The following is a 191,301-nucleotide window of genomic DNA, read 5'->3' as shown; positions in this document are numbered from 1 at the left end:
AAAGTTTTACGGTTTTCAGTTTTCGGTTTACGGTGGCGGCCGCGTTCGTTATTTGACATTTAATGAACGCGTCAGCTACCGTAAACCGAATACTGAAAACCGTATACTAATCACTTATGAGTAAAGAAATACTACCCGGGATTAAGCAGTTTGATTTGAGTGGGCGGGCGGCCATCATTACGGGCGGTTCCAAAGGGTTGGGGCTGGCTATGGCCGCCGGGCTGGCTTCGGCGGGTGCCAATGTGATGCTGGTGAACCGAAATGCGGAGGAAGGCGCGAAAGCCGCCGAAGAACTGAGCCGGGATTTTGGCGTCAAAGCGATCGCGTTCAGCGCCGATATTACCGATCAGTCGCAAACGGAAGCGATGGCAAAAGCCGCGTTCGACGCCTTCGGTCGGATCGATATTCTCATCAATAGCGCCGGAATCAACATTCGCGGACCCATTGACGAGGTGACGCTGGAAGATTTTAATAAAGTGATGAATGCGAATGTAACCGGCACCTGGCTGTGTTGCCGCGCCGTGACGCCGTTCATGAAACAGGCCGGAAGAGGCAGCATTATCAACCTGGCCAGCACACTCGGCCTGGTTGGGCTGGCTAATCGGACGCCCTACACCTCCAGCAAAGGTGCTGTGGTGCAGATGACGCGCGGCCTCGCGCTGGAACTGGCGCCGTTCAACATCAACGTCAATGCCATTTGTCCGGGGCCTTTCCTGACCGATATGAATGTGCCGATTGCCGACACCGAAGAAGGCAAGAAGTTCGTGGTGGGGGCAACGGCGCTGGGCCGCTGGGGTGAGCTGCGCGAAATCCAGGGAGCCGCAATTTTCCTGGCCAGCGATGCCGCAACCTACCTGGTTGGCTCCATGCTGACCGTCGACGGTGGCTGGACGGCGAGATGAAAACCGTAACCCCAAAAACTAAACCCAAAACCGGATAACTTTAATGGAGCAAGTAATTGGCAGGATGCAGAAGACACGGGTGCGTTATGGAATGCTGGCGCTCGTTTTCGTCAACGTGGTGATCAATTACCTTGATCGCACGAATCTGGCCGTGGCGGCTTCCAATCTGAGTAAAGACCTGGAGTTATCGTCGGTGAGTATGGGGTACATTTTTTCGGCTTTTGGCTGGAGCTATGCGGTTTTGCAGATTCCGGGCGGTCTGGTTGCCGATCGGTTTGCGCCCCGGATTTTATACGCTTTCTGCCTGATTACCTGGTCGTTCGTGACGCTGCTGCAGGGGTTTGCCAGCGGTTTTGCGAGCCTGTTTGGCCTGCGACTGGCCACGGGAGCTTTTGAAGCACCTTCGTACCCGATCAATAACCGCATCGTGACCAGCTGGTTTCCGGATAACGAGCGGGCGGCTGCCACTGCGATGTATGTGTCGGGCCAATTTATCGGTCTGGCGTTTCTGACCCCGATTCTGGTGACGGTGCAATATTACACCGGCTGGAAAGGGCTGTTTTTGGTGACCGGTTTGGTCGGCATTGTCTGGGGCATTGTCTGGTATCTTTCCTACCGTGATCCGCTGGATCATTCAGGCGTCAATCAGGCCGAACTCGATTACATCGAGGAGGGGGGCGGTTTGTTCCGGAGACAGAAAAAGGTGGGGACACAGGCCAGCGTCTGGACGTTAGCGAATCTTAAACTGGTTTTCAGCGGCCGGACGCTCTGGGGCGTTTATTTTGCGCAATTTGCGGTCAACGCCACACTCTGGTTTTTCCTGACCTGGTTTCCAACGTACCTCGTTAAATACCGCGGATTGGACTTTATCAAATCCGGTTATCTGGCTTCCATTCCGTTTCTGGCGGCCTGCGCCGGAGTGCTCCTGTCCGGTTTTGTGTCCGATAATTTAGTGAAAAAAGGCTGGTCGGTCAGCGCGGCCCGGAAAACGCCGATCATCATCGGGCTCATTTTATCCGTTGCGCTGATTGGAGCTAACTACACCAACGACACCGCTTTGGTCATTTTCTTCATGTCGTTCTCGTTTTTCGGAGCGGGCATGGCCCTGATTTCCTGGGTATTTGTATCCTTACTGGCTCCCAAACACCTCATCGGACTGACGGGCGGGGTTTTCAATTTTATGGGGAACCTGGCGTCGATCATTGTCCCGATCGTGATCGGCTATCTGGCCAAGGACGGCGACTTCAAACCGGCGCTGGTATTTGTCGGAACGCTGGGTTTTCTGGGTGCCTGTTCCTACACCTTTCTGGTCGGTAAAATTGAGCGGAGAGGATGAGATGACGATTGACCGCTGACCATTGACCGCCGTCCATCGACAATCGTCAATGGTCAGCGGTCAATCGTCAACGATCAATGCTCCATCGTCAACAATCCAAAACGTAACCAATAATGGACCAATTAAATAACTTTCCTGACCGCTACAAGGGCCAGGTTGCTATCATTACCGGTGGGGCAGATGGGCTGGGAAAAGCCATTGCCAGTCGGTTGGGAGCCGAGGGCGCATCGATTGCGCTGTTCGACCGGAATACGGTTTTGCTGGAAAAAACCGCTCAGGAACTGACGGCTCAAAACATTCCGGTTCGGACGTACACGATTGATATTTCGCAGGAAGACCAGGTCAAAACCGCGGTCGAGCAAACCATAGCGGATTTCGGGAAAATCGACGTGGTCGTTCATTCGGCGGGGGTTGTCGGCCCGACGAGTACGAACATCACCAGCTACGAAACCGCCGATTTCGAGAAAGTGCTCGCCATCAACCTGTTCGGGAGTTTCCTGATGACCAAGTATGTGGTTGCTCACATGGCCGAGCGGCAGTATGGCCGGATTCTGTTGATTGCATCCATTGCCGGAAAGGAAGGAAATCCGGGCATGGTGGGCTATTCGGTCAGCAAGGCGGGGGTGATCGGTCTGGTGAAAGCCATTGCCAAAGAATACGCCACCGCCGGAATTACCGTCAACGGGCTGGCTCCGGCGGTGATCCGGACCGCCATGAACGCCGATACAGCCCCCGAACAACTGGCCTATATGACCGCCAAAATCCCGATGGGGCGACTGGGTGAAACCAGCGAAGTGGCCGCGATGGCGAGCTTCATTGTGTCACCCGAAAACAGCTTCTCGACCGGTTTCATTTACGACATTTCGGGCGGCCGGGCAACGTACTGACGGGTTCATTTTAAATAATAAAAAACCACTTATTTGTTACCAATGTGCAACATACGGTTGCTTGTTGACGTATTAGTAGGTGTAGCCAAAGCAGCTTCAACAGTCTTCTGAATGGCAATTTGGGGATTTTGAAAGACTAAAAAACAACCCTTACTCTAAAACCGGACATTCGATGGCGTAACTGTACGTTACTTTTTAAATGTGTGACAGCGATAACCTGAATCACCCCCAGACCATGAAACGTACATCCGTCAACCTCCCGGCCAGCCAGCCGCAAGCCGCTTCCTATTCAGCGTTGCAGGTATTATTGTCACAGTCCGAAGACGAGTTCTACGGCAGTCTCCAGCGGATCTGTAACAACGTCCTGCAACTCGAAGACGTGGGCATTATCCAGCAGGAAAACAATAAATTCATGTACGCTTACCGGTTTGCGGAAGCCGAACTCAAGCGCGCTTATTTAGCCAACTCAGTTCGGGCCTGATCCTGAGAGCCTCCGGCAGCCTGGACGAATTCCTGACGAACCGGTATTTCGTCGGCGACGAGGATACCCGGCCGTTGCTGCTGACAAACCATAACTACAAAAGACGGTTTGTGGTTTCATAACCGACTTACTATCAGTATACTAACGATTTATCCGAAAGTTGACCGGCAGGTTATACTTACAGGCCACCGGTCGATTGGCTTGCTTCGCGGGGGTCCAGGTGGGCATACTTTCAATGAGCCGCAGGGCTTCGGCGTCCAGTTCCGGATCCAGACTTTTCGTCACCTGCGCATCCTCGATTTTACCCTGTTCGGTAACAATAAATGAAACGAATACCCGGCCTTCCCGACCTGCTTTTCGGGCGGTTTCGGGATACCGCAGGTTTTTACGCAGGTAGTCTCCCAACTGATTCATGCCGCCCGGAAACTGGGGCGGTATTTCAGTAACGGTAAACACCATCCGGTTGGCTTTGGAGGTCGAGTCGGGTTGCTGTTTTACCTGCGCCTGAACGGAAAACGAGCGGGTGACCATCAGCAGCACGAAAAGAAAGGCATAACGTTTCATGGATGTCTCAGCGTAAATCATGTATAAAACCGGGTTCATTGGTGAACTTAGTAATTTAGTTGAGAGCCAGTACCTTACTTTTAGGGAGTGGTCAATAAATTCGATGAACCGGTTCTTTTGGTGATGAATAAACTGGCGAACAAGCTGCGTGCCTTCAAAATGAGAAGAGGTTGCCTCAATTACTCCCCAATTCACTCAGATACCGGATCAAATCCCGTACGTCTTCCTCCGAATAGGTATCCATCAAACCCGTCGGCATGAGCGAACCGCTCTCGGTCTGGCTCGCCAGTTCTTTTTTGTCGATGACCCGGTTTTTTGTCAATCCGGTCGTTTTGATGTGAATGACGTCGGCAGTTTCAAACACCTTGATTCCCTGAATAATCTCGCCTTTTTTTGTTTCCACCTGCACCCGGTTGTACCCTTCCTTGATGTTCTGATTCGGCCAGAGAACCTCGGTGATGATTTCCCGCGATGACAATCCCCGGCCAATGGCCGACAGGTTCGGGCCAATCGTGCCACCATTTCCGTTCAGTGCGTGACAGGCCGAACAGCTGGGGTTTGTCTGATAAATCAACTCCCCGCGTTTGGCGTTGCCCTGCTCTTTGACGGCTTTGGCCAGTTTTTCGACGTAATCCGGGCTGTATTTTCGAGCGACAATCGTTCGCGCTTCGGCCAACTGATTTAGCCGGGCGACGAGTTCCGGCGCGTTGATTCCTTTCGCAGCCAGTGCCTCCAGCGCCAGCCGGGCCTGCGGTTTCGGGAGAGCGGTTTTGGCGAGCTTCGCCGTTAAGGCTTTGGTGCCGGAACGCTGATCGATCAGGGGCGCGATGGTTTCCTGCATGTCGTTTACCGAACCGCCCGGGCGCTGCATTTCCAGTACGGTTGCATTGGCCGCCAGCGCAACATCCAGTTCACTAATGCCCTTCAGCGACGCCAGCCGGATAACGCGGGGCGTTTCGGCAGAAACCGCCAGTTTTTGCAGCAACGGCAAAACCGTCCGGCCGTTCAGTTCGACTAACGCTTTCAAGCCCTCGGCCCGGACCCGCTGATCGATCTGGTTGTTCGTTGCGAGATGGTTGATGGTTGCCGCCACCGGTCTGATTTTCCAGGATCTCGCCAGATGAATCGCGGCCATGTTCACCTCGGCGGTTTTCGTGGGCGACAGGCTGTTTCTTAAATTCGCAGCCGCCACCGCAGTCACCGGTTTTACATCCAGCTTGCTCAGGTTTTCGAGCAAAGCTGCATCGGTTTGGGCCGATGGTTGGCGCAGGATAAACTCAATATCAGGAGCTTTGCCGGTTTTAGCCAGACTCAGCAGGAGACTCCGCCGAACCTCCGGCGATAGGTTTTCGGTCTGAATCAGCTTTCGATAGTGGTCGGGCGTATACCACGAAGGCGGCAACATACTGACAAGCCAGGCCAACTGAGCCGGTTTTTTGAACGCGAGTTTCCCGGTTTGCAAAGCGGGATCCCACCAATCCTGGAGCGCATAAGCGGTTTTTTCCAGCGCATACCGAAGAAATTTGTCCATCGGCTGATCCAGCACCTGCGTCGCCAGCGCCATCGCTTCGGGCTTGTGGACCGCACTGACCGCGACCAGGGCTTCCAGCCGCACCCTCGGATTGGCGTCACGAATCAAGGGTTCAAGGATTTCAAGCGGTTTGAGAAGCTGATCAGCCCACCTACCAGCCACGTGGGCGGCATACGCCCGCGCCCCCGGTTCTTTTCCGCTGGCCAGTTGCCGCAGGAGGGATTCGTGCACCACTTCGTGACTTTCGTACACGCCGAGCGCTTCCATCAACTGATGCTCGTAGTTCGGATCGTTGCGGTCCAGCTTCTCCACCCATTCCGTTAAAACCGGCCGAACGTCGTTCAGCGGTTTTTCAGCCAGCAACCGCTTGACCTGGTAGCGGACCCAATGTTCGTCGGATTTCAACTGATCCAGCAAAACCGCCACCGGCTGGTCGGCCAGCTTCGGGGGCTGAACGAGCGGGCGACCGGTGGCCGTAATCCGCCAGATTCGTCCGTGCATTTTGTCGCGGTCCGGGTGCCGCATGGAAGCCTGGTAGTGTCCGATAATGGGGTTGTACCAATCCAGCACGTAGAGCGCACCGTCGGGACCGACCTTGATGTCGATCGGGCGGAAACTCCGGCTGCTCGAACTCAGAATCGGCTCCAGCAAGCGGGCCGTGTAGCCCGACGAATCGGACGTGACCCGCATGCGCTCAATTTTGTTGTTGTAATACCCGGCGATAATGAAGTCGCCTTTCAGGTCATCGGGCAGGTGTTTGGTCCGGATAATTTCGATGATCGATCCTTTGATGACGAGCTTGCCAATCGGCGGCAACAGCGCCCGGTGGGCGGTTTTGACCAGACCGGGAACGGTGTAAAACAGTTCCGGATCGTTGGCTTTGTGAAACATTTCGCCCCACTCGCCGAAGTTCATACCCCAGGGATTGACGCTGGCCGTGGAACCGTCCAGAAAATTGTCGAGCTGACGACGCAGCGGACGGTATCGCCAGATGGCCGCCCGGTCGGCTTTTTCGATGCCCCAGGCAGTTTCGACCCGGCTGTAAATGCTGTGTCCCTGCGAAAAAAACAACTCACCGCCCGGGCTCCAGAGAAACGAATTGATCGTCTGGTGCGAATCGTGCGTGCCAAAACCGGACATCAGCACCTGCCGCGTGTCGGCTTTGCCGTCGCCGTCGGTATCTTTCAGAAACACCAGCTCGGTTTGTTCGCCCAGATATACCCCGCCGTGGCCGAGTTCAAAACCCAGGGGCATCATCAGGCCGTCGGCAAAAACATGCGAGGTATCGGCTTTGCCATCGTGGTTGCGATCTTCCAGAATGGTGAGTTTATCGAACGGTTTTTGACCCGGACCCAGTTGTGGATACGACGGAATGGTCAGGACCCAGAGCCGCCCTTTTTCGTCCCACCGCATGGCGCAGGGGTCGGCAATGCCGAGTTCTTCGGACGCAAACAATTCGATTTTGTACCCATCGGCCAACTGAAAGGATTTGAGTTCGGCGGCTACCGAGTTATCGGCTTCGGCCGGAGAAACCGACATCGGGTTGATGGTCTGAGCCAGAGAGTGGTATATCTGGCTGAAAATGAACGCGATCAGTAAAGGTATTTTGTTCGTAATGGCTTTTTGAATAAGTACCATTGGAAGGAGATTCAGGTTTTTAAGAAATGATGTTTGGGGCTTTTCTACCCCTAAATCCCCTAAAGGGGACTTTTCGATCCGGATTGATCGTGTCCAAGTCCCCTTTAGGGGATTTAGGGGTTTATCGCACCGGCAGCAGTTTTTTTTGTTCGTCTTCGATCCGTTGCTCGGCTTCCCGGATAAGCGGTTCAAAGGCTTTCATTTCTTCGGGAAAAATCCGGCGGCTTTTGTCTTTCCAGTCGTGGCTGAACGGCTGCGTCGTCCGGTCGCCGTTCAGAAATGCCCAGTTGCTCGGTCGCCAGTAGTTGAACCACAGCACATTTTTCGACAGAATTTCCTGACGAAGCGGGGCCAGATCCCCGGCAAAAGCACCGGGCAGCTTCAGTTCCTTCATGATCAATTCCGCCACCAACCGATGACCTTCGGGGTTCAAATGCAAACCGTCGGTGGTCAGTGAACCAAACAAAGCCGACGACCGGAGCGGATGGAATAGATCGACAAAACCGTAACCTTCTGATTCAGCCAGCTTCCTGATCGCGTCCGCATAAGCTTCGACGGGCGCGGTGGTCAGCCGATTGTTCGATTTTCCTTCCGGTGTCAGATACGACCGCTCGGGTTCAAACGGAATCGGCGAGAGCAGAACGATCCGCCGATTGGGCTTCCGAATGCTATCCAGCAGTTTTTTATAGGCCGAAATAAACCGGGGTAGTTCGTTGGTCCCCTGCAACGACTCCAGTTGCCCGAATTGCACAAAAACCACGTTGGCACCCAGGCTGTCCAGATTTTTACTCCAGCTGCCAAAACCGACATCCCGGAATTGCTCAAAAACCGTGTCGCCGTCCCAGCCCAGGTTCCAGAGATGGAGCCTGGTAGTCGGTTGGGCGGCCATGATCCGGGTTTCCAGAATGCCGTCTTTGCGCATCGCGGCAATGTTGGTACCGCCGGCAAAAACGATTACGTCGCCGGATTTGAACGTCGTTGAATGGTTGCTCTGGCGTTTGTCTTCCGGCAGTTTCAGTTCCTTATTCAGTTGCGATTCGGTCAAACCGGCCAGTTCTACTTTGGGATTGTGGACCAGCCTGTTGATTTTGTAGGTAACGGTTTGGGGTTCACCGCTGTGAATCTGAAGCGCGATGTAGCCCGACGCGTCTCCGTCGGGATCTTTTACGGCAACGGCCAGCTTGCCATTAATCGCCGTCCAGATCCGATTGCCCACGGCCAGAATTTCGTAGTGATTCCATTGCCCGCGCTGCACGGCTTTTTCGCCCCGATCCGACCAATCCAGTTTCTGGCGACCGTGTTCGTGGTACAAACGCCCCCAAACGTCTTTGCCCATGTCGGCCTGATAGCCCAGCGCCTGACCGGTTTCGTCGGCTTTTTGGGAGCGAAATTGAATCCCGGCATTGCGGTCGTCCGGTTCGAGTTTGACGTCGATACTGAGGTAAAAATCAGCTACTTTGACGGACGACCAGAGAAATCGGTTTTTTTCAACCGGCTGGGTCGCGCGGCCCACAATGGCCCCGTTTTTCACGGACCAGTATTTCATGTCCGTCGCCGACCAGCTCGCCAAATTCTTCCCGTTAAAGAAGGTCTTATCGGTTTGGGCTCGGGCGAAGGTGGCTGAGAAGGATATCCAGATAAGTACAGCCACGAAAATCCTTGGTACGATCATACGTTTGTCTCTTGAATGTGTAAGCGATTAATTTTTAGCCCCTTTAGGGGATAAATGTTTGTAGAAAATGCAAGTTTTTGAACGTTTTGGGCGTGCCGTAGGTACGCGACAGGAATTTAGGTTGTGTACCTACGGCACGTCTGAAAATCTCATTTGAACTTTTTGCTACAAACATTTTGTGCCGATGGCACTGAAACAGTTCCAATGATGCAAGTCATCATCAATACCCCGGATTCTGTTTCATGTCCGGGTTGATAATGATCTCGCCAATGGGAATCGGGTACAGTAAATCCCGGTCGGTGACGTTAAAAGCAGCGGCTGCGGGCGCACTACCCACGGGGTAATAGTATTTCTGCGGATTGGCTTTGATCCGGGCGCCATACTCACTCATCGTCTTGACGGCCAGGCCACTGCGCACCAGATCATGCCAGCGTTTGTTCTCGAAAGCCAGCTCGATCCGGCGTTCGCGCCAGATGGCCTCGCGCAGGGTAGTTTGGCTGGTGGCGGTGGTGTTGGGCAATCCCGCCCGCGTCCGGACCTGATTCAAAAAAACGCCCGCATCCGCCGAACGGCCCTGCTCGTTGGCCGCTTCCGCCAGCAGCAGCAACACTTCCGCATACCGATACACCGGCCAGTTGACTCCGGTTTCGCCGTAGCGGGCGTGCGGAAACTGGTATTTTTTGATGTAAGGCGTGTTTTTATACGTAACACCCACCAGCGGGGAGGTGCCGGAATAAAATCCGATGGACGCTTTATACCGCTTGTCTTTGAGCGTATCCTCGTAGGCCGCCAGCAAATCCGGGGTCGGCGTGTTGTAGCAGCCATCCGTGTTCGACGATGAGGGTTTGACGCCCGTAATAACGGACGGATCGGTCAAAACCGGCAAAAACCGGTATGGCAAATAATTGCTGACGGCCTGCGAAGTGCCTTCGGCGTACTGGACATCGAAAACCGTTTCGGCATTTCCCTTGTTTGTCGGTTTGAAAATGTCACCGTATTCCGCCAGCAGCATGTAGCCCTGCGTGGTTACCGATTTCAGGGCCGTTTCGGCTTCGGGCCAGCGTTTCAGGTTGATGTACACATCGCCCAGTAAGGTGTAAGCCGATCCTGAACTCGCCCGGCCGATGGTCTGTGTGGCGCGGTTGGGCAGTAATTTGGCGGCCTGTTCGGCGTCGGCGATAATTTGTTTGTAGACCTCGGCGACCTCGGTGCGCGACTTGAACGTGTCTTTGTACGAACTGGCGGGTTCCAGAAAAACCGGCACCCCGCCGAAATTTTTGACCAGATCGAAATAGGCAAAAGCACGTAAAAAATACGCCTGGCCTTTCAGATTATCCTTCACGGCCTGCGCAAAATCGATGTTGTCGATCGTGCTCAACACCTGATTGGCGCGCGAAATAATGAGGTAGTCGTTGGTCCACTTGCCGGCGGTATTGCGGTTATTGTTTTCGATGGTAAACGTCGACGGATCTTCTTCCGGTTTGGGACCGCGCTGGGCGATGTTGAACACAAAATGCGTGTTGTCGGAACGCATCTCGTTCAGCACCCAGTCCTGATTATAAAGCGGTTGCAGGGGCGCATAAATACCGCCGACGGCCTGTTCAAAATCCGCCTGCGACTGGTAAAAATTGGCGGGCGTCAGCACGGTTTCGGGAACTACATCCAGAAAATCCTTGCAGGCACCAACGGTTAACAGCAGGATTCCCGCGAGTATAAATCGAGTTTTCATGGTAGATCGAGTTTGATGGGTTAGAAACCGACGTTGACGCCAAAACTGACCGTTCGCGGTACGGGATACGAATTTTCGTCAATGCCCGGCGAACTGCCGCTGGCCGAATTCCGCGTATTGACCTCCGGATTCGGGCCGGGGTATTTGGTGATAATGAACGCATTCTGAACGCTGCCGTAGACCCGCAACCGCCGGATGGGGCCGCTCGCTTTCAGCGGAATGGCATACCCGATGGTGATGTTTTTGAACGATAGGTAACTTCCGTCTTTGATGTACCGCGTATGCCAGCGGTCGCGTTCGAGGTAGGTGGTTCCCTGTTGCGTGCTGCCGTATTTGCCCGCACCCGGATTTTCCGGCGATTTCCAGCGGTCTTTTACCTCCTGGAGGACATTGAAAACGCCATCCAGGTTGGTCGTCCAGTTTTCGTATTGCGTCAGAATCTGGTTGCCGTAGGTGCCGGTGAGGGTCAAAGAGCCGTCGAAATTACCGTAGGTAAACGTGTTGGTCATCCCGAAAATGAAGTCCGGCCAGGGGTTGCCAATGTCGGTGTAATCTTCCGGGAACGTAATTTTTCCGTCGCCGTTCAAGTCCCGGAACTTGATTGTTCCGACCTGTGAATCAGCGTATTTGGGTGAACTGTCGAAATCAGCTTTGTTGACATAAACGCCGTCCTGAACCGCGCCGTAGAACATGCCGACGGGGTGGCCGACCTGCGAGCGGTGGCTGTAAAAACCGTAGCTCAGGATGCCGTGGAAGAGGGCCGTGGTTTCTTTCGTCGTCAGGCTGACGGTTTTGTTGCGGTCGAACGAGATGTTGAAATTGGTGTTCCACGAAAACCGCCGGGTGTTGACGTTGTAGGTGTTGATTCCGATTTCGTGCCCCCAGAGTTTCAGTTCGCCGATGTTGGTCTGAATGTTACTGAAACCGGATGATTGGGGAACTGCAACGTTAAAAAGTAGATCACTGGATTTCGTCGAATAATAATTGTACGTGAGCTGGATGCGGTCGTTCAGAAAATAGATGTCGGCACCCAGGTTGAATTGCTTTTTGCGTTCCCAGCCTAAGTTGCTATCCCCCAGGTTGTTGGTGGCCCTGCCCTGAAACAGCGTGTTACCAAAGGCGTAGAAAACCGGGCTGACGGTGGAGCGAAAGGTGTAGTTTCCGATGTCAAAATTGCCGGTTGTGCCGTAGCTGGCGCGAATTTTCAGGAACGAAACCGGCTTGATTTTCCAGAAATCTTCCTTCGACACAATCCAGCCCACCGAAGCTGAAGGGAAGTTTCCCCAGCGATTGTCGGGACCAAACCGCGATGAGCCATCCCGGCGCACCGAGGCCGTGAAGAGGTATTTGCTTTTGTAATTGTAATTCAAGCGCGCGAGGTAGGAGAGGAGCGCCCATTCCTGCACGCCACTGGTAACGACCACCCGACCGGCCGCACTGACGGCCTGAATCTTGTCGTCGGCATAGTTGGTGGCGGTCACGAGTGTGCTTTCGCCCCGGTAGCGCTGCGCGGTGAAATCGACAAGCGCGTCGAGGCTGTGCCCGTTGAAATCGGTCTGGTATGTAAGCGAATTTTCGTTTATCCAGTTGTACGAGCGGGCGGTATTGTCTGACCCAAACGGAATCCGGGGCGGGGGCGTAAACATCACCCCAATCGTTGACGGGTTGAACTGGAACGTATTGGAGTTGCTCAACTGCACATTCACCGTCGTTTTGGCGGTCAGCCCTTTCATGATTTTGTATTCGACAAAGGCATTCGACAGCAGTTGCAGGTTTTTGCCCTCATACACCTTCTCTTTGGCCACCCGTAGCCAGTTCGGATTGCCGAACGTGGCCGGGTCCGAAGCCGTTAGCGTCAGGCTGCCATCGGGGTTGTACGGACTGGCGAGGGGCGTGGTGGCCAGGGCTGCCGAGACAATGTTTTCGGAACCATACGGGCCGCCGTCGGTCGCAAAGTTGGTGTTGGTTGCGTAGTTCGGTGCCACATTGAAACCAATTTTGACCTTGTCACTGGGTGTAAAAACCGAGTTGACGCGCAGCGAAAGCCGTTGATACCCCGTGCCGACAATAACGCCCTGCTGGCTGAAATAACCGCCGGTAACCGAGGTGGTAAAGTTTTTCATGCCCGCGTTGACGGTCAGGTTATAGCTCTGGATGGGGGCGGTTCGGGTAATGGCGTCGTACCAGTCCGTGCCTTTGCCGGCGTATTGGGAAGGATTTTGAAAAACCGCATTGACCGGACGACCATTCTGCTCGGCGATTTCTTTCTGGAATTGCGCGTATTCTTCCGCATTCATCATCGTCAGCCGGCGCGATTTCGGGATTTGTTCAAAACCGTAATACGCGTTGAAATCGATCATCGTTTTCCCGGCAACCGCGGTTTTGGTCTGGATCAGCACCACGCCGTTGGCGGCCCGCGAACCGTAGAGCGACGATGCGGCCGCGTCTTTCAGGATGGTAATACTCTCAATTTCAGCAGGATTGATGGTGTTGATATTGCCGGAAATCGGCATGCCGTCCACGACATACAGCGGGTCAGCTCCGGCGGTGATCGAAACCGCCCCCCGGATTTTGATGTTCATGCCCTCGCCGGGTCGTCCGGAGGTCTGGTCGATGCGAACCCCGCTCAGTTTTCCCTGCAGCAATTGGCCCACCTGCGCCACGGGAGCGTCTTTCAGCTGTTTGTCCGAAATTGTGGCAATGGCGCCGGTAATGTCTTCTTTCTGTTGCGTTCCGTAGCCCACCACCACCACTTCGGCCAGGGCTTTGGTGTCGGTTTTCAGTAAAATGTCAACGGTCGACTGGTTGCCGACGACAACTTCCTGAGGCAGATACCCCACGAATGAGAACACCAGCGTCGCATTTCCGTCGGGCACGGCGAGCGTATAGCGCCCTTCGGCGTTGGTGGTGGTGCCGCGTTGCGAACCTTTCATGACTACGCTCACGCCCGGCAGCGGTTCGTTTTTTTCGTCGGTTACTTTGCCCGAAATCGACAGATTGGCTTCGGGTTGAACCTGAATTGGTGTGATTTCCCGCATGAACTCACTGGTATTCAGGAATGAAGTCTTTTTTCGGTTTCGCTTGAGAACGATCTGCTCGTTGGTGGACTTGTATTCAATTTGCAGGGGCAACAGCAGCCGGTCGAGCACGGTCGAAAGGGGTTCGTTCAGTGCCGTGATGCTCACTTTTTCATCGACCGGGATCATATTCCGGCTGTAAGCAAACCGCACTTTGGCCCTGCTTTCGATTTCGGAAAGCGCTTTTTGTAACGGTATATTTTCAGCTTTCAGGCTAACATTTCGTTTGAGAAGATCCTGTGCGTCGGTTTCGCGGGCGTAGGCAACGGCCGTAATAAAACCGATCAGCAGGAGTTGGAGTACCGATAACCGCATAAGGACATAGGCTGTCTTGCTTTTTAGAAAAAAATGCATAGGTTTGGGTGGTTAAATTGAACAATAGAAGCCCGTCATCACCTTCCGAGTGATGGAAATTTGGAGAGCTTGTTCAGAATCAGGAGTGCCGCAATCACTCCTGATTTCCTTTAAAAGCGTAAAAAGAGCGTTGGCTTTTGTTTTGGCATAGAAGGGGGTTTAAAGGGTTAGGTAGTCGATTCTCTTCCGGTATTGTTTTACTCCGCAGGGGCGCAGCCTTCGCCGTCGATCACAATACTATCTCCGCGCATTTCGTAGGTTGCTTCCACCAACTGGGTTGTTATTTCCAGAATTTCGGCCAGCCGATTGTGGTCAAACGTCGCTTTCAGGCGGCAATTCGCCAGATTCGGATTGGCCAGTGTGATTTTGACGCCGTACTTCTTTTGTAACTGCATCGCAATATTCGATAGCTTTTCGTCTTCAAACGTGAGGGAAATGGGTTGCCAGGTGTCGACCCGCTCCGGAGAATTCGGGATTTCCGTGGACGTCAGCAGCCCCGAAGCCACTTCAAAAACCGCCTGCTGACGGGGCAATAACAGCACTGATTTCTCCTGCCCTTTGCCATCGGGTGCCGACACCGACACCTTGCCAGTTACAACCGAGACTTCATATCGTGACTGATCGGCGTTGGATTTGACGTTGAAACTTGTCCCCAGCACCTTCACCAGCAGCGAGTTACTTTTCACGAAAAAGGGCCGCGCGGGGTCTTTCGTCACTTCAAAAAAAGCTTCTCCTTCGATAGTGACTGTGCGCGATGTTTCGGAAAACGCATTGTCGGCATACCGAATCGCTGCGTTGGGGTTCAGCCAGACCTTGCTGCCATCCGGCAATTGATGACGGATGACCTGTTTCTGCGTATTGACAATGGATCGTGCCTGAGCCATCCGTTCCGGGGGTGACTGGGTGCTGTTGCGGTAGAAATAAAATCCTAAGCCGCTCACGATCAAAATGATGGCTGCGGCAGCAAAGCGCCAGAAGTCCGGCACGAACGAACGGACATTGCTGGCCAACTCCGGTTGCGGGTCGATCCCGGTTTTGAGGTTGACGATTTCCTGTACTTTTTTCAAATGGCGGGCCTGGTCGAATTCGCGGGCGTTGGAATCACCGGCGTTCAGGGCCGCGTACCATTGCTCCACCTGTTCAACTTCTTCCGCGTTGCAATTTCCGGCCAGGTATTTTTTCAGTAGGTCGGGCGAAATGGCATTTTTGCTCATAGGTTTGGTCGGTCGGCTTCCCATTTGGTGGCCGCTCTGAAGATAAGACGCACGAAAACGCGGCAACCCTGGTGGGATTTGAAGAAAGTTTATAACAAATACTATCTGAAAGCTTAGTATACTTGCAGTCAGCATGTTTTAAGAGTGGATGCACAACCCGTACCGCGATCGTGACGCCCAGGCATTGTGGCAATTGGTGAAGGAGGAGGCTGATGCAGCCGCCTTCGCGGAACTGCACGCCCGTTTTTCGGCGAAACTCTACGCCCTGGCGTTTCGCAAAACCGGTGACAGCGACGTGTCCGAAGATTTGGTGCAGGATTTATTTGTCACACTCTGGGTGCAGAAAGAAACGCTGACCATCGACAAAGCCATTCAGGTGTATTTGTTTTCGGCGCTCAAAAACCGCATCATTTCGCATTTCCGAAAACAACTTCTCCACAATTCGGTGTCGCTGGACGAGGTGTATCCGGAAGCACTGGTTACGCATTCCGCCAACGTGGTGCAGGATTGGATTCAACTCCGGGAAGTACAGGAGGTTTACCTGCGCGAATTGCAAGGTTTACCCGAAAAAAGCCGGGAGGTTTTTGAGCTGAGCCGCAGCGGGCTGACCAACCGGGAAATAGCCGAACAACTCGGTCTGGCCGAAAAAACCATCGAATTTCACATCAGCAAATGCCTGCGCGTTTTGCGGGTCAAGTTACTGTATATGGTCGGTCTCGTATCAGCCTTGTGGCTATTTCCCTGACCATTTTCAGCGGGAAAGTTGGTTCGTTTGCAGCGCCGGTTGTTCCGGTTTGGCGGGCGATTCTCCAGCGGTCTTCTCTGCCGTCGGTCGTTTCCGAAACCAGTTTGCGAGGGCCGAACCGGTGACATTCTGCAAAGGGCCGAAGATGGCCGACGCCAGCCCCAGCGTGGCAACCTTTCCCATTTTCAGCGCCAGGCCGGTGGCGACTCCGCCGTTTTGCATTCCGACTTCAAACGCAATCGTCCGTCGGTCGCGCTCCGGCAACCCGAAAAGCAGGGCCGTAAAGTAGCCGATGCTCAAACCGATGACATTGTGTAAAAGGCAGGTAATGATCAGCCAGCCACCGACTTGCAGTAAATTGTCGCGCCCGGAAGCCGTGATGATCACCGTGTTGATGACAATGCCGAGCATGGCGACAAACGAAAGACCGCTCTCGATCATCGGCCGGTCGATGGTTTTGGCCCTTCTGAAAAAAATGGCACTGACCATTGGCAGCAGGTAAAACCAGAACGACGAACTGAGCAGTTCCATCAGAAAACCGTACCCATCGGTTTTCGTCACCACCATCATGATCAGGTTGGTTACCAGAATGATACCGGCAAAGGCGATGAGCTGAACGGTTCGGGCGCGAGGGGTTTCGTTGCCAAAATAAAACAGGTTGAAAATAAAACCGGCCAGAATCGGGATGATGATCATGTTAGTGATGTCGATCATCATGTGCGCAATGTCGATTTCGACGTATTGCCCGCCCAGCCATTTCATCAGAAACGGGGTGACAAACGGCGACAGAATGGTGGAACAAGCCCCGATGGTGACGGCCAGCGCCAGATTTGCGCCCGACAGATACGACATCACGTTGGACGCCATCGCGCTGGAAACGCAGCCGATCAGAATAATACCCCCCGCAATTTCGGGCTCAAAATCAAACAGATGCGACAGCGAAAAACCGACCAGCGGCATCACCAGAAAATGGCAGCAAATTCCAATCAAAACCCCTTTCGGCATCCGGACTACTCCCTTAAAATCATCAAAACTCATGTGTGAACCCATGCCGAACATGGTGAGTTGCACGAATGGCACGATCAGTCGCTTCAGTTGAAAACCGCCGACGGTGAAGAAATAACTGGGGTAAAACATTGCCAGCGTAACGGCCGCCAGAATCCAGACGGTGTAGGAAAATCCCTTCAATTGGGCAAAACCCCGGAACGCCAGCGCGAGCAGGACCAGCGCCAGCATCAGCAGCGGGCCGGTTGCCGACACCTGGTCGGAGCTATACAGGACTGCCGAACTGCCGAAGGCCAGGCCGGACAAAATGAGCAGCACAAGGGAAAGACGACGCGGCATGATCGGTTTTTGATTTGTTTCTTAATAAGCTCAATACCAGGCCAGAATACTCATGAAAGTTACGGTGCGGTTTTCTGCGTCTGGTAGTTTCCGATGGCTTCCGAAACCGTCAGCGCCCGGTTATAAATCGAAAGCTGGCGAATCCGCCCGTTGATTGCCGCACCAAGACGAATTTGGGAAGCCCCGGCGGCTGACTTCAAATACGGATTAAACCGTCCCCAGCCGAAGGGGCGGGTGTCGCCACCGTCGTTCAGCTTGCCGTCGACCACGAAGGCAATGATGTGCGGACCGCCGTCGACGATGAGGCTGAGGTGGTGGTTCTGATTAGCTTTCAGCAAACCCTGATCGCAGGGCCAACTGGCCTGGGTTCGCCCGTCGTTCATCGAAAACTCAACGGTTTTGGCGTCGGTGGTTCGTAAAAACCAGCCTTTGCCGCTGGGGTCGCGGGCGTCGAGCAGGATCTGATTATCAGACAGATTTGTCAGGGTAAAATCAAGGTCGATCGTAAAACCGTTCGGAACATTCAGGCCCGGTTGTTCCAGTTTTCTGGTATCGCGTCTGTAAAATTCGGGCATAGCCGGAGCGGCCACGGTTTGCGGAAATTTCCCCGATTGGTACGACCAACTGGTCACCGGACCGGCCTGCGTTTTCTGCCGATTGTCGAACTGGTTCCACAAACCGCTCAGCAGGCTTTCGTTGATTTTGTGGACGCGGGCGATGTCTTTCTGCGTTTCCGTGATGTAATAGGCCCCTTTGTCTTCCACCAGATCGGGATAACTCATCCGAATCAGCGGATCTTCGTCGTACAGTAAAATTTCCGGCTGCGTCCATTTGATGATTTTTCCCTTGGGTGAATCGACCTCCAAACCGCCCGAAATCCAGGCGGGATTCCGGTCATCATACGCCATGTTGCGCCGGTTGGGATGTTCACGGATAAACCGCCCGCCGTGGTTGTGAAACCAGTACAGATACTTTCCATTCTCGCATTTCCAGACAAAATTAGCCGCTCGCGGGTGCTTCACCAACTGGCCGTTGCCGTACCGCAGGTATTGGGGCGGTTCCCAGGTATGCCCGGCGTCACGGCTGTACGAATAGGCCGGATGTCCGTCGATCGTGCGGTACACGCAGTAAAAAGAACCGTCGCTCAGAACTACGAAGTTTTGCTCCTCGGCAATCGGACCGCCGACGCCTGCGGGTGTCCGCAAGCCGATTTCGCCGTCGGGCAGGGTATTCCAGCGGGCTTGTGCCGGATCGGTTGCGGTTAATAAATCCGGACTCTGGAGCAAAGCGCCTTCGCTCGATGTGAAAAAACCGTCGCCAAAACCGCCCACTTTATGGATGGGAACATACGCGGATTCCTTGTATGTAAACGCCCGCCCGACATTCCAGAAATACTGAATTTTGCCCTGATACGGATTCTTCCTGTCGATTTCGAAATTTCGAACCGGGATCGGAATACGGTTGGCCGACCAGCTTTTGCCGTTGTCGTCGGAATACTTAAAGACAAAATACCCCTGACTATCCACCCGTTTGACCAGACCGTCTTTATACGGCGGATTGTCGCCTTTGACCGCCCGAATGTTGTCGGTGTTGTGGTTGTAGAAAACGAAAATCCGGCCCGAGGACGCTTTCAGGAGCACGGCATACGATGCTTCCGGCCCGTCGCCGGGCTCAATATCCCGTTTGTCAATCCAGGTTTTGCCCTGATCCAGACTCCGCTGGGAGATGATGTGCTGACCGGAAGCACCCTCGTGGCCGGTGCCGGTGGTCAGCACGCACAGCCACGCACCGTCGTTGGTTTTGACGATGTACGGCTGATCGCTGTAGGTTTCGTCCGGAATAATGGTACCGGTTTTCAGGTCACGAACGTCCTGCGCAGAGAGCGGGCGGTTCAGAGTGGCGCATAGAAGCAGCGAGAGAATCGTTGTTGTAAGGTTCGATGCCATACCGGTGGGGTGGTTTTTCACAAAAGCCGGTCGCGTTCGGTAACTACCGGTCGCGATCGGACAGTCATGAAGACCCGCTAAACCGGTGACCTATTTCAGCGGCAGGGGCGCATCCGCAAAGTGCTTATATTTCCCGAGCAACCGACCAATCAGGTAGGTAATCGGAATAATCACTTTCCTGACGAAGGGCGGAATCTCGACCATGTCATATTCGTGGGCATACCGGGTGAGCAGGTAGGCGGCATCGAACGCTTCGGGTTGCGCCTTTCCGGATTTATTTTGGGCCGCATAGATCGCCGACAGGTAATAAACAATGCTGTTGGCGGGTTGTATCCAGCCGGTGCAGATCAGGGCTTCCTCACCGGCATTCCAGAACCGGTGGGGAACTCCGCGTTTAAACAGGACGCTGCTCCCCGCGTAGGCGTATTTCGGCTCCTGCCCCAATACCTGATAAGCCAGCTTGCCGGATACCACCGTCAGCTCTTCATCCTGCCGGAAATGCGTGTGCATGGGAGGGCCGGATTGGGGAGTTACCAGGTTCTCAACCAGTACTTTATCGCCCTCGGGGCCGGTTTCAATACCGAGAAATGTGAGCTTTTCGCCCAGGCAATTCTGAATCGTGTGAGGATATACAATGTTCATTGTTTTGTTAAGTTTTCCCAAACTTAGTAACTTTAGGACATTGTCCAAATTCTATGGTAACCAAAGAGGAAAAAATCGTCGCTAAAGCGTTAGAAATGTTCAATGAACGGGGAATTGAGTACGTTGGACTGCGGGAACTGGCCGCCGTGCTCGGTATTCGGGTAGGCAACATCACCTATTATTTCCCGACTAAAGATGATCTGGTGAACCGCCTGGCCCAGGATCTGTCGAAGTTGAACGAACAAATCATCGTGGAGGAAACCGGAACCCTGTTTTCGTTTCTGGATCGGTTTCGGAAAATTTTTGCGCACCATGTTCAGTACCGCTGCCTGCTGCTTAGTTTCGTGCACCTGATGGAACAGAATAAAGTGCTGTCAGAAAACTACAAGGAAACCGAGAAAAAGCGGTTTTCCTCGATTGTAGCCAGCCTGTCAGCGCTGCAACAGGCGGACTACCTGAGCCCGCAGGCCGACATTACTTTTCTGGTATCGGTTTTTACCCTGACGGCCCGTTTCTGGATTTCCGAAGCCAGCCTGTCGTTTCGCCACCTAAGTCCGCCGGAGCAAATGGCTCATTACCTTACATTACTGGCGAAACTCGTCATACCGTATGCGACGGAAAAAGGACGAGCCGATGTACAACGGTTTTTGGCGGGTCTATAAGGGCCCCGGTTTGGTAGCCGAACGGGCTTCTTCCCGGAAAAACAGGTTAAAAAGTCCGGTTTTCGCCGGAGTGTTTGCATTTAACCGCTGTGCCGATAGTAAGAAGTTTCGCCGGGCTGCTTTTGCTTCCAGTTTCTAACCCCTGAATACTGCCCATGTGTAACCGGTTTTTCCTGCTTTCCTGCCTTTGGCTCCTTGCCACCGATGCGTTTTCCCAGACGATTTACGTGGCTCCTTCGGGAAACGATCAGAATCCCGGAACCCTCCAGAAACCGCTGGCAACGCTCACCGGCGCCCGCAACCGCGCCCGTCTGCTGCGACGGCAAAAACCGCCCATCAAACCCATCGAAGTTGTCGTTCGGAAAGGCGAGTACCTGCTGACGGAACCGCTGGTGTTGTCTGCCGAGGATTCCGGTTTGGAAACCGCTCCGCTCGTTTTCAGGGGCGAAGCGGGCAGCACTCCGGTTTTTTACGGCGGCATGCGCCTGAAAAAGTTTGAGAAAGTTTCGGATGAACTCTGGAAAACGGATGTTCCGGAAGTGCGCCGGTACGGCTGGCTGTTCGAGCAGTTGTACGTCAACGGGCAGCGGGCCACCCGCGCTCAGACGCCCAACAACGGTTTTTTTCAGCCGAAAGCCGTTTCCGAAACCATTCTGAACAAAGGAACCGGGCGATTATCCGATTTGGCCGCTCAGAAAGTTACCGTTCCGATCGAGAGTATGCCCTGGTTTTCAAAGCTTTCGGAAGCCGATCTGGCCAAAACGGTAGTGACATTTTACCACAACTGGGACAATACGCGCAAACCGGTTCTTTCGGTGAGCGAAGCCGACACGGCTATCTACATTACCGGCGAAGGCATGAAGCCGTGGAATAAAATTACCAGCCACTCGTTGTTCGTCATCGAAAACCTGCGGGCTGCACTGGACGCGCCCGGCGAGTGGTTTCTGGAGAAAACCGGTACGCTGTATTACCGCCCCCGGCCCGGCGAAACCATCGACAAAATCACGGGTTTTGCCCCGGTCAACGAGAAATTTGTCGTGATTAACGGCGATGAAAAAGCCGGTCGGCGCGCGTCGAACATCCGGTTTGAAAACCTCTCGTTTCAGATCGCCGGTTACCAGATGCCCGCTTTTGGCGTCGAGCCCGAGCAGGCGGCAGCGCGGGTGGAAGCGACGGTTCAACTGGATTTTGCCGACAAGATCAGCTTTATCAACTGCGAAGTGGCGCATACGGGCGGCAGCGGCATCTGGTTCCGGCGGGCTTGCGCCAACGGGCGCGTCGAGCGGTGTTACCTGCACGATCTGGGGGCGAGTGGCGTCAAAATTGGCGAAACCGTCATCCGGCCCGACTCCTCGGAGCTGACACACCACATTACCGTCGACAACAACATCATGCGATCGGGCGGTCACGTTTTTCCCTGCGCGGTGGCTTTGATTATTTTCAACGGACGGGATAACGTCCTGTCGCACAACGAAATCGCTGATTTTCGGTATTCCGGCGTGTCGGTGGGCTGGGTTTGGGGCTACGCCTTCAGTCCGTCGAAGCGAAACCGGGTCGAGTTCAACCACATTCACCATTTGGGCTGGGGCGTTCTGAGCGATATGGGCGGAGTCTATACGCTCGGCGTGTCGGAGGGAACGGTGGTATCGAACAACGTCATTCACCACATTTACGCCTTCGATTACGGCGGCTGGGGGCTGTATACCGACGAAGGTTCGACGGATATTGTGATGGAGAACAACCTCGTTTATGCTTGCAAAAGCTCCGGTTTTCACCAGCATTACGGCAAGGATAACCTCATTCGGAACAACATTTTTGCTGACAACATTAAGGCGCAGTTGCAGGCCACCCGCGTGGAACCGCACCGTTCGTTTCTGTTCACCAACAATATCATTTATTACAAAACCGGTACGCTCCTGAGCAGCAACTGGGCCAAATTTAACCTGCTCGCCGACCAGAATTGTTACTGGGATCCCCGCTCGAAAAATGAGCTGATGTTTGGTAAACAGACCGTGCAGGAATGGCAGCAGTCGGGCAAAGATCAGCATTCGATCATCGCCGATCCGGGATTTGTGAATCCGGAAGCCTTTGACTTTCGGCTTGCGAATACCGATGTGGTTCAAAAGATCGGTTTCAAACCGTTTGATTACAGCCAGGCCGGTGTTTACGGTACAATAGCCTGGAAAAACAAGGCCCGGCTTGATTCGGCAGTGGCGCAGGAATTTGACGAGATGGTCGCTCAGCACGAGAAAAAATAATCTACCTATTCGGACGATGGCTAATGCTTTGACCATACAGGAACAAATTGAAACGTATATTGCCAGTCAGCCTGAGCCCAAACGCAGCGATATGCAAGCGTTGCACCACCTCATTTTGCAACTCATGCCCGGCTGTCAAGTATGGTTTCTGGATGGTAAAAACGGTGAAAATAAAACGGTTTCCAATCCGAATATCGGCTACGGACTTTATACCATACGATATGCCGATGGAAAAACCAGGGAGTTTTATCAGATTGGTATGAGCGTGAACACCAGCGGAATTTCCGTCTATGTCCTTGGTATTGAAGATAAGACCTACCTGGCGAAGGCCTACGGAGAAAAGCTCGGCAAGGCGAGTATAAGCGGCTATTGCATTAAGTTCAAAAGCCTGAACGATATCAACATGGATGTACTTGAATCGGTAATCCGTTATGGAGTTGGGGTTACAAGTAAAAAATAAATTTTAAACGGAGACACAACCTGACTATGCGGTTTTTTATTTTCATACTTTTTTCAATTTCGTTAGCTACCTATTCCGTTCAGGCACAGACGGATACCTTGTCGGAAAACCGGGAATTTCTGGTTCGGGACGGCTTGCCCAATTTCTTTCAGAAGCTGCAGAAAGGCGGCCCGGTTTCGATTGCCTATTTTGGCGGCAGCATCACCGAAGCGGGCAACGGCTGGCGGGAACAGTCGCTGAAGTGGTTTCAGGAACAGTATCCAAAAGCCAGTCTGACGCACATCAACGCGGCCATCGGCGGAACCGGCTCGGATCTGGGCGTTTTCCGGCTGCAGCAACACGTGCTGGTTCACAAACCGGATTTGGTTTTCGTCGAATTTGCGGTCAACGACGGCAGCCAGCAACCGGCGAAAATTCACAAAGCAATAGAAGGAATTGTTCGGCAAATCTGGCGTCAAAACCGCAAAACCGATATTTGCTTCGTGTATACGCTGAACGCGTCGATGGCGCCGTCTTTGCTCGCACACCGAATGCCGAATTCGGTGCGGGCAATGGAAGAAATTGCCAATCACTACAAGATTCCTTCGGTGCATATGGGATTGGAAGTGATTCGGTTAGACCGGCAGGGAAAGCTGGTTTGGGGCGGTAAAAAAGAAGAGTTTCCGGATAAAGTGGTTTTTTCGCCCGACAAAACACACCCGTATTCCGACACCGGCCACCGTCTGTACACCGAAGCCCTCAGCCGGGCGATGCAGGAAATGAAGACCGTCGGCCGGCCGGGATCGCATGCGGTTCCGAAACCGTTCGTGTTCGACAACTGGGAGGATGCGCAGATGATTTCGGTGCAATCGCTCACCCGGCAAGGCGACTGGCAGGAGCTGACGCCAACTAATGACACGGTTGCCCGCCAGCTTCGAAACCGGTTTCCGTACCTGATCAAATCGAATCAGCCGGGCGCATCGATTCAATTCAAACTGAAGGGGACAATGGCGGGTTTATACGATGTCATTGGGCCCGGTTGCGGTCAGTATGCCGTCACGATCGACGGTACGCCGGGGGCTCTGTATCCCCGTTTCGACAGTTATGCCACCTATTACCGCTCGCACTATTTTTTTCTGCCGACGCTGGAAGCCGGAACGCACACCGTTACGCTGACGGTTTCGCCGGAGCCGCTAGACAAAGCCGCCATCCTGAAAAAACGGGATCAGACCATCACCGATCCGCGCCGGTATGCCGAAAATGCCGGTTATGCCAGCCAGTTACTGATCATCGGAAAGCTGGAAAAGTAACCGCCCGTTATCGAACAACCCCGGCGGGGTTGACTCTGGATAACCCCGGATGTAATCCGGGGAGCCCTAGCCAAACCGCTGTCGCACAACAACCCCAACGGGGTTGACTCTGGATAACCCCGGATGGAATCCGGGGTACCAAGCTAACCACTATCGCAGCAACCCCAACGGGGTTGACTCTGGATGACCCCGGATACAATCCGGGGTACCAGGATAATGCCTGCCTGCGGCAACCCCGGAGGGGTTGACTAACCATGCTCCTGTGACGTGGCTTCACTCTGGCTCCGGACTGTTCAAAGTCAACCCCTCCGGGGTTGTGATTGATATATGGGTTAGCTTGGTGCCCCGGATTGCATCCGGGGTTATCCACAGGCAACCCCGTTGGGGTTGCTGCGATAGTGGTTAGCTTGGTACCCCGGATTCCATCCGGGGTTATCCAGAGTCAACCCCGTTGGGGTTGTTGCCTTTTTGCATTAAAAGCAAACAGCTTTTTGCCCATCTGGCTATTTTTAACGATTTTCGTGTAGCAAAACTCACCGATTTTTCGACAGATTACCTTTTTTGCAGGAAGTAAATTCCAAATTTGTAGTATACCCTAACCAATCGCCATACACTAATTCATCAACAAAAAATGAGAAGAAGGGATTTTATCCAACTCTCCGGTTTGGGAATGAGTGCCCTGATGGGCAGCTCCATTCCCGTGCTGGGCAGTGCGGTTCCGTTGTCACAACTGCTAGAACCACGTGCCGATGCAGCCCTGAAAAAGAAGCTGGCCGACGTGGCCCTGAATGCGGCCAAAAGCAAAGGAGCGACGTATGCGGATGTGCGGATCGGGCGGTATTTGCAGCAATTCCTGTTCACGCGGGAAATGAAGGTGCAAAACATCACCAATGCGGAGTCGTACGGGGTGGGGATCCGGGTGATTGCCAACGGCACCTGGGGCTTTTCGGCCACCAGCGACGTCCGGCCCGAGGCCATTGCCAAATGTGCCGAAACCGCCGTGGCCATCGCCAAAGCCAATTCCAAACTTCAGAAAGAACCGGTCGACCTGGCTCCGCAGAAGGGCGTCGGCGAAGTAAGCTGGAAAACGCCTTTGAAGAAAAACGCTTTTGAGGTGCCGGTTCAGGAAAAAATCGATTTGCTGATGAAGGTCAACGGCGAAGCGATGAAAAACGGTGCCGGTTTTGTGACGTCTAACCTGTTCTTTATCAACGAACAAAAGTATTTTGCCTCGACGGACGGGTCGTATATCGATCAGGACATTCACCGCATCTGGCCGACGTTTACCGTAACGGCGGTGGACCGGCAGGCTGGAAAATTCAAAACCCGCGATGCGCTCAGTTCGCCCATGGGCATGGGGTACGAATACCTCGACGGCTCGGCATCCGACAAAATTGCCGGTCCGAACGGGCTGATCAGCTACCGCAATTCCTACGACATGGTGGAGGACGCGACCGCAGCGGCCCGGCAGGCCAAGGAAAAACTCGCGGCCAAACCGGTTCAGCCGGGGAAATACGACCTGGTGCTGGACCCCAATCACCTCGGCCTGACCATCCACGAATCAGTCGGCCACGCCACGGAACTCGACCGCGTGCTGGGCTACGAAGCCAATTACGCCGGAACGAGCTTCGCGACGCTCGACAAATGGAAATCGAAAAACTTTCAGTACGGCAGTAAACTGGTCAATATTGTGGCCGATAAAACCCAGCCGTACACCCTCGGAACCGTCGGCTACGACGACGAAGGTGTTCCCGGCAAAGAATGGGATTTGATCAAGGACGGTATTTTGGTGAATTACCAGGCCATTCGCGATCAGGTCAAAATTCTGGGCGGCACCGAATCGAATGGTTGCTGCTACGCCGACAACTGGGATTCGATCCAGTTTCAGCGAATGCCCAATGTGTCGCTAAAACCGTCGGCTGAAAAGCGCAGCGTTTCCGACATGATCAAGGGCGTTGATAAGGGCATTTACATTCTCGGGCGCGGTTCGTATTCCATTGATCAACAGCGGTATAACTTCCAGTTTGGCGGTCAGTTGTTCTACGAAATCAGGAACGGACAGATTGCCGGAATGCTCGACGATGTAGCCTACCAGTCGAACACACAGGAATTCTGGAACTCCTGCGCGCAGCTCTGCGACAAGGACGATTACCGGACATTCGGTTCGTTTTTTGACGGCAAGGGCCAGCCTTCGCAAGTGAGTGCCGTCTCGCACGGCTGCCCTTCTACCCGCTTCAACGGCGTCAATGTGATCAATACTGGGCGGAAGATTTGAGAATCAGTATTCGGTGTATTCAGTTTACGGTTTTCGGTGCGGTTCCCCGCCGGGACTGACGCGTGCTTAATGAAGTGCTACAGATGTGTAGAAATGTATGCGTCAGTCCCGGCGGGGAACCGCACCGAAAACCGTATACCGTAAACCTCCATAAACATGGCCATCCTAACGAAAGAAGAAGCGAAAAAGATAATTGATAAGGTTTTGGGGTATTCCAAGGCTGACGAAACCAGTGTGAGCTTGTCCGGAAACCGCACCGGTAACATCCGCTACGCCAGAAATACGGTTTCGACGAGTGGCGAGACCGATAACCTGGCGCTGGCCGTTACGGCGGTTTTTGGGAAAAAAGTCGGTTCGGCAACCATCAACGAATTTGACGACCAGTCGCTGGAAAAAACCGTCCGGCGGGCGGAGGAAATCGCGCAGCTGGCCCCCGAAAACCCGGAATATGTGCCGATGCTGGGGCCGCAGAAGTACATCGAAACCGCATCCTACGCCGAAAGTACGGCCAGGATCAATCCGGAGTTCCGGGCTCAGGCGGCTTTCGACAGCATTGAACCCTGTAACAAAAAGAAGTTGACCGCAGCCGGTTACCTGGAAGATACGACCGGTTTTTCAGCTATTGGCAACAGTAAGGGTTTGTTTGGTTACAACCCGTTTACGTCAGTTGCCTTTTCTGTGACAACCCGAACGGCCGACGGCACGGGATCGGGGTATGCTTCCCGCGATGTCAACGACGTGGCGAAATTAAGTACCAAAGAGGCCACTGAAGTAGCGATGGCCAAGGCACTGGCTTCCGTTAACGCCAAAGCCCTGGAACCGGGGAAGTACACGGTGATTCTGGAGCCGACGGCCGCTGGTGACCTCATTAACCTGATGATGGGCAGTCTGGATGCGCGGAACGCCGAAGAAGGCCGAAGTTTTCTGAGCCGGAAAGGCGGTGGGACGCGGCTGGGCGAGAAATTCTTCGACGAACGCATCACGATTTATTCCGATCCGGCCAATGTCGAAATTCCGGGTTCACCCTTTACCGGCGGTGGTGGCGGACGGTTTGGCGGGGGCGGAGTTGATGGCCGCCCGCAGGAAAAGACGCTGTGGGTCGAAAACGGCATCATCAAAAACATGAGTTATTCGCGGTATTGGGCGCAGAAAAACAACGTCAAGGCCGTGCCACCGTCCGGCGGCTTCATCATGCAGGGCGGCAATCAGTCGCTGCTTGATTTAATTAAAAGTACCCAAAAAGGGGTTTTGGTTACCCGGTTTTGGTACATCCGCGCCGTCGATCCGCAAACGCTGTTGTATACCGGTTTGACCCGCGACGGAACATTTCTGATCGAAAACGGACAGATCAAATACCCGATCAAGAACTTCCGGTTCAACGAAAGCCCGGTGATTATGCTCAACAACATTGAAGCCCTGGGAAAAGCTGTACGTTCAGCGGGGAACCTGATACCGCCGATGAAAATTCGCGATTTTACGTTCAGCTCGCTGTCGGATGCGGTGTAGTGCTTTTTCGCCCATTGGCAAAAACGGCAGGTGCGTGAAATAAACTCGTATTTTGCGCACCTACCCACTTTCATTCCCATGAACGGCCTGTTCCCGAATTATTTCCGAAGTATGGTTGGCCTGATCCTGCTGGCCGGTTTTTCAGCCTGGCGTCCACCGACTTCAACGACCTTTGCCACCGATTATCTCCGATTCAGTTTCGACCAGTCCGGTAATCTGTACAGCCTGATCGATAAAGCGACTTCCAGAGAGTATGTGCCCAGGGGCGAAACGGCGCCGTTGCTTTCGCTGATGCAGGATTCGGTCGTGATAAAACCGCTGGCGATGACGTATAATGCCGCCAAAAAGCGACTGATTCTGCAGTATCCCAACGGGTATTCGGCCACGATATTGGCCGAAAACAAAGGAAGTTACCTGCGTTTCGAACTGCTTTCGCTGACACCCCGCAACGATATAAAGCTGGTGGTCTGGGGGCCTTATCCGACTACAATTAGTCAGCAGATCGGCGAAACCGTTGGCGTGGTGCACGACGGAACGTTCGGGATCGGGATTCAGGCGCTGAACGTCAAAACACTGGGCGGTTATCCAACGTATGAGAATGACATCGACCCGGCTTACGACATTTTCCAGACCAATTCACTGGTGGATATTGCCAGCGATCAGAAAGTGCTTTACCGGGGGCAAACCGCAAAACCCACGTCGTCTGGCAGTGTTTTGCAAGCCTATTGCCGGAACCGGTTTACCGACCGGGTTATTGCCAACTGGGAACACAAAAACTATGTCGCCCCGGCTTTTAAAGACGGCGGTGTGATTGGTTCCAAAATCGCGTTGTGGGGTGCGCCTGAAGCGCAGCTTTTGCCGGTTATTGAGAAAATAGAGCTGGGTGAAGGGCTGCCGCACCCGATGCTCGACGGCGTGTGGGCCAAACGAAATCCACTGGCGACGGCGTCGTACCTCATCCTGAATTTTGGCGAAAACAACGTCGATGAAGTGATCAGCCTGACGAAAAAAGCCGGTCTGCAATACTTTTATCACGGTGGCCCGTTCGACACCTGGGGGCATTTTAAGCTGAACAGCAACGAGTTTCCGAACAACTGGGCCAGCCTGCGCGCATGTGTTGCGAAAGCCGAAGCCGCCGGGTTGAAGGTGGGTGTGCATACCTTGTCCAATTTTATTACGACCAATGATCCTTACGTAACGCCGGTTCCGGACCGGCGGCTGGCCAAAGTGGGTACAAGCGCGCTGACGGCTCCGGTCGACGAAAAGGCTACGCAGATCGTGATTCAGTCGCCCGAGTTTTTCAACCAAATGAAGAACAATACGCTCAAAGCCGTGGTGGTGGGCAGCGAGCTAATCCGATACCGGGCGGTATCGGCTACGGCTCCGTGGACGTTGCTGGATTGCGTGCGTGGCGCTTTCAAAACCACTCCGCAAAGCCATCCGTCGGGCGCGGAGATCGGTAAACTGATGGACCACGGCTACCAGGTTTTTCTGGCCGATTATCCGCTGCAGGAAGAAATGGCCGGTACACTGGCGAAACTCTACAACGAAACCGGGTTGCGCCAGATTTCGTTCGATGGGCTGGAGGGCACCTGGGCTACCGGCATGGGCCAGTACGGGATTCAGTTGTTTGTGAAAACCTGGTATGATCAGTTGAAACCGGGGTTGAAAGGCACCGTGATCACCGATGCCAGCACGCCGGGGCATTATTTCTGGCACTCGTTCACGCGCATGAACTGGGGCGAACCCTGGTATGCGGGCTTTCGGGAAAGCCAGACGCAGTACCGGCTGAAAAATCAGGATTATTTCCGGCGCAATCTCATGCCGGGCATGTTGGGCTGGTTTAGTATCAAGCCGGAAACCAGTCTCGAAGACCTGGAGTGGATGCTTGCCCGGGCCGCCGGTTTCGACGCCGGATTTGGACTGGCCACGTCGATCGATGATTTGCGCAAACACGGTTCCGGCGACGCGCTGTTAACGACCATCAATGTCTGGGAAACGGCCCGCCGGTCCGGTGTGTTTTCGGCGGAACAAAAACAGCAGTTGCGCGACATCAGCCGGGAATTTCATCTGGAAAGCGCGGGCGATGGCGTCTGGCGGTTAGCGCCGGTTCATCAGGCGTACCTGGTTCACGAACAGAAAGTCCGGCAACCCGGCGAACCGGTCGCTTCGACCTTCGCATTCACGAATCCGAATGCCGAACAACCGCTGCGGTTTACGCTGCAACTGCTGGCAGGCGAAAAAGGCATGAATTCCGTGCTGGAAAATCCGGTAATCGAAATCAATAACTACAGCCGGATCGAACTCCCGTTTTCACTGGACGAAAACCAGCTTGTGCAATGCGACGGAAAAACCGTAATGCTGCTGGATCGCCAGTGGCATCTGCTGAAAACCATTGATTTGCCCGCCGGTATTCCCAAACTGACCAACGGCTCCAACGTGATCCGGCTCGACGGTGTTTTTCGGGGATCGAAAACCGCAACGGCCAAAATGGAAATCCGCTCGATGGGTGAGCCGCTAGTGATCCGGAAAGGTGCCCGGTAAATGCTTCCCTGAAATAGCCAATATCCCGCAGAATGGGGGATCGTTTCGATGTAGGAATGTTGCATTTTAGCCGGAATCCAACTGGCTATTGACGATGCTCCGACGCCCGGAAGCCGGTTAGATTAAAGGAGGATTTACTATTATTTATTCCTTTTTTAAAATAAATTCATTCGATTGGGATTGAATTTCGTTTAAATTGAACTACCTAACTTTATCACAAACAGATTTTGAACCGTCGAGATTTTCTCCAGCTAACCGGATTGGGCACCGGTGCGCTCATGTTGCCCAACAGCCCGGTTTTTGGTCGCTCGGTTGCGCCGGAAGCCCTGCTGGAACCCGGTTTAGAAGTGGCCGTCAAAAAACGGCTGGCCGATGCCGCCCTGAATGCCGCTAAAGCCAAAGGAGCCAGTTACACCGATATTCGGATTGGCCGGTATCTGCGGCAATTTGTAACCACGCGCGAAGACAAAGTGCAAAACATTGTCAATACCGAGTCTTTCGGGGTCGGCGTGCGTGTGATTGTCGATGGCTGCTGGGGATTTGCGTCCGTGGTCGACGCCAAAAGCGAAGCCCAAACCGCTAAAGCCGCCGAAGAAGCCGTAGCGATTGCCAAAGCCAACGCCCGCTTGATCAAACAGCCGGTGCAGCTTGCCCCGCAAAAAGGGTTTGGCGAAGTAAGCTGGAAGGCGCCGATCAAAAAAAACGCCTTTGAAGTGCCCATCAAAGAGAAGGTCGATCTGTTGCTGACAGTTAACGACGCTGCTTTGAAAAACGGCGCTAATTACGTCAATTCGGTATTATTCATGGTCAACGAACAGAAGTACTTCGCTTCGTCGGACGGTTCGTACATTGATCAGGACATTCACCGCATGTGGCCGACGTTTCGGGTAACGGCCATCGACCCGAAAACCGGTAAGTTCGAGACACGGAGCGAGTTGAGCGCGCCGATGGGCATGGGTTACGACTATTTGCAGGCGAATCCGAGCGACAAAATAGCTGGTATTACAACCCGCTACAACAAAGGCTACGACATGCTGGAAGACGTGACGGCGGCTGCCAGACAGGCGAAGCAAAAGCTCACGGCGAAGTCGGTCGAAGCCGGAAAATATGACCTCGTTCTGGACCCATCGCACCTCTGGCTGACTATCCACGAATCGGTGGGTCACCCGCTGGAACTGGACCGCGTGCTGGGCTACGAAGCCAATTTTGCCGGAACATCCTTCGCGACGCTGGATAAATGGAAATCGAAAAACTTCAATTACGGCAGCAAGCAGGTTAATCTGTTTGCCGACAAAACGCAGGTGGGTTCACTGGGCGCCGTGGGTTGGGACGATGAGGGCGTGGCCTGCAAAAAGTGGGATCTGGTGAAAGAAGGGACGCTGGTGAACTATCAGGCCATCCGCGATCAGGTGCACATTCTCGGCGAAACTGAATCGCAAGGCTGCTGCTACGCCGACAGTTGGGGTTCGGTGCAGTTTCAGCGGATGGCGAACGTATCGCTGGCGGCTGGCAAAACGCCGTTGTCGGTGGAGCAGATGATCAAGGACGTCAAGAAGGGCATTTACATCATCGGCGATGGTTCGTTTTCGATTGATCAACAGCGGTATAACTTTCAGTTTGGCGGTCAGTTGTTCTACGAAATCAAGAACGGACAGATTGCCGGAATGCTGAAAGACGTGGCCTATCAGTCGAATACGCAGGAATTCTGGAACTCCTGCACGCAAATCTGCGACGAGCGGGATTACCGCCTGGGCGGTTCGTTTTTCGACGGCAAAGGCCAGCCCATGCAGGTGAGCGCCGTCTCACACGGCAGTTCGACCACCCGTTTCAACGGCGTCAATGTGATCAATACAGCACGAAAAATTTAGGTTACGGTTTACGGTTTTTGGTTTACAGTTTTCGGTAGCTGACGCACAATTCCAATGCGTTGGCCAAGAATGCATCAGCCACCGAAAACCGTAAACCAAAAACCGTAAACGACTCAAAAATATGGTTCTTCTAACCGAAGCGGAAGCTAAGGCGTTGCTTCAGAAGGTGTTAAGTTATTCAAAGGCGGACGAATGTGTGGTGAACCTGTCGGGCGGAGAACGGGGAAATATCCGCTACGCCCGGAACGAGGTTTCGACCAGTGGGTCCACCATCAACCAGAATTTGCAGGTTCTGTCGGCTTTTGGGAAAAAAGTGGGGGTAGCAGCCATCGACGAGTTTGACGATGCCTCGCTGGAAAAAGTGGTCCGGCGGGCCGAGGAACTGGCACAACTGGCGCCCGAAAATCCGGAGTATGTCGGGGTGCTCGGACCCCAGCAATACCTGAAATCGGCGGGGTATTTTGAATCGACGGCTAAAATTACGCCCGCAGCCCGGGCCGAAGCCGTTGCCAAAAGTCTGGCCGTGTCGGGAAATCAAAAGCTGGCTGCTGCTGGTTTTCTGGAAGATTACCGGGGCTATTCGGCCATGATGAACTCCAAAGGTTTGTTTGCGTATTACCCCAGCACGAACGTGAATTTTTCGCTGACGGTTCGCACCGACGACGGTACGGGTTCGGGATACGTGACGCGCGGGTACAGTGATTTTTCGAAACTCGATACTGTTTCTGCCACCAAAATTGCGGTGGAAAAATGCCTGGGTTCGGTGGGCGCGCGGGCGCTGGAACCGGGAAAATATACGGTGATTCTGGAACCGACGGCGGGCGTGGTGTTGCTCGAAAACATCTTTTTTGGCATGGATGCCCGCAGCGCCGACGAAGGCCGGTCGTTCCTGAGCAAACCGGGTGGTAAAACCAAACTGGGCGAAAAGATTGTGGATGAGCGGGTTACAATTTTCTCTGATCCGACCAATCCGGAATTGCCCGCGTCGCCCTGGGCGGGCGATGGGCAGCCTCAGGAAAAAATCAACTGGATCGAGAAAGGGGTTGTGAAAAACATGGCCTATTCGCGTTTCTGGGCGCAGAAGAAAGGGGTAAAACCGGTTCCGTTTCCGAGCAATGTGATTATGGCGGGGGGCACGGCGTCGCTCGATGACATGATCAAGAGCACCCAGCGCGGTATTCTGGTGACCAAACTCTGGTATATTCGCTCCGTTGATCCGCAAACGTTGCTGCTGACCGGTTTGACGCGAGACGGTACGTTTTACATCGAAAACGGCAAAATCAAACACCCGATCAAGAATTTCCGGTTCAACGAAAGTCCGGTCATTATGCTGAATAACCTCGAAGCCCTGGGCAAGCCGGAGCGGGTGGTCAGCACGGAATCGAATTCGAATTACCTGATTCCGCCGATGAAAATCCGGGAGTTTACATTTAGTAGCCTTTCGGACGCGGTATAGATACAAGTTGTTACACAGGGTCAATCAGAGATAATCGGGGTTTATCGGAGAACTCCTCTGATTGCCTCTGATAAGCTCTATGTAACAATTTTTATCTGAAGAATTTTGTTAATTCGTTAAAACCATGCGGCTATGAGCAGAACAGAAGTAATTATTCAGGAAATAAACACGCTAAATTCGGATGAATTAGAGGTCGTTTATCACGAACTTCTTAAACGACTGAACCGAATTGGCCGAATCAAAACGACCCTGACTAAATTCCGGGGAAAAGGCGAAAACGTATGGTCGCAGGATGCTCAGGAATATGTAAATAAATTACGGGACGATGATCGTTTCTAAAATTTTTATTGATACGGCCCCACTGATTTATCTACTACAAAATCATACTGAATTCTATCCAAAAGTGGCTGGATTTCTGTTTCAGGCCGTTGAAAACAACGTTGAGTTCGAAACCAGTGTGTTGACTGTCAGTGAATTTTGTGTAAAGCCCGAACAAACGGGACGATATGATTTGATTAAAGATTTCGATATTTTTTTAAAAGAGCTTGATTGCCGGGTAGTGGATGTAACCTTGGAAATCGCAAAAACCGCATCGAAACTCAGAGCCAAATACTTGTTTTTAAAAGCTGTCGATTCGTTACAGATTGCCACTGCAATTGAGAATCAATGTGACAGGTTTCTGACGAATGATAAAAAGCTTAAAGGCATACAGGAAATCGAAATAATTGTGATTGCTGAGCTTTAAACAGGTTCGCGATCAGGTAAATAGTACATTTCATCAACGCATTTTGAAACCGTTCTTTTTCACCCGCATCCAGTACACTTCCGGCGATTGGGATACGGACCAGCGAATGCCGTCGAATCTGCTGCATTCCCTGGTTGAGTATACCACCATTCCAGTCGATGAAAAAGAAAAAGTGGTTCAATTGGCTAGTAATGAGATTTTTAAAAGTCCGTTCTGCTACCTGAGCGGCCATAAGCTGGTGGAGTTTTCGACGCAGGAGCGGGATCACTTCAAACGCTACGTTCAGAATGGCGGATTTGTATTTGTCGACGACTGCAACCACGACATCGACGGGCTTTTCGCCAAGTCGTTTGAGCAGGAAATGGCCCGTACGTTTGGCCCGAAAGCCCTGCAGAAAATTTCGAATACCCACCCGATTTACAACTGCTTTTTTCATTTTGAGGAAGGTCCGCCCACGACAACGTTTGAACTGAACGGCTGGGGCGACGATCTCGTACACGATTACCTCAAAGCCGTCCTGATTAACGGACGTATTGGTGTGCTTTACAGCAACAAGGATTACGGTTGCGAGTGGGATTACGACTTCCGCAACAAACGATTTCTGGCCGAGGATAATACCAAATTTGGGGTGAATATTGTTACGTACGCATTAACCGCCTAAGCATTGGAAACAAAGGAACTGACGCATTATAAAACCATCGTAGCCAAACTTCCGCAGCTAAAGAAGGAAATTGGGAAAGTGATTGTCGGACAGCAGGAGGCCATTGATGAAATTCTGATTTCGCTGCTGACGGGCGGTCATTGCCTGCTGGAAGGCGTGCCGGGTTTGGCCAAGACGTTGATGGTGAAAACGATGGCGGAAGCGTTGGAGATGAATTTTAAACGGATTCAGTTTACGCCGGACCTCATGCCGGGCGATATTATCGGTACGGAAATTCTGGAAGAGGATCATAACACCGGTAAGAAATTCTTCAAATTCAATCGGGGGCCGATCTTCGCAAATGTGGTGTTGGCCGACGAAATTAACCGCACGCCCCCCAAAACGCAGGCGGCTTTGCTGGAAGCCATGCAGGAGTACAAGGTGACCTACGGCGGAACTGACTACGAGTTACCACGACCCTTTTTGATCATTGCGACCCAGAATCCGATTGAACAGGCCGGAACCTATCCGCTGCCGGAAGCTCAGTTAGACCGGTTTTTGCTCTACATCCGCCTGAGTTATCCGTCTGAGCAGGAGGAACTGAGCGTGTTGAAAAGCACGACCGGAACCAGTCGTCCGGAACTAAAAACCGTACTGAGCGATCAGGAAATTATTGAGTTGCAATACCTTACCCGGCAGGTTCACATCAGCGATGAATTGATCGGGTTTATCAACAAACTGGTTCGATCGACGCGCCCCGAAAGCAGTTCGTCGGCTTTTGTGAAGCAATGGTGCGACTGGGGGGCGGGACCGCGCGCGGGGCAGGCACTTGTGCTTTGCTCGAAGGCAAGGGCGGTTTTGAACGAGCGGTTTTCGGTGATTCCTGAAGATATTCAGACGCTAGCCTATCCCATCCTGCGCCACCGCATCGCCTTGAATTTCAGAGCCGAAGCGGAAAATGTCACGACGGATCAGGTGATAAAAGAGTTACTAAGTAAAGTTGTATCGCAGAGTTGAGCGGAGTCAATAGAGTTAAGCGAAGAAAAAACAAAACTCTGCTTAACTCCTTTTAACTCCGCTCAACTCTGCGAAATAGTCTTTTTAACTGATGCAACTAGCGACGGATCTCATCAAGCTCAACAACCTTCAACTTGCCGGAAAACTGGTGAGCGATGAGTTGTTGCTGGGGATTCACGCCAGCAAGCGATCGGGTTCGGGGACGGAGTTTGAGCAATACCGCCACTATGAACCCGGCGACGATCCCCGGCGCATCGACTGGAAGCTGTATGCCCGGACGGCCAAGCATTTGGTGCGGGAGTCGGCGACGGAAAGCAATCTGCAAATCCGGTTTTTGCTGGACTTATCCGGTTCCATGAATTACAGCGAGCAGGGTGTAAGTCGTCTCGAATATGCCAAAATACTGCTGGCTTCGCTGGCTTATTTAGGCTATCGGCAAAGTGATCAAATGAGTTTATACGCCTTGCAGTATGGTGAATTAATGCCGCTGGTGCCGGTCGGAAAACAGGCGTTTCAACGGATTTTATTTGCATTGCAAAATGCTGAAGCTGCCGGACAATGGGTGCCCAAACAGGCTCGTTTTCCGGAGTTTCAGCATAAACAAAAGGAACTGCTGGTAGTTGTTTCTGATCTCCTGCAAGTGGATAACGAATGGCTGCAACTGATTAAAACCGTTGCCAGCCCGCGCCGGGAGATTGTGATTTTTCAGATCCTGGGAGAGCAGGAAATGGATTTTAACCTGAGCGGTTTTTACCGGTTCAAAGATTTAGAAACCGGTAGAGAAATCGAAGTTCAGGCTGAAACCATTCAGCAAACTTTTCGGCAGGCAGTTTCGGGTTATTTCAAAGAATTGGAGGAAGAATTGCTGCTGCCACATGTTCATTTGATTCGTATAAAACTCAATGAACCTGTTGCCAGGGCATTGAAAGATTTTCTGACCAGAAGGAGAGTTTGATGGAGTTTTTACAACCGGTATTGCTGTGGGGGATCGGGGCCGTAAGTATTCCGATTGTCATTCATTTCTGGCACCAGAAAAAGGGCAGGACCCTGGCGTGGGCGGCTACCCGCTGGCTCCAGGAGAAGGACCAGCCACCGCAGCGAGGAGTAAAGCTTGAGGACCTCTTATTGCTGGTTATCAGATGCTTATTGCATGTTCTGCTGGCGGTTTTGTTAAGCCAGCCCGTCGTTAACTGGTTCGCGAAACCGTCGGTTGTGCCAAAAGTTCATCTGGTCCAGCCGGAAAAACGGGTGATTGATAATTTTCGATTTGAATTGGAAGAAGCGATCAAAAAAAGTGAGGCTATTTACTGGATTAATGCATCGACTGCGTTGGCGAAGACTCCGAATGAATTGCCTGAAGAGCAGGTTTTTAATTCGACACAACTGCAATCTTCAATTAATAAGTTAGCCGCAGATCGTTCGGAATTACAACTTTACTTAATGAATAATCAGCAACTGGCTGATCTGCCGTTTATTCGGATTCCGGCTTCGTATAAGCTTCACACTTTTATTGATTCTGTCAATAAACCAAAAAAGAATTACCTGAAGTTAACATCCGGCCAGAACGTATTTATTAATCCGACAAATCAACTCGTCAATCGTCCGGTTTTAGAACCTATCAATCAATTTCAAACAACTCCGGCGCATGTCGGGGCTATAACAGTTTTAGTTAATTACCAGAATAAAACGGAGGAGAAAACCGTGCTCGCGGCAATTCAGGCATTATCGGAAGTGTATTCACTCAACCTATCGGTCGATACGCAAACAAATTCAACTCGGAACTATGACTGGATTTTAACTGATCAGGAAGTGAATAAACCGCTCGCGACCACTCTGTATATTGTCTCGGGAAAACTGAAAATACCGACCACTTCCAACGTGATTTATACGGAAGAAAGACTGAGCCCGAAAACCGCCGAAATGGTCGGAAGCGGGCAATTGCCCGAATGGCTGGGTGCGATGCTCATCTGGCATTTTAAACTCAATCTGGAGGTACTGCCGCTCAGTCAGGATGAGTTAAAGGCTTTGTTTGTTACTGTGCCTCTATCAGATCGGAAACAGCCGGAAAGTTTTCGTACCTGGATGTTGCTGGCTTTCATTGGTTTAGTTGGCATGGAACGGTGGGTGGCTTTGACAAAGAACACATGAACGAACTGAAACGCACGCTGGCGGCCCTTGTTTACCAACTCATTGCCAATGCGTTGCTGAGGAGCTTTTTGCTGGGCATTGCAACCGGGTTTGGTGCTCGGATTGTCGGCTTTTCGCCGAGTATTGCGCTCGTTATGGGCGTTCTCGGCTTTGGTCTTGGGGCCTGGATTACTCAGCTTTTTCGGAGCAAAAAAACGCAGGCAATCGCCATTATTCACCAAACGATTGGCGATGCGGAATACAGTTTGCCTTTGCTGGATAAAGAAGAATTAAACGTTGCCGAACGGCTTCAACTGGAGCGGTTAAACGACCGAATCCAGACCATCCGAATGCCGGTTCGGCAGGTTTTTTCGGTTCTATTTTCCAAAACCGGTTTGTACGTTTTGCTGGTTTTTATTTCCGGGGCGATTTACTACGGTTATCCGGTTTTTAAATCGACTGATTCGGTTCAGAAACGCTTATCAGAATACATCCCTGCAAGTCAGAAAGAAAACCACCCGCTTATTCCTGCTTTCCAAACCGCTTTGGTGCAGATTCAGCCACCGGGTTATACCGGTTTGCCCGACAAAGAATCTTCCGATCTGAATATTACGGCCATCAGCGGGTCAAGGCTGACCTGGCAATTACGCTTCAGCAAGCACGAAAATGTATCGGTTCGATTGGTCAATAGCCGTAACGAAGAGCTGGTATTTAAAAGAACGGAAAGCCATTTTGAATACCGCGATCAATTGGTTAGTTCCGGGATTTATGCAATTAGGGCCTATTGGAATTCTTCGTCGAAAAAAGACTCTTTAATTTATCAATCTGATTATTTTCGACTGGAAGCTCAGCCCGATCTGGCGCCCCGGATTCAGCCGGATTCCAAAGAGTTATACCGGTTTTATTTCCTAAAAGATGACAAAAACCTTCGTATCTCGGCGCGTATTTCGGATGATTTTAAAGTCCGGCAATCGTTCATTGTAGCGACCCTGGCGCGCGGTTCCGGAGAAAATGTCAAGTTTCGGGAGGTGAAATTTCCGTTGCCGCAATCGAATTTTAAAGACGCTCATCTAACCAAAATGATTGATCTAAAAGCGCTCGATTTTGCACCGGGCGATGAATTATATTATTACTGGGCTGCAATCGATAATAAGGAACCGGAACCAAATTTCGCCAAGTCGGATACGTATTTTGTCGTATATAAAGATACGGCGAAAGTGGACGAAGCTGAGCTGGCAACGATGGCGGTTAATATCATGCCGGAGTATTTTCGGAGCCAGCGCCAGATTATTATCGATACGGAAAAGCTGATCACAAAACGAAAAAAACTGGCTGCCAGCGCGTTTAAAAGTGCGTCGAACGAAATCGGCTTTGATCAGAAAGCGTTGCGCTTGCGCTACGGGCAATACCTGGGCGAGGAGTTTGAAAATTCAATTGGCGGGCATGACCTAGTGGCCGAAGGAAATGTGCTGGAAGGATTTATTCACAAACACGACACGGACGAAGAGAAAAATGCGCCGAAACCTTTCGCTTTCAAAGCCATCGAAAAAGCTGAAAATGAGCAGAAAAAGGAACTTCCCGCGCCGGATGAGCATAGTCACGACCACGGCAAAAGCGAAACCGGGAGCGGGAAGGACGACCACGTAGCGGCTTTGCTGGAGCAATATATTCATTCGCACGACGATGGAGAAGCCAATACGTTTTATGAACAATCGACCCGAAGTTTATTGAAGATGGCGCTGGAGCAGATGTGGCAATCGGAACTGCACCTGCGTTTATACGAACCGGAAAAAGCACTGCCTTTTGAGAATAAAGCCTTGATTTACTTAAAAGCCGCCCAGCATAAAGCCCGGACTTTTGTGAAGAAAAGCGGATATGATCCCCCGCCGATTAAAGAGAAAGAAACCCGATTAACCGGCGAATTAAATAAAGTAAATACCCGCTATAACCAGGAGCGAATGTACAGCCCATTACAACTCGGGAGATTGGCAGGAGAGGTTTTAGGCTATCTGGACTTAAATGCATTGACTTCCAGGCAGCGATTAACAATACAACAATTGAGTTCGGCATTGACCAATCCTATCATTAACAGCAGTTTATCAAACTGGTCGGTTATTACGGTTTTGCAAAAAATGGGAGATGGAAAACCACTTTCCGGAAAAGAGAAAGCAGAACTGAAAACAAAATTATATTCCCTTGCCGGAGCTGCGTCCCGAAACGAAAAACGTTCTGGAATCGGAACGTATTCGAGCGAACGGAAACTCGAACAGTCGTTCTGGCGTCATTTAAAATGAAATTATTCGATCACTTATCCGTCACTTTTAATCCGTCTGATCCGGTTAACTGGGTCATTCTGGTGTTTTTGGTGACGATATTAGTTGTACAAATTAGACTGATTAGGAGAAACAAATCGCTTTCCGTTCAAAGAAAATGGATCAAGTTTGGTTTGAATGGATTCTTGTGGGTTTTGCTGGTTGGCTATTTTTTGCAGATCGAATGGGAGAAACCGGCGGATACCAAACCGATTTTTATGGCTGATGTGAATGTACCAACAGCCTATTTGAATCACCTGAAAGATAGTTTAAAAATCGCCGACGTCGTTCGGGATAATGCATTAAAAACCTCTTCGTTTCGTGCGCGTCTTTTTGACGGGACAATTGATTCAGTGAACTTAATTGGCACCGGTTTTTCGCCTGATGTATTGGGGCAACTGAGTCGCCAGACCGTTCAATGGATTCCGTATTATCCGCCCGATCAGGCGCAGGTAATCCGGTGGAAAGGAATGGTTCGGAAAGGCGAAATGCAGCGCGTTAGCGGTTCGATATATTCTTCTCAGAAACAGGTACTTAAGCTACGGTTTGGCAACCAGACGCTGGATAGTTTATCGTTGCGCGCCGGATTGAATGATTTCAGATTGGAGTTTCCCGCTTTTGCGTTGGGTCGCAGCGAAGTGGAACTGGTTTTGAACCAGAAACCGCTCGATACGCTTCGGTTTTTTGCCCGGAATCCGGAACCGGTTTCCTACCAGTTTATTCTGGACAGCCCGGATTTTGAAAGTAAAACGCTCGCCGACTGGCTGGGGAAGCGGGGGCATTCCGTTCAACTGATTTCCACCATTTCGAAAGACATTCGTAACCGCGTCAGTATCAACCGGGCGGCTAGTCCCAACGTTTTTATCACTGATCCGGCCAATGCCACGAATCCGGTGGTGAAGAAAGCCGCAGCCCAGGGCAAACCCGTCTTGTTTATCAATGTATCGGATGCGGAAGCGGATTGCCAAACCATCAATCAGGCCCTGGGTACGAACTGGAAATTGAAGAAAGTTTCGAACGAAGCTACGGTTTCGCTCCGGAACGGAATTCAGGCATTGCCGTATCAACTGACGGATGCGATCAATCAATTTGGGGTAAACGGTTATCCGGTTGCGATTCAGAAAACCGCTGCCCGAATCGGACTGAGCTTGCTAACCGAAACATTTCCGCTGAAATTAAGTGGCGACAGCCTGGCGTATGATCGGATCTGGACGTCGATTCTGGCGCAACTACAGCCTTCGTATCCGAATCAGATTCAACTGGAGGCACCGGTTTTTCAGGGAGTCCCGTTCGGAGTTCATTTCAATAATCTGACGACTAAACCGGCCAAGGTTCGCATCGGAAAAGATGCCGTTGCCTTAACGTATTCGCCGATTAACGGCTTGTCGGCGGAAACTTCGTATCGCTTCGCGCAGTCGGGCTGGCACCCTTTTCAGGACTCTCTGGCGGTTTATGTGGAAGAATCAAGCGAAAAACCGGTGTATGGCAATCGGCTGGTGAGCGACTATTTGCGAGCCCGTTCCGTCGAAAACAGCACACAAAAAACCGCTCTTCAGCGCCAATTTCCCGCTAAAATCCCAGATTGGATTTGGATACTGCTATTCATTGGCTCTTTCACCGCGCTTTGGATTGAACCTAAATTTAGGATTTGACCTGTCATAAAATTCCAGTAGCTTTGTGGCTGTTTCCAGTCTTAAATCTCACGTACAATGCCCTATCTATTTACCTCAGAGTCAGTCTCTGAAGGACATCCCGACAAAGTTGCGGATCAGATTTCCGATGCATTGATCGACCATTTTCTGGCTTACGACCCTTCCAGCAAGGTTGCCTGCGAGACGCTCGTTACAACTGGACAGGTAGTTTTGGCCGGGGAGGTAAAAACCACCACATACCTCGACGTTCAGAAAATTGCCCGGGAAGTGATCCGACGTATTGGATACACCAAGAGCGAATACATGTTTGAAGCCGACTCGTGCGGCATTTTGTCGGCCATCCACGACCAGTCTGCCGACATCAACCAGGGTGTTGAACGTGCCAATCCGGAAGATCAGGGCGCGGGTGACCAGGGTATGATGTTCGGGTATGCGACCAACGAAACGGACAATTACATGCCGCTGCCGCTTGATCTGGCCCACAAGATTCTGCAGGAAATGTCGTATATCCGGAACAACGATTCAAGCGTTCTGCCGTATCTCCGGCCGGATGCCAAATCGCAGGTGACGATTGAATACAGCGACGACCACAAGCCCATTCGGATTGATACGATCGTAGTTTCGACGCAGCACGACGATTTCGGCACCGATGCGGTGATGCTCGAGCGGATTCGCCAGGATGTAATCAACATTGTGATTCCGCGCGTGAAAGCCGCCCTGAAACCGGAATTACAGGAGCTGTTTACGGATGACATTACGTATTATATCAACCCCACGGGCAAATTTGTCATCGGCGGACCGCACGGTGATACGGGGCTGACGGGCCGAAAAATCATTGTCGATACCTACGGCGGAAAAGGAGCTCACGGTGGTGGCGCCTTCTCCGGCAAAGATCCTTCGAAAGTGGACCGTTCGGCGGCTTATGCTACGCGACACATTGCTAAAAACCTGGTGGCGGCTGGTCTTTGCGATCAGATTCTGGTTCAGGTTTCTTACGCCATTGGAGTGGCAAAACCGTGTGGATTGTACGTCAATACCTATAATTCCGCCAAAGTTGACCTGACCGACGGTGAAATTGCGACCAAAATCGAAGAGCTTTTTGATATGCGGCCGTATGCCATCGAACAACGTCTGAAACTGCGGAATCCGATTTATTCCGAAACCGCGGCTTACGGCCACATGGGTCGCCAGAACCAGGTCGTGAAGAAAGTATTCGGAGCAAATGGTAGCACGAAAGAGGTTGAAGTTGAACTGTTTACGTGGGAAAAACTCGACTACGTGGATAAAGTGAAAGAAGCGTTTAGTCTGTAAAATCACTGGGTACATACGAAAAAAGCCGCCCTTAAAAGGCGGCTTTTTTGTTGAAAAACGTAGCAACTAAAACTCGATGTCTTCATTAACCACATCGGCTTCAACTAAATCCTTGGATTCATTGATCTGCTGCGCAGAAATATTTCGGTGTTTATCTTTATGACGTTTCAACTTGTTTTTGAGCGTATCGATCACTACATCGGTTGATTCTTCGAACGTAGTGCCCTGCTGGCGGACAAAAATCGAGTCGCCCGGCAAAAACAGTTTAACTTCGACGATTTTCTGTTTGACTTTGCTGGTATCGCTTCCCTCTAACCTTAAATACACCTCACCGCTGATAATCTGGTTGTTGAAGGTGTCTAATTTGTCAAGCTTCTTCTGAATGAAGTCCAGCAACTTTTGGTCTGCCGTAAAATGGACGCAATGAATTTGAATTCTCATACGTGTCACATGGTTTTAAGTTAAACAAGGAACCCACGGACTACCTAAGTTTGGAAAACCAATTGACAGTGTCAATAGGCTGAAAGAAATGTCCAACTTAGGATATTGTCCCAATTTATACGAATGCTAGCTTACGACTCATAACCAACACTTATCGTACCAATCCCGAACGGGGTTGACGTAAAAATTCTTTTTATTGTCTAATTATTCGATTTGAAAATTCACCCAATCCGACCGTTTTGAAGGTGCTTTTGGGTTCATTTCTAGGAATTGACGACCTCCCCGCCGTTGACGTGCATGACCTGCCCCGTAATGTAGGAAGCATCTTCGGAAGCCAGAAAAACGTAGGCAGGGGCCACTTCCGCCGGTTGCCCAACGCGTTCGAGCGGGGTATCTTTTCCGAATTCCGCTACTTCCTTTTCCGTTTTTGTCGATACGATCAGGGGTGTCCAGATGGGGCCGGGCGCTACGGCGTTGACCCGAATGTTGCGTTCCACCAAATGTTGTGATAAGGAGCGCGTGAAGGCCGTAACAGCCCCTTTGGTGGAGGCATAATCGATCAGTGCTTTACTGCCGCGATACGAGACAACGGAAGTCGTATTGATGATGCAGTCGTAAGCTCCCATGTGGGCCAGCGCCTGCTTGGTCAGTCGGAAAATGGCGAGAATGTTCAGCTCGAAGGTTTCAATCAACTGCTGATCCGTGATATCGGTAAACTCCTGCTGTTCTACGTGGTTGGCGGCATTATTCACCAGGATATTAATGTGGTGATAAACGGAAACCACCTGGTCAACTGCCTGTCTGATAAATGCCGGATTGCGCAGGTCACCGGCAATGAGCAGACACCGACGCCCGGTGGCTTCGACCAGCGCTTTTGTCTTTTGCGCATCCTCCACTTCGCGGGGATGGTGGATGATGGCCAGGTCAGCACCTTCGTGGGCAAAATGGACGGCAACGGCCCGGCCAATACCGCTGTCACCACCCGTGATGAGGGCAATTTTATCCTGCAACTTGCCACTGCCGACGTATTCCTCCCGAATGTAAATCGGCTGCGGATGCATTTCATGCTCCAGTCCCGGTTGCTCATTCTGGTGCTGGGGCGGGGTTTCAAGTTCTAAATTCATGGCTGTAAGGAAATCGAATCAGGCGTTGACAATGGTGCCGCCGTTGGGGTGAATGGTTTGTCCGGTCACGTAACTGGAATCATTGGACGCCAGATAAACATAGGCCGGTGCCACTTCGCTGGGCTGTCCGGGACGTTTCATTGGCACATCCTGGCCAAATTGGGCCACTTCCTTTGCCGGAACCGAAGCCGGATTCAGGGGTGTCCAGATCGGGCCGGGGGCAACCCCGTTGACCCGGATTTTCTTCCCGGCCAGATTCGACGACAACGCCCGCGTAAAACTCATGATGGCACCTTTTGTCGAGGAATATTCCGGCAAGTCGGCCTTGCCCTGAAAAGCCGTGACGGAGGTCGTATTGATGATACTATCGCCCTCATGCAGGTGTTTGACGGCCGCCCGCGTTACCCGGAAAAAGGAGTAAATGTTGATTTCAAATGTATTGACCAGATCGTCATCGGTCATTTCCTCAAACTTCTTGTGGGTCAGTTGCAGGGCCGCGTTGTTCACCAGAATGTTCAGTTTGCCAAACCGCCGGACGGTATCTTCCACAATCTGTTCGCAATAAACCGGATTGCGTAAATCACCGGGCAAAAGCAGACATTGACGCCCTTCGGCCTTTACTAACTCGCTGGTTTTCTGCGCGTCGCCTTCTTCCCGCATTGTATAGGAAATCGCTACATCCGCACCTTCTCGGGCAAAATGAACGGCAACGGCCCGGCCAATGCCGCTATCTCCGCCCGTAATCAACGCCACTTTTCCCTTCAATTTGTCAGACCCCACATAGGTATACCGAATCACTTTCGGCTGCGGATCCAGTTCGCTTTCCAGACCCGGTTGCATGTCCTGATGCTGGGGCGGAATTTTCGTTTCCATACCGTTCTTTTTGTCGTTGAGTAAATCAGAAAGCTGATTAGATAAAAGAGGTTAGACAAGAGAATAAAGACCATCTAATTCGCAGAATCTAGCCTCTCACCTCTTTTATCACTTGTCTAGTTAATAAACCCGATCGTTTGTTGATTGATCGAATTCTATTATTTAACGGGCCAATAAAAAAGCCCGCTGTTTGCAAACAACGGGCTTTGGGTGTTAATAAAGTACTAGTTATCAGGCGGTTTTCTGAGGAATTTCAGCGGTTAGCGACTCCCAGATTTTTTCGTACACATCGACTGCCTTGAGCGGTTTTTGCCCCTGACCTTTCCGCGACGAAACAAAAACCGGGTGATAGGCAGTTGGCGTATTCACGCGGCCGTGCGAGCCTTTGATCAGCGTCGCATCAAGCGGAATGACGTTCATCAGGTAGCGGAAACCCAGTTTTTTCCGGATCAGTTTGTAACCGGCCTTCAGTTTGATCATCGGGTTGGCCGGATCCATGAACATCTCGACCGGATCGTACCCCGGTTTGCGGTGAATGTCGACCAGCCGGGCATAATCGGGAGCTTTGGCATCGTCGAGCCAGTAATAATACGTAAACCAGCTTTCGGCGTCGGCCACCACCACCAGGTCGCCCGAGCGTTCGTGGTCGATGTGGTATTTTTTCTTCCCGGCTTCGTCCAGAACCAGCTCAACGCCCGGCGTTTTTTCCAGAATCGAGCGCACCTGCGCGGCACAACCCGGGTCGTTGATGTAAACGTGGGCAACCTGATGATCGGCCACGGCAAAGGCCCGCGACGCACCCGCATCCAGCAATTCCAGCCCCTGTTCAACCCGCACGTTAATCAATCCGGCGTCGCGGAACAGGCGGTTTAAATGAATCGGTTTGCTGACATTCGTGATGCCGTATTCCGACAGCATGATAATCTCCGCATTTTGACGTTCGTAATGCTGAATCAAATCTTTGCAAACGTCGTCGATTTCGTGCAGTTCTTTTGAGATTTTACTAAAATCCGGGCCGAATTTTTGCAAACAGTAATCCAGGTGCGGCAGATAAATCAGCGTTAATGTCGGATTGTGCCAGCGGTCAACGAGCAGTGACGCATCGGCAATCCAGCGGGTCGATTTGATGTTGGCGTTGGGTCCCCAGAAACTAAACAGCGGAAATGTGCCCAGCGCTTCCTGGAGCCGGTCGCGGAGGTCGGAGGGATGGCTGTAGCAATCGGGCGCTTTCACGCCGTCGGCGTGGTATTGCGGACGGGGTGTTACCGAAAAGTCGGCGGAAGAATACATATTGTACCACCAGAACATTTTGGAAACCGTAAACGACGGATCGAGTAGCCGGGCGCGTTCCCAGATTTTCTCGCCACCGACCAGCTTGTTCGACTGTTTCCAGAATTTTACCTCACAGTCCGTGCGGTCATACCAGCCGTTCCCGACAATGCCGGTTTCGGTCGGCCATTTCCCGGTTACATACGTCGATTGAACCGCAGTCGTGACCGCGGGGAGCATCGGTTCGATGGAGGAAAGTTGTTTGTCAGACACCCACTGCTTCAGAAAGGGCGTATGCTCCCCAATCAGCGAAGATGATAAGCCCACAACGTCGATTACTACGGTTTTTTTCATAGCAAGGTATAATATCGAACACCGAATATCGAACGTGTGCGGAGCTATTTCAACATTCGTTATTCATTATTCGTTATTTCTATTTCTTAATCTCATTTACGACCCATTCCATTTCCCGTACAATCGAATCATTCAACCGTTGTTTGAGATCTTCGGGCAGCACTTCCCAGGTGTAAGTTTCGACTTCCATCTGGGTTGTAAATGGGGTTTGTTTCTGTAAACGAATCACTTCGACAATATCATCCTGGGTCGATTGCAGCAGGCCGTAATCGTCCACAAACAGCGGGACGTGGAAGTGCGACCGCCATTCGACGTGGTTTTTGTTGAAAGCCTGCAGGGCTTCTGGCAAATCCGGAAACCGGAGCAATTCGCCGTCTGAATTCCGGGCCACCACCTGATGCAGATAGGTCGGTTCGTTGAACTGCCGGAATTGATCCAAAACTGCTTCCCGGCTGTTTCGTTCCACCGGAAAAGTTGCTTTCAAGGCCGCACTGATCTGGATTTTACCCACTTTCAGGTCGTTGTCTTTCAGCTTTTTCAGCACTTCTTCCGGGCGTTCATACCCGACCGCAAAGTGGCAAACGTCGTAGCAAAGCTGGACGTGTTCGCGCAAAGCCGCTTCGCACTCGCCCGCCGACCAGCCGAATTCGTCGTTCAGCCGTTCAATGCCAATGGGTAGCAGATACAGGTTAAACCATTCGATGAATTCGTCAGCGGTTTCCAGCAATCCGTCGGGTTCGGGTTCGAGATCGAGGTGCAGGCTGATGCCATCCTGTTGCTTGATGCGTACCAGTTCTTCCACCACCGTCATCAAGCGCTGCGTCGTCACTTCAAAAACCCGGTCGCGCTCCCCCGGTTTTTCCCACTGAAACCAGTGCCGATAGGAGAGCGGAGAAGTCGAAATTCCGGCTTCAACGATGCCATTTGGCCCATTTTTGGGTAGCAGAAACGCCAGTTGGCGAAACAGCCGGATGGTGTAATCGACACGTTCGGGCGTTTGCCAGTCGGGCGTGTGAACCTGATCCTTCACGCGGGTGCGGTGAAAACCGCCGTACGGAAAACCGTTCATCGTGAAGATGTAGCAATCGTTTTCGGCCAGCCAGTTCTGAAACTCGGTCAGACGCTCCGGCTGGTTGATTTCCTGACTGGCGATGTTGGATAACCGCAGGCCGATTCCAAACGGCGCATCGGGCGAGAGCCGTTGCTTGATGGTCGGAATAGCCTGTTGCAAGGCAGCGAAATGCTCCGCCCAATGTTCACCGGCATGAATATTCGTGCAGTAACCGAGATGTCCCAGCGGGGTTTTCATGCAGGTTGTATTTCGTCTTCTTTTAAGATCCCAATGACTTCGCGAATCAGTTCCTGATCCATTTCGTGGACTTCCACGCCTTTACCAATCGCTTTGAGCAGCATGATGGTCAGTTGGCCGCCGAGGTGTTCGCGGAATTCATCCAGTCCTTTCAACACGCCGTCGCCGTCCAGCGCCGGATGGAAGAGAGGAAAGCCGAGCGTCCGTTCCAGGTTCAGAATGCGGTTGGCGTCGGTTTCGCTCAGCCAGCCCAGGCGCTGCGAATAAAGGCTATCAACCGCAATGCCGATGGCGACGGCCTCGCCGTGCCGAATCTCAAAATCAGTAAGTTGTTCGAGTTTATGAGCGCTCCAGTGTCCAAAATCCAGGGGCCGCGACGAGCCCATTTCGAAGGGATCTCCGCTGGCAATGTGGTCGAGGTGGAGTTCGGCACAGCGGTGAATCAACTGCTGCATCGTGTCCAGATCGCGGGCGGCCAGTTTTTCGGCTTGCGTTTCGAGCCACTCGAAGAACGGCTTGTCTTTTATCAAAGCTACTTTAATGGCTTCGGAAATGCCCGCTCGCCAGTCGCGGTCGTCGAGCGTTTTCAGAAAATCGGCATCGTTGAAAACTGCTATGGGTGGAGCAAAGGAACCGAGAAAGTTTTTCTTGCCCTTGTAATTAACGCCGTTTTTGACGCCAATCCCGGAATCGTTTTGCGACAGAACTGTCGTCGGAATCCGGATGTGCCGGATGCCCCGGTGCGAAATTGCGGCCACATAGCCCACAAGATCCAGCACCGAACCACCTCCGACGGCAATAATGTAGGAATGCCGGTCGATACCGTACCGATCAACGGCGTCGATGAGCTGATCCACGAGCGCCGGATCATTTTTTGACCCTTCGCCACCGGGAATAACGATCAGATCAGGAACCAGTTCGACAATTGAAACCCGGGAAAAATACGCTTTGATCTGATTCAGTAAGTCCGGATGACTGGCCGTAACCCCCTCATCCAGAACGAATAAAAGCTTTTTACGAAACCCTTCCGTATGCCGGTTTTTCAAAAACTCAAGTAAAGTCGGATTGGTACTTTCAAACAGACGATCAGAAAAAAATACGTCGTAGGTGAACGGAACGCTGAAGGATTGGTGAAGGGTATTCATTCCCGAAATAATGATTAAAATAGAATGCAAAGGTACTTAAAAAACAAAACTGACAGTTTGTCTTTTAAAACAACGTAATAGCCGGATGCGTTCGGCTAGGTGACGGCAAAAACTTTCGCCAGCAGTCGCGACAAAGGGAGCAGACAGGCCACCAGCATGGCCAGTGGAAATGAGGCAAATGCGGCTACCCAAGCCGCATTCATCACAATCAGGGACAATACGCCCGATTTGACGGCCATACCAATGTTGCGTCCCGACGGTTCGCGGATGGCCAGCCAGAGGGGTGGAAAAATAAAATAACCGAAGAGCAACAGGAACGGGATGGCGGTTCCGAGCTGACTTTGTTGTTGGGCAATTGCGCCGATGCAGCCGATGACCAGGCCATACAGCAAACCCGCAACCCGCAAAACCATCGGATTTCCGCCGTGTACTTCGCCCCGGCTGATCATGGTGATGGCGGCAATGTAAACGATCGGAATGACACCCAGCGAAGCCCAGAGCGTCAGTTGATCGGGTAATGCACTCATTCCCAACGCGAGGTTCAAACCCCGGCAAAGTCCCATATTCAAGGGGCCGAGGATGGCGTTGTGTTTGCCGAATTTATCATATACCAGCGACGCCACACTGATCGCGACGGCCAGCAAACCCGCCGTTGAATTGACCATAAAGGCCGCGCTGATACCGATGGCCAACAACAAACCGCCCAGCAAAGCCGCCTGCGTCAGACTAACCAGTCCGCTCGGAATGGGTCGTTCGGGCCGTTCGACGGCGTCGAGTTCCGCATCGAAAACATCATTGAACACCACGCCACCGCCATAGAGTCCGACCGTCGAGAGGCAGAGCCAGCCCACCGGCGCCGGGTCGGCATCAGGAATAACGTAGTACCCGGCAATCGCCATTCCCGCCATGACATCAGCAACGGCGGTGACGAGATTGGCAGGGCGGGTTAGGCGGAGGAGGGGAAGGAGCATTGAAATGAACAATGAACAATGAATAATGAACAATGATTAGAAGCGGAAGCCAATTCATTGTTCATTATTCATTATTCATTTATTTTATTATGGTTGATGATTTATCTACCCGGGGGGCCTGGCCACCGCGGAGGATGGAACTGCCGTTGTACCGCTGGCTTTGGTCGACGTCGACGGGTTGGTCGAAATCGGCGAGGCTGATCTGGCCGCTTTGCGCAAAAGCGGTGACGGCATTCTCAAAAGTTACCAGTCGGATGGTTTCGTCGGAGATACCGCTTTCTTTCATCAGGGCCGCGGTTTTGGGCAAGGCCAGCGGATCGCTGATGCCCCAATCGGCGGCCGAATTGATCATAATCCGCTCGGGGCCATACTGTTTCACCACTTCGACCATGCGCTCGTTCCCCATTTTCGTAAAGGGATAAATCGTGAAACCGGCCCAGAAACCCCGATCGAGGACTTCCTTGACGGTTTCTTCGTTATTGTGATCGACAATCACCAGTCCGGGGTCCAGGCCGTGCTCGAGCGCGATGTCCATGCTGCGGCTGGTGCCCTGTTTTTTGTCGCGGTGGGGCGTGTGAATCTGCACCGGCAAACCGGCTTCTTTGGCCAGATCCAGCTGCGCCCGGTAGTATTTTTCTTCGGCGGGAGTCTGATCGTCGAAACCAATTTCGCCGACGCCGACCACGCCTTCCTTGTAGATAAACAACGGCAGAATTTCCATCACCTGCTCGGCCAGCGCTTCGTTGTTGGCCTCCTTGGAGTTCAGGCCGATGGTGCAATAATGCCGGATGCCGAACTGGGAGGCCCGAAACCGCTCCCAGCCCACCAGGCTGGCAAAGTAATCGCGAAATGAATCGACGCCCGTGCGCGGCTGTCCGAGCCAGAAAGCCGGTTCGATCACGGCCACAATCCCGGCGTCGGCCATTGCCTGATAATCATCGGTGGTGCGGGATGTCATGTGAACGTGCATGTCAAAAAACTTCATCCCGCGTACTGTATCTAAAAAACTCATGGGTTTATCGGCTTTAAAAAGCAAAGGTAGTCGGGCTTCAACCGAGTTGCAACGTGCCCGTTGACTTTAGCCCGTGTTTTTCTTTAGGTAAGATTTTTCAAAGCGAATCATACTCAAAAAAGCGAAACAAGTCGATCGGTACCCCATTAGATTTTAATTAAAAACTGAATCCAAAACCGTTTGGTTAATCAAAAACGATGCATTTATCGTTATTTATTTAAAAAGTAAGCTAAGTAAAAAGTAATTCAACATCATGAAAACCGTATTTCAGATTCTGCTGTGGGCGAGCATTTGTGGAGGGATTGGAAGTGGAGTCAGTTCCTGCCGACCCGACCCGCTCAACGACCTGACGCCGGAAGACAGCCAGGTTTTTATTACCAATCACGACCGTTCGGTCAATTTTGCGAACTATAAAACGTACAGCCTGCCGGACTCGGTGGTGGAAATGGTGAATGACCGGCAAACCGTATCGATGTCGACCCTCGACCAGCGCGTGCTGGATAAACTGGCGCAAACGATGACCGGACTGGGCTACCAGCGCGTGAACCGGAATACCAATCCGGATTTGGGCCTCGCCGTTATGAAAATCAACAATAGCTACGTGGGCGTTACCTCAAATCCGTATTCCGCGTATTACCTGGATTATTGGGGCTACGGCGGTCTGGGCGGCTTCGGCGGTTATAGTCCGTATTATCCCAGCTATTATTCATTTTACGAGGTAAGTGACACCTACTGGTTGATCCAACTGATCGATCTGAAGAACCCCAACACCGCCGATCAGAAGCTGAACGTTGTGTGGCAAGCCCAGATTCGTGGCAACGGCATCTTCGACGAAACGTCCGTTGATTCCATTATTACCAAAGTGTTCGATCAGTCAACGTATTTAAAAGAGACAAAAGAGTAGAGACAGGAGATGTGAGACAAAAAAGTCTCTTGTCTCACATCTCGTATCTTTTTTCTAACGAGAACCATGAAAAAGAGAATCATATTTAGCTTGCTGGGGCTAATCTGGGCGCTGGGTGCGGTGGCTCAGTCGGATAAAGAGGAGCGGGAAATGAAAGAGCGCTCCCAAAACTTTAATAATTCACTTTACGAACGCTTCGTGTCGGGCCGGGCGACGGTTTTTTACGGCGTCGGTTTACCGATGGGTAGCCAGCAGAATTTCATCGACAAAACGGGAAACCGCAATTTTGGGCTGGCGGTGGAAGCCATGTTTCCGGGGCGGTTTTCGGTGGGTGCGCGGATTGGCCAGCAATACGTGAGTGAGCGGTTGCCGCGCCAGGTGTACACCTTCGACGATGGTTCGGAAATCTCGGCGGTCCAAACCCGATCACTGAACGTCGTGCCGTTGCTGGCCATTGGATCAGTTTATCTGAATAATATCCAGTCGGTTTTCAGGCCGTATCTGCAATTGGGAGCCGGTGGTGCTTACGTTGATTACGCCAAATATTACGGCACGCTGGTCGATCAGAAGACGGGTATTCGGGCGGTTTTGGCCCCGGCGGTCGGCGCTAAGTTTCAGTTTGGCAGGAACAGCAACCTCGGTGGTGAAGTCCAGGCGCAGTATCAGAACGTATTTTTTAAATATAACGAGCTGAAAAACAGCAGCAATCTGTTGTTCTCCGTCGGTTTGTCGTATCGATGGTTGTAACGTAGACGTATCCGCGGACTAAACGGAAGCGCCCGCTGGTCCGTGGATACGGAAAAGTTCTTCCAGTTCGGCCCGATTGCTGTCGGTTACGAACGGTTTGACGAGCGTCCACAACGCCGGGTGAATGGTGCGACCAGCCGCCCGGCGTTCCTGGGCGTAATCAATGGCGATTCGGGCCAGCTTTTCGTTGGTGCGTTCTTCAAAACCGGTAATCTCTTCCACTGGTTTGTCGGTAAAGAAAGCCTTCATGATCAGTTGATTCCAGGCTGGTTCGTCCAGTTGTTCCGCCGGATATGGATTGTGCAACATGATGGCTTCCTGCACCGGTCCCATGTTATTCCGCACGGCTTCGGTGGCCTGAAACCGCCAGTGTTCCGGGTAATCAAGGACGGGCAGGGCTGAATACAAAGCCGTCAGCTCATTCATTTCAGCCGCCCGAAACAGGTTTTCGATGGTGCTGGAATAAACCGCCGGATCATCCGAAGAAAGTTGCCGCAACCACCAGACGCGCGCCAGCCGGTCGAGCGACCAGCCATCGACCGTCAAACCGGGCCGTAGAGCCTGTATTTCCTGATTTTTTTCGGGCGAAACGATAATCGTCTGTTTGCCAACAAAGCGCGGGAGAGCCGTAAAAACGCGGTAAAAAACCGCCTGAGTCGGCGTGTTGCGATACGTGTCGGCCTGTTGCGTCAGGTAGGCAACGGCTTTTTCGGCCTCGGGTTGTTGCCGAATCAGATCGAGCAGGGTGGCGGAAAGGGCTGGAGCATTCATGGCGTAAAAGTAGTAAGCAGATCGGCGACTGCCAACTTACCCGGCCTTGGGATGCGCCTGATTGTACGCTTTCTTGAGTTTGTCGATGGTCGTGTGCGTATAAATTTGCGTAGCGGCCAGACTGCTGTGCCCCAGTAAATCCTTGATGGCGTTCAGATCGGCGCCCCGGTTGAGTAAATGCGTTGCGTAAGTATGGCGCAACACGTGCGGACTTTTCTTCTCAAGCGTCGTGACCAATCCCAGATACCGCTTCACAATTCGCTGAATCAGAACCGGATATGCCTTGACGCCCTGGTCGCTCAGAATCAGGTAAACCGGGTCGGCTTTGCCTTCAAATTCCGATTCTTTCGTTTGCTGGTATTGTTGAATAAGGGCAAACAGCGGGGGCGGAACCGGAATGATCCGGTGTTTGTTGCGTTTGCCCAAAACCGTGATGGTTTTTTCGTACAGATTCACGTCGGCCATTTTGAGCCCCACCAGTTCGGCCAGCCGGATGCCGGTGCCGTATAACAGTTCGAGCACCAGCTTGTCGCGCAATCCCTTGAAATCGTCCGGGAAATCGACATCGTCCAGCAGCGTTTCCATCGGCTTTTCCTCGACAAAAACCGGTATTTTTTTGCTGGTTTTCAACGCCGACACTTTCAGCATTGGGTCGGTTTCAATCACTTTCCGGCGGAGCATGAATCCGAAAAAACTACGGAGCGTCGCAATTTTCCGATTCACCGACGTCTTGTCCAAACCGCTTTCGACCAGGCTGACAATCCACGACCGAATCTGGTGGAAAGTTGCCGTCTCGGGTTTTTCCAGCTCGTACTGACTTTTGAGGTAATCCTGAAACTGGTCGATATCAATGCGATAGGCCGTGAGCGTATGGTGACTCAGGCGTTTCTCGTAGCGGATGTGTTCAAGAAAAAGCGAAACCATAGGGCGCGGAGACTGGAAATTCAGAACAAGATACCATAAAAAAAGCAGTAAGCGAATGCCTACTGCCAACCCATGCTGTTTCGGAAAACTGTCCTAAAGACTATGCTTCACTGTTGCTGCCGTACATTTTTTCACGGTAAACCGCTTTCAGAATTTCCTGACGACGTTTGATCGACGGTTTCTGGAAGGCAGTCCGGGAACGTAGGGCGCGCAATACGCCGGTTTTTTCAAATTTTTTCTTAAAGCGCTTGAGGGCTTTGTCAATTGACTCGTTTTCTTTGACGTTTATGATAAGCATATCCTGCAATTCGTTAATTTTCTGATACCAAACGGATTGCAAAGGTATGTTTCTGGAAGGAAAAAACCAATAGTTTTGTGCGAAATGATTGTTTGAATGGCCGGATGGTTGAATGGCTAAAAATGGTTAGATGGTTATGAGCCATTTTATCCCGTCAGCCATTGATATCATTTAACCATTTTTAGCCATTTAACCATTGAAAACCATCAGATTTGCATGAAGCAAGCCGTTATTGACCTCGGGACGAATACCTTTCATTTGATGATTACGAAGGCAGGTCAGACGCTTTTCCGGGAAAGCCGCCCGGCAAAAATTGGCAAATCCGGGATCAATCAGGGGTTTATTACCGACGAAGCCATTGAACGGGCGGTAGCGGTTTTGCGGTATTTCCGGACGGTGATCGATCAGCATCAAATCCCGGTCGATCAGGTGGTTGCGATCGGAACCAGTGCGATCCGAAACGCCGGAAATCAGGCGGAATTTATCGAACGGATTCGTCAGGAAACCGGTCTGATCATTCGCTCCATTTCGGGCGACGAAGAAGCCGGGTACATTTACGCCGGGGTGCGGGCCGCCGGAACCCTCGACGATCAGATGGCGCTGGTGGTCGACATCGGCGGGGGCAGTGTCGAGTTTATTCTGTGTACGCAGCAACGGATTTACTGGAAGCAAAGTTTTGAAATTGGCGGTCAGCGGTTGCTGGAGCGGTTTATGGAAACCGACCCGATCAGCCCGGCGGCCGTAAATCGGTTGAATCGGTTTTTTCAGGAACAGCTTTTGCCACTCACGAATGCGGTTCACCAATACGCGCCCGTCGTGCTTGTGGGCTCCTCAGGCTCATTTGATACGCTGGTCGATTTGCAGTTTATGCATGAAAAAGGTTATTTGCCGGACGCGGACCAGACGGCTTTCGAGCTGCCTCTGAGCGAATTTCAGCGTTTGTATAACCTGCTGCTGACCCGAAACCACGCGGAACGGATGCAGTTACCGGGCATGATCGAACTGCGAGTCGACATGATTGTAGTGGGCGTTTGCCTGATCGATTACGTGTTGCGGGCGTACGGGATTCGGCAGATTCGGGTGTCGACCTATTCGTTGAAAGAGGGCGTTTTGGCGAATTTATTGACGGCTAAAAACACCTCTTTTTGAGAGACAAACCGGGCGGTTTTTGTTTTCAAAATACGTACAATTTTTGTATTTTAGTAAGTTTACTTTTTACTACAATTCTTCAAATCACTAATGGCAGCAGACGAACGAGAACGATCGTATAATTGGGAAGATCCCATGCAGGGCGCACAGGCCGCCAAAACCATGTCTGGATTAGATTATCTACAAAGCATCCTGGACGGTATCAATCCGCTTCCACCCATCTGCCAGACATTGGATTTTGATCCAGTGGCAATGGAAGACGGAAAGGCGGTTTTTGCCGTTATACCTTCCGAATTTCATTACAATCCGATCGGCGTCGTGCACGGCGGTTTATTGAGCACCCTTTGCGACTCGGCAATGGGTTGCGCGATTCATACCAAACTGGCGGCTGGTGTGGGCTACACCACGCTTGAACTGAAAGTCAATCTGGTACGCCCGGTGACGGCCAAAACCGGCAAATTGATTTGCACCGGAACCGTCATCCATGTCGGCCGAAGCGTGGCAACCGCCGAAGCGCGTGTCGAAGACGCTCAGGGCAAACTCTACGCCCACGCTACCTCGACCTGCATGATTTTTCAATAAATTTTAAGGTGGTTTTGGAGGGTTAAATGGTTAAAAAATGGTTGAATGGCTGTCGGCATTTTAATCATCCTTCAACCATTCCAACCATTTAGCCATTTAAACCATCAAACCATTCAAAACCATTTAACCATTCAATTTATTTCCGATGAATGGTTGTGGCTGCGGCCTGGGCGGAAGCCAGGATCGTGATGTCGGCGATGGTGACGTGGGCCGGAGCAGAAACGGCGTAGGCTACAGCGTCGGCGATGTCGGTGGCAGTCAGGGGCTTGAAACCGGCGTAAACTTTGGCGGCACGCTCCTCGTCACCCTTGAAACGGACCAGCGAAAACTCGGTTTCGACCGCGCCGGGAGCCACATTGGTAATTTTGATGCCGTGCTGGGTTAAATCCAGTCGCATGCCTTCGCTCAGGGCTTCCACAGCGGCTTTCGATGCGCAATAAACCCCGCCGTTGGCATAGGTTTGCTTTCCGGCAATCGAACTGATATTGACGATGTGACCCCGGCCATTTTTGACCATTCCCGGTGAAACCGCGCGGGTAACATACAATAATCCCTTCACGTTGCCGTCGATCATCGCGTCCCAGTCGTCAATGTCGCCTTCCTGAATGGGCCCCATGCCGTGGGCGTTGCCGGCGTTGTTGACAAGCACGTCGATGGTTTGCCAGGCATCGGGTAGGGAAGCCAGGGCGGTTTCGACGGCAGCTCGGTCGCGAACGTCAAAATTAAGCGTATGGCATTCGACCGATTCACTGAGCGTCTGTTGCAATTCATCCAGCCGGTCCTGACGACGGCCACACAGAATGAGTCGGTAGTTGAGTTTGGCAAATGCGTTGGCAATCGCAAGACCGATGCCGGAAGTAGCGCCGGTGATCAGGGCAGTTTGGGCCATATTTGAATTTATTTTTTGAAATAAGCGGTTGAAACCAGAGTCAAAGATCAGGATAAATCAGAATAGAATCGGCTTCCGGGTGGTTTTAAAACGGCTGGTATGCCGATAATTTAACGATTCTTTTCTATCTTGGGATTTAACCTAACGTGATGAACCCCATTCTTTTCCTATTTCTGCTCCTTACTATTTTCTTCCTGCCTGCCGACCGACTGACGAAGAAAGCCCATAAAATTCACCAGCGGGTGCTGACGCTCGACACGCATGCCGACGCCCCGATCAACATGGTGAAGGACGGTTTTGACGTGGGCGTGCGGCACGACCGGGTGCGCGATAAGTCGCAGATTGACTTTCCCCGCATGAAAGAGGGTGGGATGGACGCCATGTTTTTTGCGGTCTACATGGCGCAGGGGCCCCGCACCCCGGAAGGCCACGCCGAGGCTAAAGCCAAAGCCCTCAAGATTTTTCAAAGCATCAGCGACGCGCTGAAAAAACACCCCGATCTGGCTGAACTGGCGACTACGCCCGCCGATGCCTACCGCATTAAAAAAGCCGGGAAACGGGCGGTTTTTATCGGAATGGAAAACGGGTATCCGGTTGGCGAAGATTTGTCGTTGCTGAAACAGTATTACGATCTGGGTTGTCGGTACATTACACTGTCGCACTTTGCCAACAACGCCATTTGCGATTCGGCCACCGACCCCGATGGCCCGACTCATAACGGCCTGAGCCCGTTTGGGCGGCAGGTTGTGCAGGAAATGAACCGGTTAGGCATTCTGATCGATGTTTCCCATGTTTCCGATAAATCGTTCTACGACGCGCTGGAATTGTCGAAAGCGCCCCTGATTGCGTCGCACTCCAACGCCCGCGCGCTCTGCAATTTCCCGCGAAACATGACCGACGAAATGATCAAAGCCATTGCGGCCAAAGGAGGTGTTGTGCAGGTCAATTTTGTAACCGATTACCTCAGAAAACCGTCAGACGAACACCGTCAGGCCCTGAATTCGATTCGGATGGCGGGCGTGGGTCGGGTGGTAACCCCGGAAATGCGGGCAAAGCTGGATGCGAAGGAAGATTCGATCCAGAAGCGGTATGCCTACGAGCGGGCGAGTGTTTCGGACATTGTGAAACACATCGATTACATTGTACGTCTGGCCGGCATCGATCACGTCGGGATTGGCAGTGATTTCGACGGCGGTGGGGGCGTCAACGGAATGGAAGATGTGAGCGAGATTGAAGCGTTGACCCTGGAACTGGTGCGGAAAGGCTATTCAGAACAGGACATCGCCAAAATCTGGGGCGGTAACTTGCTACGGGTATTGGGACAGGCCAAAGTGCCGCAGTAGCTACAGCCTGCCGACCGGTTTTTTAGGCGTGGGCGTGTTCGGGGTCTGCCAGATGGTTTTGCGTAAGCTGATAAAACCGCCCGTTGCATTTTCGTACAACTGCCCCGAGTCCACCGAAACCGCAGCCGTCAGCCAACTGCCGCCCAGCCAGGAAACCGGTAAACCAAGCTGGAGGATGGAGGAGAATTGGGTTGGCGAATTCGGTAAGGGGGTCTGGTATGTGCCCCGGTTGCGGCTGTAAGAGAACTTTCCGACCAGTTCAATTTTCTGAGCAATAGTGGCACTCAGGCCGACATGGCCAACCTGAACCCGGTTGTTATTGATGACGTAGCCAATGCGGTATTCCGGTTTGGCATCAGCCAGGCGGGTCATAAAAGGCGTCCCGATTACCTGATTGCGGTATACCCAGCCTTCCTGGTATTGTGAGTTGTTAAAGTAGTTATCGCCGGCAATGCCAAATGTTAGGCTTTTTTTGGAAGGCGGACCGCTTTGGTAAACGGTAGAAAGTATTTCCAGAACGAGTGTATTAAGGTGAAATGCCGATTTGGGCCGGGTTTTGGTTCGGAGCCGAATTCCGTACAAACCGTCGGGAAAATTTTGAAAAACAATACCGGTCAGATCCTCGAACGGATGTTGGTGGTACATCATCAGGTTGAACCCCCTGAACATCTGAAGCTCAGTGGCAAAGTCGTACTGGCCAACGTGATTGCCGTATAGATTGACATAATCATAGGCCGTAATGCGTGGATTGTTGATCCCATTGGTGCGAATGGCAAAAGCTACATTCGGAAAGTCACTCAGACGGCTGGGCAGTTGACCGTTTACGGCCAGGTAAGATGGTAAAAAGTCCGAGCGCCCACCCCATTGCGCATTTTTGAGCCCCCCACCGTAAAACCGCACCGGCCACGATGGTTTTCCAATCCGCAGCATAAATTGAAACTGATGCAGGTAAGAGCCCTGTACGAACGGGGTTTTCCCAAACCAGCCGTGCGAAAACATGCTGCTGATGGCCACCGTACCCCGGCGGCCCAGTGGCGCGAATCCCCGGGTACCGAGTTGAATTTTAGGCATTGGCAATGCATTTCCGGAATAGCTGTGCGAACCGGTCGAAAGGCTGGAATCGACAAGACCGATGGATTCCCTGCGCCGGCCGATTACCAGCTCGATTCGTCGATGAGTTAATTTAATATAGGCCTCCGGCAGCAGAAGCTGATTGGTTTTTCCGGCATTGCCAACACCTTCTGCTGCGTACGAAAGCGTCCATTCCCTGTGCGGGTGGGTAAACGAACGGACGGACGTGGTATCGGTCAGCAAATAATCCCCTTTTACACCCAGCCGCAGTGTGCCACCTGGTGCCGACAAAGGAATTATCCCGAATTGATTGGCTCTTAACCAGAAAGGAGTTCGCTCAGCGGTTGAGCCGAGTACGCCAACTTCGGCGTAGGCAGATGCCTGGTGAGGGTGTATAGATTGGGCTAAACTAAGGGATGAATACAAAAAATAGAAAATAGCGAGATAGTAGTTTTTCTTCATGCTAGAGAACAGAGCAAATAGGAACTATTTGTTTAATATCGGTTACAATAGCGAAATTAAATGATGATGACTTAATTTAAACAGATTTGAGCAAATAAAAAACCGGTCGTGATTCACGACCGGTTTCGACTGACTAGAATGGTAATTTACTTGTCAGGCTTTTTCGCAGAATTCTTCGAAAGCCATTTCCAGATGCTGCGCGATCATTTGCGCCGAGCGCCCTTCAATGTGGTGCCGTTCGATAAAGTGAACCAGTTCACCATCTTTGAAAATACCAATGGCCGGTGATGACGGCGGATAAGGCAGCAAATACTCACGCATCCGGGCCGTGGCTTCAAAATCGACACCGGCGAAAACCGTCACCAGTTTATCGGGCTTGATACCGCTCAGATTCAAGGCCGCTTTCACACCCGGACGGGCCGCGCCAGCCGCACATCCGCAAACCGAGTTGACAACCACCAGCATGGTGCCTTCGGCATTTTCCATGGCCTCATCGACCTTCTCGGCCGTGCTCAGGTCCTCGAAACCGGCGCTAACCAGGTCGTCCTTCATCGGAGCAACTAAATGTGGAGGATACATTGTATGTAGTTTAAAAGTTTGAGTTACTATTTATGATTGTAATGGTTAAAAATGGTTTTATGGTTAACTGGTTAAAAAGTGACTGGATCATTGGAATAACAGAAAGCCGTTTAACCATTTTTAGCCATCCATGAAACCATTTTAACCATTCAAGCCACCTAACCGTTCATTTTTACATAAAACCCAGTTCGAGCTTCGCTACTTCCGACATCATTTCGGTCGTGTAGGGCGGGTCGAAAGTCAACTCCACGCTCACGTCGTTAACGCCTTCAATCGCCCGTACTTTGGCTTCGATCTCGCCCGGAATGGTTCCTGCCGACGGGCAGGAGGGCGACGTCAAAGTCATCAGGATATAAACGTTATTGATCGGGAATATTTTTATTTCGTAGATCAGCCCCAATTCGTAGACATCAACCGGAATTTCCGGGTCATACACGCCTTTGAGAGCTTTGACTACTTCTTCTTTCAATTCTTCGTCATTCATAACTTTCTGCTTAAATCGCTGACTGTTCGGCGGGCCGGTTTGTATCACTGTGGGCTGCGGAAAACTGCTTCATCTGCTGAATCATCGACGCCAGCCCACCCGCGCGCCGTGAGGTTACTAAGTTACTCAATCCGATCCGATCAATAAAATACAGGTCGGCTTTGGCAATGTCTTCGGCTTTTTCGTTCGACAGAATCCGGATCAGTAAACTCACCAGCCCTTTACTGATCTGGGCCGTCGGCTCGCTATCGGCTTCAAATTGAACAGTATCGCCCTTCAGTTCGGAATGCAGCCACACTTTCGACTGACACCCGCGAATCAGGTTATTATCCGTCTGGAACTGCACGGGCATTGGCGGCAATTTCTTACCTAAATCAATGATATACTGCGTCTTATCGAGCTGATCGTCAAAGAGGTCAAATTCTTCGATAATTTCGTCTTGTTTCTCGTTGATTGTCATTGTATTCGACCAAGATCACTGGCAGAATGCCGGATTGCTACAACTGTAATTTTACTGTTTAAATAGATGTATAAAACTCGGTAGTTGCCAACTAAGATTTCACGGAAGAAACTGGTATTTTTTTCAGATACTATCCGGCCCATTTCAGGGAAGGTCGTCAACAATGTTAATTTCCTGTTTAGTTCATCTACCCATTGTTCAGCGTATCTTAAAGAAGAGCGGGACAAATAGTGTAAGGCGTCCCGAAAATCCTCCTTTGCTTCATTACGCCAAATTATTTCTGCTCCTGAATCCATTGGCGGGCTTCCCGGATGACGTCCTCATGTTTATAGCCTTTATTATCTTCTATTTCTTCCATTGCCTTTTCATATCGGTCCAGGATAATTAGCCTTTCTACGGCTTCATCCAATGATATTTTTGGTGGAAGATTTTGAAACGTTTCGATAATCGTTGCCGTAGTAAGCATAATCAGTAAACTTTAAGGTTACAACATCATCTTTTTAACCCGCAACAATCCCTGCACCAACCGATCAATCTCTTCTTTTGTGTTGTAAACCGCAAAGGAGGCCCGGGTGGTTCCCGTAATACCAAACCGGCTCATTAAAGGTTGGGCGCAATGGTGGCCCGTCCGGACGGCGATGCCCTGCTGGTCGAGAATGACGCCGGTATCCTGGTGGTGAATTCCGTCCATCACAAACGATACGACGCTGATTTTCTGCGCGCCCGTCCCGATGATCCGCAAACCGTCAATGCTTTCCAGCGCTTCGGTGGCGTATTCGAGCAAACCGTGCTCGTAAGCCGCAACATTCTTTTTGCCGAGCGTATCGATGTATTCCAGGGCCGTATAAACCGCAATGACGTCGGCAATATTGGGCGTACCGGCTTCGAATTTGTAGGGCAGATCGTTGTAGGTGGTTTTCTCGAAGGTAACTTCCTTTATCATTTCGCCACCCCCGCGCCAGGGTGGCATTGCATTCAGAATGTCCTTTTTGCCGTACAGAACACCCATGCCCGTTGGGCCGTAGAGTTTGTGGGCCGAAAAGACGTAGAAATCCGTGTCCAGCGCCTGAACGTCGATGTCGATGTGCGAACTGGCCTGGGCGCCGTCGATCAGCACTTTTGCACCAACAGCGTGCGCTTTTTCGATGATGGTTTTAACCGGGTTGATAATCCCCATCGCGTTCGAAACGTGCACCACCGAAACGAATTTGGTGCGCTCGGAAAGCATTTTTTCGTATTCTTCCAGAATCAGATCGCCGTTGTCGTCGATCGGAATGACTTTCAGCACGCAACCTTTCTCTTCGCACAACATCTGCCAGGGAACGATGTTGGAGTGGTGCTCCATCGTCGAAATGATGATTTCGTCGCCTTCCTGCAAAAACCGCCGTCCGTAAGTTTGAGCCACCAGGTTGATGCCGTCCGTGGTGCCATAGGTGAAAATGATTTCCTCGACGTGAGCGGCATTCAGAAACTGCTGAATCGCCCGGCGCGACGCTTCGAATGCTGAAGTTGCCTTTTCGGCCAGCGTGTGAATGCCCCGGTGAATGTTGGCGTTGTAACCTTCGTAATACCGGGCGAGGGCGTTGAGAACCGGGAGCGGTTTTTGCGTGGTGGCTGCGTTGTCAAAATAAACCAGTTGCCGACCATTCACCACCTGATCAAGAATGGGAAAATCCCGGCGAATGGCAGCTATATCAAGAATTTCGTGTGTCGCAGTTTGCATATGTGTAATGAACAATTAACAATGAATAATGAACAATAAATCATCAATCAACGTGCGTTAACCCTTCATTATTCATTGTAAATTATTCATTCGGGGCCGCCCGTGCGGTTCATTAAAACTACCGGGCGAGTTTGGCCTGAATCCTTCGCTCGATTTGCTCGCGGAGAGCGTCAATTTTGATTTTTTGGATCACATCCTCGGCAAAGGCGTACATCAGCAGCGACTGGGCTTCTTCTTTCGGAATACCGCGCGAACGGAGATAAAACAAGGCTTCCTCGTTCAGTTTGCCGGTGGTGGTGCCGTGCGAACATTTCACGTCGTCTGCAAAGATTTCCAGCTGCGGTTTGGTGTTCATCGTGGCGTCATTCGAAAGCACCACGTTTTTGCACGACTGGTAAGCGTTGGTTTTCTGGGCATCCTGGCGGACGAAGATCTTGCCGTTGAAAACGCCCGTTGAACGATCTTCCAGGATTCCTTTATAGAGTTCGTTGCTGTGCGAATTGGGTTTGCGGTGATCCACCAGCGTGTGATTATCGATGTGCTGGCGACCGTTTGGGAAATACAAACCGTACATGTGCGCTTCGCATTCCGAACCGTCGAGGGCGATGTTCAGGTTGTTGCGGATAAAACCGCCATCGAGCGTTACCGTCGCCGAGTAGAAGTGGCTGCGGTCTTTCTGATGAACCTGCGTCGTGCCGATGTGGTACGCCATGTCCGACTCGTTCTGGATTTTGTAATATTCCACCTGAGCGTCTTCGGCCACGACGATTTCCGTGACGACGTTGGTAAAGCTGGCCTGATCGCCCAGTGTCCGGAAGGACTCGGCAATTTTTATTTCCGCTTTTTCACCGACAATGAACAGGTTGCGGGGCTGTGAGGCCACGTTTAACTGCCGCGCATCGGAAATAAACCGCAAAATGGTCGGCGCTTCCACAGCCACATTCGCCGGCACATTGATCACCACGCCATCCTGGGCAAAAGCGGTATTCAGTGCCGTAAATGCATTGTCCTGGTAGTCAGCGTATTTGGCAAAGTATTGAGTCAGCAGATCCGGTGTGGTTTTGACGGCTTCGGCCAGCGTCGTAATGGTGAGCTGGCTGGCCGGACTCACAATTTTCGACAACTGCGGCTGGTACTGACCATTGACAAAATACAGAACGTTCCCTTCTAAACGTGAAGATTCCAGTTGGGCCAGATCGTCGACGGTTATATCGGAAGACGCATTGAATTCAAATACTTCCTTGATTAAACTATTGACATTGGTATATTTCCACTCTTCGTGCTTGACGGTTGGAAAACCCAGTCGATCGAACTGGTTGAGGGCTTCGCGCCGGATTTGGTGCAACGCCGACTTGCTGGCGCCGTTCATCCGCTCTTCCGAGGTCCGAAAATCCGCCAGTAGCTTGGATTTGAGATCGTTATTGGGCTGATTATTCATTCGTGAATGATGAGTTATGAATGAGGAATTATGAATTAAAAATTGTTAGCGTCAACCAATCAATTCACCGTTCATAACCCATCATTCATAATTATAAAATTTAAACCGTTTCCACTTCTGCTTTGATCCAGTCGTAGCCTTTTTCTTCCAGTTCGAAAGCCAGTTCTTTCGGACCAGATTTGACAATACGACCTTTATATAACACGTGCACATAGTCGGGCACAATGTAATCGAGCAGACGCTGGTAGTGCGTAACCACGATGGTAGACCGTTCCGGTGAACGCAACTGGTTAACACCTTCGGCCACAATCCGGAGCGCATCGATGTCCAGACCGGAGTCGGTTTCGTCCAGAATGGCCAGTTTCGGTTCGAGCATGGCCATCTGAAAAATTTCATTGCGTTTCTTTTCCCCGCCCGAAAACCCTTCATTCAGCGACCGGCTCAGCAACGACTGGTCGATGTTCACCAGCTTCATTTTCTCCTTCATCAGTTTCAGAAACTGAACGGCGTCCAGCGGTTCCAGCCCCCGGTATTTCCGAATCTCGTTCATGGCGGTTTTCAGAAAGTTGGTGGTACTGACGCCGGGAATCTCAACCGGGTACTGAAAAGCCAGGAAAATCCCTTCGGCCGCCCTTTCTTCCGGGGCCAGATCCAGCAGGTCTTTGCCTTCGAAAAGTACGCTGCCGTCGGTCACGTCGTAATCTTCGCGACCTGCCAACACCGATGCGAGCGTGCTTTTGCCGGAACCGTTAGGCCCCATAATCGCATGTACTTCACCGGCTTTGACTTCCAGGTTGATACCTTTCAATATTTCTTTACTGCCAATAGACGCTTGTAAATTGCTAATAGTTAGCATAACGGACGATTGATTACTACTTAATTAAACCGCAAAGGTAATGAGATGCAACGACAGCTACACGATCAGGTAACAATTTATACCCGTTAAAAGTTGACGCTCACGGCATTTCGTGAGCAGACCCTTTCCGACTTTTTTTTTCAGTACCCAAAACCTTACCTTGCAGGTAGAAGAAATGTCTCTTTTTGGTAATCGGTTCTATGCAAAGCAGCAATCATGAGGTACGTACACAGGAAATCAGGGTGACTTCGGAAGTCGGTTCGTTGAAGCGCCTGCTGATTCACAGCCCGGATCGGGGCCTGGGCAAAGTCGTCCCGTCCAAGGCGCAGGACTGGCTTTTTGAGGACATTGTTCATCTGGAAACGATGCGGAAAGATGAATATGACTACTTCGTAAAACTGCTGCTGTATTTTCTCGATCCGGATAAAATTCGCGGCAAACTGGCCGAGATCAATGCCGATCCGGAGCGCAATTTTTTCAAACCGGATCACCCGGCGTATTTCCATTCCAACGCCGTGATCGATATTCAGTATCTGCTGACCGAAATTCTGGAAGATGAAGTGATTCGGACCCGCCTGATTTCGGGCATTTGTGCCGTCGAACGCTGTAGTTTTCACATTCAGAGTCAGTTATATACTTACGATCCGGTCGAATTATCCAAAATTCTGATCTCCGGTTCATTGCCCGATCGCACAATGTTGTTTGCGCCGATGCCTAATTTTATTTTTACGCGTGACATTGGCATCGTTATTAATAACTGCATCCTGCTCAATAAACCGGCTAAACTGGCCCGAACCCGGGAAGCTTTTCTGGCGCAGTACATCTTTTTCTACCATCCTTTATTCAGTGGATACCGGGATAAAATCATCGAAATTCCCGACAACGAACACCATTTTTTGCTGCCCGACAACGAAGTGAGCAACGACTATTCGCGCTCGACGCTCGAAGGGGGAGACGTCATGATGGTGTCAAAAAACCACCTGTTAATTGGGTGCAGCGAACGAACCACGCCCTATGCCGCCCAGCAGGTGATCCGGTTGTTGTTCGACAGGAATGTGGTTGAAAAAGTGACCATTATAAAAATCCCCAAAAAGCGGGATTACATGCACATTGACACCATCTTCACGCAGGTAAAACGCAACGTGTGGGTATTGCTGGGGTCGCTCGGGCGGGTTGGGGATGATGCCAAAAAACGCGACCTGCTACATTTTCTGGCGCCGAAAGACGTTCCGGATCAACTTCGCATCATTCAGTTTTTGAAAGGCGCCGAACACAAACCCCTTGAGATTGAAAACCTGGAAGATCTGCTCACGTCCATCAGTCGCGACGATTTGGGTTGTGCGGAGCCGGTGAAATTTATCTATTCCGGCAACAACGAATTTCCGTTCGGTGCCCGCGAGCAATGGACGGATTCGTGTAATTTACTGGCGTTGAAAGACGGCGTGGTGATTGGTTACGACCGCAACGACAAAACCCTCGAAGCGTTTCGGCAGGCCGGATTTGAAACCGTTCGGGCCGCCGACCTGCTCGACCGGTTTGAGCGCGGGGAGGCCGACCCGGAAACGCTGGAAAATACGTTTATCATGCTGCCATCGGCAGAATTGTCGCGGGCGCGGGGCGGTTCTCATTGCATGAGCTTACCTTTGTTACGCGCCGAATTATAACCCTAACACCTATCCCTATGCAAGCCCAGGCCACCTCGAACCTACTCATGATCCGACCCGTACGGTTTGGCTTCAATGAACAAACCGCCGGAAGCAACTCGTTTCAGGACCGGAAAATGGCAACCCAAAACCGGGATGAAGTTCAGCAAAATGCCCTGCGTGAATTTGATGAAATGACGCATCAGTTGATTGCCGCCGGTGTCAATGTCATCATTTATGATGATTTGCCGGAATCCCACACGCCCGATTCTATTTTTCCCAACAACTGGGTATCCTTTCATTACAGCGGTACGGTTGTTGTATATCCGATGGAAGCGCCCAACCGGCGGCTCGAACGGCGGATGGATATCATCGATGACCTGAGCCGGAAGTTTGATGTGGCCCGGATTATCGATCTGACGCATTTTGAGCAGGAAGGCAAATACCTGGAAGGCACCGGCAGTTTAGTGTTTGATCGGATGAAGCGGGTTGCCTACGCCTGTTTGTCGCCCCGAACGGACGCGGTTGTGCTGGCCGAATTTGCAGAAAAAACCGGTTACAGTGTGGTAACCTTCTCCGCAGTGGATGCGGCAGGCATTCCGGTTTACCACACCAACGTGGTGATGTGCATTGGCGACGTTTTTGCTATAGTCTGTCTGGCGGCCATTGTCAACCCCGACGAAAGGCTGATGGTGCGGCAATCGCTGGTAAACAGTGGAAAGCACGTGATTGATATAACGATGGAGCAAATGGCCCATTTTGCCGGGAATATGTTGCTGGTGACGAGCCGGAAAGGCCAGAAGCTGCTGATCATGTCGACGCAGGCGTTTGATTCACTGACGGTTCGGCAGCGCGACGAGCTGGACGATTTCGCAACGCTGTTCCACTTCGATCTGGGAACGATTGAACGCAACGGGGGCGGTTCGGCGCGGTGCATGATGGCTGAAATTCATTTGCCAGCCAAATAGTTGGACCGGATTTGATGATCAACCGGCCAAACAGCTGAGGATTCCGTGCGAACGAATAGATTGTTGTATGTGGATAATTTCATGATAATGGGGGCATCTTCCGTTAAATTATTGTACTTGTCCGCAATAATATTGCATCTAAATACCGTTTAATAACTTAATTGTATCAACAACTATCGCGGGTTTTTGAATTCTGGTAAAACTATAGTCATTTGTGTTAACAATATGGTAACAAATCCTTCGAAAAATTCGAAATTCAGTTGTTTTGACAAACTAAGTTTAATTAAGTTCGTTATATTTACAAATCGGTAACATAAAAAGTGTGCTAAATTAAAAACCCTAGCAATCATGATCGCAGAGAAAAAGAGGATTTCTAAGTACAGCAATTGCCTGAATTTCACGGCAAATGCATTAGCGAGAGTAATGACTAACATTTCCGACGACGAATTTGGTCGTTTGGGCCTGACGGCTTCCCATGCTTTTGTGTTGAAAGAAGCCATCGAAAATCCGGGTATTCAACCGAAAGAATTGAGTGGCGAACTGCATTTAACGCCCTCGACCATTACCCGTTTGATCGAAAAACTCGAATTGAAAAAACTGGTTGAGCGGAAGATCGAAGGGAAACACACGCTGGTTTACGCCACGGAAAAAGGAATTGTTATGTTACCGGATATCAAAAAAGCGTGGGACAACCTGATGCGTCGCTATGCGGATATCCTGGGAGATGAAAGTTCCCGCAAAATGACCGATATGCTCTATGGGGCCGTTAAAGCCTTGGGGAAAGATTCATAAGCCCCGTTTAGTAAGATATAAGAATTAGCGCATTGATTGTGCAATCATGGATGCCTTTTGAAACCTGAAGCTGGATCGCTTTTTGAACAATTTCGATGCTTGAATTGTAGATTTGATTGGAATAAATGCCAAAGCTCCGGCTCGGCATAGTTCAGGTCTACAGTTCAATCATTGAAGTTATGAACACCAATCACGAAAGAGTTGCCTTAGTTACCGGAGCGAACCGGGGGCTCGGAAAAGAAATCTCGCTGGAATTGTGCAAAAAAGGCTATGCGGTTTTTATGGCCTCCCGCGACATCGAAAAGGGTCGTGCTGCCGTTCATGACCTATGTGGGCAAGGGCACGAAGCCATTTTTCTCCACATGGATGTTACCGACCCGGTCAGCATTAAAAATGCGACTGGTGCCTTTTCCCAAAAAGCCAGTCATTTGGATGTGCTCGTAAATAATGCGGCCATCCTGGAAGAAACCGACCGGCACGTGTCGATATGTAAACTCAACATCGAATCACTGGAACGGGCGCTCAAAACCAACCTGATTGGCCCCATCATGGTGATTCAGGATTTTCTCCCCTTTCTGGAAAAAAGCAAAACCGGCGGGCGCATTATCAACATGACGAGCGACCTGGGCTCGCTCACGCACATGCAGGATAGTTATCCGGCCTACAGTCTCTCAAAAACCGCCCTGCACGCCATGACCCGGCAATTTTCTTCGGCGGTGGCCGGTAAAAATATTGCCGTAAACTGCGTTAATCCGGGTTGGGTACAAACTGACATGGGAGGTTTCGGTGCCAATCGCTCGCTCGAGAAAGGCGCCGAAACGGCGGTTTGGCTGGCCACCGAAGCCGCCCAACGCGAAACCGGCAAGTTCTGGAAAGACAAGCGGGAAGTGCCGTGGTAAGCGGATTCTGCTATATTTGCACATTCCTGAACCTCAAAACCATTCCTATGATTTCCAGTAGAAAAGCCGGACTCTTTTTCGCGGTGCTGTTTCTTTGTGCCCAAAAAGGCTTCAGTTACGGGCCTAAAACCGGCGGAGCCGACTCCGTAAAAGTTACCGCTCCCGGCGCTACACCGAAGCAGATTTCCAGTCAGTTTAAATTTACCGAAGGCCCGGCGGTCAATAAGAAAGGGGACATCTATTTCACCGACCAGCCTAACGATAAAATCTGGAAATACGACACCGACGGCAATCTGAGCTTGTACATGGATAAAACCGGTCGCTCCAACGGACTTTACTTTGACCGGAAAGGCAACCTGATCTCCTGCGCCGACGAAAAAGACGAATTGTGGTCGATCAGTCCGAAGAAGAAGGTGACGGTTTTGATGACCGATTTCGAAGGCAAACGCTACAACGGCCCCAACGATTTGTGGATCGATTCGAAAGGCGGTATTTACTTCACCGATCCGTATTATCAGCGGGATTACTGGGAGCGGAAAAAACCGGATCTCGAAGGCCAGAAGGTATATTACCTGCCCAAAGGAAAAAAAGAAGCCGTGGTTGTCGATGGCGACCTGTTGCAGCCCAACGGCATTGTGGGTACGCCCGACGGTAAGTTTCTCTACGTCGCCGACATTCGGGCCAGCAAAACGTATAAATACCAGATCAACGACGATGGTTCGCTGACCAACCGCCAGCTTTTCGTTTCGCAGGGCTCGGATGGCATGACGCTGGATAATCAGGGCAATGTTTACCTGAGCGGTCGGGGCGTAACGGTTTATAGCCCGGCGGGCGAAAAACTCCAGGTGATTCCGGTTCCGTCGCGCTGGGTCGGTAACATTTGTTTTGGCGGGAAAAACCGTAATACACTTTTCATTACCGCCAGCGAGTCGGTTTATACCATTGAGATGCAGGTGAAAGGCGTGGAATAAAACCGGAATCTTACAAACAGAAAAACCGCTCCAGCGCTGGAGCGGTTTTTCTGTTTAAGGAAGTTCAGGCGTTACGCCAGCACCCGAATTCGAACGGGTTGGGCAACGATCTGCGAGCCGTCATCCAGCGTTACAAGAAACATAAACGCAATTTCCCGGAAGTTCGGCAAGGCCACCGGCGTAATGGCAACGGCTGGCCGCTTGGCGGCAAAATCCTTCAGTGTAGTCGTAAAATCGACCGTTGTACCACTTCCGGCAATCGGAGCCGCAATGTAGTTCGTCGAAACCGTGTTCAGCGTGGCAACGTTGATGCTGGTAGCACCGGCCGCAACCCGCGTGATCTCTTTGATGGTCCGGCCACTGGAAGCGGGGATCGAGATCGAGATTTTAATGTTACCACCAGCCGCCGTGGAGACTTCGTAGTAGGGGTCAAAACCGTACGTTGTGGCTCCGGTATAAGTAACCGGAACGGCGGGACGGTTGTCCCGAACCAGATCGCTGTAGACGCCGTCGTCTTTGCAGGACACACCAGCCAGCGCGAATACGGTGAGTAAAAGAAATTGAAACGCTATTTTTTTCATGAGTAAAGTTCGTTAACGAATGACCGATTAATCAACATCCCACCACACTTTCACGTTGGATTGCGGACCCGGGTTCGGGAAGTTCGGATTCCGCTCGATTTCCTGCGTGATGTAAGCTGCCCGTACCGGACGTGTTCCGTCGATACCCACGGCGTTCTGTGAAGCCGTCAGCTTGGGATAGCCAGTCCGACGCCAGTCGTTCCAGGATTCCAGGCCGTTGCCCGTCCAGGCAATCCACTTTTGCGTGATGATCTGCTCGAGTTTTTGCTCGTTCGTTCCCGTCAGCGTAGCAATATTCGGGTTTGCTGTCAGGTAAGCCGCGATTGCTGCATCCGTAATACCGGCCAGTTTCATCGAAGCCGTGATGCCTTCCGTATACAGCGCCTGCGGATCACCCGGCGTACCCAGAATCAGGGCTGATTCGGCCAGGATAAAAGCACGCTGGAAGTTGGTGATCAGCCGCACCGGGCCTTCGCCCTGCGCACCCGTCACGTAGGCATTGTAACGCGACCAGGTGGTGGTCGGTGTGGGCAGCGTACCGGCAAAACCGTTGTCAATCGAAACGTAATCGGTTGACGGTTTGGTGAAGAAAACCGGCAGCCGTGGATCGGTTTTGGTCGGATCCGCCGAATTCGGCCGGAGTACATTCAGAAAGCGCGTGCTCAGAATCAGCTCGTTGCTGAATGAGCCGAAAACCGCCAGGTTCCAGATGGCACTGGTACTACCCACGCTGCTTCCGAATTTAACGTTCAGATCCTGGGCGTTGCTGGTGATGTACAGATTTTTGGTCAGTACTTCCGTGATGATGGTTTTCGCCAGCGCCGGTTCTTTTTTGCTGATCGTGTTGGCCATTTTCAGCATCAGGGTGTAACCGGCCCGTTTCCAGTTGTCGATCGTTCCACCGTATACAATGTCGTCGGCGCCCGGTTTCGACGTACTGGTTGCTTCCAGATCGGCCAGACCTTCCCGAACCATATCAAACAGACTCTGGATGCCCGAAGCCTGATTGCCCTTGTAGATGTCCTCCTGCTTGTCCAGACGCGGTTGGATAAACGCTTCACCCTGCAAAGCCTGTGAATAGGGAATATCTCCCCAGATGTCCGTTGCCATGCTGAAGGTATACGCCTTCATGATTTTTGCAATCCCGGTATAGGCTTTTGAATTGGTTTTATCCGCAGCCTCGATCAGTTTCTGGTAACCGACCAGCGCACCGCCGTAAATGTCGAAACGCCATTGGTTTCCGAAATCCGCTCCGTTCGTGTTAAACCGGTCGTAGTTGGTTGGGCTACCACCCGCACCAGAAAGGTAATTCATCACCACCGATCCAAACCGGTTTAGCTCGCCGTTATTGGCAAACGCCGATCCGGCGAGTGCTGAAGGCAGCAAAACGGGTGGGGTTACTTCCGTCGGGTTGTTCGGCGTCACGTTGACGTCGAGGTACTTGCTACAGGCACCCATGGAAAGCAGAATGGGTACCAACAGAAATTTTTTATAGCTTGAAATCTTCATTTTCGAAAAAGTGATGAAGGTGATTAAAACGTAAGCCGCAGGTTAACACCGTAATTCCGCGTGTTGGGAATACCGTTCAAATCAAGTCCCTGGATGTTACCGGCACCCTGGGTGTTGGTTTCAGGATCACCCATGTAGTTGGGAGCATAGAACCACAGGTTACGACCGCTAACCCCGATGGAAACCGCACCGAAAGGCGTTTTGCCAATCACGCTGGCAGGCAAGCTGTAATTCAGGGCCAGTTCGCGCAGGCGGTAAACCGTTGCGTCGAAAACCGCAGCTTCGGAAGCCAGACCACCCAGGTTCGCCCAGTAGTTTTGGGCGCTCAACTGAATGTTGTTCGGATTATACGTTTTCGAACCGTCGGCGTTGGTTACTTCGATCACACCGGGCAGAATACGCGGCTGATCGCGGTCAATACCAGTCACAGCTAGGTGACCCTGGCCGCGCAAATCGACCGCACCGAACGAGTACAGTTGGCCGCCCTGACGGGTATCAAACAGAACCGACAGCGATAAACCTTTGTAGCTGAACGTGTTGGTCAAACCAGCCGTCCAGTTCGGGTTCGGGTTGGAAATTACCTGTCCGGCAATACCCGGTACGAACAAACCGGTATTCGGGTTGATCAGGTATTGTCCCTGCGGGCTGCGGGCGTTGGCCGTTCCGACAATGACACCGTACGGCTGACCCACTACGATCGACGGGTTGATTCCGATGAACGCGCCCCCCGTAATCGGCGACTGCGTTACGCCCGGAGCGATTTCTTCCACTTTGTTCCGAATCCGGGTGATGTTCAGCACCAGATCCCATTTGAAACCGTTTTGCAAACGAACCGGCGTCGTGTTCAGTACCAATTCAATTCCTTTGTTGCTCAGGGCACCTACGTTCGTCGTGCGGGTATCGTAACCGGTTGAGTTAGAAACCGAAACGTTGAAGATCTGGTTGGTACTGCGCGTGTCGAAGTAAGCCACATCAAGACTGGCCCGGTTGCGGAACAGACCCAAATTCAGGCCAAATTCGTACGAACGGACAAACTCGGGCGTCAGGTTGTTGTTGCCAATCCGGGTGCTGGGGCTAAAGCCCGGCAGGCTGGCACCACCCACCGAAATCGGGAATGTGATGCTGGCGGAATTGTTACCGTAGCTGGAAGCTACGAAAACCGAGTTCAGCAAATAGGGGTCCGCATCGCGGCCCACCCGGGCGACGCTGGCGCGTACTTTGGCATACGACAGCACGTTCGAATTGAGCTTGAAAGCGTCGGTCGGAACAAAACTGACGGAAGCGGCCGGGTAGAAGTATGTATTGTTGGACTTCGGCAGGGTCGATGACTGATCCACCCGTCCTGACAATTCCAGAAACAGGTAGTTCTGATAACCCAGTGACACCTGACCGTAGTAACCGACCAGACGGCGCATCGTGTTGTTCTCCTGGCTGGCCGTGAAAACCGAACCGTTGCTGACGTTGTAAAAGCCCGGAATGGTCAATTGCTGCGCCGACAGAGTGGTGTTCTGATCTCTCCGCTGGTTGATGTTATTGCCCAGCAACACGTTGGCATTCAGACCTTCCAGGAACAGGTTGTCCTTGTGGGCGTTGATCAGGAGGTCACCGTTCAACTCCGACCGCCAGAACATATCTTCGATAATCTGACCTGCCGGGCCGCGGGCCGACCCAATTGCGAAGCTCATTTTCCGACGGTCGGTGTACGTATCAGCCGTAACGCGGTACGAAACGGTCAGCCACTTCGTGAAGTCGTAACCCACCTGGAAGTTACCGAAAACCCGGTCAACCTGGCTTTTCATCGTCTCATTGTAGGCGCTCCACAACGGGTGGTTTTGGGTAGTCGAGTAGTAAATACTTTTTCCCTGCGCATCCTGATAAGGTGTTCCGTTCAGGTCGAAGCTCCGCGGAATCCGGGTGATCTGTCCGAAGGCACTACCCCCGTTACCAACCGGCGTTCCGTTCTGGGCGGTTTTTACGTAGGTAACCGTACTGCTCAGTTTCAGGCCGTTCTGCAGTTTGGTTTCACCACCGACCTGAATGTTCGTCCGGTCAAATTTAGAGTTCGGAACAATCCCTTTTTGCATGGTATTTCCAACGGCCAGGATGTAGTTGCGCCGTTCGTCGCCCGAAGCGATGTTGAAAGAGTTCTGCCAGACACTGCCTTGGTTGTAAAAATCCTTGACGTTGTTTGGATACGCCTGGTAAGGAACCGTGTTACCCTGCAGGGTCGTCACCTGGGTCAGGCTACCGCCGAATTTAGGACCCCAGGAGTTAGCGGATGTGTTGACGAAGTTATTTTGTGTACCTTGTCCGTAGTCGTTCTGCAACGGAGGCAATCCGTAAACGTTTTGTACATTAAAAGAAGAATTAAAGGTTACTTCGGTTTTCCCTTTCATATTACGCCCGGTTTTTGTCGTGATGACAATGGCTCCGGCGGATGCGCGGGAACCGTACAGAACCGAAGCGGCTGGTCCTTTCAGCACGTTGATGGACTCGATGCTTTCCGGGTTGATGTCGGCCAGCCGGTTGGATGCCTGCGCGCTGAAAAGCGAGTTGTCCGTCGACGGGTTCCGGTTAACGTCGTTGTTAAAAATAACGCCATCGACCACGATCAGCGGCTGGTTACTTCCGTTAAACGACGTAATCCCGCGGATGTTGATGTTGGTGGAAGCACCGGGCGCACCGCTGGAAGGCGTAATGTTTACCCCGGCGAGTTTGCCTTGCAGGGCGTTCAGGACGTTGGGTTCCGACCGTTGGGCCAGCACATCACCCCGGACATCCTGCGTTGAATACCCCAGCGAGCGACGGTCGCGTTCGATCCCCTGTGCCGTAACAACGACTTCAGACAGCTGGCTGGCGTCCGATTTCAATTGTACGTTAATCGTGGATTGATTTCCTACCTCAATCTCCTGGGTAGCGGTTCCGATGAAGCTAAAAACCAGGCGGGCGTTGGTCGGAACATTGGGCAGACTGTAATTTCCGTCTGAATCAGTGGTAGTACCGCGGCTGGTACCTTTGAGTTGAATGCTCACACCCGGGAGAGTGGAGCCGTCGTCGGATGAGGTGACTTTACCGGTCACCGTCCGATCCTGGGCTAATGCGGGCAGGGCAAAAAGCACGCACATCAGCCAGAATCCGGCTAAACGTTTTCTCATAGATAGGTTATGTTTGGATGAACGTAAAAAAAATGGATGCAAAACTACTTCTATATCCGCAATAAATAAACCAAAAAAATAGTTTGGCGACAATTTTTTTAAATGTACTTATAAAAATGTCTTATTAAGATTGGCAGATATATGATCAAGTTAATAATAAATAAAATAAAACCTTTGTCGTTGACGAAACAAAACCGCCCGATTGTCATTTCAGGGCGGTGCATCCCGGGCGAGATGAGTTTGGAAATAGGGGTAACTATTAGATTGTCTGATAATTAACTGCTTCCTGGGTTTTCATGGAGTGAACAACGCATCTGGCGATTGTTGTATTTTTCCATTTTACTCAAAATTTATCATACGCAATGCAAAACCCTTTTATTGGCATATTCTATTGCCATTTTTTGTTAAAATTTACCGTAATTAGAAAACAAAACAATCCGCTTGTCTCGCTGATGTGAATCATTTGTACTTACAAAATACGTTTAAAAATGAGTAATAAGACTGTTTACGCACTTTTTTGCACTCTTTTGCCTTTTGCTTTGCAGGCTCAGTCGCCCCTGAAAAGCCAGGTGAATAAAACCGCCGATGGCCTGGAAAAAAAGGTCATTGCTTGGCGTCGTGAGATTCACCAGAATCCGGAATTGGGCAACCGCGAATTTCAGACCTCCGCCAAAGTAGCCGCTCACCTGCATTCGTTGGGAATCGAAGTAAAAACCAATGTGGCCAAAACCGGCGTCGTCGGTATTTTGAAAGGCGGAAAACCGGGCCCCGTTGTTGCGCTACGGGCCGATATGGACGGTTTGCCGGTCACCGAACGGGGCGATCTGGCATTTAAATCGACCGTAACCACCGAGTTCAACGGTCAGAAAACCGGGGTGATGCACGCTTGCGGACATGATTCACACGTGGCCATCATGATGGGCGTGGCCGAGGTGTTGGCCAGTGTCAAAAACGACCTGAAAGGCACCGTTAAGTTTATTTTCCAGCCCGCCGAAGAAGGGCCACCGGCGGGTGAAGAAGGCGGAGCGCAGTTGATGGTGAAGGAAGGCGTACTGGAGAATCCGAAAGTCGACGCCATTTTTGGCCTGCATATCAATTCGCAAACCGAAGTGGGTACGATTAAATACCGGCCGGGCGCGACGATGGCGGCCGTTGATTTTTTCAGCGTTAAGGTGAAAGGAAAACAGACGCACGGGGCCGCTCCGTGGTCGGGCGTCGATCCGATCGTGACGAGCTCGCAGATTGTGATGGGGCTGCAAACGATCGTCAGCCGGAATCTGCCGATTACGGAATTCCCGGCGGTGGTGACGGTGGGCGCGGTGCACGGCGGAATCCGGCAGAACATCATTCCGGAAGAAGTCAACATGATCGGAACCATTCGTTCGTTTACGCCGGAAATGCAGAAAACCATTCATCGCCGGATCAACGAAGTGGCGACGAATATCTCCGAAAGTGCCGGAGCCAGGGCCGATGTGAAAATCGACGTGATGTATCCGGTGACGTACAACGATCCGGCGCTGACCGACCAGATGGTGCCGACGCTCGAAGCCGTGGCCGGAAAGGATCATGTGCAAATCCGCCCGCTCGACACCGGTGCCGAAGACTTTTCGTTCTTTCAGCAAAAAGTACCCGGTTTTTTCTTTTTCCTGGGCGGTATGCCGAAAGGCACCAAACTGGAAGATGCGGCCCCGCACCACACGCCGGACTTTCACATCGACGAAAGCGGTTTTGGCCTGGGTGTTAAAGCCCTTTGCCAGCTGACCGTTGATTATATGGAGCAGTGGAAAGGAACCGGAACGGCAAGTGTGAAGAAAAAATAATTTAACGTGAACTATGAGATTTGGTGATTGATTATGAGTCGATTAAGTGCCATAGGCACGACATGTTTGTAGAAAAGCCGTTACCAAATGCCTCCCGCGTGCCTTTAGGTACGCTACAGCCTAAACTGATTGCGTACCTAAAGGCACGCTTATTAGCTCAAATTGACATTCTTCTACAAACATTCAACCGCTACGCGGTCAAAAATCTCATAGTTGGCGATAAATTAACGAATAACGAAGTTGGGCTCGTAGCAATTTACTTGGAGAGATTTCGTTCCGCGGTTTCGATGCTTTTTTTGAAGATTCGAATTAATTCGTTGCATTCTACTAATGTGGGTAAATCTGCTGAGCCAAGCAGGTTTACTTTTTCAAGTATGCGTAAATTGATATGGGATTCCCGGAGTTCTTTGAGCGCACCTTTCATCTTGTGGATAAAATCTTTTTGGGATTCAGCGCTTTGAGCCTCACCATAATGAAGGGCAGGAGCTGTGCCAGATCGTAGCAGTTGACCACCAAGATGACTGGAAGCTTTCGTTGGTGGCAGTTCCTCAACAACCGCAATCAATTCTGCCGAAAAATTGATAAGTCGATCTTCCAGATCATACCTCCGCTCATTCATTCCTTCGTTATTAGTTATTCGTTATTCGATATTCAGTATTCGATATTTCCTAACTTAGACGTTGCCTATCCGCGCCAGTCACTTTTACATTCATCATTTTACATTGGATATTTTTCATTAGAAAGTCAATCGACTTCCTTGCTCATTGACCTCCAATTCTGCATCCTTCCCAACCGGCATGGCCAGATTTCGGGCGACATGGCCGACCGGGAAATCAAAGCAAACCGGGAAATTGTACCCGCCAAGATGCTCGGCAATGATCTCGTTGGCGGTTTTTCCGAAGGGCGCCGTTTCATTGATGCGCATGTCCGTGAACTGCCCGACCACCATCCCGGCCAGATTCGCGAGTCGACCGGAGCGTCGGAGCTGAATCATCATGCGATCCAGCGAAAAAAGCGTTTCGTCGATGTCTTCAATGAAGAAAAGCTTGCCGGTCAGGTCAATGTCCGAGGGTGTTCCTAGGGTGTGCAACAGCAGCGCCAGATTGCCGCCAACCAGTTGACCGGCCGCCGTTCCGGCCCGGTTGAGGGAATTGGCCGGGCTGGTGTAGGGAGCAATGGATTCCCCAAAAAGGCACTGGCGTAAGGTTTCGATGGAGTCGGCGACGCCTTCATTCCCGAATAAGCGGGGCATGATGGCATGTAGGCTCTGCACGCCCAACCGGTGCAAATGGCAGTGAATCACCGTGATGTCGCTAAAACCGATGATCCATTTCGGATTTTTCAGGAATCGGGTAAAGTCCAGTTGATCAAGAATCCGGTAGCTGCCGTAGCCCCCACGGGCGGAGAAAATGGCCCGAATGTCCGGATCGTCGAGCATCTGTTGCAGGTCGCGTCGGCGCAGGTCGTCGTCACCGGCAAATTGGAAATAGCTGCTCCGGAGCGATTCACCTTCAACGACGTCCAGTTGCCAGTCGTCGCGAAGAATCCGGAAAGCCGGTTCGAGAGAGTCATACTCCAGACGGCTGGCCATGGCCATAACGCCCACACGCTGACCGGGTTGTAAAAAAGGAGGCTGTGTCAAATTAATTTCTAATTTTCCGGAGCAGAATCCGCGCTGGCTTCAAATCGGTTTGAACAGGCGTTTTCATTCCCTTATAAGATGTAATTACAGCACGCATACAGAGAAGATAACCAGTTAGTTAAACCCCTGCCAGATATTTCTAATAAAAAATTAATTTCAGGTAACTCGTTGATATTGCAGAACTTAAACTTCAATTTTTGGCGTGATGGGAACTACCTACTTGAAGTGGCGGCAAAAATACTTATTATTGTTTACCGATATTCAAAAGAGTATCTTCCTACCATCTCGTACACAAAGATAAAATGCCGAATGTATTAATGAACCAACGGACTGGTAAAATCAGTATCGTTGTTCCGGCGCACAATGAAGAGGAGAACTTACCCGTTCTGGTAAGTCGATTGGAAAGTGTGTTAGCGCCGTATCGGGAGTTTGAAATCCTGATTATCGACGATGGCAGCACCGACGATACGCTCTATGTGTTGCAGCAACTGAGCAGCTTGTATGACTCCGTTCGCTACCTGTCCTTCTCCCGCAATTTTGGCCACCAGGCCGCTCTCCGGGCCGGTTTTGATCACGCAACCGGCAGTTGCGTCATCTGCCTCGATGCCGATTTACAACACCCCCCCGAACTGATTCCGACGATGATTGCGCAGTGGGAGGAAGGCTACGACGTGGTGTGTGCCATTAGGAAGGCCGATCCAACGCTACCCCTGATGAAACGAAAGACGTCGAGCTGGTTTTACCGGTTTATTCGGGCGGTTTCCGATGTCAATCTGGAGGAGGGCGCAGCCGATTTCCGCCTGCTCGACCGCAAGGTGGTCGACAGCCTGAAGCAATACAAGGAAACGGATCTGTTCCTGCGCGGTATGATCTCCTGGATGGGTTTCCGCCAAAGCCGGGTCGAGTACCAGCCCGCCCAGCGCTATGCCGGAAAAAGCAAGTATTCGTTCCGCAAGATGTTCAATCTGGCGACGATGGGGATCACGTCGTTTACCACAAAACCGCTCTATTTATCGGTGGTGCTGGGTTTCGGCATGTTTCTGTTTGCGTTACTGTTCGGCGCGGAAGTGCTCTACGAAAAATATTTCACGGCCAATACGGTTTCCGGCTGGACTTCCATTGTGCTGCTGATTGTGCTGATCGGCGGTATTCAGTTTATTATGATGGGAATCATCGGAATCTACCTCGGCAAAGCGTTCCAGGAAGTTAAACACCGACCTACATACCTCGTTCATGAATCGAATCTGGCGGAAAAAGTCGTCAGCGTTGAAACAGTGGCATGGAACCGGTAAACCGTCAGATTATGTTCACGGTCGATGTCGAGGAATTCGACACGGCGCTGGAGTATGGGCACGATTTGTCGCTCGATGAGCAGCTGGTGGTTTCGACCCGCGGACTCCGGTTGCTGACCGATCGGCTGGCAACTCTGAACGTTCGGGCTACGCTGTTTACGACCGCCAACTACGCCTTTCACGAAGCGGATCTGGTTCGGAAGCTGGCTAAAACGCATGAAATCGCGTCACATGGGTATTACCACACGACGTTCGAACCCGCCGATTTGTTGAAATCGCGCCGGACCCTGGAAGCCATTACGGGCCAGCAGGTAGTCGGTTTTCGCCGGGCGCGCATGGCCGCCGTCGACGAAACGGACCTGTTTCTGGCCGGATACCGCTACAATTCGTCGCTGCATCCCACCTTTCTGCCGGGGCGCTACAACCACCTTCGGGAACCGCGAAAACCGTTTCGGAGCGGGAATATTCTGCACATTCCGGCCTCGGTAACGCCCCGGTTGCGGTTGCCCCTGTTCTGGCTCAGCCTGAAAAACTTTCCGTTTGGTCTCTACAAAAGGCTGTGTATGAACACGCTGCGGACCGACGGTTTTCTGAATCTTTACGTGCATCCCTGGGAGTTTACGAATCTGTCGGACTACACCAAAATTCCGGCTTATGTCCGGCGGTATTCGCACGAGCGATTGCTCGACCGCGTTGAGGCCCTGTTGCGCTACCTGGCTCCGTACGGCGAATTCCAGACCATGCAGGAATTTTCGGAATCCAATCAATTCTCTTCACAACTATGAGTTTACGTTGGCTGACGTTGCCCCGGTTGCTGGCAGCGTTCATTATTATTCTGACCGGAGCGGCTTTTCAGAAGTACATGATGGGTAGCATCAATAATTACCTGATGTTTTCGAAACCCTTTCATAATCTGCTACTTGACAAGAGTATCTACGGTTTACACCCCGATTTATACGCCGATAATTACAAATACAGCCCGACGTTTGCCTGGCTGATGGGGCCGTTTTATTACATGCCCATCGGCCTCGGTGTGTTCTTCTGGAACCTGATCAATTCGGTCGTGCTGGCCGCCGGAATCTGGTATTTTCTGGAGGGTGAGGAAAATGCCGCCCGAAAACGCTGGATGGCGCTGCTGATCATTTTTCCGGAAGCGCTCGTTACGGCCCAGAACATGCAGAGTAACAACCTGATTATCGGGGCAATGTTGCTCGGCTTGTACCATCTGCGGAATGAGCGCGTCTGGCTGGCGGCTTTTTTCTTCGTTCTCTGCGGTTTTGTGAAATTTTACGGCATCACGGCAGCTCTGTTTTTCGTTTTCTACCCCAAAAAACCGCAGTTCCTGCTGGCCATGACTGTCTGGACGGTTTTGTTTGCGCTGGCTCCCGCAACGATCATTCCGTTGAGCAGTCTGGGGAGCGAATACGTGGAATGGTTTAAGGTGGTGATGGTCAGTACTTTGGGGCGACTGGTTTCGGTGATGGGAATTCTGGAAGTCTGGTTTGGGATGGCCAAAACCGATGCCAATCTGCGCATGGTGGAAGCCGTCGGAATTGTGCTTTTTCTCCTGCCTTTTCTCCGGGTCAACCTGTGGAAAGATCTGTTGTTCCAGCGCCGAATGATTGCTTACTTCCTGCTTTTTATCATTATTTTCAACAAAATGGCCGAATCGCCGACGTATGTGCTGGCCGTTACAGGCGTGGCAATCTGGTGGCTGACGCTCGAATCACCCACCCGGTTTGACTGGGCCTTGTTGTTAACCGTGATTATATTCACTTCACTGTCGCCAACGGATATCTTCCCCCGCTTTATTCGGGACGGTTTTTTTGTGCCCTACCGCATTAAAGCTGTTGGCTGTATGCTGGTTTGGGCCCGATTGCAATGGGAATTGTGGACGCAGGAAGCGCCGGATCAGATAAAAATGACGTCTTCCAGCACATCAGCGCCCATTTCGCGGTTGATGAGCTGAATCATTTTCTGTTTGGCAATTACGAGTTCGCTGCGGAGGGGAGCGGAGTTGATTTCGATGTGCAGCTTGCGGTCTTTGACGTAAAGCCGGTTGGTGCGCGACGCAATGGCTTTGCCCATCATTTTCTCCCAGAAAGCTTCGAGGTACGTTTCGTTAAACCGGGTCTGCAGTTGATACGACTTCAGCATTTGCCCGATGGCATCTTTCAGTGCAACCGTCCCGGCGCGTCGGGAAGCGTTGTCTTTGTCAAAGCGATAATATTGTGCCATACGAAACGGTGTCTTGCTACAAAGGTAACGATCGACCCGAAGGAATGGCAAAGCAACTGCGGAAAAATTTTAGCTACCAACAAGGCTGGATGGTTGGAATGGCTGGATGGTTGAAGAATGGCTTTAATGGTTAGAAAGGGTAGGGCGGTTTTCATGGTTGAATGGTTTTTAATGGCTAAAAAGGGTTAAACAGCTGGTAGAATTTTAACCATCCTTCAGCCATTTTTAACCATTAGAACCATTCAACCATGAAAACCATCCAACCATTTTTAGCCATTTTTTTCGGCTGTTATTGGTAAATCTTCCCTAATTTGGGCTTTATTTGTAGTGATTTACCTATAGTCCTTAACAGCTTTATGCAATCTTCTGACAAACCGTCGCAGACATCGCGTCGCAAATTTATGCAGGCCGGGGCACTGGCTGCTGGTAGCTTCTTTATCGTACCCCGTCACGTTTTGGGGAGAGGGTTCATTGCTCCGAGTGATAAACTGAACATTGCCGGCGTGGGTTTCGGCGGTAAAGGGTTTAGCGATACGAACAATTCGTACAACAACGGAGCCAATAACATTGTCGCACTTTGTGACGTAGACTGGGGGCTGCCGCGCGTGAAAGAGAATTTCACGAAGCACCCCAACGCCAAACGCTACAAGGATTTCCGCGAAATGCTGGAAAAAGAAGGCAAAACCATTGACGCCGTAACGGTTTCGACTGCCGACCACACCCACGCGGTGGTGGCAATGGCAGCCATGTCGCGGGGCAAACACGTTTACGTTCAAAAACCGCTGACGCACAACATCCACGAAGCGCGGATGCTGACCGAAGCCGCCCGTAAATACAAAGTGGTGACCCAAATGGGAAACCAGGGTTCGTCCAATCCGCAGCAGAAAACGATGGTGGAGTGGTTCGACAAGGGCCTGCTGGGAAAAGTAAGCACCATTCAGATCTGGACCAACCGTCCGGTATGGCCGCAAGGCATTCCAGTGCCGACTAATTTCTCCGAACCTTCTGCGGATCTAGATTGGGATCTGTGGCTCGGACCCGCTCAGAAAGTGGGCTACACCCCGGCTTATCACCCGTTCAAATGGCGCGGCTGGTGGAATTTTGGCGCTGGCGCCCTCGGTGATATCGGTTGCCACATCATGGACATTCCGTTCCGCGTTTTGGGACTGGGTTATCCGACCGAAGTAGAGTCCAGCATCAGCTCGGTGTTCCTGAAAGACTGGACGCCGGAATACAACCCCGAAGGTTGCCCGCCCGCGTCGCACGTGGAACTGAAATTCCCGGCATCGGCTAAAAATAAATCCGAAGTGAAACTGGTTTGGTCTGACGGAGGAATCCGTCCGTTCCGGCCGGATATGCTGCCTGCGGGTGAAGCCTACCCCGAAGGTGGCGAAAACGGTATGTTCATGATCGGAGATAAAGGTCTGATTGCCTGCGGAATGTACGGCGATGATCCGATTCTGTATACCAAAGATGGTCAGAAAATAGTCGCTCCGGCGAAACCAAAACCGGCCGACGGCAAACCCTGGCCGGAAAACGGTCACCAGATTTTGTGGACGGAAGCCTGTAAAGCCGGTTTCAACAGCAAGGAGCACAAAGCCTTGACATCTTCGTTCGATTTCGCTGGTCCGCTGACCGAGTCGGTTCTGATGGGTAACCTCGCCATTCGCAGCTACATGCTCCGGACGCCGAAAGCCGACGGAAAAGGCTTTACCTACCCCGGCCGTCAACGACTGATGTGGGATGGTAAGAACATGAAAATCACGAACTTCGACGATGCCAACCAGTTCGTCTCGCGTCAATACCGGGACGGCTGGAAACTTTCGATGTAATTCGAAACCGGATCAATGCCGGATATGTAATTGATTAGATTGGAGTTTATTGTTCATAGTAAAAACCGCAACTCAGCTTCTTTAATGAGCGAGTGGAAACTTAAACACTAAACTTTTTCAAACGAATAAAGCCTCCCGTTTTAAGGTCAGCAGACTGGTAAACGAGAGGCTTTTTGCTTTAAAACAATAACCATTCAATAAGCCGCAACGACTATTCAGCCGTCTGGAGGCCGTTTCGACCGAAAAAATTTGCAGCAACGGGCATCCTTCGCTATACTTGCGACTGAAATCAAGATTCCAGATCGATTCGAACACCTCCGAATCGTTGCAGCAGGTTGCTGTTGCGCTTGATTTATAAAGAAGAGGCAAGAGACCGGGCTCGGTGAACCTCTGGCAACCTGCCGTGTGGCAAGGTGCTACATCCCGCCTACGGTTTTGCTCCGGCAAACCGATAGGAGATATAAATCGAACACGCACATGACGAACATCCGATGCTGTATGCCCTCTGCGGGCAATTAATCTCACTCACTTCGAATATACCGACAAACCGGGAGAGGCTATCGGCTACGGGTTGACTGCTTGTTTTATCCAAAACAAGTCAATCACCTGCGAATTTACCCGCTTGAGCGGTCGGGCGTTGAGCCTGCCGTGTTGTTTAACCCTAATTCTATTTTTTTACCAATTCACAATCCACCACTAATTATGTCAGCACCATTGCATTTTGAAAGCCTGCAACTGCACGCAGGCCAGGAACCCGACCCCACCACCAATTCACGGGCTGTTCCCATTTATCAAACGACTTCGTACGTATTTGACAGTGCCGAACATGGGGCCAAACTCTTTGCTTTACAGCAATTTGGCAACATTTACACCCGCATCATGAACCCCACCACCGACGTGTTCGAGAAGCGCATTGCGGCTCTGGAAGGCGGGGTAGCGGCTTTGGCCGTTGCCTCCGGACAGGCGGCTCAATTCGTTGCCCTGAACAACATTCTGAATGTCGGTGACAACTTTATAACCTCTCCTTTCCTGTACGGCGGAACCTACAACCAGTTCAAGGTTTCGTTCAAGCGCCTGGGCATTGATGTTCGTTTTGCCGAAGGCGACAAGGTGGAAAGTTTCGAACGGCTGATCGACGACAATACAAAGGCCATTTTCCTCGAAACCATTGGTAACCCCAAATTCAACGTGCCTGATTTTGACGCATTTGCGGCTCTGGCGCAGAAATATGATCTGCCACTGATCGTCGACAACACCTTCGGTGCGGGCGGTTATCTGTTCCGGCCCATCGAACACGGCGCGGCTGTGGTCGTTGAATCGGCCACGAAATGGATCGGCGGACACGGTACGAGCATCGGGGGCGTCATTGTCGACAGTGGTAATTACAACTGGGGCAATGGGAAGTTTCCGCAGTTTGTCGAACCTGCCGAAGGTTATCACGGCCTGATTTTCAACGATGTATTCGGAATCGGCGGACCATTTGGCAACATTCAGTTCATCATCCGTGCCCGCGTGGAAGGCCTCCGTGACTGGGGTCCGGCGCTGAGTCCGTTCAACTCGTTTTTGTTTCTACAGGGCGTCGAAACGCTGTCGTTGCGCGTTGAACGGATCGTTCAGAATGCGCTCGCGGTTGCGCAATGGCTGGAGCAGCACGATCAGGTTGAGACCGTCTATTACCCGGGTCTGGAAAGCAGCCCGTATCACGAATTAGCCAAAAAATACCTCAAACGCGGTTTTGGTGGCGTCATGATGTTTAAGTTAAAAGCCGGTTCGGACGCTGCCGATAAATTTATCGACAGCCTGACGATGATCAGTCACCTGGCGAATGTGGGCGATTCGAAAACGCTGATCATTCACCCATCGGCCACGACTCATCAGCAATTGAGCGCCGAAGATCAGTTCAGTGCGGGTGTAGAACCGGGGCTGTTGCGGCTTTCGGTCGGTACCGAACACATCGACGACATCAAAGCCGATTTGGAGCAGGCATTTGCCGCCATTAGTGCTTAACATTTAGTATCCGGTTTTCGGTTTTCAGTATACGGCGGCTGGCGCATTATCTACGGGGCTAGCAATTGTATACAGAAAACTGAAAACCGAATACTGTAAACTGTACTTTTTTCGATTGGAAACCCGATTTTTTGATTACAAATACACATTTTCATTGGAGTGTGGCGCCGATTTACCAGGTTTCCGGCTGGCCTATACAACTCGCGGTGTCCTGAACGCCAATCGTTCAAATGTCGTCTGGGTCTGTCATGCCCTGACGGGCAGTGCCGACGCTGGCGACTGGTGGGACGGGATGATCGGGCCGGGTAAATTCTACGATCCGGCGCATCAGTTTATTATTTGCGTCAATGTATTGGGTTCCTGTTACGGCTCAACCGGGCCCTTATCGGTTAATCCCCAAACCGGCCACCCTTTCTACCACGATTTTCCGCTCGTTACCATCCACGACATTGTGAAGGCGCTGGATTTGCTGCGTCTGGAGTTGGGGATTGAAACGATTCAGACTTGCATCGGCGGTTCGCTGGGCGGTCAGCAGGCGTTGGAATGGGCCATTCAACAACCGGGCGTGATCCAAAACCTGATTCTGATTGCAACCAACGCCGTGATGTCGCCCTGGGGAATCGCTTTCAATGAGGCCCAGCGCATGGCGATTAAAGCCGATCCGACCTGGAGCGAAAGCCGGGAGGATGCCGGGCAAGCCGGTATGAAAGCCGCCCGGGCGGTGGCGATGTTGTCGTATCGCAATTATGATACCTACGGTTTTACGCAGGCGCTGGACAATAACGAGCAGATTGATCACTACAAGGCTTCCAGCTACCAGCAATACCAGGGCGAAAAACTGGCCAACCGTTTCAATGCCTACACGTACTGGATTTTGTCGAAAGTTATGGATTCCCACAACGTTGGCCGGAACCGGGGGAGTATCACTCTGGCGCTGGAACAGGTGGTTTCCAGAACGCTGTCTGTCGGCATTAAATCCGATATTCTTTTCCCGCCTGTCGAACAAAAGATTCTGGCCCGGCACATTCCGGATGCCCGTTACGAAGAAATTGATTCGCTTTATGGCCACGACGGTTTTTTGATCGAAACCAAACCGCTGACCCAAATTATTCGAAACTGGATGGATGAACGGAAAATCGCAATTAAAACAGCCGTAAAATAGTCTGAACGCAATTGAATCCCCGGATAAGTAAAAACCGTAGTTTCTTTCGCTTTTACGTGAAGAATGATCTGTTTGTGGGGATTGTAAACAACAAATCTTGTTATTTTATAAATAATTTACTTAAATCGCACCATTTATAAATTATTTTAAAATATCCTCCTTATATTTCACTGTTTTTCGTCTCATGGAGCCTTAATGGAATTTTGAAAGTATGGAGGCAAATTATACGGTATCTATTGTTGATAAGAAAAAAAGTCGATTAAAGCGCGGTATTTTGAAAGAAATGTACCGCCTGGGTGCCCGAACGCTGGCTCAACTTGCTAAAGCGTTACATGCCAGTGTGCCTTCAATCACAATGCTGATCGATGAATTAGCCACTGAACACTGGGTTCAGGAAATTGGTACGGGGGCGGCTCAATACGGCCGCAAACCGGCTTTATTTGGTCTTCGTCCTGGAAATCAGGTAATTATTGTGGTCGATATCAGTGTCCACGACATCAAACTCGTCATTTTCGATCTGACCAACCGGGTGCTCGACCGCCTGGATGTCAACCTGCGTTTAGAGGACTCCGTTGCTTTTCTGGAGGCTCTGAAAGGCCCACTGGAAGACATTGTGCAGCGTGTTCAGGAAAAGCAGTTGAAGGTGATCGGCGTGGGCTGTGCCTTGCCGGGCCTCGTCGATCCGCGCACCGGCATCAATTATACTTACAAGAATTTAAACCGCCCCGAAGAATCCTTACAGCAACTGCTGACGATGAGTTTCGACGCCCCGGTTTACCTTCTCAATGATACCAAAGCCACCATACTGGGCGAACATCGCTTTGGGCTGGCGAAAGGTAAAAACCACGTTCTGTCCATCAACATCGACTGGGGTGTGGGTCTGGGCGTGATCAACAACGGAGAGATTCTGCAGGGTCTGGCCGGTTTTGCCGGTGAGTTGGGCCACATTCAGCTACAGGCTGATGGCGAACTGTGTTCCTGCGGAAAAGTAGGTTGTCTGGACACGCTGACTTCGGCTTCGTCGCTGATTCGACGGGTCAAAGCCGGTTTGCGCGAAGGCCGGGTATCGAAGCTGGCCGAAGAAAACTTTGAAGATATCGACGTCGAACTTGTGATCGACAAAGCCAAAGCGGGCGACGAACTGGCCATCGACCTGCTGACCGAACTAGGCAATGAACTTGGTAAGGGCTTATCCATCGCTGTCCATTTATTCAATCCTGAACTCATCATCGTCAACGGCGTCGTGGCCAAAGCCGAACGACTGATCACGCGACCGATCGAACAGGCCATCGACAAATACTGTCTGGCCGATTTCCGGACAAAACTGGTCATAACAGTTTCGCGCTTAGGCGAAATGGCGAAACTCTGCGGTACGCAGGCTTACGTGGTTCAGTGCCTGCTGGATCACGAAGAAATTCCTTAACAAATCCGTTTATTGAATGAAAAACCTGATTTTACGAATCGTGCTTCTTTGTCTGACAATTCAGTTCGCCGAAGCACAAACCAATCGCTATGCCCTTATTCCACAACCTGTTCGACTGGATGAGCAGAAAGGAAGTTTTAAATTACCGGCCAATCTGGTCATCAGTATAGAAGCCAGCAATCCGGAGGTTCGGCGGGTGGCCGAAAAGCTGGCCGCCCAACTTACCAGATCGACCGGCCGGACACCCCAAATTAAAACCGGTAAAGGGGGCGCAATCGTCTTTACATCAGCGCAAAGCCCCAAATTGGGCAATGAAGGCTATTTTCTGAACGTAACGCCAAAACGCATCACGTTGACGGCGCAACAGCCGAACGGTTTTTTCTACGCAGTTCAGTCGCTGCTGCAACTCATGCCCGCTGAAGTGTTCGGGACGTCGGTGGCGCAGAACGTCGATTGGTCGGTGCCCTGTTGTTTGATTGAAGACCAGCCGCGCTACGGCTACCGGGGCGTTATGCTGGACGTGAGTCGTCATTTTTATCCCGTTCCGGCCGTTAAAAAGTTCATTGATCAGATTGCCCTGCACAAAATCAACACCTTTCACTGGCACCTGACCGACGACCAGGGCTGGCGGATCGAGATCAAAAAACACCCCAAACTGACCGAAATCGGGTCAACCCGGAAAGAGACCATGCTGGGTCAATACCGGAACAATAAGTATGACAAAACGCCGTACGGCGGTTTTTACACGCAGGACGAAATCCGGGATGTGATCAGGTACGCGCAGGAGCGGTTTATCACCATTGTCCCCGAAATCGAGATGCCGGGTCATGCGATGGCAATCCTTTCGGCCTATCCGCAACTGGGCAGCAGCGCAGACAAAATTGTGCCGGTGACGGGCAAATGGGGCGTCCACGAAGATGTTTTGTTTCCGCGCGAAGAAACCTTTCAGTTTTTGCAGGAAGTATTGACGGAAGTAATCGACTTATTTCCAGGTCAGTACATTCATATCGGCGGGGACGAATGTCCGAAAACGCAATGGATTGCCAGCCGGTTTTGCCAGGATCTGATCAAAAAGCTTGGTTTGAAAGACGAGCACGAATTGCAGAGCTATTTTATTGGCCGGATCGACAAGTTTGTCACCTCGAAAGGCCGCAAGATGATTGGCTGGGATGAAATTCTGGAGGGCGGTTTGTCGCCCAACGCAACCGTAATGAGCTGGCGGGGCGTCAACGGCGGGATTGCTGCCGCCCGGCAGAATCACGATGCGATCATGACGCCCACGACCTATTACTACCTGGACTATTACCAGGCCGATCCGAAAACCCAGTCGCAGCCGTTGTCGATTGGTGGGTTGTTGCCGTTGGAGAAAACCTATTCGTACGATCCGGCACCCGATAGTCTGACGGCGGAGCAGCAGAAACACATCATCGGCGTTCAGGCCAACCTCTGGACGGAATACGTCAAAACGCCGGAACATGTGGAATATATGCTATATCCCCGCGCCCTCGCGATGGCCGAAACCGGCTGGTCACCCAAAGACCGCAAGAACATCGACGATTTCAAACAGCGGCTGGAAGTGCACAAAAAGCGCCTGGATGTGCTGGGAATCAATTACTTCGGTGCACCTATCAATAACAATTTTATGTACTCGAAACCGGACGGTTCCCTCGGGAAGTTGTAGGTTTTTAGAGTCATGATTAACAAAGCCCGGATTGGTTGTCCGGGCTTTGTTTTGTAATCCGAATCAGATATTGACCAAGCCAATATTGAAAGCAAAGGTGGCTTGACAGGTAGATAATGCCGTTTTTTTGCTTACCAACAAAAAACGGTTCACATTCCAAAGCCTGAATCCCAATGAAAAAATACGCCCTGCTGGTCGGTCTGTACCTGCTTGTAAACTTCTGTGCGTTTGCCCAACCCGCCGAACGTCCCATCAAAATTGTCGTAGCCCCCGATCACACCGACTGGCAATATCGCCCTGGTGAACCGGTCAAATTCACCATTTCGGTATTACAATACGGCAATCCCATCAAAGGGGCCAAAATCAAGTATGAAATCGGGCCGGAAAAAATGGACCCGACCAAACAGGAAACCGTCACGCTCGCCAACGGCACGACCACCGTCGACGGCGGCACGATGAAAACACCCGGTTTTCTGCGTTGTGTTGCCACGGCTGAGATCAACGGCAAAACATATCGGAATCTGGCTACGGCCGGTTTTAATCCGCTGCAGGTGACGCCGACGGTCGATAATCCCGCTGATTTTCAGATGTTCTGGGACAGCGCCAAAGCCGAACTGAGCCGGGTTCCGCTCGATGCCCGCATGACGCTCATGCCCGAGCGTTGTACCGAAAACGTGAATGTGTACCACGTTAATATTCAGAATTATGCCAATTCCCGGCTGTATGGCATTCTCTGTATGCCGAAAAAAGAAGGGAAATACCCGGCCCTGCTGCGGGTTCCGGGTGCCGGAATTCGACCCTACGCCGGTAACCTGGCCGACGCTGAAAAGGGCATTATTACGCTGGAAATCGGGATTCACGGGATTCCGGTCAATATGGACCCGGCGGTTTATCTCAATCTGAGTGCCGGAGCATTGACCAGTTACTTCAACATAAACCTGGACGACCGCGACCGGTATTATTACAAACGGGTGTACCTGGGCTGCGTTCGGGCCAACGATTTTCTGGTGAGTTTGCCGCAGTATGATGGCAGCAACCTGGCCGTCACGGGCGGGAGCCAGGGGGGCGCGTTGGCTATCACGACGGCTGGACTGGATAAACGGGTCAAGTGGCTTGGCGCTTATTATCCGGCACTTTCCGACGTTACGGGCTATCTGAAAGGCCGGGCGGGTGGATGGCCGCATTTGTTTACCGGCAAGGCACTAGCTTTTAACAATACGCCCGCAAAGATCAAAACCGTATCGTATTATGATGTGGTCAATTTTGCCCGGCTGATTAAGGTGCCCGGCTATTATTCCTGGGGCTTCAACGACGAAACCTGCCCGCCAACGTCGATGTACGCGTCTTACAACGTCATTACGGCCCCGAAACAGCTGAAACTCTACGAGGATACCGGCCACTGGACCTATCCCGAACAAACCGAACTGATGACGAACTGGATTGTGCAACAATTAAAAGGGGCTAGCAAGTGACAAATTGATTTCGTTATTCGGTGTTCGATATTCATTATTCGTTATTTTGATTGCTCAATAGCGAATAATGAATATCGAACACCGAACAACGAAATTGTAAACCCATGTACCGAAAAACCGCCCTGCTTTTTATCCAATGCTGGTTTATTCCCACTGTGCTTTTTGCCCAAAACGGCATCCTGGTGTTTCAATCGGATTTTGGCGTGAAAGACGGGGCGGTTTCGGCCATGAAAGGCGTGGCGCTTGGTGTTTCGCCCCAACTCAAGCTCGTTGATCTGACCCACGAAATTCCGGCTTTCAACATTTGGGAAGCCTCCTACCGGCTGCTGCAAACGGCGCCGTATTACCCCAAAGGAACGGTTTTCGTGTCGGTTTGTGATCCGGGCGTCGGAACGGAGCGTAAATCGGTGGTTTTGCTGACCAGATCCGGGCATTATTTTGTAACCCCCGATAACGGAACGCTCACGCTCATTTCCGAAAAGCTGGGCATTCAGGAAGTACGGGAGATCGACGAAGCTATCAACCGCCGACGGAATTCAAATGAGTCATACACGTTTCACGGGCGCGACGTTTATGCCTATACGGGTGCGCGGCTGGCGGCCAAAGTGATTACCTACGCGCAGGTCGGGAAGAAGCTGCCGCCTGCCGTTGTGAAAATTCCTTACCAAAAACCGACGTTCGAGAAAGGCGTTCTGCGAGGCATGATTCCGGTTCTTGACGTGCAATACGGAAACATCTGGACGAACATTTCCAAAGAGTTCTTTGCCCAACTGGGAGTCAAAACCGGCGAGAGCGTCCAGGTGCGGTTTTATCGCAAAGACGAGAAAATGTTCGATGGGCGAATGGTGCTGGTAAACACCTTTGGCGAGTCGAAAGAAGGCGACAATGTGGCCTATTTTAACAGCCTGATGGATTTTTCGGTCGCGGTCAACATGGGGAATTTCTCCGAAAAGTACAAAGTCAATAGCGGCCCGGACTGGCGGGTTGAGGTTTCCCGGTAAGTTTCAAATCTATTTTTTCTCTCCAAATTGTTGTTCTGTTGTCTTCCTTTTCAGACTACTAACCTTCGGGCCAGTAAATAAGTATTTCCTCCGGAAACGCCTTCGGGCGTTAGTTTTGTCATTTTTAGTAACCGAAATTGTTAATACGGTTACATCATCAACCTTTCCTGTCTGGCCGCGAGTGTAAAGTTGGCCGGTGAAATCTGAAGGGCAAAATGACGAGAATAAACAGCTACTCGGTTCCCGGGCGTTTTTACTCATTGGATATTTTAAGGGGCGTGGCTGCCTTGTCTGTCGTATTATTTCATTGGCGGCATTGCTTTTATTTGTGTACATCCCATGCCGGTTTTACTGCAGAGAATCAGCCGTTTTATTCCGCTCTTTATTTCTTTTATGAACAGGGCCAGAAAGCAGTCGAATTGTTTTTTACTTTATCCGGTTTTATCTTTTTCTGGTTATATTCTGATAAAATAACAAACCGCTTAATTTCATTTACTAAATTTTCAATTTTACGATTATCCCGCTTATACCCCCTTCACTTTGTAACCCTAATCATTGTTGTTCTCCTGCAATCTGTTTATCAATCTATTTTTAATTGCCATTTTGTCTATGCCTTTAATGATCTGTATCATTTTGTTTTGCATTTATTTTTTGCCTCCAATTGGGGTTTTCAAAAAGGCTTCTCCTACAATGGGCCCATCTGGTCGGTTTCGATCGAAATCCTGCTGTACATTCTATTTTTCATCATTTGCTGGTTTCGGAAGGATTCACTGTTGATTTTGTTCCTGATTATTTTCGTCAGCTACGGCGTTTTTTATTACCATGCCCAGCAATTAGCGCAAGGTGTATTTTCTTTCTTTGTGGGCGGAGTTACGTACAAAATATTCTCAATGAAGTTTACGGAAATTATATCTGGCATAATTGGTAAATTTATTGTTATTGTGGCCGTTATTGCGTGGCTTATTACCCTGGTAGAAGTGCACTATTCCATTTTTGGAAAGCTATTTTCTGAATTATTGGTATCGTTGTCAATTAATCAGAAATATACTTTTTTATTTGACCGGCGTATCCCGCTTTTTATCGGCGGTTTGTTATTTCCGTTAACCATTTTGGCGCTGGTTATTCTGGAAGTTAAAAAAGGATCGCTGGGAAAACGGTTTGCTTTTATCGGCGACATAAGCTACTCATCTTATTTATTGCATTTCCCGCTTCAACTGACAATGGTTCTCCTGGCCAACCGATTCGGTTACACCTATGCGGTTTTCGAATCACCGGTTTTGCTTCTGCTTTTTTTCGCGGTGTTGATTACGCTGAGTTTCCTGTCGCACCGGTTTTTTGAAATGCCGGTTCAGGACAAGTTGAGAAAAATGTTCTTGAAAAAACGGCAAGTGGCTTAAAATCAACGCTGAATGAAACCGGTTTTGTATTTTTTTTCACGCATTCGAAATGGATGCAGGAACATTCTGTTACTTTTTGGTTATTAATACGACTAAATTTAAAACCCTTTCATCTCATCCCACTATGCGTTCGCGGGCTACTCGAGTTATTATTGGTTTGGTGATGGCCCTGGTGGCCTTGTTTACCTATTTTACGAACACCCAGGAAAATCCGGTAACGGGTGAAAAACAGCACATTAGCATGACCCCCGAGCAGGAAGTTCAACTCGGGCTGGAAAGTGCGCCCCAGATGGCCCAGGAATTTGGCGGGCTTTACCCGGACGAAAAAGTGCAGCAATCGGTGAAGCGCGTTGGCGAGAAAATTGTCAATTCGACCAGCGTCAAAACCAGCCCGTACAAATTCGATTTCCACGTTCTGGCCGACAATAAAACCGTCAATGCGTTTGCCGTGCCGGGCGGACAGGTTTTTATTACGGCGGCTTTACTCGACAAACTGAAGAGCGAAGATCAACTGGCGGGGGTTTTGGGCCACGAAATCACGCACGTAGTCGGGCGGCATTCGGCCGAGCAGATTGCCCAGCAGCAACTGACGCAGGGGCTGGCCGGGGCGGCCGCAGTTGCGACGGAAGATCCTAATTCGCCGGGCCGAAGTTCCGCTATTGCGGCTTATGTCGCCAACCTGATTGGCCTGAAATACGGTCGCGAGGACGAAATTGAATCCGACCAACTGGGGGTTCGCTGGATGATCGAAAGCGGTTACAAACCCGAAGCGATGATCGAAGTGATGGAAATCCTGAAAGCCGCCGGTGGCCCAAACCGCCCATCCGAATTCATGAGCAGCCACCCCGATCCCGATAACCGCATTGAGCGGATCAAAGAAGCAATTGCGAAGTATAAAAAATAGGTTTTTGAGAAGTTGTCTAAATTTTAAACTTTCCCTTGTCTCGCTTTGCCCCCAACCCCCTGAAGGGGGCTTTAATATATCCGTTTAAGCCCCCTTCAGGGGGTTGGGGGCAAAGCGAATAAAGAACATTGTAATTTTTAGACCATCTCAATGAACGTCAAATGCAAAAGTGCTGAATCGTGAAACACTTTTCTATTTAACATTCATCATTCTACATTTATCATTTTGTCTCACAGTTCTTTCCCACAATGCGGGCAATGGGGTTTGTGGACGGCTTTTTGGGAGCGAATGTGCTCGGCGAAACCGGAGGCTAAAATACCGGTCGGAAGGGCAAACAAACCGATTCCCATGACCGCCGTAACACCCGCCAGCATCTTGCCCATCGGCGTAATGGGGTGAATATCGCCGTAGCCGACCGTCGCCATTGCGTTGATTCCCCACCATAAGGTGGCCGGAATGCTTGAGAATTTATCGGGTTGCGTCGCGTGTTCGAGGTAATACATGACGCTCGAAATAATGACGAGCATGAACATCAGAAACGAAACACTCAGCACCAGTTCTTCCTTTTTGTCTTCCACAACGCTCTGAATGACCTGAAACGCCCGGGAGTAGCGCGTGATTCGGAACAGCCGGAAAATCCGGAAAATCCGCAGAATCCGAATCAGGGCCAGATCGGTGTGGAAAAGCGTGACGTAAAACGGCAGAATTGCCAAAAGATGGATGATGGCCGTGGTGGATAACATGTAGCGCAGCCGCCCGAAAACCGGGTGGCGGTATTTCTCATTTTCGACGCAGATCCAGACGCGGACGAAGTATTCGATCGTAAAAAAGATAACCGAGAATACTTCAAAATCCACAAAAAAACGATCGTAACGTTGCCGGAGCGAGGGCACGGTATTCAGGATAATCGCCAGCGCATTAAGCGTAATGACACTGATCAACACCAGGTTGAACACCAGACTTACCCCTCTTTTTTTGCCCGTTGTAGTTTCCAGAATCCGGTAAAGATTTCGGCGCAGCGAGTTGGCAGGATGGTGATCGACGCGAATGGGGGATTGCATAAGGTTAATGGGGAAAGGAATAAATCGAGTGATTCAGTTACACACTTACCGCTGAAAAAGTTTTTCACCGCCAATCCACGTTTGCGCGACCTGGACGTCGCGGAGCTGCGGAGCCGGAATCTTCATAATGTCCTGTTGCAGAACGACAAAGTCGGCCTGTTTGCCGGACTCGATGCTGCCGCGCAGGTGGTCTTCAAAATTGGCATATGCGGCCCAACTCGTCATGGCTTTCAGGGCGGAAGTCCGGTCCACGGCATTTTCCATCTGAAAACCGCCCGCAGGGTAGCCTTTCGCATCGACCCGGGCTACGGCAGCATGAAAACCGTATAGCGGGTTGGGCGATTCGACCGGGAAATCACTGCCGAAAGCAATTAACCCGTTCTGCTTCATCAAATCCTTAAACGCATACGCTCCCTTGACCCGGTTTTTTCCGAGACGGTCGCCAGCCCAATACATGTCGGAAGTAGCATGCGTGGGCTGTACCGACGGAATGACGGAATACCGGTTGAACTTCCAGACATCGTCCGGCGAAACCACCTGCGCGTGTTCGATCCGCCAGCGACGGGCGTTCGGCGCTTTCAGCAATTTGCCGTACAAATCCAGAATCAGGTGATTGGCCGAGTCGCCGATGCAGTGGGTATTGGCCTGAAATTTACTTTTTTCCAGCAAGGTCAGAACCCGTTCCAGTTCGTTGGGGCTGAGCAGTAGAAAACCGGTGGTCTCGGGGCGGTCGGCATACGGTTTTCGGAGACAGGCCCCGCGCGAACCGAGGGCTCCGTCGGCATACAGTTTGAATGCCCGAACCGTCAGCCGATCCGTCTGGAAAGGACCACGTTTGAGGTAATACTCCAGATTAGGTTCGCCGAGGCTAACCATCACATAGTCACGGATTTTTAGCTTGTTTTCTTTCTGGAGCTGTTCCACCAGTTCAATATCGTTCCGGTTCAGCCCGGCGTCCGAAACCGTTGTCAAACCCAGCGACAGGCACACCTGCTGAGCCGCCAGCAACATCCGCTCTTTATCCCTGGCATCGGGTTGCGGAATCACACGCCGAATCAGTCCCATTGCGTTATCGATCAGCACGCCCGTTGGCTCACCTTTGGCCGTCACCACCTCACCACCCGGTATTTTGGTCCCTTTGGAGATGCCCGCGAGTTTGATCGCTTTGGAATTGATCAGCAGGGCGTGGCCATCCACGCGGGTGATACAAACCGGGACGTTGGGAAATGCCGCATCCAGTTTTTCTTTGGTCGGAAACTGTTTGTCGGGCCAGTCGTTCTGGTCCCAGCCCCGGCCAATGACCCAGGGATTCGCCGGGTGTTTTTCGTAAAAAGTTTTCAGCCGCTGAACCACTTCGTCGAACGAACTGGCACCGACCAGATCGGCCTGATCCAGCACCTGACCCAGGCCCAGAAAATGGGCGTGCGGATCGTAAAAACCGGGGCAAACCGGCTGCCCTTGCAAATCGACGACGCTATCTGCCTGGTAATTCGCCAGAATGGTTTCCGAAGGGCCAACGGCGACAAATTTTCCGTCCTTGACCGCAAAAGCCTGCGCGTTGGTGAAAAGTGAGTCGGCGGTATAAATAACCGCATTATGAACGATTAAATCCGCGCTTTTTCTGGACGAACAGGCTGTTAAAATGGCAATGGACAGGCCAAAAATCAGGTAACGGTTTCGCATAGCGCATGGAAAGAAAGGTCGTTTTGGAACCATTCCAGTAAGAAGAAATCCTGCCAAATCTAATTTTGGAATAGATAGAATGACAGAATATAGTTTAATTTTGAAGGTCAATTACCTAAAAATAATACCAGAATGCGTTTCCTTCTCAACTTAACCTTTTTCCTTTCATTTATTTCCGCCTGGTCCCAGCCCGCACAATCGCCTTCTCTACGCACCCGACGTACTTCCGTGATCACTCAGCAGGGCGAAACGCTGAATTTGCAGGAAGCAATTTCGGCCGCTCTGGAAAAAAATTACCAGATTCGCATCTTCAAGGCGCAGGAACAGATTGCCCGGACGGACTTCCGAACCGCAAAGTATAGCTTTTTTCCGAATGCAACGGCTAACCTGACGAATAACAGCAACTTACAGAACTTACGGCAGACCTTTCTGGATGGATTGCGCCCTCCGCAAAACCTCTACGGATTGACCAACCGGAATACGCAGGTCGGGATCAATTTGAACTGGACGGTTTTTAACGGTTTTGGGAACTTCATTGCGTACGACCGGCTGGGCGAAGTGGTCAAGATTACGGAAGCCAATACCCGCGCCAATGTGGAATCGACGGTGGCCAGTGTCGCAACGGCTTATTACGATGTGATCCGGCAGTTGCAGCAACTGGTTTCGCTCCGGCAGGCGCTCGACATTTCCCGCGACCGGCTGGAACTGGCCCGCGCCAACTACGAAGTCGGGACCCGCTCGCGGGTCGATTACCTGAGTGCGCAGGTCGATTACAACGCCGATAGTTCGGCGCTGGTGGCGCAGCAGCAGAATGTGCGCAATTCCAAAGTGTTTTTGAATACGCTCATTGTTCGGGACCCGGCAACGGAGTTTGCCGTTCGGGATACGATCATCGTCCGGACGGATATTTCGCTCGATCAACTCCAGCAATCCCTGACCACGAATAACCCGTTGCTGATTGCTGCAGCCCTGAATCGCAGGGTTGCCAACCTGAACGTGAAGCTGGCGCAATCCCAGCGACTGCCGACGGTCAACCTGATTGGCGGTTACAACTTTCAGGCCATCAATAACCAGGGCGGTTTTGGGGTTGGAAGCGCCCGAAACGATGCGCTCATCTACGGTTTTCAGGCAAGCGTTCCCATTTTTACCGGTTTTAACCAGCGTCGGCTGATTTCAAATGCCCAAACAAACGCGCTGGTGACGGAATACCAGGAATCCGACCAGCGGTTGCAGTTGCAACAGGCGCTCGAACAAACGTATTCCCAATACCGTAACAGCCTGATTCTGGTGAATCTGGAGGTGGAAAGTTACAAAATCGCCAACCAGAACGTTGATATCGCCTTTGAGCGCTACCGGGTCGGCAACTCCACCGCCGTCGAATTCCGGGATGTCCAACGCAACGCCGTTGCGGCCGAAACCCGTCTGATCAACGCCGAATACAACACCAAAATCGCCGAAATCGAACTCCTCCGTCTCAGCAGCCAGATTCTGCAGCAAAACAAATAGAATTAAAAATTAACAATGAACAATTAAAAATAACCGGAAAGGACGGGTGGACGATAACAATCTATTCCTGACCGGGTTTTACCTTTTAATTGTTCATTGTTAATTTTTCATTGTTATGCCCTGGACGAAGAAGGATTATCCGGTGTCGCTGAAGAATTTCATGGCACCGGTGCGCAACAAGGCGATTGAAATTGCCAATGCGCTGCTGAAGGAAGGATGGGAGGAGGAGCGGGCGATTCCGATTGCCACCTCCAGAGCGGAAGAATGGGCGGCCAACCGGCATTTGAAAATCCGCAAAGAAAAAGCTCCGGAACGATCGAAAACGTCATAAATGGACAAAGAGGAGCCCATTGAGGCTTTTGACTGGCAACGCATGTTTTTGCACGACTTTCCGTTGAGCTACCTCGGTGAGGTAGCTTTGCGGACGGTTGTGATGTTTCTGATTCTGCTGATTGCCCTGAAAATATCGGGCAAGCGGGAGGTGAAGCAACTGTCGGTTTTTGAACTGGTCTTGGTCATCGGGCTGGGCTCTGCCGCCGGTGATCCCATGTTCTACCACGACGTACCGTTGCTGGCCGCTGCGGTGGTTTTTGTGGTAATGATGATCTGCTACAAATTCTTCACCCGACTGAGCGATAAAAACAAACCGGTCCGGGAGTTTCTGGAAGGAAAACCGGTTTACGTCATTGAAAACGGCTGCATCCTGGTTCAGAACTTCGACGACGAGGATTTGGGACTGGATGAATTGTTTGCCGAGCTCCGGCTGGCGGGTGTCGAACACCTCGGTCAGGTCCGAACGGCGATTCTGGAACACAACGGCGAAGTCAGTATTTTTCAATACAAAGCCGACGAAGTAAAACCCGGCTTGCCGATTCTGCCACATAAATTAGATAATGCCATTAACACCATCGACGAAGCCGGGCGGTATGCCTGCTGCCGGTGCGGGCAGGTGGTGAAATACGGGAAAGAGCCCATTGCCAGCTGTCATCGCTGCGAACACCAGCGCTGGGTGAAAGCGGAGGGTTGACGAAAATACCTGGCAGATTTTTGAAACCTGCCAGGTATGGACAACTTTAAAACCGTATTTTTAGCCTTTCCCGCGACAAATCATGGCTAAAAACAAAACTACCCAGACGGATGATAGCGTAACCGCTTTTTTAAATTCGGTTGCCGACGAAGCCAAACGGAACGACGCTTTCCGATTAGTCGAACTGATGCAGAGTCAAACTGGTTTTGAACCCCGGCTGTGGGGAGCCAGCATTGTCGGTTTTGGCAGTTATCACTACAGATACGACAGCGGACACGAAGGCGACGCGCCCCTGGTCGGTTTTTCGCCCCGGAAAGACGCCATTTCGTTGTACCTCGCCCTCAACGCCGAACAGCGCGACGAACTCCTGCCCAAATTCGGCAAACACAAAACCGGCAAGGGGTGTATCTACATCAAAAAGCTCGCCGATGTGAACACCGGTGTTTTCTACGAAATGATTGGCGCTTCCGTTGAGAACATGAAAAACCGGTATCCGGCATAAACCCGGTGTTATCTTCTCCTTCAAAAATTGCGCACATACTGATTTCCTTCGCGTATATTTCCGTTGAATCGTAATTGAAACCGAATAAAAATGGCTGAACGAATCATCGGAATCATGGGAGCCATGACCGAAGAGATTAGTGGTGTGATTAATCTGCTGTCGGAGCGGGAAGAAAGGACGGCGGGCATGCGGACCTATTATTCCGGAAAACTCAACGGAATTAAAACCGTGGTGGTTTTTTCGAGGTGGGGCAAGGTGGCAGCCGCTACCACGGTTTCGACCCTGATACTGGAGTTCAACATTACCGAATTGATTTTTACGGGCGTCGCGGGAGCTATTCACACTGATTTACGAATCGGTGATATTGTCATCGCAAAGCGGCTTGTTCAGCATGATATGGACGCCCGGCCCATCATGAATCAGTTTGAAATCCCGCTGCTGGGAAAAACGTTTTTTGAAAGCCAGGCGGAACCGCTAGCAATTGCTGCGAAGGCCGTGGCGGAGTTACTGGAAAACCGTCACCTTTACGCTGTCATCGATCAAAAAGATTTAGAAAAGTTTGGCATCAAAAATCCAAAACTGTTCGTCGGTGATGTGGCCAGCGGGGATAAATTCTTCGCAACCAGTCCCGATAAGCGTGACTTACTGGCCAAATTGCCCACGATCGTCTGTGTTGAGATGGAAGGCGCAGCGGTGGCCCAGGTCTGCTACGAATACGGTATTCCGCTGACGGTTATCCGGACAATTTCCGATGTCGCCGATGAGCAATCACCCATCGAGTTTGTGTCGTTTATCCACGAAATAGCCAGTAACTATTCGGTTGAAATCATCAAAAATATCTACAGCCAATACGAATTGTAACTGCCTCTGCATTAGTTTTCTACCTTGTCCTTCAAGAACCGCAGGAGCAACTTTTCAATCGGATCCAAACCGTATTTTGACGTTTGCCGGAACTGGTTTTTGCGTTTCAGATAAGGAGTTAAATCCTGGCATTCGTACGCTTCCAGAATTTGCGGATGGACGTAGTATTTGCGGCTGACGGTACGGGTATTGCCCAGCCGGTGCGCCACCTGTTCCAGCACGGTATTGATGTTCTTCTTCGCTTCCTGATCCGTCGAGCAGGGCTCCAGTTCGGCCAGCAACCGCAGGGCATTGACGGTTCCGGCCCAGGTTCGGAGGTCTTTGGCCGAAAAGTCTTCACCGGTGCATTCCCGCAGGTATTCATTTACCATCCCGGAGTCGATGCTGCGGTGGTCGCCGGTTTCGTCGTAATACTGAAACAACTCTTTTCCCGGAATGTCCCGACAGGCTTTGACCAGCCGCGCCAGCCGCCGGTCCTGCACCTTGATGTCGTGGTAAATACCCTTTTTGCCTTTGAATCGAAACTGGATCCCGGAGGCTCCGACGTTCACGTGTTTGTCTTTGAGGGTGGTCAAACCGTAATGACCGTACTCTTTTTCGTACGACGCATTCCCAATCCGAATCAAGGTTTGCTCCATGACACTGAGCGCGATGGCAATCACTTTTTCCTTGGTCAGCTCCCGGTTTTTCAAGTCCTTTTCGATGCGGGCGCGGAGTTCGGGCAGCTGTTCGCCGAAGGCAATCATCCGGAAAAACTTGGTTTCGCTGCGAATCGCGTTCCAGTTGGCGTGGTACCGGTATTGCTTCCGGCCTTTCGTGTCGATGCCGGTAGCCTGGAGGTGGCCGTTGGGTTTGGCGCAAATCCAGACGTGTTCCCAGGCGGGTGGCAAGGCCATTTTTCGAATCCGCGCGAGCGTTTCCTCGTCGTCAATTTGGTGGCCCTGGGTGTCTTTATACGTAAAATGGTCGCCCGTGCGGTGGCGCGAAAAACCGGGTGTTGTGTCATTAACGTAAACTAACTTGACTGCTCGGGCCGCTTTGGCAGGATCATGGATAAGTTCTGCGAGATTCATTGGATACGGTTAAAATCTCAGCATAAACTCGCAGTTGAAGCAAATGGTTAATCTGACTCGATGAATAGTTTGATAAAGGATATATGAACAAAGGCGAATTGATCGTTTATCGGACACACAATATCCGCATCCGATGAAAAAGCTCTTCTATTCCATCTGTATTCTCGTATTTGTATCGACCCATCTTCAGGCTCAGGTGCAGCTTGGCGTACGGACGGGCGTTCACTGGTCGACGTTCCGAAACCGGTCGGCTGGAGCAGACCATTCATTCATACCCGGCTTTTCTGTCGCATTTCCAATTCAGATTCCCGTTAGAAATCGGTGGAGTCTGCGGGTCGAACCGTCGATCATCCAGAAAGGTTGGCGATCGAAAGTGGATTATACACTTCCTTTGGGACAACCTGCCGGAACCGGTGATCTGGTGATGCGGTATGAAGAAGCCGAAGTGCCGGTGTTACTATCGTACCGGATAAAAAAGGCCAATCGATTGGCATATTACGGATTGGCTGGGCCTGGCTTTGCGTATGCGCTCGGCGGACGATTCAAAATTTCTGATAAAAACACACTGATTTCGAGTGATAAACTGGCGTTTGAAGACCGGATTCAACTCGGAATCTGGGCAGGAGGGGGAATGGAGATTCCGCTTGGCAACTTGACGACTTTTCTGGATGCCAGGTATCAATTCGGACGGTATCCGCCGACGTTACGATCGGCTGATGCAACGGAGATTATCCACGGTTTCACAGTGTCGATTGGCTGCTGGCTGCCAAGATGGTAATTAGGGTTTACGGGTTTATATTGTACCTTATCTTGCAAGCAAAAGGCGAAAATCGCTGGACATCTAGTTAGGTAAATTGCATATAAAGGACTGATTTTTCGTTTATTGTCCAAACAATATCCACATCCGATGAAAAAGCTTTTCTATTTTATCTGTATTCTCGTATTCATTTCAACCCATCTTCACGCTCAGATGCAGCTTGGCGTACGGGCGGGCGTTCACTGGGCGACGTTCCGAACCCACAATCCGAATCTTGGCTGGTCGTTTGGCTCGGGTTATGTCATTGCTTTGCCAATACAAATCCCGTTGAAAAACCGCTGGAGCATTCGGCTCGAGCCTTCGGTTATCCAAAAAGGTTGGCGAACCAAAGTAACGTATACATTAGGACCAACATTACCTGAAAAAATCGCCATAACAAAAATGCAATATGAAGTGGCCGAACTTCCATTATTGCTTGTGTATCGACAAAAGATAACGAATCGAATTGCCTGTTACAGTCAGGCGGGCCCTAGCATAGGATATATAACGGGAGGAAGGTATAAAATTTCAAATGATGGTTCCGAGATTTTTAATCAGAAAATAGTTTTCAGCCGCCGGATCGAAACCGGTATTTGGGGCGGGGGAGGAATGGAGGTTTTAGTGGGTCAGCTAACCACTTTTCTGGATGTTCGCTATCAATACGGATTCGGCAAATACCCCACTGCTGGCCTATCCGGTGTAGACGGTACACACGGTTTTACGGTTTCGGTCGGCTGCTGGCTGCCGACCAAAAAATAAGTCTGACCGGATTGCCAGTCAGACTTATCGACTTCTATGACACAAAGTTACTACCTGATTTTCTCAATTTCCCGAAGGTGCCGGTTGCGCATGGCACTAAGTGATTCGGGAATGGGGGGGCGGTTTTCTACGGGCTCGCGCAGGAAAACCAACTGAATATTACGCAGCGATGCAGTTTCCTTGAAATTATCGATGGTGTTCATCACATCACTGTCGATGTACGACGAATTGGTGCAGTCAATTTCGACCACCGCGTTGTTCGGAATCCCGGTCAGCAATTTCACCATACTGGCCTTGCTCAAGAACGATACGTAATCGCCCATGCTGATCCGGATTCGCTCGTTTCCACCTTCCTGAAACGTCTGGATCCGGTGCGCATTCCGGTAATTTTCGCGCAGAATAAAGAACAGGGCCACCAGCATTCCGACGGCAATACCGGTTAGCAAATCCGTCAGTAGAATGGCGGCAACCGTAGCGACGAACGGAATAAATTTGGCGATTCCTTCGTTGAGTAACTGCTTGAAAATGCCCACGCGGGAGAGTTTATACCCCGTAATGAGCAGGATCGATGCCAGGGCCGCCCAGGGAATCCGGTTCAAAACCGTCGGCAGCGCAATGGCCGAAACCAGCAACAGCGTTCCGTGAATGAGCGCGGCCCGTTTGGTCCGGGCGCCCGCATTGATGCTCACCGAACTCCGGACAATGACGGACGTCAGCGGAATCCCACCGATCATACCGCTGACAATATTGCCGATTCCCTGCGCCTTCAGCTCGGTATTGGCGGGCGTTTTGCGTTTCAGCGGGTCCAACTGGTCGCTTGCTTCGATGGCCAGCAGGGCCTCGAGGCTGGCGACGAGCGCAATGGAAAGGGCCGAAATATACACTTGGGGGTTGGTCCACTGGCTGAAATCCGGCAGCGTGAACAGACCGAAAAAACCGCTCAGGCTATCGGCCACCGGTAATTGAACCAGGTGGTTACCTTTCAAAACCAACTGCGGAGCGATGACCCGCACCAGCTCGTTGATCGAAATGCCCAGCACGACGACCACCAGAGCCGCCGGAATATTTTGCAGCCACTTGATTCGCTTGAATGCCGGACGTTCCCACAGCAGCAGAATGCCCAGCGATACGGCCGCAATCAGGATCGCAACACCGTTGAGCTGTCCGATGGCGAGTTGAAACTGACTGACGATGTTGAACCCTTCGGGCTGAAACAGCGATATTTCCTCCGCCGAATCGGCGTCGTAACCCACCAGGTGCGGTATTTGCTTGATAATCAGGATTAAACCGATCCCGGCCAACATGCCTTTGATGACAGAAGACGGAAAAAAGTTACTGATGATCCCGGCCCGCAGGTAACCCAGACCAATCTGGATCAAACCGGCCATGCTGGTGGCCAATAAGAAGGCCGGAAAAGAGCCCAGCGATTCGATGGCCGCCAGTGCGACCACAATCAGACCCGCTTCGGGGCCGGAAATACTGAGTGCCGACCGGCTGAACAAGCCCACAACGAGCCCACCGACCAATCCGGCGATGATGCCCGAAAACAGCGGGGCACCCGACGCCAGCGCAATGCCCAGGCACAGGGGAACGGCCACCAGAAAGGAGACAGTACCTCCTCTGATATCGCCTTCCAGGGTGCTGGAATCACGTTTTTGGTAACTTTTTTGGGTTGTTTTTATCGGATTCATTTGCATGTTCTATTCAATAGGTTGGTATGGAAAAAACCGGCAGGCTGCCAGATTGGGGTAGAAAAACCGGAAAGGCTGCGCTAACCGGTTTAATCATTACTGCGTAACCTATACTAAATGTTCGTTAATTGGTTTTGGCGGAAATCGCAACAGCCTCTGTTGCGGTCTGTTGGCGACTGGTTAACGCGCGGTTTTCGTTCTGAATCGCTTTGATTTCGAGTAACTGACGTTCGAGCTGACTTTTAACGGCGCGCAACGAATCAGCTTCCGAAACCTTGGCTTCGTATTGAGTACGGAATACTTCTTTATCGGTTTTGTGCTGGCGATAATCGATGTAGAAATTCAGCGCGATAGCGACAAAAATCAATCCCCAGATCGTTCCCCAGTTCACGAAGTCGCTCGACCGTTTTCTGAAATTGGAGTTGGTAGCCATAGCATTGATTCGGTTAAATTGTAACTACACAAAGTTACCGATAGAATACAATGCTCTAATTAAGAGGTAATTAGAAGTAGATGAGAGCGCGGTTATAAAATGATTAGAAACCGATTAGAGCGTTTTGGGAAATTTCAATAAAAAATTGGTTCCTTCGTTGATCCGCGAAAAAACGTTGATTTGCCCCCGGTGTAACTGGATAATTCGGTAGGTAAGCGGCAGGCCGATGCCGTAGCCGTGGATTCGTTTGGCGTTTTCGGCCCTGAAAAACGGCTCGTAAATATGCCGGATGTCTGCTTCAGCAATTCCGATGCCGTTGTCCTTGAATTGAATCGTAACCCATTGGTCGTCAGCACCAAGAATAACTTCAACCTGATTGTCGGGGGAGAACTTGCAGCCGTTTTCCATCAGGTTCAAAAAAGCCGAAATCAACAGGGAAATGCTGCCCTGAACCGTGAGCGACGACTGCATGGCTTCCGTTTCGTTGTCGAACGAAAAGATGACGTGGTAATCCGGTCGGCGGGTCGTCAGCATTTTGGTTGCCTGATAAATGGCATCGTCCAGCGACACTTCGTTGAACTTCATCGTTGCATCGTCGAGGCTGACCTGCGCCAGTTCGAGCAGGTTGTTAGTCAGCATATTAAGCCGTTTGATGACGTCCTGAACGGCTTTCCACTTGGCTTCGTGCTCTTCCACCGTCCGCTGTTTGATCAGCGTGACCTCGATCTGTCCGGTAATGATGGTGAGGGGCGTGCGCAGCTCGTGCGACGCATTCGCCACAAAATTACGCTGCACTTCAAACGCTTCCTGAACCCGGTCGAGCATCGAATTGAACGTGTGTGCCAGTTGGGAAATTTCATCGTTGTTTTCGCTCACGTCTACCCGCTGGTTCAGATTGGAAACCTTGATCTGATCGACCTGGTGGATTACTTTGGAAATCGGGCGCAGAAACCGTCCGGCAAATACCCAGCCCGACCAACCAACCAATGTCAGACTGAACGCCAGCCCAAAGCCCAGAATGGTTCGCAGGTGCGCCATTTCGGTCAAACCGTATTCGTCATAAGCCGATGAAATGATCACATATTCCTGGTTCTGATGGGTGTACGTCAGTCCGGCAATTTCCCGGTTATTGCGACGCAGATACACCTGTTTCCGCTCCCGAACCCGCGCCAGCAGATCATTGTGCGGCCCCAGGTCGCCGGTGGTATCCGCGCTGGCGTAGATGACTTTGTTTTGCTGGTTGTAGACGATGATGTGCTCTTCCGGCAGGGAAGTAAGGTTTTTCCGCTCGATCAGCTGAAGAAGTTTGGGATTGATTTCGTCTTCTTCAATGAGTAGCAAAGCCGTAGTTTTGGCTTTATCTCCCAGCCGCGTATAGAAATGTTTCTGGCGGAAATACTCCGAAATAAAATAAATAACCAGCGAAAAAACGACCAGGTTCGCGGCCACAATAGCGAGAAATGTAACGGAAATTCGGGCGCGTATTTTCATTCGTTAATCTTCGGATTCTTGCATGATATATCCAATACCGCTGATCGTATGAATCAGTTTAGGCGAGAAATCCTTATCGATTTTTTTTCGCAGATAATTGACGTACACATCGACGACATTTGTGCCGGTGTCGAAATTGACATCCCACACTTTCTCGGTAATTTCATTCCGGGAAAGGGCTTTGTTCTGGTTCTTCATGAAGAATTCCAACAGGGCCAGTTCGCGGGCCGTCAGAACGATTTTCTGATTGCCCCGCTTCACGGTTTTGCTCTCCTGATTCAATTCCAGATCGGCAATTTTCAGAATAACAGAATCCGCCGGCGACGAAATCCGGCGCCGGTTCAGCGCACGCAACCGGGCAATTAACTCCCTGAATTCAAAGGGTTTAATTAGGTAGTCGTCCGCTCCGGCATCAAAACCGCTCAGCTTACTTTCGGTGCTTCCCAGGGCCGTCAACATCAGGATGGACACATCTTCGTAGCGGTTTCGGATGATTTTACACAACTCAAAACCGTTGATGACCGGAAGATTTACATCCAGAATAATCGTATCGTAGACATTGTTTGCCAGCTTCAACTGCGCCTGCAACGCATCGTTGGCGATGTCGGCGCTGAACCCATAATCTTCCAATCCATTCTGAATGAATGCGGCTACTTCCTGTTCATCCTCTACTATTAAAATCTGCATAAATTATCAACAGTTCTTTTATAAATTCCGCAATAACTCCACCATTGCCCGGTATAACTTCGGTGCGGTTTCCGGCCCGGTGGAGTTGACTTCGCCGTAAGGACGATCCTTCGAATTGTAATTATACGGAGCTTCGGCATCCCATTCACTTTTCGGAATAATGTACCCCAGTTCGTCGTTTGCCAGCCCAATCACAAACTTGTATTTTCCCGGCATCAGACTCCGGAGCGGTGGCGTTTCCAGCGGTTTCATCCGGAAATCGGCCCCGACCGGGTTTTCCACTCCGCCGTTTACAATTTCGGGATAAATTTCGCCCGGTACACACAGGAACGACGCTTCGCCTAAGCGGAAAGCCGCAATTTCGCTCCGGAAGTTCCCCCAACTGCTGTAACCGGCATCCAACACGCCCAAACCAACTGCCAGTTGAAACAATTTATTCGAGAGCGGAATCTCAACGTTTTGGGCTTTCAGCCGGATATCCGCCGGTCGAGCCGTGGTCGTATCTTTTTGTAACGATTTGTAAATCAGCATTGCGAGTGCCTTTCCCTGCGCGTCGGCTTTTTCAAAAGTCGGCTCTTTATACCGCTCGCCCGTCAGTGGGTCCTGTACCGTCACTTTCGGCGAGGTCGTCATCAATCCACCCACGCAACCCGAGGCATATACCACCGTACCGCCCAATCCTTTCTGAACCACCGAATCGCCTTTCAGAATGCCTTTTTCCAGATAATCCCGCACGTAATGCGGAAAATCGGAGGTCAGCAGCAGGTTCTTGCTCCAGAGCGTTTCGGGGTGATTTCCCCACACCACCAACGTGCCTAAAGTGCTGTCTTTCACCGCATCCAGCGCCTGCATGATGTACAGGCCCGAATCGGTTACGAGCGGTTTTCGGGTGTCCATCAGCAGGGAATCCGCCCCGGTCAGATCCTGCGCAAACCGCAGCCGGGCTGGGCGCAGGTTTTTTGCCGCTGCCAAAACCGCCCGCGTAATCTGTTGTTCAACAAAGCGTTCATAGGATTTGTTAACCCCACTTTTCAGCGGATGGCCACCCCACATGCCCAGAAAATCGGGAGCCTCGTGCGTGTGCGTGCTGCAAACCATCGTGTACGTAATACCCGCACTGGCGGGCAGGCTCTTCCGGACATTGATGACATTTTTATTCGGAAAACCGATCAGGTCAACGGCCACAATGGCCAGCCGGGTTTGGCCGTCGTCGACCACCACGGCGCGCGCCCACAAATCGTCGTGAACGCCATTGGCCGCGCGTTTCTGGCTGAATCCGGCCATCCAATAGGCATCAAATTCGCCGTTGTTATTGCCATCGGTGTACGAATCACCGTCGCCCGGTTTATAAGTTGCGTCCTGGTTTTGATCCGTCCAGCGGTCGGGGAGATGAGGAGTAATTTTCAGGGCCGCAAACCCGACTTGGAGTGGTTTTGGCTGGTTAGGCGCTGAAATGTGGAGGTTGATCGAATAACCGGGGTGCCGGTCGCGGCTGTTGTAATAACCGTAGCCTGCGCCGAGGATCAGCACGGCGCCGACGAAAAGTAGCAGTCCAATGAAAAATTTACGCACGGGAAACGAGTTCAGGAGGTTAAAAAGAGGCAATCCCCAAATTAACTGACAAAACCGTTTAATTGCGAATGATCAAATCAATCTTCCTGACGATTCTCTTTGAAGGAAATCAAGAAAAGGGCATTTGGGAGCGAGGTAGTTTTTAAATTTTTACCGCTGACAGCGGTCGTAGACCCTGGCAGCGGCCTTTTTAAATTTACGCCAGGTTAAACCCGTAACTAGCCAGATACCGCTGCATGGAAGTCGTGAAAACCGTCAGTGCATTACCTGCCAAATCCTGATTTTCAAAGGCTCCGTAAAGCGTATCAAACGTCAGATTTGCCGCTTTTTTGTAAAACGCGGCAAATTCTTCCCGGGTCAACAGAATCTGGTTGGGATAACTGAACATCACCGCGAGGTGCCGTTTGCTGCGGGAAAGCAACAGTGTATCCCCGCAAAGCAGTGTCCCCCGATCCGCTGGAGACGGAATGTGCAGAACGCAACTGCCCGGAAAATGGCCTCCGGTATGAATCATGCGAATACCGTCCCAAAACGACAGGCTGTCACCACTCCACAACTGAAGCGATTCGCTGGGGTACATGATCCAGGGCTGGTCGTTCTCGTGGATGTAAACCGGGCAATCGAACAGCGACGCCCACACGTTCATCGTGCTGTAATAATGTGGGTGCGAAAAAGCGATGGCCTGAAGCCCGCCCTTCGAGCGGATAAATTCGACGGTTTCAGGGTCGGGTAGCGGAATGCAATCCCAAAGAATGTTACCTCCGGGCGACTGGACCAGCAACGCCCGGTTGGCGATGGCAAAATCCGGCTGCATTTTCAGACTGTGAATCCGGTCGGTCAGCGGACTGATTTTTACGTTGAAAGACCGCTCCAAAGCGGGCAGCGTAGTCCAGTTTTGCCCGTTTTCGTGGATGTACTGGCGGTCGTCGTTGCAGATTGTGCAGAGTTCCGGCACCGGCAGATGGAGTGGATACTGGGTTCCGCAGGTGGTGCAAATCTGGGGTTCATTCATACTTAGGTTCATGGGATGTGTTGTTTACTGTTTCAGAATTTGGGGCCGGATCCAGATCGGTTTTTTTAGACTGGGCGGGGCGTATTTGGGTAAATTAACCAATAAGACGCTGAATAGGATGACGAACAGGCCGATTACCTGCAAACCGGTAATGCTTTCGTTCGCAAAACCAACGCCCAGCAGTACCGCGATCACCGGGTTGACGTAGGAGTGAATACTCACCTGCGTCGCGGGCCTGACCTGCAACAGCCAGATGTACGCACTGAACGCGCCGATCGAGCCGAAAACAATCAGGTAGGTGATGGCGAGCCACGACTGCAAAGGTACACTGCTCAGCGTAAACGAATCAAATTCCCGGTGAATAAGTCCGGCGGGGAGGAAGGCAAAACCGGCAATGATCATTTGCCAGGCCGTATTGACGCGCGCCGGAGCCTGACTGGCGTGTTTTTTAGCATATAGACTTCCTGCCGACCAGGCGATGGGGCTGATCATCAACAGCAGCAAACCTCTGAGCACGGACCCGTCCAGACGGCCGGAAAATGAGTGGAGAAGCGATTCCCCGAAGAGCAGCAGAATACCGGCGAAACCGATGAGGAGTCCGTAAACCGTCGTTTTTGTTTTCAGATTGGTTCGCCAGTTTGCTTTGTCCAGAATGATAAACCAGATGGGGTTGGCCGAAACCAGAATGGCCACCAGCGCGCTGGGTAACGTTATTTCCACCCAAATCACGATTCCGGTGGCGACAAACAGCATCAGCAATCCGCTGATGGCCGCCGAAATCAGTTCCTTTTTTATCCGCACCCGATCTCCTTTCAGCCCGCACCAGGCCAGCAGCAGAAAACCGGCGCTTAGGTACCGGACGGCGCCCATCAGCATGGGTGGAAAACCTTTTACGGCGATTCCGATGAAGAAATAAGTGGAACCCCAGACAATGAATACGATTGCGAAGGCGGTGATTACCAGTCCGATCGATGCTTTTTTTTGCGCGGTAACATCCATGATTTCGTGTTGTTTTAAACCGAAAAATTAGCTACTGATTTCTGTCAAAAGTATCGGCTTTCTGGACTATGTTTGTAGTCCAGAAAATACAAACCGGATAGTCCAGCATGGCTTTTGTTGAAAAACTTCTGCGCGTCGATAAAACGCTCTCCGTTGCGGTTTACCTGCAGATTGCCAACGGCATCATCGCTTACATCCGGCAGGGAACGTTAAAACCGGGTGCGGGGTTGCCCGCCAGCCGGGTGCTGGCCAGGGCCCTGCAGGTTCACCGCCAGACGGTGGTGGCGGCTTACGACGAATTATACGCCCAAAGCTGGATCGAAGTGGTTCCGCGCAAAGGCATTTTTGTGGCTAAAAACCTGCCGGACGTTTTGCCCCGGCCGATTCGGGAAGTGGTTCAAACCCATCGGCTACCGGCGGAGACGGGCTTTGCGGTTTCCGAAAAAGAAGGCGTTTTCCGCCCGTTTATAAAAGGTGTCGAGGGAAATCTGGTGATTAACGACGGTTTCCCGGACACCCGGATTGCGCCGATCGAGCTGCTGGTTCGGGAATACCGGCGGTTTGGCAGTTACCGGTTTACGCACAAATACCTGACCTACGGACCTGAACAGGGCTCGGAAAATCTGCGAACCGAACTGGCCCGTTTTCTGTCGGAAACGCGGGGATTACAGGTTGGAGCCAGCGATATCCTGATCACGAAAGGCGTTCAGATGGCGCTTTATCTCTGCGCTCAGGTTTTGCTGTCGAAAAAAGATAACGTGATCGTGGGCGAGCCGGGATATCTCGGAGCCAGTGAAGTTTTTGCCCAAACCGGTGCCAATCTGGAAACCGTTCCGGTCGATGCGCACGGAATAGATTTGGATGCCGTTGAAGCAATTTGCCGGAAAAAGAAAGTCCGGCTCGTGTACGTGATTCCGCACCACCACACGCCAACGACCGTGACGCTCAGTTCCGAACGGCGCATGCGGCTGCTGGAGCTGGCGATGAAATACCGGTTTGCGATTATTGAAGACGATTACGATTTTGATTTTCACTACACCAGCAGCCCGATTCTGCCGCTGGCCAGTGCCGATTATTACGGCAATGTGATCTACGTCGGTTCGTTCTGCAAAACCATCGCGCCGGGCATCCGCATCGGGTTTATGGTGGCGCCCCGGAACCTGCTCGTACAGGCCACCCGGCTCCGCAAACTCATTGATCGTCAGGGCGAACAGCTGCTGGAAGAAGCGATCGCGAATCTGCTGAAAAACGGTGATATTGGCCGCCATCTGAAAAAAGCGAATAAGCTGTACCACGAACGCCGGGACATTCTTTGCCGCTTGCTGAAGGAACACCTGGGTGATCACCTGTCGTTCGAAATTCCGGACGGCGGTTTTGCCGTCTGGACCACGTACCGAAACGGGTTGAAACCCGCCGAAGTGGCGGAGCGGGCGTCGGTTCTGGGCCTGACCGTCAGCGATGGCAGCACCTATTTCCATGATAAAACCGTTCCGCACCATTCCGTTCGGCTGGGATTCGCTTCCCTGAATGCGTCTGAACTGGAAGAAGCGGTCGGAATTTTGAAAAAAGCGATCCAGAAACTCTTATAACCTGTGCCGGTAGTAGAAAAGGGTACGGTTTTCCCTTTAGTTATACCGGAAAGCGGTGGTATTTTAGCCGATTAAGTCAGTATTTACGTCAAAATAAAAATGCATGAGAAAGATGAAGGCAACAGCCTCGCTTGGATACCTTTTACTCCTCTTACTTTTCCTGCCCGACAGATGGGCCTTTGCCCAGCAAACCACTCAGCCGGTTGCAGATTCTCCAAATGCCCCTTTTACGCTGAAAAACGGTGACCGGGTGGTTTTTCTGGGTAATTCCCTGTTTGAAAATGACTACCAATATGGCTACCTGGAGCTGGCGCTAACCACACGTTTTCCCGACCGCGATGTCACGTTCCGAAACCTGGGCTGGGCGGGCGACAATGTGTACGGCGTAGCCCGCAGCACGATTACGAATCCGCCGACCGGCTACCAACTGCTGATGGAGCACCTCACCAAAACTCAGCCGACGGTGGTTTTTCTGGCCTTCGGCGGCATTGAAGCGCAGGACGGCGAAGCAGGTCTGCCGGTTTTCCGGGAAGGGTTGCTGAAACTTCTCGACAAGATCGATCAGTTGGGTGCCAGAGCGATTCTGTTGTCACCGATTCCCGTTTTATCCAGCGATACCATTGCCCATAAAGCGCAGAATAACGCCTTGTTGGAAGTCTATTCGTCGGCCATTGCGAAGATCGCTTCGGAACGCGGCAAGCGGTTTATCGACATTTATAAACCCGTTCAGGAGCTGAGCAAAACCGTCGCCCTCACCGAAAACGGCATTCACCTGAACGAAAACGGTTATTATTACCTGGCTACTCTGCTGGAAAAAAGTTTGGGACTGGCGCCCCGGGCGGAGACGGTTTCGGTCAACGTTTCCAAAACCGGTGCCGAGGCTGCGACCCCCGCCAAAATGGTGAATGCTGGGAAGGACGCGGCAACGCTGATCTTTACCATGGACGAAAAATACCTGCCGCTTCCGCAGCCAGCGGGGCTGGCCGAAAAAACAACGAATGCCCGTGTCCTGAAAGTAACCGGTTTGAAAAAAGGATTTTACAAGTTAACGACTGAAAATCAGGAAGTCGTCACCGCTTCGGCGAAGGATTGGGAAAACGGCGTTCTCATTCAGCAGGGACCATCGTTTAATCAGGTCAACGAAATCCGGCATATGATTTTGAAGAAGAACGACCTGTTTTTCTTCCAGTATCGCCCGCCTAACACGACCTATATTCTCGGGTTTCGCGCCTACGAACAGGGCCGTCACGTGAAAGGGCTGGAGGAGCAAAGCTTCATCATTAAATGGCTGGAAAGCCAGGTTGCCCTCAACCGCGCGCCCCGATCAAGTGTGTATCAACTGACTTTATTGAAGTGAAAAGAATGAAAAATAGCCCTTCCCTGACCCTATTACGCAGAATCCTGATTCTTCCGGCCATTCTGCTGATGACTTCCTCCGTCACGCAGGATGACAAAAAAGACGTGCCGAATCCGGATGTAAAACGTGAGCTGGAGTCGTTTAAAATTGCCGACGGTTTTGAAGTATCGCTGTTTGCTTCCGAACCGCTGGTTGCCAAACCCATTCAAATGAACTGGGACGCCGACGGCCGGTTGTGGGTGGTCAGCAGTACGGCCTACCCGCACCTGAAAACCGGTGAAGAAGGCAACGACAAGGTTTTTGTGCTGGAAGATACCGACGGCGACGGCAAAGCCGACAAATCGACCATTTTTGCCGAAGGACTGATCACCCCGACCGGAATTCTGCCGGGCGACGGTGGCGTTTACGTGGCCAATTCGACGGAAATTCTCCATTTGATGGATACCGACGGCGACGGCAAAGCTGATAAAAGACGCCGGATTTTGAACGGTTTTGGCACGGCCGACGTGCACCACCTCATTCACACGTTTCGCTGGGGACCGGAAGGCAAGCTGTATTTCAACCAGTCGATTTACACCTATAGCCACGTTGAAACACCTGGAGGTATCAAGCGGCTGGAAGGGGGTGGTGTCTGGCAATTGAATCCCAAAAACCTCGACCTGGACATCTACGCCCGGGGATTGATCAATCCGTGGGGGCTGCAGTTCGACCGCTGGGGGCAGTCGTTTCTAACCGACGGCGCCGGTGGCGAAGGCATCAACTACGCCTTTCCGGGCGCGACGTTTGTGACCGCGCCGGGTGCCGCCCGAATTCTGCGGGGATTGAATCCGGGACAACCCAAGCACAGCGGTCTGGACGTGGTATCGGGCCGTCACCTGCCGGAATCCTGGCTGGGGAGCGTGATTACCAACGATTTCCGGGCCAACCGAATCAACCGGTTTAAGCTGGAAGAACAGGGCAGCGGGTATGCCTCCAAGCAGGTCGAAGATTTGCTGTGGACCGATCACGTCGCCTTTCGTCCAGTCGATATTAATGTGGGGCCGGATGGCGCCATTTACGTGGCTGACTGGTACAACCCGATCATTCAGCACGGAGAGGTGGATTTTCATGATCCGCGTCGGGACAAAGAACACGGCCGCATCTGGCGGATTGTGGCTAAAAACCGCCCGCTGGTGAAGAAACCGTCCTTGAGCAAAGCGAGCGTCAGCGAATTGCTGGAAACACTGAAGTTGCCGGAAGACTGGACGCGGGCTCAGGCCAAACAGGTATTGAAGGAACGCGGAGCTGCCGAAGTGATTCCGGCCATCCAGAAATGGGTGCAGGGATTGGATAAACAGGATGCCAATTACGAGCACAACCTACTGGAAGCCCTCTGGACTTACCAGACGCTTGAAGTTGTAAACGAACCATTGCTGGTAAGTTTGTTGAATGCCCAGAGTCATAACGCGCGGGCTGCGGCCTTGCGGGCGCTTGAATTCTGGCATACAAAAATCGCCAATGTACCGGCTCTGCTGACCAAAGCCGTGTCCGACAAACATCCACAGGTGCGGCTGGAAGCGGTTATTGCATTGCGGAAAATACCGAGCGCCGAAGCGGCCCGAACGGCATTGGCGGTTTTGGATAATCCGATGGATGAGTTTCTGGATTACGCGCTGTGGCAAACCGTCCGCGAACTGGAGCCGCAATGGCTGGCCAAACTGAAAACGGAGCCCGGTTTTCTGGGAAATGCGAAGAAAACCGCCTTCGCTTTGAAGTCGGTGAGCAACCCGGCTGCGGCTGCGCAACTGACGCAACTGTACCAAAAGGATCAGGTCCCCGAAGAGTATCAAAAGGATGCGCTAAGTTCGATTGGCAAGTTTGGAAGTGCAGTGGATATGGATTTGCTGTTTGACAAAGCCGTGCAGGGGAACACGGGTCAGAGCAAAGCGGTGGCGGCCCAACTGGCTACGCTGGCCGAAGCGGCTGGTCGGGGCGTGAAACCGTCCCAAAATCTGAACCGGATTACCGGTTTTATTACTAACGATGACGACGCCATTGCGACCACTGCGATTCGGTTAATTGGCTTATGGAAACTGGCCGATCAGACGGGAACGCTGGTTAATTTGGCCCAGAAAGGAGAAACCGCTACGAAAAAAGCCGCCCTGAACGCGCTGGCATCCCTGAATACGGAGCAGTCCCGGAAGGCGTTGGTGGACATGACCGGTGCGAAAAATCCGCCGGAAATCCGGCTGGCCGCAACCGCCCAACTGGTGGCGGTCAATGCTGCCGAAGCGGCCCGGATTGCGGGAGATCTGCTGCGGAGCCTGCCGGCACAAACCGATGTTTCGGAACTGTTTCAGGCATTTATCATGAGTCGGGCGAGTGTTCAGGCACTGGCTGATGAGCTGGTCGCGCGGAAAATACCCGAAAACCGGGCCAAAGAAGGACGGCAGATTATGCAACGCCGGGTGCCTTACAACCGGCGGGGTGAAGATAGCGTTAAGTCGCTGAACCAGGCGCTGGAAGCGTCGGGTGGAACGCTACCCGCCGAAAAAATGCCCCAGGAACTGAACGCGCAGGCCATCAGCAGTCTGGCCAAAACCGTTGCCGAAACCGCCGATCCGGTGAAAGGCGAACTCGTTTTCCGGAAAACCGCCCTGACCTGCCAGACCTGCCACGCGATTGGCGGAGCGGGCGGACGCATCGGCCCGGATTTGAGCAGCCTTGGTACCAGCTCACCGGTGGAAACCATCATCAAGTCGATTTTGTATCCCAACGAATCCATCAAGGAAGGCTATGAATTGCAGCGGATTGCGAAAAAAGACGGTAGCGAAATGATGGGTTACATTGTCAGCAACGGAACGTCCGACATTGTGGTGCGCGATGTGAGCGGGCAGGAAGTTTCGGTTCCGAAAAGCCAGATCAACGTCATGGAGAAAGTGCCCGGTTCGCTGATGCCCGCGGGATTAACGGCCAGTCTGGATAAGAATGAGTTTGTTAACCTGATCGGTTTTCTGTCCAAAATGGGCGAATCCGGTAAATTCCGGGTGCCGACCGCCCGGTTGGTGCGTCGCTGGAGTACGGTTTCGGCGACGAAAGAAGCCGCCAAAAAGGTGCTGACCGATGGCCCCGGTTTTATCGTGAAAGACAATGCAAAAGTGTTCTGGCAACCGGCATACAGCAAAGTTTCCGGCGAACTGCCGCTGGACGAGCTGCCGGTCGTGGAAGCCAGCGCGGCTAAACGCTACAGCTTCGTGCGGTTTGACATTGAGGTCGTTAGCCGGGGAAATGTGAGCCTGGCCCTGAATTCAACGGCGGGAACCAGCGCCTGGATTGGTCAAAAACCGGTCAAGCTGACCGACCGTGGCCTGGTCGCGGAACTTTCGCAGGGCGTTCATACCATTACGCTGGCCATCGACCGGAACGTTCAGAAAGACGGCCCGCTGACTATTCAGTTGCTGGACGCCGAAAATGCACCGGCCCAAACCCGGTTGGTAATGGGTAAATAACCCTGACAGCGGTTGATTTCAAACCCCAATTCTAACCGCTGACAGGGTCTTCGACCGCTGTCAGGGTTAGAGTTTCCCCGCAATGGCCATGACCAGGTTGGCGGAATTGCGGGCGGCAATTTTGAAAAACGTCAGCATGTCCTGCCGGGCGTTGGAATTGGCTTTGTCGCTCAAACTGCGGATAACCAGACAGGGAATCTGCTGTTGGTAGCACACCTGCGCGACGGCAGCTCCTTCCATTTCGGTGGCATCAGCGTTGAAGTCCGACCGCAAACTGGCCACTTTTTCCTCGGAAGAAACAAACACATCCCCCGTCACAACCGTGCCAACGATGATCGAAGGCGGCCGCGAAGTCGAGGGAATGCTTTCGAACGGGACGGTTTTGGCCGCTTCCCGGGCGGTTTGCATCATCACCGAATCGGCGGGGAAATACGTCGGATTCATTTCTTTCGTGATGGCGTTGCGGGTCTGATTGGTTTTCTGTTGCTGAAACGTAATGGAATGGTAATCGTGGTGGGCGGTTTGTCGGGCAATGACGATGTCGCCGGGCTGCAGGTCGGGATTGGTGCCACCCGCGATTCCCGTAAAAAGCACCCGTTGTGGTTTAAAATAAGCCAGCACAAACGCCGTGGTCATGGCCGCGTTGACTTTGCCAATTCCGGTTTCGGCCACCACCACTTTCCGCCCGTTGATGCGTCCGGTCATGAAATGAATGCCGTTCAGCGTTCGGCTTTTGGGGTTTTTCAACGATTTTTGCACGAGCTTCACTTCTTCGTCGAACGCACCGAGCAGGGCGGTAATTGGCCGGGTTTTATAGACCTGGGCATAGGTTGAAGCCGTGCTGACGGCGAGGCAGATGACGAACAGGCTGGTTCGTAAAAACCGGTTCGGACGGATGTATTTGGAGAATTTAGGGTGCATCTTTCACTGGGTTAAACAACTAAAATACGATGGAAAAACGGATCATTTTTATTTCCCTGACGCTTTTCATGATGATTTTGAACAACGTTTACGCACAATCCGGCCAGAATACAATTGAAAAACAGAAATTTCATCTTGGCAAAGCCGGAGAAGACGGTGCGGGGTATGCGCAAGCCGTCAAAGTTGGCAAAACGATTTACATCTCCGGAACGGTCGGCGTGGGCGATGCGGCTACGGCCCTGACGAATGTGTACAACGGACTACAGAAAACGCTGGCTTTTTACGGAGCCACTTTTCAGAATGTGGTCAAAGAAAACTTGTACACGACCAACATCGAGGAAATGAAAAAGCATAACGACATTCGGAAAAAGTATTACAACAACGATTTTCCGGCGGCCACCTGGGTTCAGATTCAGCGGCTTTACATGGAAACGGCCCTGGTCGAAGTGGAGCTAGTAGCCGTACTGCCCTGAAAATCAGTGTCCGGAGAAGAGCGACAGGATGCAGAACAGATCGACGATGAGCAAACCGACCGGGACTTCGTTGGATTTGCCCAGCGATAGTTTTACGATTGTCCAGGTCAGAAAACCCCAGGTCAGCCCCTGCGTGATCGAGTAACTGAACGGAATCAACACCATCGACAGGTAGGCCGGTAAGGCGTCGTCCAGTTGGTTCCAGTTGATTTTTGTGATCGGCTTCATCATAAACGCCCCAACCAGCACCAGCGCCGGAGCGGTGGCAATGCCCGGAATGACCGACAACAGGGGCGAGAGAAACAGAAACGGCAGAAAGAGAAAACCGGCTACGATGGCCGTTAGCCCCGTTCGGCCACCCTGGGCAATGCCCACCGCCGATTCGATGTAGGCGGTGCCGGGGCTGGTTCCCAGCAATCCGGCCAGCGTGGTGGCCACGGCGTCGGTCAGCAGCGAGCGGTTCATGTTGCGCGGATTTCCGTCTTCATCGTACAAATCGGCGGCTTCGGCAACTCCTACGAAGGTGGACAGGCTATTAAATAAATCCGTAAAAACGAAGGCAAAAATAACCGGCCAGAGCGTCCATTGCAGCGAATTGACCAGATCGAGTTTCCCGATCAGACTGAAATCCGGAGCCGCAAAAATGCCACGGTAGTTGACGAGGGTCTTGGTTCCGAAATTCACCGCCGAGGCATCTCCCCACCACCGACCAACGGGCACGGCGGCCAGGGTTGTCAGCACGATCCCGATGATGATGGCGCCCGGAACCTGGCGGATCATCAGAACGCTGGTGAGCAGTAAGCCGAAAATAAACGTCAGGACGATGGGATCTTTCAGGCTGGCGATGCTGACCAGCGTGGCCGGATTAGCCACGATGAACTGGGCGTTTTCAAAACCGATGAGCGTGATAAAGAGGCCGATACCCGCCGAAACCGAATACCGCAACGTCTTCGGGATGAGTTTGACAATGGCGGAGCGAACGTTGAACACCGACAGGATCATGAACAGCACCCCCGCCCAGAAAACCGCCCCCAGCGCCACTTCGGGCCGGACGCCCATAACTTTGACGGCGGTAAACGTAAAGAACGCGTTGATGCCCATGCCGGGCGCAACCACCATCGGATTGCGGGCGTACAGACCCATCATCAGGCTACAGGCAAAAGACAGCAAAACCGTGGCCGTCAGAACTCCGCTGAACGGCAATCCGGCCTGACTCAGAATGGCCGGATTGACGACGATGATATACATCGTTGCCAGAAAAGTGGAAACACCCGCCAGAATTTCGGTGCGGATCGAGGAAGTGGCAGGGCCGGTTTGCATGCGGGGCGGTTGGATGGATCGAAAGTCCGAAAATACGGATTAGAAACGCCAATACAACTTTTACAGGGCTAATCGAAACCTATTTTACCCAAAAAAAGCCCCCGGTTCGGAGCAAAATGCCAAACCGGGGGACTCGAACCAATTTAACCAAATTATTATCTTGAGGGGTGAGAGGGTAGGCGGTTGACCATTGACGATCGACCATTGACCATAGATAAAAGAGGTGAGACAAGAGAAATAAGACGTCCTTTGTTCTTCATTACCTGTTTTGAAACCATAGCCAATCGTCCATGGTCAATCGTCCATGGTCAATCGCTCAATACAACTCCGCGGCCAGCCAATGCTGGTCGTTCCGGATCGGGCTGCCACCCGGTTGCTGCGCGCTGGCCCATTGCCGTAGCGCCTGTTCCAAAACCGCATTCAGACTTTCCCGGGTTTTGGCTTGTTTAAGGTTAAGCCGTTTTTTGAGAAGTACCTCTTTGTAAATGAGCTGGTTATCGTCGTTATAGAAGAGAGCAACGCTTTTTTGTTTCGGTTGCGATTCAACAACCCAGAAGCCCTCGCGGGGCGAGTTGGTCAGGCGGTTTTGCCGTCCCTGCCCAAAAGAGGTTACTGTTACCGACAGAAATAAAATGACGGCCAGTAAGGCCAGACGGAAGTGGGTGTACTTGTTCATGATGTTGTCGCCGGAGCGATTTGTTCGTAGTTGTTGTTTTAGTCGTAGTCGACGGTTCAAAAGTAAACAGCGGAAAAACGGGCTGCTGGCCTTTTCGTCTAATGGGAAGGTTGGCGGTTGATACAGCAACCGAACGGCGACGAATGTGAAAATGGCAGTAAACCAGGTCGTTTAGCGACGAAGAGCCGCCGTTCGTCTACAATTCGCCCGAATCATAGCGGTTTCGGAGTCGTTTGTCTATATTCGATCAGTAATCCGGCCTTCGTATGCAACTGTCTGACAGTAACTTCATCTTTTCCAATCAGCCACGGTACCGGCTGGCCCGTCACGGACTTTTCTGGGGCGTGGTCTGGCTGTATTTTACGGTTCTGTACGGGGTCTTTCCGATCCTGGATTTTCTGTACCGGGGCTACGGCGAAACGATGGCGCTCCTGATGGGTTTGCTGACCTCGGGAGTCAGCTCGATCATTTTCATGCCCGCCCACATGGTGCTGGCTTACGGAATTATTTACGTTCTGTTCCCGCGTTATCTGGACAATGGACCGTACTGGAAGATGGTCGCCGGGGTGATCCTGTTATCGTTCCTGAGCGCCTGTACCTCCGCCGTTCTTTCAAATTGGGTCGTCACACCGATTCATTCCTGGATGGGCACCTCGCGGGTGCGCGGAGGAGGACTCAACTATTTATTAATGGCCGGGCTACGGGGCGGAATCACGGTGGCCGGTTTTGTGGCTGCCATCAAACTGGTTAAAATCTGGTACTTGAAAGAAAAGGCGTTCCGGCAGATTGAGAAGGAAAAATTTCAGGCCGAATTGCAGTTGCTTAAGTCGCAGATTCACCCGCACTTTCTGTTTAATACGCTTAATAATCTGTATGCGTTGACATTACGGAAATCGGAGCAGTCCCCGGCGGTGGTGCTGAAACTGTCGCAATTGCTTAGTTACATGCTGTACGACTGCAACGCGTCGGACGTGTTGCTGGAGAAAGAGATTTCGTTTATGAAAAATTACATCGGGCTGGAACAACTGCGGTACGGTTCCCGGCTGGATGTGTCGCTGAATTTTCAGGGAGATTTGCAGGGCAAACAAATCGCGCCTTTGTTACTGATTCCGTTTCTGGAAAACGCCTTTAAGCACGGAACCAGTGAGCAACTGGAGCAGGCCTGGATTTTTATGGATCTGGCGGTTGACGATAACGTGCTGACCTTTAAATTGGTAAATAGTCGCGATTCCGATACTTTTGCTCCAACGGACATCGGGGCAACCTCCGTTGGGGCGACCTCCGTCGGGGGCATTGGTTTGCAGAACGTTCGGAAACGGCTGGAGCTGTTGTATCCGGGAAAATACGAACTGACGATTCAGCCGGAGGAAGAGACTTTTCTGATTGATCTGACCTTGCATTTGCCGAAGGAACCAGCAGTTTTGAAATCGAATACGCTGCCGGTGGCGGAAATACCGGTTTAGTTTTAGAACAACAACAAATACACACCCCACTATGAATTTACGTTGTCTCCTGATCGATGACGAGCCACACGCTGTGGAAATTATTGAGTCGTACATAGAAATGGTCGATGGACTCGAGATTGTCGGCAAATGCCACAATGCCGTTCAGGCGTTCAGTTTGCTGCAATCCATGCCGGTCGATCTGCTGTTTCTGGACATTAAAATGCCCAAACTCACCGGTACTGATTTCCTGCGGAGTTTGCGGAATCCTCCCAAAGTGATTTTTACGACAGCCTACCGTGAATACGCCCTCGACGGTTTTGATCTGGACGTGGTCGATTACCTGCTGAAACCCATTCCGTTCGAGCGGTTTTTGCGGGCGGTTTCCAAAGTCATGCACCTAGAACCGCAGGCGGTTTCGCTCCAACTGACTGAGCCGGATCAATCGCCGGTCGAAAAAGAACTGGTGTCGCCGGAGCGCGGTTCGTTTCTGTATTTCCGCGCCGACCGGAAGATGGTGAAAGTCTACACGAAAGACATTCTATACGTCGAAAGCCTGAAAGATTACATCAAGATCATCACGACGACCGCCAAACCGCTGGTGGTAAAACAGGCCATCAGCTCGGTCGAATCCATGTTACCAAACCGGGATTTCCTGCGGATTCACCGGTCGTACATCGTTGCCATCGACAAGATTTCTGCCTGGTCGCCCAGCCACATCGAAATCGCCGGTCAGGAACTCCCGATCGGCCGACTGCATCAGAAGGAGGTCGGAAGAGCGTTGAAAATGGAGGTATAAGCGGGCGGTTTTATCAGAAATTCATCCCCTTTTGCGAACGTTCCGAGCGAACCTTATTCAAGATAGAGGTGGCCTATTGATTCTTTTTTGTCGGGAAAACCCGTATTTTGCAATATAATGATACGATATGGAGACGCTGGAGAAGAAAAATGTGGCTGGACAATCCCACAAACAGCCGGGTGTCAAATCGATGGGGAAAACGTCTAAACAGAAAGTGCTACTGGAATCGCTGGTTTATGAGGTTTTGGACGGGAGACCCTTATATTACAGAGGGTATGAAGCGGTTTTGGCGGGGAAAAAAACACCGGAAGAAATTATGGGTTCAAGCTCGTTACAGTGGGTTCTTGTGTCGTATTTCATGCGAATAATGTTTCGCTCGCTGAATGAAAAAAAATACTGGTTTGCCTCTAACGAAGCAGGTGTTCACATTGATCATCGGAATAACCTTTCGCACGATGTCGCGATTTACGAAAAGAGCATCTTGACCCCGGATAAAATCAATGTTCATTATGTGGACGTACCGGCTAAAGTTGTGATTGAAATTGACGTCAAAGCGGATATTTCTAAAATTGAAGACTTCAATTATGTCAATAAAAAGACCCGGAAACTGCTCGATTTTGGCACCAGCAAAGTGATTTGGGTTTTTACCGACACCCAGCAAATTATGATTGCCGAGCAGTCCGCCGACGCCTGGCTTACGATGGACTGGAACCGGGAGCTGGAACTTCTGGATGGCCAATCTTTCAATATTGGTCGCTATCTGGCAGAAGAAGGAATCAAGGTTGGAGACTGATTATAAGCACATTAGCAGAAATTGGTAGCTTTTCTAATGTGCTTATAATCAATCGGTACTGCTAGTTCTTCAAATACCTCTCCAGATAATCCGTGTATTGCTGGTACAGCAGCAACGAACTGGTGCCGCTGTAGGCGACGCCGTGGGCACCCGGCGGATAGATGCGCAGGTCGGCGTCTTTACCAGCATCTTCCAGGGCGTTCATCAACTGCATCGTGTTGCGGACGTGCACGTTTTCATCCATCGTCGAATGAGCGATGAACATCTTGCCTTTCAGGTTTTTGGCGTTCGGCGAAACCGCGCTTTTCTGGTAAAGCGCTTCATTCTCAGGTAATAAACCCATGTAACGCTCGGTATAAATGCTGTCGTACAGCCGCCAGTCGGTGACGGGCGCGCCCACAATCGAGACTTTGAAAATACCGGGATGCGCCAGCATGGTGTAGCTGCTCATGTAACCGCCGTAACTGTGGCCCCGAATGGCAATGCGGCCCGCGTCGATCCACGGCAGGGTCGCCAGGTGTTTGGCGGTTTCCACAAAATCCAGGCTTTCGAACTGCCCCAATTTTTCGTAGACGACTTTTTCAAACCGGTAGCCGTAGCCGCCACTGCCCCGGTTATTGACGCTCACAATCACATAGCCCTGCTGCGCCAGATATTGATGCCAGCCCGTCGTACTGAATTCATTATAAACCGATTGCGCACCCGGACCGCCGTAAATATCGAGGACGGCCGGGTATTTTTTAGTTGGATCGAAATTGAGCGGTTTAATAATGGAAATGTCGATTTTCTGCCCGTCGGAAGTTGTAAAACCGGACAGTTCCTTCGGCACATATGCGTAACTGCTCAGAAATTGTGAAACCGCTGCATTGCTTTCCAGCGTCTTGATTTTTGCCCCTTTCGTGTCGCGCAGTTCAACCTGCAAAGGCGTCGTTACGTTCGAAAACCGGTCGATGTAATACTGACTCCCCGGCGAAAAATCGATCTTGTGCCGCCCTGGTGCCTGAGTCAGTTTCTGTTTATTTTTTCCGTCAAAATCAACGACATACAACTGCCGGTCCGTCGGCGACTGCTCCGTCGAAGTGTAGTAAATTTTCCTGCTTTTGGCGTCGACGTTGTGGACAAAAACCACTTCCCAATTGCCTTTCGTGACCTGATTCAGCAGTTTGCCGCTATAATCGTAGCGGTAAATATGCGCCCAGCCGTCGCGCTCCGAAACCCAGAAAAACTCCTGCGAATTGGCCGGGAAATAAAAGTAGTGCATGATTCCGGCGAAAAAATCAAAAACGTCGACCCAGGCTTTCGACTTTTCTTCCATAATTTGTTTCGCGTCACCCGTTCGGGCGTTGGCCAGAAACAGCTTCAAATCGTTCTGCTTGCGGTTCAGGTGCACCAGCGCCAGTTGTCCTTCCTGCGAGGTCCAGTAAATACGCGGAATGTACCCATCGGCCAGATCGACTTTCATCCATTGCTGTTGGCGGTTGCCAATTTCAATGACACCAATCCGCGCTGTCGGGTTTTTATCGCCCACACGCGGGTACGGCAGTTTGGTGAAGTTTTCGTCAAAACCCTTGTAATCCGTCATGGCGTAAATCGGAACCTGACGCTCGTCGATTTGCCAGTACGCAATGAATTTGCTGTCGGGCGACCATTCCCAGGCCTGTGCCAGCCCAAACTCTTCTTCATACGCCCAGCCAAACCGCCCGTTGTAGAGCGACGGAGCCGCGTCGTTGGTTAGCTGGGTTTCTTTTTGGCTGGCAAAATCAAAAATGAACAGATTTCCATCCCGCTCGTACCCAATTCTGGAACCGTCGGGCGACAATTCGGCGGTTTGAGCGTCCTTGGCCACCAGTTTCAAACTCTTGTCCGCAACGGCGTACATGTAAAAATCCGACAACCCCGACCGACGCCAGACGGGCCGGAAATTGGACTGGAACAAAATGTATTTCGAGTCTTTCGACCATTGAAAGGATTCGTAGGCAAAGGTCTGACCAGTTCCGGGAAATTTCAGTTGACTGCCGTCGAAAACGACTTCCTCGCGCTGGTCTTTCGGCGAAAACGACCGAATACTGTTGTTCGCTCCGATATACGAAAACCGGTTTCCGCCGTCAATCCAGTTGACGCTCGAAGGTCCTTGAGAGCCAGCGAGTTGTCCGGTTGCTGCAATGGCTTGTTGTAGATTCTGAAACCGCTGTTTTTGCTGGGAAAAAGCGGGAATGCTCAGGACAACGACTAAGCCGTAAAGGAACGTTTTTCGGAACATAAAAACCGGTGTTTGTTGATGCAACGTCAAATTTAATGAAAAAATAGATTGCATAGATTGTCAATAGTTGAGTAGTTTAGTAGGATAAAATGCTCTTACCACGAATGGACAGAAACGATTCGATTGAGCTTGAATGATGTGCCTGCAGACTACTGATGACAAAACCTTGTGGCAGGCTTTTAAGCGGGGCGACGAAACCGCTTTCGCGCTGCTCTACGAGCGGTATGTCCGGGTGCTTTTCAGTTACGGCAAAAAAATAACCGATGATGAACAGGCCGTTGAAGACGCGGTTCAGGACCTGTTCGTTGACTTGTGGCAAAGTCGCAGCCGCCTGAGCGACGTCGATTCGGCCCGGTTTTATTTGTTTCGGTCATTGCGTCGGAAGATCCACAAGTCCATTCGCCCGGATCAGTTGCTGTCCGAACGTTGGGAAACTACCGATGAGCTGCTGTTGCCGGTCAGTCATGCCGCCGAAACGGAAGTGATCAATGCGGAATTGTTGCAAATCCAAACCGCTGATTTACAGGCGAAACTGAAATCGCTTCCGCTGCGGCAATACGAAGTGCTGATGCTTTACTATTACCAGGATTTCACCTACTCCCAGATTGCCACGATTCTGGGAGTCAATGAACAATCGGTCCGTAACCTGCTGCAACGGGCGCTTCACAAACTCCGAAAAGTTGCTTTTTTGCTAACCTTCCTCGCCTTTTTTTTATTTTTTTTCGCCTGAGGTGAGTTAAACGCCCGCTTCGTCGTCTCTTTCCTGATAAAGGGATAATCTAATTCTTTACTCAAAAAACCGCATAATGGATTCCGCCAATTCCGATCTGGAGGCTTTTTTGAAAGACGAAACCTTTCGGCAATGGGTGTTTGAGCCAACGCGCGAAACCGACACCTTTTGGCAGCGGTTTCTGGATCAGCATCCGGAGAAGCGGACCGTCGTTGAAAAAGCCCGGGCGGTTTTGCTGACGATGGACCTGGAAGTGGTCGAAAATCACCCGGATGAGCAGCAGGTGGGGCGGATGTTTGCCAACATTCAGGACCGTATTGAATCGGCACCAAATCCCCGGTTTCAACTGGGCTGGCGGTGGCTGGCGGCTGCGTCGGTGGTGCTTTGCTTGGGACTCTGGCTGTATTTGGAAAACCGCCCGGCGACGCAATACGAGCAATTGATCGATCAGGCGTCGGTGGCACTGCTCGAAAAAGTGAATACTTCCCAAACGCCCATGACGGTTTCGCTGCCCGATGGAAGTACGGTTTTGCTGCAACCCAACAGCCGGATCGGTTACGCCCGGGACTTCGATCGGCAGGCTAAGCGGGAGGTGTATCTGTCGGGCGATGCGTTTTTTCGGGTGATCAAAAATCCCGGTAAACCCTTTTTTGTCTATGCCGACGAATTGGTTACAAAAGTGCTGGGCACCAGTTTCTGGGTGAAAGCCGCCGAAGTCGGGAAGCAGGTGGTGGTGCAGGTAAAAACCGGGAAAGTCTCGGTGTTTGCCCGAACCGACAGCCGCGCCAACGAAATGCAGGCCAACCGCGAACTGGAAGGCGTGGTGCTGACGCCGAATCAGCAAATTCTGTTTTCCCGCGATGACGTTCGGATGAAAAAAACGCTGGTTGCCGAGCCCTTACCCGTTCAGACTCAAAACTTTGAGTTCAAGGACGAACCGGTTTCCAAAATCTTCGCAACGCTGGAACAGGCTTACGGTGTCGATATTGTATACGATGAGGACCTGCTTGGTCACTGTTTGTTAACGGCATACTTAACCGACGAACCGCTTTTCGAAAAATTGAAGCTGCTCTGCAAAGGAATCGAAGGCCGGTACGAAGTGGTTGATGCCCAGATTGTTATTTCCGCCAAAGGGTGTCAGTAGCTGCGTGATATGGACAAGTTAACTGGCAATCGTAGAAAAAATGTATATAAAATCTACCGGTTTTATAAAGTAAAAAGCCTCTGAACGGGCATTGCATGGTATATTTGCCCGATCAAAGCAGTAGAGAATAGCATGACATTATCAATAACCCAACCAAGTGACTAAATGAAAATAAATCTCCCTACCTTAATTTGCTGGCGAAAGGCCCTGAAAATGAGTTGCCTGCAACTGTTTCTATCGAGTCTGTTAACCAGCATTGCCCTGGCTACCGGTATCCGGGCGCAGGCCATTTTAGATGCCAGAGTGACGATTCAGGTGCAAAGCCAGGATGTAAAAACCGTGCTGGCGCTCATCGAAGACCAGGCCAAGGTCCGGTTTCTCTACAGCACCAGCCTGATTCAGGCCGAACGGAAAGTTTCGCTCCATGTTCAGCGCGAAAAACTCGGAACCGTGCTGGAAGAAATGCTGAAACCGCTGAATCTCGGCTACGAAGTGTCGGGCAAACAGATCATTCTGAACCGCTTACCGGCGGCTCCGGCTTCAAAACCGTCTTTTTCCGAATCCTCGGCACTGGTTCAACCCGCTGAGGAAACGATTACCGGGACGATTGCCGACGAAAAAGGGGAGGGCCTGCCGGGCGTTTCCATAATTGTGAAAGGCACTCAGCGCGGCACCACTACCGACGGCAACGGCCAGTTTCGGATTCAGGTTCCCGACAAATCCGCCGTGCTGGTGTTCAGCTATGTCGGTTATCTGACACAGGAAATTCCGGTCGGCACCAAGACCGTCCTGAACGTCACGTTGGTGACGGATGAAAAAACGCTGAGTGAAATCGTCGTGGTGGGCTACGGAACCCAGAAAAAACGGGATTTAACGGGCGCCATTTCGTCGATTTCCAGCAAAGACATCGCTGAAACGCCATCGTCCAATTTTCTCGCCAATGCCCAGGGTCGGCTGGCGGGCGTCGATATTGTTCGGGCCAATGGCGCTCCGGGTTCCAACCCCACGATTCGGATTCGGGGAAACCGGTCGATCAACGCCAGCAATAATCCGCTGTACGTCATCGATGGCATTCCGACTGACGTGAATATCAACGACTTCAACCCCAACGATATCGAGTCGATGGAGGTGCTGAAAGATGCCAGCGCTGTCGCCATTTACGGATCGCGGGGCGCCAACGGCGTGATTCTGATTACGACCAAACGCGGCAAGGAAGGGAAAACCGTGTTGAGTTACGATGGCTATTATGGGGTCAAAAAAGCCAAAAAAGACCTCAATCTGATGAACGGCGAGGAGTTTGTCCGATACGCACGCATTTCGCGCGGACTCGCTCCCGACAACGCCAGTCAGGATGCTTCGCTGCTCAGCAGCGTGGAAATCGACAACCTGGCAAAAGGGCTATCGACCAATTGGCTCGACCTGATTCTGCGCGACGGCGTTCAGCAAAGTCACCAGTTGTCGGCCAGTGGCGGTGCCAAAAATACGACCTATTACCTTTCCGGCTCGTTTTTCGATGAGAAGGGCGTCATGCAGAAAAGCGATTACCGGCGCTATTCGTTTCGGGCCAATATCGACACCAAACTGACCGAGCGAATCCGACTCGGGGTGAGCGCCACGGTTTCGACCGATTTGCAGAACCTAATGGCCAACGCGCCGTATACCAACGCTCTGACGTTTTCGCCCCTCGTGGCCCCGTACGACGCCAATGGCGGTTTTCTGGCGTATCCGAACCCGCGCGAGGGCAACATTACCAGCCCGTTGCTGGAATACCAGCCGAATCAGTTCGTGGACGAACGGAAGAAATACCGGATTTTTGCCACGATTTTCGGCGAATATACCCTAGCCGAAGGACTGACGTACCGCCTGAACTACGGTCCGGATTTCAGCACGTATCGCCGGGGAAATTACAACGGCACGCTGGCCGGAAGCGCCAGCACGGCGACCGTCGAAAATCAGCAGAATTTTGCATACACGCTTGAGAATCTGCTGAGTTACAACAAGAAATTCGGGGTGCATTCGCTCAATGTGGTCGGGCTGTTCAGCACGCAGAAAAACCGCTTTGAATCGTCGAGCGCGAGCGGGCGGGATATTCCGATCGAAACCTCTTCGTTCTATGATCTGGGAAGCGCCACGACCGTTACCGGCATTACCAGCTCGCTGACGCAGTGGGGGTTACTGTCGTACATGGGCCGGATCAACTACGGTTTTAAAGACCGGTATCTGCTCACGCTGACCGGCCGCGCCGATGGCTCCTCGCGTTTGTCGAAAGGCAATAAATGGGCGTTTTTTCCATCGATTTCCGCGGGCTGGGTGATTTCGGACGAGGCTTTTTTGTCGGGCAACAAAACGCTCTCTTTCCTGAAACTGCGGGCGGGTTATGGCGAAGTCGGCAACACGTCAATTGCGCCATACCAGACGCTGGGCGGGCTGGGTCGTTCGATCTATGCCTTTGGCAATGACCCCGGTTATGGTTACGGCTTGAGCATCATTCCGAATCCCGATCTGAAGTGGGAAATCTCCAAAACGTTGAACGTTGGGTTTGATTTTGGTTTCCTGAGCGACCGAATCACCGGTTCCATCGAGCGCTACGACACCAAAACCAGCGATTTGCTGTTGAGCCGACTTATACCGATTTCGTCGGGATACGCATCGGTTTTGCAAAACATCGGAGCCACCCGCAACCGGGGCTGGGAGCTGACGCTGAACGGTACGGTTGTGAACACCAGTTCTGGTTTTAAATGGGACGCCGGACTGAATCTGTTTTCCAACAAGGAGGAAATCGTTGACCTGTTTAACGGAAAGGATGACGTTGGCAATCAGTGGTTTATTGGGCAGCCGATCTCGGTTTTTTATAATTTCAAGCAACTCGGCATCTGGCAAACCAATGAAGCGGCTCAGGCGGAATCCCAGGCGAAACAACGGCCTGGTGACATCAAAATTGCCGACGTTAATGGCCGGGACGCCACCGGGAATTTGACCAACAAACCCGACGGCGTCATCAATTCCGACGACCGGACGGTGTTGGGCTCCACCGTTCCAAAATGGAGTGGCGGTTTGACCAACCGGTTCAGTTTCAAGGGCATCGACTTTTCGTTTTTGGTGTATGCACGACAGGGGCAAATGCTCCGGAGTGATTTTCACAATTTAGGCGGCAACCAGTGGCAGGGTCGGTTCAACAGCCTGAATTTTGATTACTGGACGCCCACAAATCCTTCGAATTCCATTCCACTGCCGTACGCGGCTTCGGCACCCTTGTACGCTGACGCGGTGCGGTTTTACGACGGGTCGTTTGTCAAAATCCGGAACATCACGTTGGGCTATTCGCTCCCGAAAAGCCTGCTGACCAAGGCGCACATTTCGAGCCTGCGTATCTACGGAACTGCCGACAACGCCTTCATTTTCTCGCCCTACAAACTGGTCGATCCTGAAACCTCGACCGGCATTGTGGGCGGAGCAACTCCGATGACATCGGCCACCTACGTGTTTGGTCTTAACCTGAAATTTTAAGCCGAGCTGCAAACCATGAAAAAATTCAACATTCTAGTTAGTTTACTGATTCTGTTTACGGGTTTTTCCGGTTGCCAGAACATCCTGGAAGAAACACCTGTGGGTCTGGCCACCGCCGACAGTTATTACTCGACGCCAAAAGGGCTGGAAGATGGCCTGAAGGCGGTTTATACGTCCCTGCGCCGGTTTTACGGCCGGGAAGAAGCCTTTTTCCTGACGGTTCCCGGAACGGATGATTTCACCAACGGTTTTGGTGGGGTGACCAATTACCCCGATATCAATAATTATTCGGCTAACTTTCTAGGTTCCAATGCGTTTGTGACGGTGATCTGGGATAATTTCTACGTGGGCATTAACCAGGCCAATGCCGTGATCAACCGGGCACCGGGTGTGGCCGGACTGACCGACGCAAACCGAAACCGGATTGTGGCCGAAGCCCGTTTTCTGCGGGCCCTGTACTATTTTCACCTGGTTCAGCAGTTTGGCGACGTGCATTTTTCGCTGGAAGAAACCATCGGTGTGGTCACCACGGCCAACAGAACGCCCGTTGCAACGATTTACGAAAAAGGCATTGTTCCCGATCTGCAATACGCGATTGCGCAGCTTCCGGCCAAAGCGACAGCCTACGGACGGATCACGAAACCGGCTGCGGAAGCGCTGCTGGCGCGGGTGCAACTCACATTAGGCAACTGGGCCGAAGCCGAACGGTTGGCTAATCTGGTGACGAAAAGCTATGATTTCCAGCTGGTTAAGCCGTATGCCAATCTCTGGGATATCAACAATGAATTGAATTCCGAAGTCGTCTGGTCGGTGCAGTACACCGCCGATCCGCTGACCAACGGCGAGGGCAATCAAAGTCACCTGTTCTTTGTTTTCGACTACACCCAGAACCCGACCATCATCCGGGATTTGCCCAACGGGCGGGCCTATCAGCGGTTTATGCCGACGAATTACCTCATCAAACTGTTTGATCCGACCAAAGACAGCCGCTGGGACGGGTCGTTTAAAACCGTCTGGTTTGCCAATAACAAGGGGACGATCAACGGAAAAACCGTCATGCCGGGCGATACGGCCATCAAAATTGTTCCCTACTCCGTGCCCGACGCGGTTCAGAATCAGGCCCCGTACTGGTACATCGATTTCAAGGATACCTGGGTGGGTGCCTCGACCATTACGAACAACGAAATCGGCGGGGGGCAGCGTCGGCGGTTTCCGGTGCTTAAAAAATACATCGATCCGCTGCGGACGAGCGTGAATGCCACCGATGGTCGCCGGGATTTTATCGTGGTCCGGCTGGCCGAGATGTACCTGATTGCGGGCGAAGCGGCCTGGCGTCAGAACAAAACCGCCGAAGCTGCGGCTTATTTCAACGTGGTGCGAACCCGGGCGGCTGTGACTGGAAAAGAAAAGGACATGCAGGTGACGGCCAATGACATCAACCTCGATTTTATTCTGGACGAACGAGCCCGTGAACTGGCGGGCGAAATGCACCGCTGGTATGACCTGAAACGCACCGGGCAGTTACTGGCGCGGGTCAAAAAATATAACCTGGATGCGGCCCCCAACATCAAGGAAACGCATCTGGTGCGGCCGATCCCCCAAACCCAGATCGACCGGGTGACCAATCCGGGCGAGTTCACCCAGAATCCGGGGTATTGAAGTGATTGAATATGTTTTGGCATCAACAGCCCCCGGTTTTAACCGGGGGTTCTGAAAATTGAACACCAATAAATGAAACCGTTTCAACGGTTTCACGGGGTGATTGTTTGGCGCTTCGTGCCCCACGGTTAAAACCATACGCTATTAAATATGTGGGTAATTATTTGGTGTGTATAACTCTGATAGTGAATGAAATGGATTTTGTTTTGTTCAATGGCGGTCGGTTTGGTGGGGATGCTGGCATGGGCCCAGCCCGAACAAAAACCGCCCCGGCATCCGAACGTGCTTTTTATTTGCATCGATGACCTGCGTCCCGATCTGAATTGTTACGGGAATCCGGTGATTCATTCACCCAACATTGACCGGCTGGCGAAGCAATCGGTGCTGTTTATGCGTCAGTACGTGACGCAGCCGACCTGCGGGGCGTCACGGTATAGCCTGCTGACCGGTCGGCTGCCGCGTAATCCGGTGGATGTTACGAACGAAGCGCTCGAAAAGCAGGTGGCCGGAAAACCGCGAACCGAGGTGCCGGAAACTTTCATCGATAACCTGCGCCGGAATGGCTATTACACCGTGGGCATGGGCAAAATCAGTCATTCGCCCGATGGTTACGTGTATGGCTACAACGACCCGAAAAGCGACAAGCTGGAACTGCCGCACAGTTGGGATGAAGTGCTGTTCGATCCGGGGAAATGGGTGACAGGCTGGAACGCTTTTTTCGGGTACGCCGATGGCTCCAACCGGCAGGGAAAGAAGTCGAAAGTAAAACCGTATGAGGAGGCCGAGGTAGGCGATGACGGGTATCCGGATGGGTTGACGGCCAATCTGGCGGTGGGGAAATTGAAGGAGTTGGCGACGAAAAACCAGCCGTTTTTTCTGGGCGTCGGTTTTTTTAAACCGCACCTTCCCTTCACGGCACCCAAAAAATACTGGGATCTGTACGACGAAGCGAAGATTCCACTGACGCCGTCCCCGACGATTCCCGAACACGTCAACCCGGCGAGTTTGCACGAGAGTTCCGAGTTTAACCAGTACGCGCTGGGCGACGAACAGGCGTCACTGGAAAAACCGGTTTCGGATGCCTACGCCCGGAAACTGCGCCATGCCTATTACGCGGGCGTGAGTTACACCGACGCGCAGGTGGGCAAAGTGCTGGATGCGCTGAAGCAATTGGGACTGGATCAGAACACGATTGTGGTGCTGTGGAGCGATCACGGCTGGCACCTGGGCGATTACCGCGTCTGGGGCAAACACACCATTTTTGATCAGTCGGTCCGCAGTGTGCTGATTGTCAAGACACCCGAACAGAAAACCGGGTTGGTTCGCAACGAGATTATCAGCTCCATTGACATTTACCCGACGCTGATGGAACTCTGTGGCGTCCAATCACCGGCTCCGACCGACGGCAAAAGTTTCGGCCCTCTCCTGAAAAAAGGAAAACCGGCATACTGGAACAACGTGGCCTATAGCTATTTCAAACAGGGCATCACGGTTCGGACCGATCAATACCGCTACACCCGGTATTTCCGGGCGCAGCAACCGACCGTGGAACTCTACGATCACCAAACCGACCCGCATGAAAACCGCAACGTCGCCGAGGCCCATCCGGAGGTTGTCAGGCAACTCGAACCGGTTTGGGCGAAAGGCAATACGGGCGTGTTTAACAAATCAGAAAAATAGGTTAAGGTTGAAGAGGGTGTCTAAATTTTAGAATTTCCCCTCTTTCGCGTTGCCCCCAACCCCCTAAAAGGGGCTCTCAAATCCGGATATTTAAGCCCCCTTTAGGGGGTTGGGGGCAATTTCCGGGTAGGGCGATTTTATTTTAGGCAACCTTAAACCATCACTTCAAAACCGATTAACTCCTTATGATACTCAAACTCTTAACGGCCTTTCTGGTCTTATCGCTCTTTGTTTCTCCGGCGCTGCAACTCCCGGCCAAAAAACCGAACATCATCGTGATTCTGGCCGATGATATGGGATATTCTGACATTGGCAGCTTTGGCTCGGAAATTAAAACGCCCCATTTGGATGAGATGGCGAAAAATGGGCTGCGGATGGCGCAGTTTTACAACGCGTCGCGATGTTGCCCCACGCGGGCGTCGTTGCTGACCGGTTTGTTTCAGCACCAGGCCGGGGTGGGCGACATGGTGAACTGCCGGAAACAACCGGCTTATCAGGGGTATCTGAACCAGAACTGCGTCACCATTGCGGAAGCGCTGAAACAAAGCGGTTATAAAACTTACATGGCGGGCAAATGGCACGTCGGAACCAAACCGGAATACTGGCCCATTAAGCGCGGTTTCGACCGGTATTTTGGCCTGATCGACGGAGCCAGCAGTTATTTCGGCAACGAACCCTACCGCCCGAATCAGAAGCTCACCATTGCGCTGGATGATCAGGAATACAAGCCGGAAAAGGGGTATTATATGACCAACGCCTTTGCCGATCATGCCGTGGAGTTCGTCGAGCAGCATCCCAAAGACCAGCCTTTTTTTCTGTACGTGGCTTTTACGTCGCCCCACTGGCCGTTGCACGCCCTGCCGGAAGACATTGCCAAATACCGGGGAACTTACGCCAAAGGCTGGGACAAACTCCGCGAAGAGCGGTACCGCCGGATGCAGGAATCGGGCATCCTGACGAAAAACACGAAGCTTTCTCCCCGCGACCCAAAGATTCCGTCCTGGGAAACGCTGAGTGCGGAAGAAAAAAAGAGCTGGGAAGATAACATGGCGGTTTATGCGGCCATGATCGATCGGATGGACCAGAATATTGGCCGCATCCAGCAGAAACTAAAGGAAACCGGGCAGGATCATAATACGGTGATTCTGTTTTTGTCGGACAACGGGGCCAGCCACGAAGATATCAAACCCACTAATTTTTTGCCGGCTATTTACGAAAGCAGTAAAAAACCGTCCAGCGATCCCTCGTCGTTTACCGCCTACGGAATGCGCGGTGCCAACCTGAGCAACACCCCTTTTCGGCAGTACAAACATTGGGAATACGAGGGCGGAACGGCCACGCCTTTCATTGCTTTCGGTCCTTCGATCGTAAAACCGGGTCGAATTGACCAACGGCCGGGCCACATCATCGACATCATGGCCACCTGCCTCGATCTGGCGGGCGGCACGTACCCCAAAACCTACAAAGGCAACGCTGTTACCCCTACGGAAGGTGTCAGTCTGGTGCCGTTGTTTCGCGGAACTACCTGGAAGGGACACGATGCGCTCTTTTTTGAGCACGAAGGACACCGCGCCGTTCGGCAGGGCGACTGGAAACTTGTTTCGGAATTCCCGGAAAACCGCTGGGAACTTTACAATCTGAAAACCGACCGCAGCGAATTGCAGGATGTAAGCGCCAAAGAACCGGAACGCGTCAAACAACTGGCGGCTCTGTACGATGCCTGGGCGCAACGTGCGGGTGTCATTCCGTTTGCGGAATTGGGCAAATCCAAAGGTGAGTAAAACCGATTAACGATCAAAGAACCGGGTGTTTTTTGTGGAAAACCGTCGCATCCTGATACGCCTTGGCAACCGCCAGCAACCGGCCTTCGTCGAATAATTGACCCATAAACGTGATGCTCGTGGGCAATCCTTTGGAGGTAAAACCGTTTGGCAATGCCACGCAGGGATGGCCGGTCAGGTTAGTCAGCGCTAGATTGGAATTGCCGAAGGTGGGCGTGATGTAAACGTCGAAACCCTTCATGGTTCGCGCCATTTCGTTGATGAGTTTGGTGCGAACGCGGTTGGCCTGAATGTATTCGACCGCCGGAATAAACCGGGCCGAGCGGAACGAGTTCGGCCAGGCACCACGCACCTGCCGCACGAGTTGATCGTCCTTGCCCGAACGCGTCAGTTCGTCGAACGCTGCGGCCGCTTCGGCGCTCAGAATCATGTTCATCCGACCGACCGGAATGTTTGGCAATTCGAACGGGATGAGTTCGGCGCCGAGCTTTCGAAGCGTTTCCAGTGTTGCGTCGTCACTGGCCTTCGTGGGATGGTCTTCGTCAAAGGCTTTTTTTAAATAACCGATCTTTACGCCTTTCAGGGAAGCGAGTGGCGCATACCGAAACGGAGCCGCAAAAACCGTCGGATCAAGCCCATCAGGGCCGTAGATCGCATTGAAAACCAGCGCGCAATCTTCGACTGACCGGCACATGGGGCCAATTTTATCCATGGACCAGCTCAAGGCCATCGCGCCGTAGCGGCTGACACGTCCGTAGGTAGGGCGCAGGCCGGTGATGCCGTTGACGGTTGAGGGCGAGACAATGGAACCGAGCGTTTCGGTGCCAATCGCAAACGGCAGCAATCCCGCCGAAACACTCGAACCCGAGCCCGCCGACGAGCCACTGGAACCGGTCGTAGGGTCCCACGGATTCCGGGTTTTTCCGCCAAACCAGACGTCGCCCATCGCCAGTTCGCCCATTGTCAGTTTGGCGCACAAAACCGCTCCGGCTTTTTCCAGTCGCTGAATGATCGTCGCGTCGTAATCCAGGGTCTGGTTCTGATAAGGCACGGACCCCCAAGTTGTTTTATAGCCTTTTTTAGCGAATAAATCTTTGGCGCCGTATGGGATGCCGTGCAGCGGTCCCCGGTATTTTCCCGCTTTGATTTCGGCATCGGCCCGGCGGGCCTGTTGCAGGGCGGTTTCTTCGGTAAACGTGATGACGCAGAACAGCTTGTCGTTGTGGGTCTTAAGCCGGTTGAGGAAAAATCTGGTCACTTCTTCAGACGTGATCTGGCGGGTGCGGAGGAGTTCGCCCAGTTGCGCAACGGAATAATAAGCCAGCTCGTCCCGATTAGCAGGAAGGGCGGTTTTTCCAATCGGGCTGGCTTTGAACGAAGCCGCGCCCTGAGGCATCTTAAAACCGGTGGGTAACGGATTGAAATACAGGGCCGGAGCGATGTCGTTGGTCAGTTCAATTTTTCGGATGGCGTCGTAGTTACTGCGGTAATTGTTCAGGTTCCCCAGCATGGAGTCTCGTTCGGAAGGGGTAAAAGTCAGCCCAAAAACTTTGGAAGCCGCATCGACGATTTCGGACGTCAGCGGTTTGGCCGGTTCGTCGTCGGCCACGAAAGCACCGGCCAGAAAACTAAGTCCACAGGCGGCAACGAATAGAAGTTTTTTCATAGTCCGTACCCACGGACCGGGGCTCGCAGCCTTTCGTCCGTGATTTTGAGTGTAATCTTTTAAAGCAAATTACACAATAGCTTCAAAGAAATACGGACTTTCGTCTGTAGGTACGTAAAAAAGGCGGATTATTCTTCTGCCCGGCTGAAGATTTCATGAAGCCGGACAACCTGGGGAATCAGCAACTGGGTTTCGTTATTATAAATCACGTAATCTGCCATTTCGATGCGTTCCTCGTCGCTGATCTGCCGACTGATGATGTTCTTGATTTCTTTTTCCGACCGGTGCGGATCGCGTTTGTGAATACGGTGAATACGCAGCTCCAGGGGCGACTGAACGACGATCAGCTTATCGAGATTATTGCCGTCCTGACCGGCCGCCCGCAGCAAAGCCGCTTCCTTGATGACGTACGGTTTTTCCGAAAAACCGCTCGCCCAAAGGGCGGTGTCGGCATACACGCGCGGGTGAATCAACGCGTTGAGCTGCTGCAGTAAATCGGGTTTCCCGAATACCTGCGCGGCCACCCAGCTTCGGTCGTAATAGCCGGTCGGACCGTACGCTTCGGGACCCAGCAACCGGGTCACATCCGCTTTCAGAATAGCGTCGTGATCGACCAGCCATTTTGCCCGTTCGTCGGCGTAATAAACGGGAATTCCAAAGGCTTCAAAAATGCGACACACGGTGGTTTTTCCGGAACCAATTCCGCCGGTGACACCAATTAACAGGGGCCTTTTCGAAGGTAGGCTCATTTTTTACGGGAAGATTTGCCTTTGACAGATTTTTTGGGTTTGGCCGCTTTCGTCGTTTTAACCGGTTTTTCAGGTTGGGGCGCGGGAGGAAGTGGAAGCGGCTGGAGTAATTCAGCGACTTCAAAACTAACCGCTACCTGATCGGCGCTGGCCCGAATGAGCGGATGGCGGGGAATAGGCAGCCGCAGTTCTTCGTCGTAACTAAGGGCCAGCCGTCGGGCCGGAATCTTCACTTTGATGGTGTCGGGCATGGCGCGCAACAAACGGGCCGGGCCCTCAAACCGGATACTTCGGGGTGATACGTTGATGAAGCTCGACACCACCATGCGGTCCGCCAAGTCGATGCCCGCACTATCGATAACGATGGGCGCTTCCTGAACGGCCAGTCGGTCGAAATTCAGCGCCAGCGTGTCACCGGCAATAAAGTTAACCCGCACATCCTTTGCGTGATCGGTTAGGGCTGCCGCCAGGGAAGTCGTATTGATAAACCTGGTTTCCAGCGGATGCGGAACCGGGTAGCGGATGGGCTGCGACCGAAACGGCAACCACGACTTCCGAAAGAGCTTCCAGCCGTTACCGGTTATGCTGACGGTAATGGTTTTGGGTAAAGGGCTCGTCGGAACGTACAATTTCTGGTTGTAAACAAACTCGATCGGATACTGTACACTAACCGTATAATTGTTTTTGTTGAGGGCATTCAACAGCCAGATAACCGCAGCCGCCACCAGACACAAAACCAGTGTCGGCAGTTGAACAGGACGTGATTGGGTGGTGGTCAGAGGCACAAGTGAAGAAATAAATGATGGATCATGGATGATGAACGATGAATGATTTTCGCCGATAAACATTCATCGTTCATCATCCATAATCCATCATTAAATTTAATTACGCGGGTTGTTTAGCTGTAGCTTCGCGGGAAATGGCGGTTTTTTCAAACGTCAGTTTCAGCCCTTTGTCAACTTCCAGCGTGATGGTGGTGCCTTCAACGGAGTAGACTTTGCCGTGCAATCCGCCAATGGTAACCACGCCGTCGCCCTTTTTGAGGTTTTCGATGAAGTTTTTCTGATCCTTCTGCTTCTTCTGTTGCGGCCGAATCATGAAAAAGTAGAACACAACAAAAATGCCGACCCACAGCACGATGTTCCAAACCATGGAATTGGACGAACCGCCCGGCAACTGCAGTAAAATTGACTGAAAATTCATCTTGAAAAGGGGAAGTTTAAAATGGACGATTTGCTATTTTTTGCGCGTTTATTTAGCACTGCTGACCGAGCTTGAATCCGGACGCGGGTTGACCATGACCCGAAAAGCGAGTTCGGTGTAGGCCGGATCGGTATTGGCGTAAACCGTTACGGTTTTGTTCTGAACGCCCCGTTTTCCCTGGCTGTTGAACAGCACTTTGATGGACGATTCCTGGCCGGGTTCAATCGGGGTTTTGGGCCATTCGGGGGTCGTACATCCGCAGGAAGCCTGAATGTTGTTGATAATCAGCGGAAATTCCCCTTCGTTTTTAAATTTGAACTGGCGCGCAATGGTATCTCCTTCGGTAAGATCGCCAAAGTCGTAGACGCCTTTATCGGCAAAAACAATCTTGGGCATTTTTCCCGACAGTTCTTTCTTCGAGTCTTTCTGGCTCTGATTGCAGGCCACCGCACCAGCCAGGAGCAGCAGACCAAGAATAACGTTTTTCATCACGTGGTTTAACAGAATAATGGTCAGAAAACCGTTCATTTTCTGACCATTGTATATGAAATTTAGGAGCCCTGCTGCTTGATTTGAGCCATCAGACGGTCAACGTCTTCCAGCAGTTTTTCGGCTTTCTCGCGGGCATCGTTCACCACCCGCTGTCCTTCGGTTTTAGCCACACTCGCGGGCAACTGATCGGTTCTTAAAACATTATCCAGCAGGTAGCGGAGTTGTTCACGGTATTTCGACAACCGGTAGGTCAAACGGTCGCGGGTAACGGCCCCTTTATCGGGCGCATACAGTAAACCCAAAGCGGCTCCGGTTACACAACCCGTAATGAAAGCAGTCAGTATTTGGCTTGTTCTGTTCATAATCGTACTTGGTTGTCCGTTGTTTATCCTAGTTACGCATAAACAACCGGAAAGACTAAACTTTATTTATTATCCAGCAAGCCCCGGCCGCTTTTGCGAAGCTGGCCCGAGGTTTTCAATTTTTCCGACAAACTGTCCAGAATGCCGTTGACAAATTTGCCACTTTTTGGCGTACTGTACACTTTCGCCAGTTCGATATATTCGTTAATGGTTACTTTAACCGGAATGTTTGGGAAATTCAGTAACTCGGCCAGGGCCAGTTTCAGAATGACTTTATCCAGTTGCGCCACCCGCTCCACGTCCCAGTTGGTCAGTTGATCGGCCAGCAGACTTTCGTATTCGTCATCTTTTTCAATGGCTTTTTTATACAGCGTTTCCAGAAAAAACCGGTCTTCTTCCCAATCTTCGGTCAATGCCAGCAGTTTCAGCCCGTCCGCCGTCTGGACGGATTTCAGCGTTTTAATGGCCATGCTCCGCACAATTTCGCCGTTTTCGGACCAGCTCAGGTCTGCTTCCTCAAAATAACTTTTGGCGGGTTCCTGTTTCAGCAACACACTGCGCAGCACGTGCTGCACCAATTGCTGGTCTTCGTCGGCGGTGTGCTGGGCGGTTTCACAGTACGCGCGGTACGTATCGTCTTCTTTCAGGATGTCGTTGTAAATGGTCCGCACCATCTGAAAATCTTCACCCCACTCGATTTTCCGCCGGATCTGTTCGACTTCCAGCGGTTTGTGTTCGCGCAAAGCTCTGATAATCCGGTTACTGTCCAGTCCCGACTCTTTGGCAATCGGACGGGCGTCAACGTCTTCGTATTGGCGCTCACGGTCGATCTGGGCAACGTGCGCCAGTTCGAGGAGCAACGTCAGCAGCCGGATGTAGGAATTATCCAGCGTCCGAACATCGTCGATCAAGGCCTGCAAAACCCGCTGGCGTTCTTTGCCAAGGCTGTTCCGGTAATCGACCAGCGCCTGGTTGGCAGCAATCAGCACTTTACGCGGAACGTCCTCTTCTTCCGACGGTTTGCCTGCTTTCAATCCTTCTTCAAACAAAACCGTTGCCAGTCGGCGGTAGCCTTCCAACTGCTGAAGGTTCTGTTCCTCCATTGAATTGAGGTCACGCTGAAAAGTTTCGGTAATGGTATCGACAGCTAACTGCCGATTTGATAATTCGGATTGACGCAGGGCGTAAAAGGCCTGCATCACTTTAATCCGCAATAAACGTCTGTTTAGCATTCTGGTCCGGCAAGAAACAAAGAACTCGGTTCGATATTTCGAAGATTGGTAATTGGGTACAAAAGTACGGAAAATGTCTGAAACTGTCTTGAACTCGGATTGCACAGATTAAAAGATTAAGAGTCTTGTACGCGGATTAAAGGATTAACTAAGATTATCTTTGTGTCTTTTTGTCCGGAGGCTATCCCTTTAATCCTATTAATCTGTTTAATCTGTGCAATCCTGGTCAATCCTTTAATCTGCGGAATCCGAGTTCAGGACAACAAACTATTCCGCTCCGTTTTCTGTTACCGACCCAGAAACCCTATATGTTTCATTGAAAGCCGTCCCCTGATTTGTGAAAGCACTTTCCCACCTCAACAAATACTTACTGAAATACAAATGGTACCTGATCTGGGGAACCGCTTTTACCGTTATTTCCAACCTGTTCGGGATTATTCCGGCCCAATTGGTGCGGTATTCGCTCGATCTGGTGAAGGAAACCCTCGACATTTATTTTCTCTACAACGGCAGCCGACTCCAAAGTAACTTATACGATGTCTTTGCCTTCAGTATTCTGTTTTACGGTCTGCTGATTCTGGCGATGGCCCTGCTGAAAGGCTTCTTTCTTTTTCTGGTCCGGCAAACGCTGATTGTAATGTCGCGGCACATCGAATACGACCTGAAAAACGAAATTTACGTTCACTACCAGACGCTCCCGCTGAGTTTTTTCCGCCAGCACAACACCGGTGACCTGATGGCCCGGATTTCGGAGGACGTCAGCAAAGTGCGGATGTACATCGGTCCGTCGATCATGTACGGTTTGAACCTCATTACGCTCTTTGTGCTGGTAATCAGCTACATGGTTTCGATCAACGTCCGGCTGAGCCTATACGTTCTCCTGCCTTTACCAGTGCTTTCGGTCGCGATTTACGTGGTCAACACCATTATTATTAAACGTTCAGAAGAAATTCAACGGAGTCTTTCGCGGCTATCTACCTTTGTTCAGGAAGCATTTTCGGGGATTCGGGTACTGAAAGCCTTTGTGCGCGAAGACAATTCGGCGGCCAATTTTACGGCTGAAAGCGATACGTACAAGCAAAAATCACTGCAACTGACGCGCGTCGATTCGCTGTTTTTTCCGCTGATTATGTTACTGGTCGGTTTTAGTAACGTACTTGTTGTTTACGTTGGCGGGCAGGAAATTTTGACCGGGCGGCTGACGCCGGGGAACATCATGGAATTTATTTTGTACGTCAATATGCTGACGTGGCCGGTGATGGCCCTCGGCTGGACGACCAGCCAAACCCAGCGGGCTGCGGCTTCCCAACAGCGGATTAACGAGTTTCTGGCCGTCAAAACCGATCTTGTTTCGGAAAAATCGCTGGAACGCGAGGTTGTTGGTGAAGTTGAATTCCGGAATGTCCGGTTTGTGTACCCGGATTCGGGCATTGTCGCCATCAAGAACTTTAATCTGAACGTCAAAGCCGGTGAAACCGTGGCCATTCTGGGCACAACGGGCTCGGGAAAAAGTACGCTGGCGAACCTGCTCACGCGCATGTACGACCCAACCGAAGGTCAGATTCTGATCGATGGCATTCCGCTGAAGGATTACAGCCTAATGAGCATTCGCCGGCAAATGGGGTACGTGCCGCAGGAAGTGTTTCTGTTTTCCGAAACGATCAGTAACAACGTCAAATTCGGGATGCCGGATATGCCGCAGGAAAAGGCGGAACAGGCCATTAAAGACGCTGATTTATACCAGAATATCATTGAATTTCCGGAGAAGTTCGAGACCCGGATCGGGGAGCGGGGCGTTACCTTATCGGGTGGTCAGAAGCAGCGGCTTTCCATTGCCCGCGCCATTGCCCGCGATCCCAAAATCCTGATTCTGGACGATTGCCTGTCGGCGGTCGATACCAACACGGAAAACATCATTCTGAATAACCTCCACCGGATTATGGAAAACCGCACCTCCGTGGTGATTTCCCATCGGGTTTCGTCGGCCAAGCTGGCCGACCAGATCATCGTTCTCGACGAGGGCGAGGTGGTTGAACACGGCTCGCACGAGGAACTGCTGGCGGCCAACGGCGTCTACCGCGAACTCTATGAGAAACAGTTGCAAACCGAGGAAGCGTGAGATTTTATGTTAATTTAGAGTGTTATATGTTAGGTGAAAACCAAGCAAAAGTCATGACACAGACCGAGTTTATTAAGACGTTTGAGACGTTTTCGGCGAAAGATCGACGCGAAATAGCCAGAAAATTGCAAGTCCGGCTACTTGATGACCTCTTCGAAGAGCTTGATGCTGAAATGCCTGATGTTGAGATCTCAACGGAAGAAATTCAAGCGGAAATTAATGCTTATCGGAGTGAAAAAAAACAAAAGGCTCAAAGTCATTCTTGACGCAAACTGGTATATTTCAGCCTGTATTAGCCGAAAGTCGCGCAGAACGGTTTACTATCAAATCTTGAAAAATACTGACTTACAGCTATTTTATTCGCAGGAACTGGTAGCCGAATTTGATGATGTAATAAACCGACCCAAATTCGCTAAAATTGTTACTGCCAAACAGGTAAGTCGGTTTAAAAGCATTATTCTGAAATTTTTAAATAGAACAACTTTAGGCACTTTACCTGATTTAGTTCGAGACAAGAACGACAATTATCTGCTCGGAATTTGCGCAGGTTGCCAGGCGGATTTTCTAATTACAGGTGACAATGATTTATTAGTTTTAGAGGAATATCAAAAAACTAAAATCCTGTCGATGGGCCAATTCCTTCTACTGCTTTCCACTATAAAATCGTAACTGCAAAGTGGTCAGGGTTCTGCATTGAGCATATACCGAAGTTCATAAAAATCAGCTACCCTCTCCGGTGATTCATACGCGACGGCAGCCGCGTATTCTTCCGTTACGTCAAAACTACTGATGATCCAGCGATCTGAACTTCCAATCTGTTGATTATCAACAGTGTGAGTGCCTTCCTGCGACGGAATCTGTTTAAAGTGCTCGTCGATGCCCCGACCGGTTGCTTTCACAAGGGCTTCTTTCCGGGTCCAAAGCTGGTAAAACCGGGCGCGTGGATCGGGGCTTTGTTCGATGAAAACCCGTTCCTGCGGGGTAAAACTTTCGGAGAGAATGTCCCGAAACTGAAAATCACGGTCTATTTTCTCAATATCGATGCCAACGGCGGTTTTGCTCAGGGCGATCAGCGCCCAGCCGCCGGAATGCGACACGTTATAGTGCCAGTCGCTTCCCAGAACCGACGGTTTTTTGTGAACACTTTGGACAAACCGAATGTCGGCCGGTTTTCGACCGGTGTAGTTACCCAAAAGAATGCGCAGCAATCCCCGCGTGATAATAAACCGGTGCCGGTCTTTTTCGTGGAAATACCGCTGAGCGCGGATTTGCTCGTCGGGCATCAATAACGCAGATAAAGGGTTGATAAAACCAGAAAACCGGATCAGCTCGATTCGAAAAATGGCCAGATCGGAAACCGGTAACGACTCCGGCACGTCAGACCATTTTACTGCCGGAAGGGTATTGTAAACGAGGAAAGCTGAGCCCATACGGCCAAAGATAACAGTCCGGTTTGGATGGCTTAACTATTGTCCAGCGCATTTTGCAAAACGCGGGCAAATCCTTCGTTAAATGGCGGATAGAGCATCATCTTGTGATCTCCCTGTACGTCATGCACCCGAACGCCCTTCATCGCGAAGCGGCTCCAGCCCAGAAATTTAAAATCGTCGATGTAGTAAGGCCGTTCCATCGCCCGGAAGAGATGGATAACGCCGTCGTACGGTTCCATAACGTATTTTTGAAAGACCTCCTCATTCTTATCGATAATCGCCATCATGGCGTCCGAAATTCCTTCCGGTTTGGGTCGTTTCGCCAATCCCAGCGCGACGAACAGGCTGGTTAACTGACGTTTTACGTAGCCTTTCTGGTAGTTCAGGGTAGCTCCCGGTTTTTGGAAAAGTGATTTGGTAAACCAGACCAGCTTGGGGCCCTGCCGAAGAATTTTCTTCCCGAATTTGTAGAAATTCGATTTTTCCGCCATTACCTGGTGCGCGGAGTATTCGTCGGCATTGGTATCGAAAACGCCCACCAATTTTACTTCTTTTCCCATTACCTGGAGCTGCCGGGCCATTTCAACGGCGATGTAACCACCGGATGAATAACCGGCAATGGCGTAAGGACCAGCCGGATTTTGTTCCAGAATCTCACTGATATAGAAAGCCGCGGTATCTTCCAGCGTTTCCATCGGTTGCGCATTCCCGTCGACTCCCAGAGCCTGAAGTCCGTAAATGGGCTGCTCTTCATCCATATGAACGACCAGATTTTTGAAATAAAGCAGGTTCAGATCATAACCGTGGATGACGTAAAGCGGCATTTTATTACCGGTTGGCTTAATCGGTATCAAGGATTTCCAGATCGTTGCTTTTCGTGATTTCTGCAGCAAAACCGCCAGTTTCTGAATGGTCGGGTATTCAAACAGGGTGGCCAGGGGCAGACGCTTACCGGTTTCTTTTTCGAGCTGCGTCATGACCTGAATGGCAATCAGCGAATGGCCGCCCAGCGCAAAAAAATCGTCGGTGACGCTGATGTTTTCAATGCCCAGCAGGCTTTGCCAAATGTTCAGAATCAGCTCTTCTTCAGCGGATAACGATTCCGGTTTTTCCGGTTTCTGGCTGGTTGTAATCAGTGACTTGGGTAAGGCTTTTCGGTCAATTTTTCCGTTTGGGGTGAGGGGGAGGGCCGGTAAAATGACAAACTCCGCAGGTACCATATACTGCGGTAAGGCCACCGTCAGGGATTTTTTCCATTGCTGAATCTGCTCGGCGGTAACCGTCGGCGCGGGCGTATAGGCGTGGCTGGCAAATGCCTCAATAACCAGGTCGTCGAGTCGAATCTGGTCCGGTTTTTCAGGAATGGCGTTTTTGATCGAATTGGGAATGAAAACAACCTCAAACGTTCCGGAGGATCCGTTATTCGTCCAGCGGACGTGCGGTTGAAAACCCAATCTGGGGGCTAATTCAAAAAAAAGCTCAGGGTCCGCCCCGAACGGAGCTGCATCAATTTTCGGTTTTAGCTCTTTTAGTGGGGTAAGCGGTGCTGAATTGGTCAGGGACGCCAGAAAAGCATAATCCCTGGCGATGCGATTATTGAAGATCTGACTCAACTGAACGACTTTATGCGGATTGGTCAGCAAATCTTTTTCCAACTGTTCCGCCGTATAATTCGCCGTCCACTGAATCTTTTTAGTGGCAGCAACCTGTTGGGGAGGGGTGCCGACGTACAGCCAGACATCGTAGTGATACTTCGTGGCTTCGTTCAGGTAACTACCCCGCCGGAGTTGAATGTCGACCGCAGAAATACCGGGAATAACCGAGGGGAGCAGGTAGAAAAAAGCCGGATCGGCCGTAAAATTATCTTCCAGTTTCACCCGGCGATCCACGATTTCCGAGAATTGAGCGACGGTCGTTTCGTGCGTAGAGCGCAGAAAATGGTCGTACGCGTGGTGCATTCGCAGGGTTTCCTTGCCGTGGACATCACCAATAAAAATGCAACCGCCGGACTGTACGGCATTCGCGGCCTCCCGGAGCACGTTGATCAGGTAATTAGTGTCCGGTAAATATTGAGTAACGCTGTGGATTAAAACCAGATCGAGCGACGACGCTTCAACCATCGAAAAATCGTCGGCCAGGGCATTTCTGACCGAAACGTGTTGCCATTTTTCCGGATGAAGAGCCAGCTTCTGTTTTAATTTATTCAGGGCGGTTTCGGCGTAATCTGTTGCGATATAGGATTGCGTATCAGGGGCAATTCTGAAAACCAGTTGACCCGCTCCGCAGCCAATTTCCAGTACACGCTGCGGTTTCAGCTCCTTAATCCGCTGAATGGATTGCTGCAGCCACTCGGCAACTTCCGGTCGGATATTTTTGCGGGAACTGATCAATTCAACGATGGCGACGTCGAGATTTTGCTCCGAGAGATGGATATCGCTTTCATAATGAACGCCCTGATCGTAAATGACCTTCCATTTTTCCTTCCAGTCGGGGCCCCGGCTCCGGATTTTTTCCTGCTCCGGAACCACGTAAGCGACCAGACGCTGGTCACCGGGGCGGTCTTCGCGGGCAACCACAACGGCTTCCCGAACATTGTTGAGTTGGGTAAGTGCGTGTTCGATTTCGCCCAGTTCGATACGGTGGCCCCTTATTTTCACCTGCTGGTCGATGCGCCCCAGGCAAACGATTTCGCCATTGGGAGTAAACAGACCAAGATCACCCGTCCGGTATAAAACCGCTTCCGGATCGGTATCAAAGGGGCTTTTAATGAATTTTTCTTTGGTTAGTTCGGGGCGGTTCAGGTAACCGAGCGCCACGCCATCGCCACCGATGTAAATTTCGCCCGGAAGGCCCGCCGGTAGCAGATTCCGTTTTTCATCCAGAATATAGACCACCGTATTGGCAATCGGTCGCCCGATAGATATCTGCTCATCGGTTTCGTTGCGGATTTTTTTCAGCGTCGACCAGATGGTGGTTTCGGTTGGCCCGTACATATTCCACAGTTCGTTTCCGGCTGCGGTCAATTGGTCCGCCAGATCTTTTGGCAGCGCTTCACCACCGCAGAGGATTTTCAACGGTGGCACATCGTTCCAGCCCACCGACAGCATCATGCGCCAGGTCGAGGGCGTGGCCTGCATGATCGTAATCCGTTCCGAGCGGATGAGGTCCAGCAAAACCCGGCCGTCTTTGCTCGAATCGGCATCCGTCAGAACCAGTTCGGCCCCGCTGATCAGGGGCAGATACAATTCCAGGCCCGAGATATCGAACGAAATCGTCGTTACACCCAGCAATTTGTCACCGCTTTGGATTCCGGGGGCGGTTTGCATGCTGAGCAGAAAATTGACCAGATTGCGGTGGGTAATCTGGACACCCTTGGGCTTGCCGGTCGAACCGGAGGTATATAAAATGTAAACCAGATCGGTTGCCAAAACCGTCACCTCCGGCTCCGCCGTCGAAAGCGTGACCGATTTGGCCAGCGCCTGTTCAATGGAAAGTTCGGTGGCTGTGGTGGAAAACCGGCCTCGGTATTTGCTGGAAACGATGAGCATTTTGGCCGCCGAATCCTCCAGCATAAAAGCGACCCGCTCGGCCGGATAATCCGGGTCGGTCGGAACATAAACCGCCCCCGCTTTCATAACCGCCAGCAAAGTTATAAGCATTTCCGGCGACCGGTCGACGGCAACACCGATGATATCGCCAACCCGAATGCCCTGCCCGATGAGGTAATGCGCCAGGCGGTTTACGGCGGCATTCAAAGCCTGGTACGTTAGCATTTGGTGACCAAACGTCAGGGCGGTTTTGCTGGCAAACTGAGCAGCGGCCCCAGCAATCAGTTGATGAAGGGGCGTGTTGCGCGGGTAGTCGACCTGAGTAGCATTCCAATGACTGAGTTGTTCGAGTAAACGGGAAGGATTTGAAAACCGGATAGCATCCAGCTGAATCTGAGGATCGGCCACCACGGCCCGGATCAACGACTCCAATTCAGCCATCATCCGGTCGATCGTGTCGGCTCTGAACAACTGCGTGTTGTACGACCATTCCAGCGTCAGAATTTTGTTGGAGTCGCTGACATTCAGAAAAATCTCAAAGCTTTCAAACGCCCGTGGGTTATTAAACAACTGATACGTAAGATCATGAAAATGCACACCTTCCGTCATTCCCATGTCGATGTTGAACACCACCGGTACAATCGGAATCCTGGACGAATCGCGGGGGATTTTCAGCTTTTTCAACAAGCTGCCGAACGTCAGTTGTTGATGATCAAACGCATCCAGAACGGCTTTTCGGCGCTGTTTTAAGAATTCCAGAAACTGCAGTTCGCCTTTGGGAGCACTTCGCAGCGGCAGCAGGTTGACGCAATGACCCATCAACCGGTTATAATCCAGGAGCGTTTGCCCGGCTGCGGGCAGTCCCAGTGCAATGTCTTCCTGTCCGGTAATTCGGCTCAGGAAAACCTCAAACGTGGCCATCAAAGTGGTTACAAAACTACAACCTGCCTGTAATCCCAGCTTTTTCAGGTCCGCCACGAGGTTGGGATCGAGGGTATAATCCTGCCGATTGCTTTTGAACGAGCGTGTAACGGGCCGGGGAAAATCCGTCGGTAAATTCAATACCGGAACACTCTCTCTATATTGATCGATCCAGAAATTCTCAATCTGACGGTATTCTGGGCTTTTAGCGAACGCAAACTGCTCATGAGCGTACTGGCTGAACGCCGGTGATTGGGGAAGCTCAGGCTGGCTGTTCAGTACGTAGGCGGAATAGATTTTACCTAAATCCTGTAGCATGGTACCGGTTGACCAGCCGTCGCAGATAATGTGGTGAGCCGTTAAAACGAAGTGGTGTTCATTGTCTGCTAATTTGATCAGGCTAGCCCTCAGAAGCGGGCCGCGCAGCAGATCGAACGAATAGAAAACTTCCTGTTTCAGGTAATGGCCAATCCACTGCTCCCGCGCTGAAGCCGGTTTTGCCGAAAGATCTTCGTAGAAAAGATCAATCGGAAAATCCCGGAAAACCAGAATCTGGCGCCCGTCGGCACTGAATACCAGCCGCAGCGCTTCGTGTCGCCGGATTAATGTCCGCAAGGCTTCCTCCAACGCATTTCGGTCGAGACGACCCTGAAACCGCAGCGAGCTCGATTCGTTGTAGGCCCGATTTGCATCGTCACCACCGAGCAGACAGGCCGACCAGATTTCCACCTGTGGTTCGGTGGCAGGAGCCAGGCGAATGAGCTCCGGCCCCGCAAATGGATCAAAATCAACGGGAACGAGGTGTGGAGAAACAGCGTGATCAACCATGCAAAATCATTTTAACTCAACGCTCATGTATTTACCTGGTTGGTCAGGATTTTCGATAAACCAGCCGGGATTGCCATTCCGATCTCTTCCTAATTTTGCACCCGGAACCGGAGAAATATCAGACGCAAAGTAAGCGGGAATATCCTCGCTGGCTTCAATTGTTGACGATTTTTTTACGAAAAAACCGGCTTCAGTCAATTCGTTGACGCTTTCGAGGCAAGCAACGATAATCTGATCGATTTCTTTATCAGAATGTGCCGCGGTTATGAAACACGGAAAACCGTCCCAGATATGAATGCCTTTTTCGCGCATCAGCGTAAAGAGCAGCTCACTGTACGGGATTTCCTCGTTGAATTTCAGCTTCCAGAGTGAGCCAAATTGCGCCACGAAAAAAGGCAGTTGCTGCCGCCGGAATTCGGCATTCAGCGTTTCGGCAATCCGCACGGCTTTGCGGGTCAGCCCTTTTTGCAACTCCGGCCCCAATTCTTTCATGCGATTGAGCGACGCTTTGGCGGCCGCCAGCGCCAGCGGGTGCCGGACGAACGTCCCTGCAAAATAGGTAACACCAATTTCCGGGAACGACGCGTCGCCGTACTGCCAGAAACCGCCGTCAAGCGCGTCCATAAACTCTTTTTTTCCGGCAATCACCCCGATGGGCAGTCCACCGCCCACCACTTTTCCGTAGGAAGCCAGGTCGGCTTTGATGCCAAACAGAGCCTGCGCACCACCCGGATGCATCCGAAAACCGCTGATCACTTCGTCAAAAATCAGCGCCGTTCCCGACGCAGCCGTGATGGCTCGCACTTCTTTTAGAAACGCAACCGGCTGAAATTCAGGCCGACGGCTTTGCACCGGCTCGACCAGCACGGCCGCCAGTTCGTGCGCGCGTTCCCGAATGATTTGCAGGGATTCCTCCGTGCCGTAATCCAGAATCAGCATGTTCTGTACCGCTTCCGGCATGATTCCCGAAGCCGCCGGAAACGACTTCAGTTTTCGCGTTCCGCGCACGATCACTTCGTCCACAATGCCGTGGTAGGAACCCGTAAAGGCCACGATCAGTGAGCGGCCCGTTACCGTTCGGGCAATGCGCATCGTTCCCAAAACCGCTTCGGAACCGGTGCTGCACAGGGCGGACCGATCCATACCCGTAAACTCACAGATCAGATCGCAGACCTCACCGGCCAGTTCGTGTTGCGGGCCGATTTCGAAGCCGAGTTCAATCTGTTCGTGGAGCGTTTCTTTGATTGCATTGGGTTGATAACCAAAGAGATTGGAACCAAAACCGTTCAGCGCATCGATGTATTCGTTGCCGTCGATGTCCCATAACCGACTGCCTTTCGACTTGTTGACCACCAGCGGATAAACGATTTCTTTGGTCAGTGGCTTAAATCCCGAAACCACCCGAGGGTCAGCCATGGCGGCCCGGTGTTTCTGCGAATAGGCCTTGCTGCCACCGGTTTTCAGGTTGTAACGCGCCGTCAAATCCTGTAAAAACCGCTGTTGGCGCGGAGTCAGTTCGGTCACCTGACGGTCGATGCGGGCCGTCGCACCGAACGGTTTTTTGATCTCGATCGCTTCTTCGGGCGTGAGGTCGGCCAGTTTGGGGGGAGTATGTTTTCCGTTGGAAGAAACCTGAACCGGGGGCGCGGGCGGGAGCGTCTGCAGGGGCGAATGGTTTCCACCTTCAAGCAACGCAACCTGTTTCGCCAGGATTTGTAACTGCTGGGCAATCAGACCAATGGCCGAATCGTTTCCGGCCGAAACCGCAGAAGGTCCGTTCGGAGTAGGCGTGTTCGGAAGAGAATGAACGGACGGTGTCGATGCGGGCGTTGCTGTAACCGGCGCTGGCTGGTACGCGCTGGCGGGCAATTGCTGATCCAGATACGTCGCCAACTGGTCGAGCGTCGTAAATTCATCGTTCAGTTGCCGGAACGTGATGGGCAGCCCGAATTCTTTTTTTAGGATGATCGCAACCTGCGTCAGCAGGAGGGAATCGAGGCCCATTTCCAGAAAACTCCGGTCAATTGCTGCGCCCTCCATTTCGATTCCGGACGCTTCTTCCAGCAGTTCTTTTACCTTTTCAACCAAAATTGTCTTTCTCATTCCAGAATTTTGTACGGGGGGAACTGATAAATCGGTGACGGATTCCGTCGGATTCGGACTTGGTAAAGTTGCCGTTGCCGGTTTGGGCGGATCAAGCCAGCAGCGTTTTCGGTCGAAAGCGTAGGTCGGCAAACTCAGTCTGACCCGGTTTTGCCGGGCATAAAAGGCGTTCCAGTCCGGTTGTAAACCGCTGATCCAGAGTTGCCCCAATGAATGAAGGATGGCTTGGACTTCGGTTTCTACCCCTTTGCTGTTTCCCAGACTTGCCACTACCGGATGTTTGCCGACCACCGGATGTTGCCGCGCCAGCGTTGAGGTAACATTGCCCGGTCCTACTTCCAGACAAAGCGGATTGTCCAGTTCCGAAACCACCTGCATGGCATCGGCGAAGCGGACAGTTTGCCTCAAATGATTGGCCCAATAGGTCGGATCGGTGCCCTGGGCATCGGTTAACCAGGTGCCGCTCACGGTCGAAATGATCGGTTTTCGGGGGCGATTGTGCGGAACCGAAGCCACCACTTCCCGGAACGTCTCGACGATCGGGTCCATCATGGCGGAGTGAAACGCGTGACTCGTCAACAGCAGCCGGTTTGGGATTTCTTTCTGGTTCAACAGCTCTGAAAAGCTGGCGATTGCCGTTGGCGGACCCGCTACGACGCAAAGCTTCGGGCTATTGATGGCGGCAATGGATAGCGTTTCCGGTAAGATTTTCTGCAATGTTTCGGCTTCGAGTCGGACGGAAAGCATGTCGCCGGTTGGCAATTCGCTCACGAGCTGTCCGCGAATGGCGATGAGTTTCAGGGCGTCGGCCAGCGAAAAAATACCGGCCAAGTGAGCACCCACAAATTCGCCGATGCTGTGGCCACAGAAAATCCCGGGTTCAATTCCCCAACTTATCCACAATTGAGCGAGTGCGTATTCGGTAACAAAAAGCGCAGGCTGGGTAAAGCGGGTGTTTCGTAACTGCTCATCGGCTTCGGAATCAGTAGTTTGGGCGTAAATAATGTCGCGAATGTCGATGGGCAGGTATGGTTCCAGCAGATTTGCGCAGGCATCGACGGCTTGCCGAAATACGGCTTCGGTTTCGTACAACTGACGACCCATGTTGAGGTACTGCGCGCCCTGCCCCGGAAATAGGAAAACTACTTCCCCCGGTTTTTCCGTCACGGTTTTTTGCTGCGACGAATCCGGGTCGGTCAACAACCGGTTTTCGGCAATGGCAGTGTCTTTCGGCAAAACCAGAAACCGCCGGTGGTTGAAATCGGGGCGGGTCGTTTGCAGGGTAAAAGCCAGATCGACCAGCTGGGTATCGCGGTTTTTCTTAAGGTAATTAGCTAGCCGAAACGCGTAGGCTTCGCGACTCGCTGCGGTTTTTGCCGACCAGGTTAGTAATTGAAAATCACGGCCCGGTGACGATGTAGGTGATTCATAATCAGATTCTTCCAGTACAACGTGCACATTGGTGCCACCGACGCCAAACGAACTGACGCCCGCCCGACGCGGTTGATCAGACTTCCATTCGGTAAGTGCCGTGTTGACGTAAAACGGGCTCGTGGCAAAATCAATGTGCGGATTCGGCTTCGAAAAACCGAGGGATGGCGGGATCAGGCGATGATGGAGCGCAAGGGCGGTTTTGATAAAACCGGCTACTCCGGCGGCCGCCGTCAAGTGCCCCATGTTGCTTTTGATAGATCCAATGGCGCAGTACTGGTGAGGAACCGACGGCCCGAATGCCATTTTAAGGCCCTCAATTTCAATCGGATCACCAAGTGGCGTAGCGGTTCCGTGGGCTTCGACGTACTGAATCGTTGCCGGATCGATGCGGGCATCGGCAATGGCCGCAGCAATGGCACCGGCCTGTCCTTCGGTATTGGGGGCGGTAAAACTTCCCTTTCCGGCCCCGTCGTTGTTGACGCCCACCCCTTTGATAACGGCGTAAATCATATCGCCATCCTGCCGGGCAGCTTCCAGATTTTTGAGGAGAACAACGCCCGCGCCATCGCTGAAAACCGTGCCACTCGCGTCGGCATCGAACGACCGGCAGTGGCCGTCCCTACTCAGCATCGTCCCCTCTTCGTATAAATGACCGCTGTTGATCGGGGCGGTAATACTGGAACCTCCGGCCAGCGCCAGTTCGCATTGACCGTTTCGGATGCTTTCCACAGCCAGCGTAATGGCCAACAGAGAGGTGGAACAGGCCGAATACACACTGACGGCGGGCCCTTTCAGATTGAGCTGGTAGGCCGTTCGGGAAGCGATGTAATCCTTTTCATTGACCGTCATGGCCTGAAAACCACCAATTTGGCTCATCACCTGCTGGTTGCCGTGCACATTGTTCAGGTAATAGGTATTGTTGCCGCAACCGGCAAAAACGCCAATTGAATCCGCAAACGTGGGGAGGAGATAGCCGGTTTGTTCGAGAACTTCCCAGGCAATTTCCAGGAAAATGCGCTGCTGCGGGTCCATCACTTCGGCCAGTCGGGGGCTCAATCCAAAAAAAGCAGCATCAAATTGATCGGCATCCGAGAGGACTCCCCGGGCTTTGACGTAGTTGGGGGCGTTTTTGATGGCGTCCGGAATGGAGGCATCCAACTCGGCTTCGGTGAAAAACCGGGTGGTTTCTCTGCCTTGTTTCAGCAGTTCCCAAAGTTCCGGAATGGTATTGGCTCCCGGAAAACGGCCCGCCATGCCAATTACGGCAACATCTTCGGAATGCTGTCTGGTAACAACCCTTGAATTTATCGTTTTAGGCCCATTCGATAGCCCGTCATCGATAAAAAGGCTAAAAGTCTTTACCGTTGGGTGTTGGTAAATTTTGGTAACCGATATATCACGCTGGAATTGCTGTTTTAGAAGGCTAATGCATTTAATACTCAGGATCGAAGTTCCCCCCAGCTCAAAGAAATTGTCTTCCAGTCCTACTTTATCCAACTGAAGAAGTGAGGCCCAAAGCAAGGCAATTTTCTTTTCAGTTGGCGTAATGGGTGCGATATATAAATCGTTTAATTCGGAGCGTTTTGTCTCAGGTTTTGGTAATAATTTCCGATCAACTTTGCCATTGGCTGAAAGCGGTATCGTGTCGATTTTTACCAATAAAGATGGGATCATAAAGTCCGGTAGGCGGTTTTTTAAAAAGGCAAAAACCGCATTTTTATCGAGCGTATCATCGTCGCTAAGGTAATAAACAACCAACCTTTTTTCGGAGAAACTGCCTTCAACAGCGTGCGCGACACACTGAATAATTCCGGGGTATTGAATCAATGCATTTTCAATTTCACCGAGTTCGATTCGAAATCCCTGAATTTTAACCTGTTCGTCAATTCGGCCCAGGTATTCGATATTTCCATCCGGATGCCAGCGTCCTAAATCTCCCGATTTGTACATCCGCGCACCGGGTTCATTGGCGAACGGGTCCGCCAGAAACTTCTGGTTGGTCAACGGTTCATTGTTCAGATAACCGCGGGCCACCTGCACACCGCCGATGTAAATTTCACCTTCCGAACCAACCGGAACGGGTTGAAGCGATTCGTTCAGCAAATAAATGGACACGTTCGGCATCGGCTTGCCGATCAGCAGCCCATTCTGAAAAACCGGAACCGGGTCCTGCACATGAAACCGGTACGAAATACAGCCCACTGTGGCTTCCGTTGGGCCATATTCGTTGATGATTTCGGCGTCGACGCGGTGATCGATCAGGAACTGGAAATGGCGCTGGTGTAAGGCTTCACCGCCAACCACGTAGGTTCTGGTGCTCCATTTGGCCTGATCGTTTATTGAACTTTCCAGCAAAAGAAACTGGGCCGGTGTTAATTTCAGGAAATCAAACGGAGCCTGCTGAATGAATAAACTGTCATTGAAAACGTCCAGTGGTGCCGCCGGACTGATGACGATGGTTTTCCCCGTTAACAAAGGGACGAACAGCGCCGTTAGTGAAGCGTCGAACGTCAGCGGAAGGTGAAAATAACTGCCGGAATGTTGGCTATTCGTGGCCGAATAATGCTGAATACTGCTTTGAATGTAATTGGATAAAGACCGATGCTCGATCAAAACCCCCTTGGGTTTACCGGTCGAACCCGATGTATAAATGACGTAGGCTAAATCCGAGGGCGATACTAGAACCGGGGTGGTATTACCAGAATTTATATAACAAGTATCGTTCGAATAATCAATTTCCTGAAGCTCCGTAGTGGAGTTACTCAATAGCGAATTGGCTAATTTTGAACGGGTTTTCCGGCTACATAAAATCAGTGGCATTGCCGTATCGGTGACGATATAATTAAGTCGTTCGGCGGGATAATTAGGATCAATTGGAACGAACGCACAGCCCGCTTTTAAAACAGCCAGAACCGCCATAACCATCTCAACGGAACGGTCCAGGCAAACACCGATGAATTGTTCTTTTTCTACGCCTTTTATCAGAAGAAACTGGGCTAATTGGGAAGATCGGCGATTTAATTCGGCAAACGAAACCGCCTGGGTAGCGTCCAGAACCGCAATGGCTTCCGGTGTTTTTGTAGCCTGTTGCGCAACCAACTGATGAAGTAACAAAGCCGCGTTTTTTTCCTGAAGAGCTTCGAAATCATCCGTTGAGTGCATTATTTTATTGTTTAGCGAGAAAACAATAAAATGTACAAATTCTATACCAACGTTCGAGAAAGTACGTTCGATTAAAACCGGAATAGGCTACCGAACCGTGTAATTTTCCAATGATTCCAGGAATTGGGGATCGATTTTGGCTCCGATACCCGGATTGTCCGATAACTCAACGACGTACCCTTCATAAACCGCACCGCCAGCCACCGGATCTTCGGCGTGTTCGAAAGGTGCATCCAGGTCAAAAAACGTAACATTCCGGCGGGAAGAAGCAAAATGGGCCTTGGCTGTGATTGCCAGCCGGGATTCGGACATGCAGCCGATCATACACGGAATACCGGCGGCTTCGGCAAGGGCATTGATTTTCTGGGCGTTGAAAATTCCTCCGCTTTTCGACAGTTTGATGTTGAAATAATCGACGGCATCCTCCTGGATCAGACGCAGCGCATCGCGGTGGTTAAAAAGCGATTCGTCGGCCATGATGGGCACGGAAGTGTTCCGGCGTAGCCGCTTCAGATCGGCGATGTTCCAGGCCTTGACCGGTTGCTCGCAGTACTCAATATTCCAGTTCTGAATGGTTGTCAGCACATTCAACGCCGTCACGTAATCCCAGCCCTGATTGGCGTCCGTCCGGATCGGAATCCCGTCGCCGACGGTTTCCCGAATCACTTCCACGCGCCGGATGTCGTCGCGCTGGTTGGTGCCGAGCTTGACTTTGATGGCCACGCCACCTTTTTCCTTAATTCGAACCGCATCGTCGGCCATGCGCTCCGGCGAATTGAGGTAAATCGTTTCGTCGGTTACCAGCGTCCGTTTGGAACCGCCCAGAAAAGCGTAGAGCGGCATTCCGGCGGCCTGGGCCGCCAGGTCGTACAGCGCCATGTCGAAGGCGCTTTTAGTGGTCGGATTATTCGGAAGGTAAGCGTCCAGCCGGTTCAGATTTCCTTCAATATCCAGCGCATTCTGGCCGATCAGCAGTTTGGCAAAATCCCGCGCAGCGGCATACCCGGTTTCCTGAGTTTCGCCCACAATCATCCAGAACGGCGACCCTTCGCCCCAGCCGATCAAGCCGTCGGCGTGAATCCGGACCAGCAGATTTCGCGCACTTTCAATGGTTCCCAGCGATATGGAAATCGGCGCCTTGAGCGGGATATTGAACTTGAAAACGTCGATGTGGCTGATTTTCATCCTTCGTGGGTACGTTAGTTCGGAAACTGGGATTTGTCCAGACCCGGAATGATCCGCAGGGCATTTTTGTAATACACTTTTTTCAGCACCTCATCCGGTAACGCCATGCCGTACATCCGCCAGAACGCGTGGTATTTTTTGTGGTACGGAAAATATTCGTCATCGGTTTCCAGCACGCGGAAATAGGTCGCGTATTCCGACGGAACCCAACTGTCTTTGCCGAACAAAATCCGGTCCTGGTATTTTTCAAAGAACTTGCGGGAGGCCCGGGGTTGTCGGCCAAGTTCGGCGATCACCGCCCCGATTTCGACGAGCATGTTCGGGAATACCTTCATCAGGCTGTCCAGTTTGACCAGATCGTTCGGATACCAGCCCATGTGGGCGTTGATGAAGGTGGTTTTCGGGTGTTTCCGGAACACGTTGTGCTGTTCGGCGATGAGTTGCTGCCAGGGTACCGGATTGTCGGCCGAGCGTTTCCGGCCCGGATTCAGCTTCAATTCGAGCCAGCGTTCGTTGAACCGGTCCATCGGGTCCCAGAACGGTTTGGGATCGGCGGTGTGAATCAAAACCGGTACACCTAACTGACCGCATTTGGCCCAGATCGGATCCAGGCGCGGATCGTCTACCTGAACCCGTTTGCCAGCAACGTCTTTGACGTTGAAACCCAGATTTTTGTAGATTTTCAGCCCTTTCGCTCCTTTTTTGACGTCGTCTTCCAACTGCTTGACGGCTTTCTCCGTCCAGCCCGGTTCGCCCACGTTGACAAAGTTGATGTTGGTAAAAACCGCCAGCCGTTTCGGGTAGCTTTTCTGCACATTCGCCAGGGCATTCTCCAGAAACGTGGTACTTTCGGCCGTGTTCGACGTAAAACCGCGCCCGCTCAGGTTGACCATGATACCCATATTCAGGCTATCCATCTGAGTGACCAGCTTCCGCAAATCGGCCCGGTCCATCTCATACTGGTGGTTGTGAACGTCGATAAAAGGGTATTTGGCCCGAGTCAGTTTATGTTCCGGCGTCTTGAGCGTCGAAACCGGTTCGTACTCCTCAAAATCGATCGGCCCGTTGGGCGTCGAAACTTTGGGTTGCGCGTAAGCCGTGACGAGCAGAAGCGACAGCGCTGAAAGAGCGGAGAAAAAGCGCAGAGATAGCGTCATATTTTATCAGGTAAAGCAGTGGAATAGAACAGGTTGTCAACAGACTCAGGCATAAATCAACGCAACGCAAAAAGCCGCAATGCCTTCTTTACGGCCTACGAAGCCCAGGTGTTCGGAGGTTGTGGCTTTAATCGAAATATCGTCTTCCGGGATTTGCATGACCCCCGACAGACAGGTTTTCATCGCCGGAATATGCGGATTCAGTTTCGGTTCCTGCAACACAACGGTTACGTCGACATTCGAAACTTCATAGCCTTTTTCTCGAATCATTTTCAGCACTTCGGCCAGCAATAACTTGCTGTCGACGCCTTTCCAGCGCGGATCCTTGTCCGAAAAATGATAGCCGATGTTCCGCAGATTGGCCGCGCCCAGCAAGGCGTCACAGATCACGTGGCAAACTACATCGGCGTCGGAATGGCCCAGCGCGCCGTGCGTGTGCGGAATCAGAATACCGCCCAGCCAGAACGCCCGACCTTCGGTCAATTGATGAACATCGTACCCTTGTCCGACGCGGATTTTCATATTATTTCAATTTACAGAGTCCAGCTTATGCGGCTTGACCTACGCGGTCCGACCTATGCGGCTCGATAAAACAAGGTGGAGCGGTTTTCTTTCCGGAGTAACTGGCTGGCCGTCCGCTGAATATCATCCGGCGTAATGGCCTGAATCCGTTCCGTTTCCTGATTGACCCAATCGGCATTACCGGCATTGGCTGCGTACGCCAGGTTCATGGCGCGGTTGAGTAATTCCACTTCCGAAAAGACCAGCGACGCTTCCGCCTGATTCTTCACCTTCGCCAGTTCGTCTTCCGACATGGTCTGACTAATGACCTCATTCAGAACCGACTCGATTGCCGCATCCGCTTCTTCCAGCGAAACACCCTGGTTCAGCGAACCGCTGATGACGAGTAAACCGGGGTCGAGCGAACCGCTGGTGTGGGCCGAAATACCGGTAAACAAAGCCTGTTCTTTCAGCAATTTCTGGTATAAACGCGACGATTTTCCCCGGCCTAACACGTCGCTCAGCAAATCGGCGCTGAAATAACCCTCGGAAAAACGACCCGGCATGTGGTACACTTTATAAAGCGCATTGAGGGGCACTTCGGCCGTCGTTTCCAGAAACCGGGCTTCGGTTTGTACGGGTTCCTGCGGCAGATTGCGAACGGGTACTTTCCCCGCCGGAATCGGCTCAAACCACTTCTTACACAGCTGCTTGACCTGTTCGACGGTAACGTTTCCGCCCACCACCAGATTGGCATTGTTGGGAAGATAATGCGTATAAAAGAAGTGTTTAACGTCGTCGAGCGTGGCGTTTTCGATGTGGCTGATGTCCTTGCCAATCGTGGCCCACTGATACGGATGCACCTTGTACGCCAGCGGACGCAGTTTCAGCCAGACATCCCCGTAGGGCTGGTTGAGGTACCGCTGCTTGAATTCTTCGATCACCACTTTTTGCTGCACGTCCAGAACCGTCGGGTCGAACGAGAGACCCAGCATGCGGTCGGATTCGAGCCAGAAGGCGGTTTCCAGGTTGGCCGAGGGGAGCGTGATGTAGTAATTCGTGATGTCGGGCGAGGTGAAGGCGTTGTTTTCGCCCCCGACTTTTTGCAAGGGTTCGTCGTAAACCGGCACGTTGCGGGAGCCGCCAAACATCAGGTGTTCGAACAAGTGGGCGAAACCGGTTTTCTCCGCGTCCTCATCCCGCGACCCGACATTGTACAAAATATTAACCGTAGCCATCGGGCTCGTTGGATCTTCATGAACGTAGACCTGCAAGCCGTTATCTAACACAAAATGCTCGAATCGAATCATGGCAAACTTTTTCGGTGGGGGTGTCGTTAGGCGTTTTGAGAACAAGCAAAAGTAAGAGTCAAATCGGATTCTTCAAAAAAGAACATTCCCGTAACTTGCCAACACGCCATCTCATGAAAAAATTCTGCTTCCTCATTTTCTTATTTGCGCCGTTTTTGGCTGTCGGTCAGTTGCTTGACGACGCCGGAGTACAGCAGCTTCTTTTAAAGGCTTCGGATAAAATTTATAATTACGAATTTGACGAAGCCGACGAATACATCCGGCAGGTGAAAGCCAGATATCCGCAGCATCCGGTGGTTCCGCTGCTGAAAGCCGTTGAAATGTACTGGCAATATTTGCCCATCAAAGACAACAAATCGGCAACGGCGCAGTACACGAACTACCTCAATCAGAGCGTTGCGCTGGCGAAAAAGATGCTGGACCGGAATGAAGATGACCCGGAAGGTGCCTTTTTTTCGCTCGCTTCCCACGGCTATCTGGCCATGAAATACCACTACGACAACGAGATGATGAAAGCCGTTGGAGAAGCTCAGAAAGCTTATAGTTATCTGAAAAAGGGTTTTAAACTAATGGAGAAAAACCCGGAATTCTATTTTTCAACCGGCCTTTACAACTACTACATCGAGCGGTATCCGATGGATCATCCGGTCTCAAAACCACTGCTGCTTTTCTTTCAAAGTGGCGATATGAATCTGGGTATCAAGCAACTGGAAACCGCTATTCGCCGGGGCGTTTTTACCCGGACTGAAACCGCGCTTTATCTCGGTCAGATTTACATGCAGCACGAAAGTCAACCCGCCCGGGCGGCTGCCTGCCTGAAACCGCTGGCGGATAAATACCCACAGAACCCCATTTTTACGTTGCGGAGTGCCGAAGCACTGGTGCAATCGGGTCGGTATCGCGAGGCCCAGCCGTATCTGGAGCGACTGCGGACGCTCCCGCAGAAATTTCTGGCTATGCCGATCAAGGTTTTGGATGGAATAATCGAGGAAAAACTGAACGGCAATGCTAAATTGGCGGCTGAAAATTACCAGGCTGCGCTCAAACTGCCCGTCGATGAGGTGTTTACAAAAGAGTTTGCGGCCCACGCTTACAGCGGTTTGGCGCGAATTGCGGCCCAGACCGGCGACCGAAACCGGGCAAAGTCGATGTATAAAAAGGTCCTGAGCCTGGCCGAATACAAGTCTTCTATTCAGGAAGCGAAGAATTATCTGAAAACGTAAGCACACGTCAGACCGAATGAAACGCCGGGCATTTCTGAGAACGTCAGTAGCCGCAGGGCTTTGGCCGGTTTTGTCCCAAAAACCGGTTATCCATACCGTAACGGGTCCTGTTCGGGCGTCGGAGTTGGGTCTGACGCTGATTCACGAACACATTCTGGTCGATTTTATCGGGGCCGACAAAATCAGTCCGGAGCGTTGGAAACGCCCGGACGTAGTGGCCCGCATGCTGCCTTATCTGCAAACGCTGCACCAACTGGGCGTTCGAACGCTGATCGATTGCACACCCGCTTACTTGGGCCGCGATCCGTTGTTACTGAAAGAGTTATCAGAAAAATCCGGTGTCCGGATTCTGACCAATACCGGTTATTACGGGGCGTCGAACGACAAATTCCTGCCTACCCACGCACTGACTGAAACCGCCGACCAGCTCGCCGACCGCTGGGTGGCTGAATTTGAAAACGGAATCGAAGGAACCGGCATCCGACCGGCTTTCCTGAAAATTGGCGTGAATCCCGGCCCGTTGTCCGAACTACACCGCAAACTGATTATAGCAGCTGCCCGGACGCACAAGCGCACCGGTTTGACCATTTGCTCACATACCGGGCCGTACGTTCCGGCGTTCGAGCAGATTGACGTTTTGAAATCGGAAGGCGTCGATCCGTCGGCGTTTGTGTGGGTACACGCCCAGGGCAACAACATGATACATTACGCCCGCGCCGTCCGCGACGGAGCCTGGGTTAGCCTGGACGGTCTGGATGCTACGAATGTAAATCAGTACGTCGAGAACTTGCTGCTGATGAAAGAAAACCGGTTTTTGCATCGGACCCTGCTTTCGCACGACGCGGGCTGGTATGATCCGGCGCAATCCAACGGCGGTTCCATTGGCCGGGATTACACGGTTTTGTTTAGAAAACTGATGCCCGAACTCAACCGGAAAGGATTCACCAAAAAAGACTGGAAGCAGATTCTGGTTGAAAATCCAAAGGAAGCGTTTTCCTTACGTACCCACGGACTTTAGGCCGTGTGATTCTTCAATTATTCTCAATTATAGTCAAATAATAGGCTCTCCCAAAACCGTGGTCTGTGTCTTCACCTTTACACACATCTTTTAAGTGGAATATCCAGTCGCGTAGCGACTCAATGTTTGTAGCATAGTTCCTAGGCACATTTCTTTGGTCGCGTAGCGATCTGACAAAACGTGCGTCGTTCGATCGCTACGCGACCAAAGGCAGTGAAACGGGTTTTATTTTCTATAAACATTTGGTCACTATGCGACCAGAAAAGATGTGTGTATTCTTTAGGTGAAGACACAGACCACGGAATAGGATCTCACGGCCTAAACGGGGCCGCCTGGCGGTCCGTGGGTACGTTAATAATCAACGTCAAGCCCCAGCGTTCGTTTTAATTCAAGTAGTGCCGGATTTTTTTCGGCCAGGTAATTGAATTTGTCCTGAGGAGTGTAAATCATTTTCCGGATTTCCTGCATCTCTATTTTCTCAACCAATTGAATCTGGCTGTTTTGCAGCTCGCGCCGGAGATAGGTAAGCAAATCCTGCCGCAGATCGGTCAGCAGATCGACCTGCAGGGAATTGTCGAGGGCAATGTGGATGGTGGTTTCCTCCAGCCGGATGTCGCGGTTGAGAATCACCTGTTCGGTTTGCGAACCGCCCTGCTGATCGCGCAGACGGGCGAAGGTTTGCCAGGCGGCCTTCAGTTGCTCAAAAATGAACGGTCTGTCTACTTTGGGCGACTCGGGAGCCTGCACCAACACGGTTTCGGCCACCTCGGCAATCACCGGAACCGGTCGTTCGACGCTCACCAGATTGGCCGTTGTGCGGAGTTTACTGCTGACCGGTTTGGGAATTTCAACAACGGCAGGGCCGCGTTCCGGCAGCGGTTTTACAGTGCCGTTTCCATTCCCATTCGGTCGCGGATGATAGCCATTCGTAGGTTCGCTCGTGTGCGACGGAATCGCTGCGAGCTCCTGAATTACGGCTGGTGAGCTAGGCTCGGCTGAGCTGTCCTTTTTTTTTTCAGCCCGGTCGGTTTCGTGCGGTATTTTGTGACCAGAATCGCCGGGCGAAACGGTTACGATGGAAAGATCGAGTACGTTCGGCAGGTTCGCCAGTTTCATTAAACCGACCTCCACGTGCAAACGCTGGTTTTTAGCCGCTTTGTAATTCAGGTCGCACTGCGCACCGACACTCAGGGCCGATAGCAGAAAGCTCAAAGGCGCTTCGGCGGCCTGTTGCAGATACTTTTGCTGAATGCTTTCGGTGACCTGCAACAACTGAATGGTAGCTGCGTCCTTGCAAACCAGCAGATTCCGGAAATGCTCGCTGAGCCCCACGATAAACTGGTGTCCATCAAAGCCTTTACGCAGAATCTCGTCGAACAGCAACAGGCTTTTCGGCAGGTTGGCCGCCAGCAGCAGATCCGTTAAGCGGAAATAATAATCGTAGTCGAGAATGTGGAGATTCTCCAGCACTTCCTTGTAGCGCAGCACCCGGTCTTCCGAAAACGTAATGTTCAGGTCGAACATCGAGAGGGCATCGCGCAAACCGCCATCGGCTTTCTGGGCAATCAGTTCGAGGGCTTCGTATTCGGTTTCGTACCCTTCTTTTCGGGCAATGCTGGCCAGATGTTCGCTGATGTCGCGCGGCTGAATCCGGTTGAAATCGAACAACTGGCAACGCGACAGGATCGTCGGCAGAATTTTGTGTTTTTCCGTGGTCGCCAGAATAAAAATGGCGTAGGAGGGCGGTTCTTCCAGCGTTTTCAGGAAAGCGTTGAATGCCGCCTGCGACAGCATGTGAACCTCGTCAATGATGTAAATCTTGTACTTACCCGACTGGGGCGGATAGCGCACCTGATCGATCAGATTCCGGATGTCTTCGACCGAGTTGTTGGAAGCGGCATCTAACTCATGGATATTGAACGACGCATTCTGGTTAAAGCTGACGCACGATTCGCAGTGATCACAGGGTTCGACGGCATCGCTTTTACCGAGGTTCTGGCAGTTGATGGTTTTCGCCAGAATCCGGGCACAGGTGGTTTTACCAACCCCCCGCGGCCCGCAAAACAGAAATGCCTGGGCCAGGTGATTGGTGAGAATCGCGTTCTTGAGAGTAGTCGTAATATGCGCCTGCCCGACGACGGTATCGAAGGTAGCCGGACGGTATTTCCGGGCCGAGACAACGAAGTTATCCATGTCCGCAAGTTAGCCAAAAAAAACGGTCCGGCGTAGTGGTTGGAGCTTCGTAACTCAAATTTACTTTCCGCCCAGCCGGTTTCCTCCCGGGCGGTTTTGCACCGCTTTTCCGAAGCAAAGCAGTGATAATGAAAGTGTATAGTGGTAAAAATCAATGGGATGAATGGGGATGTTTTGCTGCCAGCCCGCGCGGGTGGCCAACGCGATAATCATGACGGCCAGGACGATCCACGACGCGCGCGGGTCCCGGCGAACAACTCCCCGAAAAGCGATCAGCAGGACGATCACCATGCCCAGCGACGGCACGACCGGCTGGAAGGTTCCCACGGCGGGAATCAGGAAAAGAAGGAGAAATAAAAGAATACCGAATGAAACCGTGAGGATAAAACCGGTCTTCGAAATGGTCTGCTTCTGAATCAGTCCCCACACCCCGACAATCACGCTCACGACTCCCAGACTGGCCGCCAGGGTTTCCATCGATTCATGCAACGGAATGATCCCGTGAAAGCCCGCAAACCGTAGAATTCCAACCAGCGCCGTCATTGAAATTGTAATCAGAAAGATTCCCCACAACACCCGATTATACCAGCTCATTTCCTGGAAAAACCGCCAGAAAACCCAGACACTCGTGAAGCACAGCACGGCGTCGGACACCATATTTGAAAGGTTCATGCTGGAAATAACAATTTTTCGGGGAAAAAGACAAAAAGGAGTGAAGAGTGAAGAGTGAAGTGTGAGGAGTTGAAACGCGTGAGCCAACTCATAACTCATAACTCTTCACTCTTCACTTTTTTCTTTAGCCATTTCCATCTACTTTTGCGCCGGTTCAAAGGCTTATACCTTCACACGCATAGCACAGCTTTTCATTCATCATGAGCGTATTAGTTAACAAGAATTCCAAAGTAATCGTACAGGGCTTTACAGGCTCAGAAGGTTCATTTCATGCGCAGCAGATGATCGAGTATGGTACCAACCTCGTTGGCGGAGTAACGCCGGGCAAGGGCGGACAAACCCATCTCGACCGCCCTGTTTTCAATACCGTGAAGGAGGCTGTTGAAAAGGGCGGGGCTGATGTCTCGATTATCTTTGTACCACCGGCTTTTGCCGCTGATGCCATCATGGAAGCCGCCGACGCCGGGATCAAGGTAATTATCTGCATCACGGAAGGCATTCCGACGAAAGATATGATGGTTGCGAAAGAATACCTGAACGGAAAGGACGTACGGCTGATCGGACCCAACTGCCCCGGTGTGATGACCGCCGACGAATGTAAAGTCGGCATTATGCCCGGTTTTATTTTCAAGAAAGGCACCATCGGGATTGTTTCCAAATCCGGAACGCTGACTTACGAAGCCGTTGACCAGCTTTCAAAAGTAGGACTTGGCCAGACCACGGCCATCGGTATTGGCGGGGATCCGATCATCGGCACAACGACCAAGGAAGCCGTAGAATTACTGATGAATGATCCCGAAACCGAAGGTATCGTCATGATTGGCGAAATTGGCGGTGGGATGGAAGCCGAAGCCGCCCGCTGGATCAAAGCCGACGGCAATAAAAAACCGGTTGTGGGATTCATCGCCGGTCAAACCGCCCCCAAAGGTCGCCGGATGGGACATGCCGGAGCCATCATTGGTGGCGCGGACGATACCGCAGCCGCCAAAATGCGCATCATGGCCGAATGCGGCATTCACGTCGTCGAATCACCCGCTCTCATTGGTGAAACGATGTTGAAAGCGCTGGGGAAAAACTAAATAGAATGATGAATTATGAATGATGGACGATGAATTAGTTGCGGTACACAATTCATTCATCGTTCATCGTTCATAATCCATAATTCCATGTTTGTGCGTGTTGGTTTGATAATGTCCGCGCTGTTGCTGTGGGCGGTCGGGAGTTTTGCGCAGGGAGTTGGGCCGAATCAGCAGTTTTTTCCCGTCCACGACTTCCGCAACGATTGGCTGGTTTACGACCAGGCCTACAAATCCTACGTGCCTTTTATCGACGAGCAGCACGAACTCGTTCCCTCCGTTAGTTTTTTCCTGGATATTGAAAGCAACCGCCGGTATTCGCTCCTGGTTTCAACCCGGCAGGACGGTTTTCTCTTTATCGATGCCGCCCTCAAACGCAAACTTATTGCGAATGAATGGCTGGTCCTGAATCTGGACAGTTTATACCGCGTCTACCGCAAGCCCGAGCTATTCCTGACGCTGCACGGGAGCCCCGGCGTGGAGGATAAAATGGTGTTTATCGGCCACCGGAAATCAACGACCCAGAAGAACGTGATTGTTGCCGATACACGTCTGAGCATTCTGCCGCGCCGATTGTCGGTGTACGCGAATTTTTTCACGCTCTGTCTGCTGTTTATCGTTGCCATCAACGCCTATTTATTTAACTTTCACCACCGCGCTTTTCTCCGGTTTTTCAATCTGGCCGACTTGCTGTCGGTAACGGTCCGCGATGAATTGTTTCTGGTAAACCGCCCCCTGAGCCGAACGAATCTGCTTTTTTTAATGAATCAGAGTTTCATAACGGCCTATTTATATCTGATCATTCAAAGTAAAAACATCGATCTTTTTTTGTCGAGGGCCTTATTGTTGAGAGGGCAGGGGCTGCTGGACCTGACCCTAACGTTCTTCGAACTGAGCTTTCTGGCCTTTTTTCTACTGTTGGCAAAATATCTTTTTATCGTGACCATTGGTGGTCTGTACCGGCTGGAAGAGGTTGTCAATTTGCACTTCTTCAAGGCAATGCAATCGTCGCTGGTCTTTTTTACCGCCGGAGCGATCTGCGTTGCCACCATTGCGGCCAACACGCCAACGACCACTACCTGGCCCAGCATGTGGCTGATTGTTCCCTTTGTGGGCTTCTACGTTATCCGGCTGGCGCTGCTATATGTTGTCATTGCAAACAAAGCCATTGTCAAAAATCTCTATTTATTTTCGTACCTTTGCATCGTTGAATTGATCCCGCTAACCATTGGGGTACGATTCGCACTGTAACCATTAGGCAAGCTCTAAACACAAAACGCGAGGTATTCGATGAGTGAGATTTCTGCTAAGTACGACCAGGAACGACTGACCAAAGTGGGCAGCATCTTAGTTACTCAAGCCCGACCTGCCGACAATAATTCACCCTATTTTCAGATTGCCAGTAAATACAATCTGCAGATCGATTTCCGACCATTCATTCAGATTCAGGGCGTTTCCTACAAGGACTTTCGGAAGCAGAAAATAAACATTTTAGATCATACGGCAATTATTTTTACCAGCCGTAATGCCGTCGATCACTTCTTTCGGATTTGCCAGGAAGCCAAGATGGAAATGCCGGCCGATATGAAGTATTTCTGCGTGACGGAGCAAACCGCCAATTACCTGCAGAAGTACATCGTCATTCGGAAACGGAAAATCTTCACCGGTAACAAAACCGCTGCCGATCTCTTCGACCTGATTCGCAAACACAAAAGTGAGAAATTCCTGTTTCCCTGCTCCAACATCCGGGGAAACGACATTCCGGACTTTATGGATACCAGCGGTTTGCACCTGTCCGAAGCCGTAATGTACGAAACCGTTCCGTCGAATTTGTCGGATCTGGACGTTCAGTCGTTTGATATCATCGCCTTTTTCAGCCCGTCGGGGGTGAATTCCCTGCTGCACAATTTCCCGGAATTTACGCAGAACGGAATCCGGATGGCAGCTTTTGGCCCCACCACGGCGCGGGCGGTTACGGAAGCCGGATTGCTACTTGACATTGAAGCTCCGTTGCCCAACGCACCGTCGATGGCCGGTGCGCTGGAAATCTATATAAAAAAGGCAAATAGCTGATCTTTTTTGCCGACCGATTGCGCTGCCTGAATGGCTTGAGACCGTGATTTTACAGGAAACCGGTCGATCATTCAGGCAGCGCAATCGTAGTTTAAAACAGACTCTTTTTTTATACCAATATTTTTGGAAAATCTCCGTTTAATAGGTAACATGCTGCCCGGGCAGGTTTGCCCCCAAACAAATACCCGGGCAGGCGGTTTGAAATCTGGTTGGTGATTGCTCTTTCAGTATTAGTATATGAATCATAAGTTCTACGCTGTCCTGCTGGTATTTGCCTGTATGCTAACGACTTCGGGCGTTTGGGCTCAGGATCAGGATCCGCAATTCAGTCTGTACATGTTTAATCCGGTTTATTACAACCCGGCCGCCGTCGGTTCGGAAGGAGTAACCCGGTTTCAGTTGGTTCACCGGACACAATACCTTGGCTATCAGGGCACTTTTGATGAAGGAGGAGCGCCCAGTACGCAATTGTTTTCGTTCAACATGCCGTTGAGCAAAATCCGGGGCGGAGTTGGTTTGTACGCAGCCAACGAAACATTTGGACCGCAGGGATTTCAGAAAATTCAGGCCGCCTACGCCTTCCGGTTGCCGATAAAAAAAGGGACGCTTTCGTTGGGTGTAGAAGGCGGGTTACATAATCGATCGGTTAATTACGACCGGTTTCGTCCCAATGATCCGGGCGATCCGCTGATTCAAAACGGGCGTGTCAACCAGACGCAGCCGGATTTCGGGGCTGGTGTATACTATAATACCGATGTTTATTACATTGGCGCCAGCATGAAACACCTGACGCAACCTGATTTTAAATTGGGAAACGACACGGGTTTGAATCCTCTTTATCGTACGGCTTATCTGACGGCCGGTTATCGGTATGCGTGGAATGAACTGATCGATTTTATGCCTTCGGCTATTTATAAATTCAATACCAATGCCACGTATTCGTCGGTTGAAGTGAGTGTGCTGGCGATGTATGACAAGCGGTATTGGGCCGGAATCGGTTATCGGCAGGGCGACGCCTTTACCGCAACGGCGGGTATCAGTTTACTGCGGAATAATGCGTTAAGGTTTGGTTATGCCTTTGATTTTGTAGTCAGTAACCGCGACGCAAAAAGCCCGACTTCGCACGAAATTTTACTTTCCTATTCCCTCCCTGAACTTCGGTCAGGCACAAAACCAATCATCAGAACTCCCCGATTCCGCTATTGAAAGAACTACTACGTAAACTGACGTTGCTTCACCAACTGCTTGCCATTCCTAATATTGGCGTAATTATTGTTAGGCTGTTTAAAGTCAAAGTAATAATTTTGAGAAAATTAGTAGGCTAAGTGATAGAACTGTTCGCATGTTAGTTTGTACTTTTTTTGAATAATAGATGCATTTAATCATTTCAAATGTACGTATACAATAAAATGCTTTATTTTCGTTCTAAGACTGGTTTGCACGCGAAACAGATTTTAACGTACCCTACAACTATGAGTAACAAGTGGTTTACCGGCAACGCAGCCCGAGGGGTGATGGTGGTGGCAACGATTCTGCTGATGCAGGGTTGCGGGTTTATCAAATCAAAATTTGGTGGTGGAAAAGGCAAAGGCCAGGATGTCGGCGTGGTCAATGGCGAAATCACTGCCAATGGCCGGAAAGGCTGGAAACAGACCACACCGTACGGTATGGTGCTGGTTCCGTCGGGCTCTTTCATGATGGGTCAGGCCGATGAAGATCTGGCAGCAACTCAGGCGAATATGAACCGCCGGGTAACCATCAGCTCATTCTACATGGATGACACCGAAATCACCAACCACGAATACCGGCAGTTCGTCAACGCTCTGCTGACCGACTCGGTTTCGGTGCTGGGTGAAGAAGAAATCATGACCAAGTTCTACCCGGATACAACCGTTTGGAAAAACGATTTCACGTACCATAACGGTGATCCGATGCTGGAATATTACTTCTCGCACCCGGCATTCGACACGTACCCGGTCGTGGGAGTAAGCTGGCAGGCTGCACAGTATTTCTGCACCTGGCGGACGAATCTCTACAACGATTACCGCACGAAAGAAGGCCAGTTTGTTTCACCCCGGTATCGCCTTCCCTCCGAAGCGGAATGGGAATGGGCCGCTCGCGGTGGACGTAACTCCGCCAAGTATCCCTGGGGTGGGCCTTATGTCGCCAACGGAAAAGGCTGCTACCTGGCTAACTTCAAACCGCAGCGTGGTAACTTCGATGCCGACGGTTATCCGTACACGGCTCCGGCCAACGCCTACAATCCGAATGACTATGGCCTGTATAACATGGCCGGTAACGTCGCGGAATGGACCCGCGATGCCTACGCTGAAAATGCGTCAGCTATCGTATGGGATATGAACCCCGACAACCAGAATGCCGATGAGCCCCGGAAGGTGGTGCGCGGTGGTTCCTGGAAAGACATCTCCTATTACCTGGAAACGGGAACGCGGTATTACGAATACGAAAACAACAAACGCTCGTATATCGGCTTCCGGTGTGTCATGGATAACCTGCAGGGACGGACTGCGTCGAAAGGTGCTCGCGCCCGTCGTTAATCCCTTCTGTTGTTAACCAATTATTTATAACTCTTCCTTAAACAAAGTACAAGGCTTATTTTCTCTAACATCATGGCTAAAAGTAACGGCTCAAGTGTTTTTTTTGACAAGGTTCTTCCAACAATATATAGCGCTGGAGCGGCCGTCGTCGTTCTCGGGGCTTTAGGTAAAATTCAGCATTACGATTGGGGTGGCCCGATGCTCACCATTGGTCTGTCGGTAGAAGCCGCCATTTTTGCCCTCTTCGCGTTACAAACGTTTTTTCAACCGAGCCAGACTGAACCAGACTGGACGCGGGTTTATCCGGAATTGGCGGATGATTACAAGGGTGAATTGCCAAAGCGCGGCCCGGTTTTGCAAAGCAACGGTCTGACGGCCAACATGGACAAAATGCTGGCTGATGCGAAGGTTTCTCCGGAGATTTTTGAAAAATTGGGTACTGGTTTACGCAGTTTCACGGATACCGTTGGCAAGATGCGCGATGTTTCGGATGCAACGATTGCCACGAACGAGTATACGCAGAATGTACGGCAGGCTGCTGGTTCGATCAATGAAATGAACAAATCGTACGGTGTGGCCGTAACGTCGATGAACGCGATGGCTGACGCTACGCAGGATGCCAAAGAATACCGTATGCAGTTCCAGAAGATTACCCAGAGCATGGGAGCGTTGAACGCGGTGTATGAACTGGAATTACAGGATACCAACAAGCACCTGAAGGCGATGAATGCTTTCTATGGCAACCTGACGAGTGCGATGGAAAACATGTCGGAAGCCAGCCGCGATACGCAGCAGTTCAAGAGCGAACTGTCGAAATTGACCAACAACCTGTCGTCGTTGAACAACGTTTACGGCAGCATGTTGACGGCAATGCGTGGAAATGGCGCTAAATAACTCCCAACTTTACTAATAGCTACACTACCATACACTAATGGCAGGAGGAAAAGAAACACCCCGGCAGAAGATGATCGGGATGATGTATCTGGTATTGACCGCTATGCTGGCTTTACAGGTCAGCTCGGCGTTACTGGAAAAGTTTATTCTATTGAATAATAGTCTTGAAGCATCTACGGGTTCAGCCGACCGAATCAACCAGGCTACCCTTGGTAATATTAAATCCACGGTTGAAAAGTCAGGTAACCGGGCGGCCGATTTAGCCGTAGTAAAACAGGCTCAGGAAGTGCGGGAGCTTACATCCGGAATTGTTTCCGAGTTGGATGCCCTGAAAGATCAGATCGTTACCGAAGCAGGTGGTGGCCGTGATGAGCAGGGAAATATCAAGACCCCGAATGAGGAAACCAAAGTGGGAGCTATCATGGTGGGAAATAACAAAAACGGGAAAGCCTATGCCTTGCAGACGAAGCTGAACCAGTATGTTCAACAGCTTCAGAAGTATAACCCGGGTGCGAAGTTTACTCCGCTGGCTGTTGATGCGAAAGATGATCCGATCGCCAGTCGTTCAAAAGAACAGAAGAATAAGGATTTTGCCGAACTGAACTTTGAGCAGACTCCGGTTCCGGCGGCTTTGGCCGTGTTGAGCCAGCGTCAGTCGGACATTCGGCGGATGGAAGGTGAAGTACTGGATTATTTGGCCAGCAAAGTAGGTGCCCAGGACATCAAATTTGACAAAATTCTGGCAATGGTCAGCATGGAGTCGAAAGTGGTTGTAGCTGGTACCAAGTTCAAAGGTGAAATGTTCCTGGCGGCTTCGTCGAGTGGCGTCACGCCCCGGATGAGCCTGAACGGCGGTGCCGTGCGGGTCGATGGTGGAGTCGGTAAAATCGAATTCACGGCACAGGGTGGCACGTATGACAAAAACGGTTTGGCGAGACGGGCACTGGTGGGATCCATCAGTTACCAAGCTCCGGACGGTATGAAAACCGTTAATTTCAACCAGGAGTATTTTGTAGCAAAACCGTCTTACGAAATTGAAACGGCCTCAATGCCGCCTTTGTACCTCGGTTGTGCGAATAAACTGAGCATTCAGAGCCCGCAGTTGGGCGCTCTGTGGAATCCGACCTTTACGGCAAACGGCGCGGTAGTTCTGACCAGCGGAGAGCGGGGGAAAATTACGGTTATTCCCAACTCTGCCCAGGTTAGTTTGAACGTAAACAACGGCGGTAGCTTGCTGGGAACGAATCAGTTTAAGGTAAACCGGGTTCCGCGTCCTACCCTGCGACTGCTGGTGGGCGGTGCTGAATACGACGACCGCCGGGGGGTGTCGATATCCAGTGCGCGCACGATCCAGGTTCAGGCTATTCCGGACGAAAGCTTTAAAAACTTTATGCCGGACGATGCCAAATTCCGGGTAACGGGTATCCAAGTATCACTGGCTCAGGGTAGCCGCCGGGTCGCCGGACCCATTTCCTTAGGACCGGGTGGTGGTAGTGTTGGTAACCTGGCGTCAGAAGCTCAGCCGGGCATGCGTTATGTGGTTGAAGTAGAGGGTGTACAGCGTCAGAATTTCCGTGGTGAAATCAGTGATGTGCCTGTCATTCAAAAATATTTCCCAGTTAACCTGAACTAGCCGTACGAGAACTGATCCTCAATTCGTTATTGTGAAAAATAAAAGCAAAAAGCACAAGGTCATGAAACAGGCGGGAAGCGTAGCAGTAGCTGCTGTATTGGCAGTAATGGCAGGTGGGGTGGCACAGGCGCAGGAAAGGGACAATACGAAGACCAATCCCTTATCCGTTCGGGAAATCAACGAAAACGACATCATGATGAAGAAAACATTATGGCGTCGGGTTGATCTGAACGAGAAACAGAATCAGGCGATGTTTTCGAAAAACAATCAGATCACTAAATATTTGATTGATGCGGTGAAAGCGGGTGTCCTGGTTGCCTATCCCAACGATTCGGTAAATACACCCATGGAAATAGGGAAATTCGCCGAAAAGCTGGCCGTGCCTGAACAAACTACCACCTTAACCGCCGAGGAAAAAGCCGCCGGTTTTGGTAATGAAAATAAAGTAGACGACAGTTGGGGCGATACGAAAGATAAGAAGGCGGCAGCCAAGAAACCGGCTGATGATGGCTGGGGAACGCCGGCTCCCAAAGCTGCCAAACCGGTAGACGACGGCTGGGGAACGCCCGCTCCCAAGAAAAAAACAACGGCTAAAAACACCAAAGGCAAGAAAGGGGCAAAACCGGCTCCGGTTGTTCCGGAAGTGCCTAAAGTGGATTCTTCCGCGATGGCAAAAGCTGCCAATCCTTTTACGGGTGTTGAGCGTTTGAACGATGAATACAGTGTTCTGGACATCAAGGAAGACTGGGTGTTTGACCGGAAGCGTTCCCGTTTGTATTACGATATTCAGACGATTGGAATCGTAATTCCGGCGGATAAAAACCCCTCGGGTCTGGAGCAACCAGTCGCGTATTTTAAATACAAGGACCTGGATAAATTATTCCGCAGCGATCCGAAGAAATTCATCTGGTATAACTCACAGAACCAGGCCCAGCACAAAAATCTGGCCGATGCCTTCGATCTGCGGTTATTCTACGGTCGTATCTACAAAGTATCCAATCCAAAAGATCGTGATCTGATCGGTCAGTATGGCAGCGAACGGGAAGGATTGTTGAAGTCGTACCAACTCGAACAGCAATTGATGGAGCAGGAGCACGGTTTGTGGGAATACTAAGCCGAAAGTGCATCAACAAAAAAGGGGAAGCGAAGCTTCCCCTTTTTTGTTAGCTAAAGGCCAAATGCACCTCTTTATTCTTTTGTCTTTGCTCTCTTGTCTTCTTTTACTGCTGACTAATGGTTTCGAAATACTGCTTGATTTTCTGGGCTTTATCGGCTCCAACCACCGTTACGACATCTTCGATGGGTGCTTCCCGAATTTTTTTGACACCTTTAAAGTACTTCAACAACTTCGCAGCGGTTTTTTTGCCGATGCCTTCGATGTTTTCCAGTTCACTAATGAGGCTGTTTCGGCTGCGTTTGTCGCGGTGGTAGGTAATGGCAAACCGATGCGCTTCGTCGCGAATCCGCTGGATCAGTTTCAGCGATTCCGACTTTTTATCGATGTACAAGGGCAGGCTATCTTCCGGGAAATAAATCTCTTCAAGCCGTTTGGCAATCCCGATGATCGGCACCTGACCGTATAGATTCAGTTCTTTCAGCGCTTCACAGGCCGCGCTTAACTGGCCCTTACCACCATCGATGACGATCAGATCCGGCAAACCGGTTTGTTCGTCCAGAACGCGGATGTACCGTCGGCTGACGACTTCATGCATCGAGGCAAAGTCGTTGGGGCCGACGACGGTTTTGATGGAAAAATGGCGGTAATTTTTGGGCGACGGTTTTCCGTCGATAAAACAAACCATTGCCGAAACCGGGTTGGTCCCCTGAATGTTGGAGTTATCGAAACATTCGATTCGGTTGGGGAGCGTTTTCAGTTGCAGATCCTGCTTGAGCCGAATCAAAACCCGGTCTTTTTTGCTGGCATTGCCGGTTGCTTCGGCGGCCGCCCGTTCAGCCCGTTCGCGCCGAAAATACAACACATTCTTCAACGACATATCGAGCAGCTTTTTCTTGTCGCCAATCTGCGGAACTGTGATTTCAGCTTTCAGGTCGGCATCCAGAGCAACATTGGTAATGATCTCCCGGGCTTCGCTGCCGTATTGCGACCGGAATTCAACAATCAGCATCGTCAGAATGTCGATGTCAGACTCGTCCAGTTTCTTTTTGACTTCAACGGTATTCGTCTGCGTGATGGTACCGTTGACTACTTTCATAAAGTTAATGTAAGCCGCCGACTCATCCGATGCAATTGTAAACACGTCGGCGTCCGAGATTTTGGGATTGACGACCGTCGATTTGCTTTGGAAATTCTGCAGCACATTCAGCTTCTCCTTGAATTGCTGGGCTTGCTCAAACGCCAGTTGGCTGGCCGATTCGAGCATGCGTTCCTTGAAATAATTCTGGGCGGGCGAAACATTTCCTTTCAGGATGTAATGCACCTGATCAACGTCTTTCATGTAATCGGCTTCGTCGACCAGCCCTTCACATGGGCCCTTGCAGTTGCCGATGTGGTATTCCAGACAGACCTTGAACTTTTTGGCTTCAATGTTTTCCGGCGACAGATTAAGGTTACACGTCCGCATGGTAAACAACTGGCTGAACATCTCCAGCAGCGTATACATGGGCCTCAATTGGGCGTAAGGACCATAGAACGTGCCCATCTTGCGATCAATGCGCCGGGTTGTCAGAATGCGCGGGAAATGCTCGTTGGTAACGCAAATGAACGGATACGTTTTGTCATCGCGCAGCAGGATATTGTAGCGGGGCTGAAACCGCTTAATCAACTGGTTTTCCAGCAAAAGCGCATCGAATTCCGTGTGAACGATGGTAAACTCGATCTTCCGAATCTGGCTCACCAGACGTTGGGTTTTGCGGTCGTGCTGGTTGGATTTGACGAAATAACTACTGACCCGGTTTTTCAGATCTTTGGCTTTTCCCACATAAATCACCTCGCCCGACGAATCAAAATACCGGTAAACACCCGGTTCGTGCGGAACCTTCGCTAATTCACTCTTATAATCAAATTCAGCCATTTTTTTGGATGGGAACGCGGCCGGGTCGCCGGGCGATGTAACGGATGTAACGGATTTGCACGGAAAGAATCAGTTTTAATCAGTTCAATCTGTGTTCCTACTTAACAAACGAAGGAGATTAAAAGTTGTGTGACTGACGGCTTCGGAAGCGTTGGCCAGGGCTTCGTCGAGCGATTGGGGATGCGTCAAGACCGAGAATGCGGCCGTTAAGCCCAGAGCCCTGATATCCTGCGGGTTAGCGTCCAGCGTTCCGCAAAGCGCAACCACCGGAATGCCCGATTTTTTTGCTTCTAGCGCAATACCGTTGATCAGTTTGCCCTGCAACGTCTGGTTGTCAATTTTCCCTTCGCCGGTCAGCACCAGATCCGCATCGCGCAGGTGATCAACAAAATGGGTTTGCTCCATCACCACTTTTACCCCTTCTTTCAGGGTCGCATTCAGGAAGAACAGGGCACCCGCTCCCAAACCGCCAGCGGCACCGGCTCCCGGTACTTCGGCCAGATCGACGCCAAATTGTTCGTGAATTAAACCGGCCAGACGCCGTAATCCCTGATCCAACGTTTCGATATCGTCCGGAGAAGCACCTTTCTGGGGCCCGTAAATAAAAGCCGCACCATTGGGTCCAAACAACGGATTGGTAACATCACAGGCAACGTCAATGGTTAGCCGCAGAGGAGAAGCAGGCGGGATAATCCGGCTAATGAGGGATAAATTGCCACCGTTTGCGTGAACCGGTTCTCCCTTTTCGTTCAGAAATTGCCACCCTAACGCGGCTGCCATACCGATTCCGGCATCGTTGGTCGCACTGCCGCCAATGCCGAGAACCATGTGAGTTACCCCCCGCTGCACCGCATCCAGAATGAGCTGACCGGTTCCGAACGTGCTCGCTTTTAATGGGTTGTATTCACTGCGCTGCAATAACCGCAATCCCGAAGCCTGGGACATTTCAATGAAAGCGGTTTGGTGACCGGACGAAATACCGTACGAAGCCTGAACGGGTCGTTCGAGCGGGTCAAGAACCGGGATCGTCAACCACTCTCCACCGGTAGCCAGCGTCAGTACTTCCGCTGTTCCTTCTCCGCCATCTGCCATCGGCAAGGCCACAATGTCGGCGTCGGAATGCGCCAGCCGGATGCCCTGCGTCATCGAGTCGCAAACCTGACGGGCTGTCAGGGAACCTTTGAATTTATCAGGAGCCAGCAGGATTTTCATGAAATAGAGGATAGAGTGGAGAAGTGAGACAAGAGACCTGGCATACGGTAAATGAAATAGTAGATAATTCGTCTCACTTCTCTTGTCTAAAACCTAACGTCTCATCCATCAATTCAAAATTTCTTCTTCGTCCGATTCGACCACCTTCGGTGGGATGTAACGCTGACTGGAATCGATCGCGTAACCGCCACAATCCAGGGAGAGGTTAAAACCGTCGGGTTTTCGGAAGGGCACTTTCGGGTGGGAGCGTCGCAGCGTCGGATCAGCGTAGACCTTCTGCATGTACATGCCCCAGGCCGGCATGGCCACCCGAGCGCCCTGCCCCAACGCCATATCGCGAAAGTGAATGCTGCGGTCGTCGCCACCAACCCAGAGTCCCGACACCAGATTTTGGGTCATGCCCATGAACCAGCCGTCGGAATAGCTGGAGGTTGTACCGGTTTTGGCCGCAATTTCGTTGCCGCCTTCCAGCAGTTTATACTGGGTGCGCAGCCGCTGTGACGTACCGTCGGGATCTTCCACCGCGCCCCGCATCAGGTACAGCATTTGATAAGCGGTGTTGGCGTTGATCACCAGCTTATTTTCGGCGAAGAAACTGGTCAATGGATTCCCATTTTTATCCTCAATCCGCAAAACCGTCAGCGGTTTAACCCGGTAACCGGCATTGGCAAACGTGCAGTAAGCCGCCACCATTTCGTAAACCGAGACGTCGCTGGTTCCCAGGCACAATGTCGGGTTTGCCGTCAGGTCGCTTTCAATACCCAATTTGTGCGCGTATTCAACGACTGAAGCCGATTTTGCCTGCTTGATCAGATGGGCGCTGACCGAATTGATCGAACGACCCAGCGCCTGACGCAAAGACAATTGCTGGTAACTGTATTTGCCATTTGAGTTTTTGGGTACCCAGGCTCGGGGACCATTGTTGTCCTCATAGGGTTCAAACCGCACGGGTTGGTCGGTAATCCGGTCGCAGGGCGTCAGGAAGTTCTTGTCGATCGCGGCCAGATACAAAAACGGCTTGAACGTTGAACCCGGCTGGCGTTTGCCCTGTTTGACGTGGTCGAATTTGAGGTATTTGAAGTTAATACCACCGACCCAGGCCTTCACGTGACCGTTTCGCGGGTCCATCGACATGAAACCGACATTCAGAAACCGCTTGTAATATTTGATCGAATCGAGCGGGCTCATAACGGTATCCTTCTCGTTTCGCCGACCGCCGTAAACGAATACTTTCATTTTCACCGGTTTGCGCATTTCGGCCCAGATCGCTTTTTCATCGTCACCATACTCCTTTTTCAAAGAGATGTAACGAGGGGTGCGTTTGGCGGCTGTTTCAATGTAACCAGGGAATTCGCGCCATTTACCAGCTTTGTCTTTGTAAGTCCAGGGGTTCCGACCGCGCCAGTGCTCGTAGAATTTTCGCTGCTGCTCGCGCATGTGTTCGTAGACGGCTTCTTCGGCGAATTTCTGGAGTCGGGAATCGATGGTCGTGTAAATCTTCAAACCACTGGTTTCCAGGTCTAATTCGTCATCCGGATGGGCATCGTTGTATTCGTCGATCCATTTTTGAATATCGCCCTTGATCACCGAACGGAAGTAGGCGGCTCGGCCCGTGTTCTGGTTTTCGATGTTGAAATCCAGCTTGATTGGTTTCTGTTTGTAAAGCGCAAACTGGTCGTCGGTCAGAAAACCGTATTTCCGCATCTGGAATAAAACGACATTCCGGCGCAACAACGAACGCTCTTCGTACAGACGCGGATTAAACCGTGACGGGTTCTGGAGCATGCCCACCAGCATGGCGGCTTCTTCGATGCTCAGTTGCCAGGGCTCTTTATTAAAGTAGGTTTTGGCGGCCGTTTTGATGCCAAAGGTGTTGTTCCCGAACGAAACCGTGTTCAGGTACATCATCATGATTTCCTGTTTCGTATAATTCCGCTCGAGTCGTACGGCCAGAATCCACTCCTTGGTTTTATCGATGATCACGCGCACGTACGGAATGCTGCCCAGAACGCCCCGAAATTTTTCGGTTCGGGTTTCAAACAGGTTTTTGGCCACCTGCTGCGTCAGCGTGCTACCCCCGCCCGAACTGCTGCTGCCGGTCAGCACCCCGTTGATGGCCCGGAAAATACTGCGGGCGTCGATTCCGGAATGTTTCGCAAACCGGGCATCTTCGGTCGCCATGAGGGCGGAAATGACATTCGGAGAAACCTGGGAAATTTCGATCGGCGTCCGGTTTTCGACGTAATATTTACTGAGCAGAACGCCGTCTTCCGTGTAAATTTCGGACGCCAGATTGCTCTGCGGGTTTTCGAGGGCTTTCAGGCTGGGCATTCCGCCGAACAGCCACAGGAAATTGTAACTTACTGAAACGATATACAGAACCAGCAGGAGAATACCGGCCAGGGTCAGCTTCCAGAGTCTTGCAATCAGGCGTCGATACAAACCCGGTTGTAACTCAAACATAGGGGAATCAGGGATTAAACTTGAAATGATAAAACGCTTGCGCTTTTGTCAAATGTACACATTTTAACCAAAAACGCTACTTCCGTTTGGCCGTTGGCTGTTCGGCGGCTACCTGCATTTCCCGAACTTTCGGAAGTAAAGAACTGGTCGGATAATCGCGGATGAATTCGGTAAGTGCCTGGCGGTACGGCTCAACGCCCCGGACTTTGCCGATCAGGATCACCCGTAAAACCGCCATTTTATCTTCGATCAAACTGCCCGTCAGGGTGCTCATGGCGGTTTCGGCCCGGCTGAGCGCTTCACTCAGGTTGTTGGCTTTGTATAAATCGTAGATTTCGGTGTAAACCCGCTGCGCTTCGGTTTCGCCCGTTGCCGTATGCGTACCGCTGGTCCCGGTTTTGCCAACCTGACGGGCATACGAGGAGGTAGGGAATTCCGCCAGGAGTTTTTCTTTCCAGTTCGAGGGACGGTTCAACTGATCGTTCGAAACCATCAGCAAATAATAAACTTCCGGTTTTACACCCGTATTCGGATAGCGCGTCAGCAGGGTTTCAAAGGTCGGAATGGCTTTGTCCGGCTGATTGAACTGAAATTTGTACAACTTCCCCAACCGATAATAAGCGTCTTCCAGTTTCTGATTGGATTGTTTCAGCGCTTCCGGCGTAAACGGAATAGTCGCATACAAGGCGTCTTTTTGGGATTTCCGTTCCGAAGCTGATAACTCAGCCGACGCGGTACCCAGCGCTCCGGTGGCATTCAGGGCCGTATTGGTCTGAGCGGGTGAATCGGCACTGGCGAGCTGCGCCGACGACTCTTTCTGGCTCCGGCGCCAGTTGTCTTCCAACTGGCGCGTGCCCCATTTCTGCATAAACTCCGTTTTTCCCTGCGTAATCAGGATCGGATTGTAGAGCAGCCACCGCTGATCGGCCGGAATATCCGAGGAAGTGGCGGGGCGGTTTGCTGCCTGAGCCGCAATTTCCTGGGCTTTCGCCAGCAAAGCCTGCTGTTGCTTCTGCTTGCGGTCGATGGCTTCTTCCAGGTGCCGGTCGAGCGCGGCCGGATTCATCTGCGCCAGTTTCTGCAAACTATCTTCGGTCTGAATAATTTGCTGCTGCTGCACAAATTCATCCAGAAAAACTTTCCGATCAGCCAGTGCCTTGTAATCGGCCGATTGCTGTGGTAATAAGGCCAGGGCGCTGTCGTAATAGGCTTTGGCGGTCGGGAAATCCTGCAATTTTTCGAAATACAGTTTCCCCATTTCCTGGTACGTATACGGAATCTGGATCGTGTTGGTTGTCGTTTCCTTAATGGATTTTTTCCAGTATTCGATCGCTTTCGGGTAGCGTTCGTTTCGGGCTTCCAGCAGCCCCATCGTATAATAAATCTTGTCTTTCAGGTCGGTATTTTTCCGGTCGTTCAGCATGCGGCTAAACCGCTCGTTGCTGGTGCGACCGCCCTGAATCGAATAAATGGTGGCATAAAACGATTGCTCATACGTCGGGCGGTTTTTTAACACCTGGCGGTAATGCGCAATGGCCTGATCCGATTTCCCAATCAGGTCATATAGCTGACCGGCAATCAGGTGCAAACGGGCTTTGGTGACGCCTTTTTTCAGAAACGGAAACGTCGCATCCAGCAAAGCCGCCGAAACCGCGTATTCCATCTTTTTCTGGTGCAGATACGCTTTGGTTAAATAATAATCCCGGGTGTTGGCGTTGTTCAGCGGCTGGGCGCGGAGGTATTCGGCCACGTTCAACCCGTTCGTATAATCACCGGTTTCGATATACGTCCGCATGAGGCCAATCAGGGCTTCGTGCTTTTCATCTTCCCCTTCGCCCTTCGTGTTGACGTACTTGAACACTTCCATCGCGTTGGCGTAATCCTGCCGGTACATCCGGGCAGTTCCCAGCAAAATGTAGCTGTTATCCAGCCATTTGCTGTTCTGATGGCGTTCGGCCACCAGCGAAGCTTTCTTGATGGCGTCGTCCAGTTGCGCCCGCACGGGTTCCAGCTTGGTCGAATCGAGCGGCAACAGAATCGGCAGCGGCTGATTGTAGTTTTCCTGGTAGGTTCTCTGCTTGTAACGCTCCACTTCCCGAATCCGGTCGCGGGCAATCAGGTAGGCATTGTAACGGGCATTCAGATTGTGATAGGCAACCGGCAATTTTTTCTGGCTGTATTGCGAACAACCACTGAACCAGACCGTTATAATTGCCCACAGGACGTAGGGCCGGAACCGGTCAGTTACCGAACTGCCACTAAAATATCGGTTGAAAAACCCGCCTTGCATGGAAAATAGTAAGATACTTGGTAACCGGCGGAAGGCTTTCTACCTTCGCACAACCAACACTGTAGTAACGTCGCCGGCACAAAAACCGTATCGAAAAGTGTGCCATGCCGACAAAAATACGAAAAACCTGACACCAAATCCGAAGATTTGACCCATGGAACCCGATAAATCCAAATCCGATGAACCGGAAAAACCGCTCGAAAAGGTGACCCGCCGGACCAGTTCGTTCGTTCAGTATTCCGCCATCGGTTTTCAAATGCTGGCCACCATCGGGCTGGGCGTTTGGGGCGGCATCAAGCTCGACGAGTGGCAGGGCAACCACAAACCGATCTGGACGCTGGTGTTGTCGTTATTGGCGATCGGTTCTTCGCTGTACCTATTTATCCGCAGTTTACCCAAACAACCCTGACATGCTCCCCAGTATTGGGTTCACCGCCCTCTTGGCAATTGTATTTTTTGTAGCCGAACAGTATGGCGCCACCAGTTGGTTACATCCGTACTGGAAGTTTATGCTGATTTTCTTCCTGAGCGTTTCGTTCCTGATTCACCGGTTAATGGACGTTGGTTTTCAGAATAATCGCGAAAAATTTGTGCCTTTTTACATGGCTACGCTCGTGGCCCGGCTTATCCTGTGTCTCCTCTTTGTCGGCTTCTTTCTCGGACGGGGCGTCAGTGGTGTCAAACTGTTTATTCTGAACTTTCTTGCACTATATATATTTTATACAGCCTTTGAAATCTACATTTTGAGTCGTAACTTGCGACGCGGTTTGTGATACATACCATTTACTTCATATGTTTCGTCTCCTGATTCGTAAAGCTTTTTTAAGTATCGTATTGTCTCTGAGCACGTTGGTTGCGGTGAACGCTCAACATGAAGATCATCATGACCACGAGGCAGCGGAAGGAAAGAAAAAATTCAATGTGGGCGACATGATCATGCACCACATTAAAGACGACCACGGCTGGGAATTTGCTCACGGTCTGACGCTGCCTTTGCCCGTTATTCTGTATACCGAAGGGCGCGGTCTGGATGTGTTTTCGTCCTCGCATTTTGCCCACGAAGCCACCTACGAAGGCTACGTAAAAGAACACAATAAAATTTACCGCGCCGGTGCCGATGGCAAACCCGACAAGTCGATTAAAGTGCTTGATTTCTCCATTACGAAAAACGTCGCTTCGTTATTGTTGAGTGCGGTTTTGCTGATCGTTGTATTTTTCTCCGTTCAGAAAGGCTACGAAAAAAACCGGGGCAAAGCGCCCAAAGGCCTGCAATCGTTCCTGGAACCGGTTATTCTGTTCGTTCGCGACGAAATTGCCAAGCCGAACATTGGTCCCAAATACGGAAAGTATCTGCCGTTCCTGCTGACGCTGTTTTTCTTCATTCTGTTCAATAACCTGCTGGGACTGGTACCGGGCGGTGCCAACCTGACCGGGAACATTGCCATCACGATGACGCTGGCCGTCATTACTTTTTTGATTGTCAACCTGAGCGGAAACAAACATTACTGGGCTCACCTTTTCAAACCGACCGGCGTTCCGGTGGCGCTGCTGCCGATCATGATTCCGGTCGAAATCGTAGGTGTTTTCATGAAGCCCTTCTCGCTGATGGTGCGGTTATTTGCCAACATCACGGCGGGTCACATCATTATCCTGAGCTTGTTAGGACTGATTTTTATTGCCAACGATCTGGGCGGTACCGGGATGGGCTGGGGCGTTAGCCCGCTGATCGTGGCGTTCTCGCTGTTCATGAACCTGATCGAGTTGCTGGTTGCGTTCCTGCAAGCATTCATTTTTACCCTGCTCGCGTCGATGTACATCGGTAGTGCGATCGAAGACCACCACGAAGCCGATCACGGAATTGGCTACGAAGGTCACGAAGCGCATTGAGTAGGTGTTGGCCGTTAATTCAAGTTTAGTTTTTGTTTAACCATAAATTGTTTCTCGAGCATGTTTGCAATGTTGCTCTCTATTCTTTTGGAAGCTACAGGTAGCTTCGCAGTAATGGGTGCCGCCATTGGCGCAGGTCTGGCCGCTATCGGTGCTGGTCTGGGTATTGGTCGTATTGGTGGTTCGGCGATGGAAGGTATCGCCCGCCAACCGGAAGCTGCTGGTCGGATTCAGACTGCGATGTTGATCATCGCGGCTTTGATCGAGGCCGTGGCTCTGTTCGCAGCCGTTATCTGTCTGCTGATTTCCCTGGGCTAACCAGCAATCCGCACAGGAGCCGCCAATTGCATTAGGCGTTGGCATACCGCTCCGCAAAACTGGAAAAAGCCCGTCGATCTGGATTAGCCAGCCGACGGGCTGCTTTCAACTAACTTCGAATTATCCTATTCATATATCCAAATTTCGTTAGACAATGGATCTGCTGATTCCTGACATTGGGTTGTTATTCTGGATGGTGCTCGTTTTCGGGCTGCTGTATTTCATCCTGTCAAAATTTGCCTGGAAACCGATTACGGAAAGTCTGAAAGAGCGGGAAGACGATATCCAGAAAGCCCTGGATATGGCCGAAAAAACCCGGATCGAAATGGCCAAGCTGCAATCGGACAACCAGAAACTGCTGGCCGAAGCCCGTGCCGAACGCGACGCCATTTTGCGGGGCGCCAAAGAAACCGCCGACCGCGTTATTGCCGAAGCCCGCGATAAAGCGACCGAAGAAGGCAACCGCATTATTGTGAAAGCCCGCGAAGAGTTGCAGACCGAGCGTCAGGCAATGGTGGCCGAAGTAAAACGCGAAGTGATCGAATTGTCGCTCGACATTGCCGAAAAGGTACTGAAAAGAGAGCTGAGCGATAAGAAATCGCAGGAAGAGTTGGTTAAAGGTCTGGTAGCAGAAGCACGATTAAATTAAGCTAAGAGTTATGACGGGGCCGCCCGTGCGGTTAAGAGTTATGAGTTGGCTGACGTATGCCACTCTTAACCTGCATTGGTTTGTCTTAACTCTTAATTCTTACCTATTAAGATGGCAGAATCTACAGTTGCATTCCGATACGCAAAATCCTTGATCGACCTGGCGAAGGAAAAAGACAAGGTCGA

General features: G+C 51.5%; 155 protein-coding genes and 1 riboswitch (1 of these 156 running past the window's edge). Of the genes, 85 read left to right on the top strand and 70 right to left on the bottom strand.

Going from position 1 to position 191,301, the window contains the following annotated elements:
• Nucleotides 1–116: 116 nt before the first annotated feature.
• From GJJ30_RS30730 to GJJ30_RS30715, 4 genes are all read left to right on the top strand, one after another.
• Nucleotides 117–902: an SDR family NAD(P)-dependent oxidoreductase gene (locus GJJ30_RS30730; RefSeq protein ID WP_154179060.1), complete on the top strand. Its 786-nt coding sequence runs from the start codon at nucleotides 117–119 to the stop codon at nucleotides 900–902.
• Nucleotides 903–945: 43 nt separating this feature from the next.
• On the top strand, nucleotides 946–2,238 hold the full coding sequence (locus GJJ30_RS30725) for an MFS transporter (RefSeq protein ID WP_154179059.1): 1,293 nt from the start codon (nucleotides 946–948) through the stop codon (nucleotides 2,236–2,238).
• Nucleotides 2,239–2,351: 113 nt separating this feature from the next.
• Nucleotides 2,352–3,125 (top strand): SDR family NAD(P)-dependent oxidoreductase, encoded by a 774-nt coding sequence (locus GJJ30_RS30720; protein WP_154179058.1) that lies wholly within the window; start codon nucleotides 2,352–2,354, stop codon nucleotides 3,123–3,125.
• Nucleotides 3,126–3,360: 235 nt separating this feature from the next.
• Entirely contained in the window at nucleotides 3,361–3,606 is a 246-nt protein-coding gene (locus GJJ30_RS30715; RefSeq protein ID WP_154179057.1) for a hypothetical protein, read from the top strand.
• A 141-nt stretch (nucleotides 3,607–3,747) separates the two neighbouring features.
• On the opposite strand, the gene GJJ30_RS30710 is transcribed toward GJJ30_RS30715, so the two are convergent.
• The 6 genes from GJJ30_RS30710 to GJJ30_RS30685 form a co-directional block, all read right to left on the bottom strand.
• Complete coding sequence (locus GJJ30_RS30710) at nucleotides 3,748–4,170, bottom strand: energy transducer TonB (protein WP_170299313.1); 423 nt, start codon at nucleotides 4,168–4,170, stop codon at nucleotides 3,748–3,750.
• A gap of 175 nt (nucleotides 4,171–4,345) precedes the next feature.
• Entirely contained in the window at nucleotides 4,346–7,339 is a 2,994-nt protein-coding gene (locus tag GJJ30_RS30705) for a PVC-type heme-binding CxxCH protein (protein ID WP_154179055.1), read from the bottom strand.
• Between the two features lie 121 nt (nucleotides 7,340–7,460).
• Nucleotides 7,461–9,011, bottom strand: coding sequence for a 3-keto-alpha-glucoside-1,2-lyase-like domain-containing protein (locus GJJ30_RS30700; protein ID WP_154179054.1), 1,551 nt, complete (start codon nucleotides 9,009–9,011; stop codon nucleotides 7,461–7,463).
• Between the two features lie 220 nt (nucleotides 9,012–9,231).
• Nucleotides 9,232–10,740: a RagB/SusD family nutrient uptake outer membrane protein gene (locus GJJ30_RS30695; protein WP_154179053.1), complete on the bottom strand. Its 1,509-nt coding sequence runs from the start codon at nucleotides 10,738–10,740 to the stop codon at nucleotides 9,232–9,234.
• Nucleotides 10,741–10,760: 20 nt separating this feature from the next.
• Nucleotides 10,761–14,171 (bottom strand): SusC/RagA family TonB-linked outer membrane protein, encoded by a 3,411-nt coding sequence (locus GJJ30_RS30690; RefSeq protein WP_170299312.1) that lies wholly within the window; start codon nucleotides 14,169–14,171, stop codon nucleotides 10,761–10,763.
• Between the two features lie 197 nt (nucleotides 14,172–14,368).
• On the bottom strand, nucleotides 14,369–15,385 hold the full coding sequence (locus tag GJJ30_RS30685) for a FecR family protein (protein WP_170299311.1): 1,017 nt from the start codon (nucleotides 15,383–15,385) through the stop codon (nucleotides 14,369–14,371).
• A 148-nt stretch (nucleotides 15,386–15,533) separates the two neighbouring features.
• On the opposite strand from GJJ30_RS30685, the gene GJJ30_RS30680 reads away from it, so the two are divergent.
• Nucleotides 15,534–16,130 carry a sigma-70 family RNA polymerase sigma factor gene (locus GJJ30_RS30680; RefSeq protein WP_154179051.1) on the top strand — a complete coding sequence of 199 codons (597 nt, stop codon included), beginning with the start codon at nucleotides 15,534–15,536 and terminating at the stop codon, nucleotides 16,128–16,130.
• Nucleotides 16,131–16,136: 6 nt separating this feature from the next.
• On the opposite strand, the gene GJJ30_RS32480 is transcribed toward GJJ30_RS30680, so the two are convergent.
• The 3 genes from GJJ30_RS32480 to GJJ30_RS30665 all read right to left on the bottom strand — a co-directional run bounded on the left by GJJ30_RS32480 (nucleotide 16,137) and on the right by GJJ30_RS30665 (nucleotide 20,062).
• On the bottom strand, nucleotides 16,137–17,474 hold the full coding sequence (locus GJJ30_RS32480; protein WP_229313565.1) for a bile acid:sodium symporter family protein: 1,338 nt from the start codon (nucleotides 17,472–17,474) through the stop codon (nucleotides 16,137–16,139).
• 59 nt (nucleotides 17,475–17,533) lie between these two features.
• Nucleotides 17,534–19,420: a LamG-like jellyroll fold domain-containing protein gene (locus GJJ30_RS30670; protein ID WP_154179050.1), complete on the bottom strand. Its 1,887-nt coding sequence runs from the start codon at nucleotides 19,418–19,420 to the stop codon at nucleotides 17,534–17,536.
• A 90-nt stretch (nucleotides 19,421–19,510) separates the two neighbouring features.
• Entirely contained in the window at nucleotides 19,511–20,062 is a 552-nt protein-coding gene (locus GJJ30_RS30665; protein WP_154179049.1) for a cupin domain-containing protein, read from the bottom strand.
• 53 nt (nucleotides 20,063–20,115) lie between these two features.
• On the opposite strand from GJJ30_RS30665, the gene GJJ30_RS30660 reads away from it, so the two are divergent.
• The 18 genes from GJJ30_RS30660 to metK all read left to right on the top strand — a co-directional run bounded on the left by GJJ30_RS30660 (nucleotide 20,116) and on the right by metK (nucleotide 44,184).
• Complete coding sequence (locus tag GJJ30_RS30660; protein WP_154179048.1) at nucleotides 20,116–20,724, top strand: TetR/AcrR family transcriptional regulator; 609 nt, start codon at nucleotides 20,116–20,118, stop codon at nucleotides 20,722–20,724.
• A gap of 155 nt (nucleotides 20,725–20,879) precedes the next feature.
• On the top strand, nucleotides 20,880–22,982 hold the full coding sequence (locus GJJ30_RS30655; RefSeq protein WP_154179047.1) for a right-handed parallel beta-helix repeat-containing protein: 2,103 nt from the start codon (nucleotides 20,880–20,882) through the stop codon (nucleotides 22,980–22,982).
• 16 nt (nucleotides 22,983–22,998) lie between these two features.
• Nucleotides 22,999–23,442, top strand: coding sequence for a DUF1801 domain-containing protein (locus tag GJJ30_RS30650; protein ID WP_205880632.1), 444 nt, complete (start codon nucleotides 22,999–23,001; stop codon nucleotides 23,440–23,442).
• 26 nt (nucleotides 23,443–23,468) lie between these two features.
• Nucleotides 23,469–24,731: an SGNH/GDSL hydrolase family protein gene (locus GJJ30_RS30645; protein WP_154179046.1), complete on the top strand. Its 1,263-nt coding sequence runs from the start codon at nucleotides 23,469–23,471 to the stop codon at nucleotides 24,729–24,731.
• A 631-nt stretch (nucleotides 24,732–25,362) separates the two neighbouring features.
• On the top strand, nucleotides 25,363–27,006 hold the full coding sequence (locus tag GJJ30_RS30640; protein WP_154179045.1) for a TldD/PmbA family protein: 1,644 nt from the start codon (nucleotides 25,363–25,365) through the stop codon (nucleotides 27,004–27,006).
• A gap of 156 nt (nucleotides 27,007–27,162) precedes the next feature.
• The gene (locus GJJ30_RS30635; protein ID WP_154179044.1) at nucleotides 27,163–28,512 is read left to right on the top strand and encodes a TldD/PmbA family protein; all 1,350 of its coding nucleotides are present in this window, start codon (nucleotides 27,163–27,165) and stop codon (nucleotides 28,510–28,512) included.
• 78 nt (nucleotides 28,513–28,590) lie between these two features.
• Nucleotides 28,591–31,056: a hypothetical protein gene (locus GJJ30_RS30630; protein WP_154179043.1), complete on the top strand. Its 2,466-nt coding sequence runs from the start codon at nucleotides 28,591–28,593 to the stop codon at nucleotides 31,054–31,056.
• A gap of 227 nt (nucleotides 31,057–31,283) precedes the next feature.
• Nucleotides 31,284–32,924 carry a TldD/PmbA family protein gene (locus tag GJJ30_RS30625; RefSeq protein WP_154179042.1) on the top strand — a complete coding sequence of 547 codons (1,641 nt, stop codon included), beginning with the start codon at nucleotides 31,284–31,286 and terminating at the stop codon, nucleotides 32,922–32,924.
• Nucleotides 32,925–33,045: 121 nt separating this feature from the next.
• Nucleotides 33,046–34,380: a TldD/PmbA family protein gene (locus tag GJJ30_RS30620; protein WP_154179041.1), complete on the top strand. Its 1,335-nt coding sequence runs from the start codon at nucleotides 33,046–33,048 to the stop codon at nucleotides 34,378–34,380.
• Nucleotides 34,381–34,512: 132 nt separating this feature from the next.
• Nucleotides 34,513–34,719 (top strand): hypothetical protein, encoded by a 207-nt coding sequence (locus GJJ30_RS30615; protein ID WP_154179040.1) that lies wholly within the window; start codon nucleotides 34,513–34,515, stop codon nucleotides 34,717–34,719.
• On the top strand, nucleotides 34,706–35,125 hold the full coding sequence (locus GJJ30_RS30610) for a type II toxin-antitoxin system VapC family toxin (protein ID WP_154179039.1): 420 nt from the start codon (nucleotides 34,706–34,708) through the stop codon (nucleotides 35,123–35,125). The genes GJJ30_RS30615 and GJJ30_RS30610 overlap by 14 nt, the downstream gene beginning before the upstream one ends.
• A gap of 43 nt (nucleotides 35,126–35,168) precedes the next feature.
• Nucleotides 35,169–35,786 carry a DUF4159 domain-containing protein gene (locus GJJ30_RS30605; RefSeq protein WP_154179038.1) on the top strand — a complete coding sequence of 206 codons (618 nt, stop codon included), beginning with the start codon at nucleotides 35,169–35,171 and terminating at the stop codon, nucleotides 35,784–35,786.
• A 3-nt stretch (nucleotides 35,787–35,789) separates the two neighbouring features.
• Complete coding sequence (locus GJJ30_RS30600) at nucleotides 35,790–36,782, top strand: AAA family ATPase (protein ID WP_154179037.1); 993 nt, start codon at nucleotides 35,790–35,792, stop codon at nucleotides 36,780–36,782.
• A gap of 91 nt (nucleotides 36,783–36,873) precedes the next feature.
• Complete coding sequence (locus GJJ30_RS30595) at nucleotides 36,874–37,737, top strand: DUF58 domain-containing protein (protein ID WP_154179036.1); 864 nt, start codon at nucleotides 36,874–36,876, stop codon at nucleotides 37,735–37,737.
• Nucleotides 37,737–38,930, top strand: coding sequence for a BatA domain-containing protein (locus tag GJJ30_RS30590; RefSeq protein WP_170299310.1), 1,194 nt, complete (start codon nucleotides 37,737–37,739; stop codon nucleotides 38,928–38,930). The genes GJJ30_RS30595 and GJJ30_RS30590 overlap by 1 nt, the downstream gene beginning before the upstream one ends.
• Nucleotides 38,927–41,203 (top strand): hypothetical protein, encoded by a 2,277-nt coding sequence (locus GJJ30_RS30585; RefSeq protein WP_154179034.1) that lies wholly within the window; start codon nucleotides 38,927–38,929, stop codon nucleotides 41,201–41,203. Before GJJ30_RS30590 ends, GJJ30_RS30585 begins: the two co-directional genes overlap by 4 nt.
• A 152-nt stretch (nucleotides 41,204–41,355) precedes the next feature.
• Nucleotides 41,356–42,873 carry a hypothetical protein gene (locus tag GJJ30_RS30580; protein WP_154179033.1) on the top strand — a complete coding sequence of 506 codons (1,518 nt, stop codon included), beginning with the start codon at nucleotides 41,356–41,358 and terminating at the stop codon, nucleotides 42,871–42,873.
• 57 nt (nucleotides 42,874–42,930) lie between these two features.
• Complete coding sequence (gene metK / locus GJJ30_RS30575; protein WP_154179032.1) at nucleotides 42,931–44,184, top strand: methionine adenosyltransferase; 1,254 nt, start codon at nucleotides 42,931–42,933, stop codon at nucleotides 44,182–44,184.
• A gap of 66 nt (nucleotides 44,185–44,250) precedes the next feature.
• On the opposite strand, the gene GJJ30_RS30570 is transcribed toward metK, so the two are convergent.
• From GJJ30_RS30570 to GJJ30_RS30535, 8 genes are all read right to left on the bottom strand, one after another.
• The gene (locus GJJ30_RS30570; RefSeq protein ID WP_154179031.1) at nucleotides 44,251–44,625 is read right to left on the bottom strand and encodes an HPF/RaiA family ribosome-associated protein; all 375 of its coding nucleotides are present in this window, start codon (nucleotides 44,623–44,625) and stop codon (nucleotides 44,251–44,253) included.
• A 263-nt stretch (nucleotides 44,626–44,888) separates the two neighbouring features.
• Nucleotides 44,889–45,749, bottom strand: a complete 861-nt coding sequence (locus tag GJJ30_RS30565; protein ID WP_154179030.1) for an SDR family oxidoreductase — start codon at nucleotides 45,747–45,749, stop codon at nucleotides 44,889–44,891.
• 18 nt (nucleotides 45,750–45,767) lie between these two features.
• Nucleotides 45,768–46,622: an SDR family oxidoreductase gene (locus GJJ30_RS30560; protein WP_154179029.1), complete on the bottom strand. Its 855-nt coding sequence runs from the start codon at nucleotides 46,620–46,622 to the stop codon at nucleotides 45,768–45,770.
• A gap of 231 nt (nucleotides 46,623–46,853) precedes the next feature.
• The gene (locus GJJ30_RS30555) at nucleotides 46,854–48,245 is read right to left on the bottom strand and encodes an alkaline phosphatase family protein (RefSeq protein WP_154179028.1); all 1,392 of its coding nucleotides are present in this window, start codon (nucleotides 48,243–48,245) and stop codon (nucleotides 46,854–46,856) included.
• A 79-nt stretch (nucleotides 48,246–48,324) separates the two neighbouring features.
• Nucleotides 48,325–49,554, bottom strand: coding sequence for a metabolite traffic protein EboE (gene eboE / locus GJJ30_RS30550; protein ID WP_154179027.1), 1,230 nt, complete (start codon nucleotides 49,552–49,554; stop codon nucleotides 48,325–48,327).
• Nucleotides 49,551–50,699, bottom strand: a complete 1,149-nt coding sequence (locus GJJ30_RS30545; protein WP_154179026.1) for a 3-dehydroquinate synthase — start codon at nucleotides 50,697–50,699, stop codon at nucleotides 49,551–49,553. Before GJJ30_RS30545 ends, eboE begins: the two co-directional genes overlap by 4 nt.
• Nucleotides 50,700–50,794: 95 nt before the next feature.
• Nucleotides 50,795–51,670 (bottom strand): UbiA-like protein EboC, encoded by an 876-nt coding sequence (gene eboC, locus GJJ30_RS30540; protein WP_154179025.1) that lies wholly within the window; start codon nucleotides 51,668–51,670, stop codon nucleotides 50,795–50,797.
• 79 nt (nucleotides 51,671–51,749) lie between these two features.
• A complete protein-coding gene (locus GJJ30_RS30535) occupies nucleotides 51,750–52,682 on the bottom strand; it encodes a TatD family hydrolase (RefSeq protein WP_154179024.1) in 933 nt (310 codons plus the stop codon).
• A gap of 253 nt (nucleotides 52,683–52,935) precedes the next feature.
• Here GJJ30_RS30535 and GJJ30_RS30530 point away from each other — a divergent pair, with 253 nt between their 5' ends.
• Nucleotides 52,936–53,586: a DUF4136 domain-containing protein gene (locus GJJ30_RS30530; protein WP_154179023.1), complete on the top strand. Its 651-nt coding sequence runs from the start codon at nucleotides 52,936–52,938 to the stop codon at nucleotides 53,584–53,586.
• Nucleotides 53,587–53,652: 66 nt separating this feature from the next.
• Complete coding sequence (locus GJJ30_RS30525; protein ID WP_154179022.1) at nucleotides 53,653–54,333, top strand: hypothetical protein; 681 nt, start codon at nucleotides 53,653–53,655, stop codon at nucleotides 54,331–54,333.
• 18 nt (nucleotides 54,334–54,351) lie between these two features.
• Here the strand turns inward: GJJ30_RS30525 and GJJ30_RS30520 are convergent, their stop codons facing one another.
• The 3 genes from GJJ30_RS30520 to rpsU form a co-directional block, all read right to left on the bottom strand.
• Nucleotides 54,352–55,104 (bottom strand): EboA domain-containing protein, encoded by a 753-nt coding sequence (locus GJJ30_RS30520; protein ID WP_170299309.1) that lies wholly within the window; start codon nucleotides 55,102–55,104, stop codon nucleotides 54,352–54,354.
• A 36-nt stretch (nucleotides 55,105–55,140) separates the two neighbouring features.
• On the bottom strand, nucleotides 55,141–56,028 hold the full coding sequence (locus GJJ30_RS30515; RefSeq protein WP_154179021.1) for a tyrosine-type recombinase/integrase: 888 nt from the start codon (nucleotides 56,026–56,028) through the stop codon (nucleotides 55,141–55,143).
• 100 nt (nucleotides 56,029–56,128) lie between these two features.
• Nucleotides 56,129–56,326 carry a 30S ribosomal protein S21 gene (gene rpsU, locus GJJ30_RS30510; RefSeq protein ID WP_038120545.1) on the bottom strand — a complete coding sequence of 66 codons (198 nt, stop codon included), beginning with the start codon at nucleotides 56,324–56,326 and terminating at the stop codon, nucleotides 56,129–56,131.
• A gap of 216 nt (nucleotides 56,327–56,542) precedes the next feature.
• Between rpsU and GJJ30_RS30505 the strand changes: the two genes are divergently transcribed.
• Entirely contained in the window at nucleotides 56,543–57,475 is a 933-nt protein-coding gene (locus GJJ30_RS30505) for a Ppx/GppA phosphatase family protein (protein ID WP_154179020.1), read from the top strand.
• A 90-nt stretch (nucleotides 57,476–57,565) separates the two neighbouring features.
• Nucleotides 57,566–58,057 (top strand): PaaI family thioesterase, encoded by a 492-nt coding sequence (locus GJJ30_RS30500; RefSeq protein ID WP_154179019.1) that lies wholly within the window; start codon nucleotides 57,566–57,568, stop codon nucleotides 58,055–58,057.
• A gap of 136 nt (nucleotides 58,058–58,193) precedes the next feature.
• Here the strand turns inward: GJJ30_RS30500 and GJJ30_RS30495 are convergent, their stop codons facing one another.
• Nucleotides 58,194–58,946: an SDR family NAD(P)-dependent oxidoreductase gene (locus tag GJJ30_RS30495; protein WP_154179018.1), complete on the bottom strand. Its 753-nt coding sequence runs from the start codon at nucleotides 58,944–58,946 to the stop codon at nucleotides 58,194–58,196.
• A 149-nt stretch (nucleotides 58,947–59,095) separates the two neighbouring features.
• On the opposite strand from GJJ30_RS30495, the gene GJJ30_RS30490 reads away from it, so the two are divergent.
• Complete coding sequence (locus GJJ30_RS30490; RefSeq protein ID WP_154179017.1) at nucleotides 59,096–60,289, top strand: dipeptidase; 1,194 nt, start codon at nucleotides 59,096–59,098, stop codon at nucleotides 60,287–60,289.
• On the opposite strand, the gene GJJ30_RS30485 is transcribed toward GJJ30_RS30490, so the two are convergent.
• The 9 genes from GJJ30_RS30485 to sufC form a co-directional block, all read right to left on the bottom strand.
• Nucleotides 60,290–61,822, bottom strand: a complete 1,533-nt coding sequence (locus tag GJJ30_RS30485) for a capsule assembly Wzi family protein (RefSeq protein ID WP_154179016.1) — start codon at nucleotides 61,820–61,822, stop codon at nucleotides 60,290–60,292.
• Between the two features lie 153 nt (nucleotides 61,823–61,975).
• Complete coding sequence (locus GJJ30_RS30480) at nucleotides 61,976–62,401, bottom strand: BrxA/BrxB family bacilliredoxin (protein WP_154179015.1); 426 nt, start codon at nucleotides 62,399–62,401, stop codon at nucleotides 61,976–61,978.
• A 172-nt stretch (nucleotides 62,402–62,573) separates the two neighbouring features.
• Nucleotides 62,574–62,885, bottom strand: coding sequence for a DUF59 domain-containing protein (locus GJJ30_RS30475; protein WP_124876353.1), 312 nt, complete (start codon nucleotides 62,883–62,885; stop codon nucleotides 62,574–62,576).
• A 10-nt stretch (nucleotides 62,886–62,895) separates the two neighbouring features.
• The gene (locus GJJ30_RS30470; protein WP_154179014.1) at nucleotides 62,896–63,345 is read right to left on the bottom strand and encodes a SufE family protein; all 450 of its coding nucleotides are present in this window, start codon (nucleotides 63,343–63,345) and stop codon (nucleotides 62,896–62,898) included.
• Nucleotides 63,342–63,641 carry a type II toxin-antitoxin system RelE/ParE family toxin gene (locus GJJ30_RS32690; protein WP_154179013.1) on the bottom strand — a complete coding sequence of 100 codons (300 nt, stop codon included), beginning with the start codon at nucleotides 63,639–63,641 and terminating at the stop codon, nucleotides 63,342–63,344. Before GJJ30_RS32690 ends, GJJ30_RS30470 begins: the two co-directional genes overlap by 4 nt.
• Nucleotides 63,620–63,811, bottom strand: coding sequence for a hypothetical protein (locus tag GJJ30_RS30460; protein ID WP_154179012.1), 192 nt, complete (start codon nucleotides 63,809–63,811; stop codon nucleotides 63,620–63,622). Before GJJ30_RS30460 ends, GJJ30_RS32690 begins: the two co-directional genes overlap by 22 nt.
• A gap of 18 nt (nucleotides 63,812–63,829) precedes the next feature.
• Nucleotides 63,830–65,068, bottom strand: coding sequence for a cysteine desulfurase (locus GJJ30_RS30455; RefSeq protein WP_154179011.1), 1,239 nt, complete (start codon nucleotides 65,066–65,068; stop codon nucleotides 63,830–63,832).
• Nucleotides 65,069–65,186: 118 nt separating this feature from the next.
• Nucleotides 65,187–66,506 (bottom strand): Fe-S cluster assembly protein SufD, encoded by a 1,320-nt coding sequence (gene sufD, locus GJJ30_RS30450; RefSeq protein WP_154179010.1) that lies wholly within the window; start codon nucleotides 66,504–66,506, stop codon nucleotides 65,187–65,189.
• Nucleotides 66,507–66,606: 100 nt separating this feature from the next.
• Nucleotides 66,607–67,362, bottom strand: a complete 756-nt coding sequence (gene sufC, locus GJJ30_RS30445; protein WP_154179009.1) for a Fe-S cluster assembly ATPase SufC — start codon at nucleotides 67,360–67,362, stop codon at nucleotides 66,607–66,609.
• Between the two features lie 200 nt (nucleotides 67,363–67,562).
• Here sufC and GJJ30_RS30440 point away from each other — a divergent pair, with 200 nt between their 5' ends.
• The 5 genes from GJJ30_RS30440 (at nucleotide 67,563) to GJJ30_RS30420 (ending at nucleotide 72,635) form a co-directional block, all read left to right on the top strand.
• Nucleotides 67,563–69,026, top strand: a complete 1,464-nt coding sequence (locus GJJ30_RS30440; RefSeq protein ID WP_154179008.1) for an arginine deiminase family protein — start codon at nucleotides 67,563–67,565, stop codon at nucleotides 69,024–69,026.
• 17 nt (nucleotides 69,027–69,043) lie between these two features.
• Complete coding sequence (gene ctlX / locus GJJ30_RS30435) at nucleotides 69,044–69,973, top strand: citrulline utilization hydrolase CtlX (RefSeq protein WP_154179007.1); 930 nt, start codon at nucleotides 69,044–69,046, stop codon at nucleotides 69,971–69,973.
• Nucleotides 69,974–70,396: 423 nt separating this feature from the next.
• Nucleotides 70,397–70,765 (top strand): MarR family winged helix-turn-helix transcriptional regulator, encoded by a 369-nt coding sequence (locus tag GJJ30_RS30430; RefSeq protein ID WP_229313564.1) that lies wholly within the window; start codon nucleotides 70,397–70,399, stop codon nucleotides 70,763–70,765.
• Nucleotides 70,766–70,944: 179 nt separating this feature from the next.
• Nucleotides 70,945–71,664, top strand: a complete 720-nt coding sequence (locus tag GJJ30_RS30425) for an SDR family NAD(P)-dependent oxidoreductase (protein WP_154179005.1) — start codon at nucleotides 70,945–70,947, stop codon at nucleotides 71,662–71,664.
• Between the two features lie 47 nt (nucleotides 71,665–71,711).
• Complete coding sequence (locus GJJ30_RS30420) at nucleotides 71,712–72,635, top strand: SMP-30/gluconolactonase/LRE family protein (protein ID WP_154179004.1); 924 nt, start codon at nucleotides 71,712–71,714, stop codon at nucleotides 72,633–72,635.
• A gap of 71 nt (nucleotides 72,636–72,706) precedes the next feature.
• On the opposite strand, the gene GJJ30_RS30415 is transcribed toward GJJ30_RS30420, so the two are convergent.
• From GJJ30_RS30415 to GJJ30_RS30405, 3 genes are read right to left on the bottom strand one after another with little or no spacing between them, the layout of a single operon-like run.
• Nucleotides 72,707–73,216: a hypothetical protein gene (locus GJJ30_RS30415; RefSeq protein WP_154179003.1), complete on the bottom strand. Its 510-nt coding sequence runs from the start codon at nucleotides 73,214–73,216 to the stop codon at nucleotides 72,707–72,709.
• A gap of 27 nt (nucleotides 73,217–73,243) precedes the next feature.
• The gene (locus GJJ30_RS30410) at nucleotides 73,244–74,725 is read right to left on the bottom strand and encodes a SusD/RagB family nutrient-binding outer membrane lipoprotein (RefSeq protein ID WP_154179002.1); all 1,482 of its coding nucleotides are present in this window, start codon (nucleotides 74,723–74,725) and stop codon (nucleotides 73,244–73,246) included.
• Between the two features lie 23 nt (nucleotides 74,726–74,748).
• Nucleotides 74,749–77,880, bottom strand: coding sequence for a SusC/RagA family TonB-linked outer membrane protein (locus GJJ30_RS30405; protein ID WP_154179001.1), 3,132 nt, complete (start codon nucleotides 77,878–77,880; stop codon nucleotides 74,749–74,751).
• A gap of 488 nt (nucleotides 77,881–78,368) precedes the next feature.
• Here GJJ30_RS30405 and GJJ30_RS30400 point away from each other — a divergent pair, with 488 nt between their 5' ends.
• Complete coding sequence (locus GJJ30_RS30400) at nucleotides 78,369–79,700, top strand: amidohydrolase (RefSeq protein WP_154179000.1); 1,332 nt, start codon at nucleotides 78,369–78,371, stop codon at nucleotides 79,698–79,700.
• Between the two features lie 256 nt (nucleotides 79,701–79,956).
• Here GJJ30_RS30400 and GJJ30_RS30395 read toward each other — a convergent pair whose 3' ends face one another.
• Entirely contained in the window at nucleotides 79,957–80,319 is a 363-nt protein-coding gene (locus GJJ30_RS30395) for a four helix bundle protein (protein WP_154178999.1), read from the bottom strand.
• A gap of 117 nt (nucleotides 80,320–80,436) precedes the next feature.
• Nucleotides 80,437–81,342 (bottom strand): S66 peptidase family protein, encoded by a 906-nt coding sequence (locus GJJ30_RS30390; RefSeq protein ID WP_154178998.1) that lies wholly within the window; start codon nucleotides 81,340–81,342, stop codon nucleotides 80,437–80,439.
• Nucleotides 81,343–81,659: 317 nt separating this feature from the next.
• Here GJJ30_RS30390 and GJJ30_RS30385 point away from each other — a divergent pair, with 317 nt between their 5' ends.
• From GJJ30_RS30385 to GJJ30_RS30375, 3 genes are read left to right on the top strand one after another with little or no spacing between them, the layout of a single operon-like run.
• Nucleotides 81,660–82,634: a glycosyltransferase family 2 protein gene (locus GJJ30_RS30385; protein WP_154178997.1), complete on the top strand. Its 975-nt coding sequence runs from the start codon at nucleotides 81,660–81,662 to the stop codon at nucleotides 82,632–82,634.
• Nucleotides 82,622–83,419: a polysaccharide deacetylase family protein gene (locus tag GJJ30_RS30380; RefSeq protein ID WP_154178996.1), complete on the top strand. Its 798-nt coding sequence runs from the start codon at nucleotides 82,622–82,624 to the stop codon at nucleotides 83,417–83,419. Before GJJ30_RS30385 ends, GJJ30_RS30380 begins: the two co-directional genes overlap by 13 nt.
• Complete coding sequence (locus tag GJJ30_RS30375; RefSeq protein WP_154178995.1) at nucleotides 83,416–84,603, top strand: glycosyltransferase family 87 protein; 1,188 nt, start codon at nucleotides 83,416–83,418, stop codon at nucleotides 84,601–84,603. Before GJJ30_RS30380 ends, GJJ30_RS30375 begins: the two co-directional genes overlap by 4 nt.
• Here the strand turns inward: GJJ30_RS30375 and GJJ30_RS30370 are convergent.
• Nucleotides 84,546–84,872 carry a DciA family protein gene (locus GJJ30_RS30370; protein ID WP_114404177.1) on the bottom strand — a complete coding sequence of 109 codons (327 nt, stop codon included), beginning with the start codon at nucleotides 84,870–84,872 and terminating at the stop codon, nucleotides 84,546–84,548. The genes GJJ30_RS30375 and GJJ30_RS30370 overlap by 58 nt on opposite strands.
• A gap of 356 nt (nucleotides 84,873–85,228) precedes the next feature.
• On the opposite strand from GJJ30_RS30370, the gene GJJ30_RS30365 reads away from it, so the two are divergent.
• The 9 genes from GJJ30_RS30365 to GJJ30_RS30325 all read left to right on the top strand — a co-directional run bounded on the left by GJJ30_RS30365 (nucleotide 85,229) and on the right by GJJ30_RS30325 (nucleotide 97,751).
• Nucleotides 85,229–86,704 carry a Gfo/Idh/MocA family protein gene (locus GJJ30_RS30365; protein WP_154178994.1) on the top strand — a complete coding sequence of 492 codons (1,476 nt, stop codon included), beginning with the start codon at nucleotides 85,229–85,231 and terminating at the stop codon, nucleotides 86,702–86,704.
• A gap of 349 nt (nucleotides 86,705–87,053) precedes the next feature.
• A riboswitch (SAM riboswitch) is annotated at nucleotides 87,054–87,171 on the top strand.
• Between the two features lie 235 nt (nucleotides 87,172–87,406).
• Entirely contained in the window at nucleotides 87,407–88,711 is a 1,305-nt protein-coding gene (locus GJJ30_RS30360) for an O-acetylhomoserine aminocarboxypropyltransferase/cysteine synthase family protein (RefSeq protein ID WP_154178993.1), read from the top strand.
• Nucleotides 88,712–88,826: 115 nt separating this feature from the next.
• Nucleotides 88,827–89,873: a homoserine O-acetyltransferase family protein gene (locus GJJ30_RS30355; protein WP_154178992.1), complete on the top strand. Its 1,047-nt coding sequence runs from the start codon at nucleotides 88,827–88,829 to the stop codon at nucleotides 89,871–89,873.
• Nucleotides 89,874–90,084: 211 nt separating this feature from the next.
• Nucleotides 90,085–91,296 carry an ROK family protein gene (locus GJJ30_RS30350; protein WP_154178991.1) on the top strand — a complete coding sequence of 404 codons (1,212 nt, stop codon included), beginning with the start codon at nucleotides 90,085–90,087 and terminating at the stop codon, nucleotides 91,294–91,296.
• Nucleotides 91,297–91,312: 16 nt separating this feature from the next.
• The gene (locus GJJ30_RS30345; RefSeq protein WP_154178990.1) at nucleotides 91,313–92,977 is read left to right on the top strand and encodes a beta-N-acetylhexosaminidase; all 1,665 of its coding nucleotides are present in this window, start codon (nucleotides 91,313–91,315) and stop codon (nucleotides 92,975–92,977) included.
• Nucleotides 92,978–93,150: 173 nt separating this feature from the next.
• The gene (locus GJJ30_RS30340) at nucleotides 93,151–94,449 is read left to right on the top strand and encodes an acetylxylan esterase (protein ID WP_154178989.1); all 1,299 of its coding nucleotides are present in this window, start codon (nucleotides 93,151–93,153) and stop codon (nucleotides 94,447–94,449) included.
• Between the two features lie 104 nt (nucleotides 94,450–94,553).
• Nucleotides 94,554–95,450, top strand: a complete 897-nt coding sequence (locus GJJ30_RS30335; protein ID WP_154178988.1) for an SAM hydrolase/SAM-dependent halogenase family protein — start codon at nucleotides 94,554–94,556, stop codon at nucleotides 95,448–95,450.
• Between the two features lie 215 nt (nucleotides 95,451–95,665).
• Nucleotides 95,666–96,847: an acyltransferase family protein gene (locus tag GJJ30_RS30330; protein WP_154178987.1), complete on the top strand. Its 1,182-nt coding sequence runs from the start codon at nucleotides 95,666–95,668 to the stop codon at nucleotides 96,845–96,847.
• A 124-nt stretch (nucleotides 96,848–96,971) separates the two neighbouring features.
• Nucleotides 96,972–97,751, top strand: coding sequence for a M48 family metalloprotease (locus GJJ30_RS30325; protein WP_154178986.1), 780 nt, complete (start codon nucleotides 96,972–96,974; stop codon nucleotides 97,749–97,751).
• A 230-nt stretch (nucleotides 97,752–97,981) separates the two neighbouring features.
• Here the strand turns inward: GJJ30_RS30325 and GJJ30_RS30320 are convergent, their stop codons facing one another.
• On the bottom strand, nucleotides 97,982–98,812 hold the full coding sequence (locus GJJ30_RS30320; RefSeq protein ID WP_154178985.1) for an ion transporter: 831 nt from the start codon (nucleotides 98,810–98,812) through the stop codon (nucleotides 97,982–97,984).
• Nucleotides 98,813–98,857: 45 nt separating this feature from the next.
• A complete protein-coding gene (locus GJJ30_RS30315; RefSeq protein ID WP_154178984.1) occupies nucleotides 98,858–100,495 on the bottom strand; it encodes an amidohydrolase in 1,638 nt (545 codons plus the stop codon).
• 228 nt (nucleotides 100,496–100,723) lie between these two features.
• Here GJJ30_RS30315 and GJJ30_RS30310 point away from each other — a divergent pair, with 228 nt between their 5' ends.
• From GJJ30_RS30310 to GJJ30_RS30290, 5 genes are all read left to right on the top strand, one after another.
• Nucleotides 100,724–102,001, top strand: a complete 1,278-nt coding sequence (locus GJJ30_RS30310) for a TolC family protein (RefSeq protein WP_310588435.1) — start codon at nucleotides 100,724–100,726, stop codon at nucleotides 101,999–102,001.
• A 115-nt stretch (nucleotides 102,002–102,116) separates the two neighbouring features.
• A complete protein-coding gene (locus GJJ30_RS30305; RefSeq protein WP_154178982.1) occupies nucleotides 102,117–102,332 on the top strand; it encodes a DUF2188 domain-containing protein in 216 nt (71 codons plus the stop codon).
• Nucleotides 102,333–103,028, top strand: coding sequence for a DUF421 domain-containing protein (locus GJJ30_RS30300; protein ID WP_154178981.1), 696 nt, complete (start codon nucleotides 102,333–102,335; stop codon nucleotides 103,026–103,028).
• An 82-nt stretch (nucleotides 103,029–103,110) separates the two neighbouring features.
• Nucleotides 103,111–103,530, top strand: a complete 420-nt coding sequence (locus GJJ30_RS30295) for a DUF1801 domain-containing protein (RefSeq protein WP_154178980.1) — start codon at nucleotides 103,111–103,113, stop codon at nucleotides 103,528–103,530.
• A gap of 90 nt (nucleotides 103,531–103,620) precedes the next feature.
• Entirely contained in the window at nucleotides 103,621–104,391 is a 771-nt protein-coding gene (locus GJJ30_RS30290; protein WP_154178979.1) for a 5'-methylthioadenosine/adenosylhomocysteine nucleosidase, read from the top strand.
• Nucleotides 104,392–104,402: 11 nt separating this feature from the next.
• On the opposite strand, the gene GJJ30_RS30285 is transcribed toward GJJ30_RS30290, so the two are convergent.
• Complete coding sequence (locus tag GJJ30_RS30285; RefSeq protein WP_154178978.1) at nucleotides 104,403–105,464, bottom strand: DNA topoisomerase IB; 1,062 nt, start codon at nucleotides 105,462–105,464, stop codon at nucleotides 104,403–104,405.
• A gap of 133 nt (nucleotides 105,465–105,597) precedes the next feature.
• On the opposite strand from GJJ30_RS30285, the gene GJJ30_RS30280 reads away from it, so the two are divergent.
• Nucleotides 105,598–106,242, top strand: a complete 645-nt coding sequence (locus tag GJJ30_RS30280) for a porin family protein (RefSeq protein ID WP_154178977.1) — start codon at nucleotides 105,598–105,600, stop codon at nucleotides 106,240–106,242.
• 129 nt (nucleotides 106,243–106,371) lie between these two features.
• Nucleotides 106,372–107,019 (top strand): porin family protein, encoded by a 648-nt coding sequence (locus GJJ30_RS30275; protein ID WP_154178976.1) that lies wholly within the window; start codon nucleotides 106,372–106,374, stop codon nucleotides 107,017–107,019.
• Between the two features lie 50 nt (nucleotides 107,020–107,069).
• Here GJJ30_RS30275 and GJJ30_RS30270 read toward each other — a convergent pair whose 3' ends face one another.
• The 7 genes from GJJ30_RS30270 to GJJ30_RS30240 form a co-directional block, all read right to left on the bottom strand.
• Complete coding sequence (locus GJJ30_RS30270) at nucleotides 107,070–108,710, bottom strand: SulP family inorganic anion transporter (protein WP_154178975.1); 1,641 nt, start codon at nucleotides 108,708–108,710, stop codon at nucleotides 107,070–107,072.
• Nucleotides 108,711–108,834: 124 nt separating this feature from the next.
• On the bottom strand, nucleotides 108,835–109,143 hold the full coding sequence (locus GJJ30_RS30265) for a hypothetical protein (protein WP_154178974.1): 309 nt from the start codon (nucleotides 109,141–109,143) through the stop codon (nucleotides 108,835–108,837).
• Nucleotides 109,144–109,257: 114 nt separating this feature from the next.
• A complete protein-coding gene (locus tag GJJ30_RS30260; protein WP_154178973.1) occupies nucleotides 109,258–110,634 on the bottom strand; it encodes a sensor histidine kinase in 1,377 nt (458 codons plus the stop codon).
• Nucleotides 110,635–110,637: 3 nt separating this feature from the next.
• Complete coding sequence (locus tag GJJ30_RS30255; RefSeq protein ID WP_154178972.1) at nucleotides 110,638–111,321, bottom strand: response regulator transcription factor; 684 nt, start codon at nucleotides 111,319–111,321, stop codon at nucleotides 110,638–110,640.
• 18 nt (nucleotides 111,322–111,339) lie between these two features.
• Nucleotides 111,340–112,893, bottom strand: a complete 1,554-nt coding sequence (locus GJJ30_RS30250) for a hypothetical protein (protein WP_310588434.1) — start codon at nucleotides 112,891–112,893, stop codon at nucleotides 111,340–111,342.
• 196 nt (nucleotides 112,894–113,089) lie between these two features.
• Nucleotides 113,090–113,917 carry an MBL fold metallo-hydrolase gene (locus GJJ30_RS30245; RefSeq protein ID WP_154178971.1) on the bottom strand — a complete coding sequence of 276 codons (828 nt, stop codon included), beginning with the start codon at nucleotides 113,915–113,917 and terminating at the stop codon, nucleotides 113,090–113,092.
• A gap of 12 nt (nucleotides 113,918–113,929) precedes the next feature.
• Nucleotides 113,930–114,904 (bottom strand): EamA family transporter, encoded by a 975-nt coding sequence (locus tag GJJ30_RS30240; RefSeq protein ID WP_154178970.1) that lies wholly within the window; start codon nucleotides 114,902–114,904, stop codon nucleotides 113,930–113,932.
• Nucleotides 114,905–115,011: 107 nt separating this feature from the next.
• On the opposite strand from GJJ30_RS30240, the gene pdxR reads away from it, so the two are divergent.
• The 3 genes from pdxR to GJJ30_RS30225 all read left to right on the top strand — a co-directional run bounded on the left by pdxR (nucleotide 115,012) and on the right by GJJ30_RS30225 (nucleotide 121,338).
• Complete coding sequence (pdxR, locus tag GJJ30_RS30235) at nucleotides 115,012–116,493, top strand: MocR-like pyridoxine biosynthesis transcription factor PdxR (RefSeq protein ID WP_154178969.1); 1,482 nt, start codon at nucleotides 115,012–115,014, stop codon at nucleotides 116,491–116,493.
• A gap of 103 nt (nucleotides 116,494–116,596) precedes the next feature.
• On the top strand, nucleotides 116,597–117,850 hold the full coding sequence (locus GJJ30_RS30230) for a GDSL-type esterase/lipase family protein (RefSeq protein WP_154178968.1): 1,254 nt from the start codon (nucleotides 116,597–116,599) through the stop codon (nucleotides 117,848–117,850).
• A 5-nt stretch (nucleotides 117,851–117,855) separates the two neighbouring features.
• Nucleotides 117,856–121,338, top strand: coding sequence for a PVC-type heme-binding CxxCH protein (locus GJJ30_RS30225; protein ID WP_154178967.1), 3,483 nt, complete (start codon nucleotides 117,856–117,858; stop codon nucleotides 121,336–121,338).
• 66 nt (nucleotides 121,339–121,404) lie between these two features.
• Here GJJ30_RS30225 and GJJ30_RS30220 read toward each other — a convergent pair whose 3' ends face one another.
• Nucleotides 121,405–122,259 (bottom strand): 5'-methylthioadenosine/adenosylhomocysteine nucleosidase, encoded by an 855-nt coding sequence (locus tag GJJ30_RS30220; protein ID WP_154178966.1) that lies wholly within the window; start codon nucleotides 122,257–122,259, stop codon nucleotides 121,405–121,407.
• A 29-nt stretch (nucleotides 122,260–122,288) separates the two neighbouring features.
• Here GJJ30_RS30220 and GJJ30_RS30215 point away from each other — a divergent pair, with 29 nt between their 5' ends.
• Nucleotides 122,289–122,732 (top strand): RidA family protein, encoded by a 444-nt coding sequence (locus GJJ30_RS30215; protein WP_154178965.1) that lies wholly within the window; start codon nucleotides 122,289–122,291, stop codon nucleotides 122,730–122,732.
• A gap of 3 nt (nucleotides 122,733–122,735) precedes the next feature.
• On the opposite strand, the gene GJJ30_RS30210 is transcribed toward GJJ30_RS30215, so the two are convergent.
• Nucleotides 122,736–124,052, bottom strand: a complete 1,317-nt coding sequence (locus tag GJJ30_RS30210; RefSeq protein WP_154178964.1) for an NCS2 family permease — start codon at nucleotides 124,050–124,052, stop codon at nucleotides 122,736–122,738.
• A 316-nt stretch (nucleotides 124,053–124,368) separates the two neighbouring features.
• Nucleotides 124,369–124,728 carry a hypothetical protein gene (locus GJJ30_RS30205; RefSeq protein ID WP_154178963.1) on the bottom strand — a complete coding sequence of 120 codons (360 nt, stop codon included), beginning with the start codon at nucleotides 124,726–124,728 and terminating at the stop codon, nucleotides 124,369–124,371.
• Between the two features lie 266 nt (nucleotides 124,729–124,994).
• Between GJJ30_RS30205 and GJJ30_RS30200 the strand changes: the two genes are divergently transcribed.
• The 3 genes from GJJ30_RS30200 (at nucleotide 124,995) to GJJ30_RS30190 (ending at nucleotide 127,762) form a co-directional block, all read left to right on the top strand.
• Complete coding sequence (locus tag GJJ30_RS30200; RefSeq protein ID WP_154178962.1) at nucleotides 124,995–126,191, top strand: sensor histidine kinase; 1,197 nt, start codon at nucleotides 124,995–124,997, stop codon at nucleotides 126,189–126,191.
• A 31-nt stretch (nucleotides 126,192–126,222) separates the two neighbouring features.
• On the top strand, nucleotides 126,223–126,969 hold the full coding sequence (locus GJJ30_RS30195; protein WP_154178961.1) for a LytR/AlgR family response regulator transcription factor: 747 nt from the start codon (nucleotides 126,223–126,225) through the stop codon (nucleotides 126,967–126,969).
• A gap of 127 nt (nucleotides 126,970–127,096) precedes the next feature.
• The gene (locus tag GJJ30_RS30190; RefSeq protein ID WP_229313563.1) at nucleotides 127,097–127,762 is read left to right on the top strand and encodes a Uma2 family endonuclease; all 666 of its coding nucleotides are present in this window, start codon (nucleotides 127,097–127,099) and stop codon (nucleotides 127,760–127,762) included.
• Nucleotides 127,763–127,823: 61 nt separating this feature from the next.
• Here the strand turns inward: GJJ30_RS30190 and GJJ30_RS30185 are convergent, their stop codons facing one another.
• The gene (locus GJJ30_RS30185) at nucleotides 127,824–130,022 is read right to left on the bottom strand and encodes a S9 family peptidase (protein WP_154178960.1); all 2,199 of its coding nucleotides are present in this window, start codon (nucleotides 130,020–130,022) and stop codon (nucleotides 127,824–127,826) included.
• 133 nt (nucleotides 130,023–130,155) lie between these two features.
• Between GJJ30_RS30185 and GJJ30_RS30180 the strand changes: the two genes are divergently transcribed.
• The 6 genes from GJJ30_RS30180 to GJJ30_RS30155 all read left to right on the top strand — a co-directional run bounded on the left by GJJ30_RS30180 (nucleotide 130,156) and on the right by GJJ30_RS30155 (nucleotide 140,523).
• Complete coding sequence (locus GJJ30_RS30180; protein ID WP_154178959.1) at nucleotides 130,156–130,752, top strand: RNA polymerase sigma factor; 597 nt, start codon at nucleotides 130,156–130,158, stop codon at nucleotides 130,750–130,752.
• Between the two features lie 76 nt (nucleotides 130,753–130,828).
• Entirely contained in the window at nucleotides 130,829–131,896 is a 1,068-nt protein-coding gene (locus GJJ30_RS30175) for a FecR family protein (RefSeq protein WP_154178958.1), read from the top strand.
• 165 nt (nucleotides 131,897–132,061) lie between these two features.
• The gene (locus GJJ30_RS30170; RefSeq protein ID WP_154178957.1) at nucleotides 132,062–135,403 is read left to right on the top strand and encodes a TonB-dependent receptor; all 3,342 of its coding nucleotides are present in this window, start codon (nucleotides 132,062–132,064) and stop codon (nucleotides 135,401–135,403) included.
• Nucleotides 135,404–135,418: 15 nt separating this feature from the next.
• Nucleotides 135,419–137,062: a RagB/SusD family nutrient uptake outer membrane protein gene (locus tag GJJ30_RS30165; protein ID WP_154178956.1), complete on the top strand. Its 1,644-nt coding sequence runs from the start codon at nucleotides 135,419–135,421 to the stop codon at nucleotides 137,060–137,062.
• A gap of 189 nt (nucleotides 137,063–137,251) precedes the next feature.
• Nucleotides 137,252–138,742, top strand: a complete 1,491-nt coding sequence (locus tag GJJ30_RS30160) for a sulfatase (protein ID WP_154178955.1) — start codon at nucleotides 137,252–137,254, stop codon at nucleotides 138,740–138,742.
• Nucleotides 138,743–138,927: 185 nt separating this feature from the next.
• Entirely contained in the window at nucleotides 138,928–140,523 is a 1,596-nt protein-coding gene (locus tag GJJ30_RS30155) for an arylsulfatase (protein ID WP_154178954.1), read from the top strand.
• A 13-nt stretch (nucleotides 140,524–140,536) separates the two neighbouring features.
• Here the strand turns inward: GJJ30_RS30155 and GJJ30_RS30150 are convergent, their stop codons facing one another.
• The 7 genes from GJJ30_RS30150 to nusB form a co-directional block, all read right to left on the bottom strand.
• On the bottom strand, nucleotides 140,537–142,189 hold the full coding sequence (locus tag GJJ30_RS30150) for an amidase (protein ID WP_154178953.1): 1,653 nt from the start codon (nucleotides 142,187–142,189) through the stop codon (nucleotides 140,537–140,539).
• A gap of 128 nt (nucleotides 142,190–142,317) precedes the next feature.
• Nucleotides 142,318–142,938, bottom strand: coding sequence for a dephospho-CoA kinase (coaE, locus tag GJJ30_RS30145; protein WP_154178952.1), 621 nt, complete (start codon nucleotides 142,936–142,938; stop codon nucleotides 142,318–142,320).
• Entirely contained in the window at nucleotides 142,935–143,723 is a 789-nt protein-coding gene (locus GJJ30_RS30140; protein ID WP_310588433.1) for a YbbR-like domain-containing protein, read from the bottom strand. The genes coaE and GJJ30_RS30140 overlap by 4 nt, the downstream gene beginning before the upstream one ends.
• A 100-nt stretch (nucleotides 143,724–143,823) precedes the next feature.
• The gene (yajC, locus tag GJJ30_RS30135; protein WP_170299308.1) at nucleotides 143,824–144,141 is read right to left on the bottom strand and encodes a preprotein translocase subunit YajC; all 318 of its coding nucleotides are present in this window, start codon (nucleotides 144,139–144,141) and stop codon (nucleotides 143,824–143,826) included.
• Nucleotides 144,142–144,189: 48 nt separating this feature from the next.
• A complete protein-coding gene (locus tag GJJ30_RS30130) occupies nucleotides 144,190–144,630 on the bottom strand; it encodes a DUF1573 domain-containing protein (RefSeq protein ID WP_154178951.1) in 441 nt (146 codons plus the stop codon).
• Between the two features lie 62 nt (nucleotides 144,631–144,692).
• Entirely contained in the window at nucleotides 144,693–144,995 is a 303-nt protein-coding gene (locus tag GJJ30_RS30125; protein ID WP_154178950.1) for a YtxH domain-containing protein, read from the bottom strand.
• A 62-nt stretch (nucleotides 144,996–145,057) separates the two neighbouring features.
• Nucleotides 145,058–146,227, bottom strand: coding sequence for a transcription antitermination factor NusB (gene nusB / locus GJJ30_RS30120; RefSeq protein WP_229313562.1), 1,170 nt, complete (start codon nucleotides 146,225–146,227; stop codon nucleotides 145,058–145,060).
• Nucleotides 146,228–146,564: 337 nt separating this feature from the next.
• Between nusB and GJJ30_RS30115 the strand changes: the two genes are divergently transcribed.
• The 3 genes from GJJ30_RS30115 to GJJ30_RS30110 are packed head-to-tail and all read left to right on the top strand — an operon-like array spanning nucleotide 146,565 to nucleotide 149,015.
• The gene (locus tag GJJ30_RS30115) at nucleotides 146,565–148,346 is read left to right on the top strand and encodes an ABC transporter ATP-binding protein (RefSeq protein ID WP_310588432.1); all 1,782 of its coding nucleotides are present in this window, start codon (nucleotides 146,565–146,567) and stop codon (nucleotides 148,344–148,346) included.
• Between the two features lie 53 nt (nucleotides 148,347–148,399).
• A complete protein-coding gene (locus tag GJJ30_RS32120; RefSeq protein ID WP_170299307.1) occupies nucleotides 148,400–148,612 on the top strand; it encodes a hypothetical protein in 213 nt (70 codons plus the stop codon).
• Nucleotides 148,578–149,015: a putative toxin-antitoxin system toxin component, PIN family gene (locus GJJ30_RS30110; RefSeq protein WP_170299306.1), complete on the top strand. Its 438-nt coding sequence runs from the start codon at nucleotides 148,578–148,580 to the stop codon at nucleotides 149,013–149,015. Before GJJ30_RS32120 ends, GJJ30_RS30110 begins: the two co-directional genes overlap by 35 nt.
• A gap of 11 nt (nucleotides 149,016–149,026) precedes the next feature.
• Here the strand turns inward: GJJ30_RS30110 and GJJ30_RS30105 are convergent, their stop codons facing one another.
• The 7 genes from GJJ30_RS30105 to GJJ30_RS30075 all read right to left on the bottom strand — a co-directional run bounded on the left by GJJ30_RS30105 (nucleotide 149,027) and on the right by GJJ30_RS30075 (nucleotide 165,925).
• Complete coding sequence (locus GJJ30_RS30105; RefSeq protein ID WP_154178948.1) at nucleotides 149,027–149,776, bottom strand: 4'-phosphopantetheinyl transferase family protein; 750 nt, start codon at nucleotides 149,774–149,776, stop codon at nucleotides 149,027–149,029.
• A 32-nt stretch (nucleotides 149,777–149,808) separates the two neighbouring features.
• Nucleotides 149,809–155,073 carry a non-ribosomal peptide synthetase gene (locus tag GJJ30_RS30100; protein WP_154178947.1) on the bottom strand — a complete coding sequence of 1,755 codons (5,265 nt, stop codon included), beginning with the start codon at nucleotides 155,071–155,073 and terminating at the stop codon, nucleotides 149,809–149,811.
• 6 nt (nucleotides 155,074–155,079) lie between these two features.
• The gene (locus GJJ30_RS30095) at nucleotides 155,080–161,772 is read right to left on the bottom strand and encodes a polyketide synthase (protein WP_154178946.1); all 6,693 of its coding nucleotides are present in this window, start codon (nucleotides 161,770–161,772) and stop codon (nucleotides 155,080–155,082) included.
• Between the two features lie 87 nt (nucleotides 161,773–161,859).
• Nucleotides 161,860–162,957 (bottom strand): mandelate racemase/muconate lactonizing enzyme family protein, encoded by a 1,098-nt coding sequence (locus GJJ30_RS30090; protein ID WP_154178945.1) that lies wholly within the window; start codon nucleotides 162,955–162,957, stop codon nucleotides 161,860–161,862.
• A gap of 14 nt (nucleotides 162,958–162,971) precedes the next feature.
• Nucleotides 162,972–164,114 carry an amidohydrolase family protein gene (locus GJJ30_RS30085; RefSeq protein ID WP_154178944.1) on the bottom strand — a complete coding sequence of 381 codons (1,143 nt, stop codon included), beginning with the start codon at nucleotides 164,112–164,114 and terminating at the stop codon, nucleotides 162,972–162,974.
• 45 nt (nucleotides 164,115–164,159) lie between these two features.
• The gene (gene ispF / locus GJJ30_RS30080) at nucleotides 164,160–164,636 is read right to left on the bottom strand and encodes a 2-C-methyl-D-erythritol 2,4-cyclodiphosphate synthase (protein WP_154178943.1); all 477 of its coding nucleotides are present in this window, start codon (nucleotides 164,634–164,636) and stop codon (nucleotides 164,160–164,162) included.
• Between the two features lie 53 nt (nucleotides 164,637–164,689).
• Complete coding sequence (locus GJJ30_RS30075) at nucleotides 164,690–165,925, bottom strand: M16 family metallopeptidase (protein WP_154178942.1); 1,236 nt, start codon at nucleotides 165,923–165,925, stop codon at nucleotides 164,690–164,692.
• Between the two features lie 113 nt (nucleotides 165,926–166,038).
• Here GJJ30_RS30075 and GJJ30_RS30070 point away from each other — a divergent pair, with 113 nt between their 5' ends.
• A complete protein-coding gene (locus GJJ30_RS30070) occupies nucleotides 166,039–167,148 on the top strand; it encodes a tetratricopeptide repeat protein (protein ID WP_154178941.1) in 1,110 nt (369 codons plus the stop codon).
• A gap of 16 nt (nucleotides 167,149–167,164) precedes the next feature.
• Nucleotides 167,165–168,166, top strand: coding sequence for a phosphotriesterase family protein (locus GJJ30_RS30065; protein WP_154178940.1), 1,002 nt, complete (start codon nucleotides 167,165–167,167; stop codon nucleotides 168,164–168,166).
• A 351-nt stretch (nucleotides 168,167–168,517) separates the two neighbouring features.
• Here GJJ30_RS30065 and GJJ30_RS30060 read toward each other — a convergent pair whose 3' ends face one another.
• Both GJJ30_RS30060 and GJJ30_RS30055 read right to left on the bottom strand, forming a co-directional pair.
• Nucleotides 168,518–170,359, bottom strand: coding sequence for a DNA polymerase III subunit gamma/tau (locus GJJ30_RS30060; RefSeq protein ID WP_154178939.1), 1,842 nt, complete (start codon nucleotides 170,357–170,359; stop codon nucleotides 168,518–168,520).
• A 60-nt stretch (nucleotides 170,360–170,419) separates the two neighbouring features.
• On the bottom strand, nucleotides 170,420–171,031 hold the full coding sequence (locus GJJ30_RS30055) for a DUF6962 family protein (RefSeq protein ID WP_154178938.1): 612 nt from the start codon (nucleotides 171,029–171,031) through the stop codon (nucleotides 170,420–170,422).
• 200 nt (nucleotides 171,032–171,231) lie between these two features.
• On the opposite strand from GJJ30_RS30055, the gene sucD reads away from it, so the two are divergent.
• The 8 genes from sucD to porN all read left to right on the top strand — a co-directional run bounded on the left by sucD (nucleotide 171,232) and on the right by porN (nucleotide 180,379).
• Entirely contained in the window at nucleotides 171,232–172,110 is an 879-nt protein-coding gene (gene sucD / locus GJJ30_RS30050) for a succinate--CoA ligase subunit alpha (protein WP_154178937.1), read from the top strand.
• A gap of 87 nt (nucleotides 172,111–172,197) precedes the next feature.
• Complete coding sequence (locus GJJ30_RS30045; protein WP_154178936.1) at nucleotides 172,198–173,358, top strand: DUF4271 domain-containing protein; 1,161 nt, start codon at nucleotides 172,198–172,200, stop codon at nucleotides 173,356–173,358.
• 39 nt (nucleotides 173,359–173,397) lie between these two features.
• On the top strand, nucleotides 173,398–174,180 hold the full coding sequence (locus tag GJJ30_RS30040) for a uroporphyrinogen-III synthase (protein ID WP_154178935.1): 783 nt from the start codon (nucleotides 173,398–173,400) through the stop codon (nucleotides 174,178–174,180).
• A gap of 237 nt (nucleotides 174,181–174,417) precedes the next feature.
• Nucleotides 174,418–175,386, top strand: a complete 969-nt coding sequence (locus GJJ30_RS30035) for a PorP/SprF family type IX secretion system membrane protein (RefSeq protein ID WP_154178934.1) — start codon at nucleotides 174,418–174,420, stop codon at nucleotides 175,384–175,386.
• Between the two features lie 266 nt (nucleotides 175,387–175,652).
• Nucleotides 175,653–176,738 carry a T9SS ring complex lipoprotein PorK/GldK gene (porK, locus tag GJJ30_RS30030; RefSeq protein WP_154178933.1) on the top strand — a complete coding sequence of 362 codons (1,086 nt, stop codon included), beginning with the start codon at nucleotides 175,653–175,655 and terminating at the stop codon, nucleotides 176,736–176,738.
• A 72-nt stretch (nucleotides 176,739–176,810) separates the two neighbouring features.
• Complete coding sequence (gene porL, locus GJJ30_RS30025; RefSeq protein WP_154178932.1) at nucleotides 176,811–177,632, top strand: type IX secretion system motor protein PorL/GldL; 822 nt, start codon at nucleotides 176,811–176,813, stop codon at nucleotides 177,630–177,632.
• A 37-nt stretch (nucleotides 177,633–177,669) separates the two neighbouring features.
• Entirely contained in the window at nucleotides 177,670–179,265 is a 1,596-nt protein-coding gene (gene porM, locus GJJ30_RS30020; protein WP_154178931.1) for a type IX secretion system motor protein PorM/GldM, read from the top strand.
• 61 nt (nucleotides 179,266–179,326) lie between these two features.
• Complete coding sequence (porN, locus tag GJJ30_RS30015; RefSeq protein WP_154179069.1) at nucleotides 179,327–180,379, top strand: type IX secretion system ring subunit PorN/GldN; 1,053 nt, start codon at nucleotides 179,327–179,329, stop codon at nucleotides 180,377–180,379.
• A 106-nt stretch (nucleotides 180,380–180,485) separates the two neighbouring features.
• Here the strand turns inward: porN and uvrC are convergent, their stop codons facing one another.
• The 4 genes from uvrC to porW all read right to left on the bottom strand — a co-directional run bounded on the left by uvrC (nucleotide 180,486) and on the right by porW (nucleotide 188,262).
• Nucleotides 180,486–182,297: an excinuclease ABC subunit UvrC gene (gene uvrC / locus GJJ30_RS30010; protein WP_154178930.1), complete on the bottom strand. Its 1,812-nt coding sequence runs from the start codon at nucleotides 182,295–182,297 to the stop codon at nucleotides 180,486–180,488.
• Nucleotides 182,298–182,381: 84 nt separating this feature from the next.
• The gene (locus GJJ30_RS30005; RefSeq protein WP_154178929.1) at nucleotides 182,382–183,509 is read right to left on the bottom strand and encodes a glycerate kinase; all 1,128 of its coding nucleotides are present in this window, start codon (nucleotides 183,507–183,509) and stop codon (nucleotides 182,382–182,384) included.
• A 108-nt stretch (nucleotides 183,510–183,617) separates the two neighbouring features.
• Nucleotides 183,618–185,972: a penicillin-binding protein 1A gene (locus GJJ30_RS30000; RefSeq protein ID WP_154178928.1), complete on the bottom strand. Its 2,355-nt coding sequence runs from the start codon at nucleotides 185,970–185,972 to the stop codon at nucleotides 183,618–183,620.
• Between the two features lie 76 nt (nucleotides 185,973–186,048).
• Complete coding sequence (gene porW / locus GJJ30_RS29995) at nucleotides 186,049–188,262, bottom strand: type IX secretion system periplasmic lipoprotein PorW/SprE (RefSeq protein WP_154178927.1); 2,214 nt, start codon at nucleotides 188,260–188,262, stop codon at nucleotides 186,049–186,051.
• Between the two features lie 154 nt (nucleotides 188,263–188,416).
• Here porW and GJJ30_RS29990 point away from each other — a divergent pair, with 154 nt between their 5' ends.
• From GJJ30_RS29990 to atpH, 6 genes are all read left to right on the top strand, one after another.
• The gene (locus GJJ30_RS29990; RefSeq protein WP_154178926.1) at nucleotides 188,417–188,671 is read left to right on the top strand and encodes an AtpZ/AtpI family protein; all 255 of its coding nucleotides are present in this window, start codon (nucleotides 188,417–188,419) and stop codon (nucleotides 188,669–188,671) included.
• Between the two features lies 1 nt (nucleotide 188,672).
• Nucleotides 188,673–189,035 carry a hypothetical protein gene (locus GJJ30_RS29985; protein ID WP_154178925.1) on the top strand — a complete coding sequence of 121 codons (363 nt, stop codon included), beginning with the start codon at nucleotides 188,673–188,675 and terminating at the stop codon, nucleotides 189,033–189,035.
• Nucleotides 189,036–189,054: 19 nt separating this feature from the next.
• Nucleotides 189,055–190,149 carry a F0F1 ATP synthase subunit A gene (atpB, locus tag GJJ30_RS29980; RefSeq protein ID WP_154178924.1) on the top strand — a complete coding sequence of 365 codons (1,095 nt, stop codon included), beginning with the start codon at nucleotides 189,055–189,057 and terminating at the stop codon, nucleotides 190,147–190,149.
• Between the two features lie 60 nt (nucleotides 190,150–190,209).
• A complete protein-coding gene (gene atpE / locus GJJ30_RS29975) occupies nucleotides 190,210–190,467 on the top strand; it encodes an ATP synthase F0 subunit C (protein WP_114404108.1) in 258 nt (85 codons plus the stop codon).
• 154 nt (nucleotides 190,468–190,621) lie between these two features.
• Nucleotides 190,622–191,116, top strand: a complete 495-nt coding sequence (atpF, locus tag GJJ30_RS29970) for a F0F1 ATP synthase subunit B (protein WP_154178923.1) — start codon at nucleotides 190,622–190,624, stop codon at nucleotides 191,114–191,116.
• Nucleotides 191,117–191,227: 111 nt separating this feature from the next.
• On the top strand, nucleotides 191,228–191,301 hold the 5' end (the start) of the coding sequence (gene atpH, locus GJJ30_RS29965) for an ATP synthase F1 subunit delta (RefSeq protein ID WP_154178922.1). 463 nt of this gene lie beyond the right edge of the window; the window shows 74 of its 537 coding nt (coding positions 1–74); it begins with the start codon at nucleotides 191,228–191,230; the stop codon falls past the right edge of the window.

The sequence above is a fragment of the Larkinella terrae genome, assembly GCF_009668025.1.
Classification (GTDB): Bacteria; Bacteroidota; Bacteroidia; order Cytophagales; family Spirosomataceae; genus Larkinella; species Larkinella terrae.
This window is presented reverse-complemented; position numbering and strand designations above follow the sequence as displayed.

Bases quoted from the DNA above. Each gene is read 5' to 3' on its own strand.
- GJJ30_RS30325 (WP_154178986.1), top strand. From the start codon at position 96,972: ATGCGTTCGCGGGCTACTCGAGTTATTATTGGTTTGGTGATGGCCCTG.
- GJJ30_RS30270 (WP_154178975.1), bottom strand. From the start codon at position 108,710: ATGAATCCGATAAAAACAACCCAAAAAAGTTACCAAAAACGTGATTCC.
- ctlX (WP_154179007.1), top strand. From the start codon at position 69,044: ATGCAAGCCCAGGCCACCTCGAACCTACTCATGATCCGACCCGTACGG.
- atpE (WP_114404108.1), top strand. From the start codon at position 190,210: ATGTTTGCAATGTTGCTCTCTATTCTTTTGGAAGCTACAGGTAGCTTC.
- GJJ30_RS30645 (WP_154179046.1), top strand. From the start codon at position 23,469: ATGCGGTTTTTTATTTTCATACTTTTTTCAATTTCGTTAGCTACCTAT.
- GJJ30_RS30570 (WP_154179031.1), bottom strand. From the start codon at position 44,625: ATGAGAATTCAAATTCATTGCGTCCATTTTACGGCAGACCAAAAGTTG.
- GJJ30_RS30535 (WP_154179024.1), bottom strand. From the start codon at position 52,682: ATGAGTTTTTTAGATACAGTACGCGGGATGAAGTTTTTTGACATGCAC.
- GJJ30_RS30205 (WP_154178963.1), bottom strand. From the start codon at position 124,728: ATGAACAAGTACACCCACTTCCGTCTGGCCTTACTGGCCGTCATTTTA.
- GJJ30_RS30500 (WP_154179019.1), top strand. From the start codon at position 57,566: ATGGCAGCAGACGAACGAGAACGATCGTATAATTGGGAAGATCCCATG.
- GJJ30_RS30685 (WP_170299311.1), bottom strand. From the start codon at position 15,385: ATGAGCAAAAATGCCATTTCGCCCGACCTACTGAAAAAATACCTGGCC.
- GJJ30_RS30260 (WP_154178973.1), bottom strand. From the start codon at position 110,634: ATGAAAATACGCGCCCGAATTTCCGTTACATTTCTCGCTATTGTGGCC.
- GJJ30_RS30430 (WP_229313564.1), top strand. From the start codon at position 70,397: ATGACTAACATTTCCGACGACGAATTTGGTCGTTTGGGCCTGACGGCT.
- nusB (WP_229313562.1), bottom strand. From the start codon at position 146,227: ATGCTAAACAGACGTTTATTGCGGATTAAAGTGATGCAGGCCTTTTAC.
- GJJ30_RS32690 (WP_154179013.1), bottom strand. From the start codon at position 63,641: ATGGATTCAGGAGCAGAAATAATTTGGCGTAATGAAGCAAAGGAGGAT.
- GJJ30_RS30165 (WP_154178956.1), top strand. From the start codon at position 135,419: ATGAAAAAATTCAACATTCTAGTTAGTTTACTGATTCTGTTTACGGGT.
- GJJ30_RS30525 (WP_154179022.1), top strand. From the start codon at position 53,653: ATGAAAAAGAGAATCATATTTAGCTTGCTGGGGCTAATCTGGGCGCTG.
- GJJ30_RS30280 (WP_154178977.1), top strand. From the start codon at position 105,598: ATGAAAAAGCTCTTCTATTCCATCTGTATTCTCGTATTTGTATCGACC.
- GJJ30_RS30045 (WP_154178936.1), top strand. From the start codon at position 172,198: ATGTTTGTGCGTGTTGGTTTGATAATGTCCGCGCTGTTGCTGTGGGCG.
- porN (WP_154179069.1), top strand. From the start codon at position 179,327: ATGAAACAGGCGGGAAGCGTAGCAGTAGCTGCTGTATTGGCAGTAATG.
- GJJ30_RS30715 (WP_154179057.1), top strand. From the start codon at position 3,361: ATGAAACGTACATCCGTCAACCTCCCGGCCAGCCAGCCGCAAGCCGCT.
- GJJ30_RS30290 (WP_154178979.1), top strand. From the start codon at position 103,621: ATGGCTGAACGAATCATCGGAATCATGGGAGCCATGACCGAAGAGATT.
- GJJ30_RS30710 (WP_170299313.1), bottom strand. From the start codon at position 4,170: ATGAAACGTTATGCCTTTCTTTTCGTGCTGCTGATGGTCACCCGCTCG.
- GJJ30_RS30170 (WP_154178957.1), top strand. From the start codon at position 132,062: ATGAAAATAAATCTCCCTACCTTAATTTGCTGGCGAAAGGCCCTGAAA.
- GJJ30_RS30670 (WP_154179050.1), bottom strand. From the start codon at position 19,420: ATGGCATCGAACCTTACAACAACGATTCTCTCGCTGCTTCTATGCGCC.
- GJJ30_RS30360 (WP_154178993.1), top strand. From the start codon at position 87,407: ATGTCAGCACCATTGCATTTTGAAAGCCTGCAACTGCACGCAGGCCAG.
- eboC (WP_154179025.1), bottom strand. From the start codon at position 51,670: ATGCTCCTTCCCCTCCTCCGCCTAACCCGCCCTGCCAATCTCGTCACC.
- GJJ30_RS30240 (WP_154178970.1), bottom strand. From the start codon at position 114,904: ATGGATGTTACCGCGCAAAAAAAAGCATCGATCGGACTGGTAATCACC.
- rpsU (WP_038120545.1), bottom strand. From the start codon at position 56,326: ATGCTTATCATAAACGTCAAAGAAAACGAGTCAATTGACAAAGCCCTC.
- GJJ30_RS30350 (WP_154178991.1), top strand. From the start codon at position 90,085: ATGGAGGCAAATTATACGGTATCTATTGTTGATAAGAAAAAAAGTCGA.
- GJJ30_RS30640 (WP_154179045.1), top strand. From the start codon at position 25,363: ATGAGAAGAAGGGATTTTATCCAACTCTCCGGTTTGGGAATGAGTGCC.
- GJJ30_RS30720 (WP_154179058.1), top strand. From the start codon at position 2,352: ATGGACCAATTAAATAACTTTCCTGACCGCTACAAGGGCCAGGTTGCT.
- GJJ30_RS30190 (WP_229313563.1), top strand. From the start codon at position 127,097: ATGGAGACGCTGGAGAAGAAAAATGTGGCTGGACAATCCCACAAACAG.
- coaE (WP_154178952.1), bottom strand. From the start codon at position 142,938: ATGAGCCTACCTTCGAAAAGGCCCCTGTTAATTGGTGTCACCGGCGGA.
- GJJ30_RS30060 (WP_154178939.1), bottom strand. From the start codon at position 170,359: ATGGATAACTTCGTTGTCTCGGCCCGGAAATACCGTCCGGCTACCTTC.
- GJJ30_RS30160 (WP_154178955.1), top strand. From the start codon at position 137,252: ATGAAATGGATTTTGTTTTGTTCAATGGCGGTCGGTTTGGTGGGGATG.
- GJJ30_RS29985 (WP_154178925.1), top strand. From the start codon at position 188,673: ATGCTCCCCAGTATTGGGTTCACCGCCCTCTTGGCAATTGTATTTTTT.
- GJJ30_RS30690 (WP_170299312.1), bottom strand. From the start codon at position 14,171: ATGCATTTTTTTCTAAAAAGCAAGACAGCCTATGTCCTTATGCGGTTA.
- GJJ30_RS30065 (WP_154178940.1), top strand. From the start codon at position 167,165: ATGAAACGCCGGGCATTTCTGAGAACGTCAGTAGCCGCAGGGCTTTGG.
- sufC (WP_154179009.1), bottom strand. From the start codon at position 67,362: ATGCTAACTATTAGCAATTTACAAGCGTCTATTGGCAGTAAAGAAATA.
- GJJ30_RS30630 (WP_154179043.1), top strand. From the start codon at position 28,591: ATGAACGGCCTGTTCCCGAATTATTTCCGAAGTATGGTTGGCCTGATC.
- GJJ30_RS30530 (WP_154179023.1), top strand. From the start codon at position 52,936: ATGAAAACCGTATTTCAGATTCTGCTGTGGGCGAGCATTTGTGGAGGG.
- GJJ30_RS30070 (WP_154178941.1), top strand. From the start codon at position 166,039: ATGAAAAAATTCTGCTTCCTCATTTTCTTATTTGCGCCGTTTTTGGCT.
- metK (WP_154179032.1), top strand. From the start codon at position 42,931: ATGCCCTATCTATTTACCTCAGAGTCAGTCTCTGAAGGACATCCCGAC.
- GJJ30_RS30635 (WP_154179044.1), top strand. From the start codon at position 27,163: ATGGCCATCCTAACGAAAGAAGAAGCGAAAAAGATAATTGATAAGGTT.
- GJJ30_RS30330 (WP_154178987.1), top strand. From the start codon at position 95,666: ATGACGAGAATAAACAGCTACTCGGTTCCCGGGCGTTTTTACTCATTG.
- GJJ30_RS30150 (WP_154178953.1), bottom strand. From the start codon at position 142,189: ATGAAAAAACTTCTATTCGTTGCCGCCTGTGGACTTAGTTTTCTGGCC.
- GJJ30_RS30475 (WP_124876353.1), bottom strand. From the start codon at position 62,885: ATGAATGACGAAGAATTGAAAGAAGAAGTAGTCAAAGCTCTCAAAGGC.
- GJJ30_RS30410 (WP_154179002.1), bottom strand. From the start codon at position 74,725: ATGAAGATTTCAAGCTATAAAAAATTTCTGTTGGTACCCATTCTGCTT.
- GJJ30_RS30265 (WP_154178974.1), bottom strand. From the start codon at position 109,143: ATGGCTACCAACTCCAATTTCAGAAAACGGTCGAGCGACTTCGTGAAC.
- GJJ30_RS30665 (WP_154179049.1), bottom strand. From the start codon at position 20,062: ATGAACATTGTATATCCTCACACGATTCAGAATTGCCTGGGCGAAAAG.
- GJJ30_RS30485 (WP_154179016.1), bottom strand. From the start codon at position 61,822: ATGAAGAAAAACTACTATCTCGCTATTTTCTATTTTTTGTATTCATCC.
- GJJ30_RS30455 (WP_154179011.1), bottom strand. From the start codon at position 65,068: ATGCAAACTGCGACACACGAAATTCTTGATATAGCTGCCATTCGCCGG.
- GJJ30_RS30490 (WP_154179017.1), top strand. From the start codon at position 59,096: ATGAACCCCATTCTTTTCCTATTTCTGCTCCTTACTATTTTCTTCCTG.
- GJJ30_RS30700 (WP_154179054.1), bottom strand. From the start codon at position 9,011: ATGATCGTACCAAGGATTTTCGTGGCTGTACTTATCTGGATATCCTTC.
- GJJ30_RS30185 (WP_154178960.1), bottom strand. From the start codon at position 130,022: ATGTTCCGAAAAACGTTCCTTTACGGCTTAGTCGTTGTCCTGAGCATT.
- GJJ30_RS30425 (WP_154179005.1), top strand. From the start codon at position 70,945: ATGAACACCAATCACGAAAGAGTTGCCTTAGTTACCGGAGCGAACCGG.
- GJJ30_RS30655 (WP_154179047.1), top strand. From the start codon at position 20,880: ATGTGTAACCGGTTTTTCCTGCTTTCCTGCCTTTGGCTCCTTGCCACC.
- GJJ30_RS30090 (WP_154178945.1), bottom strand. From the start codon at position 162,957: ATGAAAATCAGCCACATCGACGTTTTCAAGTTCAATATCCCGCTCAAG.
- GJJ30_RS30460 (WP_154179012.1), bottom strand. From the start codon at position 63,811: ATGCTTACTACGGCAACGATTATCGAAACGTTTCAAAATCTTCCACCA.
- GJJ30_RS30285 (WP_154178978.1), bottom strand. From the start codon at position 105,464: ATGAATCTCGCAGAACTTATCCATGATCCTGCCAAAGCGGCCCGAGCA.
- uvrC (WP_154178930.1), bottom strand. From the start codon at position 182,297: ATGGCTGAATTTGATTATAAGAGTGAATTAGCGAAGGTTCCGCACGAA.
- GJJ30_RS30085 (WP_154178944.1), bottom strand. From the start codon at position 164,114: ATGACGCTATCTCTGCGCTTTTTCTCCGCTCTTTCAGCGCTGTCGCTT.
- GJJ30_RS30245 (WP_154178971.1), bottom strand. From the start codon at position 113,917: ATGAACCTAAGTATGAATGAACCCCAGATTTGCACCACCTGCGGAACC.
- GJJ30_RS30295 (WP_154178980.1), top strand. From the start codon at position 103,111: ATGGCTAAAAACAAAACTACCCAGACGGATGATAGCGTAACCGCTTTT.
- GJJ30_RS30725 (WP_154179059.1), top strand. From the start codon at position 946: ATGGAGCAAGTAATTGGCAGGATGCAGAAGACACGGGTGCGTTATGGA.
- GJJ30_RS30210 (WP_154178964.1), bottom strand. From the start codon at position 124,052: ATGCAAACCGGCCCTGCCACTTCCTCGATCCGCACCGAAATTCTGGCG.
- GJJ30_RS30660 (WP_154179048.1), top strand. From the start codon at position 20,116: ATGGTAACCAAAGAGGAAAAAATCGTCGCTAAAGCGTTAGAAATGTTC.
- GJJ30_RS30515 (WP_154179021.1), bottom strand. From the start codon at position 56,028: ATGGTTTCGCTTTTTCTTGAACACATCCGCTACGAGAAACGCCTGAGT.
- GJJ30_RS32120 (WP_170299307.1), top strand. From the start codon at position 148,400: ATGACACAGACCGAGTTTATTAAGACGTTTGAGACGTTTTCGGCGAAA.
- GJJ30_RS30225 (WP_154178967.1), top strand. From the start codon at position 117,856: ATGAAAAATAGCCCTTCCCTGACCCTATTACGCAGAATCCTGATTCTT.
- GJJ30_RS30075 (WP_154178942.1), bottom strand. From the start codon at position 165,925: ATGATTCGATTCGAGCATTTTGTGTTAGATAACGGCTTGCAGGTCTAC.
- GJJ30_RS30125 (WP_154178950.1), bottom strand. From the start codon at position 144,995: ATGAACAGAACAAGCCAAATACTGACTGCTTTCATTACGGGTTGTGTA.
- GJJ30_RS30555 (WP_154179028.1), bottom strand. From the start codon at position 48,245: ATGAAAAAAACCGTAGTAATCGACGTTGTGGGCTTATCATCTTCGCTG.
- GJJ30_RS30215 (WP_154178965.1), top strand. From the start codon at position 122,289: ATGGAAAAACGGATCATTTTTATTTCCCTGACGCTTTTCATGATGATT.
- GJJ30_RS30200 (WP_154178962.1), top strand. From the start codon at position 124,995: ATGCAACTGTCTGACAGTAACTTCATCTTTTCCAATCAGCCACGGTAC.
- GJJ30_RS30495 (WP_154179018.1), bottom strand. From the start codon at position 58,946: ATGGCCCAAACTGCCCTGATCACCGGCGCTACTTCCGGCATCGGTCTT.
- GJJ30_RS30320 (WP_154178985.1), bottom strand. From the start codon at position 98,812: ATGCAATCCCCCATTCGCGTCGATCACCATCCTGCCAACTCGCTGCGC.
- GJJ30_RS30180 (WP_154178959.1), top strand. From the start codon at position 130,156: ATGATGTGCCTGCAGACTACTGATGACAAAACCTTGTGGCAGGCTTTT.
- GJJ30_RS30055 (WP_154178938.1), bottom strand. From the start codon at position 171,031: ATGAACCTTTCAAATATGGTGTCCGACGCCGTGCTGTGCTTCACGAGT.
- GJJ30_RS30335 (WP_154178988.1), top strand. From the start codon at position 94,554: ATGTACCGAAAAACCGCCCTGCTTTTTATCCAATGCTGGTTTATTCCC.
- porK (WP_154178933.1), top strand. From the start codon at position 175,653: ATGAGTAACAAGTGGTTTACCGGCAACGCAGCCCGAGGGGTGATGGTG.
- GJJ30_RS30230 (WP_154178968.1), top strand. From the start codon at position 116,597: ATGAGAAAGATGAAGGCAACAGCCTCGCTTGGATACCTTTTACTCCTC.
- GJJ30_RS30615 (WP_154179040.1), top strand. From the start codon at position 34,513: ATGAGCAGAACAGAAGTAATTATTCAGGAAATAAACACGCTAAATTCG.
- GJJ30_RS30620 (WP_154179041.1), top strand. From the start codon at position 33,046: ATGGTTCTTCTAACCGAAGCGGAAGCTAAGGCGTTGCTTCAGAAGGTG.
- GJJ30_RS30505 (WP_154179020.1), top strand. From the start codon at position 56,543: ATGAAGCAAGCCGTTATTGACCTCGGGACGAATACCTTTCATTTGATG.
- GJJ30_RS30610 (WP_154179039.1), top strand. From the start codon at position 34,706: ATGATCGTTTCTAAAATTTTTATTGATACGGCCCCACTGATTTATCTA.
- GJJ30_RS30345 (WP_154178990.1), top strand. From the start codon at position 91,313: ATGAAAAACCTGATTTTACGAATCGTGCTTCTTTGTCTGACAATTCAG.
- GJJ30_RS30650 (WP_205880632.1), top strand. From the start codon at position 22,999: ATGGCTAATGCTTTGACCATACAGGAACAAATTGAAACGTATATTGCC.
- GJJ30_RS32480 (WP_229313565.1), bottom strand. From the start codon at position 17,474: ATGCCGCGTCGTCTTTCCCTTGTGCTGCTCATTTTGTCCGGCCTGGCC.
- GJJ30_RS30095 (WP_154178946.1), bottom strand. From the start codon at position 161,772: ATGCACTCAACGGATGATTTCGAAGCTCTTCAGGAAAAAAACGCGGCT.
- GJJ30_RS30585 (WP_154179034.1), top strand. From the start codon at position 38,927: ATGAACGAACTGAAACGCACGCTGGCGGCCCTTGTTTACCAACTCATT.
- GJJ30_RS30220 (WP_154178966.1), bottom strand. From the start codon at position 122,259: ATGCACCCTAAATTCTCCAAATACATCCGTCCGAACCGGTTTTTACGA.
- GJJ30_RS30255 (WP_154178972.1), bottom strand. From the start codon at position 111,321: ATGCAGATTTTAATAGTAGAGGATGAACAGGAAGTAGCCGCATTCATT.
- GJJ30_RS30395 (WP_154178999.1), bottom strand. From the start codon at position 80,319: ATGAATGAGCGGAGGTATGATCTGGAAGATCGACTTATCAATTTTTCG.
- GJJ30_RS30340 (WP_154178989.1), top strand. From the start codon at position 93,151: ATGAAAAAATACGCCCTGCTGGTCGGTCTGTACCTGCTTGTAAACTTC.
- GJJ30_RS30100 (WP_154178947.1), bottom strand. From the start codon at position 155,073: ATGGTTGATCACGCTGTTTCTCCACACCTCGTTCCCGTTGATTTTGAT.
- yajC (WP_170299308.1), bottom strand. From the start codon at position 144,141: ATGAATTTTCAGTCAATTTTACTGCAGTTGCCGGGCGGTTCGTCCAAT.
- porL (WP_154178932.1), top strand. From the start codon at position 176,811: ATGGCTAAAAGTAACGGCTCAAGTGTTTTTTTTGACAAGGTTCTTCCA.
- GJJ30_RS29990 (WP_154178926.1), top strand. From the start codon at position 188,417: ATGGAACCCGATAAATCCAAATCCGATGAACCGGAAAAACCGCTCGAA.
- GJJ30_RS30380 (WP_154178996.1), top strand. From the start codon at position 82,622: ATGGAACCGGTAAACCGTCAGATTATGTTCACGGTCGATGTCGAGGAA.
- GJJ30_RS30480 (WP_154179015.1), bottom strand. From the start codon at position 62,401: ATGTATCCTCCACATTTAGTTGCTCCGATGAAGGACGACCTGGTTAGC.
- GJJ30_RS30315 (WP_154178984.1), bottom strand. From the start codon at position 100,495: ATGCGAAACCGTTACCTGATTTTTGGCCTGTCCATTGCCATTTTAACA.
- porW (WP_154178927.1), bottom strand. From the start codon at position 188,262: ATGCAAGGCGGGTTTTTCAACCGATATTTTAGTGGCAGTTCGGTAACT.
- GJJ30_RS30470 (WP_154179014.1), bottom strand. From the start codon at position 63,345: ATGACAATCAACGAGAAACAAGACGAAATTATCGAAGAATTTGACCTC.
- GJJ30_RS30730 (WP_154179060.1), top strand. From the start codon at position 117: ATGAGTAAAGAAATACTACCCGGGATTAAGCAGTTTGATTTGAGTGGG.
- GJJ30_RS30035 (WP_154178934.1), top strand. From the start codon at position 174,418: ATGAATCATAAGTTCTACGCTGTCCTGCTGGTATTTGCCTGTATGCTA.
- GJJ30_RS30405 (WP_154179001.1), bottom strand. From the start codon at position 77,880: ATGAGAAAACGTTTAGCCGGATTCTGGCTGATGTGCGTGCTTTTTGCC.
- GJJ30_RS30680 (WP_154179051.1), top strand. From the start codon at position 15,534: ATGCACAACCCGTACCGCGATCGTGACGCCCAGGCATTGTGGCAATTG.
- GJJ30_RS30175 (WP_154178958.1), top strand. From the start codon at position 130,829: ATGGATTCCGCCAATTCCGATCTGGAGGCTTTTTTGAAAGACGAAACC.
- GJJ30_RS30375 (WP_154178995.1), top strand. From the start codon at position 83,416: ATGAGTTTACGTTGGCTGACGTTGCCCCGGTTGCTGGCAGCGTTCATT.
- GJJ30_RS30040 (WP_154178935.1), top strand. From the start codon at position 173,398: ATGAGTGAGATTTCTGCTAAGTACGACCAGGAACGACTGACCAAAGTG.
- GJJ30_RS30440 (WP_154179008.1), top strand. From the start codon at position 67,563: ATGCAAAGCAGCAATCATGAGGTACGTACACAGGAAATCAGGGTGACT.
- GJJ30_RS30565 (WP_154179030.1), bottom strand. From the start codon at position 45,749: ATGAATTTAGAACTTGAAACCCCGCCCCAGCACCAGAATGAGCAACCG.
- GJJ30_RS30195 (WP_154178961.1), top strand. From the start codon at position 126,223: ATGAATTTACGTTGTCTCCTGATCGATGACGAGCCACACGCTGTGGAA.
- GJJ30_RS30130 (WP_154178951.1), bottom strand. From the start codon at position 144,630: ATGAAAAACGTTATTCTTGGTCTGCTGCTCCTGGCTGGTGCGGTGGCC.
- GJJ30_RS30400 (WP_154179000.1), top strand. From the start codon at position 78,369: ATGAGTAATAAGACTGTTTACGCACTTTTTTGCACTCTTTTGCCTTTT.
- atpF (WP_154178923.1), top strand. From the start codon at position 190,622: ATGGATCTGCTGATTCCTGACATTGGGTTGTTATTCTGGATGGTGCTC.
- GJJ30_RS30305 (WP_154178982.1), top strand. From the start codon at position 102,117: ATGCCCTGGACGAAGAAGGATTATCCGGTGTCGCTGAAGAATTTCATG.
- eboE (WP_154179027.1), bottom strand. From the start codon at position 49,554: ATGAAAACCCCGCTGGGACATCTCGGTTACTGCACGAATATTCATGCC.
- GJJ30_RS30000 (WP_154178928.1), bottom strand. From the start codon at position 185,972: ATGTTTGAGTTACAACCGGGTTTGTATCGACGCCTGATTGCAAGACTC.
- GJJ30_RS30370 (WP_114404177.1), bottom strand. From the start codon at position 84,872: ATGGCACAATATTATCGCTTTGACAAAGACAACGCTTCCCGACGCGCC.
- GJJ30_RS30595 (WP_154179036.1), top strand. From the start codon at position 36,874: ATGCAACTAGCGACGGATCTCATCAAGCTCAACAACCTTCAACTTGCC.
- GJJ30_RS30105 (WP_154178948.1), bottom strand. From the start codon at position 149,776: ATGGGCTCAGCTTTCCTCGTTTACAATACCCTTCCGGCAGTAAAATGG.
- porM (WP_154178931.1), top strand. From the start codon at position 177,670: ATGGCAGGAGGAAAAGAAACACCCCGGCAGAAGATGATCGGGATGATG.
- atpB (WP_154178924.1), top strand. From the start codon at position 189,055: ATGTTTCGTCTCCTGATTCGTAAAGCTTTTTTAAGTATCGTATTGTCT.
- GJJ30_RS30385 (WP_154178997.1), top strand. From the start codon at position 81,660: ATGAACCAACGGACTGGTAAAATCAGTATCGTTGTTCCGGCGCACAAT.
- GJJ30_RS30420 (WP_154179004.1), top strand. From the start codon at position 71,712: ATGATTTCCAGTAGAAAAGCCGGACTCTTTTTCGCGGTGCTGTTTCTT.
- GJJ30_RS30590 (WP_170299310.1), top strand. From the start codon at position 37,737: ATGGAGTTTTTACAACCGGTATTGCTGTGGGGGATCGGGGCCGTAAGT.
- GJJ30_RS30365 (WP_154178994.1), top strand. From the start codon at position 85,229: ATGCAATCTTCTGACAAACCGTCGCAGACATCGCGTCGCAAATTTATG.
- GJJ30_RS30275 (WP_154178976.1), top strand. From the start codon at position 106,372: ATGAAAAAGCTTTTCTATTTTATCTGTATTCTCGTATTCATTTCAACC.
- GJJ30_RS30520 (WP_170299309.1), bottom strand. From the start codon at position 55,104: ATGAATGCTCCAGCCCTTTCCGCCACCCTGCTCGATCTGATTCGGCAA.
- ispF (WP_154178943.1), bottom strand. From the start codon at position 164,636: ATGAAAATCCGCGTCGGACAAGGGTACGATGTTCATCAATTGACCGAA.
- GJJ30_RS30155 (WP_154178954.1), top strand. From the start codon at position 138,928: ATGATACTCAAACTCTTAACGGCCTTTCTGGTCTTATCGCTCTTTGTT.
- GJJ30_RS30005 (WP_154178929.1), bottom strand. From the start codon at position 183,509: ATGAAAATCCTGCTGGCTCCTGATAAATTCAAAGGTTCCCTGACAGCC.
- GJJ30_RS30560 (WP_154179029.1), bottom strand. From the start codon at position 46,622: ATGGAAACGAAAATTCCGCCCCAGCATCAGGACATGCAACCGGGTCTG.
- GJJ30_RS30705 (WP_154179055.1), bottom strand. From the start codon at position 7,339: ATGGTACTTATTCAAAAAGCCATTACGAACAAAATACCTTTACTGATC.
- GJJ30_RS30415 (WP_154179003.1), bottom strand. From the start codon at position 73,216: ATGAAAAAAATAGCGTTTCAATTTCTTTTACTCACCGTATTCGCGCTG.
- GJJ30_RS30695 (WP_154179053.1), bottom strand. From the start codon at position 10,740: ATGAAAACTCGATTTATACTCGCGGGAATCCTGCTGTTAACCGTTGGT.
- GJJ30_RS30545 (WP_154179026.1), bottom strand. From the start codon at position 50,699: ATGAATACCCTTCACCAATCCTTCAGCGTTCCGTTCACCTACGACGTA.
- GJJ30_RS30300 (WP_154178981.1), top strand. From the start codon at position 102,333: ATGGACAAAGAGGAGCCCATTGAGGCTTTTGACTGGCAACGCATGTTT.
- sucD (WP_154178937.1), top strand. From the start codon at position 171,232: ATGAGCGTATTAGTTAACAAGAATTCCAAAGTAATCGTACAGGGCTTT.
- pdxR (WP_154178969.1), top strand. From the start codon at position 115,012: ATGGCTTTTGTTGAAAAACTTCTGCGCGTCGATAAAACGCTCTCCGTT.
- sufD (WP_154179010.1), bottom strand. From the start codon at position 66,506: ATGAATAATCAGCCCAATAACGATCTCAAATCCAAGCTACTGGCGGAT.